At 42.2% G+C, this 230,686-nt stretch carries 191 protein-coding genes, 7 pseudogenes and 2 riboswitches (2 of these 200 running past the window's edge); of the genes and pseudogenes, 144 read left to right on the forward strand and 54 right to left on the reverse strand.

The window, feature by feature from the left end:
- From rsiW to NST57_RS01170, 21 genes are all read left to right on the forward strand, one after another.
- A protein-coding gene (gene rsiW, locus NST57_RS01070; protein ID WP_008344028.1) for an anti-sigma-W factor RsiW crosses the window boundary here: on the forward strand, positions 1-373 show its 3' portion. Its footprint begins 254 nt before the window's first position; the window shows 373 of its 627 coding nt (coding positions 255-627); its start codon lies off the left edge, out of view; the stop codon is at positions 371-373.
- Between the two features lie 203 nt (positions 374-576).
- A complete protein-coding gene (gene cdaA / locus NST57_RS01075; protein ID WP_008344027.1) occupies positions 577-1,398 on the forward strand; it encodes a diadenylate cyclase CdaA in 822 nt (273 codons plus the stop codon).
- Positions 1,391-2,797, forward strand: a complete 1,407-nt coding sequence (locus NST57_RS01080; RefSeq protein ID WP_008344026.1) for a CdaR family protein — start codon at positions 1,391-1,393, stop codon at positions 2,795-2,797. Before cdaA ends, NST57_RS01080 begins: the two co-directional genes overlap by 8 nt.
- A gap of 25 nt (positions 2,798-2,822) precedes the next feature.
- Entirely contained in the window at positions 2,823-4,169 is a 1,347-nt protein-coding gene (gene glmM, locus NST57_RS01085; RefSeq protein ID WP_007498543.1) for a phosphoglucosamine mutase, read from the forward strand.
- A gap of 578 nt (positions 4,170-4,747) precedes the next feature.
- Positions 4,748-6,550: a glutamine--fructose-6-phosphate transaminase (isomerizing) gene (glmS, locus tag NST57_RS01090; RefSeq protein ID WP_007498541.1), complete on the forward strand. Its 1,803-nt coding sequence runs from the start codon at positions 4,748-4,750 to the stop codon at positions 6,548-6,550.
- A 486-nt stretch (positions 6,551-7,036) separates the two neighbouring features.
- Positions 7,037-7,393, forward strand: a complete 357-nt coding sequence (locus NST57_RS01095) for a DUF2200 domain-containing protein (RefSeq protein WP_341297843.1) — start codon at positions 7,037-7,039, stop codon at positions 7,391-7,393.
- A 157-nt stretch (positions 7,394-7,550) separates the two neighbouring features.
- Positions 7,551-7,742, forward strand: a complete 192-nt coding sequence (locus tag NST57_RS01100) for a PLD nuclease N-terminal domain-containing protein (RefSeq protein WP_003217265.1) — start codon at positions 7,551-7,553, stop codon at positions 7,740-7,742.
- 14 nt (positions 7,743-7,756) lie between these two features.
- On the forward strand, positions 7,757-8,674 hold the full coding sequence (locus NST57_RS01105) for an ABC transporter ATP-binding protein (RefSeq protein WP_341297844.1): 918 nt from the start codon (positions 7,757-7,759) through the stop codon (positions 8,672-8,674).
- Positions 8,671-9,435 (forward strand): ABC transporter permease, encoded by a 765-nt coding sequence (locus tag NST57_RS01110; protein WP_341297845.1) that lies wholly within the window; start codon positions 8,671-8,673, stop codon positions 9,433-9,435. The genes NST57_RS01105 and NST57_RS01110 overlap by 4 nt, the downstream gene beginning before the upstream one ends.
- Before the next feature lie 155 nt (positions 9,436-9,590).
- A complete protein-coding gene (locus NST57_RS01115) occupies positions 9,591-10,310 on the forward strand; it encodes an ABC transporter ATP-binding protein (protein WP_048001369.1) in 720 nt (239 codons plus the stop codon).
- On the forward strand, positions 10,279-12,744 hold the full coding sequence (locus tag NST57_RS01120) for an FtsX-like permease family protein (RefSeq protein ID WP_341297846.1): 2,466 nt from the start codon (positions 10,279-10,281) through the stop codon (positions 12,742-12,744). The genes NST57_RS01115 and NST57_RS01120 overlap by 32 nt, the downstream gene beginning before the upstream one ends.
- Positions 12,745-12,749: 5 nt before the next feature.
- Positions 12,750-13,262, forward strand: coding sequence for a PadR family transcriptional regulator (locus tag NST57_RS01125; RefSeq protein WP_007498534.1), 513 nt, complete (start codon positions 12,750-12,752; stop codon positions 13,260-13,262).
- 126 nt (positions 13,263-13,388) lie between these two features.
- Positions 13,389-13,787 (forward strand): RidA family protein, encoded by a 399-nt coding sequence (locus tag NST57_RS01130; RefSeq protein ID WP_341297847.1) that lies wholly within the window; start codon positions 13,389-13,391, stop codon positions 13,785-13,787.
- A gap of 251 nt (positions 13,788-14,038) precedes the next feature.
- The gene (skfA, locus tag NST57_RS01135) at positions 14,039-14,206 is read left to right on the forward strand and encodes a sporulation killing factor (RefSeq protein ID WP_017366484.1); all 168 of its coding nucleotides are present in this window, start codon (positions 14,039-14,041) and stop codon (positions 14,204-14,206) included.
- Between the two features lie 64 nt (positions 14,207-14,270).
- Complete coding sequence (skfB, locus tag NST57_RS01140) at positions 14,271-15,506, forward strand: sporulation killing factor system radical SAM maturase (RefSeq protein ID WP_341297848.1); 1,236 nt, start codon at positions 14,271-14,273, stop codon at positions 15,504-15,506.
- Positions 15,499-16,989 carry a CPBP family intramembrane glutamic endopeptidase gene (locus NST57_RS01145; RefSeq protein WP_057078687.1) on the forward strand — a complete coding sequence of 497 codons (1,491 nt, stop codon included), beginning with the start codon at positions 15,499-15,501 and terminating at the stop codon, positions 16,987-16,989. Before skfB ends, NST57_RS01145 begins: the two co-directional genes overlap by 8 nt.
- 17 nt (positions 16,990-17,006) lie before the next feature.
- Positions 17,007-17,729 (forward strand): ABC transporter ATP-binding protein, encoded by a 723-nt coding sequence (locus NST57_RS01150; RefSeq protein ID WP_019744076.1) that lies wholly within the window; start codon positions 17,007-17,009, stop codon positions 17,727-17,729.
- Entirely contained in the window at positions 17,722-19,143 is a 1,422-nt protein-coding gene (skfF, locus tag NST57_RS01155; RefSeq protein ID WP_341297849.1) for a sporulation killing factor system integral membrane protein, read from the forward strand. The genes NST57_RS01150 and skfF overlap by 8 nt, the downstream gene beginning before the upstream one ends.
- Before the next feature lie 18 nt (positions 19,144-19,161).
- Positions 19,162-19,677, forward strand: coding sequence for a HEAT repeat domain-containing protein (locus tag NST57_RS01160; RefSeq protein ID WP_341297850.1), 516 nt, complete (start codon positions 19,162-19,164; stop codon positions 19,675-19,677).
- The gene (locus NST57_RS01165; protein ID WP_008343914.1) at positions 19,677-20,096 is read left to right on the forward strand and encodes a TlpA family protein disulfide reductase; all 420 of its coding nucleotides are present in this window, start codon (positions 19,677-19,679) and stop codon (positions 20,094-20,096) included. Before NST57_RS01160 ends, NST57_RS01165 begins: the two co-directional genes overlap by 1 nt.
- A gap of 23 nt (positions 20,097-20,119) precedes the next feature.
- Positions 20,120-20,317, forward strand: a complete 198-nt coding sequence (locus NST57_RS01170; protein ID WP_019744074.1) for a hypothetical protein — start codon at positions 20,120-20,122, stop codon at positions 20,315-20,317.
- A 119-nt stretch (positions 20,318-20,436) separates the two neighbouring features.
- Here the strand turns inward: NST57_RS01170 and NST57_RS01175 are convergent, their stop codons facing one another.
- On the reverse strand, positions 20,437-23,439 hold the full coding sequence (locus NST57_RS01175; RefSeq protein ID WP_341297851.1) for a non-ribosomal peptide synthetase family protein: 3,003 nt from the start codon (positions 23,437-23,439) through the stop codon (positions 20,437-20,439).
- Positions 23,440-23,824: 385 nt separating this feature from the next.
- Between NST57_RS01175 and NST57_RS01180 the strand changes: the two genes are divergently transcribed.
- From NST57_RS01180 to NST57_RS01235, 12 genes and pseudogenes are all read left to right on the forward strand, one after another.
- Positions 23,825-24,952, forward strand: coding sequence for a DUF418 domain-containing protein (locus NST57_RS01180; RefSeq protein WP_341297852.1), 1,128 nt, complete (start codon positions 23,825-23,827; stop codon positions 24,950-24,952).
- 173 nt (positions 24,953-25,125) lie between these two features.
- Positions 25,126-25,497, forward strand: a complete 372-nt coding sequence (locus NST57_RS01185; RefSeq protein ID WP_017366490.1) for a GntR family transcriptional regulator — start codon at positions 25,126-25,128, stop codon at positions 25,495-25,497.
- Between the two features lie 5 nt (positions 25,498-25,502).
- A complete protein-coding gene (locus tag NST57_RS01190; protein WP_341297853.1) occupies positions 25,503-26,378 on the forward strand; it encodes an ABC transporter ATP-binding protein in 876 nt (291 codons plus the stop codon).
- A pseudogene (locus NST57_RS01195) lies at positions 26,362-26,966 on the forward strand (ABC-2 transporter permease). The gene NST57_RS01190 and the pseudogene NST57_RS01195 overlap by 17 nt, the downstream one beginning before the upstream one ends.
- A gap of 182 nt (positions 26,967-27,148) precedes the next feature.
- Entirely contained in the window at positions 27,149-27,364 is a 216-nt protein-coding gene (locus tag NST57_RS01200; RefSeq protein WP_178929565.1) for a helix-turn-helix transcriptional regulator, read from the forward strand.
- Positions 27,361-27,660: a hypothetical protein gene (locus tag NST57_RS01205; RefSeq protein WP_008343907.1), complete on the forward strand. Its 300-nt coding sequence runs from the start codon at positions 27,361-27,363 to the stop codon at positions 27,658-27,660. The genes NST57_RS01200 and NST57_RS01205 overlap by 4 nt, the downstream gene beginning before the upstream one ends.
- A 56-nt stretch (positions 27,661-27,716) precedes the next feature.
- Positions 27,717-28,664 carry an alpha/beta fold hydrolase gene (locus NST57_RS01210; protein ID WP_341297854.1) on the forward strand — a complete coding sequence of 316 codons (948 nt, stop codon included), beginning with the start codon at positions 27,717-27,719 and terminating at the stop codon, positions 28,662-28,664.
- Between the two features lie 105 nt (positions 28,665-28,769).
- Complete coding sequence (locus NST57_RS01215; protein ID WP_341297855.1) at positions 28,770-29,660, forward strand: AraC family transcriptional regulator; 891 nt, start codon at positions 28,770-28,772, stop codon at positions 29,658-29,660.
- Between the two features lie 128 nt (positions 29,661-29,788).
- The gene (locus NST57_RS01220; protein ID WP_341297856.1) at positions 29,789-30,421 is read left to right on the forward strand and encodes a TetR/AcrR family transcriptional regulator; all 633 of its coding nucleotides are present in this window, start codon (positions 29,789-29,791) and stop codon (positions 30,419-30,421) included.
- 28 nt (positions 30,422-30,449) lie between these two features.
- Positions 30,450-31,121, forward strand: a complete 672-nt coding sequence (locus NST57_RS01225) for a bacitracin ABC transporter permease (protein ID WP_341297857.1) — start codon at positions 30,450-30,452, stop codon at positions 31,119-31,121.
- 6 nt (positions 31,122-31,127) lie between these two features.
- Positions 31,128-31,907: a DUF4097 family beta strand repeat-containing protein gene (locus NST57_RS01230; RefSeq protein ID WP_341297858.1), complete on the forward strand. Its 780-nt coding sequence runs from the start codon at positions 31,128-31,130 to the stop codon at positions 31,905-31,907.
- Positions 31,908-32,126: 219 nt separating this feature from the next.
- A complete protein-coding gene (locus NST57_RS01235; RefSeq protein WP_341297859.1) occupies positions 32,127-33,515 on the forward strand; it encodes an amino acid permease in 1,389 nt (462 codons plus the stop codon).
- Between the two features lie 40 nt (positions 33,516-33,555).
- Here the strand turns inward: NST57_RS01235 and NST57_RS01240 are convergent, their stop codons facing one another.
- The 5 genes and pseudogenes from NST57_RS01240 to NST57_RS01260 form a co-directional block, all read right to left on the reverse strand.
- Entirely contained in the window at positions 33,556-34,437 is an 882-nt protein-coding gene (locus NST57_RS01240; RefSeq protein WP_341297860.1) for a glycerophosphodiester phosphodiesterase, read from the reverse strand.
- 92 nt (positions 34,438-34,529) lie between these two features.
- A complete protein-coding gene (gene glpT, locus NST57_RS01245; protein ID WP_142153688.1) occupies positions 34,530-35,864 on the reverse strand; it encodes a glycerol-3-phosphate transporter in 1,335 nt (444 codons plus the stop codon).
- A gap of 224 nt (positions 35,865-36,088) precedes the next feature.
- On the reverse strand, positions 36,089-36,859 hold the full coding sequence (locus tag NST57_RS01250) for a SurA N-terminal domain-containing protein (protein WP_282917031.1): 771 nt from the start codon (positions 36,857-36,859) through the stop codon (positions 36,089-36,091).
- 152 nt (positions 36,860-37,011) lie between these two features.
- Positions 37,012-39,075 carry a thioredoxin domain-containing protein gene (locus tag NST57_RS01255; RefSeq protein ID WP_341297861.1) on the reverse strand — a complete coding sequence of 688 codons (2,064 nt, stop codon included), beginning with the start codon at positions 39,073-39,075 and terminating at the stop codon, positions 37,012-37,014.
- 105 nt (positions 39,076-39,180) lie between these two features.
- Positions 39,181-40,107: pseudogene (locus NST57_RS01260) on the reverse strand (beta-ketoacyl-[acyl-carrier-protein] synthase family protein); the annotation flags it as partial.
- Between NST57_RS01260 and NST57_RS01265 the strand changes: the two are divergent.
- Entirely contained in the window at positions 40,038-40,892 is an 855-nt protein-coding gene (locus tag NST57_RS01265) for a helix-turn-helix transcriptional regulator (RefSeq protein WP_341297862.1), read from the forward strand. The pseudogene NST57_RS01260 and the gene NST57_RS01265 sit on opposite strands and share 70 nt — an antisense overlap.
- Before the next feature lie 359 nt (positions 40,893-41,251).
- Here NST57_RS01265 and NST57_RS01270 read toward each other — a convergent pair whose 3' ends face one another.
- On the reverse strand, positions 41,252-41,758 hold the full coding sequence (locus tag NST57_RS01270; RefSeq protein ID WP_142153700.1) for a hypothetical protein: 507 nt from the start codon (positions 41,756-41,758) through the stop codon (positions 41,252-41,254).
- Positions 41,759-41,866: 108 nt separating this feature from the next.
- On the opposite strand from NST57_RS01270, the pseudogene NST57_RS01275 reads away from it, so the two are divergent.
- The 8 genes and pseudogenes from NST57_RS01275 to NST57_RS01310 all read left to right on the forward strand — a co-directional run.
- Positions 41,867-42,040: pseudogene (locus NST57_RS01275) on the forward strand (DMT family transporter); the annotation flags it as partial.
- A gap of 122 nt (positions 42,041-42,162) precedes the next feature.
- Complete coding sequence (locus tag NST57_RS01280) at positions 42,163-42,423, forward strand: metal-sensitive transcriptional regulator (RefSeq protein ID WP_003217059.1); 261 nt, start codon at positions 42,163-42,165, stop codon at positions 42,421-42,423.
- 125 nt (positions 42,424-42,548) lie between these two features.
- Positions 42,549-43,031: a DsrE/DsrF/DrsH-like family protein gene (locus tag NST57_RS01285; RefSeq protein WP_148780777.1), complete on the forward strand. Its 483-nt coding sequence runs from the start codon at positions 42,549-42,551 to the stop codon at positions 43,029-43,031.
- Positions 43,032-43,045: 14 nt separating this feature from the next.
- Positions 43,046-43,402 (forward strand): rhodanese-like domain-containing protein, encoded by a 357-nt coding sequence (locus NST57_RS01290; protein WP_341297863.1) that lies wholly within the window; start codon positions 43,046-43,048, stop codon positions 43,400-43,402.
- 52 nt (positions 43,403-43,454) lie between these two features.
- Positions 43,455-44,015 carry a sulfurtransferase TusA family protein gene (locus NST57_RS01295; protein ID WP_341297864.1) on the forward strand — a complete coding sequence of 187 codons (561 nt, stop codon included), beginning with the start codon at positions 43,455-43,457 and terminating at the stop codon, positions 44,013-44,015.
- A gap of 15 nt (positions 44,016-44,030) precedes the next feature.
- Positions 44,031-45,158 (forward strand): MBL fold metallo-hydrolase, encoded by a 1,128-nt coding sequence (locus tag NST57_RS01300; RefSeq protein ID WP_341297865.1) that lies wholly within the window; start codon positions 44,031-44,033, stop codon positions 45,156-45,158.
- Positions 45,159-45,192: 34 nt separating this feature from the next.
- Positions 45,193-45,423, forward strand: coding sequence for a sulfurtransferase TusA family protein (locus NST57_RS01305; protein ID WP_008343881.1), 231 nt, complete (start codon positions 45,193-45,195; stop codon positions 45,421-45,423).
- 58 nt (positions 45,424-45,481) lie between these two features.
- The gene (locus NST57_RS01310) at positions 45,482-46,258 is read left to right on the forward strand and encodes a sulfite exporter TauE/SafE family protein (protein ID WP_341297866.1); all 777 of its coding nucleotides are present in this window, start codon (positions 45,482-45,484) and stop codon (positions 46,256-46,258) included.
- Between the two features lie 52 nt (positions 46,259-46,310).
- Here the strand turns inward: NST57_RS01310 and NST57_RS01315 are convergent, their stop codons facing one another.
- Together NST57_RS01315 and proS are read right to left on the reverse strand one after the other, a co-directional pair.
- On the reverse strand, positions 46,311-46,487 hold the full coding sequence (locus tag NST57_RS01315; protein ID WP_017358723.1) for a hypothetical protein: 177 nt from the start codon (positions 46,485-46,487) through the stop codon (positions 46,311-46,313).
- Between the two features lie 307 nt (positions 46,488-46,794).
- On the reverse strand, positions 46,795-48,228 hold the full coding sequence (gene proS / locus NST57_RS01320) for a proline--tRNA ligase (RefSeq protein WP_341297867.1): 1,434 nt from the start codon (positions 48,226-48,228) through the stop codon (positions 46,795-46,797).
- Positions 48,229-48,628: 400 nt separating this feature from the next.
- Positions 48,629-48,728, forward strand: a riboswitch (purine riboswitch).
- 77 nt (positions 48,729-48,805) lie between these two features.
- On the opposite strand from proS, the gene NST57_RS01325 reads away from it, so the two are divergent.
- Positions 48,806-49,978, forward strand: coding sequence for an MFS transporter (locus NST57_RS01325; protein WP_017358727.1), 1,173 nt, complete (start codon positions 48,806-48,808; stop codon positions 49,976-49,978).
- A gap of 53 nt (positions 49,979-50,031) precedes the next feature.
- Here the strand turns inward: NST57_RS01325 and NST57_RS01330 are convergent, their stop codons facing one another.
- Positions 50,032-50,409, reverse strand: coding sequence for a hotdog domain-containing protein (locus tag NST57_RS01330; RefSeq protein WP_073415831.1), 378 nt, complete (start codon positions 50,407-50,409; stop codon positions 50,032-50,034).
- A gap of 151 nt (positions 50,410-50,560) precedes the next feature.
- Between NST57_RS01330 and NST57_RS01335 the strand changes: the two genes are divergently transcribed.
- Positions 50,561-51,925 carry a PepSY-associated TM helix domain-containing protein gene (locus NST57_RS01335; RefSeq protein WP_341297868.1) on the forward strand — a complete coding sequence of 455 codons (1,365 nt, stop codon included), beginning with the start codon at positions 50,561-50,563 and terminating at the stop codon, positions 51,923-51,925.
- A gap of 18 nt (positions 51,926-51,943) precedes the next feature.
- The gene (locus NST57_RS01340) at positions 51,944-52,399 is read left to right on the forward strand and encodes a FixH family protein (RefSeq protein WP_142153720.1); all 456 of its coding nucleotides are present in this window, start codon (positions 51,944-51,946) and stop codon (positions 52,397-52,399) included.
- A gap of 39 nt (positions 52,400-52,438) precedes the next feature.
- Here the strand turns inward: NST57_RS01340 and NST57_RS01345 are convergent, their stop codons facing one another.
- A complete protein-coding gene (locus tag NST57_RS01345; RefSeq protein ID WP_341297869.1) occupies positions 52,439-53,206 on the reverse strand; it encodes a GNAT family N-acetyltransferase in 768 nt (255 codons plus the stop codon).
- Between the two features lie 207 nt (positions 53,207-53,413).
- Here NST57_RS01345 and NST57_RS01350 point away from each other — a divergent pair, with 207 nt between their 5' ends.
- The 5 genes from NST57_RS01350 to NST57_RS01370 all read left to right on the forward strand — a co-directional run bounded on the left by NST57_RS01350 (position 53,414) and on the right by NST57_RS01370 (position 56,053).
- Positions 53,414-53,872 (forward strand): MarR family transcriptional regulator, encoded by a 459-nt coding sequence (locus NST57_RS01350; RefSeq protein ID WP_142153724.1) that lies wholly within the window; start codon positions 53,414-53,416, stop codon positions 53,870-53,872.
- The gene (locus NST57_RS01355; RefSeq protein WP_341297870.1) at positions 53,854-54,225 is read left to right on the forward strand and encodes a hypothetical protein; all 372 of its coding nucleotides are present in this window, start codon (positions 53,854-53,856) and stop codon (positions 54,223-54,225) included. Before NST57_RS01350 ends, NST57_RS01355 begins: the two co-directional genes overlap by 19 nt.
- Positions 54,222-54,683 (forward strand): 2-thiouracil desulfurase family protein, encoded by a 462-nt coding sequence (locus NST57_RS01360; protein WP_142153726.1) that lies wholly within the window; start codon positions 54,222-54,224, stop codon positions 54,681-54,683. Before NST57_RS01355 ends, NST57_RS01360 begins: the two co-directional genes overlap by 4 nt.
- A 29-nt stretch (positions 54,684-54,712) precedes the next feature.
- Entirely contained in the window at positions 54,713-55,129 is a 417-nt protein-coding gene (locus tag NST57_RS01365; RefSeq protein ID WP_341297871.1) for a DUF5301 domain-containing protein, read from the forward strand.
- Positions 55,130-55,225: 96 nt separating this feature from the next.
- Positions 55,226-56,053 carry an aldo/keto reductase gene (locus NST57_RS01370; RefSeq protein WP_142153732.1) on the forward strand — a complete coding sequence of 276 codons (828 nt, stop codon included), beginning with the start codon at positions 55,226-55,228 and terminating at the stop codon, positions 56,051-56,053.
- 278 nt (positions 56,054-56,331) lie between these two features.
- Here NST57_RS01370 and NST57_RS01375 read toward each other — a convergent pair whose 3' ends face one another.
- Together NST57_RS01375 and NST57_RS01380 are read right to left on the reverse strand one after the other, a co-directional pair.
- Positions 56,332-56,469: a hypothetical protein gene (locus NST57_RS01375; protein WP_341299243.1), complete on the reverse strand. Its 138-nt coding sequence runs from the start codon at positions 56,467-56,469 to the stop codon at positions 56,332-56,334.
- Between the two features lie 251 nt (positions 56,470-56,720).
- On the reverse strand, positions 56,721-57,803 hold the full coding sequence (locus NST57_RS01380; protein ID WP_341297872.1) for an iron-containing alcohol dehydrogenase family protein: 1,083 nt from the start codon (positions 57,801-57,803) through the stop codon (positions 56,721-56,723).
- 199 nt (positions 57,804-58,002) lie between these two features.
- Here NST57_RS01380 and trhO point away from each other — a divergent pair, with 199 nt between their 5' ends.
- Both trhO and NST57_RS01390 read left to right on the forward strand, forming a co-directional pair.
- Positions 58,003-58,971, forward strand: coding sequence for an oxygen-dependent tRNA uridine(34) hydroxylase TrhO (gene trhO / locus NST57_RS01385; RefSeq protein ID WP_341297873.1), 969 nt, complete (start codon positions 58,003-58,005; stop codon positions 58,969-58,971).
- A 343-nt stretch (positions 58,972-59,314) separates the two neighbouring features.
- On the forward strand, positions 59,315-60,934 hold the full coding sequence (locus NST57_RS01390; RefSeq protein ID WP_024719047.1) for an APC family permease: 1,620 nt from the start codon (positions 59,315-59,317) through the stop codon (positions 60,932-60,934).
- A 34-nt stretch (positions 60,935-60,968) separates the two neighbouring features.
- On the opposite strand, the gene NST57_RS01395 is transcribed toward NST57_RS01390, so the two are convergent.
- Positions 60,969-61,169, reverse strand: coding sequence for a hypothetical protein (locus NST57_RS01395; RefSeq protein ID WP_008343859.1), 201 nt, complete (start codon positions 61,167-61,169; stop codon positions 60,969-60,971).
- Between the two features lie 183 nt (positions 61,170-61,352).
- Between NST57_RS01395 and licT the strand changes: the two genes are divergently transcribed.
- The 4 genes from licT (at position 61,353) to NST57_RS01415 (ending at position 66,648) form a co-directional block, all read left to right on the forward strand.
- Positions 61,353-62,189, forward strand: a complete 837-nt coding sequence (gene licT, locus NST57_RS01400) for a BglG family transcription antiterminator LicT (RefSeq protein ID WP_008343858.1) — start codon at positions 61,353-61,355, stop codon at positions 62,187-62,189.
- A gap of 236 nt (positions 62,190-62,425) precedes the next feature.
- Complete coding sequence (locus NST57_RS01405) at positions 62,426-64,288, forward strand: beta-glucoside-specific PTS transporter subunit IIABC (protein ID WP_341297874.1); 1,863 nt, start codon at positions 62,426-62,428, stop codon at positions 64,286-64,288.
- A gap of 18 nt (positions 64,289-64,306) precedes the next feature.
- Entirely contained in the window at positions 64,307-65,728 is a 1,422-nt protein-coding gene (locus tag NST57_RS01410) for a glycoside hydrolase family 1 protein (RefSeq protein ID WP_008343856.1), read from the forward strand.
- A 182-nt stretch (positions 65,729-65,910) separates the two neighbouring features.
- Positions 65,911-66,648, forward strand: coding sequence for a hypothetical protein (locus NST57_RS01415; RefSeq protein WP_035703028.1), 738 nt, complete (start codon positions 65,911-65,913; stop codon positions 66,646-66,648).
- A 7-nt stretch (positions 66,649-66,655) separates the two neighbouring features.
- Here NST57_RS01415 and NST57_RS01420 read toward each other — a convergent pair whose 3' ends face one another.
- On the reverse strand, positions 66,656-66,973 hold the full coding sequence (locus NST57_RS01420; RefSeq protein ID WP_035390595.1) for a hypothetical protein: 318 nt from the start codon (positions 66,971-66,973) through the stop codon (positions 66,656-66,658).
- Between the two features lie 399 nt (positions 66,974-67,372).
- Here NST57_RS01420 and arr point away from each other — a divergent pair, with 399 nt between their 5' ends.
- Positions 67,373-67,789 (forward strand): NAD(+)--rifampin ADP-ribosyltransferase, encoded by a 417-nt coding sequence (arr, locus tag NST57_RS01425; protein ID WP_341297875.1) that lies wholly within the window; start codon positions 67,373-67,375, stop codon positions 67,787-67,789.
- A gap of 61 nt (positions 67,790-67,850) precedes the next feature.
- On the opposite strand, the gene NST57_RS01430 is transcribed toward arr, so the two are convergent.
- Genes NST57_RS01430 through NST57_RS01455 form a run of 6 tightly spaced genes read right to left on the reverse strand, consistent with a single transcriptional unit; the run spans position 67,851 to position 75,340 of the window.
- Entirely contained in the window at positions 67,851-69,770 is a 1,920-nt protein-coding gene (locus NST57_RS01430; RefSeq protein WP_341297876.1) for a BglG family transcription antiterminator, read from the reverse strand.
- Positions 69,767-70,651: an ROK family protein gene (locus NST57_RS01435; RefSeq protein ID WP_341297877.1), complete on the reverse strand. Its 885-nt coding sequence runs from the start codon at positions 70,649-70,651 to the stop codon at positions 69,767-69,769. Before NST57_RS01435 ends, NST57_RS01430 begins: the two co-directional genes overlap by 4 nt.
- 57 nt (positions 70,652-70,708) lie before the next feature.
- Positions 70,709-73,372, reverse strand: a complete 2,664-nt coding sequence (gene mngB / locus NST57_RS01440) for a mannosylglycerate hydrolase (RefSeq protein WP_341297878.1) — start codon at positions 73,370-73,372, stop codon at positions 70,709-70,711.
- 28 nt (positions 73,373-73,400) lie between these two features.
- Positions 73,401-74,519: a PTS fructose transporter subunit IIC gene (locus NST57_RS01445; protein ID WP_017358746.1), complete on the reverse strand. Its 1,119-nt coding sequence runs from the start codon at positions 74,517-74,519 to the stop codon at positions 73,401-73,403.
- A 36-nt stretch (positions 74,520-74,555) separates the two neighbouring features.
- Entirely contained in the window at positions 74,556-74,885 is a 330-nt protein-coding gene (locus NST57_RS01450) for a PTS fructose transporter subunit IIB (protein WP_007498438.1), read from the reverse strand.
- Positions 74,882-75,340, reverse strand: a complete 459-nt coding sequence (locus tag NST57_RS01455) for a fructose PTS transporter subunit IIA (RefSeq protein ID WP_142153751.1) — start codon at positions 75,338-75,340, stop codon at positions 74,882-74,884. Before NST57_RS01455 ends, NST57_RS01450 begins: the two co-directional genes overlap by 4 nt.
- Positions 75,341-75,582: 242 nt before the next feature.
- Between NST57_RS01455 and NST57_RS01460 the strand changes: the two genes are divergently transcribed.
- Together NST57_RS01460 and NST57_RS01465 are read left to right on the forward strand one after the other, a co-directional pair.
- Complete coding sequence (locus NST57_RS01460) at positions 75,583-78,255, forward strand: S8 family peptidase (RefSeq protein WP_341297879.1); 2,673 nt, start codon at positions 75,583-75,585, stop codon at positions 78,253-78,255.
- A 107-nt stretch (positions 78,256-78,362) separates the two neighbouring features.
- The gene (locus NST57_RS01465) at positions 78,363-78,845 is read left to right on the forward strand and encodes a hypothetical protein (RefSeq protein ID WP_341297880.1); all 483 of its coding nucleotides are present in this window, start codon (positions 78,363-78,365) and stop codon (positions 78,843-78,845) included.
- 345 nt (positions 78,846-79,190) lie between these two features.
- On the opposite strand, the gene NST57_RS01470 is transcribed toward NST57_RS01465, so the two are convergent.
- The 3 genes from NST57_RS01470 to mmuM all read right to left on the reverse strand — a co-directional run bounded on the left by NST57_RS01470 (position 79,191) and on the right by mmuM (position 82,512).
- Positions 79,191-79,811 carry a hypothetical protein gene (locus tag NST57_RS01470; protein WP_142153757.1) on the reverse strand — a complete coding sequence of 207 codons (621 nt, stop codon included), beginning with the start codon at positions 79,809-79,811 and terminating at the stop codon, positions 79,191-79,193.
- Positions 79,812-80,123: 312 nt separating this feature from the next.
- Positions 80,124-81,527: an S-methylmethionine permease gene (mmuP, locus tag NST57_RS01475; RefSeq protein WP_341297881.1), complete on the reverse strand. Its 1,404-nt coding sequence runs from the start codon at positions 81,525-81,527 to the stop codon at positions 80,124-80,126.
- 46 nt (positions 81,528-81,573) lie between these two features.
- Positions 81,574-82,512 (reverse strand): homocysteine S-methyltransferase, encoded by a 939-nt coding sequence (mmuM, locus tag NST57_RS01480; RefSeq protein WP_341297882.1) that lies wholly within the window; start codon positions 82,510-82,512, stop codon positions 81,574-81,576.
- 336 nt (positions 82,513-82,848) lie between these two features.
- Here mmuM and NST57_RS01485 point away from each other — a divergent pair, with 336 nt between their 5' ends.
- Both NST57_RS01485 and NST57_RS01490 read left to right on the forward strand, forming a co-directional pair.
- Complete coding sequence (locus tag NST57_RS01485) at positions 82,849-83,679, forward strand: YitT family protein (protein ID WP_235675428.1); 831 nt, start codon at positions 82,849-82,851, stop codon at positions 83,677-83,679.
- A 478-nt stretch (positions 83,680-84,157) separates the two neighbouring features.
- A complete protein-coding gene (locus NST57_RS01490; RefSeq protein ID WP_341297883.1) occupies positions 84,158-85,447 on the forward strand; it encodes a hypothetical protein in 1,290 nt (429 codons plus the stop codon).
- A 66-nt stretch (positions 85,448-85,513) separates the two neighbouring features.
- On the opposite strand, the pseudogene NST57_RS20330 reads toward NST57_RS01490, so the two are convergent.
- Both NST57_RS20330 and NST57_RS01495 read right to left on the reverse strand, forming a co-directional pair.
- Positions 85,514-85,585: pseudogene (locus NST57_RS20330) on the reverse strand (hypothetical protein); the annotation flags it as partial.
- A gap of 695 nt (positions 85,586-86,280) precedes the next feature.
- Positions 86,281-87,431 (reverse strand): IS3 family transposase gene (locus NST57_RS01495; RefSeq protein ID WP_142152928.1). Its coding sequence is split into 2 segments (ribosomal slippage): positions 86,281-87,158 and positions 87,158-87,431, totalling 1,152 coding nucleotides; the frame shifts between segments, so codons are not numbered across the junction.
- A 287-nt stretch (positions 87,432-87,718) separates the two neighbouring features.
- On the opposite strand from NST57_RS01495, the gene NST57_RS01500 reads away from it, so the two are divergent.
- The 4 genes from NST57_RS01500 to NST57_RS01515 all read left to right on the forward strand — a co-directional run bounded on the left by NST57_RS01500 (position 87,719) and on the right by NST57_RS01515 (position 90,263).
- Complete coding sequence (locus tag NST57_RS01500; protein WP_003217253.1) at positions 87,719-88,036, forward strand: PadR family transcriptional regulator; 318 nt, start codon at positions 87,719-87,721, stop codon at positions 88,034-88,036.
- Complete coding sequence (locus NST57_RS01505) at positions 88,029-88,616, forward strand: DUF1700 domain-containing protein (protein WP_341297884.1); 588 nt, start codon at positions 88,029-88,031, stop codon at positions 88,614-88,616. The genes NST57_RS01500 and NST57_RS01505 overlap by 8 nt, the downstream gene beginning before the upstream one ends.
- Complete coding sequence (locus tag NST57_RS01510) at positions 88,613-88,783, forward strand: hypothetical protein (protein ID WP_162835678.1); 171 nt, start codon at positions 88,613-88,615, stop codon at positions 88,781-88,783. Before NST57_RS01505 ends, NST57_RS01510 begins: the two co-directional genes overlap by 4 nt.
- Before the next feature lie 127 nt (positions 88,784-88,910).
- On the forward strand, positions 88,911-90,263 hold the full coding sequence (locus NST57_RS01515) for an IS1182 family transposase (RefSeq protein WP_341297885.1): 1,353 nt from the start codon (positions 88,911-88,913) through the stop codon (positions 90,261-90,263).
- Positions 90,264-90,570: 307 nt separating this feature from the next.
- Here NST57_RS01515 and NST57_RS01520 read toward each other — a convergent pair whose 3' ends face one another.
- Positions 90,571-91,788: a multidrug effflux MFS transporter gene (locus NST57_RS01520; protein ID WP_341297886.1), complete on the reverse strand. Its 1,218-nt coding sequence runs from the start codon at positions 91,786-91,788 to the stop codon at positions 90,571-90,573.
- A 211-nt stretch (positions 91,789-91,999) separates the two neighbouring features.
- Between NST57_RS01520 and NST57_RS01525 the strand changes: the two genes are divergently transcribed.
- On the forward strand, positions 92,000-92,536 hold the full coding sequence (locus NST57_RS01525) for a GNAT family N-acetyltransferase (protein ID WP_008342165.1): 537 nt from the start codon (positions 92,000-92,002) through the stop codon (positions 92,534-92,536).
- A 59-nt stretch (positions 92,537-92,595) separates the two neighbouring features.
- Here NST57_RS01525 and NST57_RS01530 read toward each other — a convergent pair whose 3' ends face one another.
- A complete protein-coding gene (locus NST57_RS01530) occupies positions 92,596-92,802 on the reverse strand; it encodes a hypothetical protein (RefSeq protein ID WP_008342164.1) in 207 nt (68 codons plus the stop codon).
- Positions 92,803-92,912: 110 nt separating this feature from the next.
- Here NST57_RS01530 and NST57_RS01535 point away from each other — a divergent pair, with 110 nt between their 5' ends.
- Complete coding sequence (locus NST57_RS01535; RefSeq protein WP_017366538.1) at positions 92,913-93,449, forward strand: DUF402 domain-containing protein; 537 nt, start codon at positions 92,913-92,915, stop codon at positions 93,447-93,449.
- Between the two features lie 224 nt (positions 93,450-93,673).
- On the opposite strand, the gene NST57_RS01540 is transcribed toward NST57_RS01535, so the two are convergent.
- Positions 93,674-95,287 carry a S8 family peptidase gene (locus NST57_RS01540; protein WP_341297887.1) on the reverse strand — a complete coding sequence of 538 codons (1,614 nt, stop codon included), beginning with the start codon at positions 95,285-95,287 and terminating at the stop codon, positions 93,674-93,676.
- Positions 95,288-95,475: 188 nt separating this feature from the next.
- Here NST57_RS01540 and NST57_RS01545 point away from each other — a divergent pair, with 188 nt between their 5' ends.
- The 4 genes from NST57_RS01545 (at position 95,476) to NST57_RS01560 (ending at position 99,966) form a co-directional block, all read left to right on the forward strand.
- Complete coding sequence (locus NST57_RS01545; RefSeq protein ID WP_341297888.1) at positions 95,476-96,960, forward strand: amidase; 1,485 nt, start codon at positions 95,476-95,478, stop codon at positions 96,958-96,960.
- Between the two features lie 45 nt (positions 96,961-97,005).
- The gene (locus tag NST57_RS01550; RefSeq protein WP_142153780.1) at positions 97,006-97,569 is read left to right on the forward strand and encodes an LmrA/YxaF family transcription factor; all 564 of its coding nucleotides are present in this window, start codon (positions 97,006-97,008) and stop codon (positions 97,567-97,569) included.
- An 80-nt stretch (positions 97,570-97,649) separates the two neighbouring features.
- A complete protein-coding gene (locus tag NST57_RS01555; protein WP_341297889.1) occupies positions 97,650-98,672 on the forward strand; it encodes a quercetin 2,3-dioxygenase in 1,023 nt (340 codons plus the stop codon).
- A gap of 160 nt (positions 98,673-98,832) precedes the next feature.
- Positions 98,833-99,966, forward strand: coding sequence for a zinc-dependent alcohol dehydrogenase (locus NST57_RS01560; RefSeq protein WP_341297890.1), 1,134 nt, complete (start codon positions 98,833-98,835; stop codon positions 99,964-99,966).
- 21 nt (positions 99,967-99,987) lie between these two features.
- Here the strand turns inward: NST57_RS01560 and NST57_RS01565 are convergent, their stop codons facing one another.
- Entirely contained in the window at positions 99,988-100,425 is a 438-nt protein-coding gene (locus NST57_RS01565) for a MarR family winged helix-turn-helix transcriptional regulator (RefSeq protein ID WP_024719020.1), read from the reverse strand.
- Between the two features lie 262 nt (positions 100,426-100,687).
- Between NST57_RS01565 and NST57_RS01570 the strand changes: the two genes are divergently transcribed.
- From NST57_RS01570 to NST57_RS01585, 4 genes are all read left to right on the forward strand, one after another.
- Positions 100,688-102,196, forward strand: coding sequence for a class I adenylate-forming enzyme family protein (locus NST57_RS01570; protein WP_341297891.1), 1,509 nt, complete (start codon positions 100,688-100,690; stop codon positions 102,194-102,196).
- 66 nt (positions 102,197-102,262) lie between these two features.
- On the forward strand, positions 102,263-103,645 hold the full coding sequence (locus tag NST57_RS01575) for an amino acid permease (RefSeq protein ID WP_341297892.1): 1,383 nt from the start codon (positions 102,263-102,265) through the stop codon (positions 103,643-103,645).
- A gap of 100 nt (positions 103,646-103,745) precedes the next feature.
- Positions 103,746-104,111: a VOC family protein gene (locus NST57_RS01580; RefSeq protein ID WP_142153787.1), complete on the forward strand. Its 366-nt coding sequence runs from the start codon at positions 103,746-103,748 to the stop codon at positions 104,109-104,111.
- Between the two features lie 315 nt (positions 104,112-104,426).
- Positions 104,427-105,287: an alpha/beta fold hydrolase gene (locus NST57_RS01585; RefSeq protein ID WP_341297893.1), complete on the forward strand. Its 861-nt coding sequence runs from the start codon at positions 104,427-104,429 to the stop codon at positions 105,285-105,287.
- Positions 105,288-105,326: 39 nt separating this feature from the next.
- Here the strand turns inward: NST57_RS01585 and NST57_RS01590 are convergent, their stop codons facing one another.
- Both NST57_RS01590 and NST57_RS01595 read right to left on the reverse strand, forming a co-directional pair.
- A complete protein-coding gene (locus NST57_RS01590; protein WP_142153791.1) occupies positions 105,327-106,742 on the reverse strand; it encodes an amino acid carrier protein in 1,416 nt (471 codons plus the stop codon).
- Positions 106,743-106,775: 33 nt separating this feature from the next.
- Positions 106,776-107,756: a glutaminase gene (locus NST57_RS01595; RefSeq protein ID WP_047945838.1), complete on the reverse strand. Its 981-nt coding sequence runs from the start codon at positions 107,754-107,756 to the stop codon at positions 106,776-106,778.
- A gap of 517 nt (positions 107,757-108,273) precedes the next feature.
- On the opposite strand from NST57_RS01595, the gene NST57_RS01600 reads away from it, so the two are divergent.
- The 3 genes from NST57_RS01600 (at position 108,274) to NST57_RS01610 (ending at position 111,785) form a co-directional block, all read left to right on the forward strand.
- Complete coding sequence (locus NST57_RS01600) at positions 108,274-109,560, forward strand: ATP-binding protein (protein ID WP_341297894.1); 1,287 nt, start codon at positions 108,274-108,276, stop codon at positions 109,558-109,560.
- Between the two features lie 4 nt (positions 109,561-109,564).
- Positions 109,565-110,503, forward strand: coding sequence for a response regulator (locus tag NST57_RS01605; RefSeq protein ID WP_341297895.1), 939 nt, complete (start codon positions 109,565-109,567; stop codon positions 110,501-110,503).
- A 193-nt stretch (positions 110,504-110,696) separates the two neighbouring features.
- Entirely contained in the window at positions 110,697-111,785 is a 1,089-nt protein-coding gene (locus tag NST57_RS01610; RefSeq protein WP_341297896.1) for an SEC-C metal-binding domain-containing protein, read from the forward strand.
- Positions 111,786-111,833: 48 nt separating this feature from the next.
- Here the strand turns inward: NST57_RS01610 and NST57_RS01615 are convergent, their stop codons facing one another.
- Positions 111,834-112,874: a DUF4352 domain-containing protein gene (locus NST57_RS01615; protein ID WP_341297897.1), complete on the reverse strand. Its 1,041-nt coding sequence runs from the start codon at positions 112,872-112,874 to the stop codon at positions 111,834-111,836.
- A gap of 466 nt (positions 112,875-113,340) precedes the next feature.
- Here NST57_RS01615 and NST57_RS01620 point away from each other — a divergent pair, with 466 nt between their 5' ends.
- Positions 113,341-114,270 (forward strand): aldo/keto reductase, encoded by a 930-nt coding sequence (locus NST57_RS01620; protein ID WP_142153801.1) that lies wholly within the window; start codon positions 113,341-113,343, stop codon positions 114,268-114,270.
- Positions 114,271-114,508: 238 nt separating this feature from the next.
- On the opposite strand, the gene NST57_RS01625 is transcribed toward NST57_RS01620, so the two are convergent.
- On the reverse strand, positions 114,509-115,474 hold the full coding sequence (locus tag NST57_RS01625) for an ATP-binding protein (RefSeq protein ID WP_142153803.1): 966 nt from the start codon (positions 115,472-115,474) through the stop codon (positions 114,509-114,511).
- Between the two features lie 11 nt (positions 115,475-115,485).
- Entirely contained in the window at positions 115,486-116,187 is a 702-nt protein-coding gene (locus NST57_RS01630; protein ID WP_007498366.1) for a LytR/AlgR family response regulator transcription factor, read from the reverse strand.
- Between the two features lie 160 nt (positions 116,188-116,347).
- On the opposite strand from NST57_RS01630, the gene NST57_RS01635 reads away from it, so the two are divergent.
- Together NST57_RS01635 and NST57_RS01640 are read left to right on the forward strand one after the other, a co-directional pair.
- Positions 116,348-117,088, forward strand: a complete 741-nt coding sequence (locus tag NST57_RS01635; protein ID WP_142153805.1) for an ATP-binding cassette domain-containing protein — start codon at positions 116,348-116,350, stop codon at positions 117,086-117,088.
- On the forward strand, positions 117,088-118,269 hold the full coding sequence (locus NST57_RS01640) for an ABC transporter permease (RefSeq protein ID WP_142153807.1): 1,182 nt from the start codon (positions 117,088-117,090) through the stop codon (positions 118,267-118,269). The genes NST57_RS01635 and NST57_RS01640 overlap by 1 nt, the downstream gene beginning before the upstream one ends.
- 319 nt (positions 118,270-118,588) lie before the next feature.
- On the opposite strand, the gene NST57_RS01645 is transcribed toward NST57_RS01640, so the two are convergent.
- A complete protein-coding gene (locus NST57_RS01645) occupies positions 118,589-119,410 on the reverse strand; it encodes a hypothetical protein (RefSeq protein ID WP_142153809.1) in 822 nt (273 codons plus the stop codon).
- 467 nt (positions 119,411-119,877) lie between these two features.
- On the opposite strand from NST57_RS01645, the gene NST57_RS01650 reads away from it, so the two are divergent.
- Positions 119,878-121,233, forward strand: coding sequence for an IS1182 family transposase (locus NST57_RS01650; protein WP_341297898.1), 1,356 nt, complete (start codon positions 119,878-119,880; stop codon positions 121,231-121,233).
- A 105-nt stretch (positions 121,234-121,338) separates the two neighbouring features.
- Here the strand turns inward: NST57_RS01650 and NST57_RS01655 are convergent, their stop codons facing one another.
- Entirely contained in the window at positions 121,339-122,400 is a 1,062-nt protein-coding gene (locus NST57_RS01655) for a DUF4352 domain-containing protein (RefSeq protein ID WP_039166404.1), read from the reverse strand.
- 539 nt (positions 122,401-122,939) lie between these two features.
- On the opposite strand from NST57_RS01655, the gene NST57_RS01660 reads away from it, so the two are divergent.
- Together NST57_RS01660 and NST57_RS01665 are read left to right on the forward strand one after the other, a co-directional pair.
- Positions 122,940-123,368, forward strand: coding sequence for a cell wall hydrolase (locus tag NST57_RS01660; RefSeq protein WP_008342138.1), 429 nt, complete (start codon positions 122,940-122,942; stop codon positions 123,366-123,368).
- A 112-nt stretch (positions 123,369-123,480) separates the two neighbouring features.
- Positions 123,481-124,263, forward strand: coding sequence for a glucose 1-dehydrogenase (locus tag NST57_RS01665; protein WP_048001328.1), 783 nt, complete (start codon positions 123,481-123,483; stop codon positions 124,261-124,263).
- Between the two features lie 19 nt (positions 124,264-124,282).
- Here NST57_RS01665 and NST57_RS01670 read toward each other — a convergent pair whose 3' ends face one another.
- Positions 124,283-125,323: an acyltransferase family protein gene (locus NST57_RS01670; RefSeq protein ID WP_341297899.1), complete on the reverse strand. Its 1,041-nt coding sequence runs from the start codon at positions 125,321-125,323 to the stop codon at positions 124,283-124,285.
- 212 nt (positions 125,324-125,535) lie between these two features.
- On the reverse strand, positions 125,536-126,528 hold the full coding sequence (locus tag NST57_RS01675) for an MsnO8 family LLM class oxidoreductase (protein ID WP_142153815.1): 993 nt from the start codon (positions 126,526-126,528) through the stop codon (positions 125,536-125,538).
- Between the two features lie 414 nt (positions 126,529-126,942).
- Here NST57_RS01675 and NST57_RS01680 point away from each other — a divergent pair, with 414 nt between their 5' ends.
- The 15 genes and pseudogenes from NST57_RS01680 (at position 126,943) to NST57_RS01750 (ending at position 142,104) form a co-directional block, all read left to right on the forward strand.
- Complete coding sequence (locus tag NST57_RS01680; RefSeq protein ID WP_008342134.1) at positions 126,943-127,545, forward strand: TerD family protein; 603 nt, start codon at positions 126,943-126,945, stop codon at positions 127,543-127,545.
- 20 nt (positions 127,546-127,565) lie between these two features.
- Positions 127,566-128,147 carry a TerD family protein gene (locus NST57_RS01685; protein WP_008342133.1) on the forward strand — a complete coding sequence of 194 codons (582 nt, stop codon included), beginning with the start codon at positions 127,566-127,568 and terminating at the stop codon, positions 128,145-128,147.
- A gap of 41 nt (positions 128,148-128,188) precedes the next feature.
- Positions 128,189-128,767, forward strand: coding sequence for a TerD family protein (locus NST57_RS01690; RefSeq protein WP_007498343.1), 579 nt, complete (start codon positions 128,189-128,191; stop codon positions 128,765-128,767).
- 140 nt (positions 128,768-128,907) lie between these two features.
- Positions 128,908-129,687, forward strand: coding sequence for a TerC family protein (locus NST57_RS01695; protein WP_008342130.1), 780 nt, complete (start codon positions 128,908-128,910; stop codon positions 129,685-129,687).
- 82 nt (positions 129,688-129,769) lie between these two features.
- On the forward strand, positions 129,770-130,963 hold the full coding sequence (locus NST57_RS01700; RefSeq protein WP_341297900.1) for an HpcH/HpaI aldolase/citrate lyase family protein: 1,194 nt from the start codon (positions 129,770-129,772) through the stop codon (positions 130,961-130,963).
- A complete protein-coding gene (locus NST57_RS01705) occupies positions 130,947-132,278 on the forward strand; it encodes a phosphoribosyltransferase family protein (RefSeq protein ID WP_341299176.1) in 1,332 nt (443 codons plus the stop codon). The genes NST57_RS01700 and NST57_RS01705 overlap by 17 nt, the downstream gene beginning before the upstream one ends.
- Positions 132,271-133,380 (forward strand): cysteine protease StiP family protein, encoded by a 1,110-nt coding sequence (locus NST57_RS01710; protein ID WP_341297901.1) that lies wholly within the window; start codon positions 132,271-132,273, stop codon positions 133,378-133,380. The genes NST57_RS01705 and NST57_RS01710 overlap by 8 nt, the downstream gene beginning before the upstream one ends.
- Positions 133,377-134,190, forward strand: a pseudogene (locus tag NST57_RS01715) (HAD family hydrolase). The gene NST57_RS01710 and the pseudogene NST57_RS01715 overlap by 4 nt, the downstream one beginning before the upstream one ends.
- A gap of 70 nt (positions 134,191-134,260) precedes the next feature.
- Entirely contained in the window at positions 134,261-135,877 is a 1,617-nt protein-coding gene (locus NST57_RS01720; protein ID WP_341297902.1) for a YceG family protein, read from the forward strand.
- A gap of 14 nt (positions 135,878-135,891) precedes the next feature.
- On the forward strand, positions 135,892-136,986 hold the full coding sequence (locus NST57_RS01725) for a toxic anion resistance protein (RefSeq protein WP_142153824.1): 1,095 nt from the start codon (positions 135,892-135,894) through the stop codon (positions 136,984-136,986).
- A gap of 389 nt (positions 136,987-137,375) precedes the next feature.
- A complete protein-coding gene (gene opuAA / locus NST57_RS01730) occupies positions 137,376-138,644 on the forward strand; it encodes a glycine/proline betaine ABC transporter ATP-binding protein OpuAA (protein WP_045034621.1) in 1,269 nt (422 codons plus the stop codon).
- A gap of 10 nt (positions 138,645-138,654) precedes the next feature.
- Complete coding sequence (gene opuAB / locus NST57_RS01735) at positions 138,655-139,500, forward strand: glycine/proline betaine ABC transporter permease subunit OpuAB (protein ID WP_024718999.1); 846 nt, start codon at positions 138,655-138,657, stop codon at positions 139,498-139,500.
- Positions 139,500-140,381, forward strand: a complete 882-nt coding sequence (locus tag NST57_RS01740; protein ID WP_341297903.1) for a glycine betaine ABC transporter substrate-binding protein — start codon at positions 139,500-139,502, stop codon at positions 140,379-140,381. Before opuAB ends, NST57_RS01740 begins: the two co-directional genes overlap by 1 nt.
- 108 nt (positions 140,382-140,489) lie before the next feature.
- Complete coding sequence (locus NST57_RS01745; RefSeq protein ID WP_445818809.1) at positions 140,490-141,296, forward strand: alpha/beta fold hydrolase; 807 nt, start codon at positions 140,490-140,492, stop codon at positions 141,294-141,296.
- Positions 141,297-141,381: 85 nt separating this feature from the next.
- Entirely contained in the window at positions 141,382-142,104 is a 723-nt protein-coding gene (locus NST57_RS01750; protein ID WP_019743827.1) for an SDR family oxidoreductase, read from the forward strand.
- Between the two features lie 47 nt (positions 142,105-142,151).
- Here the strand turns inward: NST57_RS01750 and NST57_RS01755 are convergent, their stop codons facing one another.
- Positions 142,152-143,279, reverse strand: coding sequence for a M20 peptidase aminoacylase family protein (locus NST57_RS01755; RefSeq protein WP_008342120.1), 1,128 nt, complete (start codon positions 143,277-143,279; stop codon positions 142,152-142,154).
- 153 nt (positions 143,280-143,432) lie between these two features.
- On the opposite strand from NST57_RS01755, the gene NST57_RS01760 reads away from it, so the two are divergent.
- From NST57_RS01760 to NST57_RS01770, 3 genes are all read left to right on the forward strand, one after another.
- Positions 143,433-144,863: a YfcC family protein gene (locus NST57_RS01760; RefSeq protein WP_142153832.1), complete on the forward strand. Its 1,431-nt coding sequence runs from the start codon at positions 143,433-143,435 to the stop codon at positions 144,861-144,863.
- Between the two features lie 419 nt (positions 144,864-145,282).
- Positions 145,283-146,230 carry an L-lactate dehydrogenase gene (locus NST57_RS01765; protein ID WP_142153836.1) on the forward strand — a complete coding sequence of 316 codons (948 nt, stop codon included), beginning with the start codon at positions 145,283-145,285 and terminating at the stop codon, positions 146,228-146,230.
- Between the two features lie 43 nt (positions 146,231-146,273).
- On the forward strand, positions 146,274-147,896 hold the full coding sequence (locus tag NST57_RS01770) for an L-lactate permease (protein WP_341297904.1): 1,623 nt from the start codon (positions 146,274-146,276) through the stop codon (positions 147,894-147,896).
- A 237-nt stretch (positions 147,897-148,133) separates the two neighbouring features.
- On the opposite strand, the gene NST57_RS01775 is transcribed toward NST57_RS01770, so the two are convergent.
- Positions 148,134-149,123, reverse strand: a complete 990-nt coding sequence (locus NST57_RS01775; RefSeq protein WP_341297905.1) for a LacI family DNA-binding transcriptional regulator — start codon at positions 149,121-149,123, stop codon at positions 148,134-148,136.
- A 109-nt stretch (positions 149,124-149,232) separates the two neighbouring features.
- Here NST57_RS01775 and NST57_RS01780 point away from each other — a divergent pair, with 109 nt between their 5' ends.
- From NST57_RS01780 to NST57_RS01815, 7 genes are all read left to right on the forward strand, one after another.
- Positions 149,233-150,558 carry a DegT/DnrJ/EryC1/StrS family aminotransferase gene (locus tag NST57_RS01780; protein WP_341297906.1) on the forward strand — a complete coding sequence of 442 codons (1,326 nt, stop codon included), beginning with the start codon at positions 149,233-149,235 and terminating at the stop codon, positions 150,556-150,558.
- Positions 150,533-151,399, forward strand: coding sequence for an HAD-IIB family hydrolase (locus tag NST57_RS01785; RefSeq protein WP_341297907.1), 867 nt, complete (start codon positions 150,533-150,535; stop codon positions 151,397-151,399). Before NST57_RS01780 ends, NST57_RS01785 begins: the two co-directional genes overlap by 26 nt.
- A complete protein-coding gene (locus NST57_RS01790; protein ID WP_341297908.1) occupies positions 151,396-152,442 on the forward strand; it encodes a Gfo/Idh/MocA family protein in 1,047 nt (348 codons plus the stop codon). The genes NST57_RS01785 and NST57_RS01790 overlap by 4 nt, the downstream gene beginning before the upstream one ends.
- A gap of 57 nt (positions 152,443-152,499) precedes the next feature.
- Positions 152,500-153,687: an MFS transporter gene (locus NST57_RS01795; RefSeq protein WP_341297909.1), complete on the forward strand. Its 1,188-nt coding sequence runs from the start codon at positions 152,500-152,502 to the stop codon at positions 153,685-153,687.
- 125 nt (positions 153,688-153,812) lie between these two features.
- Entirely contained in the window at positions 153,813-154,442 is a 630-nt protein-coding gene (locus NST57_RS01800; protein ID WP_035703113.1) for a LysE family translocator, read from the forward strand.
- 119 nt (positions 154,443-154,561) lie between these two features.
- Positions 154,562-154,945 (forward strand): UPF0715 family protein, encoded by a 384-nt coding sequence (locus NST57_RS01805; protein WP_142153848.1) that lies wholly within the window; start codon positions 154,562-154,564, stop codon positions 154,943-154,945.
- A gap of 506 nt (positions 154,946-155,451) precedes the next feature.
- On the forward strand, positions 155,452-156,210 hold the full coding sequence (locus tag NST57_RS01815; protein ID WP_142153851.1) for a YqcI/YcgG family protein: 759 nt from the start codon (positions 155,452-155,454) through the stop codon (positions 156,208-156,210).
- Here the strand turns inward: NST57_RS01815 and NST57_RS01820 are convergent.
- Positions 156,205-157,554 (reverse strand): amino acid permease, encoded by a 1,350-nt coding sequence (locus NST57_RS01820; RefSeq protein ID WP_142153853.1) that lies wholly within the window; start codon positions 157,552-157,554, stop codon positions 156,205-156,207. The genes NST57_RS01815 and NST57_RS01820 overlap by 6 nt on opposite strands.
- Before the next feature lie 82 nt (positions 157,555-157,636).
- On the opposite strand from NST57_RS01820, the gene NST57_RS01825 reads away from it, so the two are divergent.
- From NST57_RS01825 to NST57_RS01835, 3 genes and pseudogenes are all read left to right on the forward strand, one after another.
- Positions 157,637-158,233 carry a DUF1989 domain-containing protein gene (locus tag NST57_RS01825; protein WP_041508297.1) on the forward strand — a complete coding sequence of 199 codons (597 nt, stop codon included), beginning with the start codon at positions 157,637-157,639 and terminating at the stop codon, positions 158,231-158,233.
- Between the two features lie 195 nt (positions 158,234-158,428).
- Positions 158,429-159,250 (forward strand): ammonia-dependent NAD(+) synthetase, encoded by an 822-nt coding sequence (gene nadE, locus NST57_RS01830; protein WP_142153855.1) that lies wholly within the window; start codon positions 158,429-158,431, stop codon positions 159,248-159,250.
- A 134-nt stretch (positions 159,251-159,384) separates the two neighbouring features.
- A pseudogene (locus NST57_RS01835) lies at positions 159,385-160,159 on the forward strand (transposase).
- Positions 160,160-160,168: 9 nt separating this feature from the next.
- Here NST57_RS01835 and NST57_RS01840 read toward each other — a convergent pair.
- A complete protein-coding gene (locus tag NST57_RS01840) occupies positions 160,169-160,747 on the reverse strand; it encodes a hypothetical protein (protein WP_126268974.1) in 579 nt (192 codons plus the stop codon).
- A gap of 1,234 nt (positions 160,748-161,981) precedes the next feature.
- Between NST57_RS01840 and NST57_RS01845 the strand changes: the two genes are divergently transcribed.
- Positions 161,982-163,094 (forward strand): Rap family tetratricopeptide repeat protein, encoded by a 1,113-nt coding sequence (locus NST57_RS01845; RefSeq protein WP_341297910.1) that lies wholly within the window; start codon positions 161,982-161,984, stop codon positions 163,092-163,094.
- Positions 163,095-163,343: 249 nt separating this feature from the next.
- Here the strand turns inward: NST57_RS01845 and NST57_RS01850 are convergent.
- Positions 163,344-163,673 (reverse strand): annotated as a pseudogene (locus tag NST57_RS01850) (NucA/NucB deoxyribonuclease domain-containing protein); the annotation flags it as partial.
- 305 nt (positions 163,674-163,978) lie between these two features.
- Between NST57_RS01850 and NST57_RS01855 the strand changes: the two are divergent.
- The 7 genes from NST57_RS01855 to NST57_RS01885 all read left to right on the forward strand — a co-directional run bounded on the left by NST57_RS01855 (position 163,979) and on the right by NST57_RS01885 (position 171,899).
- A complete protein-coding gene (locus NST57_RS01855) occupies positions 163,979-164,836 on the forward strand; it encodes a citryl-CoA lyase (RefSeq protein WP_142153859.1) in 858 nt (285 codons plus the stop codon).
- Positions 164,833-166,266, forward strand: a complete 1,434-nt coding sequence (locus NST57_RS01860) for an aldehyde dehydrogenase family protein (protein WP_142153861.1) — start codon at positions 164,833-164,835, stop codon at positions 166,264-166,266. The genes NST57_RS01855 and NST57_RS01860 overlap by 4 nt, the downstream gene beginning before the upstream one ends.
- A 9-nt stretch (positions 166,267-166,275) precedes the next feature.
- The gene (gene aroD / locus NST57_RS01865; RefSeq protein ID WP_341297911.1) at positions 166,276-167,049 is read left to right on the forward strand and encodes a type I 3-dehydroquinate dehydratase; all 774 of its coding nucleotides are present in this window, start codon (positions 166,276-166,278) and stop codon (positions 167,047-167,049) included.
- A gap of 38 nt (positions 167,050-167,087) precedes the next feature.
- A complete protein-coding gene (locus NST57_RS01870) occupies positions 167,088-168,848 on the forward strand; it encodes a thiamine pyrophosphate-binding protein (protein WP_341297912.1) in 1,761 nt (586 codons plus the stop codon).
- A gap of 23 nt (positions 168,849-168,871) precedes the next feature.
- A complete protein-coding gene (locus tag NST57_RS01875) occupies positions 168,872-169,252 on the forward strand; it encodes a cupin domain-containing protein (RefSeq protein WP_008342095.1) in 381 nt (126 codons plus the stop codon).
- Between the two features lie 87 nt (positions 169,253-169,339).
- Entirely contained in the window at positions 169,340-170,542 is a 1,203-nt protein-coding gene (locus NST57_RS01880) for a CaiB/BaiF CoA transferase family protein (RefSeq protein WP_341297913.1), read from the forward strand.
- 46 nt (positions 170,543-170,588) lie between these two features.
- On the forward strand, positions 170,589-171,899 hold the full coding sequence (locus NST57_RS01885) for an MFS transporter (protein WP_142153871.1): 1,311 nt from the start codon (positions 170,589-170,591) through the stop codon (positions 171,897-171,899).
- A 242-nt stretch (positions 171,900-172,141) separates the two neighbouring features.
- Here the strand turns inward: NST57_RS01885 and NST57_RS01890 are convergent, their stop codons facing one another.
- Positions 172,142-173,503, reverse strand: a complete 1,362-nt coding sequence (locus NST57_RS01890) for a hypothetical protein (RefSeq protein WP_341297914.1) — start codon at positions 173,501-173,503, stop codon at positions 172,142-172,144.
- 145 nt (positions 173,504-173,648) lie between these two features.
- On the opposite strand from NST57_RS01890, the gene NST57_RS01895 reads away from it, so the two are divergent.
- From NST57_RS01895 to NST57_RS01915, 5 genes are all read left to right on the forward strand, one after another.
- Entirely contained in the window at positions 173,649-174,422 is a 774-nt protein-coding gene (locus tag NST57_RS01895) for an IclR family transcriptional regulator domain-containing protein (protein WP_142153875.1), read from the forward strand.
- An 85-nt stretch (positions 174,423-174,507) separates the two neighbouring features.
- Positions 174,508-175,065: a shikimate kinase gene (locus NST57_RS01900; RefSeq protein ID WP_007498270.1), complete on the forward strand. Its 558-nt coding sequence runs from the start codon at positions 174,508-174,510 to the stop codon at positions 175,063-175,065.
- Positions 175,066-175,338: 273 nt separating this feature from the next.
- Positions 175,339-176,286, forward strand: coding sequence for a dihydrodipicolinate synthase family protein (locus tag NST57_RS01905; RefSeq protein WP_113747515.1), 948 nt, complete (start codon positions 175,339-175,341; stop codon positions 176,284-176,286).
- 77 nt (positions 176,287-176,363) lie between these two features.
- Entirely contained in the window at positions 176,364-177,371 is a 1,008-nt protein-coding gene (locus NST57_RS01910; RefSeq protein ID WP_341297915.1) for a LacI family DNA-binding transcriptional regulator, read from the forward strand.
- Positions 177,372-177,491: 120 nt separating this feature from the next.
- Complete coding sequence (locus NST57_RS01915; RefSeq protein ID WP_142153877.1) at positions 177,492-178,868, forward strand: MFS transporter; 1,377 nt, start codon at positions 177,492-177,494, stop codon at positions 178,866-178,868.
- Between the two features lie 229 nt (positions 178,869-179,097).
- On the opposite strand, the gene NST57_RS01920 is transcribed toward NST57_RS01915, so the two are convergent.
- Positions 179,098-179,871, reverse strand: a complete 774-nt coding sequence (locus NST57_RS01920) for a class I SAM-dependent methyltransferase (protein ID WP_341297916.1) — start codon at positions 179,869-179,871, stop codon at positions 179,098-179,100.
- 118 nt (positions 179,872-179,989) lie between these two features.
- On the opposite strand from NST57_RS01920, the gene NST57_RS01925 reads away from it, so the two are divergent.
- Complete coding sequence (locus NST57_RS01925; RefSeq protein ID WP_142156139.1) at positions 179,990-180,895, forward strand: LysR substrate-binding domain-containing protein; 906 nt, start codon at positions 179,990-179,992, stop codon at positions 180,893-180,895.
- A gap of 45 nt (positions 180,896-180,940) precedes the next feature.
- Here the strand turns inward: NST57_RS01925 and NST57_RS01930 are convergent, their stop codons facing one another.
- On the reverse strand, positions 180,941-181,726 hold the full coding sequence (locus NST57_RS01930) for a nitrilase-related carbon-nitrogen hydrolase (protein ID WP_142153881.1): 786 nt from the start codon (positions 181,724-181,726) through the stop codon (positions 180,941-180,943).
- 209 nt (positions 181,727-181,935) lie between these two features.
- Here NST57_RS01930 and NST57_RS01935 point away from each other — a divergent pair, with 209 nt between their 5' ends.
- Positions 181,936-182,898: an acetylxylan esterase gene (locus tag NST57_RS01935; protein WP_341297917.1), complete on the forward strand. Its 963-nt coding sequence runs from the start codon at positions 181,936-181,938 to the stop codon at positions 182,896-182,898.
- Between the two features lie 71 nt (positions 182,899-182,969).
- Here the strand turns inward: NST57_RS01935 and NST57_RS01940 are convergent, their stop codons facing one another.
- Positions 182,970-183,284, reverse strand: coding sequence for a hypothetical protein (locus NST57_RS01940; protein WP_008342068.1), 315 nt, complete (start codon positions 183,282-183,284; stop codon positions 182,970-182,972).
- A 60-nt stretch (positions 183,285-183,344) separates the two neighbouring features.
- Between NST57_RS01940 and NST57_RS01945 the strand changes: the two genes are divergently transcribed.
- From NST57_RS01945 to NST57_RS01965, 5 genes are all read left to right on the forward strand, one after another.
- Positions 183,345-184,148, forward strand: coding sequence for a nucleotidyltransferase domain-containing protein (locus NST57_RS01945; RefSeq protein WP_341297918.1), 804 nt, complete (start codon positions 183,345-183,347; stop codon positions 184,146-184,148).
- Positions 184,149-184,309: 161 nt separating this feature from the next.
- Positions 184,310-185,227, forward strand: coding sequence for a proline dehydrogenase (locus NST57_RS01950; protein ID WP_341297919.1), 918 nt, complete (start codon positions 184,310-184,312; stop codon positions 185,225-185,227).
- 23 nt (positions 185,228-185,250) lie between these two features.
- Positions 185,251-186,798: an L-glutamate gamma-semialdehyde dehydrogenase gene (gene pruA / locus NST57_RS01955; protein WP_142153887.1), complete on the forward strand. Its 1,548-nt coding sequence runs from the start codon at positions 185,251-185,253 to the stop codon at positions 186,796-186,798.
- Positions 186,799-186,923: 125 nt separating this feature from the next.
- On the forward strand, positions 186,924-188,156 hold the full coding sequence (locus tag NST57_RS01960; RefSeq protein ID WP_341297920.1) for a PucR family transcriptional regulator: 1,233 nt from the start codon (positions 186,924-186,926) through the stop codon (positions 188,154-188,156).
- 102 nt (positions 188,157-188,258) lie between these two features.
- Positions 188,259-189,584 carry an arsenic transporter gene (locus NST57_RS01965; protein WP_200831202.1) on the forward strand — a complete coding sequence of 442 codons (1,326 nt, stop codon included), beginning with the start codon at positions 188,259-188,261 and terminating at the stop codon, positions 189,582-189,584.
- 218 nt (positions 189,585-189,802) lie between these two features.
- On the opposite strand, the gene NST57_RS01970 is transcribed toward NST57_RS01965, so the two are convergent.
- The gene (locus NST57_RS01970; RefSeq protein WP_008347854.1) at positions 189,803-190,480 is read right to left on the reverse strand and encodes an amino acid ABC transporter permease; all 678 of its coding nucleotides are present in this window, start codon (positions 190,478-190,480) and stop codon (positions 189,803-189,805) included.
- 12 nt (positions 190,481-190,492) lie between these two features.
- Positions 190,493-191,308, reverse strand: coding sequence for a transporter substrate-binding domain-containing protein (locus tag NST57_RS01975; RefSeq protein ID WP_445818810.1), 816 nt, complete (start codon positions 191,306-191,308; stop codon positions 190,493-190,495).
- Positions 191,309-191,546: 238 nt separating this feature from the next.
- Between NST57_RS01975 and NST57_RS01980 the strand changes: the two genes are divergently transcribed.
- Positions 191,547-191,876, forward strand: a complete 330-nt coding sequence (locus NST57_RS01980) for a YckD family protein (protein WP_017366586.1) — start codon at positions 191,547-191,549, stop codon at positions 191,874-191,876.
- Positions 191,877-191,922: 46 nt separating this feature from the next.
- Here the strand turns inward: NST57_RS01980 and NST57_RS01985 are convergent, their stop codons facing one another.
- Positions 191,923-192,687, reverse strand: coding sequence for an MBL fold metallo-hydrolase (locus NST57_RS01985; RefSeq protein WP_142153895.1), 765 nt, complete (start codon positions 192,685-192,687; stop codon positions 191,923-191,925).
- A gap of 115 nt (positions 192,688-192,802) precedes the next feature.
- On the opposite strand from NST57_RS01985, the gene NST57_RS01990 reads away from it, so the two are divergent.
- Both NST57_RS01990 and NST57_RS01995 read left to right on the forward strand, forming a co-directional pair.
- On the forward strand, positions 192,803-193,222 hold the full coding sequence (locus tag NST57_RS01990; protein WP_200831203.1) for a winged helix-turn-helix transcriptional regulator: 420 nt from the start codon (positions 192,803-192,805) through the stop codon (positions 193,220-193,222).
- Positions 193,223-193,246: 24 nt separating this feature from the next.
- Complete coding sequence (locus tag NST57_RS01995) at positions 193,247-194,053, forward strand: AAC(3) family N-acetyltransferase (RefSeq protein WP_142153899.1); 807 nt, start codon at positions 193,247-193,249, stop codon at positions 194,051-194,053.
- A gap of 1 nt (position 194,054) precedes the next feature.
- On the opposite strand, the gene comJ is transcribed toward NST57_RS01995, so the two are convergent.
- From comJ to NST57_RS02010, 3 genes are all read right to left on the reverse strand, one after another.
- Positions 194,055-194,441 (reverse strand): competence protein ComJ, encoded by a 387-nt coding sequence (gene comJ / locus NST57_RS02000; RefSeq protein WP_341297921.1) that lies wholly within the window; start codon positions 194,439-194,441, stop codon positions 194,055-194,057.
- Positions 194,442-194,577: 136 nt separating this feature from the next.
- On the reverse strand, positions 194,578-196,275 hold the full coding sequence (locus NST57_RS02005; RefSeq protein WP_341297922.1) for a methyl-accepting chemotaxis protein: 1,698 nt from the start codon (positions 196,273-196,275) through the stop codon (positions 194,578-194,580).
- 126 nt (positions 196,276-196,401) lie between these two features.
- The gene (locus NST57_RS02010) at positions 196,402-196,830 is read right to left on the reverse strand and encodes a NucA/NucB deoxyribonuclease domain-containing protein (protein ID WP_341297923.1); all 429 of its coding nucleotides are present in this window, start codon (positions 196,828-196,830) and stop codon (positions 196,402-196,404) included.
- 366 nt (positions 196,831-197,196) lie between these two features.
- Between NST57_RS02010 and NST57_RS02015 the strand changes: the two genes are divergently transcribed.
- From NST57_RS02015 to NST57_RS02055, 9 genes are all read left to right on the forward strand, one after another.
- A complete protein-coding gene (locus NST57_RS02015) occupies positions 197,197-199,266 on the forward strand; it encodes a hydantoinase/oxoprolinase family protein (protein ID WP_341297924.1) in 2,070 nt (689 codons plus the stop codon).
- Complete coding sequence (locus NST57_RS02020) at positions 199,256-201,232, forward strand: hydantoinase B/oxoprolinase family protein (RefSeq protein WP_142153909.1); 1,977 nt, start codon at positions 199,256-199,258, stop codon at positions 201,230-201,232. The genes NST57_RS02015 and NST57_RS02020 overlap by 11 nt, the downstream gene beginning before the upstream one ends.
- Positions 201,229-202,314 carry an extracellular solute-binding protein gene (locus tag NST57_RS02025; protein WP_142153911.1) on the forward strand — a complete coding sequence of 362 codons (1,086 nt, stop codon included), beginning with the start codon at positions 201,229-201,231 and terminating at the stop codon, positions 202,312-202,314. Before NST57_RS02020 ends, NST57_RS02025 begins: the two co-directional genes overlap by 4 nt.
- An 8-nt stretch (positions 202,315-202,322) precedes the next feature.
- Positions 202,323-203,414, forward strand: a complete 1,092-nt coding sequence (locus NST57_RS02030) for a polyamine ABC transporter ATP-binding protein (RefSeq protein ID WP_142153913.1) — start codon at positions 202,323-202,325, stop codon at positions 203,412-203,414.
- Positions 203,414-204,283, forward strand: a complete 870-nt coding sequence (locus NST57_RS02035; RefSeq protein WP_142153915.1) for an ABC transporter permease subunit — start codon at positions 203,414-203,416, stop codon at positions 204,281-204,283. The genes NST57_RS02030 and NST57_RS02035 overlap by 1 nt, the downstream gene beginning before the upstream one ends.
- The gene (locus NST57_RS02040) at positions 204,276-205,079 is read left to right on the forward strand and encodes an ABC transporter permease (RefSeq protein WP_007498221.1); all 804 of its coding nucleotides are present in this window, start codon (positions 204,276-204,278) and stop codon (positions 205,077-205,079) included. Before NST57_RS02035 ends, NST57_RS02040 begins: the two co-directional genes overlap by 8 nt.
- 367 nt (positions 205,080-205,446) lie before the next feature.
- Positions 205,447-205,540, forward strand: a riboswitch (cyclic di-GMP riboswitch).
- Positions 205,541-205,686: 146 nt separating this feature from the next.
- A complete protein-coding gene (locus NST57_RS02045) occupies positions 205,687-216,402 on the forward strand; it encodes a non-ribosomal peptide synthetase (RefSeq protein ID WP_341297925.1) in 10,716 nt (3,571 codons plus the stop codon).
- A gap of 19 nt (positions 216,403-216,421) precedes the next feature.
- Entirely contained in the window at positions 216,422-227,116 is a 10,695-nt protein-coding gene (locus NST57_RS02050) for a non-ribosomal peptide synthetase (RefSeq protein ID WP_341297926.1), read from the forward strand.
- A 44-nt stretch (positions 227,117-227,160) separates the two neighbouring features.
- Positions 227,161-230,686, forward strand: partial view of a non-ribosomal peptide synthetase gene (locus NST57_RS02055; protein ID WP_341297927.1) — the 5' portion only. The gene runs 308 nt beyond the window's last position; only the first 3,526 of its 3,834 coding nucleotides appear in the window; the start codon lies at positions 227,161-227,163; its stop codon lies beyond the right edge, outside the window.

The following is a 230,686-nucleotide window of genomic DNA, read 5'->3' on the forward strand; positions in this document are numbered from 1 at the left end:
AGCTCATCCGCTAATGGTCGCCGCTGCCCTCTTTGTCATATTGATGGGAGGCAGTCTGTTTACTAGCTGGAATACGGATCATAATTTCAGTGTGTCAAAGCAGCCGAATCTCGTGGTTGAAAATGATACAGTGACGGTACCTAAAGGGGAAACCGTCAAAGGTGACGTCACTGTGAAAAATGGCAAGCTGATTGTAGAAGGCAAGGTTGATGGAAACGTAACAGTCGTCAATGGAGAACAGCTGACTGCTTCTGCCGGACAAGTCACTGGTCAAATCAATGAAATTAATGAAGTGTTTGATTGGGTTTGGTACAAAATGAAGTCTACAGCACAAGACGTGATGCGGGTCATTGGGCCAGAGGAGCAAAAGTAAATCAAACAGTTTGAGAGCAGTCTCTAAGGGACTGCTCTTTTTCTATTGATGGACAGACTTGAATGCCAGCCAGATATGGCAACTATTTTCCTTGCTGAAACAAAATGTGGTATAATAGCCACGCTATGTACTTACACATAGGCTCTTTTTTTATAAAAAATGAATCGAACGAAGAATAACTGAAAATTCTGGAGGACGAGGAAATGGCTTTAGGGGATATTCCTTTTTTGCAGTACCTCGGTAATGCTGTTGATATTCTCGTTGTTTGGTATGTGATATATAAATTAATGATGGTCATCCGCGGAACAAAAGCGGTTCAGCTTTTAAAGGGAATTGTCGTCATTGTTCTCGTCAGGATGGGAAGTGCGTATCTCGGTCTTAACACACTTCAATGGCTGATGGATCAAGCGATTACGTGGGGGTTCCTTGCGATCATTATTATTTTTCAGCCAGAGCTAAGGAGAGCGCTTGAACAGCTTGGGCGCGGCCGTTTCTTCTCTAGAAGCGGAACACCTGTAGAGGAACAGCAGCAGAAAACGATCGAGGCAATTACAAAAGCAATTAATTATATGGCAAAACGAAGAATAGGCGCGCTGTTAACGATTGAGCGCGATACTGGAATGAATGATTACATAGAGACCGGAATTCCTTTAAATGCAAAGGTCAGTTCTGAGCTGCTGATTAATATCTTCATTCCGAATACACCGCTTCATGACGGCGCTGTGATTATGAAGCGTGATGAGATTGCAGCTGCAGCGTGTTATTTACCGCTGTCTGAAAGTCCTTTTATCTCTAAGGAGCTCGGTACACGTCACCGCGCGGCAGTTGGTATTAGTGAAGTAACGGACAGTTTAACCGTCATTGTCTCCGAGGAGACAGGCGGCATTAGTGTCGCAAGAAATGGTGATCTCCATCGAGAATTGACAGAAGAAGCGCTTGAAGAAATGCTGATTGCTGAGTTTAGTAAGAACAGCAAAGATGCTTCCTCGACCAAATGGTATTGGAGGGGCAAGAAAAATGGATAAGATTTTGAATAATCGCTGGGCCGTTAAGTTTCTTGCATTGGTCTTCGCTTTATTGCTGTATGGTGCAGTCAATTCAGCGCAAGCGCCCACGCCGAAAAAAATCGGTGAATCCTTTTTCCCAACATCGACAACAGACGAAGCAACCTTAACGGACATTCCTGTTAAAGCATATTATGACGACGAAAAATATGTAGTCACCGGTGTGCCGCAGACAGTCAATGTCACGATTAAAGGATCAACTAGTGCTGTGAAAACAGCAAGACAAACGAAAAATTTTGAAATTTACGCAGATATGCAAAACCTGACGACAGGTACACATAAAGTCGAATTGAAGGCAAGAGATGTATCGAAAGGAATCACGTTAACGATTAATCCGTCTGTGACGACTGTGACGATACAAGAAAAAACGACAGCTGAATTCCCTGTTGAAACGGAATTTTATAATCAAAATAAAATCAAAGACGGCTATTCACCGGAACAGCCTATTGTGAATCCGAAAAAGGTCACGGTTACTGGCTCGAAAGACGTGATCGACAAAATTTCTGTCATTAAAGCATTTGTGAACTTAGAGGATGTCGATCAGCAAATTGAGAAAGAAGCGAAGCTCACTGTGTATGATAGCAGCGGGAATGAGCTACCAGTCGAAGTGAGTCCGTCTGTGGTAGATATTACGGTCCCGATTACGAGTCCAAGCAAGAAAGTTCCGTTTAAGATTGAGCGGACGGGCAGCTTGCCAGATGGGATCAGTATCTCAAGCATCGAGACAAGCCCAAGTGAGGTTACAGTCTACGGTTCTCAAAAGGTGCTGGATGCACTTGATTTTATTGACGGCGTTAAGCTCGACCTAAGCAAGATTAAAGATGATACAGAGATTGATGCCGACATTCCACTGCCAGATGGTGTGAAAAAGGTATCACCTGAAACTGTTAAGATCAAAGTGAAGGTTGCAACAGCTGAAGAAAAAAAGATCGATAATGTCCCAATTTCTGTTGTGGGTCTGAGCAAGGATCTTAGCTCTGCATTTGTGAGTCCGTCTTCTGGGCGTCTCACACTAACAGCAAAAGGATCAAAGAGTGCAATTGATAAACTAAAGGCTTCAGATATTGAAGCCTATATCAATGTCGGGGACTTAAACGAAGGAACACATGAGGTCAAAGTACAAGTGAATGGCCCTCAAAATGTGACATGGACATTATCTAGATCGAAGGTCAAAGTGAAACTGACTTCTACTGATACAGAAGATCAGCCGGCTTCTACGAATGATCGGAAAGATCAATCATCCGATGATGATCAGGAAGAGAAGAGTCAAAAGGAATCTACACAAGATAAAGCAAAAAAAGAATCAAGTCAAAGACAGCGGGTCAAAGAAGATAACAAAGAGGACGCAGCGTCCTCTTGAATGGTAAAAAAGGAGCGATTGAAACATGGGCAAGTACTTTGGAACTGATGGTGTAAGGGGTGTGGCTAATAGCGAATTAACGCCAGAGCTCGCATTTAAAATTGGGAGATTTGGCGGCTATGTGCTCACGAAGGATAAAGAACGTCCAAAGGTACTCGTTGGACGAGACACGCGTGTATCTGGTCATATGTTAGAAGGAGCACTCGTAGCAGGCTTACTTTCAATTGGGGCTGAAGTCATGCGTTTAGGTGTGATCTCAACACCTGGTGTGTCTTATTTAACGAAGGCAATGGATGCAGAAGCAGGTGTCATGATTTCAGCTTCGCATAACCCAGTTCAAGACAACGGAATTAAATTTTTCGGCGGTGACGGTTTTAAACTGTCAGATGAACAGGAAAATGAAATTGAGCAGCTAATGGATCAGCCAGTTGATGAATTGCCACGTCCAGTGGGAGCCGATCTTGGAACCGTGAATGACTACTTTGAAGGCGGTCAGAAGTACTTGCAATTCTTGAAGCAGACAGCGGACGAGGATTTCACAGGCATTCACGTAGCGCTTGATTGTGCACATGGTGCAACATCTTCTCTTGCAACACATTTATTTGCAGATTTAGATGCAGATGTGTCAACAATGGGAACATCACCAAACGGATTGAATATCAACGATGGCGTAGGTTCTACTCATCCAGAGGCACTTTCTGCTTTTGTGAAAGAAAAAGGAGCGGATATTGGTCTTGCGTTTGATGGCGACGGCGACCGCTTAATTGCAGTCGATGAAAAAGGTGATATTGTAGACGGCGATCAAATTATGTACATATGTGCACGTTATCTAAAGGGTGAAGGCCGATTGAAGGATGACACGGTCGTGTCAACGGTCATGAGTAACCTTGGTTTCTATAAAGCGCTTGAGAAGCAAGGCATTAAGAGCATTCAAACCGCTGTTGGTGACCGCTATGTGGTCGAAGCGATGAAAAAGGATGGCTATAATGTCGGAGGCGAGCAGTCAGGCCACTTGATCTTCCTTGATTATAATACGACAGGTGATGGCATGCTTTCAGCAATCATGCTGGTGAATACACTAAAAGCAACAGGAAAAACATTATCAGAGCTTGCAGCTGAAATGGAGAAATTCCCGCAACTTCTAGTGAATGTGAAGGTATCTGATAAGTATAAAGTGGAAGAAAATGAAAAAGTAAAAGCTGTGATCCAAGAGGTTGAAAAAGAGATGAACGGTGACGGACGCATCCTTGTTCGTCCATCAGGAACAGAACCGCTTGTACGTGTCATGGCAGAGGCGAAAACAAAAGAGCTGTGTGATGAATACGTGGCTCGTATTACGGCTGTTGTCAAAGAAGAAATGGGTATTGAGTAATTGATTAAAGCAAATCGCTAAGCAGCGGTTTGCTTTTTTTTTCGAATAAACGTCATAAGAGGCTGGTCTAGTACGAATGATATAAGCGAGGGCAATTTGCTGCTTGCTTTCATACATAAGAGAGCACATCAAAGGTAGAACGTGACAAGCCTCATCGCATATAGTGTAGGGAGGTCTCACTTTCTCACATGAAAGGGATCACCCGCTAAATTGTGATTGACGGAGGTCAGACCTTATAGTACAATCATCCTTGTGTTACTGGATTTTTATTCTAGCAGGAAAGGCAGGGTAGATGTTCAGCCACTCTTATAATTATAGCGCCCGAACTAAGCGATCGAACGACAGATGCTTAGTTGACGAGGATGGAGGTTATCGAATTTTTCGGCGGATGCCTCCCGGCTGATCAAATATAGAGATCACAGCCGTAAGTGTTTCTTTAAAGCAAAGAGGTGACTCTTTGTACAAAGGGAATACACATGATCTCCCAAATTAAACATGTAGAGAGGGACGAAGAAATGTCCCTTCTATTTTAGTAGGCTTTCTTTGTCCCTTTCACATGATCGGGAGGAAGAATATTTATGTGTGGAATCGTAGGTTATATTGGTCAGAATGATGCGAAGGAAATCTTATTAAAAGGTTTAGAGAAGCTTGAGTACCGTGGGTATGACTCAGCAGGTATCGCTGTGGCAAACGAAGATGGCGTGCATGTGTTCAAAGAAAAAGGACGTATCGCTGAGCTTCGTGAAGTCGTTGATGCAAACGTGGCATCTTCAGCAGGAATTGGACATACACGCTGGGCAACACACGGTGTACCAAGCCATCTAAATGCGCATCCGCATCAAAGTGCTTCTGGCCGTTTTACGCTTGTTCATAACGGTGTCATCGAGAACTATGTACAATTGACACGCGAATATTTACAAGACGTCACACTAAAAAGCGACACAGATACAGAGGTTGTTGTTCAAGTCATCGAACAATTTGTGAACAGAGGTCTTGATACAGAGGAAGCTTTCCGTCAAACGCTTCTTCAACTAAAAGGCTCTTACGCAATTGCCCTTTTCGATAACGAAAACAAAGAAACAATCTATGTGGCGAAAAACAAAAGCCCATTATTGGTTGGTTTCGGCGAAGATTTCAACGTTGTGGCTTCTGACGCAATGGCGATGCTTCAAGTAACAAACGAATATGCGGAATTAATGGATAAAGAAATGGTCATTGTTACTAAAGACGAGGTTATTATTAAAAACCTTGACGGTGATATTATGACACGTCCTTCTTATATCGCTGAGCTGGATGCAAGCGACATTGAGAAAGGCACATATCCTCACTACATGTTAAAAGAAACGGATGAACAGCCGCTTGTTATGCGCAAAATCATCCAAGAATATCAAGACGAAAACGGCAAGTTGTCAGTCGCTGGCGATATCGCAAGCGCAGTAGCAGAAGCAGACCGCATCTATATTGTGGCTTGCGGAACGAGCTACCATGCTGGACTTGTTGGTAAACAATACATTGAAGACTGGGCGAAAGTACCTGTAGAAGTCCATGTAGCAAGTGAATTCTCTTACAACATGCCGCTTCTATCGAAAAAACCGTTGTTCATCTTCCTTTCTCAATCTGGGGAGACTGCGGACAGCCGTGCTGTACTTGTTCAAGTCAAAGAACTTGGTCATAAAGCATTAACGATCACAAACGTACCAGGATCTACGCTTTCTCGTGAAGCAGACTTCACATTGCTTCTTCATGCAGGACCAGAAATCGCAGTGGCTTCAACAAAAGCCTACACAGCACAAATCGCTGTTCTTGCGATCCTTGCATCTGTTGCAGCTGAATTAAATGGTCAATCTCTTGACTTTGATCTTGTGAAAGAGCTTGGGATTGTAGCAAACGCAATGGAAGCCCTTGTCGATCAAAAGGATGAAATGGAACAAATCGCTCGTGATTTCTTCACAGTGACACGTAACGCATTCTTTATCGGAAGAGGACTTGACTACTATGTGTGCCTTGAAGGTTCACTCAAACTAAAAGAGATCTCTTACATCCAAGCAGAAGGATTTGCTGGTGGAGAACTCAAACACGGTACGATTGCTTTAATTGAAGAAGGCACACCGGTCATTGCCCTTGCCACGCAAGAGCATGTGAACCTCAGCATTCGCGGTAACGTCAAAGAAGTCGTTGCACGCGGCGCAAACCCATGTGTCATCTCACTAAAAGGCCTAGAAGACGAAGGCGATCGTTTCGTCCTTCCAGCTGTACACCCAGCACTTGCACCACTTGCATCTGTTGTTCCATTACAGCTAATCGCTTACTACGCAGCCCTTCACCGCGGGTGTGATGTGGATAAACCACGTAACCTTGCGAAGAGTGTGACGGTGGAATAGGGATTAAATAAAATCGGATTTTTGATACCCCTTTAGATATAATTGTCTAAAGGGGTATTTTTGTGTCAATAGAACTAGCAGTTGAAAGATTTAAGCTGAACTTTGATTGATAGATACTATTTTGCCATTCTTAAGGAGGAAATATTATTTTTATTCGATACGTAAAAAAAGAAAAATGGGGAATTGTTTTTTTCTTAATTGGTTATATTGCATTGTTTATCATTTCTTATTGTTTAATTGGTGGCCCTGTCTCAAGTGGAGGACCAATAGGTGTATTCCTTGGATTTTGTATTGTTCAATTTTTAAAATATAGGATTTTCAAAAAAGATGAAGAGAATAAAAAGGGAAATAGTAAAGGGTTATATCATCGTTTATAAATTGTATTTATAGCTAACTTAATGTGTTAAGTACATGGAATTAGAATGCCAAACGCACCTTGTGCAGATAAGACAGATTAACTATTTAACGAAGAAAGAGAGCAGACACATGACCAAACCTAAAATCTACACAATGAGCTTTGCAAAAGTCTATCCTCTCTACATCGCAAAGGCAGAGAGAAAGGGACGAACGAAGGCTGAGGTTGATACGATCATTTGTTGGTTAACGGGGTACAGCCCCGCAGAGTTACAGGAGCAGTTGGACAAGCAGATAGACATTGAAACCTTTTTTGCTGAGGCTCCTGAGCTTCATCCTTCCCGCAGCTTAATTAAAGGAGTCATCTGTGGTGTTAGAGTAGAGGACATTGAGGAAGAGACCATGCAGAACATTCGTTATCTAGATAAGCTGATTGATGAGTTAGCGAAGGGAAAGAAAATGGAAAAGATTTTTCGAGATTCGTCATGAACATCACAAGCGATCCCAGTGAACCCTCACTGGGCTTTTTTATATTTATAGACCATTCGACCAATAAAAATAAAATCCATTTGAACGAATTCACTCTTCATGTCGTCAAAAGAAGTAATACCAAAACAAATTGGCGTTTGAAAAGGGAGTGGCGTGGATGGATATGAAGATGATTTTACCTCTTATTTTGCTGCAAGCGATTTTAATGGTGATTGGTTTGTTTGATTTGTTGAAAAGAGATCCATCGAGGATCAGAGGAGAGGTGAAGTGGGTTTGGGCTTTGGTGATTGTGTTTGTGGCGAGTGCCGGTCCTATTGCGTATTTCATTTTTGGTCGTAAACAATCTTAGTAGGGGGGATTCGCTTGAATATGTTGGAGTGTCACGGGCTGACGAAATCGTATGGACGGCATGAAGTGTTAAAAGAGGTTTCTTTTTCTGTTGGGGAGGTTGGATGTGTTGGTTTTTTAGGAGCCAATGGAGCGGGGAAGACAACGACGATCCGGATTTTGACGGGGCTTGCTCGTCCTACGTCTGGCGTTGTGAAGGTGGCAGGTATGGATGTGACAAAGGACATGGATGACATTAGTCATGTGATCGGCTATTGTCCGCAGCATCCTGCATTTTATCAGGATATGACGGGGCAGGAATGGATGCATTGGGTTGGCGGGTTATTTCATTTAGAGAAAAACATCATTCGTTCCAAAACAGAGGAGTTGTTGAAGCTTTGCCGTGTGTATGAGGCGAAGGATCGTGCTATTGGCAGCTATAGTGGAGGCATGAAGCAAAGACTTGCCATTGCGCAGGCACTGATCAACAGCCCGAAGGTTCTGATCTTGGATGAACCTGTGTCGGCACTTGATCCTATGGGGAGAAAAGACGTCCTGACTTTGATTGAGCGTCTAAAGCATGAGATGCTGATCTTTATGTCGACCCATATTTTAGATGACATTGAAAGGGTGGCGGATCATATTATTATGATCAACAGCGGTAAAATTGAGATGTCCTCTTCGATGAAACAGATCAAAGAAGACTATATCCAGCCCGTGATTGAATTTCAATTAGAACAACAGAATACGAAACTAGTGGCTTTGTTAAAGGAGCGGGATTGGGTGGAGGAATGTATTGAGACAGGAGACGCTTATCAGGTGCAAGTCAACGATCAACAAACGGCATTGAAGGAGCTGCCGGGTCTCATCACAGAAACAGGCGGTGTTCTTCTCCAATACCGATTATCTAAGCTGACGCTTGAAGATATTTTCATGAAGGTTGTGACGGCATGATGATGTTGAAAAAGGAATTTAGGGAGTTATTCACTAGTTATAAAATGTTGTTTGTGCCGATCATTTTTACGATTTTAATGATTACGCAGCCTATTACGCTCAAAATGCTGCCGGATCTTTTATCGAAATCGGCTCATTTACCAGAAGGGTCTACATTTTATATACCAGAGCCTAGTGCCGGAGAGGCTTTAGCCAGTGCATTGAGTAAATTTGATTCGCTCGGCGTGTTTATCCTCATTATGATCGTGATGGGGACGATTGCTGGAGAGCGTGCCTCTGGGGTGACGGCGATGATTATGGTGAAACCGATCAGTCGAATGAGTTATTATGTCTCAAAAATATGTGCCTATGCCTGTTTAACGTTGTTTAGTTTGATAGTGGCGGTGCTTGCTTCCGTTTATTATGTGGACATCCAATTTGGGCATGTGGATTGGGGCAATGTGTTAAAAGGAACGCTTTTGTATTATCCAAACCTACTGCTCATTGTGGTGTCGACCATTTGTGCATCGGCTTTCTTTAAGCGCTCAGTGACTGCGGGCGGCGTTTCCCTTTTGATCAACCTCATCCTCTTTACCGTTCCTTCGTTTTATGAGGATACATTAGGGAAGTTTGCACCTAAAGGCGTCACAAGTGCGGCTGAGGAGATGATTCATAGAGGGACTTATTCGGATCAGGCGCTTACAAGCTTTCTAGGTGTATCGGTATTGATTGGTTTCTTTTTTCTCATCGGATGGTTTCTTTTTAGAAAACAAGAATTATAGCATGGTGTACCCTTTGGATATGAAAATCTAAAGGGTTTTTTATGTATTTAGTAAGTAAAAAATAAGACATAAATACATATTATCATGATTTAAATGTTGAAATAATATATACTTAGTATATAATTACTCCGTAAAGGAATGGGAGGAGTTTGCAGATGATTCAGATCAAGAATGTGAAGAAGGAATTCTTTCAAGGCCAGGAGCGGACTGAGGTGTTGAGGGGCGTTGATTTGACGGTAGAAGAAGGGGAGTTTGTAGCGGTGATGGGACCGAGTGGTTCTGGAAAAAGTACATTACTTCAGCTGTTAGGCGGGCTTGATCTGCCTACTGATGGAGAGATTTTGATAGATGAGCATCAGTTGAGTGAGATGAATGAGAAAGAGAGAACGATTTTTCGCCGAAAACAGATTGGGTTTGTGTTTCAAAATTATCAGTTGCTGCCTACATTAACTGTCGAAGAAAATGTGGCGTTTCCGCTGCATGCAGATGGACGTTTAACAAAGGAGAATCAACAGACGGTTGTAGAGCTGTTAGAGGCTGTTGGCTTGAATGGACTTGGGCGGAAACGGGCTAGTTTGCTGAGCGGTGGGCAGCAGCAGCGTGTAGCGATTGCAAGAGCTCTAGTCAATCAGCCGTCAGTGCTGTTAGCAGATGAGCCGACGGGGAACTTGGACCGGCATAGAGCGGAGGATATTTTGGCGTTAATGTGCAAGTTCAATCGAGAAAGCAAGCAGACGATTATCATGGTGACGCATGATATTTTCGCAGCGGGGTTTGCGGACCGAATCATCCTTTTTAAAGACGGTGTTATTGATCAAGTGATTTCTAGAAAGGATGATGATTATGCTCAGTATGTGGCGAATTTCATGGCGTAACATGAGTCAGCATAAAAAGCGGTTCGCCATTTCTGTTCTTGGCATCATTGTGGGAATTGCTTTTGTCACGTCGATGCTCATTGCCGATCGAACGACAAATGATGTGTTTCATTACTATGAGCAAATGTATGTCGCTGATGCAGATTATTGGGTGTTGAGTGATGATCATACGTATGATGAGGAACAGATATCCTCCATTTTAAAGCATCCTGATGTGACAGGATCATTATTAGCGCTGGATAAACAGACGTTTTTTGATGTAGAAGGTGATCACTCTCTTAACCAACGGGCGGTGCGAATTACCGGAGTACAAGATCAAACGAGCTCTTTACTGAAGCTGCCTGTGATTGAAGGGCGTTTGGATAATCAGGGGTTGGTCATACCAGATGTTGTGGCGAAGCTGCTGAATAAAAAAGTGGGAGATACCATTCGTTTTTCTGATTTGGGCGAAGCGAAGGTATCTGCCATTGTGGAATATACACAGCTGCTTTCAAGTCCGAGTGACTGGAAGAGTGCAGAATCATCGAGTTTTCGTGTGATGGCGCCGCTTGATTTATTGAGAGAATGGACGGGACTCGATCATCAGCTTTCTTATATGAGATTTCAGACGAATGATGGCGGAGAGCAGCTCTTTCAATCTTTACAGAAAGAGTTCAAGGATGCCGATGTTTTTGTCCAGCCTGTGGTGGCGGATGACCGGCAAAGTAATGACATTGGCGGGTTGTACACGTTCTTTTACCTCATTGCAGGGCTGTCGATGTTTATGAGCGGTTTTATCGTGTTTAATATGATTTATACGAGTGTGATGGAACGGAAAAAGGAATTTGCGATTATGAAGAGCTTTGGTTATACGCAGGGCTCTGTTTCTAAGCTGATGTTGATTGAGGTTTTGATCTTGGCATGTATTGGAACAGCCATTGGGGTGCCGATTGGCGTTTGGCTTGGAGATGTGTTCATGCAAACACTGCTTGGTGTGTTTGCTTTTGATATGGTGTATTCGTTAGATTGGCAAGTGCCTGTTATAATTTCCGTGATCATTGGTATTGTGTTCCCTGTGCTGTTTTCGTTATTTCCGATCTATCATGCAGGGAAAACGTCTGTGCTGCTGACTTTAAAATCCACTACCCAAACTTCTACACCGAAAAAACAATCGGTCATTAGAGCGGTGATAGGGATAGGCTTGCTTTCATTTGTATGGGTGGATCATCCGGCTGCTTATCTTGCCATTTTAGCCAGTATGGTTCTGTTATTCCCATTTTTTCTGCTCTTTTTGAACCGGTTGTTGGCGCCTCTTTTGAAGTTTGTCTTTGGTTACCCGGGCCATCTATCCTCGCAGCATGTCACGCAGCAACTGAATCGAAATGCCAATACGGCGGCGATTCTAGCTGTTGGGATTGCTGTGATCTTTCTTTTAAGTGCGGTCATTGAATCAGCTCCAGACGGCTACGAAAAAGAGATTCGTCAAACGTACGGCGGTGATCTCAGGGTTACCTCTGAAGCGCCATGGACGAAAGCGGATCAAGAAAAGCTGTCATCCTATGAGTCTGTTGAGCGGGTGGAACCGATGATGGAAGCGGCTCCTTTGACATGGGAAACGGCCCATGGAGAGAAAAGACAATTTTCTATCATCGGTGTGGATGAGAAAGGACCTTCTTTTATAGAAGGTGACAATAAAGGCGATTTGTATCAACGATTATCAGAAACGCCTTCTATCGTGTTAGGAGAGCGTGCGTTTGATGAATGGGGTGGGCGTATTGGAGAGAGTGTGTATCTCAATGCACCTTCTGGCCGGCAGCAGTTACAAGTCATTGATGTGGTCAAGACTTCTCATCATTCGGGTTATGTGGCATTTGTCGATCAGACATTTTTACAAGAGGATTTAGGGTGGACGCAGCCCCTTGATATCCTGCTTACGTTAAAAGACAAAGGTGCCGGTGAGTCTTTACGAGATCAGCTATGGGAAGACTTTGGGCAGCGGCTTTCAAAGGTGAAAACAGTAGAGGATGAGATTGAATCAACGACATCGGCTTTAACTGGTATGAACGAGTTAATTTCTATGATGCTCATTTTCATTATTGGGCTCGCGAGCATTGGAACAGCCAATACACTACTGATGAACACGCTTGAACGCACATCTGAGATTGGCACCATGCGGGCGCTTGGGCTGACAAAGCAGCAGGTGAGAAAAATGATCGTCGGAGAAGGTGTGCTCATTGGGTTATCAGGTGTGATTGGCGGCATTTTATTTGGTGTGATTCTTCTATATGTCTCAAGCCAATCTGATTGGCTCAGTGGATTTGTTTCATTTCAGCTGCCATTTGTGCATGTGTTGCTGGCAGTGATCGCAGGAATTGCACTCAGTTTAGCGGCTTCATGGATTTCTAGTGCGACAGCGAGTAAAATAGAGATGATATCATCTCTCAAAGAAGGTTAAATCATATGTCAGTGAAATACGGAATTTTAACATCGCTCTGTCAGCAGCAACATCATGGATATGAATTAAAGCTAGAGCTGGAGTCATTGCTCGGAATAAAAGGAAAAATCAACCCGGGTCAAATCTACACGACGCTTGATCGGTTAATTCGTGATCAATTGGTGACAGCAGTGGGAATAGATGACCAAGATCGAAAGCTGTACGACGTGACGGAAGAAGGCAGACAAGAGCTGGAATCATGGCTGTTGGCACCTGTTCCATATCATGCTGCAAAGGATGATTTTCACTTTAAATGGGGCTGTGCACGGAAAATCAGATTTCATCAAGAAAAAGAAATGCTTCAGCAGCAGAAAGCCGTCATCATGAAAGATGTGATGGAACTCACGAAGCTGAAAACGGAATGTCTTGTGCAAGGTGATGAGAGTCGGTACTTATTGATTTCTGGCACGCTGCTTCATTTAGAGGCGGATTTGAATTGGATTCATCAAATTGAACATCGGAGCGGGTCATCATTTTAGAGAGGTCTTTCTTTTGAAGAAAGGTCTTTTTTTTGGCTTCGTTTGGAGCATATGCAGGTAGGATGGGAAGAAAGTTTGGTATGATAGGTGGAAATTGATTGTATTTTCAGAAAAGGGGTTTGATCAATGAAAACATCACGTAATCCTGAGACCATTCACGCGCCAGTTGCACCGTACATCCATCAAATAGAGACAACAGGGCCGCAGCGGTGGTTAACCTTATCAGGGCAAGTGGGGATGGAAGTCGATGGGATCATCCCAGCGAGCCCGATGGAACAGCTCGAGCTAGCGTTAGAGAATGTAAAACGCAATGTAGAAGCGGCAGATATGAAAGTAGAAGATATAACGAAGCTTGTGTTTTATTTGGTAGGTGAGTTTGATGCTGAGAGTAGAAAACGAATCATGGGTCAGTTTTTAGGAGACCACCTGCCTTGTATGACGATGATTTATGTGGTGGCTTTGGCTTCACCTGCTTTAAAGGTCGAGGTGGATGCTTGGGCTTGTCGGGATATGGACTTGGTTTAATGATTATCTTGATGAGGTAGATAATGAAAAATTTTTGTATAAGGGAAGTATGGGCTAAAAGATTGGATTTTCATATCCAATCTTTTTTATATTTAGTTCTCTCTAATTTATTGAAATAAAAACCTTTTAAGTATATTTTTATAATATTTTACACAATTCCCCTTACTTCGACATTTTTCATATGGTAATATCAGGGTGCATAGCGATTGGGTCTATTGACACTATGCAAATTTTGAGAGGAGGTTTTACTTATGACAAGAAACCAAAAAGAATGGGAATCTGTGAGTAAAAAAAGCCTTAAGCGTCCAGGTGGTACTTCAATTGTTAAGGCGGCTGGATGTATGGGGTGCTGGGCCTCAAAAAGTATTGCAATGACACGAGTTTGTGCACTGCCACATCCTGCAATGAGAGCTATTTAATGAATAACATAGGGAGTTAAGCATATATTGCTAGCTCCTTATTCTATAAAAGGGGTGTCTATTTATGTCAAGTAATCAACTAGCAGAATATGATTTACCTGAACTAGCGATTCATTTGCAGCCTCATGGCGCAGTCATGATAGATAGAAAATCAATGTATTATTTTAGATTGAGTGGAAGAGGGGCTCAGCTTGCATTTTTATTATCTAAGAATAAAGACGTGAGCAAAACTGCTCGTATCTGGGAAATCGTTAAAAAGGAAGAGCTAACAGCTGATCAGTTGCGTGAAGAATTGAGTGCCCATCCTTTTACAGAAGCTTGGACACAAGGGTTATTGAATCAACCTATTCAATTTACAGGATCTTTACAGTCCTATTTGCCAATTAGCTGTACTCTCCAATTAACAAACGCTTGTAACTTAGGTTGTTCCTTTTGTTATGCTAGTTCTGGTAAGCCCTATCCTGAAGAATTAACATGTTCCCAGTGGATTAATGTGATGCAAAAACTAGCTGCGCAAGGTGTGGCTGATGTCACTTTAACAGGGGGCGAAGCCAAACTCATAAAAGGTTTCAAAGAAATTGTGATGGTTGCGAGTTCATTATTTACGAACGTAAACGTTTTTAGCAATGGTTTAAACTGGAGACAAGAAGAAGTGGAATTACTCAGTCATCTAGGAAATGTATCTGTACAAATTAGTATTGACGGTACGAGCGACACTCACAATTCCTTAAGGGGAAGAAAAGGTGCTTTTCAGGAAAGTATGGAAACCATCCAGCGGTTAACAGAAGTGAATGTTCCTGTAATTGTTGCAATGACCATCAATGAAATGAACGCTGATCAAGTAGCAGAGGTTGTTGATCATTGTGCAAAAGCAAATGCCTCTATTTTCCGTGCTGGTAAGACATTATCCGTAGGACGTGCTACAAAGAATTTTAAAGCGCTAGAAACTTCATTTGAACATCGTGTTCAAAGCCAGTTACAGCAGGCACGTTCTAAGTGGGGACACCATTTGAATATAATTGATTGGGAGCATGAAGATAGTTCTTTTACAACTGATTTTTGTACACCGGGTTATTTGGCTTGGTATATAAGGGCAGACGGTTATGTGACACCTTGTCAATTAGAGGATATTCCTTTAGGTCATATTCTAACTGATTCTTTTTCTGATATTGGTTCACCAACACGTCTATTGAAATTGAAATGTGAAGCGAAAAACTGTAAATGTATAGGGAAAGTTGAACTATCCGAGCCAGATCTCCCCTTTGAAAATGAAAAGAGAGCAGGCATCACTCATGAATAGTATGACTTTTATTTTGTGGTCAGGTCTTGGAGTGATAGGGCTCTTCCTGTTTGCGAAGTATAGAGTGTCAACAATAGAATCAAACCTTTTAGATAAAATTGAGGCAAGAAAAGTTGGTATCGATTTTATTAGAGAGTTTGTGGGCATAGACGTGGAAGCTTGGGAGGTATATTCAGTCTATTGGTATGATCATGAAACAGTGAATAAGTTACATCATTTAGGTTTACTTAAAAAAAATCGACATATACTTCATGAAATGGGATTGGTTGAGTCTTGGCGTGTTCGTTTTGTTCATCAAAACCAATCATTCGTGATAGGAGTAAACGCTAAACGGGAAGTGACCTTTTTTTATGCAGATGTAAGGCAAACTTCATTATCTAAAAAAGACGGTCAGATTTCACTAGAAGGTTTAAAAGATCAATTGACTTGCTCTTCAAAGGGATTATGGGCTAAGACAAAACCAACTGGTTCTGGTTCAAAAGAAGAGGATTTTCGTGAAATTAAAACATATTGGTATCTCGCTGAAAAGGAAGATATCCGACTTAAGGTAACAGTTGAAATGCAATCTGGTGTGATCACTTATATAGGCACAGATACAGAGATTTTAACGGATCAGATGAATAAAGTAATAAGAGATGAACAAGTTGAGTCTACTTTTGGTCTCTCAGGTATGTTAGGATCAGCTGCTGCGATGATCATGGCTATATTAGTTTTAGTTTTAATGAATGTTCAAATTCACCTCACATTAAGTCTTATGCTGGGTTTCATGATTGTACTAGTGCAATCTCTGACAATTAAGGAGGATATACAGTTAACGATAGTAAATGCTTACGATGCTAGGATGAGTGTTCAAACTGTTAAATTACTTGGTATACTCTCTACTTTGTTTGCAGGATTATTGACAGGATTTGTAGTATTTATATGTTCATTGGCAGGAGGCGCTCTTGCGAATGAATTAGAAATGAAATTTTTAGATGAAATCGTTGGACAAACTTTTATTGGTCTTAGCGCTGGGTTAATTAGTCTAGGCATCACATCACTGGTCTTTTACCTGTTAGAGAGAATGAATAAATTACGTATTTCTCCGGAACTATCAAATAGAAGTATGTTTTTATCTGGATTTACTTTAAGACAAGGGCTTAATATGAGTCTGCAAAGTTCTATAGGGGAAGAAGTAATATACCGGCTCTTAATGATTTCTCTTATATTTTGGTTTAGTGGGAATGCGATATTGTCCATTTTAATATCATCTTTTTTATGGGCAATTATGCATCAGGTCACTGGGTATGATCCAAGATGGATTCGCTGGGCGCATCTTTTTGTTTTTGGATGTTTTCTTGGTTTTCTTTTTATGCATTATGGATTTATTTGTGTACTGGCGGCACATTTTATTCACAATTTTGTGCTCGTTTGTATGCCCTTATGGCAATTTAAACTTCAAAGATATCTACATACCAAAAAGCCTCAGCATACATCACTCTAATAAAAGGGAGAGATTTGATGCCATTCATGGAGGTTCAGAATGTAAGCAAACGATATAGCAATGGTGATGGGATAGAGGGCCTTTCATTTTCTATTGAAGCAGGGGAGGTTGTGGCACTGCTTGGGCCTAATGGTGCGGGGAAGACGACAACCATTCGATGTTTAACAGGTCTCTATCAACCTGATCAAGGGGAAATACTCATAGAGGGATTTCCTCCTGGTCATTCCCATGTCCAAAAACAAGTAGCTCTTATTCCAGATCAGCCATATTTGTACCCAGATTTAACGGTTGCTGAACATGTTCAATTTCGTGCGAGAGGCTATCATAAAGGTTTAAAACAGATCAAAGAAAAGGTATTTGAGGCGTTGAAAGAAGTACATATCGAAATGAAGATGAACGAATTGTGCGGAAGGCTTTCAAGAGGTCAAAAACAGCGTGTCGTCTTAGCAGGGGCCATTGTGCAAGATGCCTCCCTTTTTATTTTAGATGAGCCGACTGTTGGGTTAGACATCCCTTCGAAACAATGGTTGTCAGATTGGCTGATACAGAAGAGTCTTCAAGGTGGTTCGGTTCTTGTGTCCACTCATAGTCTAGAGTTTGTTCTTGATACGGCTAGTAGGGTGATATTGATTCGAGACGGTGCCATCATGAAAAGTATCGCTGTTCCTAAGCGGCAGGAAGAACAAATGAAGTGGCGGGCAGAAGTCATTCAACTTCTAGGGGAGTGGTCTAGTGAATAACACGCTTTCCCTTTTATGGATGAAATCCCAAAGGCGCTTGATCAGTAAAAATCAAGAAAAGAAAATGCCCTTTTTGATCTTGCTGCTTATGATTGCTGCCATTGGTTTTCAGCTGAGCGCAGTCTCAAGTATGGGCGATTGGAATGCGAGTACAGCTGGATGGTTCATTGTCGTTTTATTTGTTCTTTATACTGGCTTTGGTTTGTTTTCGAATCGATTGCCTAGTCAGATGAACGATATCATGTGGTTGTATGGAAGTGGTGCTTCCTTATGGACGGTTGTGATGAGTGTATGGGTATATCACATTTTTTGGCGATGTGCTCTTCTCATTGTTTCTGCTGTGATGGCTGATATCCTCCTTCTTTGTTTAACGAAGCAGTACTTTTTTCTACTTGGTAAATCACTCCTGTTAACAGCGCTGTTATGTATGATCGAAACATGGATGATTGCGGTATCTTGTGCAAGAACCATTCAAGTATATAAGCGAGTGCTCTTCATTGGTTTTATACTGATGTTTGGTTGTCTTTCATTGCTTATTATGAATCAATTGATATTGAAACAGTCGTCAATGATGGAGATATCTGCTTCTTTTATGTATCAAGTCGGACGCATGATAGTGGAGTTTTCATTCATTTCTGTATTGATATTACTTGGAATGATGATTTTATCTTTCATGATGATGTACAGGTCGAGTCATCGTATAGAGATGATGGAGTCGTTAGTCAAAGAGGCGGCATTTTGGGAGGAATTTGAGGGGAAACAGGTTCATGCAAATCCAATAAGTCCAAAGAAAAGCAAGACGTGGTGGGGGCTTTCATCATTAACGGGCATCTGGGCTTTCCTTTGGCTAGAAATATTGATGATCAAAAAGTATGCTACCTTCCATCTGTTATCTACCATGCTGTTGATCGGTACTTATTATGTCGTCAGTTCTTATTTTTCAAATTGGTTGACTCTATTCTTTCTGGTCATTGGTGCATCTGTCCTGCTCAGTTCATATTACGCGGGGATTGTAAGACACGGGCAAACGGGATTGCTGTATCTTTTTCCGGGTGCTTTATATCAAAAAATTCTTCTATTGGAAGTGTTTCAAACCTTTTGGTTGTATGGTGTCTACTTGGTTTCTCTTATCTTGTTAGAGATTCATGATGTATTGTATTGGGCCATTTATGGGGGAGGGGTTTATATTTGGTTTTTGACCATTCGGCTCTTTGCCTTTACGCAGCCTTTGAGACGAGAAGCGAGTCTTTCTTTGGGCATCTATTATCAATCATTGCTCATCGGATCTGTCATAAGTGCTGCAGTCATCATTGGGATTCATCTGTTCACTAATGGCTGGTTTACAACGATGACATGTGTATTTGCTGGATGTGTATGTTATGTGATGTGTTATCGATGCCGTGGGACTCATTAAAAAGAGGAGTTGATTGTCATGAAACCAGAAGATAAGCTATCCCAATCGGTTCAACGTTTAGTCAATACGAATGAAGTAACAATCGTTCAAGCCATGGGGGAATTAAGGAAATCAGGAAAAGAGGCAGTGCCAGTGCTTGTTGAAGCCTTAAAAGAAGAGGGTTCTTTGCGGAATATTGCAGCAGCGGTTCTTGGTGAATTTGGAGCAGATGCAGGGGATGCAGCAGAAGCTCTTGCTAAACTGTTAGAAAGTGAAGAAGAGGAGACAAGAATGGGGGCTGCAATCTCACTCATGAGAATTGGTCAGCCTAGTTTGCCATTTCTTCTGCCTTTGGCAAAACGCTATAAGGGTCCTACTTGTTTTTGGGCGTCGTGGTGTATCTCTTGGATTGACCCATCAAAAATCGAAAAAAATATGTACGAGTGCCTAAAACAGGAACAAGAGAATCCATCAGGAAATGTGGCTCCTTTTGCCGCAGAAGAGGCACTAGGAAAAATCATCGCTTTTCAATTAAAAGAAAAGGGGGATGAGTAGTGGAAACGCAAATACTTAAATGGCCTGAGCACCTTCCTTGGATTCATTCTTCACATCAGCGGTGTTTACCTGAAGAGCATACTCAGCTTCTTTATTTTTGGTCAGTTAACTGTCCGCATTGTGAAGAATTAACCGACCACATTCTACATAGTGTGGATCAGTTGAGTATCCATTTAACCTGTGTCCATGTTCCATATACGGAAGAAGAAAAATCGATAGAGGTTGTTTCGAAATATGCGGAGGAAAAGAATCTCATTGCTCCCATTGTGTTGGATCAAGATTATGAGATTGTCACAAAATATAAAATTCAAGGATTGCCAAGTTTTTGCCTCATAGATAAAGAGGGACAATTAATTGATCGGAAAATGGGAGATACCGGCTGGGAAAAAATATTAAAAAAACTAGAAAAACGATCATAATTAGAGTTATGGAGGAGAGCGTTTTGTTTCAATCAAACCAAGAATTAAAAAAAACGGTGGTCTTTTATGCAGGTGTGGGAGCTGTTTTGCTGATTCTCATGATGTTGACATGGCTGCCGGTTTCTGCAGACTGGGAGTTGCCGTTGATTTTGTTTGGATTGGGGATTTTGTTTTATGTGAAGCGTGTGCTTTTTAAAGAAGAAAAAGATCATAAGGCATAAGTTTTCTACCGAGGTGTTCTAGAAATGTACAGTTGATGAAAGGTAAGTAATAAAAGGTTGGATGTTGAATCCAACCTTTTATTACTTCCTGTATTGAGTTTAAAAACAAGGGAATGCTTTTATATTCTCAGAGCAGTGTTTGAATCAAATTTTAAAAATCCAATGTCCTCCATGTATTTGAAATAGCGTTTGATTAAATGATCATCCATAGGGGGATAGGTCATTCCATGTGCTTGGAGAACCGTTTGAGTATTTGTTGAGTCAAAGTGCGCCATGTTTTCGTATAGTTCCCAGACTGTTTTGTCTTGTTCTACCTTTTCAGTGAGCATTGGAAGAAATGGCGTAAGGGCGTTGTCTGCGTTTTGATCGCTTGCTTGAATGAGAGCTTCTACCCAAGCGTTATATGCTTTCTTTTCTAATGGATAGCCTATTTCTTCTGTGATTTTTTGAAAAAATTCACTTAATTCCATGCTTTCTTCTTGAGGTGGAACGAGGTGATAGGCTTTGCCGAAGTTGGCTGGATCCTTGCATATGGTTGTAATGGCTTTTGAAACAAAGTCGACGGGTACGAATTCTTTTCGTTGATTCGGTAGCTCACCGTAAGCCTTTAACTGGATACATCCTTTGATTAGTCTCGCCATGTAATCCTCTGTATTATGAACGCCTGTTTGACTGTCCCCCATGATGAAGCCTGGGCGAAGGACTGTGATCGGCACGCCACGTTTTTTTGCTTCCCACATGATTTTTTCTGCCACCCATTTACTTTGAGAGTACCCAATGTCCTTTTCTACAATAGGAAGATAAGCATCGATGGATGTATCTTCAAAAAGAACGGTCGTGCCATCTAGATACCCGGCAGGTCCGAATATGGCAATGGTCGATAAGAAATGAACAGGCTTTACCTGTTCTGTGCAGGCGAGTTTGATGATATTTTCTGTGCCGGTGACATTTGTATCCTTGTGCATGTGATAGGGCTGAACGTAATTGACTTTTGCTCCATTATGATAGATGGCATCAATGGTTTGGGCGAGTTGTTGAAATTCCTCTGTTGAGAGCCCTAGTTGAGGCTTGTCCAAGTAACCTACAATCGGTTTTAGTTGTTTCAGATAATGTTCGTCCCATAGGTGATATTTCTCCATATTTACTTGTATTCTCTGTCTTGCGTGCTGTTTGTCTCTTGCTCTGATGACACAATAGATTTGGATGGAGGGATTCATTCGAACAAGCTCTTTAATGAGATAAGCGCCTAGAAAGCCGGTTGCTCCTGTTAATAACACGGCATTCTGCTTAAAGGATTTAGAATCGAATAGGTGCTTTGGCTGAATCTTTTCATCTAAAAATCCCTCTGATGTGAGCTGTTGTTTCGGCTCAGGTGTTTGATTTTGTAGCATAAGATGAACTTGTTGAATCGTAGGATGTTCATAAAGGGTGCTGGCAGGTAGTTCAACGTGTAATGTTTCCTGCATACGCATTAAGGTTTTGGCGGCAAGGATGGAGTTTCCTCCTAAGTCGAAGAAGTGATCGTTTGTGCCAATGGGCTCTACCTTTAATAGGTCTGTCCATATTTCACAGAGTGCTTCTTCGGTTTGATTGGTTGGTGCGACATATTCAGTTTGCAGGTTGGGTCTGTCGAAATGATGTCTTGGTAGTGCTTTTCGATCGACTTTTCCATTTGTGGTCGTAGGGAAGTTTGTCAATAGAACATAATGTGCAGGGCGCATGAAATCAGGGAATGTTTTCTTTGCATAAGTTTGAATGGTATATAGATCCCATGTCTTTTTGTTGGACGGAATGATGTATGCAATGATGCGTTTATCCCCAGGTATAATTTCTGTGGCTGTCACCAAACAGGATTTAACACTTGGGTGCTGGATCAACACATGCTCAATCTCGCTAAGCTCAATACGAAAGCCTCTAATTTTGACTTGGTCATCCTTTCTACCAATATATTCGATCAGGCCATCAGGTTGTTGTCGAACAAGATCCCCTGTTTTGTAATAGGTTCTTCCATCCCGTTCGATGAAACGTTCCTTTGTTAGGTTTTCTCTTCGCCAGTAGCCTAATGCTAGTCCATCTCCTGAAGTGATGAGTTCTCCTATTTGTCCTTGAGAGACAGATTCACCTTGTTCATTTGTGATGTCAATGACGGTTCCTGCTACAGGTCTGCCAATCGGTATACTGACTAGCTCATCCCATGTGTTTGGCAGTTGAAAAGTTGTTGTGAAAATCGTATTTTCTGTCGGACCATAGCCATTAATGATGGTCGTATGTGGGAGCTCCTTTAATGCTTGATGAACGACTTGAGGAGACATGACATCTCCGCCAGAGACGATGTATTTAACTGATTTGATATCGTTCAGGTGTGACTCGATCATCAAGTTGAACAATCCAGTAGTTAAAAAAAGAATCGATACATCATAGTCTTTAATGGTTTGACTGACGAGTTCAGGAGTCAGTTTTCCAGAAGGAGGAATAGCGAGTGTCGCTCCATTTAATAAAGCGGACCATATTTCAAATGTAGAGGAATCAAAAGAGATGGTAGATAATAATGCTAAGGTATCAGAAGAATTAACGGGCAGAAAGGAAGGGTTATGCGTTAGGTGCATGATACATCTATGTGTAATGACAACACCTTTTGGTTTTCCTGTTGTGCCAGAGGTATACATGATATAAGCGGCATCAGAAGGATTGATATCAATTAATGGACTGGTTGCTTGTTGTACAAGGATATGACGGTTGTCTTTATCTAAGTTGATCATGGGAATATGCAAAGAATTCAAGCGTGAGATGGTGTTTGATGTGGTGAGTAAAAACGATAGTTCGGCATCTTCAATCATAAATTGAATACGTTCACTAGGGTAATTTATATCTATAGGCACATAAACGGCTCCTATTTTGGTGATAGCGAGAATAGAGACAATCAATTGTGGTGATCTTTCTAAGGCTAGGCCAATATGAGAAGCTTTCGTTACGCCCATTTTGATAAGGTAATTGGCGAACTGGTTACTTTGTTTCTCAAGTTCAGCATATGTGATGTTACGATGGTGGCACGCTAAAGCTGGATGATGTGGTGTGCGAGTGGCGTGGTGTCTCACGATATCAGATAAATTTTGATCATTCATGATGATATTCCCCCTCTAGAATTTGATAGATTAGGAATGTTATTCCTAAATCCACCCAAAGTGTATATGAAGAAATATTCATTGTCAATGAAGGGTATATCCACAATAAAATGTAAAATTTATATAATAATTGAAATAATATGCAGATATATTGTGCTATTTAGAGATAAAATGTAAGGGATCCTCGGCTTTTTCCTTGAATGAGCGTTTTGATGATCAAGAGGAGATGAAAATAGGGGGAAATTGAATCATAAGATAGGGTGGATTCACTGATAGGATGAAAGATCACTTTTTTATTAGAAATATATACTATTTTGAAAAAATATTTGGTAAAATATACAGGTATATCTTAAATTTGTTATATGTTGTTTAAGGAGCTGTCGTGTTGAAGGGATCTAGGGTTGAGTTTATTGATAGTTTACGTGGTTTTAGTTTATTAGGTATTTTAATAGTGAATATGCTTAATTTCCAATATGATTATGATTTTGAGAAGATGTTTGATCCGAGCATATGGGGACAGGAGTTTGGGGTATATGTGACGGAGATCTTGTTTCAGGGGTCATTTTATCCGATTTTCTCCTTTTTGTTTGGGTATTCTTTTATCAAGTTGATTGAATCCACGAAGGCAAAGGGGCTGAATACGAATGCCATCGTCGTTCGCCGCGGCTTTGGTCTTATTGTGCTTGGGATGTTGCATTTAATCTTTATTTGGAGTGGCGACATTCTTCTCTATTATGGAGCTTGTACGTTTTTCCTAATGATGTTTATACACAGCCGAATCAAAACAGTGTTTATATGGTCGGGTATTTTAGGTGCCGTATCTTTAGTGATTTATCCATCTCTAATGAATTTTATTTACGGAAATTCTGAATTATTAACAAATGTATATGGGACTGGTACATATGGCGATATTGTGTTGAGCCGAATTACAATTGAAGATGATATGGTAATCGTCTCCATCATGATGGCAATTGTAACACTTACTCTGACACCAATTTTAAGTCTTCTCTATGCTCCTATCATGATCGGTCCATTTGCACTGCTTGGCATGGCGATTGGGAAAAAAGGTCATTTGACAGAAGAAGATCGAGGCATGGCTTATCGTAAAGGCTGGGTTTGGATGATTATCATCGGGCTCGCTTTAAAATGTGCGACGTTCATTGATGCTCCTTGGAGTGAAATGGTGCTGACGTTAGGAGCCTATGTCCTGACGATCGGTTATATTCAAGCTTTTATTGTCTTTTACTATTCAAAGGCTGCACAAGGGTTGAAACGTCTGCTTGCAGGACTTGGCCGATTGTCTTTATCAAACTATTTAGCACAATCTATTATTTGTACAACGATTTTCTATTCTTACGGACTTGGGTTATTCGGACAAATGGGCTCAATGTTTGGACTGCTACTTGCTGTTGGACTATACACAGCTCAGCTGTTCATCAGCTATCTCTATTTGAAAAAGTGGAGAAGAGGGCCTGTAGAATGGCTTATGGGAAAATGGGTATATTGGAGATAAATTGATTTGTTGGGAAACCGCATAGCTGAAGAGCTGTGCGGTTTTTATTTGGATCGTATGATATAAAATTTGATAAAAGGAGTTGAATATTCTTTCAATGTGTATATAATGTATATATAGTGTATATACAATATTTCATCGCAAATACCAGTACAGAAAAAAGAGGTTTTTATATGCAAATTACGATTTCTAACCATTCTAAGGAGCCAATCTATGAGCAAATTACGACGCAAATCAAATCGTTGATCTTAACGGGGGAGCTTGCAGAAGGTGCGGCCCTGCCGTCTATTCGAAAGCTGGCGAAGGATTTACAAATCAGCGTTATTACAACAAAACGTGCATATGAAGAGTTAGAGAAGGCAGGATTTATTTATTCGATTGTAGGGAAGGGATCATTTGTTGCCGAGCAAAACCTAGAGGTCATGAGAGAGAAAAAATTGAAGGTGATTGAGGAACAGCTTGGAGCGGTTGTTACAAACGGCAAGGAATTAGGCTTATCTTTTGATGAATTGCAGCAGTTATTAAAGTTCTTGTATGAGGAGTGAGATGAGTGGAGCACGTGATTGAATTCAAAGGAGTATCAAAACGGTTCAAAGACTTTTCTGTGCAGAATCTTGATTTACAGGTCAAAAAGGGCTTTGTTACTGGGTTTATTGGAGAAAATGGAGCCGGTAAGTCGACCACGATTAAAATGATCATGAATTTGTTAAAACCAGATTCTGGTGAGGTTAAAATTTTTGGATTAGATTATCGCACCCATGAAAAAGAGATTAAGGAACGAATTGGCTTTGTTTACGATGCTAACGTTTTTTTCCCAGGATTGAATTTAAAAGACATCAAACGAATTGTGGCACCTGCCTATAAACGCTGGGATGACCAGCTTTTTTATCAATATATTGAACAGTTTGGTCTGCCGCTGAATAAAGCGATTAAAACATTTTCAAAAGGGATGCAGATGAAGGCATCGCTGGCGATTGCGCTGTCGCATCATGCCGAGCTGATTATTATGGATGAACCAACTGCTGGGCTAGATCCGGTCTTTAGAAGAGAGCTGCTCAGTACGTTACAAGAATTGATGATTGATGGGAATCGGACGATCTTTTTCTCGACTCATATGACAACAGATTTAGACCGGATTGCGGATTATATTGCGTTTATTCAAAATGGGCAGCTCATCTTTCAGCAGTCGATTCATGATGTAGCGGAGAATTATGCGCTGGTGAAAGGAAGTCTGGATTTGCTTGATCGAGACACTGAAAAAGCCTTTGTCCATATTCAGCGAACAGCAGTAGGATTTGAGGCATTAACAGATCGTATAGAAGGTGTGAAAGCTATTTTCGGGGATGCTGTTGTCATTGAACGGCCATCATTGGAGGATATCATGTTTTACATGAAAGGCGGGGTGGAGCATGTTTCATTTAATTAAACGTGATGTGATTTTGCAAAAGAAGCAACTGATGATTTTTCTTCCGTTTATCTTATTTTTTATTTTCATGGATGTACATCCGGTATTGACGTTTCTAGTTGCTAGTGTCTTCATTCCATTTAACACATATGCGTACGATGAGAAGGCAGAAACGAATATTCTATTAAATTCCTTGCCCTATACACGTAAAGAAATTATCGCATCACGTTATCTTGGCGCCATTTTCTATATGAGTATTGCGATTGTGCTGACAAGTGCTGCATTATTTGTGTTTGGGAAGCTGTTTTCGCTGTCAGATATTGCGATTGGCAGCGGGTTGTTTTTATTGTTCGCAGCATGTACGTTTCCATTGTTTTATATCTTAAAGCCTGGTTATATCACAACGGCAGTGATCATTGGCTTTATCGTATTATCTGCTATGGGACCGCCTGTTGTTCTCTATTTAGCAGAGCAATTCAGTGGGATCACTGATTTTATCATAAATTTATCGATCCCTATTGTATATACGGGTCAACTGTACTGATTATGCTCATCTATTTGCTGTCTTGGGGACTTTCTACTGCGATTTACCAGAGGAAAGTGTTTTAAATCAGATGATCATCATTTATAGAGAATCATTCATTTTGAGGTAGGCCTTTCAAAATGGATGATTCTTTTTTGCATCCGGTGAAATTGACATACAGAAGAAAAGAGGTTATTGTTAATTAACATAATGTTAATTATTTTTAACATATTGTTAAATAAATCATCCTTTAAGAAAGGAATCTGAAATGGAAATTAAAAATAGAATGAAAGTATTACGGGCAGAAAAAGACTGGACACAAAAGGATTTGGCAGAGAAGTTAGGTGTGACTCGTCAAACTGTGGCAGCGATTGAAAATGGTAAATATTCTTTGTCTTTAAAATTAGCATTTCAAATTGCTAGGACATTTGAAGTTGATTTGTATGACGTATTTCAAGAGGTCGACAAGGAGGAACAACAATGATAACGACGATCATACTTTATTCTCTCATTACCCTTTCTATTTTAAGCACGGCCTTTCAATTTAAGAAAAACCGTGAATATAAACATGATGAACGAGGTCAATTTATTTTAGCGAAAGCCGGAAGTTTTTCCATTATAGGTGTGGCTTTAGCCTATATATTGGTTGCTGTCGTTCAATCTTTGGTCCATCAATTCTCATCTCCAACAGAGTGGTTTTATATAGCAATTACGTTTATGTATGTATCAAGTGTTTGCGCAAATACAATCGGCATCATCTATTGTGAAAGAAAATATTAATTTTCATCGATGGATGTAAAGCTAGAGTTCTTCATCATGAAGGGAAGAGAAAATCAATGAAAAAAATATTGAGAATCATGTTGATCTTCATAGGCACCATGATCACGGTCATGGTTGTTTTTCTAGCTACTGTTTATTTTGTAAACCTCATTAGTAATGAACGGGAGAAAGGGAAAATAGAAGCTTATGGGCAAAAGGTCTTGGTGGATGGGAAGCAGATGAATGTGCTCATTCAAGGCGATGGGAAAGAAACGATTGTCCTTCTACCAGGCTATGGAACTGCTTCACCCGTGCTGGATTTTGAACCGTTAGTCAAGGAGTTATCGTCAGATTATAGAGTCGTTGTGATTGAACCGTTTGGTTATGGTTTAAGTGACGACACAGATAAAGTAAGGACAAGTCAAAACATTGTGGATGAGATTCATGAATGTTTGCAGAAACTCAACATTAAAAAATATACGCTAATGGGTCATTCGATTGCTGGCATTTATGGATTAGAATATGTGAATCAATACGAAAAAGAAGTCCAAGCCTTTGTTGGAATTGATAGTAGTTTTCCTAAGCAGGAGGATGCAGATGAATTGCCAGTCTCCAGCTTACAGCTGCTTCATCAATCCGGCTTTTACAGATTGATAGTGAAAATGAATCCAGATCAACTGGTGATGCCTAAAGTAGATGATCAAACGAAAGCTCAGATTAAAATGCTGACTTTCCGAAATTTCTTGGATGAAAGCCAAGCGAGTGAGGCAGAAAACTTTAGAAACAATTTTAAAAACGCTCAACGCCTACATTTCCCTAAGAAGCTCCCTGTGGCTTTCTATCTAGCGGATCAAACGGAGAAAGAAACACCAAACTGGAAACCAATGCATGAAGAGCTGCTGAAAAATGTAGACCACGGAAAAGTCGTTACTTTCAAAGGCGGTCATTATTTGCATCATACGAAATCAAAAGAAATCGCAGATGATGTGAGGGAGTTTCTATCGAACAACGAGCGCTCACGTTAGCGTTCTTCCCCCTCAGCTTCTGTTTGAGTTGAACAGATGAAACATCGCAATTTAGATCAAAACGAGTGAACTGATTTGTTTTATGATCAAGAAGAGGTGAGGGAGATGATGTATAGTCGGGTGACGCAAGAGGTGATTTCTTATTTGGAGTCGCATTTGATGGATGAGCTGTCGCTGAAACAGGTGCATGAGAAAGTAGGGTATTCACATTTTCATTTGCTGCGTGTATTTAAACGAGAAACCGGGCTGTCGATGGGGGAATATGTGCGGAAACGAAGATTAGCTACGGCTGCACAGCTTCTTTTGTATACGGATCAGGGGATTTTAGACATCGCGTTTTCGTTACAATTCCAATCGCAGGAAGCCTTTACGCGTGCTTTTAAGCATCTTTATTCTTTACCTCCCGGAATGTACAGGTCCATGATGAGAGACATGCAAATGAAAAAGGAGGAAGATTCGATGACATTACATGAAGCAGTACCTGGCTGGGGTTTGAGTGGTTCACATCCGCATATGTATGAGATGGGTGTTGATACAGCAGAGTTTCATACGGGAAAGCAATCAGGTGTTTTATCATCTAAAGAAGGCGTACAAGAAGGACAGTTTGCGACAATGATGCAGGGGTTTCAAGCAAAAGAGTATGCAGGCAAGCGGTTGAAGCTCTCTGCTTTCTTGAAAACAGAGAATGTATCTTCAGCAGGAATTTGGATGCGGGTAGATGACGGAAAGGGTGATACGGTGCAGTTTGATAATATGCAGAATCGACCTGTGACAGATTCTACGGAATGGAATCAATATGCGATCGTATTAGATGTTCCTACGCGCAGTGAATCCATTCATTTTGGAGTGCTACTCAGCGGTCATGGAACAGTCTGGGCTGACGGTTTTCGATTTGAGGAAGTGGATGAGAAAACACCTACAACGAATATGGTAGAGGCTTCGGTTCTGCCAGATGTGCCGATGAATTTGCATTTCGAGCTTGAGGAGACCGTGTGAGCGGTCTTTTTTGTTGTATACAAATCTGCATGAACCGTTTATAATGAAAAATATAATTAAACATACCGACGGTCGGTATGTAAAAGGAGGCGTTTGAACTGGCGCGAAATAAGTATCCAGAAAAGACGATGCAGCAAATTTTGGACGTGTCGACAAAGTTGTTTCAGGAAAAGGGATTTGAAAAGACAAGTTTGCAAGATATTATCCTTGAATTGAATATGTCTAAAGGGGCTATTTATCATCATTTTAAATCGAAGGAAGAAATATTACGTGGCGTGATGGATCGGCAGTTTCGTTATGCAACCGAGAAGCTTGAGGAGTTGATTGAGCATACGGAGGCAGCTCATGCGAAAGAGAAGCTCCAACTGATCCTAGAGCAGCTTGTGGCAGACCCTCAGTCTCATTCGATTGATGGGATCTTGGTTGATCAGATGAAAAATCCGCAATTTGTGATTGAAGGCATGAAGACAGGTGTCAATCAGGACGCTGTGAGAATCAAACAGTTAATCATTGAAGGGATTGAGGATGGTTCGCTGGAAACTGCGTTTCCTGGTGAAGTGGCAGAAGTATTTTTGCTTCTTGTGAATATATGGTTGAATCCAACATTGTTTGTACGCAATCATGAAGAAACGGTCCAGCGTTTGTGTTTTTTAAAGCAGATGATGAAGGGTCTTGGCGTGGATATTGTGAGTGATCTATTTATTCAAAAGGTGACAGCGCACTATGCTGAAATTGGCGGGTATGATCTGCCCGAAAGATAAAGAATGCCAACTGATAGGAGGATGACGTATGATTCATTTTATGAAGATTGAGCTAAGAAAAGGCCACATGAAGCAGTATATTCAAGCTAGTTTTATCGCAAGTATTGTGCTGCTAGTATTCATCTATTTTATTGCGTTTGCTGCAAAAATTGAACACGAACAGGGTTTTCAGCAATATACGAATATTTATTTGTTAACGAGTACAGTATGGATGATCTTTTTTTCTATCATCACAGCTATGCTGTATTGGCGTGTAGGAAAGACTGTTGATCAGGAACACTCATCCAATTCAGTGAGATTCCTTTCTCACATGATATGGATGGTGTGCCTCTCAACGTTTGCGATGGTGTGCAGCATCATTCCTTCATTTGTTGTGTTCAGTGTGACTGAAATGTTCTTCCCTATTGTTCATGATACGCTGACGGCAGGTGCTCTGTTTCAATTGATGAAAACATTCTTTGTGTTAATTGTTTGTGTTCAAGCGATTGGTTTGATGTCGATGAGAATAGGATTGAGGAAGAAATCTGTTTTGATGACCGTCCTGACTGCAATTGTTTTATGTGCTGTTTTAGGAAATGTATCGCTGGCCATCTATGGAAATGATCAATTGAACCTCGTCCTGTCAGGAGTGATGATCTCGGCAATTCTCATTGTGATCTTGGAATTATGGAGCCGCATCGGCCGGCTGCAAACGAGGTAATTCATGATGGGAAAAGGATGGAGGCATGTGAAGCATACGGTTCAAATTGAAGAAGCAATAACGGAAATTTCGTTAAACTGGCTGGTGGGAGATGTTCGCCTTTATCACCATGAACATCCTTATTTATTGATGATGCAGACCACCAATCACGTTTTTCCCCATCGATATTTACTGCATCATCAAGTGCAGGAAGGCAGGCTAGTCATTCAAGATAAAAGAAAACGAGCGATCAGCTTGGGGCTTCATCTTCATCAAACGAATTTGGAGATTTATCTCCCTCAGGCACAGTTACAGTCCTTGTCTATTCATTGTAAAGGAGCAAACCTATTCTTGGATGGACTGAAGGTGGAGGAGGCTGACTGCCAATTGATTTCTGGAAAGTCCTTGTTCACGGGAGAAATCAAGCATCTGCGCTTGCAGACAGTTGGTGGACTGATCTCTAGCCAACAGCTCAACACGCAAACATTGAGGTTGCGTACCACATCGTCAAAAGTGGAGATGGCAGGTGCTTTTTCGGATATTGATCTGAATTTAATAGGCAGAAGGGTACAGATTCATTCAAAGGCCATGCTGCATTCACTCAAATCGACGTCAACTGGAGCATCTGTCAAAGTGGCGATTCCGGAAAATGATGGATTTATTTGTTATGTGAAGAAAAGATCAGGTACTTTTCATAATGACTTTCCATGTGTTGATGATCAGCAGAAAATGGTTTATAAAAATGGAGGGAAAAGCTTTGAGGTGGATATAAGGGGGGGTTCTTTTCTATTAAGTGATGGTCATTGAATCGATGTTGATCCTCTGATTCGATATATCAATATAAAATAATTTGAATATCTTTTTATGTCAGAATATTTTGCTAATATTGTTTTCCTCAAAAAAACAATTGTTTTTTAAGGGTAGATTTATTATGATAATATACATCGAAAGATTGAAGATTTTGAATCAGAATGAAAATTCTGATTTTTTATTTTTTATGTTGTTTGTTGATGAGGGGGAATAGAAGTGGCTCAAAAGGAATTAAAGAGAGGGTTAAGTGCTCGTCATATTCAAATGATCGCGCTTGGCGGCACAATTGGTGTTGGCTTATTTATGGGGTCAGCTAAAGCCATTCAATGGACAGGTCCATCGGTTCTTCTAGCGTACGCAGTGTGTGGTATTTTTATCTTTTTTATTATGCGTGCGATGGGAGAAATGTTGTATCTTGAACCGAGTACGGGATCGTTTGCTACATTTGGGCATCAATATATTCATCCGCTTGCGGGGTATATGACAGCTTGGAGTAACTGGTTCCAGTGGGTCATTGTTGGAATGTCTGAGATTATCGCCGTAGGCGCTTATATGAAATATTGGTTCCCGGAGTTACCGGCGTGGATTCCCGGATTAATCGCCATGATCATTTTAGGTGCGGCCAACTTGATTTCGGTTAAGTCATTCGGTGAGTTTGAATTCTGGTTTGCGATGATCAAGATTGTGACGATTATTTTAATGATCATTGCAGGTTTAGGCATTATTTTCTTTGGGTTTGGCAATGGTGGAACAGCGATTGGTTTGTCTAACCTTTGGGCGCATGGCGGATTCTTTACAGGTGGATTTAGCGGTTTCTTGTTTGCATTGTCCCTAGTGATTGCTGCCTATCAAGGGGTAGAGCTTATTGGGATTACTGCAGGTGAGGCGCAAAATCCGCAAAAGACGCTGACAAATGCCATCAAAAGCATCATCTGGCGTATTTTGATTTTCTATATCGGTGCGATCTTTGTCATCGTAACGGTGTATCCGTGGGATCAGCTGAATACGCTCGGAAGTCCATTTGTGGCGACGTTTGCGAAAATTGGAATTACGGCAGCAGCAGGTATTATTAACTTTGTTGTCATTACAGCAGCGATGTCCGGCTGTAATAGTGGAATCTTCAGTGCGGGACGTATGCTTTATACATTAGGTGTGAATGGACAGGCACCTGCTTTCTTCACAAAAATTTCGAAGAATGGTGTACCGTATTTTGGGACATTTGCTGTGCTGATTGGTTTAGCGGTTGGGGTGGTCTTAAACTATGTTTCTCCGCCAAACATTTTCGTTTATGTGTATAGTGCGAGTGTCCTTCCAGGTATGGTGCCTTGGTTTGTCATTTTAATTAGTCACATTGGCTTCAGAAAGGCGAAGGGGGCAGCGCTTGATCAGCATCCATTCAAGATGCCGCTAGCACCAGTTTCTAATTATCTTACGATCGGCTTCTTATCGATGGTTCTTGTGTTTATGCTCATTAATCAGGATACGCGTATTTCTCTTATTGTGGGGATTGTTTTCTTGATTGTTGTAGCGCTTAGCTTCTTCATCTTTGGAATTGGTAAACGAAAACCGATTGAAACAGCTTCTTCTGATCAAACGGTGGAATAATCAAAAGCCTTGCGGAGTGGACCCGCAAGGCTTTTGTCGTTTACAGAGAAGTTTTGACACGCTGAAAGACATCTGGAAAGTTGGTGAAAAGACCGGTGACGCCGTATTGCAGAAGACGTGTCATGTCTGCTTCGCTGTTTACCGTATATGGGTGAAGGAGGAGTCCGTGGCTTCTGACCTGCTGTACATTTTCAAGTGTCAATGCTCTAAAATTTGGTCCGACCCCCACTGCATACGATTTGATGAAGTCGAGCTGATCATCTGTAATAGACGTCATTTGCGCCCTGTCTAAAAGCTGTACTTTTGGAAGCCGAGGTGCGAGTTTCTGCAATTTTAATAGACTTTCTTGGCTGAAAGATTGGATGATGACCTGCCCTTTTCTCGTATGTTTTCCAAGAAGATGATGTTTCTTTAAGACGGCCAATAGCTTTTCTTCCATTTGCGGATAGATGTCTGGTTTTTTGGTTTCAATATAATAATTTTCTCGTTTACCGAAGTAGCGTAATACCTCATCTAATGTGAGGACTTGCTGTCCAATAAAGTGGGCATTTTGTTTGTCGGGGTTGGCTTCGTTAAACCATGCACCGGCATCGAGCTGTTTGATTTCGGCAAGTGTGAGGTCTTTGACCCAGCCGGTTCCGTTTGTCGTCCGGTCAACCGTTTCATCGTGCATGACGATGAGGTGTCCATCCTTTGTCATTTGAAGGTCGAGTTCGAGGTAATCTGCATTCATCTTTGTGGCGAGCTTGTAGGAAGCTAGGGTATGCTCTGGGGCATACCCTGATGCTCCGCGGTGTGCAACGGTTAAAATCCGATCTGGAGATAAAAGATGTTCATGTGCCGATATGGTGGTCGGCACCCAACCAAAAGACAGTAAAGCAAAAGAGAGTAACACGAAAGCAAGTAATCTACTTTTCTTCATATTTTATCCTCCTTTTACGGTAACTGCCTCCATCTTAAGAAATAGATGTAAAGGGCATGTTGGGCGGAGATGAATCTTTTATGTGATTTTCATTAAGCTTGCTCTACGCGCTTTCCTGTATTCCATGTCATGGCGAGGAACACAATTGCAAGGATACAAGAACCAACTAGTAAAATGAAACCTCCTGTCCAGTCATAGTGATCGACGACGACACCCATCATGGCATTAGCGAAAGCAGAGCCACCAATATATCCAAAGAATCCTGTCAACCCGGCAGCAGTGCCAGCGGCTTTTTTCGGAGCGAGATCAATGGCTTGCAGTCCAATGAGCATGACAGGTCCGTAAATTAAAAACCCGATGCTGATGAGGGCAATGTTATCAACCATTGGATTGCCAGCAGGGTTTAACCAGTACACAAGAACCGCAATTAATACGCCAATCATAAAGAGTACGCCAGCAGGTGCGCGGCGGCTTCTAAAGAAGCGGTCACTAATCCACCCGCACAATAATGTACCAGGGATGCCTGCATATTCATAAAGGAAATAAGACCAGCGTGAATGCTCTGGTGAGAATCCTTTTGCTTCTGTTAAATAGGTAGGTGCCCAGTCTACGACCCCGTAACGGACAAAGTACACAAAGACGTTGGCAATGGCGATATACCAAAGGAATTTATTGTTGAGTACATATTTAAATAAAATCTCTTTTACTGTTAATTCTTTTTCTTGATCTTCATATTGTTGTGCCGGATAGTCATTTCGGTATTCTTCAATTGGCGGAAGACCAGCGGATTGCGGGGTGTCCCGTACGAGAAGAATGATGACGAAGGAGACGATAATGGCAATGATGGCAGGGAAGAAAAAGATACTTTTCCACGTCGCAAACAAAACAATTCCTAATGTAATAAGCGGTGCAAGAATCCCCCCGCCAATATTGTGAGCGACGTTCCAAATGGACATTTTCGTTCCACGTTCACTCACCGAAAACCAATGCGCCATCGTTCGTCCGCATGGTGGCCACCCCATTCCTTGAAACCAGCCGTTTAAGAACATGAATAAAAACATGATCCATACACTGGATGTCACCCATGGAAATGAGACAAATAGAATATTGATAAGAGCTGATAGAAAGAGTCCAACGGCTAAAAAGTATCTTGGGTTACACCGATCTGAGATCATCCCCATAATGAATTTACTAAATCCATAAGCGATTGAAACGGCCGCTAGTACAAAGCCTAATTCACTTTTTGTGAACCCCTCTTCCTGTAAATAAGGGATGGCAAATGCGAAATTTTTGCGCAGCAAATAGTAGCCCGCATATCCGATAAAGATTCCCAAAAAGACTTGCAGCCGCAGCCGTTTATAGGTTTCGTCTGTTTTGGCATCATCGAGCCTGTCGATATGCGGAGCTGGTTTAAACCATTTGAACATAAAGATCCTCCTCTTGTCGTTGTCCGATTGACTGAAGCAAAAGTACGAGATCGGTGTTTGATCTTGTACTTTTTAAGAGACAAAAGATTTGATAACGCTTTCTTTTGTACTCCCATCATATCGGATGGAGTAGATGTTTATGATGAGGCTTTTGTCATTATTTTGGAAAAACAGTTTATGAAGTGATGAAAAAAATCCGCACAATGGCGGATTTTTAATAGTGGTTAAATCGATACATCAATTTTTGCAGATTTCTTTAGTTGATCAATTTCTTTTTGTACTTCTTTTTGCTTTTCTTGAGATTCTAACTGCTTCTTGATTTGTGATTTGACGTCTTTGAAATCAGGTGCTTTTTGTTTTTGTTTTTTCATTTGTTCAGCGTATTGGTCATAGTACGCTTTGACGTCTTTTTCAGACACAGAGGCTGATTTAATCTCTTTGTCGACATATTGGCTGTATTTGATGCTGTCGGCAATATCACTTTTCAGCTGATCCATTGTCAGTCCGCTCTTTTTGAGTGCTTCTTCAAATTGAGCATTGTCTTTAAATTGTTTCTTTTCTTCTTTTAGCTGCTTATCGACTTGCTTGTCAGAGGCTTTATAGCCCTTCTTCTCAGCATCTTGCAGGATGAGCTCTTGACCTACGAGCGCATCAATGGTTTGCTTCTTGACTGCTTTTGCGCCTTCTTTAGATGTTGGGTCTTGTCCTGACTGCTGAAGCTGGCCTTGAATGGTCGATAGGGCGCTATTGTATTCACTGCCTGTGATTTTATCTTTGTTGACGGTCGCAACGACCTTTTGATCATCAATTTTTTGTGCGTCTAATTTCTTTTGCATCTTTTCCATTTGCTTTTGCTGCTCTTTTTGGTCAGCCTGTGTTGTTTCCTTGCTGTTGGCTGAATCGTTTTGCTTATCCTGTTTCGCATCGTTTGATGAGCAGGCTGCAAGCCCCACTGATAACAGACAAGCAATGAGTGTATATGATACTTTTTTCAATTATTTTCTCTCCCTTCGGTATGAGAACATCTAGTGCGCATTCTATCCGTTTTAGAGAGAAAATAAAACCGTACAGACAAATTGTTAGCGGATTGACATTTTTTTTATCTGTTTGTCCTCATTTTGTCTTCTCATAGTCATCATATGACAGCTCAAGTTTGGAATAATTGTTCCATCGCTTCGTCGAGATTGGTGATCGGCTGTCGGCAGCTGTAGTTTTCACAAATATAGACCGTCGTGCTGTCGTTGATCGTTTTGTAATCTTTTGTAAAAGGTGCGAGCCTTGCTAATTCTTGCCCTGTTTCGGCAGTTAAAATGAGATCAAATGGCATGAATCGTTTTTGCAATGCCTGTAGAAGCTGTTCTTTTTGCGGATCACCCTTTTTCCCGAGAATAATGATTTCTCGTTTTACGGCATATTGGCTTAATAGTCCTTGTAAAAAGGCGGTATGTCCGCTTGGATAGGAAGAGACATCGACGTAAAAGGCGCTGAACATCTTCTCTAGTGTTTCGATCCAGTCTTGACGTCCGATCATTCTGCTTAGTTTCAGAAGCTGTTGGAGTGCAGTACTGTTACCAGACGGCATGGCCCCGTCGTATACTTCTTTTTCACGAACGATAAGCGCTTCTGCATCTGAGCCTGAGAAGAAAAAGCCCCCGATTTGTTCATCCCAAAACAGTTCAAACATATTTTCAGCAACGGCTCTGGCTTTTGTCAGCCAATCTAGGTCAAAGGTCGCTTCGTATAAAGACATATAAGCTGTTAGCATGTGAGCATAGTCCTCGATAAAGCCTAGATGCTTCACGTCCCCTTCCCTGTAGCGGACCATGAGCCGTTCCTGCTGGACGAGGTGTGTTTCTAGAAAAGACATTGCCTGTTTTGCTATGCGGATGGCCTCTTTTTCATGAAAGACACTCCCTGCTTTGGCAAGTGCGGAGATCATCAGCGCATTCCACGAGGTGAGTACCTTGTCATCGATCAGCGGTGCAGGTCGCTCCTGTCTTACAGTGAGTAAGATGTGTCGAGCGGATTGCAGTTTGGAATGAAGGGTTTTGTCGTCGATTGAATACGCTGCCTTGATGTCATCAAATGAGGTGGAAATGGTATGAGGGATGTTCTGTCCTTCAAAATTCCCTTCCTCTGTGATGTGGTAGACCGCACAAAATAAAGCGCCGAGGTCATCACCTAAATGGGTCATGATCTCCTCTTTTGTCCAAACGTAATATTGCCCTTCCTTTCCTTCTGAATCGGCATCGATTGCGGAATAAAAAGAGCCGTCACGATTCATCATGTCTCGTTTGATAAATTGAATGAGGTCCTGGACAAGCTTTTCGTACTCATGATGTTGAGTGATTTGATAGGCTTCGGTGTAGGCATCTATCAGCAAGGCGTTATCATACAGCATCTTTTCAAAATGCGGCACAAGCCATTTTTCATCGGTTGAATATCGAGTAAATCCAGAACCAATATGATCATAAATACCGCCGTTTGCCATGCCGTTTAACGTTTTTGTGACAGCATATAACGCATTTTCTTGCCCTGTCCATTCAAAATAGCGCATGAGAAACGTGAGCATATGAGGCGCAGGAAATTTAGGCGCAGAACCGAAGCCGCCATACAGTGTATCAAAGCTGCTCATGAGCTGATAATAGGCTTTGTGAATCGACTCCTGAGTGAGCGTATTTTCTGTCTGCCCTGCTGCCTTGATCCGCAAATTATTTGTTGCCTTTTCTGCCAATGATTCAATATGATCTCGGTCGTTGTGATACGCATCCCGCAATTGCGTCAGTGCTTCAATGAAGCCGGGACGGCCGTAAGCACTTCTTTTTGGAAAGTATGTCCCCGCATAAAAAGGCTTTTGATCAGGCATGACAAACACGTTGAGCGGCCAGCCGCCTTGCCCCGTCATCATCTGACAAACGGACATATACATCGAGTCAATGTCTGGACGCTCCTCACGATCGACCTTGATTGAAATGAAATGCTCGTTAAGGATGTCAGCGACTTGTTGATCTTCGAAACTTTCGTGTGCCATGACGTGGCACCAGTGGCAAGTGGCGTAGCCGATGCTGACAAGCACCGGTTTATTTTCACGTTTCGCTTTGTCGAATGCTTCTTGCCCCCACGGGTACCAGTGAACTGGGTTGTGGGCGTGTTGAAGGAGGTAGGGTGATTTTTCAGTGATGAGTGGGTTGGGTGTTTGGTTGTTTGGCATGGGTCACCTGCTCTTTCAATTTTTTAAGTATTTTCTTTTCTCCATTTAATATATCAGATTGTTGAGGCTCGTCATATTTTGTCATTATTTCACCTTTTCACTACTTCAATCGTAATGTTTTAACAAGATGGCTGAATTATGTCCTCCAAAACCAAAAGAATTGGATAGCCCATATTTCAATGGAAGCTGTCTCGCTTCTAATACAACATCTAAATTGCAATCTGGATCTTGTTTCTCTACATTAATAGTTGGCGGAATCAATCCTCGTCTCAAACTTTCCACTAAAGCAATCGCTTCTACTCCGCCAGCAGCACCAAACATGTGCCCAGTCATTGACTTGTTCGCCATTGTTGGAATTTCACCTGAACGATCACCAAATAATTTCTTAATCGCTAGAACTTCTGAACGATCACCTACTTGTGTACTTGTTGCATGAGCACTAATAACATCGATTTCACTAGTTGATATATCTGCACTTCTCAATGCTTTCTTCATGGCTAAGTAAGCACCCCTACCTTCTGGGTGTGAAGCGACCATATGATGAGCATCTGAACTAGCCCCGTATCCCACTACTTCACATAGTATCGGCGCATCTCTAATAATTGCGTTTTCTAATGATTCTAATACTAAGATACCTGCGCCTTCACTCATAACAAAGCCATCTCTATCTGTATCGAATGGACGGCTAGCTCGATTTGGGTCTTGGTTTCTAGTAGATAGTGCATGTGCGTTTCCAAAACTAGCCAAAGATATCTGGTTGACGGCAGCTTCTGCTCCACCGGCAAATATAATATCTGCTTCATCGTTTCGGATCGCATTGAAAGCTTCACCAATTGAGGTGTTCCCGATAGAACAAGCTGTGACCGGTGACAATGATGGCCCTTGTGCGCCTAATTTTATGCTGATTTGGGCCGCAGCTGCATTTGAAATCATCATGGGGACAAGGCTAGGGCTTACTCTCGATGGACATCGTTTATCTAATACATTCACATTATCAACAAGCGATTGTATGCCCCCGATTCCTGAACCAACATTCGAAAATCACGCCTCAAATGGTTGGTTTACCTGTAGGAACCCGCCGAAGAACACCAGGACTCAGAAGAGAAGAAGTGGCTCAACTAGCCGGTGTGAGTCTTACTTGGTATACATGGTTAGAGCAAGGCAGAGATATAAAAGTATCTACTTCGGTATTAGATGCTATTTCTAGTGCATTACAATTAAATAACGATGAAAGGAGATATTTGTACGCTTTAGCGTTAGAGGAAGGTGTGAAACAATCCTATATCATTGAGAATGAGAAGGAAATCAGTCCGGCTTTAGTGAAAATTCTGCAGGAACTTCGTTATTGCCCAACGATTATATCTGATAGAAGAAGTCAGATTGTTGGGTGGAATCAAGCAGCAGCTAATGTATTTTTGGACTTTGAACAAATCATCCCGGCAGAAAGAAATATCATACGCTTACTATTCGCAAGAAAGGAATTTAAAAGTTTAGCCGTGAATTGGGAGCATTTTGTTAGAGGATATATCGCTATATTTAGAACGTATTATGGACAGTATGTGGCGGATGACTGGTATGAGCAATTTATAGAAGAAATGGAGCAGGCATATCCTGAGTTTCGTAAAATATGGAATGAAAATGAGATAAGCTATGCACCTGAAGTATTAATTGAATTTCGTCATGCTAAGGCAGGGAAAATGTTGTTTAATCTCACTTCATTACAAGTGTATGGGGATACTGATTTAAGATGCAGTGTCTATACTCCAGTTGAGGATACTGAAACGGAGCTTAAGTTAAAACGTTTAATTGAAGGGTAGATATTGTTTGGAGAGAAGAATAGATTTGAGGAATCCTTCCTTCGTTATAATTTAGATAAATTAAGTATTTATGGTAGAAATTATTTTGTGCTTTTTAAACTTAATCATGACATTTAGCTTCTTCGGGTATCGCTGATTGAGACATGCCGTCTATTCGCTTATCTAGTTCAAATAATATGAAAAAGTTTATGATGATCTGAAGAGAGGTAATTGAGGAAATTTTGGTTCCTTCAACTACCTCCGTGTTACATTTATATGCGCTTTTCTATGAATAACTTCAAAGGATCTTTGCGTAACCAAGGTTACGCTTCTACAATCTCTAATAACACAGCATTTTGATGTAACTTGTCAATTCTCCTCTACCTCTTCACCAGTACATATTGTAAGTTTTCTAATTCAAACATATCAATCAGTTCATCGATCCCTTTAAAATCGATATGTTTTCCAAACCGTTTTTTGCTTAGGTCAATTTCTACATCCAATTGATCGTCCTTTTCTTTCATTTCGAGTTCATTTAGACAAGAATAGATTTCGATGGTTTCTCCTTTTGACAGCTCTTTTTCAATGAATTTAAAAAGTGCACGAAGAGAATGAATGATGTCTAATTCATAAACAAAAGGATGCGTGAATTTATTTCTTACCGCTTCATTGACGGGATCTAGATAATCAATGTAAATGCCTTCGAAATCCTCTTCTGTTTCAAATACTTCTATCAAAAGATCTTCTTTTTGATAGATTTTGTGCTTTTTTTGTTTTTTATCAAACATGCTGATATTTAGTTCAGAGAATGGTTTATAGGTAGGATTTTGACCAATGGTACCAAGCGGCAGTTCTTTGTTTGATCCAATATAATGCTGTAAAGTCATGGGTTACCCTCATTTCTTGAAATATTCCTTATAGCGTTGATTATTTCCTTTTTACCAATTTAGAGATAAATATGCAATGGCTTGACATATCGGTATTTCTAGATTGCCGCGGGGATTGCTGGGCAGCTTGTCATTGGAATGGTCATTGATCATTTTGGCTGGTTCCATAGCTTGGTGATTTCACTTGATCTCAAACGCATATTGGCATTGTTCTTTATGCTGATCGCTCTTTATTTTATTTACAAAGGAAATAAGCGCTCTCGAGAGGAAGCGAGTGCTTAAAGAGAACGTGCTGCTGCGACATTTGCTCTCAGCAGCTCTTTTATACTGATTCATCATGTTTGACTAAATACCTATCAGGGTATACTATCTGATCATAGGGAAAAGAGAAAGGAGTGTTAAACGTGGAGTATAATCAGCAGATGAAGAATCGTCTTCGCCGGATTGAAGGGCAGATTAAAGGAGTTCTTGCGATGATGGAGCAGGGAAAAGATTGCCGCGAGGTGGTGACGCAGCTGTCTGCATCACGCAATGCCATTGATCGGGCAATGGGTGTGATTGTGAGTACAAACCTTGAACAATGTGTCCGTGAAAGTCTTGAGCAGGGCAAGGATACAGAGGGGCTTGTCAAAGAAGCGGTTGAGCTCTTGGTGAAAAGCCGGTAAGAAATTCCTCAGCCTTTGGAGGTTGACGAATTTTTTTACTTGTTATAATATACCCTTACCGGTATGTGTATATATTTTTTGCTTTTTGTATACCCCCATGGGTAATTAAGATAAGGAGGATCATGATGGAAGAACAAAAGAAACGAACGACGATTGTTTTATTTAGTGGAGATTATGATAAAGCGATGGCCGCTTATATTATTGCAAATGGCGCAGCAGCTTATGATCACGAGGTGACTATTTTTCATACTTTTTGGGGGCTGAATGCCTTGCGTAAGGAAGAGATGGTGCCACTGAAGAAGGGATTTTTAGAAAAAATGTTTGGCAAAATGATGCCGCGCGGTGCTGATCGAATGGGGCTGTCAAAGATGAATTTTGCAGGAATGGGACCGAAGATGATTAAGCATGTGATCAACAAACACAATGCCATGACCCTGCCGCAGCTCATTGATATGGCGAAGGAACAAGACATCAACCTCGTGGCATGTACGATGACGATGGATCTTTTAGGGCTACAGGAGAACGAGTTACTAGCAGACATTCAATATGCAGGTGTGGCAGCGTATTTAGCAGAGGCAGAAATCGGGAATGTGAATTTATTTATCTAGGGGGGTGTCCATACATGATTCAAACGTTTTTGCTCATCATTGTGATCGCTTTGCTTGTGAGCCGTTTTCTTCCCGTACGGGGTGTGAAACAAATGGACACAGCTCATCTGAAACCTAAATTGCATAGTCGGCATCAACAGCTGATAGACGTGCGATCACCTTTAGAGTTTCAAACAAATCATATAAAAGGATTTCAAAATATCCCCTTATTCCAGTTAAAGGAACGAGCGCATGAGCTTGAGAAAGACAAAGAAGTGTATGTGATCTGCCAAAGCGGGATGAGAAGTATGCAGGCGGCTAAATTGTTAAAAAAACAGGGATTTACCCACATTACGAATATCAAGGGTGGCATGAATGCTTGGCGATTATAGGTATCAATAGGCTTTAAAATATACCCCCACCCCTATAAAAGGAGGAAAAACAATGCAGCAACCAACAGCAATTCTAGATGCAAAAGGATTGGCATGCCCAATGCCCATTGTCAAAACGAAAAAACAAATGAATGAGCTCTTGCCAGGAGATGTGCTTGAAGTGCAAGCAACCGATAAAGGGTCTACAGCGGATTTAGCAGCTTGGTCAAAAAGCGCCGGTCATGAATTTTTAGGAACAAAAGTAGAAGGACAGGTGCTTCATCATTTGATTCGTAAAGGTGGAGCGAAACAGGAGGAGGAGCAGTCAATGATTTCGGAAATGTCGTTGAACATGTTTCAACAGAAGGTAAAAGAAGATCAGTCATTGTTTATTTTAGATGTACGAGAGCCGGATGAATACGAAGCGGGTCATATTCCAGGAGCTGTTCACATCCCTCTCGGTGAGGTGGAACAACGTGCTGAAGAATTGAACCGAGAGACGCTCATTTACCTCATCTGTCATTCAGGCAGAAGAAGTGAATTAGCCGCACAAAAGTTAAAAGAAAAAGGATTCAATCAATTGATCAATGTAGTGCCAGGCATGAACAGCTGGACAGGAGAGATTGAAAAATAGGAGCTGAATGAACCAATGACTGTAAAAGCAATGACAGCAGAACAGTTAACAAAAAAAATCATCAACAAAGAGCCCCTCTTTTTGTTAGATGTACGAAACGAATCAGATGTGCAGGACTGGAAAATTGAAGGGAAAGCCGTTGAATATTTAAATGTGCCTTACTTTGAGCTTCTTGATGGCGTAGAGGATATGGTGGAGAACATACCGGATGACCTAGATGTACTGGTCGTTTGTGCGAAAGAAGGCTCCTCTATTATGGTGGCAGAGATGCTGTCAGAGGCAGGCAGAACGGTCCATTATTTGCAAGGCGGCATGAAGGCATGGAGTGAGCATTTAGAGCCAGTGAAGATCGGTGATTTAACTGGCGGTGGAGAGTTGTACCAATTTGTGCGAATGGGCAAGGGATGCTTGTCGTATATGATCATGTCGAATGGGGAAGCTGCGATTATTGATGCGGCTAGAATGACGGAGATCTATACGCAATTTGCTAAAAAACATCAAGTCACGGTGACGCATGTGTTTGATACGCACCTTCATGCGGACCATATATCTGGCGGGAAAAAGCTGTCTGAACAGACTGGCGCTATCTACTGGCTGCCGCCAAAAGACGCCGAAGAGGTGACATTTGATTACAAACACCTTGAAGAAGGACAGCGTGTGACGATTGGAGCGACGGAGATTGATATTCATGCCCTTTATTCACCGGGCCATACGATTGGTTCAACCTCTTTTATCGTAGACGGCCGTTACCTCCTTTCAGGTGATATTTTGTTCATTGATTCGATCGGACGACCTGATCTAGCCGGTATGGCGGAGGACTGGGTAGGTGATTTGAGGGAAACCCTTTATACACGATATACGGCGCTTTCGGCAGAATTGATTGTGCTACCTGCACATTTTATGATCGTGGATGAACTTAATGAAGACGGGAGCGTTTGGAAGGAGCTAGGCGCTTTGTTTGAAGAAAATCACGGGCTGAACATTGAAGATGAAGACGTATTTAGACAAATGGTCACGCAGCATCTACCTGCACAGCCAAACGCTTATCAAGACATTCGGTCTACCAATATGGGGAAGCTGCATCCAGACGAGGAAGCACAGCGAGACATGGAAATTGGTCCAAACCGTTGTGCGATTCGATAATGTTCAATAAAATAAAGAAGCGAGGGATGATCAGATGACATCAGATCACATTTTAGACGTAACCGGGCTTGCATGCCCGATGCCAATTATTCGGACGAAGAAAAAAATGAATGACTTGGCTGAAGGCCAAGTATTAGAAATACATGCAACAGATAAAGGAGCTAAAGCTGATTTGGCTGCATGGGCTAAGTCAAGCGGACATGAATTGATCACGCAGACAGATGAAGGGCATGTGCTGAAGTTCTGGGTGAGAAAAGGGTCCTAAAAGGGCGAGGGGTATCTGTGAGGGAGCCCCTTTTCTTTTTGCAAAGGAGGAGACCAGCGTGGATTTTGCGTTTTTCATTACTTTATTTATCATCGGATTTGTTGGTTCCTTCTTATCAGGAATGGTCGGAATAGGAGGATCTGTGATCAACTATCCCATGCTGCTTTATATCCCACCTCTTGTCGGAGTGATGGCGTTATCGGCACATGAGGTTTCAGGGATTGGTGCCATTCAAGTATTATTTTCGACACTTGGCGGTGTGCTGGCGTATCGAAAAAGCGGATTTTTACATCGTCCATTGATTTTATATATGGGGAGCAGTATATTGGCAGGAAGTTTAATAGGGAGCTATTTTTCGCATTTCCTTCCAGAGAAAGGTATCAATGTGGTCTATGGTCTGCTTGCCATTGTCGCTGTCATTTTAATGCTTATTCCGAAAAAAGGACAGCGAGCAGAAGCGGATGGAGAGGTGACCTTTCATAAAGGACTGGCGGCTGGAATTGCTTTTGTGATCGGAAGTGTATCGGGCGTATTAGGTGCAGGCGGTGCCTTTATTTTAGTACCGGTGATGCTATCGATTCTCAAAATCCCTGTGCGGATGACGATTGCCTCGTCTCTGGCGATTACGTTTCTCTCTGCGATCGGCGCATCTGCTGGGAAAGTGCTGACGGGTCAAGTCATGTTCATGCCTGCTCTTATCTTAATGGTAGCCAGTTTGATGGCCGCGCCGATTGGGGCGAAAATTGGTCAGAAAATCAATGCCGTTTATTTGCAGTGGGCGCTTGCCGTGATGATTACAGCCACAGCGATCAAAATCTGGGTGGATTTATTATAAGAAAAAGACCAACAACTGAGAGCAAGGGCTCTTTTCCATGTGTTGGTCTTTTTTATTTCATGTCATCGTGCTCGATATACGTTTCAAGTGCAGGGTGGTACTCTTTTTGATAATGAAGATTGGGGCATGTTTTCACGACTTTGCCTTGCAAGGCATTGGACTTCGAGACATCTAATGCTGTTTTACATTTTGGACAACGTTCGTTAAATATTGAGAGCCAGCGCTTCATAGATCACCACTCCAGTTAAAGTCTTAAAAGCCGATTATATTAATATGAATTATAGGGGATTGTGTGAATGAGGTCAATGGATATTTGGCTCTTTTTAACAAAAAAGAAGCATCGTATAAGATGCTTCAGCGTATAGACAAACCCTCGCATTCTTTGTCAGTCCTGCGTGTTGGTGCTTACGAATGTCAAATTCGCTCTGCCAGTACTCGTCCTTCCTAGGTTGCAAAGATTTTCTATCACGCTGAAAAGAAGACAAAGGGCTAAAATAAAGTTCATTTTAGCCCTTTGTCAACAATTTGAAATATGATTAGTAGGCTTTTGCCCAGAACACCATATAAGAAGCAGGTTTCCCGCAGCAGACACATGTGTCAGAAACGGATTGTTGTTCAAACGGGATACAGCGTGATGTCGCCCCTGTTCTCTCTTTGATGTCGTTTTCGCAGTCTTCATCACCGCACCACATGGCTTTGATCAACCTGTTTTCTTCGGCAAGAACCTGCTCGATGTCTTCGATCGTGTGGGCGTTTGATGTTTTTTCATGTAATCGTTCTTTTGCTTTTTCGTACATCGTCTGTTGAATGTCTTCAAGCGTGGCCGTGATGGTTTGTTCGAGTGCATCTAACGTGACGGCTTGCTTTTCACCTGTGTCTCGTCTTGCGAGCATGACCTGGCCTTTTTCCATATCCTTTGGTCCTACTTCTACGCGTAATGGGATGCCCTGCATTTCGCATTCGTTGAATTTCCAGCCAGGCTGTTTATCACTTGCATCGATGTCAGCGCGTGCGATGCGGGCGAGTCGATCCTTTAATTCATAGGCATGATCGAGGACACCTTCTTTATGGGAAGCAATTGGCACAACACGTACTTGGGTTGGCGCAATATTTGGCGGCAGGACAAGTCCTCTGTCATCGCCATGCACCATGATCATAGCGCCAATGATTCTTGTGGTGAAGCCCCATGATGTTTGCTGGACATGCTCTAATTTTCCTTCTCGATTTAAAAATTCAATGCCAAACGCCTTGGCAAATCCGTTGCCCAAGAAGTGAGAAGTGGCGGTTTGCAGGGCTTTTCCATCATGCATCAAGCTTTCAACCGTATAGGTGAAGCGGGCGCCAGCGAATTTTTCTTTCTCTGTTTTCCTGCCTTTAATGACAGGGATCGCTAGAAGCTCTTCACAAATAGACGCATAGATATGGAGCATTCTTTCTGTTTCTTCAATCGCTTCTTGCTCAGTCTCGTGACAAGTGTGCCCTTCCTGCCAGAGGAATTCAAGGGTTCTAAGGAATGGACGTGTTGTCTTTTCCCAGCGGACGACATTGGCCCATTGGTTATATAGTTTCGGTAAATCACGATAGGAGTGAATGATGTTTTTATAATGCTCAGCGAACAGCACCTCAGACGTTGGTCTGACGCAGAGTCTTTCTTGTAATTCCGAATCACCGCCATGTGTCACCCACGCCACTTCAGGAGCAAAGCCTTCGATATGATCCTTTTCTTGCTGGAGCAGACTTTCTGGGATAAAGAGCGGCATATAGACATTCTCGTGACCCGTTTCTTTGATTTGACGATCAAGTTCGTCGCGAATATTCTCCCAAATTTTGAAGCCATATGGCTGAATGATCATACTGCCTCTAACGCTTGAATAATCGACGAGACGCGCCTTTGTGACAACATCTGTATACCACTGGGCAAAGTCGTCTTCCATACTTGTAATTTTCTCAACAAATTGTTTCTTTGACATCGTCTTTTTCCTCCTTTTAAAAAAACAAAAAAGCTGTGCTTTAAGTTAGGGACCATTCCTGGTGGTACCACCCTAATTTAAAGCACAGCTTTACACTCGATCATGATAACGGTATGAACCGCTGTATGAAACAGAACTAAATCGGCAGGTTCACTTGAAGATGTCAGTAGGAACTTCTCAGCACCGTTCCCTCTCTGGTAAAGATCAATTCAAGCTACTATTCCAGATCTACGTTGATCCTTGTTCGTTGATTTTTCATCAGTTTACCTGTAAATGGGGGAGAAAGCAAGTTGGTCCGCAAGTTCATTTCATGCCATTCTGAGGTCGTTTATGTCGCTGAGCCATTGGCAGACATTTTCTGTTTTTGCAGCTTGCACGTTATGTAAGGCTATGCTAATATATTTGAAGAAAAAAATAGACTTGTATAACCTCAATAATATGGTTTGAGGGTTTCTACCAGGATCCGATAAATCCTGATTACAAAAGCGCGCTTTCCTTTTTTGTAATCAGGGTTTTTTTGTTTGTCTGCACCCTGTATCAAAAGTGAAAGCCATGATATAGAGAAGGGATGTTAGACATGAACTGGAGAGTTTATTTATTAGCTGTTTCTACTTTTGCGGTTGGATTAGTTGAGCTTGTGGTCGGGGGCATTTTGCCAAGTTTAGCAGAGGATCTCAATGTGTCTCTTGCGACAGCTGGACAGCTTATTACGGTATTTGCGATTGTGTATGCTATTTCAGCACCGGTGCTGCTGACCGTCACAGCCAAAATCGAACGAAAGCGTCTGTATTTAATCGCATTATTGGTATTTACATTAGGCAATGTATTCACATATTTTAGTTCCACCTTTGCCCTTGTCATGATCTCTAGGGTCTTGATTGCCATGAGTACGGCGCTTGTTGTGGTGTTATCATTGACGATTACCGCCAAGCTGGTGGAACCGGCGCATCGAGCGAAAGCATTAGGTCTGATTTTTATAGGGATTAGCTCATCACTTGTTCTCGGTGTACCGATCGGTATTTTTATTACAGAGAGCTTTGGCTGGAGAGTGATGTTTTTAGGAATCAGTATTCTGTCAGCCATATCCATGGTGCTGATTTATTTCCTATTAGAGAAAATGCCTGTTGAAAAAGTGACACCACTTAAAGAACAAATTCGTTCTTTAGGGCATCCGAAAATTTTCAGTGCACATTTGATTAGTTTGTTCATGCTTGCTGGTCATTATATGCTGTATTCTTATTTCACGCCATTTCTCATGGAAGTTCTGCATATGACTCCGTTTTGGATTAGTATTTGTTATTTGGTCTTCGGGCTTGCGTCGATTGGCGGGAATGGATTTGGCGGCTGGCTTAGTGACAAATTAGGATCAGGAAAAGCCATTTTGCTTGTGACCATGGCGTTTGCCATTGTGATGTTTATCCTTCCTTATACAGCGGGAGTGTTTATGCTCTTTATGGTGATGGTTGTCTTATGGGGTGCTCTTAGCTGGGCACTGACACCTGCTTTGCAGAGCTATTTGATTCAAACAGACCCTGTGACGTCTGATATTCAGCAGAGTTTGAATACATCCGCTTTGCAAATTGGAATTTCCATTGGATCAGCAGTGGGCGGCGTCATGTTTACAATGACTGGTTCATCTGTTGATTTGGCTAAATTCGGCGCTGTTTTTGTGCTGATTGCCTTTAGCTGTGCAGTGATTTCATTAAAGAGACCGCCGCTTTATATGGATCGTCAGCATCACGCTGAATAGAAGAGAATAAGATCGTTTCCGTGTTAGTTAGCTGCCTCATCATAGGCAGCTTTTTATTTTTTTAAAACCACACCTTCGCTTTTACCAGTAATGACTTCTTCTCCATGCTGATTGATATAACGGGAAAAAAGGTGGACACGATGGTATTTTTCAAGGGGTTCTACCTTGGTGACGGCCATCTGACAGGTAATGGTGTCACCTGTATAAACAGGGCGTATGAAGGTACATGTCATCTCTTGACCGATAAAATGAAACTGACCGCCAAGCTTCGTGGCTAGACTTGCTGTGAGAAAGCCGTGTACCATGAGCCTGCCTTGGTCATCTAGCTCGGTATGATGTTTGCCAAGATCACCTGTCATCTCGCCAAATTGGATCACATCTTCATGCGTATAGGTTTTGCTTGTTTGAAATTGATCGCCTGGTCGAACCATCTGTTCTTCAGCTCCTTTTTTTAAATGTACCAAAGGAATGAATGAATGTACATTCATTTTTGTTCGTTCTTACTTCACATCTACTCTTTGCAACTAGCTTGTTTGTCGTACGACTGATCAGTAATCTGAAAAGAGAAAGGTGCAAGGAGGAATGGGGTTGAAGAAGACGGGAAAGAATCGTTCAAGAGGTACAGCTTCCTTTTATCAAATAGCGTGGAGATGGCATTTTTATGCGGGGTTGATTTTTATGCCTATCTTCGTGTTGCTTGCTGTAACTGGAGCTATTTATTTGTTTAAGCCGCAGATTGAGGAATCGATGTACGATAAGCTTTACCATGTGAAAGCTGAAGGAGAAAAATTGGCTCCTACAAACCAGATTGAGGCGGTTAAGGAAGCTTATCCGAATGCAGAGCTAACGAGATATCAGCCGGGAGAAGGAAAAACGCGTTCAGCTGAAGTCGGTTTTAGACAAGGTGAGGAGACCTATACAGCCTATGTGAATCCCTATACAGGACAAGTGTTAGGGCGAATGAATGATGAAATGAAGTTTATGAACCGTGTGGAGGAAATACACGGGGAACTGATGGCAGGAACAATTGGTGACCGAATCGTTGAGCTGACAGCCTGCTGGGGCATTGTCCTCATCGTGACAGGCATTTATTTGTGGTGGCCACGAATGCCAAAACGTTTCAGTGGTGTGATCATGCCGCGTTTGACAAAAGGAAAAAGGCTGCTAATACGTGACTTACATGTGGTTCCAGCCTTTTGGGTATCGGCAGGCATGTTATTTCTCATCTTAACGGGTCTGCCATGGTCCGGTTTATGGGGAAATGAATTTCAAAAATTTGCAACAAATACAGGTGAAGGATATCCGCCATCTGTTTGGGTGGGCGATAAACCAACATCACAAGTAAAAACAGAGGAAGTAGCTGACGTCCCTTGGGCGGCTGAGAAGATGGATGTCCCTGCTTCTGACCAGTCCTCTTTTTTAAAGCTATCCATGGATGATGTTGTTCGCATTGCAAATGAACAGAAGGTGCATCCTGCTTATCAAGTGTATATTCCGCAAACGGCAGATGGCGTTTATACATTGTCGGTCTTTCCGCCAAAGGCAAAAGATGAAGCGACCGTCCATCTCGACCAATATACAGGAGCGGTTCTAGCAGACTATCGTTATGCTCAGTATGGCTGGATGGGGAAAACCATTGCCCTTGGTATTACATTACATAAAGGAACAGAGTTTGGTCTAGTGAATCAGCTGGCTGGTTTACTCATATGTGTAGGGATTGTGGGGGTTGTTATTAGTGGATTTTTGCTTTGGGTGAATCGAAAACCAAAAGGTTCGCTAGGCGCACCGAAAGCACCAGCTAAAGGCAGATTAAAGTGGTTCGTCTTGCTTCTTGTTGGGTTAGGGATTATTTTTCCGCTTGTCGGTCTGTCGCTCATTATTGTGCTGCTGATGGACTTATTCATCATACAGCGACTACCGAGACTGAAGCAATTTTTAGGTGCATAGAATAAGGGGGAATAGCATATGAAAAAAAGTTGGATACTGGGTTTCCTCTTGATGTTCCTAACGGCTTGCCAGCTTAATCCGAATACGGAGGAGCTTTACGAAAAACCATCGGTAATTCATGTAAACACCAATATACCAAGTCACATATCGAGTCCAAAAGAGCAAGCATTTCGTTTTGTAATCAAAGAAAATAGTCAGCCAATTCGTGCATCCTCTGATATCAAAATAAGTGTATGGAAATATGGAGATGACCGTCAAACGCCCGTAAAAGCAAAATGGGAAGGGGAAGGTGTGTATACAGCAAACTACATGTTTCCTGAGGATGGTTTGTATGACATACGGTTAGACGTAACAGTGGCAGATCAGCACATCATGCCAATAAAACGAATCACTGTGGGCCAACTGACAGAAGATGAGAAAAAAGTATTAAAAGACAAGCAGAAAAAAGAGAAACAAACCCATTCTCATCATTAAAAGATATCAAGGAGAGGAACATGACACCTCTCCTTTTAATCATTCAAAAACAACCATTTCTCCAATTGGTTGAAATCCTGCACGCTGATAGATATGTTTGCCGTCATTTGAGGCTTGTAACATCACACACTTTTGTTTGTTATCTGTCTGGGTCAGAAGGTAATGAAACATGTCACTGCCAAGTCCTCTTCCGCGGTGTTCTGCCTTTGTGATGACATCATAAATACCGTAGCTGTCTGCTGTTTCAATCAATAAGCCCGTTGTGACTGGTTTGTTGTGTTCATATCCAACGAACATGCGGGTATTCGGGTGTAATCGTTCAATCGAGAAGCGCTGGAAATAGGTGTTTAAAGCGATTGCTTCAGATGATCCTTCGAAAAGTTCGATAAATAAATGTTGATAATCGAGAAAGGTTTGATCGTCAGTCACTTCCTTAATCGTAAGTGAGTGAGATGTCCTTTGATCCATGTCGTATGTATGTTCAAGCATCATGATGGTATTGCGTTCCACTTCTTGAAGCCCATATTTCTGCATGATATTCGACCAGTCAGGATGGAGCAGGCTTTGAGTAATCCATGTGCTGAATGTTAGCTGCTGTCGCTGCATTTGTTCGATGGCAGCTTCCACTTTTTGTTGATTTTGTATGTGCGCTGAAATCGGTAATAACAAATTGAACGTGTCAGTTGATATATGCGTGTTTGATAGAACGAAATCTTCCGATGATAGGAACGATCCGTTTACAACAGAAGAAAACAAATTTATTTTTTCTTCTAACTGCCGAATGGCCATTTGCTGCTTTGTGTTCATTCTCTCACCTTCTTTTTTTGAATGACGGTTACCTATTTTAAATGATAGCAAAGAAAAGGAAATTGTGCCGTTTATTGTAATCTAGTAAAAAAGTTCTTTTATTTATAAGGTCTGATGACCCATTCTTTTCCTCATTCCCACATTTCTTTTGACTCCTTTATTGATTATTAGTACCATTTTATTAACCAGTTAAGAGTGGAGGTTCAGATGGAAACAAAAGAGCAGATTGTCTTAAAAGCGATTCAAGATTTGATTATGTATAGGGAAAAGAAACGGAACGATCCAACAGATCCACTGATTACCACGACTGATACACTCAAGCAAGATTGGACACTTACACAGCTTCATATTTTATCTATGATTCAAGCAAACCCTAATGAATCTAATAATACATTTCTTTCACAACAACTAAAACTATCAAAACCAGCAATTACAAAGGCTGTGAAAAAGCTCATCGACAAGGGCATGGTCGACTATTGCCACCGGCAAGGTGACAAGAAATCCGTCTATTATTCACTCACAGAGGAAGGCACACAGCTGGCGGCACTGCATGATGAGCTTCATGAACAGGCAGTCTCCTCCTACTTAGAATTCCTCCATGAATTTAATGAAGACGAGCTACAGGTTATTGAGCGCTTCTTAAAGACTTGGAAGGAAAAGATATAAAAAACGAACCGGAAGCTTTCAATAAACTAGATGCTTTCGGTTTTTTTATGGTAAAATTAACATATATTGACGTTGTTCGTGATGATGTGAAAAGGGAGGGAGCTTCTTTGGGGAAAGAAATGATGGAAAATTTTAAAAAATCAGCAACCATCATGCCGTTCGTCGGATTGTTTGTCAGCTTGCTATTATTTGTTTATTTTTTTGGTATCACAGGAGTTGAAGGATCGATTTGGGCTGCTGCATTGTATTGTGCTCTGCCCTTTTTAGGGTACACGATCTTCTATCTGCCTGTATGTATTTATTTTAAAGTTAGTAAAAAACACTCAATCCATAAAAATGAGGAACAAACGTGATTGTGGTCAGCGCTTGTCTTGCTGGGATGAAGGTCCGGTATAACGGTAGCCATCGATTAGATCAGCGAATTGAAGAGCTTGTGCAGGAGGGAAAGGCGGTAACAGTTTGCCCTGAGCTGCTTGGCGGTTTCTCTACACCAAGACCTCCCGCAGAAATTATTGGTGGAGATGGTCATGATGTCTTACGGGGGCAGGCTTCTGTTGTTGATGTTCATGGAACAGATGTGACAGAGATGTATGTAAAAGGTGCACAAGACACGCTTAAGCAGGTTCAGACTCTTGGCGCAACATCCGTCGTGTTAAAAGAGTACAGCCCTTCTTGCGGAAGCCGGATGATCTATCGGGGAGAGTTTAACGGGAAGACAAAGGCTGGGGACGGTGTGACGTCTGCCTTGCTGAAACAGCATGGGATTCAAGTATTCTCTGAGGAGGATGATTGGACCTCGCTGTTTGTATAGGGATGGCGTGAATTGAAGGAGGAGTTAGGTTGAAGAAGTGGATCATTGGTTTAGTAGTCGTTATTTTCATCGGAATAGGTCTTTATTTTATGATCAATGCCAAAACATATGCTTTTGATGATGTGGTCTCGATTGATAAAGATAAAGTGACTTCCATTCAAATTGAGCATGATGATGAGCGCGTTGTGGTGGATAAGAAAGAGGATATTCAAAAGCTGCTGAAGAAATTTTCGGGTATTCAATTAAAGAAAGTGAACGAAGCTAAAAAAGCCTCTAAAGAATCGTATTGGATCAGAGTGTACGAGAATGAAAAGGAAACTTATGGTCTGACTTTTTATGACCAAAGCTTTTTAGAGACGTATGATGGTTCTAAAACAAAAAATCGAACAAGTGAATACCAAATCGTTGATGCAAATCAAGTCGATTTTGGACAATATATCAAATAAGATCATTCAGTCTATGAATGGTCTATTTTCATGCATGATCTTTCGCACATTCGGGTATAGTGCATGGTAAGTAAAAATGAAGCGGAGGTTTGTTTGATGAGTGGATTAACAGATACAGTCACATTAGCAAACGGAGTGAAAATGCCGAAGCTTGGCTTTGGTGTATGGCAAGTAAAAGATGGGGATGAGGCTGTAAATGCAGTCAAAGACGCACTAGAAGCGGGCTATCGCAGTATAGATACAGCAGCGGCCTATCAAAATGAAGAAGGTGTTGGCAAAGCCATTCAGCAATCAGGCATCTCTCGCGATGATCTGTTCATTACGACAAAAGTGTGGAATAGTGATCAAGGGTATGAGTCAACGCTTGAAGCCTTTGAAACGAGTATGAACAAACTTGGTCTGGATGTATTGGATCTTTATTTAATCCATTGGCCGGTTGAAGGCAAATATAAAGAAACGTGGAAGGCGCTAGAAAAGCTGTATAAGGATGGCCGTGTGAAAGCCATTGGCGTGTGTAACTTCCATCAGCACCATCTAGAAGATTTATTAGAAGAGGCAGAAGTGGTGCCAATGGTCAATCAAATTGAGCTGCATCCGAAGCTGACGCAGGAGCCTTTACGTGACTACTGCAAGGCAAAAGGCATTCATGTAGAAGCATGGTCGCCATTAGGTAGCGGAAAACTTCTTAACCATCCGGTGCTTCAAGATATTGCGAAAAAACATGAGAAGTCAGTGGCGCAAGTCATTCTTCGCTGGGACTTGCAGCATGACATTATCACCATTCCGAAATCTGTGACGAAGAGCCGAATCATCGAAAACACAAACGTATTTGATTTCGAGCTGTCCGCCCATGAAATGAGTGTCATTGATCAGCTCAATGAAGATGAGCGCACAGGTCCAGACCCAGACAACTTCGATTTTTAATAGAAAGAAAGCATAGGGTAAGGTAATATGATCCCCCATAGCAGACAGAGAGAAAAGAAAGTGCAAGAATCTGTCTGTTATGAGGGGTATTTTTTATGGCGAAAATACGTAAAAATTTATGATAATCAACTCAATATACATCCCTAATATACTTAATAAACTTCGGATGAAAGTCAGGAATTCGAGAAAAGGAAATTTTTGGATAATGCATGTATGAAAAATTTTTCTATATCAAAACTGAATCTATGTATTTATGTTCATTTTTCCAACCGTATCATTTATTTTTTATTGTTCAATTGTTCTTTTAACAGTTCTATGATGGTGTCGTTTTGTTGCTCCATGTTTTTTATTCTCTTCTCGATTATGGACCCAGAAATACACACCACAATTAAAATGGCCATCCCCACAAATAACAAACAAATTCCCTCCTATCACAATATTTTGAATTGTCTTTTGTCTTAATAAACTGAATTCATTCGAATCTTTTCAATATCGTACCATTCTTTGAAATTACTTACTGCAGATAAAGCGCGTCAACGGTTCCAAAATACGTTAAACAACCTAAGCCCATATCAATATAGGACTTAGGCTGCTAAGGATATTTTTAACTCTGTCTAGTTGAAATGGTTTACTTCAAGATGCCTGTGCTTTTTATTTGCCCGTATGTTCAGACCGTCTTTTGAGGCTGATAGGTCTCAATGATTTGAATGGCGTCGACAATTTGCTCTTTCGTATAGTCTCCAATCAAACAAAAGGTTTCATCTTTACGTGCAGCATGGTTTGCCACTGTATGTGCTGCTTCCTCTAGATGAGCTGTGATGCCAAGCTCACGCATCGTTCTAGGTAATCCGAGTGTTTGATAAAGCTCAAGTAATTCTTCTACTTCCGTCATACGGTTTTCTGCGGCAAGCTGAACGAGAATGCCATAGGCCACTTTTTGTCCATGTAACACATGATGTGTTTCATCAATAAATGTTAATCCATTATGAACGGCATGGGCTCCTGCCATTCTGCCATAACGTCCTCCATAGCCGCCGACTGTTCCCGCTAACGTAATGATCGTATCTGTTACATCTGCAAAGGCTTGAGAAAGCTGACCTGTTTTTAAACTGCTAACGGCTTCTTCACTATGAGTCAGAAGAATGTCACGAACGTACACTGCCTGCTTTAATGCAGCATGTACCATGAGCGGCAAAGTGCCTTTTGTGTTACGAATAATGGCTTCCGCTTCATACCATTTTGCCAGCGTATCCCCAATTCCGCTTTGAAGATAGGAAAGAGGAGATGAAAGCAAAAAAGTATGATCAATTAACGTGAGATAGCTGGACCGCTTATGATAGTCGACCCTCATGAAATTTCCCTTGTCATCATAAATGACACTGAGCGGTGTAGAAGCCGCACATGTCCCAGGAATCGTCGGCACCATGATCACTTCAATTTGGAGAGCGTCGGCAACAGACTTCGCTGTATCTAAAATCGTTCCGCCACCGATCCCGATGATCACGTCTGAACTCTTGAGTTCTTCCGCAATTCGTGTAATCGCATTTGGTGAACTGTAACCTTTATGCTGAACAATAGGCCACTCGGATGGAAGCTTTGTGTACTGTGAAAAGGCTTGATATGAGTCATATCCTGTCACTATAGCAGGTGAGTGAAAAGGAGATGCAAGTGACTCGAGTTCATGATAAATCCCCTTTTGAGAAATAAACTGGTTAGGACCGCTTCTGACAATATCTTCTGGCTGGATCATTGACTTATTCTCCTTTACGAAATCATATAGTTCTTAAATCATCTCATTTTACAGAAAGTTCTGTCAAATAATCGAACAATATGAGACTATAGACCCTTCCGTTTTATGGAATTGAACTGCTGACATTGCCTTAAGGTATGTATTTCCTGTATGATATAAAATGGTATGTTTTGATTAAATTTAAGAGGTGTTTATATATATGGAAAAACAATATCGTGTATTACTTTACTATCAATATGTCCCCATTGAGGATCCAGAAACGTTTACAGCAGAGCATCTAGCATTCTGTAAGGAGCTTGGTTTGTTAGGTCGAATTCTTGTTTCATCTGAAGGCATAAACGGAACCGTTTCTGGTACCATTGAGCAGACGGACAAGTACATGCAAGCATTGAAAGAAGATCCACGCTTTGCGTCCATGCCAATTAAAATTGACGAAGCAGATGGTCATGCGTTTAAAAAAATGCACGTCCGTCATCGAAATGAATTGGTGAATTTAAGTCTTGAAGATGATGTGAATCCGCTAGAATTAACGGGTAATCATCTCAGCCCAGTTGAATTTTACGAGCAAATGCAATCACCTGATACGGTCGTGATTGATGCACGTAATGATTATGAGTTTGATGTCGGTCACTTCAGAGGTGCTGTGCGCCCTGACATTGAGACGTTCCGTGAATTACCTGAGTGGATTCGTGACAACAAAGAGATTTTAGAAGGGAAAAAAATTCTGACGTATTGCACAGGCGGCGTACGCTGTGAGAAATTCTCAGGATGGTTAAAGCGTGAAGGCTTTGAAGATGTATCCCAGCTTGACGGTGGAATTGTCACATACGGAAAAGACCCAGAAGTTCAAGGAAAGCTATGGGACGGTCAATGTTATGTGTTTGATAACCGCCTAACGGTTCCAGTCAATCAAACAGAGCACGTCGTGGTAGGAAAAGATTTCTTCACTGGTGAACCTTGCGAGCGTTATGTGAACTGTGCGAATCCTGCATGTAACCGCAAAATGATTGCTACAGAAGAAAGCGAACATAAATATATGCGCAGCTGCAGCCATGAATGCCGTACAAGCGAACGTAATCTTTATGTGAAACAACACAATTTGTCTGAAGAAGAAGTTCAAGAAAGACTAGCTGTCATTGAAAAAGAACAAGCAATCTCACAAGGATAAGAGGGTTTCCCTTTTATCCTTTTTTCTTTGGATGATACGTGTTCAGAGGGAAGAGGAAGTCATTTCCTCTTTCTTTTTTGTTTTGTTATTTTCAAAATAAGGGTAAAGGTAGTTAATCAGTCTAATAGATTGAACCGTTGAAAAAGCGCTCTCTTTTGAAATAAGCATGTTCGACTATTTCAGAAAATGGAGAATTGAGAGATAATATAACAGGCAAAAAAATGAACAAAGATAAAAGTTCAGGTTAGAAAGTATTTTTCAATGGAATGAAAGGTGAGCTGTTATAAAAGAACAGCGCTTGCTCGACACATGCTCTGTATTTTAATCGAAAGGTGTTATGAACATGAATCATTTGCATCGTAGGATGGGAACTTTCGCGTTAATGATGGTAGGTCTTGGCTCAATCATTGGTTCGGGATGGCTCTTTGGTGCGTGGCGGGCTGCTCAAATCGCCGGCCCTGCTGCTATTTTGTCATGGTTGATCGGGATGGTTGTTATTTTATTTATCGCATTGTCTTATAGTGAACTCGGATCGATGTTTCCAGAGGCAGGCGGAATGGTCAAATATACGCAATATTCACATGGCTCTTTTATTGGATTTATCGCCGCTTGGGCAAACTGGATCGCCATTGTCTCAGTGATTCCTGTTGAGGCAGTGGCCTCCGTTCAATACATGAGCTCATGGCCTTGGGAGTGGGCAAAGTGGACAAGCCATTTGGTCACAAAAGGGGTTTTGACGACTGAGGGGCTCATGGTGGCAAGTGTGCTGCTGGTGATTTATTTTCTGCTCAATTATTGGACAGTTGGGTTGTTTTCAAAGGCGAATACATTCATTACGGTTTTTAAAATCGTCATTCCAGGATTAACAATTGGTGCGCTCTTATTCGTAGGTTTTCATAGTGAGAATTTTACTTCTGGAACAAGTATTGCGCCGAACGGCTGGGCGAGTGTGCTCACAGCTGTGGCAACATCGGGGATTGTGTTTGCTTTTAATGGCTTCCAGAGCCCGATTAATATGGCAGGAGAAGCGAAAAATCCAGGGCGTTCGATTCCAATCGCCATTGTTGGATCGATTTTGATTGCAACGGTCATTTATGTGCTGCTGCAAATCGCTTTTATTGGCGCTGTCGATCCCTCAATGATAGTGAATGGCTGGGGGCATTTAAATTTCAACTCGCCATTTGCTGATCTTGCTATTGCGCTTGGGATCAACTGGCTTGTCCTTATTTTATATGCAGATGCGTTCGTTTCTCCTTCTGGGACGGGAATTACGTATACAGCGACGACGTCTCGTATGATTTATGGGATGGAAAAAAACAAGTACATGCCAAGTGTACTGGGCCGTCTGCACCCTATTTACGGAGTGCCTCGTCCAGCGATGTTTTTTAATTTAGGCGTATCGTTTATCTTCTTGTTTTTGTTTAGAGGCTGGGGAGTTCTCGCTGAAATTATTTCTGTGGCAACCCTGATTTCCTATTTGACAGGACCTGTGACAGTCATGACGCTGAGAAAGACGGGAACAGATTTATATCGTCCATTGCGGATTAAAGGACTCAGCATTATTGCTCCGCTTGGCTTTGTCTTTGCATCCTTGACACTGTACTGGGCGAGATGGCCGCTGACGGGTCAGGTGCTGTTCATTATTCTCATCGGTCTGCCAATCTATTTTTACTATCAAGCAAAAGCGAAGTGGAAGGGCTTTGGCCGTCACTTTAAAGCAGGTGCTTGGATGGTTGTGTATTTGCTTGTGATGATGACGATTTCCTGTCTCGGCAGTGATAAATTTGGCGGTTATAACGTCATTCATTATGGCTGGGATATGGCGCTCATTGCAGTTGTGGCGTTGTTATTTTATATGTGGGCACTCAAAAGTGGATTTGAAACAGAGTTTTTAGAAGATGCGAAAAAAATCAACGATGAACTGCGTGCTTCTCAGAAAGAAGCCGCCTCATCTAAGGAATAACGGAAGGGCTGCCTGAATACTGAGGGCAGCCTTTTTATTTGGATGGATGATCCATGACATGCTGTTTTAGCCAAGTGGTAACGCCGTGTAGAACGGTGGCTGTCACAAGACAGATAAGCGCATATCTCCATAGCTGATCTAAGCCTTGTCCACTAAGCCAAAAAACAATACCTAGAATAAAGAGAGTCAGAATGAACATGAATAAAAAAGATGCTGACCAGAAAAAAGCCTTCATCGAGGTCACCTCCTCGGGGTATTGTATGCAGGCCGAGGGAGGATCAGACCAGCAAGAAAGAAGTAAAAATATCGTGAAACTATTTCAAAAGTCAGATAAAAACGCCAAGTGATTTGACAGTTGTGTTAAGATGAGAGCATATTTTGAGTGTAGATGGCTGGTTATAGACGGAGGTGTTTGGAGATGCAGATTCAAAAGGTTCTAAACAATAATGTCATTAGTGTGATAGATGAACAAGGAAAAGAAATCGTCGTCATGGGCAGAGGCATCGCTTTTCAAAGACGTCCCGGCGACCCGGTGGACGAGGCGTTAATTGATAAAGTGTTCCGCCTAGAGGATCATTCCGTACATGAACGGATGAAAATGCTGCTTCAAGAGGTTCCGTATGATGTCGTCAAGGTGACCGAGGAAATGATCCAATACGCACATACAAAGCTGAACCGAAGATTAAACGAAAGTTTGCATGTATCGCTGGCAGACCATATTCATTACGCCATCGAAAGATTAAAGAAAAACCACTTGATTGAGAATTCGCTGATTTGGGAGATTAAACGTTTATACAAAGATGAATTTCTCGTGGCGAAGGAATGCCTTGAGATGATTGAAGATCGTCTTCATATTGAACTGCCTGAAGATGAAGCGGGCTTTATTGCCATGCATATTATTAATGCAGAGCTCAATGAAGACATGAATACAACGGTCAATATCACAAAAGAAGTGAATGCCATACTGACCATTGTGAAATATCATCTGAACATGGAATTTGATGAAGACTCGCTCAACTTTTATCGTTTTCTCACACATTTACGCTTTTTCGTACAGCGTCTCATCAACGAAACGTTACTCGTCAGTGAAGACCAAGATTTATATCAGCTGATTAAAGTGAAATATCCAAAGGCGTATGAATGCGCAAAGAAAATCGCGGAATATGTGTATCAAACGTATCATCGCGACCTGACATCAGAGGAAATGCTCTATCTATCGATTCATTTGAATCGACTCATCAAACGAGAAAAATAAAGATAGAATTTTAAAAGAAAGCGTTGACATCATTAAATGTGAGTGGTACTATTTGCTCATAAACATAAAAGAATACGGTTTCACAATGATCGTCTTAGAGGATTGTGACTGTTCGGCAGGCAAAACCTAAACGTTCACTGAAAAAGCGCAATAGCAAGTTGCGACTATTTTTGGTGCCCGTTTAGGTTTTTATTTTGCCTAAAAACGTATTTTTTTGAAAAAAAGGGGGTTTTTGTATGAGTCATCGTCAATTAGCAGAAGACATTATCAAACATATCGGTACAGAGAAAAACGTTCATTCATTGGTCCATTGTGCGACAAGACTTCGATTTACATTAAATGATAGGTCGAAAGTAGATAAAGCAGCCATTGAAAAATTAAATGGTGTGGTGACTGTCATGGAAAGCGGCGGCCAGTTTCAGGTGGTCATTGGCAACACCGTACCAGAGGTATATCGAGAAATTGGGGAGTTTACGAATCTATTAGAGGATTCCACTTCTTCATCTGCTGCTAGATCAAGTGAAGAAAGTACAAGTCTTTTCGGAAAATTCGTCGACATTGTTTCTGGTATTTTCACACCTCTTCTAGGTGTCATGGCGGGTGCCGGTATTTTAAAAGGACTTCTAGGCATCTGTATCAATGCAAAATGGTTATCTCCTGAAGATACGTCGTATCAAATTTTATTTGCCGCATCAGACAGCTTGTTCTACTTCCTGCCGCTGCTGCTCGCATTCACTTCTGCTAGGAAGTTTAAAGCGAATCCATTTGTCGCTGTGACGATTGCAGGTGCACTGATCTACCCGACTATTCAAGAGCTCACAAAAGGCGGCGGAGATGTGTCGTTCTTCGGCATTCCGGTTGTCTTAATGTCTTATACATCAACGGTTATCCCGATTATTTTGGCAGTGTTTGTGATGGGATATATCGAACGTTTCTTTAACAAAGTCATTCATGAAAGTGTGAAAAACTTTATTACACCACTGATTTTACTGGTCACGGTCGTTCCACTGACACTGATCGTATTTGGACCATTTGGTGTGTATGCAGGGAACGGAATTGCAGCCGTCCTGCTGAAAGTATTCTCCTTTAGCCCTACACTTGCCGGTGCTTTAATTGCGATGGCATGGCAGGTTCTTGTCATCTTCGGTATCCATTGGGGGCTTGTGCCAGTCATTTTAAATAATATTGCGGTTCATGGAAAAGATCATATTAAGCCGGCTACTGCGCCAGCTGTATTTTCACAAGCCGGTGCTTCAATCGGTGTTATGCTGAAAACAAAGAACAAAAAGCTGAAATCATTAGCTGGATCGACAGCGGTTTCTGCTGTATTTGGAATTACAGAACCTGCTGTATACGGCGTCACACTTCGTTTGAAAAAACCATTTATTGCAGCAGTTATCTCTGCCGGTGTCGGTGGTGCCATTATCGGTTATTCACAAAGTATTGCGATTGCGTCAGGTCTTCCGAGTTTACTGACACTTCCGATTTTCTATGGTCAAGGATTTACAGGGTTCTTAATCGGAATTTCCGTTTCATTTGTTCTTTCAATCGTCTTAACCTATTTGATTGGGTTCAAAGATCCTATAGATGAAGAAGATGCTCCTGCAGCTAGTTCTGCACCAGCATCTAAAAATGAACATGGTGTCAAAGCAGCTCATGTGAAAAGTCCTTTATCTGGCGAAGTCATCAAGCTAGAAGAGGTGCAAGATAAAGCCTTCTCATCTGGCGCATTAGGTAAGGGCGCAGCCATTATTCCATCAGAAGGCAAGCTGTTTGCACCAGTAACTGGAGTCGTGACAACGGTATTCCCAACAGGACATGCATACGGTCTCACCTCTGAAAGCGGAGCAGAAGTACTCATTCATATTGGACTGGATACTGTACAGCTTGGGGGTCGTCATTTTACGCCGAAGGTTGAGCAGGGCCAAACGATTACAGAAGGTGAACTGCTTGCGGAGTTTGATATTGAGGCCATTCAAGCAGCAGGACTGTCTGTCACAACACCAGTGATTATTACCAATTCCGGTGAATTTAGCGATATCATTGAGACAGAAGAAAAACAAGTGACACCAGGACAATCATTTTTACACTTAGTTTAAGAAAGGGAGGACATAATCATGAGATATTCAACACTAGCACCATTTCCAAAAGACTTTTTCTGGGGCGGATCGACTTCCGCCTATCAAGTAGAAGGTGCGTGGAACGAGGATGGCAAGGGACCTTCAGTCATTGATATGAGAGAAAGCTATCCTGAAGGAACAACTGATTTTAAGGTAGCCAGCGATCACTATCATCGATATAAAGAGGACGTGAAGATGTTTGCAGAAATGGGCTTGAAGGCTTATCGTTTCTCCATTGCATGGACACGCATCATTCCAGATGGAGATGGGGAGATCAATCAAAAGGGAATTGACTTCTACCATTCTCTCATTGATGAATTGCGACGCTATGACATTGAACCAATTGTGACGATGTATCACTTTGATTTACCTCATGCGCTTCAAGTGAAAGGCGGCTGGTCAAATCGTTCAACAGTCGATGCGTTTGAACGTTATGCGGAGGTTTTGTTCCAGGAGTATGGTGAGAAGGTAAAATATTGGCTGACCATTAATGAACAAAACATGATGATCTTACATGGATCAGCTCTAGGTACACTGGATCCAAATTTAGAAAATCCGAAAAAAGAACTATATCAGCAGAACCACCATATGCTTGTGGCACAGGCGAAAGCCATGACGCTTTGTCATCGTTTGCTGCCTGAGGCGAAAATCGGACCAGCGCCAAACATCGCCCTTATTTACCCGGCATCTCCAAAACCTGAGGATGTCATTGCTGCGGCTAATTACAATGCGATCCGCAACTGGCTGTATCTTGATATGGCGGTATTCGGTCGTTATAACAACCTTGCATGGGCATACATGAAGGAAAAAGACATTCTTCCTGTGATTGAAGAGGGAGATATGGATATTTTGAAAAGTGCAAAACCAGACTTCATTGCCTTTAACTACTACACATCTCAAACGGTTGAAGCGAGTAAAGGAGATGGCAACGATGAATTTGCCCGCGGCGGAGATCAGCATTTAAAATCCGGCGAAGATGGCGTCTACAAAGGCGGCAACAACCCGTTCTTAAGTAAAAATGCATTTGGCTGGGAAATTGACCCTACCGGTTTCCGATCAACGATGCGTGAGATTTACGACCGCTATCAGCTACCTCTTATTATTACGGAAAACGGGCTAGGCGCTTTTGACAAGTTAGAAGCGGATGGATCGATTCAGGATGATTATCGAATTGATTATTTAGAAAAACATATTGAACAAATCAAATGGGCGATCACTGACGGTGTAGAGGTATTCGGGTACTGCCCATGGTCAGCCATCGACTTAATCAGTACACACCAAGGCTGCTCAAAACGTTACGGTTTTATCTACGTCAACCGTGATGAATTTGACCTAAAAGACCTCAAAAGAATTCGGAAAAAGAGCTCTTATTGGTATGAAACATTGATCGAGCAAAATGGAGAGAACATCGGAAAGTAACAGAAAAAAGCCAGTCACCTTATTAGCGGGTGACTGGCTTCTTTGTTCGTTCACTTTATCGGCTTGTGTCATTTGTCTACCATAGAAGTTTCCTTAAATCTATCTTAAATCCATTGATACACTCATTTTGATTTGATAACCTTGATTTTGGAATTTAATACAAAAGGAGGAATATAATCAAAATGTTCAAAAAAACACTTTTAACCCTAATTACCCTAGCTCTTGTCATATCAATATGGACTCCATTTTCATCAGAAGCATCAGCAGAAACACACTCTATCAATTCACAAGAGTTAAAAGCATTAGTAACACCGACGGTTCTACAAAATGAACAAGCTAACAAAGAATTAGACGAACTTGAAAAGAAAATGGGGGAATACATAGAAAACCTTCCATTTACAGAAAAAGAATTTGAAAACATGACAGAGTCAGAACAAAATAAAGTGATCGATCAATATTTCAACAATGAAGAATTTTTAGCTTTAGAAAACCGAATGAAACAACTTGACTCCAAAAGTAATCAGAGTGAAATAACAACACAAGCACTACCAGTATTCTTCATACCTATCGCAATGACCGTAGGAAGAGTTGCTTTAATGGCTATCAGATCAAAAGGCGCAAGAACTGCACTTAAATATCTAAAAAATCGGATAAAAGGATTTGGTAAAAATTACAAAATTAAATGGGATGTAAGAAATGATAAAGGACAACTTAGAAGTTTAGTTGTCGTCCTACACAAAGGAAAGAAAAGAACAACAAGAGTATTTGCTGTAGACAATGGAAAAATCCCTTTAATACCAAAAACCTCAACTTGGTATTGGCATTTTCATGTAGCTCCAAAAGATAAAATACACCATGCTCTCAGAGCATCAGTACCAAAGAAATACAAAGCAAGTCCAGGAGAAACAATATTACACTAAAAAACCCCTAATTTTTAGGGGTTTTTTTCTCTTCATGACTTGTAACTATATCAACTGGATGTATCAAGTTTTCATCATCATTATCCTCATCAGTGTAAGGCATAATAAGTGAATCCAATTCTTCTTTATCATCAACTAAAGCAACGTAAGTTGTATAATCCTCTAAATCTGATGGAAACAATTCAGCTTGACCAACATTACTTTTTAATGCTTGGTCAATAGCACTCTTTAATTCTATTAAACCCTCACGATTACCAATAATATAAGAATCCATATGCCAACTTTTTTGAGCATATATATGACAAATCTTATCTCTATCTTTCATTATCTCATTACACCCTTCCTGAAGAATTTAATTGATTATGTGCCAACACGCCAACCAGATAAAACATCAAAACGTCTCTTTGGCTACTTTATCCTCATCTTCTTCAATCCTGATCAGATATCCTTCAATACGCTATTTCCAAAACTGCCACCAAAATTTCTTCCTTCCTTTTCCTCCTGCTCCGTTGCTGCAATTAATTTTTTAGTTTCTTTATCTCTTTCAAGAAGACTGCTTTGTATGTATTCTTGCTGTTATTTTAACTTGCTGGATTTTACAAATCAAACCTTACTCTCTACTATCATTATACCCCGAATTTAATCTCATTTATAGACTGTTTTCCGCCCGCATCAGGCCGTATACTGTTATACGCAAGTCAAAAACGATAAGGGATGTGGCTGTATGAATGACAAGAAAGATGTTTTAGATCCTGGGCCGTTTTTTCATGGGACGAAAGCAGAATTGAAGATTGGGGACCTGCTTGAACCGTTGCATTTATCCAATTATCAGGATAAACAATCGAACCACATCTATTTCACCGGAACATTAAACGCAGCCAAATGGGGAGCTGAATTAGCTCGGTCTAATTCCAAAGAGAGAATTTATGTTGTAGAACCGACAGGCGAGTTTGAAGATGATCCGAATTTGACGGATCAAAGGTTTCCGGGGAACCCGACCCGTTCTTACCGGTCGACATCTCCTTTGAAAATAGTCGCAGAATTAGGTGCGTGGGAAAGACATTCCGATGAAGAAATCAATCATATGCTGACGTCGTTGAAAAAGTTAAGGGAAGAAGGAAAAAATGTCATATACGATTGAATCGTATGTGAGGAATAGATGGATAAAAGGCCGCCCGATTTCACTTGGGCGGCCTTATGTGCTATTGAAACAGGACATGCATCAGCTCATCAAATGTCCTTGCATGTTTTAAGGAGTGAAGGCGGTCAGGACTGTCTAATAAATCGACAGCTTGTTCAAAAAATTGATTCATGCAAGCAGCGTCATCTTTCTGAATGGCTAACAAGAAAATAAGAGATACTTGATCGCCCTGCCAATCAATCGGCTGTTTCAATCGTGCAATTGCCACGCAGGAGGTACCTTCATTTGTGAAGAGCGGGTGAGGCATCGCAATCCCCTTGCCAAGATAGGTCGATGACATTTGCTCCCGCTCCAGCACGGAGGAACGAAAAGAAGATGAAACAAGCTGATGCGCCTCCAGCCGGCTGCAAAGCGTATCTAATACCTCTTCTTTGCTTGAAAGGTTCACATCCAACAAGGTCACTCGTTCTTGGAAAAAAGCCATCAGCTCCTGAGAAGGGGCACCGTGTCCGTTTAATTGATGAATCACCTCACTTACACGCTGGACATCATGATGTTCAAAAAAAGCGTTCACTTGAATAATCGGTTTTCCCTTTGGTGCGAGAGGAACGGTTGTAATAATCACATCACACGGCAAAGTGGTGCTAAAAGCGTAATCTTGATAAGAATAAAGCTCAACAATCTCAAGCTCATGTTGAAAGGCCGCCTTCAATTTAATTTCAAGCAGCCGTGCCGTTCCTAGTCCAGACCCGCATACAATAATGGCCCTCTTTTTTTGTGAGGTGTCAAGATGACTTCTTTCAAACGAAGCAGCAATATGTAAGGCAACATATGCCGCCTCATCTTCATTTGGCGTCCGCACAAGCTGTAAGGCATTAAGTCCGCTGACGGCCAAATCAAACGGATAAGGATAAGATGTTTTGATCTCATGCAAAAGCGGATTTTGTAAAGACACGCCGTATTGAATTCGATTTAATAATGGCTTCATATGCAGCATCAAATCTTGACGCAGGATATCGTCATCTACAAAACGATGACCGCTTGTTTTTTCAATGTGCTGGAGAAATTGTGTCACCGCCTGACGTACTTCTTCTGTCGTTTGGTGCTCATCGATTTCTTTCCACGTTTGATTCGCTAAGAGATGCATCACCAAGTAATCTGTTTCATCCTCTGATAAGGTGACGTGAAACGTGTCGCTTATTTGGTGAGTGATCTTTTGAGCGATTCTTGTTAACACTGGCGGTCTTTGTGTGTGTGTGGTACTGGCGGGTACCCGCTGTTTTTTTTGTGTTTGCTGAATGGCAATCGCTAAGTGAATCACTAAATTCTTTAGGGCAATATCTTTTATGAGCAGTGATTCTTGATATAGATTTGTCAGCACAATGGATCGAATGGTCTCAAGTGAAATGTCAGGGAAATGAAGCTGTTCCCGCTCAGTTATATGAGAGAGGGCGGGTTCTTCTTCAAGCAGTAAGTCTGCATAGCACGTCCTTTTTTGCAATTCGTCTCCGTCTACTTTTAAGCCAAATCCAGGCTTTGAGACAAGGGTCATACCGTAACGGGCTAACAGCTCCCGTCCCTTTTTTAAATCACTGCTGACCGTCATACGGCTGATGAACAATTCTTCTGCTAATTGATCAATTTTTAAGTAGCCTGATTGAAGCAATAGTTTTCTCATCATAAATCGTATGCGCTCTTCTGGCATGACGGGTATGAGAGAGCGGGCAGGAAGCTTTTGCTGATGAAGCCAAAGCAGGAAAGCGTCTTGGTCACTTGTTAAGAGCGTATACCCTTTCCCGCGGATGGTCTTGATCATGGCTCCAGCTTGGGTTAACAGCTCGTTTGCTTCTTTGATTAAATTGCGGATGGAGCGGTCAGATAAGCGAAAAGAGGCAGTGAGCTCCTCCAGCTTCACGAACCCTTTCGTTTCAAATAGCCGCTGAATGAGCTGGTAGGTTCGAGTATCTGCCGTCATCATCATTGCGCCGCTCCTTGTTCCTTTAAGGCATCAGCTCCAAGGGCGATGGCTCCCATTAAACCAGATAATCCGTCAAAGGAAGGCTTTGTGACGATTTCATTTAATGGCTTTGGTAATTGTAAGTAACCATGAAGACGCTTGTCTGTTTCTTCAAGGATGAGCGGCAGCAAGGCCGGCTGTTTCATGACACCTCCACCAAATATAATGCGTTCTGGTGAAAGGGTGAGTAATAAATTTGCGGTCATTTGCCCGAGATAATAAGCTTGAAGTGACCAGGCTGGATGCTCCTCTGGCAGCATTTGTGCCAATGTATGATAGCGGCCTTCTATGGCAGGTCCAGATGCTAGTCCCTCTAAACAATCATGGTGGATCGGGCAGCAGCCCCCATAGGTGTCATGAGGGTGGCGCTGAACGGTGATATGTCCCATTTCTGGATGAAGCAGTCCGTGAATGAGGCGGTTTTCAATATAGGCACCGCCGCCGATTCCCGTCCCAACCGTGATATAGATCAAGGAATTTGGTCTGTCTGTTTCCGTTGAAAAACGAGCTTCACCGAGCGCCGCACAGTTCACATCCGTATCAAGCTTCATAGGGAGACCGAGTGCTTGTTTTAAGGTTGAGAGTAATGGAAATTGGCGCCAAGCTGTTTTGGGTGTTTCGAGAATCGTTCCATAGCTGGGGCTGTGTTCTTTTACATCGACAGGTCCGAATGCGCCTATGCCAATCGCATCGACTGGATGCTCTGTAAAGTATTCGATCACTTGCCGGCATGTTTCTTCTGGGTTCCCTGTTGCAAAGGAAGTCATATGTTCAATCGTTCCGTCTATTGTTCCGTAGCCGCAGATAAATTTTGTACCGCCTGCTTCGATGCCTCCAATTCGCATGATCAATGCCCTCCATTAAAGAGGGGCGGAATCCAAATGGATCCCGCCCCTACATGTTCATTTTTTCTTTACAATGTAGGTTTGTACCTGACAAGGTGTGAGCGGTTCAATGTGTAATGATCCATGTTGTGCTTTCAGTATATGTCCTTCAGGTGTTTCGCCTAAATTCGCTGTTTCTCCATGTTGTAGAGATGAACTATTGATTGAAGCGGCTGTTTGACGTGTTAAATATGGATTGAAGAGACGAATGACAATGCCTGTTCCATGCTCTTCCTTTTTCAAAGCGCTTAGAACGGCCCCGTCTGTTTCAATGTCAAGCAGGCTATAAGTAGATTGTAAGTCTTCTTTTTCATCTCGGAAAGAGAAAATTAAACGACCGTTTAAAAAATCTGCCCGTTCGTAGCACTGAACCGGGGTGGTGTAACGTTTAGCAAGCTGAGCCAAGTGTCCTTCACTTACCGCTTCTTGGCTATAGTACATGCCAAATGAGAACGACAGCGCCCCTTGAAGCTGGGCGTCAGGTGTTTCCACGATTTTTTCTCCAGAAGCCCGGCCGGGACGGTAAAGAAGGTTTTCTTTCCCCATTTTTCCGAAACAGCGGAAGAGTGTGTAAGCAATGGTTGTGTAGCCCGCGCCTGTGATTTGGTATTCTCTGACGCAGTCCGTCAAAAGAGAGACACCATATGCTTCATCGCGAAGTGCAACAAATGATTGCATTGGTTCAATGGTAATCGGTTTTTCTTCCCAATGTTCATTGTTCCACCATTCTAGCTCTTGCGTCAGCTCCGTTGGGCGTTCGATGGTGCCAAACTGTTGATCGCTGAGTGATACGTTTGATGCAATACCTGTATCAAAGAGTACCCGTAGACGGTGGTCTAGCGCATGGTTGTCAACATTTACATGAAAACGGATGACCGCTTCATCTTTATTTAAAGCCACCTTCGCTGTGATCGGGAGGGAAGTCGTCACCTTTTGCTCCGAACGTTCCTCTAAATCATATGGGACAGTCAATTGAAGCTTGATGGTGAGCTCTTCCTGTAAACTGCTTTTAGATACGGTGGTGTCTGCTGATGAGATATCTTTAGATGATACATAAAGATCCTCACGCGGTGGTGAATAGTTATAAGAATCCCCATCATCTCCGTTGTCTTCAAAGATCATTTGCTCAGAGAAAGTTCGTCCGGTCTGTTTATCCGTAATTTCTAATGACCCATTGTCATTTGCTGCAATGCGGTAAAACGTATTTTCAATCGCATGTCCTTCTGTTTGTTCCCATGTAGATTCGCTTGATTCATCGAAAACCATGCTAACTTGTGTATACCCAACGGATGGCAAGTCGACTGCTTCAATGAGTAAAACAGCTTTCCAGACTTGCTTTGGCATGTACACCTCTTTGCTTGGGTTAAGTGAAATCTGCTGTGCTAAGACATAATCTGTCACATCGGTTTTGCTTTTGACTGTGTAGTGAAGAGTTCGTCCATCAGCGTCTTTTAGCGTAAATGGACGTTCTGTGATAAAGGTTTCGATTTCAATGACTTCAGAGCGCTTTGAAGGCAGTGTATTAAATAAAGTGAACGTGATTTCTTGCTCAGTTTGCAGCCGGATGGCGATGAGACGCATGTGTAAGTCCACCAGGTTCTCGGCAATTTCTTTTGCCTGCTTGTAGCGGAAGAAAACGTCTTGATTTGTCGTGTCACTGTTACAGCCGCCAATGCTGTCATGCGCTGCATTTTCAAACATGAGGTACCAAATGTCACGTACGGTGTCATGCGGATAATCGTGTCCGAGTGAATAGCTGATTGTAAGAATTGGCTCCATCACATTGACGAGATAGTTTTCAATTTGGTTGTTTAAGATTTTCAAATCTGCTCTTGTTGAAAAAATGGACTTATGAATTCGCATATGCTTGGCATGAATGAGTTCTCCTTCTAATGTCTCAAAAGAAGTCCGCTCTTTTTTCACTGCTGCAATGTAGTCTTCTAAACTGCTGATTTGATAGTGGTGCTCGTCTATTTCATTGGCTTTTTCTAATAAGTCAGGCAGGTTTTTACGAATAGGCGCCTGGTCAAAGCCATTTGGAAAATAGACATTCTTTGTCGTGGCTTTTGCTTGCAGCGCCCCGATTTTTTCAGAAAGAAAGGCTTGCAGGTCTTCATCCTTTTCAGGAATATTTCCTCCGTAGTAGTAGCCAAATGGCAGATTCACTGCAAACACTTCACTGCCATCAGCCCCGCGCCAATTAAATTCTGTGTGATTCGTCATATGATCAGAAACGCCGCGCCAAAAGGCTGTGTCGACAATACCAAAGCCTTGATAAATTTGAGGCATTTGTGCAGATTGACCGAAGGAATCAGGGACATAACCGACCTTCATGACATGTCCGAACTGCTGACAGCGCTCAATCCCATATTGCAGGTTCCGTACAATCGATTCCCCAGAAATCACGAGCTGATCCGTTTGTGTATACCACGGACCGATGATGAGGCGTTTTGCTGTGACGAGCTGTTTAATTCGATCCTCATCCTCTGGGCGCCATTTCAAGTAATCATCTAGCAAGGATGCTTGTGCATCGAGCATGAAGTAATGGAACCGTTCATCTGTTTCGAGGGTGTCCAATATGTCCATTACGCTTTTCATTAAGTAGATACGGGAGCGGGAGGTGGTAAAATACCATTCCCGGTCCCAGTGAGTATGTGGAATCACATGTACATTGACAGTCATTGTGTAACGACACCTTTCTTTGTTCAAATTATCCTTCTAGCACAAGGTCAAAATCATCTTCTTCTTTCTGCTTCTGATCATGTTCTGGCTTTTGGGGTTCTTTTTTCTCAGAGAAGTTCACAAGCAGGTTGGCGCCAATTCCAATAACAAGTGCGCCAGTTAGCGCGCCAATTAAATACGCCCACCAGTTTCCTACTGAGAAGAATCCGTATAGTCCGCCAATTGGCGGCATGATGTCATGGACACCTAATAAGGCAGCGACCCCGCTTCCAGCAGCACAAGCGACGACATTCAGCGGAATCAATTTCAAAGGATTGACGAGTGTAAAAGGAATGGCTCCTTCTGTAATCCCGATAATCCCCATCACAAGACCGCCTCGTCCGGCTTCTCTGAAGGTAGGAGAGAAGTTGCGTTTTCGAATCAATGTCGCAAGCCCGTATCCAAGCGGAGGAATGACAATCGCGATATTGACGAGAATGGCAGGAAGATAGACACCTGATAGGAAGAGCGCGTTACCAGCCATCCAAGCTGATTTATTCACTGGGCCGCCAAGATCAAAGCCAATCATTGCGCCTAGAATGAGAGCAAGTGCGAGTGTACTTGTTCCATCTGCGACCATGCCTTTGATCCATTCAATTAATGCGGTGTTCAAGGCCCCTAATGGACCGCCTAGCAGAACGGACATGAGAAGTCCGGTTAAGCCAACAGTAATGAGCGGTAAGATGAGCAGAGGGACGAGTCCAGCTGCGGAGCCTTGAATTTGAATTTTTCTTTTCACAAAGAGAGCGACATATCCGGCAAAGAAACCTGCAATGACGGCGCCGATAAAACCAGCATTTGTTGAGCTGGCAAGAGCTCCACCGATAAAGCCGGCCGCAAGCCCTGATTTATCCGCAATCGAATAGGCAATAAAGCCAGCGAGCAGTACGTTCATTAAGCCAATGCCTGTCCAGCCAACCTGTTCCATCAAATAGGCACCATGTAAAATGCCGCCTGCATCTTTATAGGCGTTTAAATCTGATACACCAAAACCTAATCCGACTAGTTTGGCTAAACCAACGATAAGTGAAGCTCCGATGATCACCGGAAGAATATAAGAAATACCGGTCATGAGGTGGCCTTCAATGACTTTTAATTTTGCTTTCATTCTGCTTTGCTCCTTTCTATATGGCATTGCTCCTGTTTATTGGGATTCAGATTTTTTCTTTTCAACCAGCGCAACGGCTTTTGTGATGATTTGCTCGGCATTTTTTAAGGCGCGTCCGATTTCGACACGTACAGTAGGAATACCTGAGAAGCGTTCAGCGTCGTTAATGTGCTGATTGGAGGCAATGATGCAAAGGTCTGCCTGCTTGGCTTCCTCTGCTGTAATGCCATTCACCTGTCCCATAATTCCTTGTTGTTCGATTTTAATCTCGTGTCCAAGCTGTTTACCCGCATTCTCTAATGCTTTTGCTGCCATTGGTGTATGAGCTAACCCTGCTGGGCATGAAGTGACACCGACAATTTTCATTGTGTAATCCCCTCTTTCAATTGTTGTTCAATGACTTCGTAATAATAGTCTGCTGTTTGACCGGGTTGAATCTTTTCGATGAAAGCAGGCTCCATTAAACTTGTGGCAATGCCAGATAGTAATTTGAGGTGTGTGACATTGGCCTCTTCTAGTGGAACGAGCAATGTAAATAAATAGCTTGTTGGCAAATCGTCGAAGCTTCCCCATTCAATGGGTTGTTCAAGTTCTAAAAAGAGAAGTGAAGCCGTTTGAACAGCAGAGCTTTTTGTATGAGGAATCGCAAAACCTTGCTGAAGTCCTGTTGAGACTTCGTCTTCGCGTTTCAACAAATCTGTTAATAACCCTGACTGATCTTCTGTAATGTGAAGGTCTTCAGCTTTCTTGGAAATGTATTGTAAAATCTCATTCTTTGATCGACCGTTGACTTGTGTAAAAACATGATCTTTTTGGAACAAGCTGATCCCTTCTCTCTTGTTTGTTAAGCGCTTACAAATTGATTGTAAAGTACTTTTCGATATGGTTAAATAGCATCATTTTCCGTTTGAAATGGCAAAAAGTTTATGAAGCGAACAGACTAGTCATCTGAATATCTCAAATCCTAGCTTAAAACGAGTTTAATTATGTCAAAAATAGATTCTACTAAAAAGGATTCTGTGATATTCTTCCAAGGTATTGTAAAAGATAAGGGGGTCTTTTCATGTTAAAAAAGCAGGTCAAATCCTGTGTGGTTGTACTCATGGCCATCATTCTATGTATGGCTGCATTACCTGGGTACGAGGCATCAGCAGTTAGTAAAGGAACAAGTGTCAATGAAGCCATTGGGTTGAAAAATGGTGAAGTCATCTCAGGTACATTACAGAATGAAAAAGAAGAGTCATGGTACCAAATTACGCCATCTGCAGATGATGTGGCAAAACATACACATATGCAAATTTCTGTCAAAAGCAAACAAGTGCTATCTGTATCGGTCTACCCAAGTAAGGATAGAGCGATAAAGGATGACACTTATTCGAGATATCGTGTGGACACAGCAAGTGGAGAGACAGAAATCAACTTCCCGCATGCATGGTCAGGTCCTTACTATGTTAAAGTGCTGTATTTAAGTTCAGAGGAAGACAGTGGTGATGAGGAAGAGGATGCAGCATATACAATCGGGTATAAAGGCGCGAATCTCCCGCCATCTGAACCGATTTTCCCTGAAGAAGAAGAAGGGCCAGGGATCATCATCATTATTGAGAAAAAGCATGGGCGTGAAATTCTTCAATCCATTCGTACGATTGAAGACAAACGATTCAATGAAACAGCCGATGGTCAGAAGCTTACACGTCTGCTACAAAAAACAAAGCCGTTTCTTAAATCTAAACTCATCAACAATCAAAAAAAGCAGCAAACGGTGTACAATTATTTGCTTACATTAAAATCATTGCTGAATGACGTAGAGAAAAATGGTGCATTCAGCGGTCATATCGTCACAGAGAAAGAGCAACAGGCGATCCGTTCCCTTTTTGATATGCTCAAAGAGGCAAGTCCAGCCTATTTAAAAAAGGAATTAGAAGCAGTGGGGCAAAAAGTAGGAATCGATCAGCTTGAAGGAAAATCGATCGGTTATGTATTAGAGAAACAAAAGCTTGTTTCAGAAGAAAAGGTCAACACAAACAAGATCATCTTTAAATTAAAGGATGGACAAACGCTTCAATCCGCAAAAAAGAAGATGAAAAGCTACGGAATTCAAGAAAACCGTGTGACATCTCAGTCAGTAAATCCTTTATTTAAAGGAATGTATGTTTACGATGTACCGGCAGGGAAAGAATCGGCTGGCAAAACGCTTAAAGCAGGCAAAGCTGTGATCAAAAGCACGGCGAGAAAGCTTTCTAGTATGCCGAATGTTGAATTTGCAGAGCCTGTACAAACGTATCGTGCGCTCAGTAATGACGCGCAGTATGGTTACCAGTGGCCGCTGAAAAACAGTGCGCAGAACAGTGGGAAAAAAGGCGCTGATGTGAAGTTTGAACAAATGAATACATTGATTGGCACAAGCAAAATGAAGCAAACGTTAATCGCTGTTGTGGATACAGGTGTCGACAGCCGTTTGTCCGATTTAAGCGGAACGGTTCGCACAGACTTAGGTGCCAATCTCATCGGCCGAAATAAAGATGCAATTGATGACAATGGCCACGGCACCCATGTGGCAGGTATCATTGCAGCAAAAGCCGATAATCATTACTCCATGGCAGGGCTGAATCAACATACAGGAATCATCCCAGTCAAAGTGCTGGATGCGTATGGAAATGGAGATACAGAGCATATTGCTCTTGGCATTAAACATGCAGTGGACAAAGGTGCAAAGGTCATCAACATGAGCCTTGGCGGCTACTACAGCAAGGTCATTGAATATGCGATGAACTATGCTGCACAAAAAAATGTATTAGTGGTAGTGGCGAGCGGAAACGATGGCATTCCAGAAATGGGTTATCCTGCGACTTCCAAGTACGCCATGGCAGTTGGTGCAAGCAATCGCATGGATATTGCCGCTGAATTCTCAAGCTATGGGAAAGGATTAAGCATGTCTGCACCAGGGTCCGATATCCCAAGCTTAATGCCTGATGGGAATGTTTCATACTTGAGCGGGACATCAATGGCTACACCGTATGTTGCAGCAGCAGCAGGATTACTGCTTTCTAAAAATCCAACCCTGAAACCAAATCAAGTGAGAAATATTTTACAAAATACAGCGGATGATATTTCATTTAAAGCTGTTGATGGAACAGATGACATTTTCTATGATGAAAATGACGAGCCTGTTGTTGATCCGAAGATTCCGGGTATCGATTGGATGACTGGACATGGCAGACTCAATGCTTTTGCCGCGTTAAGTGCTGTTGAGTTAAACGCATCAGTCAACAAAGTAGAAGATCAGCATCAAAAGGTGACAGGAAAGGCGAAAGCAGGCGCTGCCATTTCTGTATATAGAGGCAAAACCCTGCTTGGAAAAGGCACGGCAAGCAAAAAGGGAACCTTTAGTGTGAAGATCAAGCATCAAAACAAAAATAAAGTGCTTCACATTAAAATGTCAAAAGGAAAGGCTGCGACTTCGCTCAAAACGGTCGTGAAAAAGGGCAAAGCGCCAGCTAAGCCAAAGGTGAATCGAGTAACAGTGAAAAGTAAAACGGTCAAAGGAACTGCGGGTGCAGGCTTGACGATCAAGGTGAAGAACAAGTCAAAGAAAGTCATTCAAACGGTCAAGACCAATAGCAAAGGCGCATTTACGGCTAAAATCAAGCCGCAAAAAGCCAAAACCGTCTTGTATGTGACGGCTTCAGATGTGAGAAAAAGAGAAAGTAAAGCAGTGAAAGTTGTTGTGAAAAAATAGTCTTGCAGCTTCCCTTTTGAATAAAAAGGGAAGTTTTTGTTTTTTACTGGAAAAATGACAATAACTGTCGATAGTAATATAGTAGGAAAAAAAAGGAGGATTTATCGATGAAAAAAATCATGTTTGCTTTCTTTCTATCATTGCTTCTCGTTTTCCCAAGCTTTGCACATGCAGAGGAAACAGGAGCAGTACCAGCGTCCGTACAAGTAACAGGCGTCACAGCAGCAGACGGTGGTATGGTCAATTACGGTTCTGGCAGTAAATATCGTGTAGGTTCATATTATCCAGCTACTTTTAAAGGAACATTAAAGGATGCAAGTGGTCAACTCATGGCGAATCAGCCAATCCAGCTTTATTTTGAGGCAGCAATCAAATCATTGGCTCAAACAGCGACAGGCACAACAGATGAGAATGGACAATTTTCACTGACGATTCAAGTTCCTTCAGGTGCAGGCTACCGTACATACAATAATGCAGGCTGGTCTACACATTACTACGATATCGTTCCAGTGACTTTCACTTCAAACGACATCACGCTATCTTCAAATGTGACAAGTGTGTACCATTTGGCATATACATCACGTTACTAATCTGCTAGAAGAGGCGACTTGGCGCAAGCCTGTCGTTTTCATAGAAAAAAAGGATGTCAGCTAGTGACATCCTTTTCTTTTTGTTAGCAAACCTGCTGGGCGGCAACCGAAAGAGTCGATAAACAAACACTCATGAGCCGTTTCTCCCAGATTCGATCGAGCATTGAGCTTTTCATCTTGAGCTTTGATGGATAAGAACTTTGAATACTTGAGCTTTCAGCTTTGAACGTTCAGCTTTGAGCTTTTATCATGGATCATCCTAAGATGATCATCAGATGAGGAGGGAATGACCTTTCCCTCGGAGGTGTTTAGTCCTATCGATTTTCGGCTCACTAACAAAATCGACTAGTCGATCTGTATTTTTGTCAAGGTATTGCTTTCTGACAAGGAGAAATCCACTTCCATTTGGAAATCTTCAATCTCTTTCGAAAGCTGTTCAATCTTCACTCGGAGACGAAGAGGGTCAATGATCGCCGCCTCATTTTCAGCTAGGAATGACTTGACGATCTCTTGGTTGGCAGCGGCTTGTGTTTTCCCGTCTTTCCCAAATAGTGTTTCTAAATGCTGATCCAGTCTCTTTTTCACATCTTCATTGATTTGTTCTGACCGGTCAACCAGCTCTGTGTAGACCTTTTTTAATTTTCGTAAATAACGAATATCGTAATCTATGGATGTCTTGCGTTCAATGGCTTCTGCTACGTTCATGCTAACACCCGCCACCTCAATCGCTGTCGTAGCATTCGACACAACGATGGCTGATTTAATGGCATTTCGGCGTTTGATTAATGCTTGAATTGATTGGTCATCTGCTTTTGCCTTTTTTTCTACTTCTTCTTGATCTTGAAATCCGTTCTGTATATGTTTCCCGATGATCAAACCACCGAGTACGGCTTCATCAATCGTTCGGTTGATTCTTTTATCTAACATTTTCAGTTCACTTAATGCTCTTGTAATGGTCATTTCCATATTAACGACAGCTCCCTTGATTCGTCCTGAAAATCATAGATTCCTATCATATACCAAAATGTCTTTGTTTTGCTAGTGATATCCTTTTTTGGAACAAACAAAAAACCTGGTGCTATACACCAGGTTCCAGCGTGTAGACAAACCCTCGCATTCTTTGTCAGTCCTGCGCGCTGGTACTCACGAATGACAAATTCGCTCCGTGCCAGTGCTCGTCCTTCCTAGACTGCAAAGGTTTTCTATCACGCTGAAAAGAAGACAAAGGGCTAAAATAAAGTTCATTTTAGCCCTTTGTCAACAATCTGAAACCTGGTGCTATACACCAGGTTCTTCTCGTTTTTTCTGAATCCATGTTGTCATATAATAGGCAGCATAGCAGAGTGCGATAAAAGGGATACCGCATATAAGAGCAATACGCTGATTTGGATCAAAAGCAATGCCGATCACAGATGCAAGGCATAGGAGGAAGGCAGCAATCGGAACCACCGGATAGAGCGGGGTTCGGAAAGATAAATCATGAAGCTGTCCGCCATCCTGTAAGAATTTTTTGCGAAACATGAACTGTGAAGCTGCAATTCCCATCCATACAACAACAACGGCGAGTCCAGAGATTGAAACAAGAACCAGATACACCGTTTCAGGTGCGATGACACTCGATAGCAAAGAGAGAATGCCCCCAATCATACTCAAAATGAGTGCATTCAAAGGAATTCCCTTTGACGTCAATTTTGCCAGCTTTTTAGGCAATGTTCGTTCTTCAGAAAGGGACCATAGCATGCGAGATGATGCGTATAGCCCTGAGTTTGCAGCAGATAAAATCGCTGTCAGAATGACAAAATTCATGAAATCTGCCGCATAAGGAATACCGATGCGGTCAAATACCACAACGAAAGGACTTTTGATCACCCCGGCTTCTTCTACTGGAATTAAGCCGGCTAAGACCACGATCGTTCCGACGAAAAACAGGACAAGGCGCAGCACAGTCGTGCGAATCGCCCGAGGAATGGTCTCATCTGGATTGACGCTTTCACCCGCAGCAATCCCAATCAGCTCAGTACCCGAAAAAGCAAAATTAACAGCCAGCATGGTCATTAATATCGGTAAAAAGCCGTTTGGGAAGAGACCCCCATCTCCAGTGAAGTTAGAGAAGAACGGAGCGGCCTCACCGCCTTTTAGTGGAATCAATCCAAACATCGCGGCTCCGCCAAGGATAATAAAGAGAATAATAGCCATGACTTTAATGCTAGAAAACCAAAATTCCGATTCTGCAAAAAACTTAACTGTAAAAGCATTGAGTAAAAAGATGAGAATGGCAAAGACACCGCTCCACATCCAAACCGATGTGTCCGGGAACCAGCGCTGCATTAAAAGACCTGCCGCTGTAAATTCTGAACCAAGTGCCACGGTCCATGTCAGCCAATAAAGCCAAGCCACTGTATAGCCAGTGCCGGGTCCAATGTATTTTGTTGCATACGTGTGAAAAGCGCCTGTAACCGGCATTGCGACAGACAGTTCGCCTAAACAGAGCATCACGAGGTACACAATTAATGCCCCAACCAGATAAGCCAAAATCGTTCCAGCAGGTCCGGCCTGATTGATTGTATATCCTGAGCTTAAAAAGAGTCCTGTGCCAATCACGCCGCCTAAAGAAAGCATGAACAGGTGACGGCTTGTCATTTTTCGTTGATATTGTTGTGACTGATCTTTTGCTTGTTCCATGTCTTCCCGCCCTTTTGCTTAAAAGTATGTGTGTTGAGTCATGATGCTACGATGTTGCCTGTTTTAAGATATCAGTAATATCTTCTGGTGTCGTCCGGCAGCAGCCGCCGATGATTTGTGCGCCGTCTTTATACCATTGCTGCGCACATTCACCAAAGGTATGGTGAGACGTATCGCCGCTCCAAACCTTTTCTTCAGGATCATATAATTCCCCTGAGTTCGGATACACGACAATCGGTTTGCTCGTCCCTTTTTTCATCTCCTGAATAAGAGAAGACATATATTGCGGCGGTGTACAGTTTACGCCAACAGCAGCGATCTGCTCATATGGCTCGAGCGCTTGTACACAGTCTCTCAGCAGATCCCCTTCACTAATGTGCTTGCCATCCTTTGCGCTAAACGTGATCCACGCATACACACCGCTGAATTCGTCCTCCAGCAGTTTAGCGATGGCGATTGCTTCAATGAGACAAGGGATGGTTTCACAAGCAAGAATATCTGCACCAGCCTCTACTAAAGCTTGAATTCTTGGTCTGTGAAAATCAATGAGTGCCTGTTCTGTGAGTCCGTAATTTCCCTTATATTCTGAACCATCAGACAAATAAGCGCCGAAGGGCCCCACAGATCCAGCGACAAATGGTTTTGCCCGCTCTTTACGTTGTGTCTCATCCTGCCAAAACTGCTCGCACGCTTCTTTTGCTAAAGTGACAGATCGTTTCATTAATTCGATGGCTTCTTCTTTTGTATAGCCTTTTTCAGCAAAGCCATCAATTGTCGTTTGGTAGCTGGCTGTTGTTGCACAGTCAGCACCTGCTTGGAAGTAGTCCAAGTGTACTTGCTGAATCAATTCTGGCTGTTCAATGAGGATTTTGGCTGACCATAAACTGTCGTTTAAATCACAGCCCTTTCGTTCAAGCTCCGTTGCAAGTGCACCATCTAAAATCAATGGTGTGTGAGCCTGTAAACGGCTTTGAATAGGATTCATATAAATCAAACAGCCTCCTTTGTCGATCGGAAATAATGGATATGATATGAGGCAGTAGTTTAAATGACTAAAGTGTTTTTGTCAAGGAGAGGAATAAGCATCACATGACGGAAAAACCCTGAAAACATGCGGGTTTGAGTGCATAAACATACAGTTGAAATAATAGAAAACCAAGTCATTGACAGCCTCTAAAAAGAGATATATATTATGGAAAGGTTCATTTCAGAAAGCTTCATCAAAAGGCGTCGTCTTTTGATTTTTATTTTGTCCAACGACTGTCTTCTTTCGTGCAGAAAGAGGGTTTTTTATATGCTTAGAAAAGGAGGAAAGAAGAAATTGAAAAAATGTGTAAAAGATATTGCAATGATTCTAGTTGGTTCTTTTTTATTTGCTGCAGCTGTGAACATGTTTGTCATTCCACTTGAGTTTGGTGAAGGCGGCGTAACGGGGCTGTCCATCATTTTCTACTATATGTTTGAGATTGCGCCGTGGCTGACAAACCTTGTGTTGAATGCGATTTTATTACTTGTGGGGTATAAATACTTGGACAAGAAGACCACAATCTACACAGTGATAGCTGTCGCAAGTAATTCTCTATTTTTACATTTGACCACTACATGGGTGGTAAATGTTCATGAATTGATCATTGGTTCTATTTTCGCAGGGATCATCATTGGTATTGGCATTGGTCTTGTTTTAAGAGCGGGCGGTACAACAGCGGGATCTGCCATACTTGGCCGAATTGCGAATAAGTATCTAGACTGGAACGTGAGCTACGCCATCTTGTTCTTTGATCTGATCGTTGTTTTTGCTTCTTACTTTATTATTGGTGCGGAAAAATTAATGTTCACCATTGTGATGCTGTATGTGGCGACTAAGGTAATGGACTTCGTCATAGAAGGGCTTAACACGAAAAAAGCAGTGACGATTATTTCTTCATGCAAAGATGATATTGCCGAAGAAATCAATCACACCTTGGATCGAGGCGTGACCATTTTAAACGGCCGCGGTCATTATTCAAAGGAATCGAAGGAAATTCTCTATGCAGTCATTCAAAAACAGGAGCTGATGCGTTTAAAGAAAATCATTAAGAAAATTGATCGAGACGCATTCGTTGTTGTCCATGACGTGCGGGATGTGTTTGGAGAAGGATTTGTGAATATATAAAAACGAAAAGACCCTAAAAGGGTCTCAGGCTGTCGAGAAAATCTCGACAGTTTTTTTGTGGTTTTAATTACACCGTATATTGAATAAATCCTAAATGAAAAACACCATATATCGTTTCTCGGACAGTTCAAAAGGCAAAAATGAGGGTTTTGTGGACATCTTGTCTTAAAAACCCTCACTTTCTCTTCACGCTGAGATGATTTGAAATCATCTCCTTTTTTAATTTATACAAATAGGAGTTTTATTTTGTAAACACATGGTGATTTACTCATTTAAATATCTCCGCAGCGAACTATATTTTCTATTAATAAGAATTGCATCTGCTTACCTTCCTGTGTCACTAGCACCATTGATAAATCGATTAAGTTCTTTCTAATATTTGTTGTTCAAAGTTGTTTTAATCCAGAATAATTAAGAGTATTTTTGTAAATCCTATTTTCATTCTCAGTTTTTTTAAAAAAATAAAGGATGATCAAAATTGACTCATGAAAATGCGCATCAAATTAATCAAGATCCTTACTACAAACTGCCTGATGTCCCTGAGTTTTTTGAAAAAGTAAATAAGATCGGCCAACCGGTTGTACTAAGGCATAGATATTTTGATTTGCATAATCATATTCAAGGTATAGCCAGTAAAGGTGATAAGCTTTATATTTCAGAAAACGTTACACCTAGTATAGGTGTTTTTAGTATCAATGAAGAAAAATTTATTAAAAGTATCCACCTAGATACTAAACTAACTCATTATGGTGGCATACAATTGTATGCGGATACTTTGGCTATTGGTGTGGAAACGGCTGGGGATCCAAATCCTCGCTCTGAAATTAGATTTATTGATACTGGCTCTCAAACTGAAGTCAAAGAAATGGCCATATATAGAGAAGGGCGTAAAGCTGGTGCTGTCGGTATGACATCTTACAATAAAAACGGTGTAGAGCACTTTATACTTGCAGCTTACGATAACGGCACTATAGATTTTTATGACGGTCCAACATCTCAAAACCCTCTGAGGAAATTTCAAGAAATCCCCAACACTAAACACACATTAAATAATAAAGGGTATGCTAGCATAGCTCTAGCTGTTGATAAACAACAAAATATATTTTTGGCAGGTTTCTGGACTGATCATTTTGAAATTACAAGTGAAAGGGAGGATTTTATTGATTTATATCAAATCAATCCTGCTAAAAATTTTGAGCCTATTATGTTTAAAGAGAAGATTCATTTTGTAGCAACAATTAGTTATGGAGGGCTCGCTAATTTTTTAGGTACACATTTTCGGTATGCTGGCGGAATGGAAATAAATGAAAGATATTTTCGAATCTTAGCATGCAGTCGAGGTACTGATATATCATTTATCGTTGTAAATCTTTTTGAATACAGGGTAAATGATTTTTCTTCTAAATCTTGCGGTAAGATAGTAGGTGAAGCTACTTCATTGGAAAAACTGCAACCTGGAGGACAGGTATCTATAAACAATTCAGTAGATTTGAGTCGATGTATTGTAGGACATAACAAAGCAAGGGTCTTTTCAATAGCCTTGGAACGAATAGATAGTCCTTATTTAGGTTTCAAATTTCAAATAAAAGTTATAGCAGAAGGTCCATCTGGTATTATTTCCAAACCTATATATTTATTTTTTACTGATGACACTAATGACACCTATTCCTTATCCATTTCAGATAGTTCTATAAAGGAACATACAGTAAAGTACAATAGTATTAAACCTGAAATTAATACTATAGAATGGAGGTATTATTTTAATTAATTCAAGTCAATCATCTTGTCATTTGAACTGAGCTTTAATGGACAGCTTTATTAAATACGCTGTAGCTTATTCTGCAATGAGATGACTTCGGTATTGTGACGGAGTCATCTTTTTTAGGTTCCACTGCTTACGTGAGTCGTTGCAATTACATTATTTATCAATTTGGTTGAACTTACTTGATAAAAATTTGCTACAAAAGTAATACTCGCATTGTTTATACCAGACAATTACAACACAGTTTCGATCCTTCTATGTAATAACTCCTCTAAGCGATAATATAAATCCTCAACTAGCATCATATTCCAAGAAAATTCATATTGAAAAACATGATTTGGTTGATGTTCTAGTGGATTAAAAACCATGTTTTCATTAGTCACGTAGTCATTCAACGGTGCTGAAATATTTAATATCATAACCTCAATTAATTTCAATTCTCTTTCTAAAAATCATGATTTGTTAATGTAATTGTTACATCTGTTGCTGCGGCTTTAATAGTAACCTCCATCTTTCTTTTCTTTGATAGTTGTAATGCCTCGCTAAATAATATACATACTAACAAATTAAATATTTGTAAAATTTTTAGGTGTTTTTTGAAATGAAGTCGATGTTTATAAAAAAGAGATGTTTTGAGTAAAGGAGTTTTTTGTTGTAAAAGGACTTACTTAGTTAAATAGTTAATTGTAAACTGAATTTTTAGAATGATAAAAATAATATATTAGAGTTTGTGAAAAAATGTACTTAAACTAATGGGAGCTTTAACACAATAATCAAAATGAAAAAAGTCGGTCCTAAAGGGACTGACCCCCGTTTTTGAGACAGGGATCAAAACACCTTTATACAGCCAATTGCCGATAGTTTATCGGTGATTGGTTGTTTAGTTTCGTTTGAATACGAATGTTGTTATAATAATAAATGTATTCTTTGACAGTGCGTTCTACGATGTTGGTCGTAGTGCGGTCAATCCTGTTAAGATAGAACGTTTCAGACTTTAGTGAGGAATGAAACGATTCGATGGAGGCATTATCAGCGGGCGTCCCTTTACGGGACATGCTCATGGTAATGCCTTTTATATGAACAGCTTTCTGATACTCGTAAGATGTATACACAGAACCTTGATCGCTATGTAACACGCAATTCTCAGGCAGTGCTGGGAGCTGATTAAGTGTGTTTAAGATAAAGTCTGTGTCCTGCTTATCACCAATCGTAAAAGCAATCACTTCTCCATTATATAAATCCAATATACTGGAAAGGTACAATTGTTTCTGTCCATAAGGCAAATACGTGATGTCCGTTACTAGTTTTTCAAGAGGGCGATCAGACTGAAAGTTCCGATCCAGTATATTACCGGCTACGGCATAAGGCTGCCCATTCTTCTTACGCTTTTTCATTTTAACCCGGCATTGCCACTGGTTTTTCTGCATGATACGTTGAACAGTTTTATGGTTAATACGCATTCTCCTTTTTAGTATGGCTGTGATTTTTCGATAACCATATCGATATTTGTGCTTTCGGCACAACGTGCCGATTTGTTTCTCTAGTTGTCTTTTAGAATGATTCTGAGTCAGATCCTTTTTCCATCTATAGTACGAAGTGCGTGAGATGCCTAAATGGACACAGATGTCCTGTACTGTCATCGTTTTGCACAATTCTTCTACCAGTTTGATTGACGTTTCCTTATCAACTTCCTTTCCAATTCGTTGTACTTTTTTAAAACTTCATTCTGTTGACTCAAATAGCGATTTTCTGCCTGCAGTCTCTCTAATTCGGAAGAGTACTCGGGACCCTTTCCATAGGTATATTGTTTTCCAACAGGCTGTTCGAACCGGTGTGTATCCCCAGCCTTATGCCACCTCACCCATGTCTGAACCTGCGTCTTATTCTTGATATTCAATTTCTGCATGATCTCTTTCATAGGTACGCCTGCCAATCTCATTTCCACAGCCTTCTGTTTGACTTCAACCGGATAACTCACTCTTGTCCCCATAGAAAAAACACCTCCATGTTTTATTTCGGTTCACAACGATCCGTTTTCAAACTTGAAGGTGTTTTTTATTTGTCTCATATTATGGGGTCAGTTCCTAAAGGATTGACTTTTTTATATTCCTGATAGCGATTAAAGCGAGTTCAAAATAACGCTTAATAACAGTGCAAATTATCTAGCAAAGTTGCACTACATTCCTAAAGACCCCAAAAGGGTCTTTTTTTCTATTTCATACCTCTTGTCACATCATACTATGTATTGTATAGTATAAATGGTTAGGAGTTGTAATCATGAATGCACAATTAAAAAAAGGTTTACTTGAATTCTGTGTACTGGCAGTTTTAAAGAAAGGCGATTCCTATGGTTATCAAATGATTAAAGATATGTCCCATTGTATTGAGATTTCAGAATCGACATTATATCCGATATTAAAGCGGTTAGAACAAAACAATTATGTGGAGACCTATTCACAGGAACATAACAGTCGATTAAGAAAATACTACCGGATGACAAAGAGCGGCCGTGAGCATATGGCGCAGTTTTTAGCGGAATGGGATCAAGTGATGGCGATTTACGACTTTATTTCTGGAGGACAGGGCAATGAATAAAAAAGAATTTTTAGCTAGCTTAGAGAAGCACCTGCATCGTCTAGGCAAAAAAGAAAGTGATCGGTTTATCGAATTTTACGATGAAATGATCGAGGATTATCAGGAAGATGGCTACAGTGAACAGGAGGCAGTTCATCAAGTGGGTCATCCTGCCATCATTGCTGAAGGGATTTTAAAGGAACAAGGAATCAAAACCATTCAGGTGCCGACGTTTGGAGAAAAAGCCACAAGGCTCTCCATCCTCATTTTAGGCTTTCCGTTATGGGGCAGCATTCTAGCAACAGTCTTCCTGCTGATTCTTTCTGTGTATATGGTGATTTGGTGCGTTCCACTCGTGACAGGTACAATGACGCTAGTTGGTTTGCTCGGTGGTTTTTGGAGCATCATTGGTTCTCCATTTATTTTTCAGGACGGTTTGCATGTGGTGGTGACGCAGATCGGAGTTGGTATTCTTTTATTAGGTGTCGGATTATTAAGCGGCATAGCCACGGCGTATTTAACAAAGCTATTTGTGCAAGTGACTGTTCAAACCACTAAGGCATTCATGGGAATGTTTAAAAAGAAGGTCGTGAGAGTATGAACGTGAATGATTTAAAAAAGCAATGCATCAAATGGGGGATCATCTTCACCGTTGCCGGAGGAATTGTCATGGCAATTGGTTTTGGACTTTCAGGCTTTGACCTAGATGCATATCAAAACAATGACCAGAACAATGTGTTCCGCACGATCAATTGGAGCAAGCCATAAATGAAAGACCCGCTTATGCGGGTCTCCAGGCTGTCGAGAAAACCTCGACAGCTTTATTTTTCCCTTAAATTTTCCACCATCCCATTTTATAATAGAGAAAAGCATACTAAAGGAAGGTGTTTTTCTCATGTTCCACACTAGAAATTCTTCTCAGCACGAAGCCGAATTTGTATTGCTAGATCAACTGGTCGAAGAGGATCACCTGCTTCGTAAAATTGATCAATACATTGATTTTTCATTTATCATAGACAAAGTAAAACCATATTATAGTGAGAATAAAGGTCGTCCCTCACTTGATCCACTTATTCTGTTTAAAATGATGTTTATTGGATACCTGTATGGTATCCGTTCTGAAAGGCAACTTGAAAAAGAAATCTACTATAACATGGCGTATAGATGGTTCTTAGGATTAAACATCAATGACCCCGTTCCCCATCACTCGACCATTAGCTGGAATCGTCGTACTCGATTTAAAGATACAACCATTTTTCAAGATATTTTCGATGAAATTGTTCTTCAAGCCATCAATCACGATATGGTTGGAGGGCGCGTTCTTTTTACTGACTCCACTCATCTTAAAGCCAATGCCAATAAACATAAATATACGAGAAAAACGATTGAACAAGATACCCAGAACTATATAAATGAATTAGAAGAAGCGATCCAAGAAGATCGGGTGGCACACGGAAAAAAGCCCTTAAAGGTAAAAGAGGAGGTGAAAACGGAAAAAGACATTCGTCAAAGTACGACTGATCCTGAAAGTGGATATCTTTATCGTGAAAACAAACCGGAAGGCTTTTTCTACCTAGACCACCGTACAACGGATATGAAGTACAATATCATCACAGATGCCCATGTCACGCCTGGTAATGTCCATGATTCCGTTCCGTATCTTGAACGATTGGATCACCAAATCGCACGATTTGGTTTCCAAGTAGACGCAGTTGCCCTTGATTCTGGTTATTTGACCACCCCAATCTGTAAAGGTTTATCTGATCGCCATATTTTTGGTGTCATCGCACATAGACGTTTTCATCCAACAAGAGGATTATTCGAGAAGTGGAAATTCCAGTATGATTCTGAACACGATCAATACATATGCCCGAATGGTGAAAAGCTTTTATATACCACCACTGATCGAAAAGGTTATAGGTTCTACAAATCAGATCCTAAAAAATGTACATCGTGTCCTTTCCTTGAAAACTGCACAAGATCTAAAAATCATCAAAAGCTCATCTCAAGACATGTGTGGGAGGAACATAAAGAAAAGATCAGGCAAAATCGTCTGTCTGCCGCTGGAAAAGAGCTATATAAAAAAAGAAAAGAAAAAATAGAGCGAAGCTTTGCAGATTCAAAACAACTGCATGGGCTTCGCTACTGCCGGTTAAGGGGAAAACAAAATGTAAGTGAGCAAGTGCTTCTAACAGCTGCCTGTCAGAACATGAAGAAGATTGCCACACACCTAGCAAAGCTAGGCTAGGTGTGTGGGAGGCCTTTTTCATGTTTTTCCTTCAATCTCATCTATCATAATGATGGTGAAAATAAAAAAGATTGTAGAAAAACATGAGTTTCTCTACAATCTGAAGACCCGCTTATGCGGGTCTCAGCGTGTAGACAAACCCTCGCATTCGGTGTCAGTCCTGCGTGCCGGTGCTCACGAATGTCAAATTCGCTCCGCGCCGGTACTCGTCCTTCCTAGAATTCAAAGGTTTTCTATCACGCTGAAAAGAAGACAAAGGGCTAAAATCAAGTTCATTTTAGCCTTTTGTCAACAATCTGCGACCCGTTTATGCGGGTCTTTTTTTCGCTCGAACCACAAAGAAGAAATAACAGCACAGTGCGCCAAGGTCACAGAGCATAATAATCAGCCCCATTGGAAAGGCAGTCTGGCTACCAGCTAAGCCGACAAGGGGTGTCATGCAAGCGCCTAGCAGCATTTGCGCCACACCAATGAGGGCAGCTGCACTACCTGCATGCGCTCCGTGATGCTGCATCGCAAGAGACGGCGCAGAGGTGCCGACAATCCCAATACTTGAGACCACAAAAAAGAGCGGAATGAGAATGCCATATAATCCTGCATCAATAGAGATCATCAAACATAAGGTGACACCTCCTAAAGCGGCTGTCATCAGCCCAATGCGGAGGACTTTCTCCTCACCAATTTTCGCAGCAACGCGGGCAAATACTTGTCCGGCTGTGATGATGCCAAGGCTATTCACCGCAAAGGCAGCGCTGAAGCCCTGCGGAGAAAGGTTGAAAATCTCCTGCAGCACAAACGGTGATCCAGAGATATACGCAAACATGGCGGCGAAGACAAGCCCTTGTGAGAGAGCATATCCGACAAAGAGTCGATCGCTCGCTAGAATTTTCATCGCACCTAGGATCTGCTTGAAGCCTCCAGTCTGTCTACATTCCACAGGTAAGCTTTCTTTCAATGAAAACATCGATCTTAGGAGCATGAGCGCCCCGAGGATTCCTAGCAGAACAAACACACCCTGCCACGTCGTGAACCGTAACATTTGTCCGCCCACGATCGGAGCCGCTGCCGGAGCCACTCCGTTGACTAACATGAGCAAAGCAAAGAATTTCGTCATTTCTGAGCCTTCATAATGATCTCGCACGATGGCTCGTGCAATGACAATGCCTGCTGAACCAGCAAGTCCTTGAATCAGCCTTAAAAGAATGAATGTCCAAATTGATGTGACCACTGTACATAAAAGAGAGGCCGCAATAAAAATGATCAATCCAATCATGAGCGGCTTTCTTCTGCCGACTGTATCACTGATTGGACCTGCAATCAGCTGTCCAAGCGCAAGTCCAATCAAACAAGCCATGAGACTTAACTGAGACAGCGCCGTGCTTGCTTCAAAGTCACGGGCGATATTAGGTAAAGCAGGTAAATACATATCCATTGCCAGCGGTGCAAGGGCTGTTAAAGAGCCAAGAAGCGCGGCAAGGAGGAATCGATTTTTTTTCGATTCTTGGGGATAAGATAAAGAATTCATATGATGCCACTCCTCGTATACGTCCTCAAATCAGCATAATGAATCAAGCTTTCCATTTCAATCAAAATTTTCAAAGAAGTTTTCGTGCAAAATCATTGATCTTTCGAAGGAGACTCTTTACATTGAATGAGTAGAGAAAAGAATCAGATCATCGGCATGCAGTGATTGCATGATACGTATATCCATTCATAGACAAACAGGAGGTGCTGGCATGGAGCAGCAAGAGTTGATCATTCGTCAAGCGGTGAGCGAAGATCATGAGGCGATCACACATGTGCTGATCAAATCATACGCACAGTATGAGCCTCAATTTACAGAGGAAGGCTGGCAAAATTATTCTGCAGCGCTGCGAGCGGCTGTAGATAACCCAAACATGGAGTTGATGCTCGTGGCCGAGCTTGAGGGCAAGGTCGTGGGAACCCTTCAAATGTTCCGATCATCAGAACAGGCATATGACAAGCCGGAGATGGGCATTACTTCAGCGATTGTCCGGTTTTTAGGGGTAGATCCTGATGTGAGAGGAAAAGGCATTGCAGAGTCATTGTTGCGTAAAAGTATAGAACTAACGCAATCGTGGGGCGAGAACGTCCTGTACCTTCATACGTCGGATAAAATGCAGGCCGCCATTCGTTTATATGAAAGAATGGGCTTTGAACGGGCACTTGATAAAGAATTTGTGAATCAAAATGGGACGCATGTGAAGAGCTATCAGTATGTGATCAAAAAAGAACAGCCGGCTGGCTCATAATATACACCGAATAAGAAGAGGAAGAGTATGTCCTGCATGGACGGGACTCTTCCTTTTTCTCATGACACCCATACGTTCAGTGCCATATATGAAAAGCACCAAGAGATTAACCCGAACATGACAAAGAATTTCAACACATGTTCATAAGGGGTTAGCTTTCGATCTCTTTTCGTTTTCACAAGCCGCCAGTAAAGGGCATAGCCACAAAAAACCAAGATGATTTGTCCGAGTTCTGCTACGGTTTCGATGATTGTGATTCCGTTCATTTGTTTTCAACCATATGTCTTCCATAGGCAGCAGCAGTGAACCTTTATTTCTTCAAAAGAAAGCAGTGTATACTAGAATAAGAAGTAGATGCAGAAGGGGTTGTGACCGATTGTTTCCGCTATATGCAAATTCTTGGGATGACGTAATCGAGAGAAAAATCAAATACGATGATCAGGTTGTGGAACATACGTGTCAGCTGTTAGACGCACAGGAGCAGCAAGTCGTGTTGTTTCATAAAATTCAAGAACCATTTACAATGGTTGCTGGTGATGGCACTGTCACGATTCCAAAAGGGAGTTATACGACCGCCTATTATTGGACGGACCGGCCTTACAATGTCTATTTTTGGCGAGATGATCAAGGCAATGAACTTGGCTCTTATTTAAATATCGTCAGACATACGCGATTTGAAGAACGGGCGGTTGTTTTTAAAGATTTATTGATTGATCTTCTCGTTCTTCCGAATGGTGATTTCTTTGTTTTGGATGAAGATGAACTGCCGGAGAGTTTAGCTTCCTTTGAACACGGCTCTGTTCAACGAGCACTACATGATGTCATCCATTCGTTAGCGCACATTCTCGATCAAGTGAGGCTGGATGCGAAAGGGAAATATCCTCACACCTTGTTTCAGAAGATGTTGAAATAGAAAAAACGATTCCTTTCAGCGTGTAGACAAACCCTCGCATTCTTTGTCAGTCCAGCGTGCTGGTGCTCACGAATGTCAAATTCGCTCCGCGCCAGTACTCGTCCTTCCTAGACTTCAAAGGTTTTCTATCACGCTGAAAAGAAGACAAAGGGCTAAAATCAAGTTCATTTTAGCCCTTTGTCAACAATCTGAAACGATTCCTTTCAGCGAGGAATCGTTTTTTATCAAACCTTGATCCGGTTTAGTCGTTTTTGTAAAGCAGTTTTTGTTTTAGATGCTTTTAGTTGTTTGACCGCACTTTGAGCGGTTGCTTTTGTTTTCTTTGTTCGTTTGGCTTCGGCTTTTTTGACTTTTTGTTTGGCATCTGTCACTTTCTTTTGATAGGCGACTTGTTTTTTGACTTTGTCGAGCCGGTTTTGCAGGCTTGTTTTTTCTTTGCCTTTGGATAGCTTTTTAATAGCCGTTTGGGCACTTTTAATCGAGCCTTGGGTTTTACTTTTTTCAGCTGATTTGACCTTCGCTCGTGCGTCACGAATATCAATGGCTGTTTGGACTTTTTTGACTCGGTCAGTGAGTGCGGTTTTTTGCTTGCTGGCAGTGAGTCTGCCAATTTTCGTTTTGGCTTGATCAACATCTGTCTGTTTTTTAGATGTTTCGGCTGTCTTGACTGCGCTTGTCGCAGCCTTTAAAAAGGTTGACTGCGGCACATATTGCACGCGGCCATAGCCGAATTGTGGATCTTTTCCTTTTGCGCCAAGATCCACTGTATAGCTGCGCAATAAAGTGCGGAGCTGAACATTTGTTTTCTTAGGATGCAGCTGTTTTAACAGCGCAAGCATCCCTGTGACATGCGGTGCCGCTTGTGATGTACCCGTTGCATACCAATATTCATTTTTCAAATAGGTACTGATGACGTTCTCGCCGGGAGCGGAAAATTCAATTCCTTTCCCCGTATTAGAGATGGAGGCGAGTTTGTCTTTGTCAGTCGTTGCGGAAACAGCAATGACGCTATTGTATGCGGCAGGATAACTAATACCATTCTTCTTTCCATCATTTCCACTTGCAGCAACGACCAGCAGTCCTTTTTTGTATGCCTCATCAACTGCTGAACGTAAGATCGGAATGTTATCTTCAAAACCTAGACTTAGGTTAATGATGTCCATCTTATTGCTAATCGCCCAATCAATGCCTCGGAGCAGACTGTATAGGTCGCCTTCTCCCTTTTTATCTAATACTTTTACAGCATACAGCTTCACGCCAGAAGCGACGCCGACCGTACCGTAATCATTATTGAGCGCCCCAATCGTACCGGCGACGTGTGTTCCATGTCCTTCATCGTCTTTGTAAGAAGACGTGTAATCGACGAATGATTTACCACCGGCTACCTTTAAATCTTCATGTGGGAAAATACCAGTATCGAGAACGGCTACTTTCACATTTTTCCCTGTCACGCCTTCTTTGATTGCTTGCTTTACATTGAGCTTCTGCAAGTTATAAGATTTTTGTACCAAAGCATCCTGACCAGTAGTAGCAGCCGTTTTTTTTACGGTAGCAGCAGCGAGTTTGACCCTAACGTTTTTTGAAACATAAGCGATGTTTGGGTCTTTTTTAAGTGAGGTGACAGCTTGCTCATCTGCTGTCACTGCTACAGCTGGAAGATGTATGTATTGAGCGTTCACTTTTTCACTTTCTTGAATAGCCGTTTGTTTTCCTTTTTGATTTTTATAGACGATGATGACATCTGTTTCTTTTGGTGGTGCAGCTGCCTGCGAATGGAAGGGCAAAGCAGTTGTCAAAGCAAGAAGAAACGCGATGACCACGACGATTTTCTTTTTCAAGGCAATGGCTCCTTGCATATGAGGTGACCTCCGTCTTTTTTTCTTTATTATATCGGAGAAATAAGATAGATGGTTAGAAGAATCATAGTCTAGAAAGAAAGTTTTTTTCACACGTATCCCGAAATTGAATTTCATAGAATTCTAGTAGACAATAGAGAGATCATAATATGAGAAAGAAGGACATGCCGATGAATGTAAAAGAGTATATGACGTATGATGCGACGGGACTGGCGTCACTTGTGCAGAAAAAGCAGGTCACGCCCGAAGAGCTTGTACAAGCTGCATTTACTAGATTGGAAGAAGTGAATCCAGTACTAAATGCGGTGATTCATACTAGACGAGATCAAGTGTTCAAAGACATGAAGTCACTGGATGCGGATCAGCCGTTTGCTGGTGTTCCGTTTGTGTTGAAAAATATATCGCAGGGGCTGGAGCATGAACCTTTGACGGCGGGTGCTTTGCTGTTAAAGGATGTAAAGGCGCAAACAGATTCCCACTTTGTCCGTCGATTGAAGCAGGCTGGGCTCCTCATGATCGGTCATACGAACACACCTGAATTCGGATTGAGAAATGTGACAGAACCCTCTTTATATGGTCCGACGAGAAACCCTTGGAATGCTGACTATTCTCCGGGCGGTTCAAGCGGCGGGACGGCAGCAGCTGTGGCAAGCGGCATCGTACCAGCGGGTGGAGCGAGTGATGGCGGAGGGTCTATTCGGATTCCGGCATCCTTTACTGGTTTATTTGGACTCAAGCCAACAAGGGGGAGAACACCGGTAGGCCCGGGTGCAGGAAGGCAGTGGCAAGGAGCTTCCATTGACTTTACGCTCACAAAAACAGTTCGAGACAGTGCAGCCCTGCTTGATTTGCTTCAAGTCATTCAGCCAGAGGCTGCGTTCCAAACGCCATTATATGACGGCAGCTATCAGGAGGATTTGGTGAAACGAACCTCTTCGATGCGAATTGCTTACAGTGTAGACTCTCCAGTAGGCACGAAGGTGAGTGAGGAAGCAAAGCAGGCAGTCTTGAACACTGTGAAATGGCTGAGTGAACAAGGGCATCAAATAGAGGAAGCGAAGCCGGACATTGATGGTGTCCATCTGATGCAGCAATATTACGTCATGAATAGCGGTGAAATGTCTGCCTTATTTACCTCTCTGGCTCGTTCATTCGGGCGTCCGGTGAAGCCGGAGGAGACAGATATTGTGGCATGGGTACTGGCGGAAGCAGGAAAAAACGTGACGGCAGCTGCTTATACAGAAAGTCTTGATGCATGGGATATGGCCGCTGCAAAAATGGCCGCATTTCATCAAACCTACGATCTATATGTGACCCCAGCTACTGCCTATTCGGCTCCAAAGGTTGGCGAGCTGATGCATAACGATCAAGAAATGTCTGCATTGTTACGTGTGTCATCCCTTTCAATGCAAGCACAGCAGGATCTAATTTATGAAATGTTCCTCAAGAGTTTGACCTACACACCATTTACACAGCTGGCTAACCTAACCGGCCAGCCCTCTATGAGTGTGCCAGTTCATCTCACAGAAGCAGGCATGCCTTTAGGCGTACAGGTGACAGCACCGAAAGGAAAAGAGGACTGGCTGCTCAGACTGGCGTCAGAAATAGAATCATCCTCATTATGGAAAGGAACGCATCCATTACTGAATCAATAATACAATGGCATCGACGTTGGTCTATGGAGGAAAGGAGTGTCACACGTGAGTACGAAGGACAAAATCATTCAAACGGCCGCACTTCTTTTACGTAAACAGGGGTATCATGCGACAGGGTTGAATCAAATCATTAGAGAGAGCGGCACGCCGAAAGGATCTCTTTATTATTACTTTCCAAATGGAAAAGAAGAGCTAGCCATAGCAGCCGTTGAATATATTAGTCAAGAGGTCATCGATCAAATTGAAGCAAGCTTTGCCTATTCTGATGACCCATATGCCGCCGTCGATCATTTTATGACAAATATGATTCGGGGGTTTATGGAACAAGAAAGTGAAAGAGGGATACCGATTGTCTTACTGGCGGCTGAATCAAAACCTGAACATACAAAACTTCATGCTGCATGCCAACAAGAAATGATCCGCTGGCAAGAGCTTGTCAAAGAAAAGCTGATGAACAGCGGGTATGATGAAGAAAAAGCGGATGAGCGGGCATCTCTCCTTCATTCAATGGTCATTGGCGGATTATCGATGACCACTGCATTAAAGCAAACGACTCCTTTAGAGCACGTAAAATGTTACCTTAGACACTTATTTATGCGAGAAGAGTAAAATCTCTCGCATATTGCCTATCTATTATATCAATTGGTCTATATAATAAAGATAGTCAATTAGTCATGAGGAGTGATGGGATGTCGGAGCAACCACAATCGATCAAGCAATCCGAAGGTACCTCTTTTTACACCGTGTCCGGTTCTGGGGAGCTGTATGGTCTGGAGAATCAGCTTGTACATGTGCTGGCAGAAGCAAATCAAACAAATCAACTGTTTGAGCTTGTCTTAATCACAGGAGGGAAAGGTGCTTACTTTCCGTTGCATTGTCATGCGACGCTATTTGAAACCATCTTTGTGCTGGAAGGGAAGCTGGAAGTGATACTGGACGGTAAAAAGTATATGGTGACGGCCTGCGATTATATTCATGTTCCGCCCAAAACCATTCATGGCTATAGAATGCATAGTCATAAAACACGGTTTATTTCTTATACACTTGGCGGGCAAATGACAGGTGTCTATCAGCAAATCGGAAAGAGGCTGTTGCAGAATGAATGGTCGATGACTGATCACCCATTTGATGCAGACAGCTTTCATCAGGCTGAAAAAGAAAGCGATCTCATGCTGATGCACGGCATTAGAGAGCTATCCAATACAACCAAGCCAGCTGTTTTGTTTCATAGTCAGCTCCCGTGCGCAGTGCAGCCATATGTGCTGGAGGCTGGTGAAGGAAAGCAATACATGGTCGAAGGTCAGCTTCATGAACTGATTGCGACAACGGAAACAACAGGAGACGGATTCAGTTATTTTGTGATTGAAGGGACAAAGGGAAAAGGCTTTCGTCCGCATTATCATGAAGTGCATACAGAAGCACTTTATTGTGTTGAAGGCAGAATGAATCTTCAGTTAAACGGAGAAAATATTTGCTTGATGCCGGGGGATTTTGCCTATATTCCTCCGAATACCGTTCACTCGTATGAATTAGTGTCTCATTCAAATAAATTTTTGGTTTTGCAGCTGCCTGGCTATATTGAGCAAGTGTTTGAACAATTTGAAGAAGCACAAAGTCCAGGTATGTGCCCTTATTTTATACAGGAAGGGAACATGATGGAGGGTGGGGAGACCTCCGCTCAGTATGATTTGGTGTTTGTCGAAGATAAATAGCTGTGTAACGCGTTACACATATTGGAATAAACAGCCTGTCGAATCAATCGGCGGGTTATTTTATTTCCCTTATGGAACAGCATCCCTATTCATATGTATGAACCATCCATTCAAGGTGAAGCTATAGACATGATGACCTTAGCTAAAGGAGGAAATGCAGATGAGAGCTGTCACCTATCAAGGGAAAAGCCGCATTGCGGTGAAGGAAGTAGCTGCACCATCTATACAAGATCGTGAAGATGTCATCGTTCGGATTACATCTACAGCTATTTGTGGGTCAGATTTACATTTATATCAAGGGAATTTCCCGCTTCCTATCGGCTATGTGATTGGGCATGAGCCGATGGGGGTGGTAGAGGAAATTGGTCCGGATGTCACTGCGGTTAAAAAGGGAGATCGTGTCGTCATTCCATTTACCGTGGCGTGTGGTCAATGTCAGTATTGCCATCACCATTTAGAAAGTCAATGCGATCACTCAAACCCCCATTATGATTCAGGCGGACTTTTTGGATACAGTGAGAAATATGGGAATTACCCCGGAGGACAGGCTGAATATTTACGTGTGCCCTTTGGAAACTATACACCATTTAAGGTGCCGGATGATTGTGAGTTAGAGGATGAACAATTGCTGTTTTTATCAGATGTTCTGCCAACTGCTTATTGGAGTGTAGAACACGCAGGTGTAAAAAAGGGTGATACGGTCATTGTGCTAGGGTGTGGACCTGTTGGGTTAATGGCACAGCAATTTGCTTGGCAAAAGGGTGCAGAGCGGGTCATTGCTGTTGATTACATAGACTATCGCCTTCACCATGCAAAACGAATGAGCGGCGTAGAAGTATTTGATTTTACAGAAGACCCTGACATGGGAGAAACCCTAAAAGAGCTCACAAAAGGCGGGGCGGATGTTGTCATTGATTGTGTGGGGATGGATGGGAAAAAGTCACCGCTTGAAAAGATTGAACAGAAGCTCAAGCTGCAAGGCGGAACGATAGGGCCCATTCAAATTGCCACAAAAGCCGTGAGGAAATGCGGGACTGTTCAGCTGACGGGTGTGTATGGAGGTCTTTACAATATGTTCCCATTGGGTGCTTTTTTCGCAAGAAACGTCACGCTGAAAATGGGACAGGCGCCAGCGAGAGGGTACATGTCAAAGCTTTATCAAAAAGTGACAACCGGGGAAATTGATCCTAGAGCGATCATCACACATCAATTGCCGCTAGATGACGCGGCTCATGCGTATCACATATTCAATGAAAAACAAGATGATTGTATAAAAGTCATCTTAAAGCCATAAAAAGAAGGCTTAGGATATTTCCTAAGCCTTTAATGTGTACTCGTCCATCATTTTTTCGATTAATTCAAAAAATGTTTTTTTATCTTCTTCTGATAGGTGATTGAACAGTTGATTGACAAGCAGCTGACGATTGTCGATCATTTGTCTGGCGATTTGTTCACCTGATTCAGAGAGTGTAATCCATACCGTACGGCGGTCATTGTTATTTCTAGAGCGGATAATCAGCCCTTCATCTTCTAAGTGATTGAGAGCGGTTGTTGTTGCGGAGGGAGATAATGAAACTTCCTGCAGAATATTTTTCACAGTACATGATTGATGGCGGTAGATGATGCGTAAAATAAACCCTTTTACATTCGTGACGTTTTTCGGGATATTCTCTTCATCTATTCGTTTCGTCGCCTTTAAATACTTTGTCAGTGCATGGTCTAACAAACTTGCCTCTAGCTCGAAATGTTGCATTCTCCATACCTCTTTTCCTATTGCATTCGCATTTTCCGATCAATTACTAGGTCTATCTTATCATAATAAGCATCATCATTTAAACCAAAATGGAAGACGGCTATAAAATTACCTATATTATCAATTAATAAAAGTAACAATTCCAAAATGAAATGATTTTACTTTCACCTTTTTTTATTTTAGAATGTGAATGAGATAAAATCTACCAATCCAATTCTCTGGAAATTGGCTATTGGACATCAAACGTTTGGAGATGAAGATATTGAATACTTTACAGGCATTACTAAACGACAGAATGGAACGCTCTTCACAAATTGAAGCGGTAACTGGCGGAGGTGTGTCTTATACATTTGAAGAATATGCAAAACGCATTGATCAGCTGGCGCATTACTTACATCGTAAAGGAATTCGAAAAGGTGACCGGGTGTGCTTTATTTGTCAAAACCATCATCACTTTTCTACGATTATGCTGGCAGCCATTAAAGCAGGTGCAGTCGGAGTACCGCTTAGCTGGCAGCTTACCTCTTTTGAGCTAGAAGGTATCTTGAAAAAAGCAGAGCCAAAGGCTTTATTTTTTGACCGTGAATTCCGTGACATCATTGCGGCAGTGAATGTGTCTTTAGAAGATTGTCTCATGGTGGAATCTGGTGTCAATGCGAAAACAACACAGCTGTTTGAAGACATATTGGCGTCTAATGATGGAAGTGATCTTGCTGAACAGGTATCAGAAGAAGATCTGGCCATGATTTTATTCACTTCAGGTACAACAGGCAATCCAAAAGGCTGTATGGTCGGACATGGACGAATCTATCAATTTTTAACAAGACGTGGGAATCGAGGATTTGATCTGAAAGGAAAACGGTACTTGGCAAGTCATCCGCTGTATCATATGAGTTCAATTAATCACCTGATTGCAGCTGCAATTGAAGGGTATACGTTAGTCTTCTTACATGATGCAACACCGAAACGCATTTTAGAAACGATTGAGAAAGAAAGAATTACGTTTATGATGGCTTTCCCATCCGCTTACACGTACATGCTAGAAGAAATGAAGCGCGGTTCGTACGATCTCTCATCTTTTGAAATTGCGATTTCTGGTGGTACGAAGGTACCGGTACGCCTAATTAAAGATTACAAAGAAGTAGGCATTCAGATGATGCATGGCTATGGAAGTACAGAAGCATGGGTTGTGAGTGCGTGGCATCCAGCGATGGGCGAGGATAAGATGGGCTCTGCTGGTAAAGTGGATCCGGATGTAGAAGTCAAAATCGTGCATCCTGAGACAGAGGAGGCGCTGCCAGCTGGAGAAATTGGCGAGGTCGTCATGAGAAGCCCATTTTATTTCTTAGGCTACTATCATCAACCTGAAGCGACAGAGAAAGTGCTCAAAGATGGCTGGTTCCATATGGGGGATGCAGGCTATCTGGATGAAGACGGTTTTCTTTACATCACAGGGAGATACAAAGATGTGATTCTATACGGTGGGGATAATATTTATCCTGACCAAGTGGAAGAGGTCATTGATCAAATTCGAGGTGTGATTGAATCTGCTGTCATTGGGGTACCAGATGACTTATATGGTGAAGTACCGAGTGCATATATCGTGAAAGACGAATCTGTCGATTTCTGCGAAGAAGATGTATTGAACTACTGCAAGGAACGTTTAGCAGATTACAAAGTGCCCTCCATTCATTTCACGCAGGGTCTGCCAAAAAACAAACTTGGTAAAATCATGAAGAAAGATTTACGTGAATTGGTTGTGAATGCGTAGGACCTATTCTGCTATAATGAAATTTGAATGATTTTTTGTTTTTCTAACGTTTTGGAGGGAAAGGGTTTGCGACATATACTTCGTAAGAAACACATTCACGATTTGTTAGAACAGAGCAGACAGCAAAAGGTAAAGAAAACACTAGGCGGGCTCGATCTCACGCTCCTTGGCATAGGGGCTGTGATTGGGACGGGGGTCATGGTGTTAACCGGAATTACAGCAGCTAAGGATGCAGGACCGGCTGTTATTTTCTCCTTTGCGATCGCAGCGATTGTGTGCAGTTTAGCAGCACTTTGTTATGCAGAAATGGCTTCCGCGCTGCCTGTGTTCGGCAGTGCGTACATTTATTCATATACCACAATGGGTGAGCTCGTAGGTCATCTCATGGGATGGACGTTATTATCTGTTTATATGCTGACTACTTCAGCTGTAGCGAGTGGCTGGTCGAGTTATTTTAACAGCCTGCTGGAGGGGTTTGGAATCTCAATTCCACATCAATTTTTAGCTGGTCCAGAACAAGGCGGATATATGAATTTGCCAGCAATTATCATTGCTTTACTCATTGCGTGGATCCTATCTAGAGGAACGAAAGAAAGTAAAAAATTCAATAATATCATGGTGTTTGTGAAACTTGGCATTATTGTTCTTTTCATTGTAGTAGGTGGTTTTTATGTAGAGCCAGCCAATTGGCAGCCGTTCATGCCGTTTGGTACGGAAGGGATTATTGCTGGAGCCGCTGCTGTGTTTTTTGCCTTTTTAGGATTCGATGCCATTTCGGCTTCTGCAGAAGAGGTGAAAAATCCACAGCGGAACCTGCCAATTGGTATTATTGGTTCATTGCTCATTTGTACGATCATTTATATTGTCGTTTGTTTGGTCATGACAGGCATGGTGCACTATACGAAGTTGAATGTGACAGAGGCAATGTCTTATGTATTACAAAGTGTCCATCAACATAGCGTGGCTGGTATTATTTCTGTCGGTGCTGTGATTGGATTGATGGCTGTGATTTTCGCCAATAACTATGCGGCAACTCGAATTGCTTTTGCGATGGGGCGGGACGGGCTCTTGCCTAAAGTGTTTTCAAAAACAAACAAAAGTGATACACCTGTTGCAAGTATATGGGTGATTGGCGGAATGACAGCTGTTATTTCAGGGTTTATTGATTTGAAGGATCTGTCCAACCTAGCCAATATCGGTGCATTATTAACGTTTGCGATGGTGAGCCTATCCGTACTCATTTTGAGAAAGACACATAAACAGCTGGAAAGGGGATTCCGGGTTCCATTTGTACCGGTTTTACCAATCATCTCAATGGGCTGTTGTGTGTTTCTGATGCTCAATTTACCAGGCCGGACATGGCTGTACTTCGGGGTTTGGCTGATGATCGGTGTCGTCATGTACGCAGCATATTCTAACAAACACAGTGAATTAGCGAAATCTGCTTGAGAAAAAGGTGCAAATCCGTTGACGATTTGTGCCTTTTTTCATACGATTTGGGATAAGCTATATAAGTGATAAGGAACGGAACAAGAGGAGGATGAGGGAAATGATCAGCGTTAGTCCTTATATTGTCGTAGAAGATGTAAAAGAATCTCTTCAATATTATCAAGGAATCTTTGGCGGAGATATTCGTATCTTAAATGAACATCAAGACCGTGTATTGCATGCTGAGCTGCATCTTGGAGAATCACTGCTCCACTTTTCAGATACGTTTGGCCGCACACCAAAACCGGAGAATCTTAGATTGATCATGCAATTTGACAATGAGGAAGAGTTAAAGGCTGTATACGAGGCGCTTGAAGCCGACGGAGATATTCTTGTGGAATTACAGGATACGTTCTTTGGCGCACTTCATGGACAAGTACAGGATCGGAAAAATGGTCTGATATGGGTGCTTAATTATATGAAATAAATAAAGGCCTTCACCAATGTGAAGATTTCAGTGTGTAGACAAACCCTCGCATTCTTTATCAGTCCTGCGTGCTGGTGCTCACGAATGTCAAATTCGCTCCGCGCCAGTACTCGTCCTTCCTAGGGCTGCAAAGGTTTTCTATCACGCTGAAAAGAAGATAAAGGGCTAAAATAAAGAATCATTTTAGCCCTTTGTCAATAATCTGAGAGCCTTCACCCTTGCGAAGGTTTTTTTGTGAGTGTTTTTATTTTCTGAAAAATGGAAAATATGCTATGTTGGAAGAATGATAAGACATGGGGAAAGGGTGGAAAAGGAATGGATCAAGTTGAGTTTCAATATATTCAAACAAACGGTATAAAGCTCCATACAGCAATGGTTGGTCCTAAAGATGGCCCACTGCTGGTCCTGCTGCATGGATTTCCTGAGTTTTGGTATGGTTGGAAAAATCAAATCCTCCCCCTAGCTGAGGCGGGGTATCGTGTCGTTGTTCCTGATCAAAGGGGATACCATCTGAGTGACAAACCAGAACGAGTTGAATCATACGTTTTAGACAAATTAAGAGATGATATCGTGGGATTAATTAAGGCGCTGAGTCCAAATCAAAAGGCCATTGTCGGCGGACATGATTGGGGCGGAGCTGTTGCTTGGCACCTTGCTTCAACCCGTTCTCAATATGTCGAAAAATTAATCATCGTCAACATGCCGCATCCTCGTGTGATGATGAAGGTCCTTCCGTTTTATCCGCCGCAGTGGAAGAAGAGCTCTTATATCGCGTTCTTTCAGCTTCCAAATGTACCAGAGGCAGCCCTTCAAGAAAATCACTTTCAAAGACTTGATGAAGCCATTGGACTGTCCTCTAGACCTCATCTGTTCACAAAGGAAGATGTCGCAAGCTATAAGCTGGCATGGACGCAGCCGGGAGCCATTACGTCCATGTTGAATTGGTATCGAGGTATTAAAAAAGGCGGCTTTGAAAAACCGATTTCCAAACGAATTCTCGTCCCTGTCCGCATGATCTGGGGAATGGAGGACAAGTTTCTAAGCAGAAAGCTCGCAAAAGAAACGATCAAGATTTGCCCAAATGGACAGCTGATTTTTGTCGATGATGCGACTCATTGGATCAATCATGAAAAACCAGATGTCGTGAATAAGCTCATACTCGAATTTTTGACATAAAGAACAAAGCTCTGATCAGATGACCAGAGCTTTGTTGATTTACCCGATTTGATTCTTTTTCAAGGAAACAGGTTCGTCGTCCCAGCATTCAATGCTTTCATTGTTTGGAACAGCATTTTTATAAAAGACAGGATCTTTTCCTTCTTTTTTCTGTCTCGTATAATCTTTCAATGCTGCAAAGGCAACCTTAGACAGCATAGTAATGGCAATGAGGTTGACGATGACCATGAGACCCATGAATAAGTCGGCGAGGTTCCAAACAAAAGGAACACTTGCCACAGCACCGAATAAGACCATTGCAATAACGGCAATACGGTATCCAATGAGCCACGCCTTGCTTGATTTCAGGAACTCAATGTTTGTTTCACCATAGTAATAATTTCCGATTAACGTACTAAACGCAAATAAGAAGACCATAATTGCAAGTACACCAGAAGCCCAAGGGCCAATGTGTTCACTTAAAGAAGCCTGAGTAAGTTCGATACCAGTTAATTTGGTTGTTTTATATGCATTAGAGAAAAGTACAATAAAAGCAGTACTTGTACAAATAATCAGCGTATCAGTTAAAACACCAAATGCTTGAATGAGTCCTTGTTTTACAGGGTGACTAGTCACGGCAGCCGCAGCTGCATTCGGTGCACTACCCATCCCCGCTTCGTTTGAAAAGAGACCCCGTTTGATCCCTTCCATGATGACAGCACCCATCGTACCTCCTGCAAATTGTTCAATACCAAATGCATGAGTGATGATGGTATGAACAACACCAGGCAGTTCGGTAATGTTTGTGATCATGACAAACAGAGCAATCCCAATATATGCAACAGCTAAGAAGACAACAATATATTCTGCCATCTTTGCGATCGTTTTGACACCGCCGAAAATGATCAAGCTAAACCCAACAGCCATTATCACTCCAACCAATAAGCGGTTTGTGCCAAATGAATTTTCAAAAGCAATGGTAATGGTATTCGACTGTACAGCATTAAAGACAATACCGAAAGAAATAGTAATCAATACGGCAAATAAAATTCCCATCCAGCGTTTCTTTAAGCCTTTTTCAATGTAGTACGCTGGACCTCCGCGAAAGCCTGACCCATCCTTTGTTTTATAGACTTGGGCAAGTGTACTTTCAACAAAACTAGAGGCGGAACCAATAATCGCCAGAATCCACATCCAAAAAATAGCACCAGGACCACCCATGGCAATAGCGATCGCGATACCGGTAATATTTCCGGTTCCAACTCGAGCTGCCATACTAATAGCGAACGCTTGGAAAGGTGACACACCAGATTTTTGTTTATTTGTTCCTTCTTTCAGAACGATGACCATTTCCTTGAGCATACGAATCTGAAGGAAACGAGTTCTAAATGTAAAATAAAGGCCGACAAGAATTAATAGTGCAACAATAATATATGACCATAGAAAACCATTTGTTGTTGTTAATAAACCATTCATAACATCACCTCTTCGAATTCATCACTGTTTTCTTTAAAAAATACTGAGATCCCACTCTTTGGCGAGTTTCTTCAGCATCATGACACCGGTAATACTATTACCACAATCGTCAATGGCAGGACCATAAATGCCGATACCGCAGCCTGTCTGAAATGGGAATTCTCTTCTTGCGCTTGGCGGAACGCAAGCCATGATTCCTCCAGACACACCACTTTTGGCTGGAACGCCTACGAAAGCAGCAAAATTACCAGACGCATTGTACATGCCGCATGTCAGCATCAATGCCTTTGTTAGTCTTGCAATATCTTTTGGGATGACTTGGACTTGTTTAAAGGGATGGTAGCCATCACTTGATATAACCAGTCCAATCAAGGCGATGTCCTCTGTCGTGACCTCAATGGAACATTGCTTTAAATACACTTCTAACGTGTCCTCGACATCTGATTCTAAGTAATTGGTTTCTTTTAAATAATAAGCAAGTGCCCGGTTGCGGTGTGCAGTTGCCCATTCTGATTGATAAACCTCTTCATTAACAGAAGGACGCTTACCTATTAAGTTTTCGATTAAATCGAAAATATATGCTAGCTTTTCTGTAGAAGTCTTTCCAGGAAGGATGGAGGATACGGTAATAGCTCCAGCATTAATCATTGGATTAAAGGGTTTCCCTGGCTTATGCATCTCAAGGCGGTAGATGGAATTAAATGCATCACCAGTGGGCTCTACATCTACCCGATCCAAGACGTACGGAACGCCTCTTCCTAAACAGGCAGCTATAAAGCTGATGACTTTTGAGATACTTTGCAGGGTAAAGGGAACGTCCCAATCACCATAACGTACAGATGATCCATCTGGGCCTATCACGCTGATACCAAGTTGAGAGGAATTTACTTTTCCGAGTGCTGGAATGTAGCCAGCGTTCTGCCCGTTTTTGTAATACGGACGTATTTCTTCTGCCCATTGATCAACAGAAGACTGGCATGCGTGTTGTGTATTATTAGAAATTGCTGTTTTCATACGATTCCTCCAATCAAAAATCAAAAAGTACCCTATTGAATTGGCGGATGACAAAAAATGCGATCAAATAGGCACGAAAACATGTTACACATCTTCAAAGAACTTGTCATGCGCTGCTTGTACCACTCCTTTACACCTAAATATATGTTCAAATGAAGGCTTTGGCGGCGAGAAAACAAAAAGGGTTTTTAGTGAAAAATAAGAAAACGCTTACATATAGTTTCACTAAAATTATTTATTCAATTTATCTTGGAAACTACACAATCTGACGAAAATCTACAGAAAAACTTACAAATAAAAATCGATTTGTCGATGATTGTCTAAACAATTCCCATTAATGGATTCAATTACCAAAATACTGAATAGCTGAAAGGTCACCATGCCATCTCGGTGAATAGTCATAAAAAAGGATTTTGGGGAAATAAGGAGCTGTGAAAATTATTTTTTTGTACATTGTGAAGAAAAGAGTCTCCTTGTATACTGTGGCTATGCAAAAAGGGGAAGGGATGTCAGTCATTTGAGTTTAAACCAGCTTGTTAAAAAAGACGCATTTATATTAATTTTTATGATTGTCATTGTGCCGCTTGCGGGAGAGCTGAAGTTTTATCCTGTGAATGAAACCTTTCGTATTAGTTTTGGGGCACCTGCGTTTTTCTTTTGTTTATTACTCTTAAGAAAGTCAAGGCCGCTGCTGCCTGGATTTTTAACAGGTGCAGCCATTGTCCTATTTCGGGTAGGTTTAGATCTTATTCAGCAAAAAGCTGATCTGGCTCTGTCATTTTATCAGCAGTTTCCGAGCTTCTTTTTTTACTTTACTTATGCTTTGCTTTTCTTTGTTGTCCGTACAGGACGTTTCAAGCAGCGTTCCATTTTTATTGGGCTGATCGGACTGATGATTGAGCTGCTTGCTGATTTTGTTGAGCTGTTTGTACAATTTCTAGTATTTGATACAACCATGACTTTCTCAAAGCTGAGTGATATGATCCTTATTGCATTCGCGCACAGCTTCGTGGTCATCAGCTTTTTTAATATGATGAGGCTGTATGAGGCACAATCAAGAGAGAAACAAATCATGAAGCAAAATGAGCATATGATGATGGTCATTTCAAATTTATATGAGGAAACAGTTCATTTAAAGAAAACGTTAAATCATACAGAGCACATAACGCAAGAATCCTATCGGCTCTACCGTCTGCTGAATGAACATAAGGCAGGAAAAAAAGTGAGTCAGGAGCTGCTGAAGCTTGCAGGGGAAATACATGAAGTCAAAAAGGACAATCAGCGTATTTACGCTGGGCTTTCAAAGCTGATTTCTAAGGAGAATATGCAAGATTATATGAGGGCAGGGGATCTTGTTCAAATCGTGATTCGCATTCAAGAGAAATATGCGCTATCTCTTGGGAAGAACATTTCCTTTACATCTGATATAAGAGGCATTCACTTGCATGAGTATCATGTCTTCATTTTCTTATCGCTGATTAATAATTTAATGGCAAATGCAGTTGAAGCAATCAAGGATGATGGAGCCATCTCACTCGTATTAAAAGGGAGTCATGATAAAATAGAGATTCGGGTCGAGGATGATGGACCTGGTATCCCTGAGAAATTGAGAGAGATTGTATTTGATCCTGGATATACCTCAAAATTTGATGCACATGGAACACCGTCAACTGGGATTGGCTTATCCTATGTGAGAGAGCTTGTTCAAGAGCTAGATGGTCAAATCCAGATTGAGCAAAAAGAAACGAAAGGAACAGCTTTTCAGCTTGTCCTTCCGATAAAAAATTTAATACAGAGAGGGTGAGTGTATGCGATTTTTCATTGCAGATGATGATCGTGCAATACGCTCGATTTTAGGTCAGATCATTGAGGATGAGGATCTAGGAGAGGTCGTGGATGAAGCTGATGACGGCGTTGGATTAGAAGCGCATTCATTGAACCTGAAAAAAGTAGACATCCTTCTGATTGATCTTTTAATGCCAGCTAGAGACGGCATTCAAACCATACGTCATATTCACCCTGAATTCAAAGGAAAGGTCATCATGATATCTCAAGTAGAAGCAAAAGAGATGATGGCAGAAGCCTATGAACTTGGAATTGAATATTATATTCATAAACCCGTCAATCGAATTGAAATTGTCAGTGTCATTCGAAAGGTCATGGAGCGGATCAAGCTGGAAAAATCAATTTACGATATTCAAGCTTCTCTTCGACATGTGCTGCCATTAGACCCAGTGATTTCTCATGATACAGCTACTGGATCAAAGCGAAGAACAATGAAAGAGGCAGGAGAATTCCTCCTATCTGAATTAGGAATTGTCGGAGAGAGCGGCTCTAAGGATTTACTAGAGATATTGATCTACTTACATGAAACGCAGACAGCCAATTCTCATGAGGTGAATTTTCCGCCATTAAAGCAGCTATTTATCAAAACGGCGGAACGAAAGCTTGGTCGTGGTGCGGCGGATGTGGAAGTGATGCGGGAAGTGAAAGCAGCAGAGCAGCGAATTAGACGAGCCATACATCATTCCTTAAATCATTTCGCATCACTAGGGCTCACAGATTTTTCAAACCCTAAATTTGAGCACTATGCGTCGAAGTTTTTTGATTTCACTGATGTCAGCCAAAGAATGAAAGAAATGCAGAAGACTTCTTCATCCGCAGGGTCAACAGGCAGAGTCAATACGAAAAAGTTCGTGCAAATCTTTTATTTTGAAGCAAAGCAGCTATTCGAAGGGATGAGCTGAGGGAAATCTATTGGAATGATTGGAGAAAATAAACAGAGACAGAGTGCTTTTGACTATGAGCCGCCTTGCTCTTTTAGACGTCTTTGTTATTTATCTGATCATTCTGATTTTTCTTTTTTCTTGAAAATAAAACTCTCCTGTGCAATCGTTTGTTAAAATAGTGAGGTTAGACTAGAATGTCGGAGGTTTTATTTTGGGAAAAATTAAACGAAATGCGCTCTGCCCATGCGGAAGCGGAAAAAAATATAAACATTGCTGTGGTCAAAAGTCAGGCGGAGAACAAACGTCTGAGCTTGTGTTTAAGGAAGCTGTACAAGTTCAAAAGGATTTAATGAATTATGCGTTCTCTAAGCATCAGAGAGCGATCAATCAATTCATTAATGAGTTTTCTTTCCTAGCAGATATGGATAAAGAAACGCAACAAATCTCAGTCTTTCATTTGAGTGTATGGGGCATCTTCTTCCGCCCATTAACAGATAAGGAAGAGACAATCTTCCAAGAATTCCTGACAAAAAAAGCAGAAGATATTACCCGTCCTAAAACAAGACAAGTGGTTGAATCTTGGACAGACATGGAGCCATCTTTGCTTTTATTAAATGAAAAAACGGACGAGTCTCTTTACTTTGAGAATATGGTGACAGCTGAGAAGGTTGAAGTTGATGTGAAGCCGGATCAAACAGTGCTCCCTGAGAAAGGTAGCCTTGTTCTAGGTTTCCCTGTTCAGTTTGAAGAAAAAGCAGAGTTTTTCATTCAGTATACGATGTTTGCGAAAGAGTTTACTGATACGCTTCTTCTTCAGGTTCGCCAGCTCGTTGAAGCACACGAAGCAAACGGAGGAGCACGTAGCACATTTATGAGAGAAGCCTTCCCTGAAGTGCTGAAGTGTATGTTTGCGAAGCAAGAAGTTGAAGAAACAGAAGAGACTGCTCAAACAGAAGGCAGTACAGGACTATCAGCAGATCGGATGGACTGGGCTAGTGACGTTCAGCTGGAAACAGCCAAGCTGATTGAAGACGGGATGAAAGAGCACGGTGACCAAAGCCTAACAGATGGTGCTTTAACGGTTTGGAAAGCGTACTGTGATCAGAAAGCACCTGTGATCCGTAAAGCGGCGTCATTTGCTGCAGGAATCGAATATTATATTCATTCACTTGCAAGCGATGCCCCGCTTTCTCAAGCACAAGTTGCTAAAAAGTATGGCATTAGTGCGTCCACTGTATCGAGCCGATTTAAAGACATTGAAAAAGCGGTCAAAGAAGAGCAAGAGACGACTGTATCATAGCATGAAAAAAGACGCGGCACCTTTCAAGGAGCCAGCGTCTTTTTTTCATCATCTTGTTTTAATAAAACCACTCATGTATTGCTCTGTATTATAATCATTGAGGTCAATTTTCCACTGACCATCTCCGTTACGTTTCATTTTCACTTCATACTCAGCAGGGCTTGAGACTGGAGGAAGCTTTTCAAACTCAGATGCGTACATATTCAAGCTTTTCTTATACAATTCTTCTTTCGAACGGATTTTGCCGTTGTAAAACTCATCTCTTTGTTTGTCTAGTTTGTCTTTTAAGTTAGAAGCATCAATACCGGTTACTTGAGCGACAACCTTCGCTTCGTCATCTGAGAGGGTTTTCACACTTGTTTCCACTTTCGCTTTATCCTTCATTGTATGTTGCATGCGTTTGTACATGGATAAAATATCGCGGTCACTGACTTCGTTTCCGTATATGCCTGCACTTCTCTTGAAGTCTTTCACAAACATTTCGTGATATTTATTAACGACATCTGATTGATTGTCACCTGTTAATTCTGAGAATTGATCATTCTTTTTGTCAAAAACAATGAGATCTGTATAAGCAGATAGCGCTTTTGCTGGGTTATCTAGCTTTTTCGCTGTATCCAGTATCTTTTCGCCATCTAGTTCAATTTCGATCGAATCGCTGTTTTTCTTGATGCTATCTTGGTACACGAACTGATATTTTTTGCCTTTATCTACTAGGAAATAAAGAGCGCCTGATAGTGATTTCCCTTTGTTCAATGAACCAAGATCAAGGCGGTCTTTACTGCCGTAGAATTTTAAATCAGAGACTTTGGCATCGTCCTGATAAAGGGTGAAATCAGAGTTATATAGTGAAAGGGCTTTGTCACCTTTGTTCGTGATCGTCAGGTTGACTTTTAACACCAATTCATTGTCTCGCAAGGTAGTTGTTGAGTCTTCTGGTAACGTATATTCGTAGCTATTCACTTTTACCTCTGCTGTTTTTGTTGATTTTTGGTCAGCCTTTGTTGATTTTGCTGAACTCTGGCAGGCTACAGAGATGATCATCACGAATGAAATCATGAGGAGTGCACTTATTTTTTTAAGATTCACAGTTGATGCTCCTTTGCTTTTCTTTCGTCATTTTCTTCCCGCTATCTGACTGAGAAAAAAGAAACAGATAGAATGGTATATTCGGGTGTTAAAGGGGAAAATCTCCTAATGACGATTTGCACTATTCATTCTATCGAATTTCATTCGTGATGAGGAATAGGTTTTAGTCCCTATCTTTGATAGATTTTTACACAAATACCTATAAAAAACGGAATTTAATAAGTAGAATATACTAGTTAATAAGAATTAATTTATCTATTTATCATGGGTTTTAAATGTTTTGTGTGTAAAAATCTTGAAACGGAGGTAGTTTTCATTTCAAAAGATGTGTTAGGATTCACATCGCAAAACTTTTTTCTTTCAAAGCGTCCACCTGCAGAATGATTGTTAGAGAGCAGAATACTTGAATGTTGAAAAGGATTCATGGGAAAATAAGGATGATTAAGCAGATAAGGGAGATGAGCTTTTGAAAAAAGTAACGCTTGGACGAACTGATTTACAGGTGAATCCGATAGGGCTTGGAACAAATGCAGTAGGCGGGCATAATTTATTCCCGAATCTGAGTGAAGATGCAGGGCGGGAGCTAGTAGAAACAGCTCTTGATCATGGTGTTAATTTCTTAGATTCTGCTTTTATTTATGGACTGGGCCGTTCAGAAGAATTGATAGGCGAGATCATTGCCAAAAGAGGCGGCAGAAAAGAACTGGTTCTTGCGACAAAAGGGGCTCATAAAGAAATAAACGGACAAATCGAACTGGATAATAGCCGTGATTTCTTAAGACAGCAGGTCGAAGACAGCCTAAAGAGACTGCAAACCGATTATATTGATTTGTACTATATGCATTTCCCAGACGGCCGCACGCCGCTGGATGAAGTAGCCGGTACTTTAAAGGAATTGAAGGATGAGGGGAAGATCCGGGCAATTGGGGCATCAAACCTTGATTTTGAACAGCTTCAAACCTTTAATCGAGATGGATACCTAGACGTGCTTCAATCAGAGTATTCTCTGCTGAAACGTCAGGCCGAGCAAGACCTTCTCCCATACTGCGTGGAGCATGGGATTTCCTTTATCCCTTATTTTCCATTGGCGTCAGGCCTGTTGACCGGGAAGTTTACAAAGGATGCGACGTTTGATGATATTCGAGCAAAGGACCCGCTTTTCCAAGGCGAAGCTTTCCTTCAAAACCTCGAAAAAGTAGACAAGCTGAAGGCTATTGCGCAATCAAAACATGCCGAAACAGCACATGTAGCGCTGGCGTGGCTATTGGCGCAGGAAGGCATTGATGCCATTATTCCTGGTGCAAAACGAGCCGAGCAAGTCTTACAAAACTTGAAAACAAACGATGTTCAATTAACAAAAGAAGAAATCAACGAAATCGATCAGATCTTTTCATAATATAAAAAATAAGGTGCCAAGCAGCACCTTATTTCAGATTGTTGACAAGGGCTAAAATGAACTTGATTTTAGCCCTTTGTCTTCTTTTCAGCGTGATAGAAAACCTTTGAATTTCTAGGAAGGACGAGTACCGGCGCGGAGCGAATTTGACATTCGTGAGCACCGGCACGCAGGACTGACACCGAATGCGAGGGTTTGTCTACATGCTGAAATAAGGTGTCAAGCGGCACCTTATTTTTTATGCCATTGTGAGAGGAATCTTGATCACGAGCCTCAGGTTTGGAGAACGATAAGTAAAATCAAGCGTGCCGTCTGCCTTTTCAACAAGCTGATGAATGATATAAGTACCCATACCTTGATGGTCACCGCCTTTTGTCGAGCGACCAAACGTCTTGAACAGATGATCTAATACGTGTTTTTCCATTCCCTTAGTACTGTTTTCACAATGAATCAAAAAGAGCCCGCTCCGTATGGAAGTCGTGACCGAGATGCTTCCTTCGTTCCCAGCTTGCTTCGCTTCAATGGCGGCATCTAATGCGTTATCAAGCAGGTTGCCAGTAAAACTCACCTGATCCGCCTTAGAAAAGGGAAGAGAAGAAAAGGGTGCTTGAAGATCTAGTGAAAGGGCAATGTCCTCCTTTTCAGCCCGCTGGAAAAAGGAATGAAGGGTGGAAGCCAAATAAGCATTTTCCCCTTTGATCCAAGGGAAATGTTTCACGTATTGCTGAATCAAATCTTTGATCTCATGCTCGTCATTCGACGCGGAAAAGGCATTTAAATGTCTAGCTGTTTCATGGTGTTTACTGCGCAGCTCAAGCAGCAAGTCATTGGTGCTCGACTCAGCATGGATCAGCTCTTGAAGCCGTCCATTTAATCGTTGCTCCGTTTGCATCATCTTGAAGGAAAGGAGATCGGCTGTCAAAATGATGATGACAGTTAAAAGATGGCTTAGTCCATTTCCGTGCGTGAGAAAAAGTGAAATGCCTGAACAGGTGATGAGCACAAAAGCGCCTAATATCACGTAACCATTCATACTTAGCCAAAACCTTTTGTAAATGAAAAAGGTGTAAAGGCACATGATGCAAAAGGTCAGAAGCCACACCATGCTTGATGACAAAGGCAGAACAGCGTTAGCAGCAGCTTGAACTGCAAGACCCAGCCAGATGAGCGTATATATGCGAAATCCAAGATAGAAAGCGTTCACGTTCGTTCTCCTTAAAAGTAGTATTTCTTAAAGTATTCTAATTGCTGCTTCGTCATCATGGCTTTTTTATCAGTCCCTTCAAAAGACACGATAAATGAATTTTTGGCATACGCCGAAAAGTTCTTAATGTAATGAATATTGATGATAAACGAGCGGTGGGAGCGGATAAAGTCTTTCTCAGCTAAATCACCTTTTAACTCGTTGAGAGTTTGGTATGTTTGAATATCTCCTGTTGTTGTGACAATGGTCGTCGACCTGCCAGTACGTTCAACAAAGATGACATCCTTTTTTTGCAGTACATGGATATCTGATTGCTGCTTGATGAGAAGCCGTCCGTGAATGCTTTTCTCCTGCTTGGTGGACATGTAGCGCTCTAAAGATTTGGCAATTCGATCAGCTTGATAGGGCTTCATAATATAATCATGGACATTCAAATCAAAGGCATGAACAGCATACCCACTGTTTCCCGTCACAAATACAACATCTACATTCAGTGCATGAGAGTGAATAAGATCTGCTAATTCATAGCCTGACATGCCAGGCATCTCAATGTCTGCAAACAATAGATCAATGTCGCCCTGTTTGACCTTCTCATATGCATCCTCCGCTGACTGCGTCACAAAAACGATGTCAACGGCATCCATTCTGCCGACAATGGCATGCAGCTTTTCTAAATCCACTCGGTAATCATCGACAAGACCTACTTTTATCATAAAAATCACCTATGACTCTTCTTATTATTTGTCTATTTTACCATTTGTTTTTTAAAATGGATCATTTCAAGACAGAAAAAGGACGTTTCGCGACATTTTTATGTCAGACAGGCGGTATTTTTTCTATCATAGACATAGATAGTCGAAAGGGGCGAACCAAATGATTACTCTCAGCGATTGCAGTTGCTGGTTTAAAGATAAGAAAAAAGTTGTAAAAGCGATGAAACATATGACGTTTTCCGTGAAGGAAGGAGAAGTCGTCGGCATCTTAGGAGAAAATGGTGCGGGGAAAACCACATTATTACGAGCCGTTGCGACATTATTAGAGCCTACTCATGGAACAGTCAATGTTGCAGGCTTTGATACAGTCAAAGAAGCAACTGAAGTGAAGAAGCGAATAGGGGTCTTATTTGGCGGGGAGACGGGACTTTATGACCGTTTGACGGCTCGTGAAAACCTTGAATACTTTGGGAAATTATATGGCTTAGATCAGCATGAAATCAAAGCAAGAATTGAGGATTTAGCAAAGCGATTCGGGATGAGGCAGTACATGGATCGCAAGGTAAAAGGATTTTCAAGAGGGATGAAACAAAAGGTGGCGATTGCCAGAACATTGATTCATGACCCTGATATTATTTTGTTTGACGAACCGACAACAGGTTTAGATATCACATCGAGTAATATTTTCAGAGAGTTTATTCATCAGCTGAAACAGCAAAATAAAACGATTCTCTTTTCAAGCCACATTATGGAAGAAGTCAGCCTGCTTTGTGACAGTGTCATGATGATTCATCAAGGGGAGCTCGTGTACAACGGAACGCTTTCAGAATTATATGCACAGGAACAAAGTGAAGACTTGAATTACATCTTTATGTCGAAGCTCGCAAGGGGGAATGCATAATGTGGAAAACCGTCTTTTTAAAAGAAATGACAGATTCGCTCAGAGACAGGAAAACGTTACTCTTAACAGTGTTGATCCCTCTTTTGACGATGCTCGGACTCGTGTTTTTCTACGAAAGCATGATCGCTGATCCAGGCGATAAAACGTATACAGTCGCAATCAATGAAAAGCTTCCGTCCGATATGAATGACATGATCAAAGAAGTGAAAAACCTGAAACTTGAAACATTTGATGACCCGCAGCAAGCCGTTAAAGACGGTGAGGCAAATGCTTATCTAGAAATGCCAAAAGATGCAGGCGATATGCTTCAGCATCACACATCGTTTGCCATTAAAGTCCATGGGTATCCAACAGATGATGATTCAGTGATTGCGGTTCAAATGCTGCAATCATTGCTTGAACAGTATCAAAACCAAGTCGTAGAAAAGCGTTTGGCACAGGATCAGATCAAATCGTCAGTGATTCATCCGTTTGAGGTGCAATCGGTTGATGTGCAAGAAGGAGAGGACGGGGATGGAGAAAACGGGGTGACCACCATGCTGCTGTCGATTCTCCTTCCAATGATTTTAGTGACGTCCGTGATCTCAGGTGCTTTGCCAGCTGCGCTTGATATCGTAGCAGGTGAAAAGGATAGAAAATCAATTGAAGCTTTATTCCTGACACCGGCCAGCAGACTTCAGCTTTTAATTGGAAAATGGCTAGCTGTTTCTATGTTTGGTATATTAAGTGGCATTGTGGCGATTGGCATGCTGCTGCTCTCTACATTGCTCTTTACAGAAAAGCTGAAACAAGCGCTGAACTTCGGAGATCAAGTGTGGAGCATCATCGGTGTTATGTTTGCGGCATTAATTATTTTCTCATTCATGGTATCAATGATTGAACTGCTGCTCAGTGTCGTTTCAAGCTCAGTGAAAGAAGCACAATCATACATGTCCATGATCATTACACTAGGTGTAATTCCGATGTTTTTCACCATGAGAGCAGGCGCTACGCAGCTAGATACGTATTACTTTGCGATCCCATTCCTTAATATTCACGCACTATGCAAGCAATTGATGTTTGGCATCGTTGACCCAACGTCGATTGCCCTGACGCTCGGCTCCTCGGCGCTGACAGTGATGATTTTGTTTGTCATCGTGAGAAGTTTGTTTATGAAAGAGAAATGGATGCTTGCGAAATAAATAAACGCCCTCTTTTAGAAGAGGGCGTTTATTAAATTGTTTATGGAGAAAAGATATTAAATTTGTAAACCAACAACTGAAAGTAAATAAATATCATACAATCTTTTCTACTAAAAATGGTTTAAAACTCAGTTATCGGACCTTTGTTTTTTATCAAATATTTTGGAAATAAACCAATAAATAATAAAGGTAATAGGCAAAGCAAGAAAATAAAAAATATTTTTGGGTACATACATATTATAGAAATAATAAAATATTGTAATTACACATGCAAAGACAATGTATTTCACTATATTTTTCATATAATAATAGACTCCTCTTAATATATATCAACCCAACCATTATTAGGCCGTTTATCTCGTTTATCTAACTGTTTAGCAATTTGAGTACCAATGTCTAAATAATTTAAAGCGAAAGCTACAGAAACGCCAACTGCTGTTGCTAGGTGTTTTGCACCCCATGCTTTTAGTTTACTTGTAACTGTTCGGGTAAATATTTTCTGAGCTTCTTTCTTTCCTTTACTGATAATAAATGATTGAATAGCTCCTACTCCCCCTCCCACTGCTATTCCAATAGCAGTGTTTATTATAGCACCTGTTACCCTTACAGATAAACCAATCTTCCAAGCTGCCTGAGTCTCTTTAATTCCAATCATATCACTAAAAGTATTTTTTATTGTAGCAAATTGATTATCACTAAAGTCATTTTGATTATTATCTAAAGACTCCATTTCTTTTTCTAATTCAGATTGTACACCAGTCAAATCTTGATATGTTTCAGAATTTTCATCAAAGAAATCTACTATTGCTTCTTTAAATAATTCTTTTTCGTCAACACCGGATAATTCTGTTTGTTCGTCTACTATTTGATAAAATAATTTTTTTTCTTTATTTGTCATTTCATTTATAGAAGGTAGATTCATAACTTCTTCTTCGAGATCAAAACTTTTGGATAGAACGCTATCATCTAATTTTACAGTAGTGTCTATCCCTTCTACAGTCTCAGAAGCTAAGACCCCTTCTAAAACAGGATCTTTAACTTGATTAGGTTCTGCGAAACTAGTCAAAGGTGATAAAGCGCTAAGAGTAAAAACTAATACAGTTAAAATTGTGGCTCTCTTCAACATAAATTTAATTTTCATATTTTTAATATCACTCCTTTAATTGGTAATTAATTTTAACATATTGATAAAATAAAAAAGTTTAAATTTACCTTAAATATGATTCATAAGGTCATATAATAGCTGTTTTTATATTGAAAACATGTTAAATTTAATAATTTACCATTAAAGAATAATTTAAATGTAATTAATTTTAATAATATTTTTTGGTGATGTGAAATACATATATAGTGTTTTTATAAAATTAGTGAAGTCCAAAATAAGAATGTATACTATCAAATGAAACGCTTCCTACGTAAAGATATATAAAGCTAAGGAAACCTTGTCTACCATACGAGAATATTTTACATATAGAGAGTTCAGCATACTGTCGTGACAGATAAATATTCATAAAAAACCCCCGGGAAACGGGGGTTTCAGCTTGTAGACAAAGTCTACAGGCTTTTTTGTATAATAAGGGTAATAACACTAATCTGTGGGGGATAAATATGTTATCGAAACGTGAAGAAGAAAGACGAAATCAATTAGAAGTAGTGGCTTTAGATGAATTAGTGCCTCAAGATCATCTTGTACGGAAAATAGATCAAGCAATCGATTTTGACTTCATTTATGATCTTGTCAAAGATCATTATAGTTCCGACAATGGTAGACCAAGTGTTGATCCTGTTGTTCTCATTAAGATGGTCTTAATCCAATATCTATTTGGTATTCGCTCTATGCGTCAAACCATTAAAGAAATTGAAACTAACGTGGCTTATCGTTGGTTTATTGGATATGGGTTTTCGGAGAAAATCCCGCACTTTTCTACCTTCGGTAAAAACTACGTGAGACGCTTCCATGATACAGATTTATTTGAACAAATTTTTTATCGAATCTTAAGAGAAGCGATGAAAAAAGGGTTCGTTGACCCTTCAATTGCCTTCATTGATTCCACTCATGTCAAGGCGAATGCCAATAAGAAGAGACTTGAAAAGAAAGTCGTTCGAGTAGAGACGAGAAGTTATCAAAATCAGCTCCATGAGGAGATCAATATTGATCGTGAAGAACATGGAAAAAAGCCCTTACCCCTACAGAATAAAGAAGAAACAAAAGAAGTTAAAGTTAGCACGACTGACCCAGAAAGTGGCTACTATGTAAAGGATGAACGTGAAAAGTCATTTGCTTATTCATTTCATACAGCTTGTGATTCAAAAGGATTTATTTTAGGCTCGTTGGTCACAGGCGGAAATGTTCATGATAGTCGTATGTTGGATTCACTCGTATCAGAGGTATCAGAGAAAGTCGGAAAACCAAATGTAGTCGCAGTAGATGCGGGATATAAAACACCTTATCTCGCTAAGTTTTTAATGGATCAAGAGATAAGACCTGTCATGCCTTACACTCGTCCAAGAACAAAAGCTGGTTATTTGAAAAAGAGTGAATACGTATATGATGCATATTTTGATTGTTACATTTGCCCCAACGGGCAAATTCTCTCCTATCGTACAACGACTAGAGAAGGCTATAAGCAATATGCGTCTGATTCAGAGATATGTAAGTCCTGCTCGTATTTAGATAACTGTACACAAAGTCAAAAACACACCAAACAAATTCATCGGCATATTTGGCAGGACTATCTAGATGAAGCAGACCATCTGAGACTGACACAAATGAATAAAGACATTTATGCAAAACGGAAAGAAACAATAGAACGCGTTTTTGCGGATGCAAAAGAAAAGCATGGTATGCGTTGGACGAAACTTCGTGGACTCAAAAAAGTTTCAATGCAGGCGATGCTTACTTTCGCTGCCATGAATCTCAAAAAGCTAGCAAACTGGACATGGAAAGGACCATGTCCAGCCTAAGACAACAGATAAATTTTATCAAAATCAGTGAAAACCCCACTTTTACTTTAAGTAAAAGTGGGGTTTGTCTACGGTCTGAAACCCCCGGGAAACGGGGGTTTTTCTTTAGTTCTTGATGAACTTTTCAACCAATGAGCTTGTTTTGTAGTCGTTCAAATCAAGTTTCCATTGATCGATATCGTTTTTCTTCATGTTCACTTCTACTGTTTCTTCAGAAGATGATGGTCCTAATTTTTTAAATTCATCTGGATAGATAGAAAGTAGATATTTCTGAGCATCATCATAAGATGCTGTACGGTTTTTGCTGTAGAATTCAGTTGCTTTTTCTTTTAAACGATCGACAAGCGGGCTTGCATCAATTGGTGTAAGTGTCACAGTCACGACAGCTTTATCACCGCTGATTGATTTTGTTTTCGTTGATACTTTTGATTTTTCAGCTAATGTTTCTTTTACAGCTTTTAGAAGCTTATCAAGGTTTTCGTCTTTTGCTGAGCTAGATGAAATACCAGAAGAAGAAATGTAGCCTTGTTTGAATGATTTATCAAATTCGTTTACGACAGTTGATTTGTTATCACCTGTTAGTTTTTCGAAATCGTCATTTTTCTTACCAAAAATCATGACATCAATATAAGAAGAAAGGGCTTTTGCAGACGCTTGAAGTGTATCTGCCTTTTTCATCAAGTCTTTTCCTTTAATATCGAATTCTAGTGTTTTGTCATCTTTTTTCGATCCAGTACCAGGCTCTGTGTAGACAAGTTGATAGTCTTTTTCTTTATCAACTACATAGAAAAGGCCACCTTTTGATACTTTACCTGCATTTAGAGAGCTTGAAGATAATACTTCGTTGTAGTCATCAGGAGAGATGGTAGACACCTGAGCGTCATCTTGGTAAAGCGTAAAGTTGCTTTTATCCACATTCAATGGTTCTTTGCTGATGTTTTTTACAGATACATTCACTTTTAGGACATACTGATCATCCTGAACAGATGTATCGTATTGAGGTGGTAAAGTGTACTCAGCACTTTCTACTTTTACTTCAGCTGCATCAAGAGATTTTTTTGTATCGCTTTCTTTCGCAGCAGTTTTGTCTTTTCCACCACTACAAGCAGCAGCGACAACAGTTACACACAAAATCAGAAGAAACAGGGATAATTTCTTTTTAAACATGAGATGTTTTCCTCCTCGGGTTTTATGGTGAATTTCATTGGAAAGCTTTAGTTCATATCGTTCTTTTTGCACAAAAAGAAAAATACTGTATGTTTTTTACTGTAGAATGAAGCGAAAGTACTGTCAATACCTCAGTGCGTTCGAAAGGTTCATCCACTTCAAGTAGTAAAAATGACACTATGTTGAGAGGAGAAATGTGTATTTTATTGTTTGAAATCTCCTGTAAAAACTCAACATTTTATATTTTAAGGTTTTGAGTCGGATTATTGAATAGGTTCAAATGACTGTTTTTGAAGAAGATGTAGCAAATAGAAGGATTTTTATGACTTGTAAATGAGTCGTTAGTAATGAATATTTTTTCCTGTGATGTGTATGATCACTAGGTTTGTGTGTTGTTGACAGAGAGACGCTTGTCCAGTGAAATGTTGAGGTATTTAGACAGGCTCTCGACACGGAATGTGTCTTTTCCCTTCAAAATGGCAGTCATCTACACAGAAACCCTACATAAAATAAAAGAGAAATGAATGGGAGGTGGATGTATGGCAGTGGTAAGAGCGACAAGCTCTGATATTGATTTAATGGCCAGACTGCTGAGAGCCGAAGCGGAAGGTGAAGGGAAACAAGGGATGCTGCTTGTAGGAAATGTAGGCATCAATCGTTTGCGTGCCAACTGTTCTGACTTTAAAGGGCTGCGTACGATTCCACAAATGATTTATCAGGAGCATGCGTTTGAGGCAGTCACGCATGGCTATTTTTATCAGCGAGCACGAGAAAGTGAAAAGACGCTTGCACGGAGGAACATTAATGGTGAACGATTTTGGCCTGCGAAATTCAGCCTTTGGTATTTCAAACCGCCTGGAAATTGTCCATCCACTTGGTACAATCAGCCATTTGTGGCAAGGTATAAGTCACATTGCTTTTACCAGCCCACAGCTGAAACTTGCGAGAATGTTTATAACACCTTTTAGCTTGATGAACAGCACAATCCTTTGTATTCAAGAGGATTGTGTTTTTCTTTTTTTCAAAATGGGTAACCATTGTGTATCAACAAGATGAAGCACGTGATTGGAGGAAATGAGAATGTATCAAGACTTAAAAGGGAAAACAGCCATTGTGACAGGTTCTTCTAAAGGCATAGGACAAGCCATCGCCTTGAGATTTGGACAAGAACAAATGAACGTGGTTGTGAATTATAAAGGCGATGAAGAGGGTGCTGAAGAAACAGTACAAGCCATTCAGCAGCATGGAGGTAGGGCGGTGAAAGTACACGCAGATGTCTCCAAAGAGGAAGGAATTCAGGCGTTAATGGATGCCGCGCTGGAGAATTTTAACGCACTAGATGTGTTCGTCAATAATTCAGGATTTAATGGTGAAGAAGCAATGCCGCATGAAATGACGTTGGAACAATGGCAAAAGGTCATTGATGTGAATATCACAGGCTCATTTTTAGGAGCAAAGGCAGCGATTGCCTATATGATGGAACATGATGTGAAAGGATCAATCTTGAATATATCCAGTGTCCATCAAGAGATCCCGCGGCCGTTCAATGTTCATTACTCTACTTCTAAAGGAGGAATGAATATGATGACGAAGACGCTGGCTCTTGATTATGCCGAAGCGGGTATTCGGGTCAATGCGATTGCACCAGGTACGATGGCAACGGAATCGAATGACGACCTTCAAGATGAACAAAAAAAACAAAAGCAGCTTGAGAAAATTCCAATGAGAACGTTTGGCGAGCCAAAGGAGATTGGGTCCGCCGCTGCATTTCTCGTATCAAAAGAAGCTGCCTATATTACAGGTGCTACATTATTTGTTGATGGAGGAATGACGCTTTATCCTTCTCAATTGAATGATGAATAATAGAAAAACATCCGCCCCATTAGCCGGCGGATGTTTTTTCTTTGTAGCGGTGTGCTGACTTTGCTGGTTTGCCGAGCAGCATAGGATACTTGCTCAAGAAAGAGATACATGGCACCATGAGCAGCAATGTACCGATCGTATAAAAGAGCGTCCAAGAAAGCTGCGCTGTATCAGAGATATTGATGCCTAGCCCATAATAAACAAATGCCTTCATGATATCGATGCCGGCAAATTGCAGGACGAGAATCACAATGGAATGACGTCCGAGATACGTCAATATCGTGGACGTTTTCAATTTGAAGCTTAAATAAATGACAGCAGCTGAACCGAGCAGTGCACAAGCATAAAAAATGAATAGATCCCCATAGTCATTGACTCGCATATCAATTCGTGAATTAAAGCTTTGCATATATGCAGTCAGTACAAGCAGACCTGTACATAACAGAAGGGTAGGATCTGTTTTTATTTCCACAAACCATTGTTTTGCTAAAAATCCGATTGAATAAAACACAACAGCCGTTAACGCAACGTTGGCGTTCCAAGGAAGGCTCTGGTTTAACAATAGCGTGGAAGCATATCCTGCTCCGCCGCAAAGGACAGTCAGTAAAATCAATACAGCTGGTTTTCCTTTTGTCAGACGATGCATCAAGAAAAACAACATTTCTACTAAAAAGAGCGTCGTTAAAAACCAGATGGCTGGGTTATGTGTCAGTCTTGCTTCATCGGCATTTGAAATGAAAATCCCCGTAAAAGGAACGAAGGGATCAATATCTGTTTGCCCCTTAAAGGCGAAAAATCGGGTCACCGTGAACCAGAAAACGTACGTAATAATGGAGAAATAGAGATAAGGTAAGAGCAAGCTTTTCGCTTTTTTCTGTATAAATGACAGAGCAGGTTGTGAGGATGATCGAAACATCATACCTGATAGTAAAAAGAAGAGTGGCATATGAAAAGAATATATAAATTGCTTGAATGAATCAGGAATGGGTACATGTGCCATAACGACGAGCAGAATGCCGATTCCTTTAGCCGCATCCACCCAGTCGAGTCGCTTATTCATGGCCAGTCATCTCCTTCCTTCTCAGCATTGTAAACCGTTATTTCATATGTACCTCTACTATATAAAAGGTACACCTACAATGCGTTTACAGTTCGCTAACGATTAGAAGACACATTTGCGATCAGATGACAGAAGGAAGCTTTTTGACATCTCGATGTTACATTTCCCATTTTTTATGACAATGTAAAAAAGAAGCCAACGAAAGATTGGCTTCAAAATAGTTCTGCGATTCGTTCAAAGGAACGCTGTTTTTCCATTGGATCAAATGAATTGTTTAATATCATGATCTCGCCTGTTTGATAGCGATCCATTAAGATTTGCAGCTGTTCTTTCACGGTTTGCTTTGAGCCAACAATCATTCGCTGGCGGTTGTGTAACACTTTTTTCTTTTCTTGCTCAGTGTAATGATAGGTCTCTGCTTCTTCTATAGAAGGAACGCGGCTGTCCAGCCCTTTTTCAACCCGAAGCAGCCATAAATCTGTACTGGTGGCAATGCGGCTTGCTTCCTCGTCTGTGACTGCGCAAATCACAAAGACAGCAAACATAGACTGAGGCTGACGTGAGAAAACGGATGGAGAAAAGTGTGACCGATATGCTTCAAAAGCTTGCCTGCCTCGTGCAGGATGAATAAAATGTCCGAAAATATAGTTGATTCCAAGTGATGCCGCTTGGATGGCACTGTTTTCCCCGAGTCCAAGCAGCCAAACCGGCGGATAAGAATCAACGAGTGGAGCAGCTTTCACGCCCGCATGCCGATGACCGGAAGGCAGGCTGTCAGATAAGTAAAAAAGTAGGTCCTCTAGCTGGCGGTCAAATTGAGACAGTTCTTTCTTCACGCCGTCTGTCAAAGCGAGTCTCGTCCGTTCAATTCCGCCTGGGGATTTACCAACCCCGATCTCAATCCGCCCAGGGTAAAGGGCTTCAAGCTGGCGGGTGACTTCTGCTACTTTAAAAGGGCTGTACTGCGGGAGTAAAATCCCCCCAGAGCCTGTGCGCAATGTCGATGTGTGTGAAGCAATATGTGCCATTAATATTTCAGGCGCTGTACTCGCGAGTCCTCTCGTGCTGTGGTGTTCAGCAAACCAATACCGCTCATACCCCAGTGTTTCCGCAAGCTTGGCCAGCTCTGTCGTATGAACCAATGTTTCTTGTGCGGACTGGCCTTTAGGGATGGCGACTTGATCTAATATATGAAGTGATGGCATCATCAACACCCTTTCTTCAATACGTTGAATTCTATTCATAAGTATAAAGAAAGACATGAACGGAAGGAAATGAAAGGGTTTATCGCAGCTATGTACGTGATTTTTCTATATCAACATATGAAGTGGATGCGAGCTTTTTTAAGCGAGAAGCTGTGTAACGGGGATATTCGACAATGTTTCACATGAAACACTCCTTTTACGACATGAATCATTTTTGGCATGGATCTTTCTTTAAAAAAATATCATCATATTGAAACCTCTTTTATACATAGATCGTATATACTAGTAAATAGAAAAAAGAGTAAGAGGCTCCAATGTCATTTCATGAATTTTGTCGAATTTTCATGTATGATGATTTTAATAGGGTCCATCGCTTAATAAATAGATTTTTATTATGCTGGAGGAGTGATTGATTTGGCGATTACATTAGAAAAAGGTCAACGTATTGATTTAACAAAAGGAAAAGCAGGACTAACCAATATTCTAGTTGGACTTGGCTGGGACCCTGTATCACAAGGCGGCGGTTTTTTAGGTAAGCTGTTTGGCGGCGGAGGCGGCGCTGATATTGATTGTGACGCTTCAGTGCTGATGCTGAAAAATGATAAGTTTGTTGAAAATAAAGATTTGATTTACTTTGGCAACTTGAAAAGCAAATGCGGCAGTGTTGAGCATACAGGTGACAACCTGACAGGTGAAGGAGACGGAGATGATGAACAAGTCCTCGTCAACTTAAGCAAGGTGCCAGGCAATGTGAATAAATTGGTGTTCGTTGTGAACATTTATGATGCACTTAGAAGAAACCAACACTTTGGTATGATTCAAAATGCTTACATCCGAATTGTTGACCGTTCAAACAATCAAGAATTAGTGAAATATAATTTAAAAGATGAATATGCAGGTAAAACATCATTAATCGTTGGAGAGCTTTATCGCCACGAGAATGAGTGGAAGTTTGTAGCTGTAGGAAATGGTACAAACGATGCGAAGCTTGCCGATATTACGAGAAACTACATTTAATTAGAAGGGAGAGGTTCCTAGTGGGAATTTCTTTAGCGAAAGGTCAAAAAATTGATTTAACAAAAACGAATCCAGGTTTAACAAAAGTAGTCGTAGGTCTTGGCTGGGATGTAAACAAGTATGACGGCGGACATGACTTTGATCTAGACGCAAGCGTATTCCTTTTAGATGCAGCAGGGAAAGCAAACTCTCCATCTGACTTTGTCTTCTACAATCAAACAACTGGCGGTGGCGGAAGTATCGTACATACAGGCGATAACCGTACAGGTGAAGGAGACGGAGATGACGAGCAGGTCAATGTTGATCTTTCAACTGTACCAGCGAGTATTGAGAAAATCTCCTTCGTCATTACAATTCATGACGCAGAAGCACGCAGCCAAAACTTTGGACAGGTGTCTAACGCTTACGTCCGTATTTTAAATGCGGCATCAAATGAAGAGCTCATTCGCTATGATTTGGCAGAAGACTTTTCAATTGAAACGGCGATTATTGTAGGTGAATTATATCGTCATGGCGGAGAGTGGAAATTCTCAGCTGTTGGATCAGGCTATCAAGGCGGACTTGCCCGCATTGCAACAGACTTCGGCTTAGATATCGGGTAACGCCCGTTTTCATATTTTCAGAAGATAGGAGAGATACGAATATGGCGATTCAGCTTTCAAAAGGACAACGTGTCGATTTAACGAAAACCAATCCAGGGCTGACAAAAGTGATGATCGGACTTGGCTGGGATACGAATAAATATTCAGGCGGAGCCGAATTTGATTTGGACGCTTCGGCTTTCTTAGTAGATGCAAACAATCGTTGTCAACAAGACACAGACTTTGTGTTCTATAATAATCTGCAGCATCCAAGCGGCAGTGTCACTCATACCGGTGATAACCGTACGGGTGAAGGAGATGGAGATGACGAGCAAATTCTCGTTGATTTCTCGAAAATTCCTGCTAACATTGATCGTATCGGAATTACAGTTACGATTCATGATGCAGAGGCACGCAGCCAGAATTTTGGACAAGTCTCTAATGCATTTGTTCGTGTTGTAAATGAAGAGGGCGGGGAAGAATTGATTCGTTTTGATTTAGGGGAGGACTTCTCAATTGAAACAGCTGTCGTCGTATGCGAACTATACAGGCACGGCAGCGATTGGAAGTTTAACGCAATCGGAAGCGGATTCTCTGGCGGACTTGCTGCTCTTTGTCAAAATTATGGGTTAGAAGTGTAAAGAGAAGAAACAACTTCATTCAAGAGGCGCTGCCAATGACTCATATGAGGGTATTTTCCAAAGTGAGAAAGAAACAGCGATCAAGAATAACAGCAGGCGAAAGCCTGCTGATGCTTCTACACTTATAGGAGGAAAACCAGTTGGACATTTTGAAACATATGTTGGACACGTATGCCTCGTTTTTTGATTGGCATATGTGGGCAGAGGTATTAACAGACCCTGTCTCTTGGGGGCTTATTGGGACCCTTGTCGTGCTTGAAGGTTTGTTGTCAGCGGATAACGCACTTGTATTAGCTGTTATGGTGAAACATTTACCTGAAAAGCAGCGTAAAAAGGCATTAACCTACGGATTAATTGGCGCTTATTTCTTCCGTTTTCTATTCATTGGCGTAGGGATGCTGCTTATTAAGTTTTGGTGGATTAAGGTTCTAGGCGCTGCATACTTAGCTTGGCTGGTCATTAAGCACTTCTGGTTAGGTGACGGAGATGACGAAGCGAAGGAATTGAAAAAAGAAGGCTGGATGATTCGTGTATTTGGCGTCTTCTGGGCAACTGTTATTTCTGTAGAAATTATGGACCTTGCCTTCTCGGTAGATAGTATTCTTGCTGCATTCGCTGTATCTGAGGAAGTATGGATTCTTCTTTTAGGTGGAATGCTTGGAATTCTCATGATGCGTACAGTGGCACAATTATTCCTTGTACTCATCGACCGTATACCAGAGCTTGAGAATACGGCATTTATTCTCATTGGAATTATTGCCATCAAAATGGGCTTAAGTGCTGCTCATATTGAAATCCCGCATCTCGCATTCTTTGCGATTATTATCCTAGCGTTTATCGGAACGTTTATTGTTCATAAAATCAATAAGAAGAAGCATCAAGGTGTAACAAACGAAGCTGCGGCTTCAAAAGAAGAATAGGACGATCAAAAAGGAATGGAGTTGACTAGCGGCTCCATCCTTTTTTGAATCATCAAGTCATTACAACAGGAGGTGGCACTGCATGCGATATTTTCGTTTTTTATCAGAGGCGAGGCAGCACGATATTTTTTTTAAGCGGCCGGCGGCAGTTCATTCATTGACGCCAAGGCATGTACTTGCGCATGCATTAGGTGCTACTTTGTATATGCCTGCGACAAGACAGGATGTAGCAGACATGCTGCTTTCGCAGAAATATGAAGCGCTTTGCTCTGTTGTGTTTTGCTTGGAGGACGCCATTGGTGATCAAGAAGTGGAAATGGCTGAACAGAATATAGTGGCACAATTGACCTGCCTTTCTGAGACAATTCATCAATCTCCAGAAATGGCTGAGCATTTGCCGCTTTTATTTATTCGGGTTCGTTCGCCCAAACAGCTGCTCAAAATGGCAGATTTGCTCGGTTCCTCTCTTCATTTACTGACTGGTTTTGTGTTTCCAAAGTGCTCCGTTCACAATGCAAAGGAATATGTAGACAGTTTGAAACGAGCTTCAGCACAAACTCAGAAAACACTATACGGAATGCCCATTTTAGAAACACCAGATTTATTAGAAAAAGAAACGAGATATCAGGTGTTGTCTGAATTAAAGCAGATCATGCTGAATGATGAGGAATATATTTTGAATATTCGCATTGGGGCAACGGATCTGTGTGGATTGTACGGCATTCGCCGTGATCGCGAGACCACCATTTATGAGATCAGAGTCATTGCTGAGTTGATCACAGATATCATCAATTATTTTGGTCGTTCATTTGTGATATCAGGAGCTGTATGGGAGCATTTTGGACCGGCACGAAAAGAACAAAATCCATTCATCCGTGCAATTTCTAAGAGCGGTGAGTCTTTATCATCTGAGCTCGATCATATGCAAGGTCTGCTCAAAGAGACAAGGCTGGATGTGGTAAACGGTATTCATGGCAAGACAGTCATCCATCCAACGCATCTCAAGCCAGTTCAAAGCATGTACGTTGTCACAAAGGAAGAGTACATGGATGCATTAAGTATTTTAGAGCATGCAGATGGTACAGTCGGCGTGATGAAGAGTACCTTTTCTAATAAAATGAACGAAACGAAGCCGCACTATCGCTGGGCGGAAAACATTTTAATGAAGTCAGACATTTACGGGGTGTTTCATGAAAATAGAAGCTATATCGACATACTCACAGAAGCAGAAGCCGCATACGCTGAACATCTTGGAACATATGGAGGTGGAGCTTAACCTCAAAGAAGGTATGCTTCAGCTTGAAAAAGAACATCTTTTTGACATGGCGGCACGGGTGAACAAAAAGAGAGCCTTTTTATTTGTTAGTAAGGTGCTCGGGAAACATATGCCTGTTCACCCGTTGAAACCACTCCTCGTCTCAGGTCTTTTGGCAATGGCTTATGCAAAAGAACAAACAGGCAAGACGCCCCCGCACCAAGACTGTGTAGTAGATGCTCTAAAAACGGATGATCATGCTAAGTTAATCGAAGCCTATGAAGCGCTCAAACAAGAGAAGCTGCCGGCAAGTAACGAGCCGATCGTGATCGGTTTTGCTGAAACGGCAACAGCGCTTGGTCATGGTGTGTATGACGTCATAGAAGGAGCCTCTTATATTCATACAACACGTGAACAATTGTTGGATCTTGATCCTTCACTCGTATTTGAAGAAGAACATTCTCATGCCACGGATCAGCTTTGCTATGCAGACGACGCCTTACTTCGTACGGATCGTCCAATTGTGCTAGTAGATGATGAGGTCACGACAGGCCGAACAAATATGAATATTATTCGGGATCTGCACGCAAAGCACCCTAGATCCTCTTATACGATTCTATCCATTTTAGATTGGAGAACAGAGGAGCACGAGGAAGCGATGCTTCAGCTTGAAGAGGAGCTGGGGGTAAATATCACATCATTATCTTTATTAAAAGGGCAGATGATGTTTCGGGGGACAACGCTGGATGAGCCTGCTTATTCGTATGAGATTGCTGTGCAAGAGAAGAGACCCGAACTCTCTTTTCATTCTCTTCAATCCTTCTTTAAGCAAGTGCCATATTCACTTTCCCATGCAGTCAATGCGGCGGGTCATTCGCCATATATCCATGAAACAGGTCGTTTCGGTTTAAGTGCAGCGGACACGGACGCCATTGATCAAGCTGCTGCTAAAGCTGGATGGAAGCTCCAGCGAGAACGAAAAGGAAAACAGACACTTTGCTTAGGAACAGGAGAATTGATGTATGTGCCGATGAGACTTGCAGCTCATATGGGCGAAGGTGTCCTTTTTCATTCGACGACAAGAAGTCCGATTCATCCGGTTGAAAAGGAAGGGTACGCTGTCCAAAACGGGTTCTCATTTTTGAGTCCAGAGGATGCCCGCATTCAGCACTACGTGTACAATATCCCTAAAGATCAGTACGATGATGTCTTTTTGTTTTTTGAGAAAAATGTGTCTCAAGAAGCTTTGATGCCGCTGATCCACTTATTTGCTGAGCGGCATGTGAAGCATGTGCATATTGTGACTTTATCAGATGAGGTGAAGGTGAATGGCTAACGTGTATACAAAGATGGGAAGCTATCCAGAGCAGGACGTAACCTTCTTACTCAAGGATTTATCATCGATTGAGATGGAGAAAAGTACAGAAGAGCGGGAGCGCTCTATTCAGAGCGGTGCACATTACTCAGAAATGCTGCCAATTGAATACAAGCCGACGGCATCTTATATGGACTTATTCTATCAATCTCTTGAAGAAAGTAAGCAAAAGGTAGCGGAAGCCGTAGCGGTTGTCGCAGAACAAATTGTGAAAAAGCGAGGCTTTCAAACCGTTCTTTGCAGCTTGGCACGGGCTGGGACACCAATCGGGGTGCTCATTAAACGGTATATTAGAAAGACATATGGTCTCGATTTGCCGCATTATAGCATCTCTATTATTCGTGACCGTGGAATAGATGAGAATGCGTTGCATTATATACTCAAAGAACATCCAGGTTTTGAGATTGCCTTTATTGACGGCTGGACTGGAAAAGGTGCAATATCCAAAGAGCTTCAACAAGCGGTGCTTGATTTTGAACAGAAATATGGAATTCGTCTTTCGAGTGAGCTGGCTGTGCTGGCTGATCCTGGTTATTGTACGAGTGTTTACGGAACGAGAGAGGACTTCCTTATTCCAAGCGCCTGCTTGAATTCAACAGTCTCTGGCCTAGTTAGTCGAACGGTGCTAAACAACCGCTGGATCCATGCCGATGATTTCCATGGGGCTAAGTATTATGAAGAGCTCACTGATGAGGATGTCTCTAATTTGTATGTCAATACAATTGAAGAAGCATTTTCTGAACTTGATGCAAATGTAAAAGAGAAAGCAGAGACCCTTCTCGCACAAGGAACACCTCCTGACTGGCGAGGGATGACCTCCATTGAAGCGATTGGTCAGGAGTTCCAAATTGAAAATACGCATTTGATTAAGCCCGGCGTCGGTGAGACGACCCGTGTACTGCTCAGAAGAGTCCCTTGGAAAATACTCATTCAGCCAGGATCTCGGGAAAAGCTCAAGCACATTTTACTACTCGCAGAGGACAGAGGCGTGCCCGTCATTGAATATGCCAACATGTCCTACACATGCTGCGGGCTCATCCGCCCATTGGAGCAATCGTCATGAAGAACATGGCGTTTGCCAGTGACTTAGACCGGACACTAATATACTCACATCGAATGCTGGAGCAGTATGCATACAAGGGAGCATACGAATTAATTGAGGTGCTGGACGACAGGCCGCTTTCCTATATGTCTATTGAAACGAAAGCATCCTTACAGGCAATTCATCAAGCAGGTTGGTTTATCCCAGTGACGACAAGAACGACAGCACAATTTGAACGAATCACTCTCTTTCAGCAAGAGATCAAACCAGAGTATGCCGTCACGACAAACGGCGGCTGTATCCTTCATCATGGCAAGCCGCTGGAGGAGTGGCAGGCGATTGTAGATGAGAAACTGCAAAAGTGTATGCCGGTGAGAGATATGCTGCGGGCGATCTCTGAACTTCCGGTTGCTGCTTGGGTCAAACGTACTCGAACAGCTGAGGGAAGATTTCTTTATTTGATTATGAAAGACGAGTTTCTTACTCAAATTCCGCTTGCTGAATTAAGGCTGTGGGGTGAGGAGAGAGGCTGGCAGGTTTCCCTTCAAGGCCGGAAACTGTATTTTATTCCAAAGCCGCTCAATAAGTGGTCTGCTGTTGCTTTTCTAAAAGAAAGGCTACACCTTGAATATGTATATGGTGCGGGCGACTCCTTGTTAGATGCTGATCTCATACGTCAAGCGGATAAAGGCTTCGTTCCGAGTCATGGGGAAGTCTTAGATGTTGATCTATCGCTTGAACCGACGGCAGCCTCTGGCATGGCGGCCGCAGATGAAATCGCCGCTTCTGTCGCAAAGAAGATGCACAGCAAAAAAGCCTTCGATTCGATAGCAGAAGTAGAAGGCTGAATGATATGATAGTAGTAGCTTTCGAGAAAATATAGGAGAAAGGAAGGAGCGGCGTGAGCTATAAAGAAATCAATGTAACCCAGACACGGGCGAAACAGGAAGCCTGGAAAAACGTGCTGAAAAAGCCGCTCCCTGAACGAGACGGCTACGTCAAGGACGAGCACACCTTATCCTTGCCGCGTCTCGCTGCCCGCGTCCTTGGAACTCCGCATGATGCAACCGATTATTTTATTTATTTACATGAATTATACGAAACTGCCGGCATGCATATTTTAAGTGAAACCCTCAACCGGCATATTGAGCCGGAGCACTTTCAAGCGCTCCAGCGGATTCATATGATCAATCAGGAAGAGAAGGGATTGTCCGTGAATCGATTTGTGGCTTTCTTAGATGGTGAACAGCTCATTGTCCGTCATCCAAATCCAGTGATGAACCGGCATATCCGCCTTTCGTTAATCCAGGTGTTTGAACATTTCAAGCAGCTGCATGAAGGGGGATTCCAGCATCCCGATTTCCGTCGTGTATTACTAGATGTAGTGAAGTTTTCAAATAATCATCTAGGACCATGGCTGAAGGAAGGAAATATGGAAGAAAAATTGCCAGCTGTCATTTGGTATGGAGAGGCGAATAAAAGTCAGCTTTATTTTCTTTACTATGTCATGCTGATTGGCTGTGATGTGGTGCTGTTTCATCCAGAAGGCAAGGATCAATTTCGTGAATTAGATCCAGAAGAAAAGCTGACTTTTATTGATCAGTATCCAGGAACGTCAAAGCTTGAGCCGTTCCCTACTGAAAAGCCTGAAAGGAAATCAACGGTGGCGTATCGGTCGACAAGAGAGCTTGAAGAAGTTCTTCACACAGAAGATTCCATGCTGTATAAGCCATGGCAATTCAGAGATCATACTCCTCATTCCATTACGCTAAAGACAACGTATGATGAGCTGTTTTTAATTGCAAAGGAACGGTCGTTTATCCGCCCGAATTTCAAAGCAGACCGTGACACCATACAGATTCCGAATCTTTTTGCGAAGATGATGGGGGTGACGAGAGACAAGCGAGAATATTGGGACCGTATTCATACGCTAATGGAGTGGAAAGAAACGAAAACGATTCGTCATTTCCCTTTCACACAAGAAGTGTCTTCGAATTATCAATTTCATTATCAGCATGCACTTTCTAAAGCGGGAGAGGTTGACCCAGATTTGTTAATGAAAAGCAATGTGTGGCAGTTCTCGCATTTATATGAGGGCACGCAGCTTGCGATGGCAGAGGCCATTTCTCGCATTTGTCAGCATCCGAAGCTGTTAAAAGAAGGCCATGAGACTGAATTAGATGTGCGTATTTATTTATTCAAGCAGCTTCTGCATATGAATCAAGATGTAATTGAACTCATTCAAACCTTTGATTATTCCCAGACTGTACCGAAAGTGATTTTATACCATACGGAATATAATGGTGAGCTGACTCGTTCTGATGCGGCTGCCCTGATTTTCCTAAATGAAATGGGTGTGGATCTCTTCGTGTATCATCCCGCTGGCTATCAGTGTATAGAGCGGTATATAGACGATCAATTATTTGATACACATTGGCTGGATGAAATGGTCATGAACCAAGAGTTTAAAGAGCCGTCTATTGTGAGAAAGTTATTTCAATCCATTAAAAACCGATAAGGAGATCAAAGCTTATGACAAATACAAACGGAAATGACATCATTTCAATTGATAAAGAGGAAATCACGATTGAAAAGGCAGACGATATTCGCGTTCAGCTCCGCAATGAACCAGAAGTCCAAAACATTGCGAGACAGATTGATGCCAAAAATCAGCTTGAACTGCTTGAATACGGGAAACAGCCGGCTGTCGAAATCTCTAAGTTTTCTGACCGTATCCTCTCTATGATGCGTTCAACAAGTGTCACAGACTCAGGAACGATGCTTACACAGCTTGGAAAGATTATGGATCGTTTTGATAAAAATGATTTTGACGAGCCGAAGGGCGGTTTGTTATCAAAAATCTTTAAACGTGGCGGCAGCATGATCGAAAAGATTTTCAGTAAATATCAAACGCTCGGTGCAGAAATTGAAAAAATCAATGTGGAAATCAGTAAATACAAAGATGAAATGACCAAATCGACGGTTACGCTTGAAGAAATGTATGAGCATAACATTCAATACTATATGGAGCTTGAAAAGTATGTCGTCGCAGGTCAAATGAAGATCGAAGAATTAAAACAATTGGTTCCTTCTTATGAAGAAAAAGCAGCGGGGGGAAATCAGCTAGCACAAATGGAGCTGGATACGCTTCGTAATGGGATTCAAGCGCTTGAAGAGCGTGTATATGATCTTGATATGGCACGGATGGTGGCACTTCAAACGGCACCACAAATCCGTTTGCTGCAGCGTGGTAATACGAAATTAATCGGTAAAATTAACTCTGCCTTCATCATTACGATTCCAATTTTCAAAAATGGAATTATTCAAGCGGTGACAGTGAAGAGACAAAAGCTTGTGGCTGATTCTATGAGTGAACTGGACAGAAGAACGAATGAAATGCTGAAACGAAATGCCGAAAATATCTCAAGTCAAAGTGTTGAGATTGCTAAATTATCAGGTCGTCCAAGCATCGACATTGAAACGATCGAATCATCCTTTAATACGATTGTACAAGGGATGAAAGAGACGAAGCAGATTGAAGAAGAAAACAAACGATTACGTGAGGACGGAACAAAACGTATGCTTGAACTTCAAGATAATATTAAGAGAGCTGCCCTAGAGTCCTAAAAAAACAGGCTGTCTGTAACGAAAGTTGCAGGCAGTTTTTTTATAAATTTGAGGAAAAAGGTTTTTATGTGACTTTTTTCGGGTAAATCCTGTTCAGGGGAATGGTTCACCCATGAAAGAAAAAGTCCGCTATGATACGGATTCGACTTCATTTTTAGCACAATAAGGAATTTTCAGTGAAATATTGTCTAATGAGAGAAAATACCCCGTGAAATATGTAGTTTATGAAGCATTCTATAGGATTTACGAGTAATACGGCGTATAAACTGTAATCACTAGACCTCTATATGGAATTCATACATATTGTGCGGAAATAAGCGAATTCTAAAGATTGTTCGCATCATAACGCTTATGTTACGGTTATAAAGATGCTAATTTGGAGGGAAAAAATGAATTCTGAAGAGAGAAAGATTAAAATCAAGATAAATAATGTATCTAAAATTTTTGGTAAAAATGCGAAAAAAGCATCTCAAATGCTTGAAAAAGGGAAGACAAAAAGAGAAATCCTAAAAGAGACCGGCGCAACAGTTGGTGTCAATCGAGCAAATTTTGATGTGTATGACGGCGAGATATTTGTCATCATGGGGCTATCAGGGAGCGGAAAGTCCACACTTGTGCGGCTGCTAAATAGGTTAATCGAACCAACCTCCGGCGAAATTTATATTGATGGGGATATGATAACAAATATGTCAAAGGATCAATTGCGTGAAGTCAGACGGAAAAAGATCAGCATGGTCTTCCAAAACTTCGCATTGTTCCCGCATCGTACAATTCTGGAGAATACAGAATACGGACTTGAATTGCAAGGTGTTGAGAAAGAGCAGCGCCGCTCTAAAGCGCTTGAATCTTTAAAGCTTGTTGGACTTGAGGGCTTTGAAGAGCAGTACCCAAATCAATTAAGTGGCGGAATGCAGCAGCGTGTTGGATTAGCACGTGCACTAGCTAATGACCCTGATATTTTGTTAATGGATGAAGCATTCAGCGCACTAGATCCATTAATTCGTAAAGATATGCAGGATGAATTGCTTGAGCTTCATACGTCTGTAGGAAAAACAATTATTTTCATCACGCATGATTTAGATGAAGCGCTTCGTATTGGCGACCGTATTGTCCTTATGAAAGACGGAAATATCGTTCAAATCGGAACACCAGAAGAAATTCTGATGAACCCATCGAATGAGTATGTTGAACGTTTCGTTGAAGATGTAGACCTTTCTAAAGTATTAACCGCTGGTCATATTATGAAACGTGCAGAAACAGTTCAGATTGATAAAGGGGCACGTGTTGCGCTCACGCTCATGAAGAACCTTGGTATTTCGTCTATCTATGCAGTAGATAAGAAAAAGCATTTATTAGGTGTTATTTCTGCGCAAGCAGCGAAAAAAGCGGCAGAAACGGGTGCGTCGCTTGAAACTGTTCTTGATAAAGAATTTACGACAGTATTGGAATCAACATATTTAACAGAGATCTTTGATGCGGTGTCTGATGCAGCAAATATTCCAATTGCCGTTGTAGATGAGAAAAACAGAATGAAGGGCATTGTGGTCAGAGGTGCATTGATTGGTGCATTATCAGGGAATGATGAATATATCAACATGTCTTCTAACAAGCTAGAGGAAATTAAAGCACAAGAGCCTTCTGCACAGGAGGTAGAATAAGATGTTTAGTATGAGTGATTTACCTAGAATTCCGTTCGCGGATTATATCGATCAATTTGTTGACTGGTTAACATTAACCTTTGGTGGTTTCTTTGATGGCATCACAAATGGATTAGCTGGAACAGTAAATGGTATTGTAGCTGCACTTGGCGTGATTCCATCTATTATTTTAACGCTTATCTTTGCCGGAATTGCTTGGTGGATCAGTACAAGAGGAGTTGCTCTTTTCACACTTATTGGATTCTTACTGATCGACTATTTAGGCTACTGGCAGCCAATGCTTCAAACGCTTGCACTCGTTTTGACAGCTGTGGTCATTTCTATCGTGATCGGGGTTCCGATCGGGATTTGGGCATCACAGAAGGAAACGGTGCGTAAAATTGTGACACCTATTTTAGATTTAATGCAGACAATGCCTGCATTCGTTTATCTTTTACCAGCAATCTTCTTCTTTAATATTGGCGTTGTTCCTGGGGTTGTGGCATCGGTTATTTTCTCTATGCCGCCAACGATTCGTATGACCATTCTAGGGATTAAACAAGTACCATCTGATTTAATTGAAGCAACAGAAGCTTTTGGTTCAACGACATTCCAGCGTTTGTTCAAAGTTCAGCTTCCACTTGCTACAAAAACCATCTTAGCTGGGATTAACCAAAGTATCATGCTTGCTCTATCGATGGTCGTCATTGCGGCAATGGTAGGTGCTCCAGGACTTGGTTCGGAAGTATATAGTGCGGTAACGCAGCTGAAAACAGGGATTGGTTTTGAAGCTGGTATTGCCATTGTTATCGTTGCGATTACACTGGATCGTATTACACAAAACATTAAAACGAAAAAAACCAGGGGGAATGCTTAATGTGGAAAAAGTCTCTCTACATTGGGATGACCGCCCTGCTTGTCTTTTTACTAGCCGCATGTGGTGCACAAACAGATTCAAATGCAAGTGTAGCGCAGCAGGTCAATAAAACGATTATCGGAATTGATCCAGGTTCAGGTATTATGGCCTTAACCGATCAAGCGAAAAAAGATTACGGCTTAGAGGATTGGACGGTTGTGTCTGCCTCAAGTGCAGCGATGACAGCGACATTGAAGAAATCGTATGACCGTAAAAAACCGATTATCATCACTGGCTGGAATCCTCACTGGATGTTTTCCCGCTACGATTTAAAATATTTAGATGATCCGAAAAAATCCTATGGTGACGAAGAAGAAATTCACACCATTTCTCGTAAAGGATTTGCGAAGGATCAGCCGGAAGCAGCCAAAATGCTCAGTCAGTTTAAATGGTCTCAAGATGACATGGGTGAAGTGATGCTTGATATTCAGGATGGCGTCAAACCAAGTGATGCTGCTGTTAAATATGTGAAAAAGCATAAAGATCAAGTAGCGAAATGGACAAAAGGCGTGAAAAAGTCAAACGGTGACAAAATCAATCTTGCCTACGTTGCGTGGGATAGTGAGATTGCAAGTACCAATGTGGCCGCAGAGGTATTGCGTGAGCTTGGTTTTAAAGTGACATTGACTCAGGTTGAAGCGGGACCAATGTGGACAGCAATTGCAACCGGAAGCTCTGATGCATCATTATCTGCATGGCTTCCAAATACGCATAAAACGTATGCAGCGAAGTTCAAAGGAAAATATGATGACCTCGGTACAAGTATGAAGGGTCTTCGCATGGGTCTCGTTGTTCCGACTTATATGAAAAACGTCAACTCGATCGAAGATTTGAAAAAATAGCCAATTGTATAACAGTTCCCTTATAATAGAAGGGAGCATATGGAAAAAGCAGTCTGCTCAAAAAGCGACTGCTTTTTCTTATATATAAGGATGGTGGATGAGTTGTCGATGGTGGAAAAACCAATGATGATGTTCCTGCACGGTGGAGGCGTAAGCAGCTGGATGTGGCAGGAGCATATGGAAATATTCAAGGAAACGTATGAATGCTATACCCCTGATTTTATCGGTCACGGGACAAGAGCAAATGAAACGTCGTTTTCCATGCGAGAAAGTGCTCTTGAAATCATTTCATGGATAAAGGAGCATGCACATGGTCGTACAGTCATTCTAATTGGCTTCTCTCTAGGTGCACAGGTAGCCGTTGATGTGTTATCGAGAGAGCCAGACATCGCAGACATCGCCATCATCAATAGCGCCCTTGTGCTGCCATTACCATGGCTCTATTTGATGGTAAGGCCCATTTTACCTCTTACATATCCGTTATTAAAGAAAGATTGGTTTATCCAGCTGCAAGCTGAAAAGATGGGACTTCCAAACGATGTACTGGATCATTATGCAGCGGATTCCAAACAATTGCAGAAGAAGACGCTGCTTACGATGTTTCAAGAAAACCTTCATTACAAGCTCCCTGACACATTTCAACAAGCAAAGGCACGGATTCTTGTGACAGTGGGAGAAAAGGAAAAGGGCATTATGACTCGGTCAGCAGAAAAAATCACGAATGCACACCCGAAAGCAGCAGGGGTCATCGTTCCTGACATTGGACATACGTTTACTTTTGAAAAGAAAGAACTTTTTGTAAACATGATCAAAAGCTTTATAGGAGAGCGTGCGTTACCAGCGGAATTAAAGGAAATAAGGAAGCTAGGCCATTTAGAAAGTGAAGATGAGCATAAAAGGGGTAAGCATGTATAAGACATTGTATGATATAGGTATAAAACGCTTACAGATGAGTTGGTGTATGGATGGAAGCTCGTAAGTGAGCCATGAAGGAGGAAGCATGAGTAAAAACTATATCATATTTGGTGCGAGTCAAGGATTAGGGGATGCCTTTGTAAAAGGTCTTCCTTCAAGCGGAGATACAGTTTGGATTGTGTCAAGAAGTGAACCAAGCAGTTTGAACATAGATGACGGAGTGCGTAGAATCTGGCTGAAGATCGATTTATCAAGCCAAACCCATATCCCTTTTATGCTCGAAGCATTGAAGGATCAGACAATTGATGTACTCATTTATAACGTAGGTTTATGGGAGAAACGCGGCTTTGAAGATGATTATTCTTTCGATCATGATCAACCGGAGGATATCGCTCATTTAATCAATGTGAACGTTACCTCAACGATTACCTACATCCAAGCTCTGCTTCCGCACGTAAGGACATCTGAGAATGGAAAGATCATCGTCATTGGTTCTACTGCGGGACTTGACCATACGAATTTGTCTCAGGTTTCTTTTGTTGCTTCTAAATTTGGGCTTCGTGGTATTGTGAACGCACTAAGAGAGCACGTGAGGAAAGATAAAATATCCGTTACCTGTATCAATCCAGGAGAACTGGCGGCAGAAGTTCCATACGAAGATGGCGCTGAAAAAGCCATTGCTCTGTATGATGAAACGAGAATACCTGTACAAGATATTGTCGAGCTGGCGAGATGTGTCATTCATCTATCAAGGGTGTCCTGTGTGAAAGAAATCAATGTACCGGCAATGACAGATGTGAATGCGTAAAATAAAGGAGACCACCCGCTTCAGGAAAGACGGGTGGTTTTTTTATTTTACGATGAATGCTGCTGAAGTGTTTCGTATACAGCTTCCGTCAAAATCTCAATGCCGGTAAAAATCGCAGAGCGATCGAATGTCATATAAGGGTGGTGAAGCCCTGGTTTTAAATCACAGCCTAAACCGAGCATCGTCGATTTAATATGCGGAACCTTTGCTGCATAAAAATGAAAGTCCTCTCCGCCTGTCGTCACGATCGGTGGATCGAGCTGTTCTTTGCCTAGCACTTGCTCTATGGCATGTGACATGATCTCCACAGCTTCTTCATTTAATGTCGCAGCTGGAAGACGATGATCAGTTGAAAGTGTGATAGAGGCGCCAAAAGCATCCGCTACAGAATGGCATGCTCTCTCAATTTCCTTTTCTAATTCATCCATCACTTCGTTTGTCTGTGCCCGAACGTCGAGTGTAAAAGAGGCCTTGCCAGGTATGATGTTGGAGCTGCCACCGCCTGCATTTAAATTGGTCATTTTCACAGAATGGGCGACTCGTGGATCGACATGGATATGTGCCAGTCTCTGCACAAGCGTAGATGCAACTTCGATGACGTTGACCCCAAGGTGCGGGCGTGCACCGTGTGCTTCCTCCCCTAGAATGGTTCCGACGTAATGATTACTTGATCCGTGCAAAATGGCAGGAGCGCAGCGTCCGTTTAAGGTTTCTTGAATTGGGCGCACATGCACCCCGTATAAATAATCAACGTCAGCTAACACACCTTTTTCGATCATCTTTAAAGCGCCGCCGCCTCTTTCTTCGGCAGGCTGAAAAATGAATCGGATCGTGCCACTTGGGAGTTCTTTTTCTTTCAATGCCATGAATGTACCAAGTGCCATCGTCATATGTGCATCGTGTCCGCATGAATGGTTGGCTTGGAATACGCCATCTACTTCCTGCCACAATGCGTCAATATCGGCTCGCACAGCGACTACTGGTGCGCCTTCCCCGATTTCACCGATCACCCCTGTACAGTCTTCAAATGTTCTCGTTTTACAGCCTGCTTTCTTTAATAGATCTTCAATATAAGCCGTCGTATTTGTCTCTTCCCAGCTGATTTCTGGATGGGCGTGCAGATGTTCAAAGATGTCTGTCACGGTTTGTTTCATCTCGTTTGTCAAAGTTGTCATGAGAAGCCTCCTTGCTGACAGATAATCTGCCAAAACATTCTTTTAGTGAAATAATATTGATCTTAAATATCATCAGTGTTTATAATATAACACATCATTTGATTATTCAGAAAATTAAGTGAAATTCCGATCGGGACAAAGGGGTTTTGACAGATGAAAACAGCGACAGTATCAGCACCTGAGAAACAAAAAAGAAAACTTCAGATGCCGGATGCGTATGTACTCTTATTTATGATTGCTTTAATTTGTACGATCGCAACGTATTTTGTACCAGCCGGTGAATTTGATCGGAAAACGTCAGGAGAGATCACAACAGCTGTTCCTGGCAGTTATCACCGTATTGATCAATCACCAGTTAGTCCGGTTGGTTTTTTTACAGCGATTCAAGAAGGGATGGTTGGTTCATCCTCTATTATTTTTCTGATTCTATTTACTGGCGGAACCATTGCGATTTTGGAAAAGACAGGTGCCATTAACGGGATGATTCACAATGTCATCAGCCGGTTCCAAACGAAACAGCTATTGTTTATTTGTATTGTTGGCGGATTGTTTTCTGTACTTGGGACGACCGGAATTGTGGTGAACTCGGTTATTGGCTTTATTCCTATTGGAATCATTGTGGCACGTTCTTTAAAGTGGGATGCAGTGGCGGGAGCGGCGGTTATTTACATCGGCTGTTATGCAGGTTTTAACGCAACCATTTTGTCTCCATCTCCATTAGGTTTATCACAAACGATTGCAGAACTGCCGATTTTTTCTGGTATTGGGCTGCGTGTCATCATTTATCTTTGTTTTCTCCTATCTAGTATTGTGTACATCTATTTATATACAAAACGCCTGAAAAATAAAGAAAAGGGGAGCCTGCTTGGTGACGAGTGGTTTCCTGCTAAAGGGCTTGGAGGAGCTGATGCGGAATCTGTGGACAAGCCTGAATTCACCGGCAGACATAAGCTGATTTTAGCGGTGTGTGGTTTGTCGCTTGGGGGTTTTTTATATGGTGCGCTTCAGCTTGGCTGGACCGATAAAGAAATGGCAGGTGTGTTCATTTTCATGGCCATTGCTGCTGGCCTGCTTGGGGGATTAGCTGCCAATGATATTGCAAAAACGTTTATTGTCGGCTGTCAAAGCCTTGTATACGGCGCACTCATTGTCGGTATGGCACGCTGCATTTCAGTCATTTTGGAAAACGGCAAGCTGCTTGATACTGTGGTGAATGGGCTTGCGAGTATGCTGACAGGGTTTAGTCCAATGGCTGGTGCGATCGGCATGTATATCGCCAGTGCGCTCCTTCACTTTTTGATTTCATCAGGATCAGGGGAAGCGGTTGTTTTTATACCGATTCTTGCGCCGCTTGCTGATTTAATGGGTATCACGAGACAAGTAGCGGTAGAAGCAGTGATGCTCGGTGAAGGGGTGGTCAACTGCGTGAATCCGACTTCAGGTGTGTTGATGGCTGTCTTGGCTGCAAGTGGGATTCCTTACGTGAAATGGCTGCGTTTTATGGTGCCGCTTGCGCTCATTTGGTTCGTCATCGGCCTTGTCTTTATTTGTATCGGTGTCATGATCAATTGGGGACCTTATTAAATAAGAGAGAAGCTGCCGAAGAGTGTTTGGCGGCTTCAGCGTGTAGACAAACCCTCGCATTCTTTGTCAGTCCTGCGTGCTGGTGCTCACGAATGTCAAATTCGCTCTGCTCCGGTGCTCGTCCTTCCTAGACTGCAAAGGCTTTCTATCACGCTGAAAAGAAGACAAAGGGCTAAAATAAAGTACATTTTAGCCCTTTGTCAACAATCTGAAGCCACCAAAGAGTGTTTGGTGGCTTTTTTCTTATGAGAAAATGTATGGGGACAGCGGTTTAAAACCACAATAAGAGTGTTCACAAAATGGCTACATTATTTTTTTAAGCAATCCCCTTGCAAAAGTTTGTGAAGTATTGCACAATAAGAATGTGAAATACTTCACATAAGAAAAACAACCTAGTTTTACTCAGGAGGATGAGATAAATGACAAACGAAAAAGTAAACAAAGTAGCACTTATTGGAGCAGGTTTTGTCGGCAGCAGTTATGCCTTTACATTAATAAATCAAGCGATCACAGATGAATTGGTAGTCATCGATTTGAATCAAGACAAAGCAATAGGTGACGTCATGGATTTAAACCACGGGAAAGCATTCGCCCCGCATCCTGTAAATACTTGGTATGGAGATTATGAGGATTGTCAGGATGCAGACATTGTATGTATCTGCGCTGGTGCAAACCAAAAGCCAGGTGAAACGAGACTTGATCTTGTTGAGAAAAATTTAAATATATTTAAAGGCATTGTAGACAATGTGATGAAAAGCGGATTCGATGGTATTTTCTTAGTTGCTACGAACCCAGTTGATATTTTGACATATGCGACTTGGAAATTCAGCGGACTGCCAAAAGAACGAGTGATTGGCAGTGGAACAACGCTTGATACGGCAAGATTCAGATACATGCTTAGTGAGTACTTTGAAGCAGCGGCGCACAATGTGCATGCGTACATCATTGGAGAGCATGGGGATACAGAGCTTGCTGTTTGGAGCCATGCGAATATCGGAAGTGTACCGATCACAGAATTAATGAAGAGAAATGACCAATACAAACAAGAAGATTTAGACGACATCATGGAAAATGTCCGTCATGCTGCTTACCAAATCATTGAGAAAAAAGGCGCAACTTATTACGGCGTAGCGATGAGTTTAGCCCGCATTACTAGAGCCATTTTGCACAATGAAAATAGCATTTTGACTGTCAGCACTTATTTAGATGGAGAATACGGAGCAGAAGATGTCTACATTGGTGTACCTGCCCTCGTGAACCGAAATGGGGCAACAGAAGTGATGGAGCTCGCACTGAGCGACACAGAAAAAGAAAAATTCGCGCACAGTGTGAATGTGTTAAAAGAGATTTTAGCTCCTCATTTTTAATCAATCAAAGGCAACCTATCTGAGCAGAAAAGGATGAATCACTATGTGGCAGCAAATATATGATCCGTTTGGTAATGAGTTCGTCAGTGCATTGGTGGCCATGCTTCCAATCTTGTTTTTTCTACTAGCATTAACTGTATTTAAGTTAAAAGGGGTATTAGCCGCTTGTTTTACCTTGATCGTCAGTTTTGTAACAGCTGTTTTCTTCTTTCATATGCCAATTGAAAAAGCATTATCTGCTGTGGTGCTCGGTGTATCTAATGGGCTGTGGCCAATTGGATATATCGTCATCATGGCCGTATGGCTCTATAAAATTGCTGTGAAGTCTGGAAAGTTCGATGTCATTCGTTCTAGTATTGCAGGAATTTCTCAAGATCAACGGTTACAGCTCTTATTAATTGGTTTTAGTTTTAACGCATTTTTAGAGGGAGCCGCTGGATTCGGTGTACCGATTGCGATTAGTGCCGCTCTTTTAACAGAGCTTGGGTTTAAACCACTAAAAGCCGCCATGCTCTGCTTGATTGCAAATGCTGCGTCTGGCGCTTTTGGTGCAGTAGGTATTCCAGTTATTACCGGGGCGCAAATGGGAAATATGACGCCGCTTGAGCTGTCTCAAACCCTTGTGTACACCATTCCGTTTATTTCTTTCTGTATTCCGTTTCTGCTGATTCTCATTGTAGACGGCTTTAAGGGCATCAAAGAAACGCTTCCAGCCTTGCTTGTTGTGAGTGGAAGCTATGCGATTCTGCAGGCTGTTACAATGGTCACGATGGGCCCTGAGCTTGCCAATATTATTTCAGCTTTAGCGAGTATGGGAATTTTGGCTTTATTTCTTCGAAAATGGCAGCCGAAACATATTTATCGTGAAGAAGGGGCACCAGCCATTGAACAAAAACAAACGTTTAGCGGAGTTGAGGTGCTGAAGGCTTGGTCTCCGTTTTATATCTTAACGGCTGTCATTACAGTATGGAGTCTGCCAGCGTTTAAAGCACTGTTTGCTGAGGGAGGCCCGCTTAATTGGACAACCATTTTAGTGAAAATGCCGTTTCTGCATCAGCAAATTGTGAAATTACCGCCAATTGCCCAAACAGAAACACCGATTGATGCGATCTTTAAAATTGATGTTATTAGTGCAACAGGTACCGCCATTTTAATTGCGGTGATGCTGACAGGATTGTTCAGCAGACATATTACATTAAAAGAAGGGGCTGCCTGCTTAAATGCAGCGGTCAAAGAGCTTTGGGTTCCTGTTCTTACGATTTGTTTTGTCATGGGCTTTGCCAATTTGGCGAACTTTGCAGGTCTAAGTTCTGCTATCGGACTAGCGCTTGCTAAAACAGGCGATTTATTCCCACTTGTCAGCCCAGTGCTTGGCTGGATCGGCGTGTTTATTACGGGATCTGTTGTGAGTAACAATGCCTTATTCGGTAACCTTCAAGCAGTCACCGCTTCTCAAATCGGCTCTCAGGCAGGTTTGTTAATTGGGGCAAATACGACCGGTGGTGTGATGGCGAAATTAATTTCTCCACAATCCATTGCCATTGCAACAGCAGCTGTAGGAGAAACAGGTAAAGAATCTGAGCTCTTCAAAAAAACAGTGAAGTACAGCTTCATTTTGCTCGCCATCGTATGTATATGGACATTCATTCTTGCTCAATTTGTATAGGTTGATCGATTGATTGAAAAATGGAAGACTGAGAGATTTCTCAGTCTTCAGATTGTTAACAAAGGGCTAAAATGTACTTTATTTTAGCCCTTTGTCTTCTTTTCAGCGTGAAAGAAAAAGGAAGGACGAGCACTGGAGCGGAGCGAATTCGGCATTCGTGAGCACCAGAGCGCAGGACTGACAAAGAATGCGAGGGTTTGTCTACACGCTGAGACTGAGAGATTCCTCAGTCTTTTTTTATGTGGATTCTCGTGTGACAAGCCGAGTAGGCAGCTGAATATGTTCACGTTGTAATGGTTTTTGATCTTGCAGCAGCTGAATCAATTGTTTCACAGACTGCTGGCCAAGCTCGACGATGGGGATGTCGATGGTCGTGATCGTTGGAGCTGTCACTTCGCAAATGTCTTGATTGTCATAACCGATCACCGCTAAATCCTTAGGAATGTGATATCCATATGAAATGGCTTGTTTAATGAGGCCTGCTGCCACTTGATCATTGCCGGTGAAAATCGCATCCGGCGCATCCGGCATCCGGTGGATTAAGTCCATCAAACGAAAGCCGTCCTCAATGGTAAAAGCCTCGCCGAACAGCCAATCTTCTTTAAGCGGCAAACCGTGATCAGAAAGCGCATCAAGATAGCCTTGCTTTCTTTGTTTTTGCGCTTCACTGCTTTCTGTATCAAAGCAAAATCCAATGGATGTACGCCCTGATTGAATCAAGTAGTCAACCGCTTTATAGGCAGCTTCCCGCTCATCATATCCGATAATCGGAATGTCTGCTGTTTGATGATACTCATTTGCCATGACGATCGGGCCGTTTGCTAAAAATGGATCGATTGTTTCCCACTTATTTTCTAACGCCCCCAATATGACACCATCTACTTCTTTTCTTTTTAATAATTGAAGCCCTTCAAGTTCTACTGATTCTTGATAAAACGTCTGGAGCACGATGGCTTTATACCCTTGATCCAGTGCTTCCTTTGAAATGCCTTTAATCAATTGTGCAAAAAAAGGATGGTCCACAGCTGGAACAGACACAGCGATGGTTTTTGTCTGATGTGACCGAAGGGTGCGGGCTGCTGAGCTTGGTGTATACTCCATTTCCTTCATCACCTGTAAAATGTGCTGGCGCTTTTCTTCGGATACATATGGATGGTTGTTCAGCACCCGAGAAACAGTGGTCGTTGAAACCCCGCAGCGTTTGGCAATTTCATAAATTGTACACATATTAACAAATCCTTTACACAAAGTTATTGTTCTGAAATCGATAACATCATTTACAATGTGAAACAAGTTAAATATTAACAAATGGAATTGATTAATTGGAGGGAATGGAATGCAAATATTGACGAAGATATCAGGTAAAAGCAAGGATTATCTACCGTTGCTGGATATGATCAATCAAGGTGTTCAAGTAAAGGCTGATTCAGTTGAAAAGAATCTAGCGAATGATAAGCTTGCTGCGTTCCTTGAGCAAGATATTGCACGTACGGGTTTGGAAAAAATTCTCTTCCATTATAAACAGAATAAGGAAAAAAAGATACCGTTCCTGCCGGTTGATAAACTGATTTCAGAGGATGAGATCGATGATATTATGCAGGTGCTGAAAGAAGTATTAAGTTCAGGCCGTTTTACATCAGGCCCTTATATTCCAAAGTTTGAAAAGACGCTCGCAGCGTACTTAGGGAAAAAATATGTCATTGCCACATCAAGTGGAACAGATGCCTTGATGATCAGTTTAATATCAGCAGGCGTCCATCCTGGAGATGAGGTCATCCTACCTGCCAACAGCTTTGCTGCAACAGAAAATGCAGTGCTTGCGATTGGTGCGGTTCCAGTCTATGCCGATATTGATCCAGACACCTACTGCCTAGCGCCGAATGAAATAGAAAAGCATATCACAGATAAGACAGTATGTATTATCCCGGTTCATTTGTATGGAAAGCAAGCGGATATGAAGGCCATTTCGACGATTGCGAAACGGCATGGTCTATCGATCATTGAGGATGGCTGTCAGGCGATTGGCAGCAGCGGGCTTGGGGCATTTGGGGATGGACTTGTTCTCAGCTTTAACCCGTACAAAAACCTTGGAGTTTGCGGGAAGGCTGGAGCTATCGCAACAAATGATGAAGCCTTAGCCGAAAAATGCATGGAAATCAGCTATCACGGCTTTGAAGCAGGGAAGAAAAATGTCAAGCGCAGTGACTATGGCTTTAATTCCAAGATTGATAACTTACAGGCCGCAATCGGGCTAGAACGAATGAAATATTTAGGTTTACAAAACTTTAAACGCTTTTACTTGGCAAAGAGATACATAGATCAGCTGCAAACGCTGGAAGACGAAGGCTACATAAAGCTTCCGAAGCTGACAGAGGATCATGTATGGCATCTATTCCCGATGAGAGTGCTGAAGGGAAGCCGAGATGAGCTGGCAGAGCAATTACTGGAAATGGGCATAGAAACAGATGTCTATTACCCGATTTTATCGCATCAGCATCAAACGAATCTTGTTTCTCAAAAGTATAAACAAACGGCACTTCCACATACGGAAAAAGCCGTACAGCAATTACTCCACTTACCGCTTTACCCAGGTATGCCGCTGCAAGATCAGGAGAAAGTCATCGAGGGGGTCCATCATGTTATCAAATCTTCCATTCAATAAAAAGCTTGTGCATCAACCGCAACATCCGCAGTGGATCGTCTTCTGTGATTTCGATGAAACCTATTATTCTCACGGAATGACCGAGGAGCAGAGAGAGGATGTAAAGCGCCTGGAAGCTTTTGTGGCAGAAAAGAGCGAAGCCGGACAGCTCATGCTGGGCTGGGTGACGGGAAGCAGCCTCGATTCTGTTACGAGCAAAATGGAGAAAGGCGGTTTCTATCAATTCCCGCATTTTATTGCGTCGAATTTAGGAACTGAAATTGTGTATACATCAGATGGGAAATTTGGACAGCCGGATGCAGAATGGATGAAACGGCTTGATGCACAGGGCTTTTCAGACGAAAAAATTGAAGATATTCTGCAAGCCGTACGTGAAAAGGGGATCACCCTTAGGCCGCAAACGCAGCTGGGCAGCTCTGGGTATAAAAAGAATTTCTATTATCAGGAGCAGGATGAACGGACAGACCTCCATCATCTATCGTTCATACAAACACTTGCGAAGGAGCGGGGGATGGCGGTGAACATCAACAAATGCAACCCGCTTGCGGGAGACCCTGCGGATTGCTATGACGTTGATTTTTTACCAGTGGGAACAGGGAAGGATGAAATCGTTCGGTTTATGCTGAATCAATATAACCTGTCAAAAGATAAGGGCTTTGCTTTTGGTGATAGTGGGAATGATCTGCGGATGCTTCAATCCGTCACGCACGGCTTTCTTGTCCAAAATGCAACAGCCGAAGCCAAACGGCATCATCATCAAATTTGTCATCATGGGTATGCAAAAGGAATCTATGAAACATTGAAAACAGTGATGTATAAACATGAGGAGGCACATTCATGAAGAAAATTGGAATTGTTGGAGCAGGGAATATTGCAAAAGCACATGCTAGAGCGTTATCAACGATCAAAGGTGCAGAATTATCTGGAGTATATGACCTGCACGAATCTGTCGCACAAGGGTTTATTAAACAGTATGGCGGACGGGTGTATGCCAGTATCGAAACACTATCGGATGCATCAGATGGATTGATCATTGCTTCCCCTAACTTCTGTCACAAGGACCATGCCCTTCAGGCGCTTAGAGCAGGACAGCCGATTTTATGTGAAAAACCGATGGCTGTATCGTTAAAAGAAGCGAAGGAAATGGTGGAGACAGCCAAACAGTTCCAGGTTCAAGCCAGTATGGGCTTTAACTATCGCTATTTATCCTTTGTGAATATTTTGAAGAACTTGATTGCCAATGGTGAATTAGGACGCGTTTTGACAGTACGGACACATTTTAAGAAAAATAGTGCCCTTAGAAGAAAGATATTTTCGTGGAGAGACAGCGGCGAAAGTCTGCGTACAAGCGGTGCATTAGGAGATTTAGGGATTCATTTGATTGATATGCTGTGGTACTTATTTGGCAGTGAAATGAAAAAAGAATCCCTTAATACGAAGATGCTGACACATGTAAAGGAAAAGGAAGAGAAAAAGGTACAGGTCGATGACCATACCGAAATTTTTGGGCAAATGGAGAATCAAGTGTTCTTTCATTTGGTGACGTCCAAAAGTACGCAGCCGGAGGAATGTGGATTTAGTGTAGAAGTGGTGGGGCATGACAAGGTTTTTAAATACCATACAAACATGAAAAACGAATATGAGATCAGTGATGGCTTGTGTGTAGAGCGACATCAAATGCCGCAAACATTGCTGACAGATCCACCAAATGAATTTTATGGATGGTCTGATACATTCCGTGATCAGCTGATGCATTGGGTAAATACAAACTCATATCCATCTCATATGAAGGTAGCTGATTTTGCAGATGGTTATCGCGCGCAGGCTGCGCTGAATACGTGCTTCGAGAGGGAAGAGGCTGTCGTCTCTGCCCACGCATATTAATGAAGAGGTGGAGCGGAGGATATCATGACTCCGCTCCTTTTTAGAGGAAGTGAAAAGATGAAAAAGGTGTTTTATTTTGGCTGTATCTTTTATTTTTTTATTGGGACCATTCATGTGTTTTTTGGCAGTTTAACGCCTTATTTGCTGTCTAGTTATGAGAAGGGGCCTGGGGAATTATCTTCTTTAATCTTCTTTCAGTTTATTGGCTTTTTGACAGGCGTTCTTTTGTCGCCCATTCTTGTGAGGAAAAAAGGCTACGGCGCTGTTCTGACGATGGGATTGCTGCTGATGATCGGAGCGCTTCTTCTTGGCCTTTTGGTGCCGGGCTGGACGATTCTTGTGGTGGCAGGTTTTTTCCTTGGGAGCGGTGCAGGCAGTCTTGAGACGACGGCCGGGGCGTATGTGATTTCAATGGCAAACAGTGCAAAGCGAATCAGCATCATGGAGGTCTTTTTTGGATTAGGTGCGCTATTATTTCCTCTATTGATTCTGCTGACTGTGACAGAGGAAACGTGGCATTATGTGTTTTTATTTCAAGCCGGTGCACTGACTTTTTTCCTCATGCTCTGGCTTACCTTTATGAATAAACTCCCTCGTGGGCAGATGGCGGATCCTATTCAAGACATGAAGAAACCGTCCTTGCTGTTTGATCGAGGGAATCGAATGATTGTGGTGCTTATGATCTGTTTTGCGTTTTTCTACGCAGGAATTGAAACGAACTTTGCGAACTTTTTACCGTCGATCATGCTAGAAAAAGGGGGAGACAACTGGGGTCTTTTTGCGGTCTCTACTTTTTGGACAGCGATCGTCATTGGCAGAACTGTCATTGCGAGAAAAGCCGATCAGCTGCATCCGTTGCGTTTTTTAAAGTTAAGCGCAGCGCTGATGATTGTGCTGCTCGCCATATTTGCTCTAGCCACCCACATCGCCGCGCAGCTAATTCTTATCTTTTTCATCGGTCTGTGCGCAGCTGGCATGTTCCCCATTGCCTTGACGGCTTCTGCATTAATGATTGAAAATGCCATCGACGAGGCCACGAGTTATTTTATTGCTGCCGCTAGTTTAGGTGGAGCTTGTTTGTCCTTTTTGATTGGGTTTAGCCTTGAGTGGGCAGGTGCGGCAAGCGCCGTCTTTGTTTTCGCCTTTTTAGCTGTTCTCCTTTTTGCGGCTGCCATTCAAATGAATCGATCTCGGAAAAAAGGAACCATACCCACACAGCCGCCGGCGATGAAAGCCGATCGATAAGCAGCTGATCTGGTGGCTCCTCCTTTTGTATAGCTTATCTTCAGAAAAGGTGACGAAGGACTTGTACTAAAACAACGAAAGTGTGAATAACATGTACAAGTCAGCATCAAAAGGAGGACGTCTATGTGGCGGTGTTTTTTGGTTATATCTTTTTAGGGTTGTCACTTTCAGCGCCTGTTGGGCCAGTCAATGCAGCCCAAATCGACAGAGGAATTAAAAGTGGATTTTGGCACGCTTGGATTTTTGGTGTGGGGGCTATGGCTGCGGATATTGTCTATATGCTCCTCATCTATTTTGGTGTCGCCCAGCTTTTGACTGCACCTCTTGTGAAAACCTTTTTGTGGCTGTTCGGCTTTTTCGTTCTGACCTATACTGGTATTGAAAGCCTTCGTAAAATCAATTTGCAGGAAAGCCCAAAGAAGGACGGAGGAAACACGTCGATCGGGCATTCGTTCATGACGGGATTTTTTATTTCTCTTTCCAATCCGCTTAGTATTTTATTTTGGCTTGGGATCTATGGCAGTATTTTGGCCAATACGATTGAAAAGTACGGAGCATCTCAAATGCTGATGTACAGCATGGCTATTTTTATCGGCATGCTCATATGGGATTTCTGTATGGCGCTGCTTGCGAGTACGTTTAGACGGTATTTAAATGAACGAATGTTGCACGGCTTATCCGTTCTGGCAGGTCTCTCTTTACTTGGCTTCGGTGCCTATTTTGGATATCAAGGAATCATGGCGCTCATTGGATAGAATGGTTGATAAGAAAAAGGGCTAAAATCTAAATCATTTTAGCCCTTTTTCATATTTGACAGAAATAGGACACTCTTCAATAATGATGGAAGATACATAAAATTGAAGGAGTTTTTGCCATGCGTATGTTCCTGCCAGCATTCAACTATGTGTGTATGCTGATGTTGTCTGTGATCACAGCGACATTTGTTTATATCATGTTGTTTGACCCACCTGAATCCAGATTCAGTTATGTGGAGGTCACCAGTCTTTTCATTTTGATCGCTTATGTCCTATTTGCTGCACCTATCCAAATGGTTTTACACCGTCATCCTGAGAAGTTTCGACGCCGTGATTTATTGGTTTATTTTATCGGGGCGTGGGTGATTTGTACGGCGCTCGCATTATGGATTGATTATGGTGTTGTTGTCTTTATTAGCTACAAAGTTTATCTATTTAGCTTTTGCGCGGCCTTTATTTATTGGCTGCTTGATTCCGTCTTTTTAAAGAAGAAACAATCATAAAGGCTTTTCCCGTTTTTTCTCTTGAACATGAACGTGTATGACCTTCGAGAGTCCGCTTGATACAAAAGCAAGAGCCGTCATCAGAAGGACCCAATATAGATTGCTAAGGTCAAATCCAGTATAAGCGAAGATGAAAATCATCGAAATCACGGACGTTAATATGAGGACAGGCCATATCCGTTTAAATAGCAGATAACCAACAAATCCCCAAAGGAAAGCCATCACTGGTAGTGTAAATAAGATCAGATACATCGGATGGAGAAAAAGAAGACGCATGTCATTCACCCATTTCTTTTATAATGACCAACTCTATTAGATAGAGGCGGCTAAATGATGATATGCAGAAGCATACTCATACATGATTAGATAAATGGAAGTGAATTCCTGCTTCATTCGGCAAATCAACCACCTTGTGAATGTCCAGTGAAAGTCGTTGAAGGACAGTCACCACAGCTTTTTCCTCCTCATAGGCTATGGGAGAAGACGCTAAAACGAGGTGGAAGAAAATGGCCCAGCTGTATGCAAAAAGTTGCCTTGATCAAAATCTACGATCACTCGAAGAATGGAAGCAGGATGCCTTCACACAGTTTGGAGAGATGGTCGGTGATGAGGCAGATACATTTCCCTGTGTACCAGGCAGACAAGGATTTTTTCTCGATCATTTACGCTATGGATTTGTTGGTGATCTGCGGGGAGACGGGGCAGTGAATGAGTTAGCAGAGCTTTTAAGGGAATACCAAAGCTGCTCTAGGGAAACCGGTCAATATGCTTCGTTCATTTGCTTTTTTGAAACACCGCAGGATATGAAGGAGTATTCGCTCGAAGAGTATGAGGAGCAGTTTTGGTCGATGGTTCAGCAATTACATCAAAAGGATGAAATGAAATGGCCAGAGGAAATTCCATCAGATCCTGAAAATCATGAATGGGAATTTTGTTTTCATGGGGAGCCTTATTTTATTTTATGCGCGACACCAGCGCATAAGCTAAGAAAAAGCCGTCATTTTCCTTATGTGATGTGGGCCTTTCAACCAAGGTGGGTGTTTGAAAAGATGAACGGTTCCACCACATTTGGTCAAAAAATGAGTAAACTCGTTCGGAAGAGGCTGAAGGCGTATGATCAAGTTGATGTACATCCAGCATTAAAATGGTATGGGGATCAGAAAAATTTAGAATGGAAACAATATTTTCTCTCAGATGATGAGGCGGAGAAACCAGCCTCCGCCAAATGTCCATTTACTGCTTTAAAAAACATGATGAAATTATGATGCGGCCTGATCCTGTTTCCACTTTTTTCTCATAAAGAGTACCATGATGCCAATTACAGCAATGATCCCAAGGCTAATAAAAAAGCCAGGTCGTCCGCTTGCCTCTGTCAGAGTACCTGAAACAGCTGCACCAATTAAGATCAGGGCAAGAACCATTTCGCACGTTTGGCGAGTGGATGGTTTTGACAGTTTTTTACTTGATAGCAGAATAAACACCCATGTGTATAAAAGAGTTAAACCGGCTGCCGTTGTCAGATGCTCGTAAATGTGTTTGGACAAAAAGAGTGCCAGCAAAATCGAGACAATCAATCCAGCAGCAGTTAACAAAATCGAAGACCATCTAACATGAGATGGTTCTTTTTGTTTAAAACAAGCAGGTGCATCGTGATGCTCCGACATCGTGCCAAGCAGTGTTGTGACTGCATAGAGGGAGGCAACCAATGTGGAAAACCCAGCAATAATGAAAATGCCGTTAAAGATATGAAGAAAAATCGATAAATGAAATGGTTCCAGTGATGTAATAAATGGACTGCTGTTCTCGTTAAAGGCTGTTACTGGAACAAGCAAAAGCGCAAGTCCGATGGAGACAATATAAATGACAGCAAGAATGATCAGCATCACACGTCCAGATTTTGCGGCGTCTTTCGGGTCTTTTAAATGAACCGCCATCAGCCCCATGACTTCAATCCCCCCAAAAGCATAAAACGCATAAATTAGCCCATTCCATAGACCGAGCGGACCGAGCGGCATCCATTCGTGGTCTTTATTTGGCAGGTGGAGGGTGGGCCGATGATCTGTGAGAATGCCGCATAAAACAAGAACGGCAAGGACGACAAACAATAGGATCGCCCCGGTTTTCAGCACGGCAAGGACATTTTCCGTCTTTTGAAAAGAAGAAAGCCCAATGATAATCACAAGCAGGGCAAGAGCGGAATAAATCGCTGAAAACACCCATAGTGGAATGGATGGAAACCAGTGACGAGTAAAAAGAGAAATCGCCGTCAGCTGACTCCCTGTGATGAGCATTTCTGAAAACCAATACACCCAGCCATTACTAAAACCCGCCCAGCGCCCATAGGCTTTTCGGGCATAGGAACAAAATGATCCCTTATCTGGGTTCTCGGCTGTCATCGCAGCCAGGTGTTTAAAGACGAGATATGTGCCGACTGCCGCAAGCAAAAATGAAATGCAGACGGAATAACCGGATTTTGTAATGGCGATGCTGGAACCAAGGAAGAAACCAGTGCCGATTGTACAGCCGACTCCGATAAGAGAAAGCTGCCACCAAGATAAAGATTGTTCTTCTTTCAATTTGTGTGCAACACCTTTCCGATTCAATAGCATTAGCTTGTGACGGCCTCTTTTTTTTATACATGATCAAGAGGACGTTTTGGGCATACTGTCAACATGGAAAGGAGTGCATGTGATGAACGGAGAATACGTGATTTTACCAAAGGATGGGCTTGGCTTTCGATTAGGAAAAGGACAATGTATGCGAGTGGTTGATGTCGAAGGACAGCAAGTAGCAGATGTGATGGCCTATCATGAAAAGGATTTTTATGAAAAATTTGATCAAGGCGCTACCATGGACAGCCTGTTCTCTTCCAAGGTGAAAAAGGGAGATCAGCTTTATTCTAATTTATATAAACCAATGTTTACGGTCATTGAAGATACAGTCGAATGTCATGATTTATATATGCCTGCGTGCCGGCAAGAAATGTATCAGCTCTTATATGGCAGGACGCACCTAGAGGTCATGCATACATGCTACGATAATCTCCGAACGGCTTTTGAGCCATTCGGGATTCCAAAGGAGGATATGTATTATCCTTTTAATGCATTTATGAATACAGTCATTGATGAGAAAGGAAAACTGTCTGTCGAGCTACCAAAATCGCTCCCTGGTGATTACATTCGTCTGCGTGCAGAAATGGACCTCATCGTCGCGGTGTCTGCATGTCCTGCCGACATTGGAAAATGCAACGGCTCAAGCTGTACATCCATTCGGGTGGAGATCGATTGAAAAGGAAAGACCAGTCAAAGCGGCTTGGTCTATTTCATTTGTGAATGTTTGATCATTTGCGAAAAAGGGGAACGTCTAAAAAATATCTTTTTTCAAAACATGATATAATAAAGTGGCTAAAATCGTAGGTAAATCAATTGAAATGGAAGTAAAACCTGTTCTCTTCATGTAGAGGATGCTTAGGAGGAAAAGTGTATGAGTTTGCAGAAAAAAATCAGCCAAGAGTTGCATGTGCAGCCCTCAATTGACCCAAAGCAGGAGATCGAAAAACGGGTTGGATTTCTAAAGGCTTACTTGAAAAAGACCGGTGCAAAAGGGTTCGTTCTCGGTATTAGCGGAGGACAGGATTCAACGCTTGCCGGCCGTCTCGCACAGCTTGCTGTAAGTGAGCTTCGTCAAGAAGGAAAAGAGGATGCTGTCTTTATTGCAGTCCGTCTTCCGCATGGCACGCAGCAGGATGAAGACGATGCGCAGCTGGCTCTATCATTTATTCAGCCTGATAAGTCTTGGAAATATGACATCGCACCTGCTGTGACAGCATTCAGTGATCAATATCAAAAGGAAACAGGCGGCGCGCTGTCTGATTTTAATAAAGGGAATGTCAAAGCACGCATGAGAATGATCGCACAGTATGCCGTCGGTGGACAGGAAGGCTTACTTGTCATTGGAACAGATCATGCAGCTGAAGCTGTGACGGGCTTTTTCACGAAGTATGGTGATGGCGGCGCTGATGTCCTTCCGCTCACAGGTTTAACGAAACGCCAAGGACGGTTGCTGCTTGAGACTCTTCAGGCACCGGAGCGTTTATACTTAAAGAAACCAACAGCTGATCTGCTGGATGACAAGCCACAGCAAACAGATGAAACAGAACTTGGTATTACGTACAATGAAATTGATGATTACTTAGAAGGAAAACCCGTTTCAGATCAAGCAGCAGAAGCGATTGAAAAACGCTATGTTCAATCAGAACATAAACGTCAAGTACCAGCTTCTATGTTTGATGACTGGTGGAAATAAAATAAGTGACCTCTCCAGAAGATGGAGAGGTTTCAGGCTGTCGAGAAAATCTCGACAGCTTTATTTTTTCCTTAAAGTTTCCATCTCCGAATTTTATAATAGAGATAAGTCCACTAAAGGAGGTGTTTTTTCTTATGTTCCACACTAGAAATTCTTCTCAGCACGAAGCCGAATTTGTATTACTAGATCAACTGGTCGAAGAGGATCACCTGCTTCGTAAAATTGATCAGTACATTGATTTTTCATTTATTATAGACAAAGTCAAACCTTATTATATTGAGAATAAAGGTCGTCCTTCTCTTGATCAACTTATTTTGTTTAAAATGATATTTATCGCATACCTGTACGGTATCCGTTCCGTATCTTGATCGATTGGATCACCAAATCACCCGATTTGATTTTCAAGTAGAAGCGGTTGCCATTGATTCTGGTTATTTGACAACATCAATCTGTAAAGGATTTATCCGATCGCCACATTTTTGGTGTCATCGCACATAGACGCTTTCATCGAACAAGAGGAAATTCCAGTATCATTTTGAACATGATCATTACATATGCCCAAATGGTGAAAAGCTATCATATACGACAACTGACCGAAAAGGTTATAGGTACTATAAATCAGACTCTAAAAAATGCGTTTCTTGTCCTTTCCTTGAAAGCTGTACAAGATCGAAAAATCATCAAAAAGTGATCTCAAGACATGTATGGGAGGAACAAAAAGAAAAGATTAGACAAAATCGTCTGTCTATCTCTGGAAAAAAGTTATATAAAAAGAGAAAAGAAAAAATAGAGCGAAGCTTTGCAGATTCAAAACAACTGCATGGGCTTCGCTACTGTTGGTTGAGGGGAAAACAGAATGTGAGTGTGCAAGTTCTTCTCACAGCTGCTTTTTTATTTATTGTTGCTTAACAGTAATTTTTAAGGTATTTTTACAGTATATGCTAAATTAACAAACATAATATTTACGCCTACATCAACTTTCTTATATTTGTTTTTAACTGCCCATGCAACAGCACCAGAAGTTCCAGCAGTAATAGCCGCAGCGGCTCCAGCACCCCATGGTCCAGCAGCAGCAATTCGACTTGTGTACCAACCGATATATCCGGCTGCAAATCCACCTGCTACTATGGCATTCATGCTTCTAACTTTCGGTCCTAATTTGAGGTGTAAACCTACAAAACCTAATGTCTGCATGTCACCTTTTTTCTCATTCTCTTCAAAGCTAAATTCTTCTGATTTCATTGAAGTCATTAGTAGACTGTCGTGTTCTGAAATTCCCATTTCCATAAGGGTTTCTTTATCAGCTGTAAAATGAATATTTCCATCCTTATCTAATTCGAAGTAATTAGATAGTTTCTCTGCTAATTCCAATTGTTTTTTATCTACACTGACTGGGGGGGTCTCATTATTACCTTGACTGGCATGACTAATCATTGGAGAAGAGAAACCAAATGTAATAGTAAGCACACATAACACTACTAGAAATTTTTTAAACATACGTACCACTCCTATTTGTTTTTTGGGGTAACGCATACATGATATTTCCTTCTATTGGGGTGGAATACTTAGAGGTTAAGGAGAGTAATAAAATGTATTTATTCTTATTCACTTTGATTTATTGTGTAATCACACAGATGTTGAGTTTTTCCTTTGAGATGTCTTTTGGTGTGTACTTGATAGGTTTAGCTTTAATCAAAGGACTTTCCAGTGGGGAAATTAAAGACATCTTTAATTTCAAAAAGACAAGGGACGTGTTCAAAGAAAACAGATTTATAGATTCTTTGATGGAATTGTTTTCTTTGGTAATAGTGTTTATTAATGCATACATAATTGATTATGAACCATTCTCTCCCTTTGAGTTTGTTTATACTTTTTTCTTGCTTGTAGTTCTGTACAGGTTCCTATTTTGGGGGATCATAAGAGAGTCTAAAAAATGGTTGCATAAAGAGTCATAAGAGACAAGGGCTTATAAAAATCACTCACTTTCTTTGATATATTCCAATGCTACCATTTATTTCTTTATAATTGGTAATATGGTGGGAATTTTATTTTTTAGTTGCGGTGTCCGCAATTAAGGTTCTTTTAATTGGGAGGAGAAATTTCGAATAGAGAAGAATTAGATTGTCAATTATCGCTAATGAACAGGCTGGAGAGCCTGTTTTTTTAAAAAAAAATATTATGTTTTTGTTGAAAAATTCCATTTTGCTTGCGGTGTCCGCAAGCATTTTTTTTATTTTTCAGTGCTTCATTTTGACGGATTTTTTTTGTGATAAAATCCAGTCACTGCGGAGGTGAATCATGTGAAGGTAGAAGTAGGAATAAACCTGTTTGAGATAGGATTTCTCATTCTAGGTGTTTCAGTTTTGTTTTTAATCAAAGCTAATGAGGAACGAAAACGAAAAAGAAAGAGCTAGGCTGCTTCTTGAAAGGCGCTTGACGGAAATCAAGAGATTTTAACACTCACATAGAGGTTTACTTAAAAATTTCAGTTGAGATCGCTCAGATTTGATTCTGATCGCTTTTTTTGTTTAGGTATTAAAAGTAGGGGTGGTGTGTCAAAAACGCTTATAAGGGCTTTAAATGTGTTTTTTCGTTTTGACTACTGAAATCAGTTTGAAAATCTGTTTGCAAGATACCGAAAATTTTCAAAATTGGAACTAAAATGGGTTTTGGACGTATTTCATGTGCTAGGATTTAACATAAAACGGCAAAAATTGAGGGGGATGAATGAATGGCAGCTGTATCTTCAGCGAAAATCGGTCAGAAGATTAATGAATGGTATCAGAATATCAAGAGGCTGAATGTAACAGATGCGGAAATGCTTCGGAGTGAGATCAGAAGGGATTTAGACATCATGGAGGAAGATGAGCAAGCTGTTCTTTATTTTCAGCTTATGGAATTCCGCCACGAACAAATGCTTGAATACATGAATCTAGGAGCTCGGAAATTAAATAAAGCGGAGTACCTGCGATCAGTTGAAGGGCAAGGGCGGAAGCTTACTGGAATCCTGGAATACTATTTTAATTTTTTCAAAGGGATGTATGAGTTTTCGCAAGGTAATTACATTACTGCGATTACTTTTTATCGACAGGCAGAAAAACGGTTGGATCGAGTGGCGGATGAAGTTGAAAGAGCAGAGTTTTACTTCAAGATGGCAGAGATTTTCTATCACATGAAGCAAACTCAAATGTCTATGTATTACATCATGCTAGCCCTTGATACATATAAGGCGCACCCGACTTATCTTGTCCGAGAAATTCAGTCTCGTTTTGTTGTTTCAGGAAATTATATTGATCTTAACAGTTCTGAAAAGTCTCTCCCGCATTTAGACAAAGCATTAGAAAAATCACATGCGATTAAGGATGAATTAATGATTGGTATAAGTTTGATGAACTTGGGTCACTGTTATTCTAGTTTGGAAAAATATCAGTTGGCATTAGATCATTTGGAGGAAGCTGAAATTTATTTGAAACGTCATTCTCACATACGAGCAATCCTTTATCAGCAGGCTCTGATCCATTTTAAATTGGGTAACGATGAATTGGCCAAGGAATATTTGCAGCGTGGCATAGATTATCTAAAATCAAACCCTGATCAATTATTCGAATCTTTGTACGATTTTCTTGTAAACCTATATATAAAGCCACTTAATCTTGATGATCTCAAGGATATTTTGAAACGATTTGATAACATTAGGGGTTATCCATATTTAGAAGAACTGGCATTAGAGTCCGCAGAATTTTATACTAAATGTGAGCGTATGGAGGAATCTGTATATTTGTATCAGCAAATGGTGTACGCTCAAAAACAAATTCGAAGGGGCGACTGTTTGTATGAACATTAGAAAAAGCTTTGTTTTAGCTGGTCTTGCGATCATGATGTTGGTTGGTGGTTCATATCTGAATCATACCGAGACTGCTATGGAGTTGGCTATTCGATTAGGTACATGAAAAATGGCAGACCTTTTGGGTCTGTCTATTTGGAAATTCTTCTGGAACAACACCAATGCACTAACAGACACTCAGAAAAAATCCCTTCCAATTGGATAGGGATTTTTTGAATAAGCTGCGATCTAATTCAAAGTTGCATAACCCTAATCAACAACAAACAGTACGGCCGTTCCATCTTCGTATTCATTTAGTTGATGGGACACCCAAGATCCCGCACCTCGATTGTCTGAAGGAGATATTTATTCTATATCGGCTCCTGCACCGCCTTCTTCACACATAGCCATAGGGAATTCATCTCGATCATATCCCCTTTTTGTTGGTATGTCTTTCAATGATTCTTCTCTATTTTTATCGGCACCTTCTTTATCAATCGTGCAGACGGCAGAAGCGCCCTTTTTTATAGCATTTTTTATGTCTCGTGCTGTTTCTGGATACTTATCAAACGGAAACTTCAATTTCACATCATACTGAGACCTCTCCAGAAGAAGGAGAGGTTTTTTTATGTCGAAGTGGGTTTGACAAAACAACCAAAAATTCATTAAATTAGTAGAACGATATACTTAATTCCATTTAACTAAATATCAATTTTTTGATTAAAAAAAGCAAACATAATTAGTTCGATTCACTTAATTTCTCATCAAAAGACAGTATTTTCAGAAAAAATGATTGACGATAAAAACGAATGCGCTTACAATGAAAACACATTCCAAAAAGTGAAATTGAATTCCACTAGACGGAATCTAAGGAGTCGTTCATCTCCAAATAAGAGGCTAAAGGAATGATTCACACGATGAAAAATCGAAGTGCACTGGAAATATACAAAGAAGGAGGCGCTTGGTGGGAGACTGAGATTAGTCATATTCAAAAAAATTCAATTGAACTTCGGGGCTATCCAATTGAAGAGCTTATTGGTCAATTATCGTATCCACAAATGCTTTATTTACTGCTTGTTGGTGAATTACTAGATGATTCGAAGGCAGCTCTTTTTGAAAGTGTTCTTGTCGCAGGTGCGGACCACGGGCCAAGAGCACCGTCTATTGCAGCGGCAAGAATGGCGGTTACGTGCGGCATTTCGTTTAATTCTTCTGTTGCAACAGGGGTGAATTTATTAGGTGATATTCATGGTGGAGCTGGTGAAAAGGCGATGCGTATGTTATACGAAGCCAAATCGGTTTATGATGCTCACAAGGATATGAAGTCTGCTGCGAAGCAAGTATGTCAGACATGGCTAGCCCGCAAGGAAAAAATTCCGGGAATCGGCCATCAGCTGCATGATGATGATCCGAGAGTGAGACGTCTGTATGAGTTGAGTCAAACATATGTGCAGCAAGGTGATATCAGCGGAACGTACTTACGGTTAGCTGAGGCGATTAGACATGAACTTGAACAATTAAAAGGGAAAAAAATCACGATGAACATAGATGGCGTATCTGCTGCGATCCAATGTGAATTAAGCATTCCAGCTGAAGCGGCAAAAGGCATCTTTTCCTTATCCAGAGGAATGGGCATCGTGGCGCATGCATATGAAGAGCTGACAAAAGGTGCCCTAGTGAAAGGCCCTTGTCCGAATGAAGAAAGACTGGTTCGTTATGCGGGGGGCGGGACGCGTCACTTGAAGGAGGGTGAGAAAATTTGAGTGAATTGAAAGCGTTGTCATATATAAACGGCGAATGGCTGGATGCAAACCATGACAAAGAAGACATTATCAATCCATACACTGGGGAAATGATCGGTACATCCTATCTTGCCTCCTCAGAAGATATAGAACAGGCGCTTTCTATTGCGCAGCAAGCTAAAAAACAAATAGCGGCAATATCAGCATTAGAACGTTCAACGCTTCTAACAAAGGCAGCCGCCTTATTGGAAGAACAAAAAGAGCATTTTGCAAAACTCATTTCTTTAGAATTAGGCAAACCGCTTAAAAATACAAGAGATGAAGTCTCACGATCAATTGAAACGCTGGCGCAGTCAGCCGAAGAAGCCAATCGATTAATCGGTGAGACCATTCCAGGCAATGTATCTTCCCGTGGACAGAGAGCAATGGCCATGACGTTTAAAGTGCCGGTTGGGGTTGTGCTGGCGATTACGCCTTTTAATGCGCCTCTCAACTTAATTTGTCACAAGATCGGTCCAGCCTTTGCGGCAGGGAACGCCATTATTTTAAAGCCAGCACCGCAAACATCAGCTGTTGCCACAGCGTTTGTTAAGCTTCTGCTTGAAGCAGGGTTCCCTGAAAAGAGCCTGCAGCTTGTGATTGGAGGAGTAGACGCCGGCAGACAGTTAGTCACGGATGAAAGAACCAATCTTGTTTCTTTTACGGGCGGTGCGGTGGGCGGAGAACATATTTCAAACTCTGCTGGATTAAAAAAGGTACTGCTGGAACTTGGAGGAAATGGAGCGACGATTGTTCATCATGATGCAGATATCGAGCAAGCCGCATCTCTTTGTGCCAAAACAGGCTTTAGCAACTCTGGTCAAAGCTGTATTTCTGTTCAAAGAATTTATGTCCACAAGCAAATTTTGTCGACATTTACTGAGACACTTAAACAAAAAGTAGAACAGCTCGTCGTTGGAGATCCGCTGTCTAGTGAAAGTGATATCGGCTGTATGGTTGATGTACAAGCAGCAAAACGTGTGGAGGCATGGATACAAGAGGCAGAGAAAATGGGTGCCGAGCTTCTATCTGGAGGACAACGAAAGGGCGCAAGCGTCACACCGGCTATTTTGTTAAACCCGCCAAAACAAGCCAAGGTCGTCTGTGAAGAAGTGTTCGGTCCAGTTGTCAGTGTCCTTCCATACGAGGAGCTGGATGAGGCAATCAAAGAAGCAAACGATAGTCGATATGGTCTGCAGGCAGGTGTCTTTACGAATCAGCTGGATGTAGCGTTACACGCAGCAAAAGAGCTTGAAACTGGTGGCGTAGTCATCAATGGGACATCGAATTTCAGACTAGATCACTGGCCATATGGCGGGATTAAACGAAGCGGTATTGGAAGGGAAGGCCCGCGTTTCGCCATCGAGGAGATGACCGAAACCAAAATGGTTGTGTTGCCAAATGGTCTATAAAGGGGGCAGATGGATGTGAATGTCTTTCAGCAAAAGGTAAAGAGTGCGCAGACAGGCGGTCAGCCGATGATTTGTACGCCGCTCATTGGACAAACAAAGGAAGAATTGTTTCTTGAAGTTGAGGTGTTAGCTGAGAAGAAGCCTGATGTGATAGAGTGGCGAGCGGATTTTTTCAATCACCTCAATGACAAGGAACAAGTCATCACCACCCTGAAAGGGATGATTGAAAAGGCAGATAACATCCCATTTTTATTCACCATTCGTTCTGAAAAAGAGGGCGGCGAACGCATCTCACTCTCAGAGGATGAAAAAGTGTCCCTGCTTGTCGAGCTTTGTGCCACTCAGCTTGTGGCTGCCGTTGATTTTGAATTAATGCATGATGTCTCGCATATGCAGCAAGTCAGTCAGGCGGCTAAGAGAAACGGGGTCATCTTGATTGTGTCGTACCACGATTTCCATCGTACCCCGGAGGCGGATCGGCTCGTGGAGCTATTCACCAATGCAGAATCGGTCGGTGCCGACATCGCAAAGATCGCCGTCATGCCGCATTCCTATGAGGATGCATTGACACTGCTCTCTGCGACTGGCAAGGCGAAAAAGCACCTGTCTATCCCTGTTATTTCGATGGCGATGGGGGAATATGGTGCCTTCACAAGAATGGTAGGTGGACTCTTTGGGTCTATCATGACCTTTGCTGTAGGGAAAGAAAGCTCGGCACCTGGACAAGTTGCGATACAGGATTTGAATGCCGTTCTATCGATTGTGTTTTCAAAGAATCAGTGAGTAGCAGATTCATAGCTGCACCGTGAGAGGAGAGAAACATGAAGAAGAATATATCTACACAGGTCATTCAGTATTTAGAAAATCGAGGAGTTGAGCATATCTTCGGTCTGTGCGGTCATACGAATATTGCTTTTTTATCAGCGCTAGAAAAAAGCCGTATTCAATTTGTGAATGTTAGACATGAACAGATAGCGGCGCATGCAGCAGACGGTTATGCACGAGCGAAAAAACAGACGGCTGTTGTGCTCAGTCACTTAGGTCCTGGACTCACCAATGCGGCAACAGGCGTAGCGAATGCCGCACTCGATTCCATTCCAATGGTTGTTATTGCAGGAGATGTTCCAAGTCATTACTACGGAAAGCACCCACACCAAGAAATCAATCTTCATTCCGATGCTTCTCAATACGAAATTTATCGCCCATTTGTGAAAAGAGCATGGCGAGTCGACATTCCAGAATTATTTCCAGAAATTTTATCAAAAGCGTTTCAGTTAGCTGAAAGCGGCCGCCCTGGGCCAGTCCTGATTTCAGTTCCGATGGATGTGTTCTCAAAAGACTTAGATGTGTCGTTATTTGAACAAATCGCTCATCATACACACACCGTTGAAAAACCATCTATTGATGATCAAACAGCGAATCGGATATTAGATCGATTGCTGCAGGCAGACAAACCGCTCTTATATGTAGGGGGAGGCATTTTACTAGCCGATGCAGCAAAAGAGTTAAAGGCATTTTCTGACCATTTGAGTATCCCTGTTGCCCATTCTTTGATGGGGAAAGGGGCGATGCCGGATGATCATCCAATGACCCTTGGCATGACAGGGTTTTGGGGGACGAAATTTATCAATGATCAGTGTAAAGAAGCGGATTATATATTGGCATTAGGCACCCGTTTTGCTGAAGCAGATGCGAGTTCGTGGGAATCGGAGTATACGTTCAATTTCCAATCAACTAAGCTCATTCATATTGACATTGATCCGAATGAAATTGGCCGGAACTATCCTGTTGAAATTGGAGCGGTAGCAGATCTCAAACAGGCACTGACCGTACTCAATCGTGTGGCGAAAGAAAGGCTGCCAGAAGGTCTGGATCGCCCTGAATTGAAAAAGGACATTGCGGCATATCGTGAGGAATTTCAGAAAAGCAATTTAACGAATATTCAAGACGAGTCTTTCCCAATGAAACCACAGCGTATTTTGCAGGAAGTGCGGGAAGTATTGCCGCCTGATGCTTTCATTACAACCGATGTTGGCTGGAATAAAAATGGGGTCGGACAGCAATTTCCTGTATACACGCCAGGAACTATTTTAACCCCAGGTGGTTTTGCGACGATGGGATTTGGCGCTCCTGCTGCACTTGGAGCAAAGATTGCCCAGCCTGACCGTGTCGTTGTATCACTTGTTGGGGACGGCGGATTCGGTCAAAATCCATCTGTTCTCGCAACAGCCATGGAAGAAAACATTCCTGTCGTGTGGATTGTGATGAACAATAGTGCGTTTGGGACGATCGCCGGCTTGCAAATGGCACACTATGAAACGACATACGGCACTGTTTTTAGAAAAGATGGAGAAAGCTATTCGCCTGATTTTGCAGCCATTGCAAGAGGTTATGGGATGAAGGGGATCAAAATTACGGCGGCTTCTGAATTCAAAGAAGCTTTGGCTGAAGCAATCGCTTCTCAGGAGCCATGTGTCATTGATGTAGCGATGAAAAATGATCCAGTGCCTACTGATGGACATTGGAACATTAATGATATTTATTCACCAAATACAAAACGCTCACATGTCAGTGTGAACTAAACATTACTAGGGAGGAATCAACAATGAAAATTAAAGTATTAAATCCATTTCAAGACGGTCATCCATTATGGTTAGGTTTAGATCATCCAGAAGAGAAAATGATTCGGAAAGTGTTTCAAACGATAACACCAGATACCGTAGGGTCAGAGCATATGATGGCAGGTCTCACCATTTTTGAGCCGGGCGAAGCAAGCTCAGTACACAATCACCCGGGTTCAGAAGAATTTGATTATGTGATTAAAGGGTCTGGCGAAGTCATTTGCGATGGAGAAAGACAATCATTTAAACAAAATGACTTTATGTTTATTCCAGATGGTGTCTCACATCAGCATGTGAACACAGGGGACGAACCTTTATGGCTGATTTGGCTCTATACACCGCAAGGGCAGCTTCCGAAGGACTAAAAAAACCTTGCACGAGAGAAAGAAGAAAAGGGGCTAAAATAGAAAGCATTTTAGCCCTTTATCAATTGAATGAAAGGGAGTCAAGCAATGAATAAGAATACACCGCTTGAAGGAATCAAAATATTAGATGTTTCTACGATGATTGCTGCACCATATGGCGCGGTGCTTCTAGGGGATTTCGGTGCAGAGGTCATTAAAGTCGAGATTCCTGGAAAAGGGGATACACTGCGGCATGTTGGTCCTTTTGCAGATGGTGTACCTTTGAGGTGGTCAGGGCTTTCAAGGAATAAGAAATCTCTTACACTCGATTTGCACAAAGAAGAAGCAAAAGACATTTTTAAAAAGCTTGCAGCGCAGGTTGATGTGATCATTGAAAATTTTCGTCCGGGAACACTTGAAAAATGGGACGTTGGGTACGATGTATTAAAAGAAATCAACCCTCGTTTAATTATGATTCGAGTTTCGGGTTATGGGCAAACCGGTCCGTTTAAGGACAAGGCGGGATTTGGTACACCTGCGACGGCGTTTAGCGGCTTTACATATATTCAAGGGTTTCCAGATCGGCATCCAGTCAGCCCTTCCTTTTCCCTTACGGATTATATCGCAGGAATTTATGTGGCGTTTGCCACTGTGACAGCGATGTATTACCGTGACACACATCCAGAAGGAACAGGGCAAATGGTGGATTTGGCTCTCTATGAATCTGTGTTCCGCATGTTAGAATTTTTGGTTGCTGAATATGACAAGCTAGGGAAGGTGCGTGAGCGTTCACCAGGGTTAAGCGGTCATTCAAGCCCTGCCGGCACCTATGAGACAAAGGACGGCCATTATTTGGTTCTTGTGACGAGTACAGATTCGACCTTTAATCGATTGGCAGAGGCGATGAATCGCTTAGACTTACTAGAGAACGAGAAATTCTCTGTGAATGCAGCCAGATTGAAGCATAACGATGAAATGGATGCGATCGTCTCGCAGTGGATTGCGTCCAAAACAAGGGATGACGTCCTAGACATTCTAGATACACACGGTGTGCCTGTGAGTCCGATTTTAAGCATTCGGGATATCTTTGAGCATCCGCAATTTAAAGCACGAGAAAATATTGTCGAGGTGCATCACCCGCGTCTTGGGAAAGTGAAGGTGCCTGGGATCATTCCGAAGTTTGAAAAGACTCCCGGTAGTATCCGCCATATTGCGCCTGATTTAGGTGAACATAATTATGAAATTTTAACGAAAATGCTTGGCTTCACAGAAGAAGAGTGTAAACTTTTAGAAGAAAAAGGGGTCATTTAAGACGCTCAAGCCAATCCGCACGCTGCGGAAACAAAGGAGGATGGTTATGAAAGTGCATTCAGAACTGAAGGGGAACGAATTGCAGCCTGCTCATATGAAACCAACAAAAGCTCGTTTCGGCATCTTGATTCTGTTGTTTTTTATTACCGCTATTAACTATATTGATCGAGCCAGTGTATCCATTGTTGCACCTGCGATTCAGTCTTCATTGCAATTAAACCCTGCCTTATTAGGCCTCATCTTTTCAGCATTTAGCTGGACCTATACAGCCATGCAGATTCCAGGCGGCTTTATTCTTGATAAGTTTGGATCAAAGGTAACGTATGGAATATCACTTGTGACTTGGTCTATTTTCACCGGTTTACAGGCGTTTGCGAACAGCTTTGCCTTTTTATTTGGCTGCCGTTTGTTTATCGGAATTACAGAATCTCCTGCATTTCCTGCGAATAATCGCATTGTGACTACATGGTTTCCAAGGCGGGAACGTGCATTTGCAACAGGGGTTTATACCGCTGGAGAGTATGTGGGGCTTGCATTTGCGACACCTCTTCTTTTTTGGATCATGACAACTTTCGATTGGAGAACCGTCTTTATCACTGCAGGTGCGCTCGGTATTATATTTGCTTTCTTTTGGTACAAGTATTATCACGAACCGAAAGAGCATCCGAAGATCAATGAAGATGAGCTAGAATTGATCCGTCAAGGCGAAGGACTGACAGTGGCATCACAGGAGAAACTGAAATGGGCAGACTTTGCTGCACTTTTAAAATATCGTAAACTGATTGGACTCTATATTGGTCAATTTTCTGTTGCGTCTACCCTCTTTTTCTTTTTAACATGGTTTCCGACCTATTTAGCAGAGGCGAAAAATATGGCTTTTCTCAAAGTAGGTTTTGCGGCATCCCTGCCATACATTGCTGCATTCTTTGGGGTGTTGTTTGGAGGATATGTGTCTGACTGGCTGCTTAAAAAGGGTGTATCGGTCAATATAGCGAGAAAGCTGCCGGTTGTGGTCGGCTTGCTTCTGACAAGTACCATTGTTTTAGCGAATTTTACAACGAATATTCCGCTTGTGCTGACCATTTTATCCATCGCTTCCTTTGCACAGGGACTGTCTAATATTTCTTGGACCATGCTGTCTGAGGTGGCACCAAGAGAAATGGTCGGTCTGGCTGGCGGTGTATTTAACTTTTTTGCTAACTTATCCGGCATCATCACCCCGCTGATTATCGGCTTCATTGTATCGGCGACAGGCTCTTACAACGGCGGTATTTTATTCGTCAGCCTAGTGGCATTAGGAGGGGCGTTGTCGTATATCTTTATTGTAGGTAAGATTGAACGGATTCAATTAAAATAATAGAGGGCTAGAAAAAGAGAACTCATCGGGTTCTCTTTCAGCGTGTAGACAAACCCTCGCATTCGGTGTCAGTCCTGCGTGCCGGTGCTCACGAATGTGAAATTCGCTCCGCGCCGGTACTCGTCCTTCCTAGGGCTGCAAAGGTTTTCTATCGCACTGAAAAGAAGACAAAGGGCTAAAATAAAATTCATTTTAGCCCTTTGTCAACAATTTTGAAAGAGAACTCATCGGGTTCTCTTTTTCTATGAATAAAAGATGACGGTGATGATCGTTGCACATGCGATACCCATGCTGATATAAAAACCAGCAAACCAGATATTCCATCGAGTGATTCGGTAAGGGTTGACCTTCATCAAATCGGCTAATAGGGAGACAGATACATTATATGGGCTAAACATGACCGTTGAGGTTCCAGCGATAATGAGCATGATGGCGATGGGAAGGGCCGGCAGTTCATGAATGACAGGTGCCATCAAGCTCACTAAGAGAGCAAGCGAAACGAGCGGATGAAAACCGCAAAGAGCGGTGATGAGAAAATACAGCCCAATGACACAATAAACCCAAATGGCATGATTTGATATACTGACGATAAATGCTTGAATCGGCTGGAGGCTGTTTGTGGCAAGCAGCATATCGACAAAGAAGCCAGCGCTTAAAAACAGACACATATAATTGGAGAGCTGACGGGTTCGTTCTTTCCAATGAGGAATAGAGACGGCCACATATTGTTTTCGTTTTTTGATGATAGACGAGAATAATAGAGCGAAAGGAATAATCGTCAGCACAACAGCGAACAGATAACCTTTCCCAACCCAGGCGTCAACAAGCGAAACGACTGTCATAAAACTGAGCAGCATGAAAGCAAGCTGAAGGGTTTTTCTCTTGATGCGATGAGGGTTGGAGTGAGCTTCCGCCGGCTGGATGATATGCGGCAATCGTTTGCTTTGACGAGAAAACAGCAACCAATCCGTCAACAGCACAAGCACCATTAAACAAAAGGTAACGGGTGCAATCTGATAATATTTCAATTTGGTTGCATCAATCGTGACACTCACCAGTACTTCGACAGGACTCCAGCTAAGACATAGCGCATATGACCTTAAAAGGTTGCGTGTATAAAGGTGCTGCTTGACTTGTTCCTGAAGGGCGCTCAGCGACGGTTTCAAGGATGTATATAATAAGGGAATCGTTGCGATATTTAAAAACATGCCAAGAACATGAGTGACAAATGAACTCTTCCGATAAAGCTGATTTGTACTCGTTGTATGTAAGGTAAGCAGTTTATTTAATTGAGTATCGAAATGTCCAACATGTATGAGAGAATGAATAAAAGGCAGCATGAAAAATAAAGAAAGCAAGCCTAGCATGGAATGGAAATGAAGAAAAAACGTATGCAAAGGCTGTTCAGACCAGAAAAATAACACTAATCCAATCAAGAGAAACATAGCACCCGTTTTCAAATAAAGTCCATTGGCCTTCTTAAAGGAAATGGTGAGCGAAGCAGCCGCCAGCAGACCAACCAAATAGGAGAGAATGGGAGCAGGGAATAGTTGATGAACGATGTATAAGCTAATAAGAAGTGTGAAAATGAGCAGGTAGATCATGGTATCTCCTCCATCAAAAAACATCTATATATTTTATTCCGTCTAGTGGAATTTGTTTTCCTTTAATGGAACATTTAAAATGGATTATAGCAAAATTGGTCAATCATGTCGATAAGAAATCAAAGGGGAAAAGGAGAAAGTGAACATGGCTGATAAGAAGTCAAAAGAAGAATCAGGATTGCGTACCGTTCAGCGAGCTTTGGATATTCTTTCTTGCTTTAGCGAAGAACGTCAAGAGCTGACGCTAACGGACATTTCAAAAGAGATGAACTTAGCAATGTCTACCACAACGAGACTGCTCAAGGCACTTGAAATGAATCATTTTGTGGAAAAGAACCAAGAGACAATGAAGTACCGGCTCGGTCAAAGACTTTATCTTCTCGGTTATATTGCTGGGAAGTCCATCAAATTGAGGGAACTGGCAAAACCGCTCATGTACACACTTCGTGATGAAACAAAGGAAACCGTCAACCTGTATGTGCTGGATCAAAAAAGCAGGGTATGTATTGAACAAGCCGAAGGGCTGCAATCGATTCGGCATCTTGTGAAAATCGGTGAGAAGCTGCCGTTATACGCTGGTGCTGGTGGAAAGGTGCTGCTTGCTTTCCAAAGCGAAGAGTTTCAACAGCAAGTTATCGCAAATGAGGCTGATCACATGACGATGGAGGAATGGCAAAAAGAATGTCGTCGTATTCTTGAAACGTATACGGCTTGCAGTATTGATGAACGGGAAGTCGGATCGGCGGCAGTAGCGGCACCAATCTTTAACATTCATGGGGAGGTGCAGGCGTGTTTATCCATATCTGGACCGACCCAGCGATTTACTGAGGATGTCATCCCTCAGCTGCAGCAAAAAGTGAAAAAACATGCCAAGAAGCTCTCCGAACAGCTCGGTTACGTCGTCAAACACAATTTTTAAGAATGCCTATCTTTTCTCAGTCCATTTATCATATAATAGAAACATTATGTAGCATTCCTTGTCGTAAGGAGGACGTGTCACGAACATGAAAAACAATAGAGAGATTCCTGTGAGACAACGAAATATTGTCCTCATTGGCTTTATGGGTGTTGGGAAAACAACCATTGGGCAGCTAGTTGCCAAAAAGTTATATAGAGATTTTATTGATGTTGATCAGGAGATTGAGAAAAAGTACAACATGACGATTCCAGAAATGTTTCAGCAAAAAGGAGAAGCTTTCTTCAGACAGGCTGAAAAGGATTATATCGTCGATTTATGTGAACATACGCAGCTAAAGATCGTGTCTCTTGGAGGCGGTGCGTTTAAACAGGAAGAAATCAAACGATCTTGCTTAAAGCATTGTACGGTTCTTTTCCTTGACCTATCTTGGGAGAATTGGAAGCAGCGTCTGGATATTTTAATTGAAAACCGTCCTGTTCTTCATAACCGAACGCTTGACGAGATGAAAGAGCTGTTTGAAGAGCGCCGGGAAATTTATTCCCTTCATAACTCAAGAGTGGAAACAGATCATCTAGAAGCTGAAGAAGTCGCCAATTATATTGTCGACACACTCAAGCTTGGCTGGGATTTATATTCGAAATAAAAAGTCTATCCTAAGGGGGTAGACTTTTTCTATTAGATCAGGAGTAGTCAAAGAAATGACAGTCTAAGTTGGATGATGGATGAAAAAAAGAAGTAAAAGATGTTTTTTCCTTCGTCATTATATCAAAATGTATGCATCCTTTATAATAATAGTTTTTTGAATTATTATAATTTTTAAAAATATTGTTGACACTTTCGGTTAGATCATTCTATGATTATTAACGTAAACGCTTACCGTAAACGTTTACTATAACGGATGGGGAGGAATTTGTTGATGAAAAATAAAGAAAAATGGAGCGGTGTATTCCCGGCAGTCTTAATTCCTTTTAAAGATGACTATTCAATTGATGAACCTGCTTTTCGTAAGCTTGTTCGCTGGGTGGCGGAGCACGAAGGGATTAATGGGATCGTTGTCAATGGACATACTGGCGAGATTATGACTTTGCTGCCACATGAACGAGCTGAAGCTGTGCGTATTGCAGCCGACGAATTAAAGGGAGAAATTCCTGTCATTTCTGGGGTTTCTGCTGAAGGGACAATTGAAGCGATTCAGCATGCAAAAGCAGTGGAGGAAGCTGGCGGAGAAGGTATTCTTCTTATGCCGCCACATTCATGGCTGAGATTCGGTATGCAGCCTGAGTCACCTGTCCAATTCTTTAAAGATGTTGCAGAAGCAATTGACATTTCAATCATCGTCCATCAATATCCAACATGGACAAAAACCTCTTATACAACCAGTCAATTATTAGAAATGTCGGAGATTCCAAACGTTGTCTCATTTAAAATCGGTCAAAGAGACATGGCGCAATATGAAGTCGATGTGCGCGCACTGAAAAAGCATGCACCAGATGTATCGTTGCTCACATGTCACGATGAATATTTATTGCCAACATTAGTTCAAGGAATTGATGGGGCGCTTGTAGGTTTCGGCTGTTTTGTACCAGATTTGATTGCTGAGCTTGTGAAATGTGTGGAAGAACAAGACCTTGTAGCGGCTAATAAAGTGTACGATAGAATCTTTGAATTAAAGCATGCTGTGTATAAAATGGATGAACCTTCCTCTACCTCTCATCTGCGAATGAAGGAAGCGATGTTCCAGCGAGGTTTGATCAGCAGTTCGCTTGCGAGGAAACCAGTATTACCTTTAACTCATAAGGAAAAAGAAGAGATTCGTCAGGGCCTTCAAAGTGTTGGTTTACTTAAGGAAAACGTTAGTAAATAACAGACCATTGATTTCATGATGAAGGTGAGTCAGGTTATAATAGAGTATAAAACAACAGACTCCCGGAGGTATGAAATGTGTCAGTAAGTATTAAAGATGTCGCATTGAAAGCTGGAGTATCTATCGCCTCTGTTTCCCGAGTATTAAGTGGCAAACCAGGAGTAGGTGCTCAAACGGCTGAAAGAATCAAACAAGTGATTGATGAATTAGGCTATCGTCCTAATTTAGGAGCTAGAGGGCTCGTTAAAAGAAAGACTGGCAATATTGCTGTCGTGGTTCCTCGTGGTTCATATATTTTGAATAATCCATTTTTTTCGACGATTTTAGATGGGATAGCGAAGGAATTAGATGAGACTGAATTCAATATGTTGATGTCATTTACATCTGTACAGCAGCAGCGATTACTTGAAACGCAAGCTGTAGATGGTGCTATTTTATTTTCTCCAAGAAATGAAGAATTGAGCATGGATTGGTTAAAAAGTTTGGCTATTCCCATTATCGTTGTCGGAAGTTACTTAGAGGATTCTCCATTTCCATGTGTCAGGCCTGATGATGAAGAAGGTGTGTGCCAATCTGTAACGGCCTTATTTGATAAAGGTCATCGAACCATTGGACTGGTCAATGGTCCAATGAGTTCGATGCATAGTGTGAGGTATTATAAGGGGTATGAGCGTACTCTGAAAAGTTTAGGATTAACAATGAACAAAGAGCTTGTGTTTGAGTTAGATGAATTTGATGGGGGAAAAGTAGTAGAAGTGGTTTCTCAATTTCTCCAAGGAAACCAGCACATGACTGGAGTTGTTTGCTCTTCAGATTTTTTGGCGATAGGGGTCATGAAAGCGGCAGATATCGCAAATGTGTCAATACCTCATGATTTGTCTGTCGTTGGTGCTGATGATGTGCCCATTGGAAGTTTTCTAACCCCTTCTTTATCTTCTGTTCATGTTGATTTAGTTGGAATGGGAAGAAAAGCGGTTTCTTTACTAATGCAGTTAGTAGAAGGAGAACAGTTAGAGAAGATGGAACATATCTTTCCGATGTACTATGTAGATCGTGGCACCACGGGAACGCCAAAAAAGAAATGATAGATGCTGAAAACTCGTATGATCGCTTTAGAATTTCTCTTCATTTAAAATGTAAGCGATTTCTTTTGTGCTCATCAGCATGTACTTTTGCATCATTTCCTCTATTAAGGAGGAGATACCATGACGTTAGAACTCAGCGGAAATTCAAATTCTCATGATGAGCAAGTTGTTGATAGAGCTTCACAACTATTGACTAGGATGGAAAGTGTACCTTTTTCGAGATGGCATTTAAAACCTCGTATCATTATGGGATCTGCTACCTTTTTTGATGCTTTTGATGCGCTATCTTTAGCGTTTGTTCTCCCAGTTCTCATCGGCATGTGGAATTTATCACCTGCTCAAATTGGTCTTCTTATTGGGTCTGGTTATATCGGACAAGCGATTGGTGCTATTTTCTTTGGATGGTTAGCAGAAAGACGTGGCCGTGTATTTAGTGCAAAGTGGACTGTATTTCTCATGTCTATTATGAGTATCGCATGTGTATTTTCAGGTAACTTTATGGCCCTTTTTATTTTTCGTTTTATACAGGGGATTGGAGTAGGAGGAGAAGTGCCAGTAGCGGCCTCATATATCAATGAGTTGTCTCGGGCCCAAGGGAGAGGGAGATTTTTTATGCTTTATGAGATGATTTTTCCATTAGGATTAATGATCTCAGCTCAAATTGGTGCATTTGTTGTACCTAGCTTTGGGTGGAAATGGATGTTCTTGATTGGTGGAATTGGCGGTTTGATCGTCTTTGTCTTCTTTTTCATGTTGCGTGAATCTCCAAGATGGCTTATTTCAAAAGGCAGGTTAGATGAAGCCGAAAGAATCATTGAAGAGATTGAAGCTAGTACGGACAAACGAATGCCTGTTGCAAATCAAGTATCCAACAGCACTGAAAAAGGCGACTGGAAAGAGCTCTTTTCTACTTTTTATCGTAAAAGAACATTGATCGTATGGGGACTATGGTTTTCTGCCTACTTTGTATCGAATGGATTAAATAATTGGTTACCGAGTCTTTATAATACGGTTTACAATTTGCCAGTTGGAGATTCATTAAGGGCAGCCTCTCTCACAAATATTTTACAGACCATAGGGGTATTCGCTTGTGCATTTTTAATCGATAAAGTAGGACGGAAGCGCTGGGCAACCATTGCATTTATCGTAACAGGTGCTTTATTAACGGCTTTATGGATCAGCGGAGCAAATTCTCCAGAAAGCGTTATTTATTTAGGGTCCGCTGCCTACGGAATGATGGGGACAATTACAGTTCTTCTCTATTTATATACACCTGAAATCTATCCAACCCGTATGAGGGTAATTGGTACGGCATTTGCTACAGCGTGGCTTAGGCTGGCCTCAGCGATCGCTCCTATTATGATAGGTTTTATTTTAGAGGTGAGCGGTGTTTCAACTATTTTTATTCTTTTTGCAAGTGTGACTGTAGTGGGAGCAATTCTTGCTTTTAAAATGATCGAAACGAGAGAGAAAGTATTAGAGGATATTGCACCGTAAGTGATGCATGCAGTGAAGAACTTATTCTAAAGAGGGTAGGTTCTTTTTTTATTCAGAGGATTTACGTACACTTTTGAAAAAGCCTAACCTACCTCAGTTCAATTATCTTATAATAGAAACATTATCAGCACTCCTTGTCATGAACATGAAAAGTAATATCTATCAGATAGTGTAAATGTAGAATCAAAATATAAAAGTCTACCGGCTAGGGTAGACTTTTTCGATCAGTTTAATGTTTGATCCCTTGAAGCAGTGCGGCTTTTAGGCAAAAGGATGTTGGCTGACGATGTTCGTCGAATTGCAGTTGAAACAGCTGTTTCGTTTCATCGTCTGCAGCATGAAGGTGGGCAACGATCTCCTTTTGAACATTCTCTGGCGTACGTCCACGTATAATCCAGTCCTGATATTCAATATGCAGATCCCAGTAACGAATATCTTCTTTCATCAGATGGTTGTCAGCGAAAAGCTCTTTCCATTCTGATAACGAGCTTTCTCGCACATGGGAAGGATCTCTCAGTCTATTTAAATGATTAATAAAGTCATCCTGTGCTTGGTTTTCAGGTGCATAATGATCGACTAGCAGAAATTTGCCGCCTTTCTTTAAGACTCGGCTGATTTCAGACATGGCTGCCGGGAGATGTGGGAAGTGATGAGCAGCAAATCGGCATGTGACCAGATCAAATGATGCATCAGAGAAGGGCAATGCGTCTGCGGATGCCTGCTCAAACGTAATGTGGTTCAGCTGGCGCTCTTTTGCAAGTGCTGTAGCAACCTCGATCATTTTGTGTGTGACATCAATCCCGATTCCTTTAGAGATGACGTCTGAAAAGGAAAAAACGGTATGACCTGCCGCGCAGCCGATATCAAGTAGATGCTCATCGCCCTTTGCCTTCGCCGCCGTTTTCATCCATTCAAGTTCTTTTCCAGCTGCAAAGATGGGTGAATCTCGGTAGTTCTCTGCATTTTGTGAGAATTGTTTCTCGGCTTTTGAATATGGATTCATTCCTTTACCCCCTTTTTGTTGTTTCTTTATCGTAGGGTTCTTCCCGTGATTTGTCTAAGACATAAAAGATATGATATGAATAGTTAAAACCTATGAGGTGAGAGAAGTGGATATACGAATGATGGAATATGTCATGGAAGTGTACCGGCAGCAAAGCTTTACAAAAGCAGCGGAAAAACTTCACATTGCACAGCCCTCGTTAAGTCAGCAAATTAAAAAACTTGAGGAGGAATTAGATACCCCTCTGTTTATTCGGAAGTATGGACAAGTCACTCCTACACCTCAGGGAAACCGATTGATTAAAAGAGCAGAAACCATTTTGAAGGAACGAGATGATTTGTTGCGTGAGATGGGGGAAGCTGCTTATGAGGTGGGGAAAGAACTGATGATCGGTGCGCCAGCTGTCACAGGGGGATATGTCCTGCCAAGTTTATTAAAAACCTATTGTCAAACGTATCCGCACGTTCACGTTCATTTGATAGAAGAATCGCCTCGTGAGCTAGAAAGACGTTTACTCGCTGGGAAACTGGATCTGGCGATTCTTTCTCTACCTGTCGAGCATGAATCATTGAAAACAAAACAAATGCTGACAGAGCCGCTTCTCCTCGCCATTCCGCAAACGGCTCAACCGTGGTTGACGGATGAACTGAATGAAATCATCAATCAAGCGGATCAAGAAGGGTCTGTCCCGTTTCATCTTCTGGAAGATGCCCCATTTATTATGCTGAAAGAGGGATATGGCTTTCGGCAAGTGGTCACGGAATTGTGCCGTCATCATGGCTTTCGGCCGAGTATTGCATTTGAAACAAGTCATATTCAAACAGCTCAGGCATTGGTTGAAAATGAGCTAGGTGTGACGGTGGTGCCGAAAATGGTGGCACAAGAGGAAAGGAAAGCAGTCACTTATTTACACATTGATTCACGCCCAACCCGTACTCTTGTGTTTGCATATGTGGAAGAAAGATATTTAACGAAAGCCGCTCAAGTCTTCATGGACCTTCAACAGAATAAAGGAAAAGCTTAAACAAACGTTTAATCAAACGCAAAAAGCAGGGGAGCCCCCTGCTTTCTAATATAAATCTAGACGCTGATCTGTCATGACGGGGATTTGTTGTCTCACTTCATCTACGAGCTGAAGATCAATGTCTGCATAATAAATGTCTTCTTCATCATTTGTCTCAAGCAGAATGCGTCCGAGCGGGTCAATCACCATGGAGTGACCAGGGAATTCAGTGTCTCTGCTTGTGCCCGTCCGGTTCACCGCAATCACAAATGACTGGTTCTCAATGGCTCTTGCGATGAGCAGACTTCGCCAATGGTCTACTCTTGCTGACGGCCATTGAGCGGTATTGACAAGTACCTTCGCTCCTTTGTTCACGAGCGTTCTTGATAGCTGCGGGAAGCGGAGGTCATAGCAGATCATGGTGCCAATCTTGACATCTTCATCATAATTAAATAAACCAAGCTGATGGCCAGCGGTTAAATAGTTGTGCTCATCCATTAAGCGAAATAAATGAATTTTATCATAATCTAACAAAAGCTCACCTTGACGGTTAAACACATACATCGTGTTGGTGATATCTTCATTTGTTGTCCGCTTATTCAAGACACTCCCTGCGATGAGATACACTTTGTGTTTACGAGCAAAGGAAGAGAAGAGTTGTTTTGTCCGCTCACCATCTGCATCGGCAAGCTCATCCGCTTGTTCCAACGCATAGCCGGTATTCCACATTTCAGGTAGAATAATCAAATCAGGCTGTTGGCGGATGGCTTCTTCTAAAAATGCTTCTGCTTTCTGAAAGTTTACATCAGGTTCTCCTATTTGTACGTCCATTTGAATCAGGGCGATGTTCATGTCGGTCGTCCTCCTTTATTCGTTTCATGCAATGAATGGTTCGGTGATATTGCCTGAAGCATCTAGTCTTCAAGCCAGTTTCTTTATCATAAAGCTTTCAGTCATCTTTGCCAATAGAAATGTCAGAAGGTTTTGTTAAATGACTTTCTTAGTCGAGAAATCAATGATATGATACATATAATTAACAAAACAAAGGGGAATAGTAGGATATGCAATTGTTCGATTTACCACTAGAAGATCTAAAAGAATATAAACCCAAAAAAACAGCACGTCCTGATTTTTCTCACTTTTGGAAAACATCTCTGGAAGAACTGAATCAAGTGAAGGCCAAACCAACATTAGAACCTTTTGATTATCCAGTGAAAGGGGTCAACGTATACCGCCTGACGTATCAGAGCTTTGGGCAATCGCGTATTGAAGGCTGGTATGCCGTACCTGATCAAACAGGTTCGCATCCTGCTCTTGTTCGATTTCATGGCTATAACGGAAGCTATGACGGCGGTATTCATGATATTGTGAATTGGGCGCTGCATGGCTATGCGACGTTTGGAATGCTTGTCCGTGGTCAAGGTGGCAGTGAAGACACATCAGTGACGCCAGGCGGGCATGCATTAGGGTGGATGACAAAAGGCATTTTATCGAAGGATACGTACTATTATCGAGGTGTTTATCTAGATGCTGTTCGTGCACTCGAAGTCATTCAGTCTTTCCCCGAAGTAGATGAACACCGTATCGGCGTGATCGGTGGAAGTCAGGGGGGTGCATTAGCGATTGCGGCGGCAGCCCTTTCAGACATTCCAAAAGTCGTTGTGGCAGACTATCCTTACTTATCAAATTTTGAGCGTGCAGTTGATGTTGCCTTGGAGCAGCCTTATTTAGAAATCAATTCATACTTTCGCAGAAACAGTGATCCTGAAGCTGAAGAAAAGGTATTTGAGACATTAAGTTACTTTGATTTAATCAATTTAGCCGGCTGGGTGAAACAGCCAACATTGATGGCGATCGGTCTGATTGATCAAGTGACACCGCCATCCACCGTGTTTGCGGCATACAATCATTTAGAAACAGATAAAGAGCTGAAAGTGTACCGATATTTTGGGCACGAGTTTATTCCTGCTTTTCAAACAGAGAAGCTGTCCTTTTTACAAAAGCATTTGCTTCTATCAACATAAGAGCATGACAAAGAGCTAAAATGACATTCATTTTAGCTCTTTGTCTTTTTTCAGCTATTGGATTGGTCAGCTTAATAACTGGTGTTCTGTCTTGTTTTTTCATCAGGCACTAATGCTGTAACGATCAGGGCAAGGGCTGTGATGATGTGAAGGATGAATCCGAGAATCGGAATCCAGGCAAGGCAGGATGTCACAATGCCGATAATACTTCCAATCATTGGTCCTTGGTCTCGCTTCGATAAGACGAGTGTGATAATATGCAGAATAAGCATGACCATGAGCGGTGAATAGCCATTGCTGATGACAAATAGACCCCCAATGACGGGGATGGCAAGGCAGGCTTCAAAAATTCCAGTAATCCATTTCATGATGCGAGATATAGACATGAGGTCCAACTCCTTTTTCATATATGTCTTATTCGTATTTTCCCAAAAGGTGAAGAAGTCATGCAGAATTCTATAGAAAGAGTTGATGGACACTTGAGAGAGAGAATGAAGGAAGAGCTAAAAATCATCGAAGAAACGTATGACGTCAAGATTTGTCTTGCCGTCGAATCAGGCAGCAGGGCATGGGGTTTTCCCTCGACGGATAGCGATTATGATGTTCGATTTTTATACGTTCCCCGGAAGGAATGGTACTGGGCGATGGAAGAACATCGAGATGTTATAGAACGACCGATTGATGACATGCTTGATATCAGCGGCTGGGAGCTTAGAAAGGCACTTCGCTTATTCAATAAATCGAATCCATCCATTATGGAATGGCTGTCTTCTGACATTATTTATGCTGAATCATTCTCTCTAGCCAAGCAGCTGAGAGAATTAAAGGATCGAGCATTTTATCCTGCGGCATTGATGTATCATTACCTCAATATGGCGAAGCGGAATGAAAGCCGGCATTTACGAGGAGAGCAGGTGCGAATCAAGAAGTATTTCTATGTGCTCCGTCCACTGCTTGCCTGCCAGTGGATTGAACGCTACCGGACGGTTCCACCCATGGACTTTCATGAACTGCTGAAGGAGCTAGTGGAGGAAGGCCCGCTGTTAGCAGAAATTCACGAACTGCTCAAACGTAAAATGGACGGAGAAGAAATGGATGTAGAGAACCGTCTCGCTCATGTCCATCCATTTATTGATCAAGAGCTGGCGCGTTTTGATGAATTGGTGAAAAGCTACAATCAGCCGAAAGACAATCTGATGCAAGAATTAAATGAGCTTTTGCAGTCTACCCTTGATGAGGTGTGGGCGTAGGAGGGGAGAGTCAGCCGGATAGCGGCAGACTCTTTTTTTATCTCTTATTGTGATAAAACCACAAAAAAAGTCAGAATTTTTGTCATCTTCAAATATTGTAGCGGACAGCTCATGAGCCTTACAATAAAGACATAGCTTACAAAGAGTGGGAGGTGCCCTTTATGGAGTCGGTCACAAGAAATTTCTTCTTGTTTTTGTCAAAGAGCAGTCTCTTGAACCATATTGCTCGTAATTGGGGAAGTGCTGTTGCATCAAAGAAAATCATCGGTGGGAAGGATTTTGAGAGCGCTATCCCTGTCATCAAACGATTAAACGATCAAGGTATGGCCGTAACGGTTGATCACCTCGGTGAGTTTGTCACAAAGGCAGAGATTGCAAATGAGCGGACGAATGAGTGTATTCAAACCATTCAGCGAATTGCAGAGGCGGGACTCAATTCCCACGTGTCACTTAAAATGACATCGCTTGGCTTAGATATTGACGATGACCTTGTGTATCGCAATATGAAAAGCATTTTAGATACGGCAGAGAAACACCGTATTATGGTGACAATTGATATGGAGGATGAACAGCGCTGTCAAAAAACGCTGGACATTTTTAAAGAAATGAAATCTCAATATGAGTATGTCAGTACGGTTTTGCAGGCGTATTTGTACAGAACAGAACAAGATCTTGATGACCTAAATGAGTTGCAGCCATTTTTAAGACTTGTAAAGGGTGCCTATAAGGAATCCGCCGAAGTGGCGTATCCAAACAAAAAAGACGTCGATCAGAATTACAAGAAGCTGATCGAAAAGCAGTTACTCTCAGGGAATTATACAGCCATTGCGACACATGACGATCAAATGATCGAATTTACGAAACATATTGTGAAAAAACACAATATACCGACAAGTCAGTTTGAATTTCAAATGCTGTATGGCATGAGAGCAGAAACGCAGCAGGCACTTGTGAAGGAAGGCTATCAAATGAGGGTCTACACCCCGTATGGACGAGAGTGGTATGGCTACTACATGAGACGTCTTGCAGAACGGCCGGCAAACATTGCCTTTGCTTTAAAAGGGATGACGAGAAAATAATTTGAAACGGGAGCGTGACAAAGATGACAACACCTTACAAGCATGAACCATTCACGGATTTTAGCCAGGAAGAAAATCGCCAAGCGTTTGAACAAGCATTAGCCAAAGTAACAGAATCGCTTGGGCAAACCTATCCGCTTGTGATTAATGGAGAAAGAATCGAAACAACAGACAAGATTGTCTCGATCAATCCGGCGAACAAGGAAGAAGTGGTTGGAACCGTATCAAAGGCTGGAAAAGAAGAGGCAGAACAAGCCATTCAAGCGGCGGCAAAAGCGTTTGAAACATGGCGCTATACGTCTCCAGAAGAAAGAGCGGGCGTTATCTTCCGCGCTGCGGCAAGCATTCGCCGTAAAAAGCATGAGTATTCAGCTCTTCTCGTAAAAGAAGCAGGGAAGCCTTGGAATGAAGCGGATGCAGATACAGCAGAAGCCATTGACTTCCTAGAGTATTATGCACGTCAAATGCTAGAGCTTGCGAAGGGTAAACCAGTGAACAGCCGTGAAGGAGAACGCAATCAATATGTGTACACACCAACTGGCGTGACGCTTGTCATTCCGCCGTGGAACTTCTTGTTTGCGATCATGGCAGGAACGACCGTAGCGCCAATCGTCACAGGCAATACAGTCGTATTAAAGCCAGCAAGTGCGACGCCTGTCATTGCTGCCCGCTTTGTAGAAGAACTGGAGCAAGCAGGTCTTCCAAAAGGTGTTGTCAACTTCGCGCCAGGTAGCGGAGCAGAAGTAGGAGATTACTTAGTAGATCATCCGAAAACAAGCCTTATTACATTCACTGGATCAAGAGAAGTGGGAACACGTATTTTTGAACGTGCGGCAAAAGTACAGCCAGGACAACAGCATTTAAAGCGTGTCATTGCTGAAATGGGCGGTAAAGATACTGTGGTTGTAGATGAGGATGCAGATGTCGAATTAGCCGCTAATGCCATTTTCACATCAGCCTTCGGATTCTCAGGTCAAAAATGTTCAGCTGGCTCTCGTGCTGTCGTCCACGAGAAGCTGTATGACCAAGTCGTTGAGCGAGTGAAGGAAATCACAGAAACGAAAACAACAGCGAATCCGTTATCAGCCGATGTTTACATGGGACCTGTCATTGATCAAGCTTCCTTTGACAAGATCACGGAATATATCGAGATTGGCAAGCAAGAAGGCCGCCTAGTCACTGGCGGAACAAGTGATGATTCAGAAGGGTACTTCATTCATCCAACCGTGTTTGCAGATCTAGAGCCAACATCTCGTTTAATGCAAGAAGAAATCTTTGGACCTGTCCTTGCTTTCTCAAAAGTCTCAAGCTTTGATGAGGCGCTTGAAGTAGCCAACAACACGGAATACGGGTTAACCGGTGCGGTCATTACAAATAATCGTGATCACATCAACCGTGCGAAGCAGGAGTTCCATGTCGGTAACCTTTATTTTAACCGTAACTGTACGGGAGCTATTGTGGGATACCACCCATTTGGCGGCTTTAAAATGTCAGGAACTGATTCAAAAGCAGGCGGTCCAGATTACCTTGCTCTGCACATGCAGGCCAAAACGATCAGCGAAATGTTTTAATATGGAAAAGCATGAACTCGTGAAGGCGGGTTCATGCTTTTTTTACCTGTCTACGACTTGTTTCTATACAAATCTGACTGGAAAGAAGTATGATAAATGTATCACTTAATCAGGGAGCAATCGGGATGGAAGAGATATTAGAAAAGCTTCATACATGTTTTGATGTCGATAAATTAATTGCATTTATTAGTGGTTATTTAAAAAAACCAGTCATTTTAGAAAGTACGGAATGTCAGCTGCTTGCTTATAATTCTTACAGCATCCAGCAGTTTGACCCAGTCAATCAGCAAACGATTTTCTCAAAGGAATGTCCAGGGGCTGTGGTGGATTGGTTAAAAAAAACAGGTGTCATTGAGCAGCTGCGCACAAATTCAAATCCTTTTTATGTGAATGGTCATGAGGAGCTCGGATTTAATCGCCGGGTGGCTGTAAGCGCCAAGCACAAACAAGAGGTTGTCGGCTTTATTTGGGTGCAGGACATTGAAGATTCTCTCTCTCAAGAGGAGCTGCAATTTTTACACGAGGCATCGTTTCAGGTTGGAAAAGTCATTTATAAAAATAAGAAACAGTTGGAGAAAAAGGAAGGCAAGATTGAAGAGTTCTTCAAAAAGGTCATGGATGATCATTTTTATACAGAAGAAGAGCTGAAATGGGAAGCTGAGAATTTAAGCATTCCACTGCCAGCTGTCTTTACTGTGATGGTTGTTCATGCCGCCGATAATAAAAGTGAGACGGCAGAAGATGTGAAGGATGTGATTAGAACCTATTTACAGCTAGAAGACAAGGTCAATCACGTCTACTCTGTGCAAGCAGACATCGTCGTGATATTAGGCAGTTTGTCAGATCGACACTCACCAAAAGCGACCGCTGCGGATGTCGTCGCCCATCTTCAATCGAAAACGCATACACACCCATCTCCTTTATATATTGGGATGGGAAGAGAATATCGAGATGTCATGAAAATGAGCACAAGTCGATTTGAAGCGATAGAAGTCGTGAAAGCAGTGAAGATTGTCGGGGGGCAGGAATTGATTCCATACGATTACGAGCATTTGGGGGTCTTCCGGTTTTTAGATTCTATTTACAGTCACCAAAAAAAGAAAAACGATTTTAATCCAGATTTGTTGCGCCTAAAGGAAAAAGACCGTGACAGCCAAACATCATTTTTAAAAACCTTAGAGGTCTACTTATTGAATAATTGCAAGTTGAAACCAGCTGCAGAGCAGTTGTTTATTCATCAAAATACACTAAACTATCGAATGAAACAAATTTTTGAAATGACGTCTATTGATTTAAGTCATTTTAGCCAGCGATGTGAGTTATTTATTGAATTGATGCTGATGAAAAAAGATCAATAGGCGTGGACTCCGCAGGTGCAAAGGATGACCTGCGGATTTTTATGCGAGATCATAAAATGGCATACAATTGCCTTATTTCGTTGTATGATAGATAAAGATTTTATGAGGAAAGTGAAAGGAGGGCCACCTTTGGGATTAGTCACCTTGGCCATTTTGATTTTCATCATGACCCTCGTCCTTGTCATTTGGCAGCCAGGACGTTTAACCATTGGATGGTCAGCGTGCGGGGGAGCGATTCTTGCACTTGCTTTTGGGGTCGTTCATTTGGGCGATGTATGGGAAGTTACCCAAATTGTCTGGAACGCCACCTTTGCATTTATTGGAATTATCATCATTTCATTGATTTTAGATGAGATTGGTTTTTTTGAATGGGCGGCACTTCATATGGCAAAAGCCGCAAGAGGGAACGGGGTCCGCATGTTTATTTATTTAACATTGCTCGGCGCTGTGGTAGCAGCTTTTTTTGCCAACGATGGAGCGGCACTCATCTTAACCCCGATCGTTTTATCTGTGGTCAGAGCGTTGAAGCTGGATGAGCGTATGATCCTGCCATTTGTCATGGCAAGCGGCTTTATTGCAGATACGACGTCTTTGCCATTTGTCATTAGTAACTTGGTCAATATCGTATCAGCCGATTATTTTCATATTGGCTTTCTTGAATATACAGCAAACATGTTCGTCCCAAACCTTGTATCGCTTGGCGCTAGTATGCTTGTGCTGTATGTGTTTTACCGGAAACTCATCCCGAAAACGTACGATGTTTCGCAGGCGAAGGAACCAGCTTCGGCCATTCGTGATCTGCGCATGTTCCGGTTATCTTGGTATGTGTTAGGGTGCTTGCTTGTTGGATATTTTGCTGGGGAATTGGCTGGCATTCCGGTGTCAATCATTGTAGGAGGCATTGCGATTGCTTTCTTATGGCTGGCAAAACGGAGTCCACAGGTGGCGACAAAACGAGTTGTCAAAGAAGCACCGTGGTCGATTGTGTTTTTCTCTATCGGCATGTATGTCGTGGTTTATGGGCTGAAAAATGTCGGCCTGACAGAAATTTTAGCGGCGTGGATTGAACAGGGGGCGTCACACGGTTTACTTGCAGGAACGATGTTTATGGGGGTTCTGGCAGCAGTGCTATCTTCTGTCATGAACAACCTCCCAACCGTTTTAATTGATGCGATTGCCATCGGTCACACAGATACAGCAGGTGTGATGAGAGATGGGCTGATTTATGCCAACGTCATCGGTTCAAACCTTGGTCCGAAAATGACCCCAATCGGTTCATTGGCGACATTGCTGTGGCTTCATGTCTTGAAGAAAAAAGGTGTGCATATTTCTTGGGGAGCATACATGAAAGCTGGAATCATTCTAACCATACCGACGCTGATCATCACGTTATTGGGGTTGTATGTGTGGTTATGGTTGATACATTAAGAGCATATCCAATGGATCTGCCAGCGTGTAGACAAACCCTCGCATTCTTTGTCAGTCCTGCGTGCCGGTGCTCACGAATGTCAAATTCGCTCTGCGCAAGTATTCGTTCTTTCAAAGGTTTTCTATCACGCTAAAAAAGAAGACAAAGGGCTAAAATAAAATTCATTTTAGCCCTTTGTCAACAATTTGAGCAGATCCCATAGGTCTGCTCTTTGTTGTTATAAATATTTTGCATAGCGTTTTTCCAAAAAGTCTTGCAGCAAGGAAACCACACTGCATATGCCCCAGTAAATCAAGGCAACCAATATATACATGGTCATATAATCGAATTCTCGTCCGCCCACAATTTTTGCTTGCTGGAAGAGTTCTGGCACAGTAATCATTGCCGCTAGTGAGGAAGCTTTGATTAAATCAAGCATGACGTTGGTTAGGGGCGGCAGTGCAATGCGCACGGATTGAGGTAAAATGACTCCGCGCATCGTTTGCCAATAGCTGAGACCAAGTGATTTGGCGGCTTCCACTTGACCACTTGGAACAGAGGAGAGAGCCGCCCGGTTAATTTCGGCAATGTATGCAGCACTATTGAAGCTGAATCCAATAATAGCAGCAGTGACAGCTGTAAATTCAATGCCGATGTAAGGGAATCCGAAATAAAGGATAAACAAAATGACCAGAATGGGAACCCCACGCATGAATGAAATATACAGCCGTGCAGGCAACCGAAGGAACCACGTATTTGCCATTCTAGCAAGGGCAATAAAAAAGCCTAGAATCGTACCAAAAAACATGCTCACAAAGGAAATGAGCAGCGTCAGCCAGATGCCTTTCATGACAAACGGAAATGACGCTTTTGCCAGTGCAGGATTAAAGATATATTCTAAATGAATATCTCCCACGGCTGCGGCTCCTTATTTAGAAATGTCGACATCTTCGACATCAACATCAATTTTCTTTGAGACGTCAGCATGATTAAAGAATTTCTCCGAAATCTTTTTCATGGTTCCGTCTTTTTTCATCTCTTTTAATACACGATTCAATTCTTTTTGAAGTTCTGTATTGTCTTTTTTCATCACAAACCCTTGTTCATTCGGCATGTATTTTAAGTCTGGATGGATCGTAATATTTAGCTTAGGGAATGCAGCAAGTGCCAGTGTTTGCAAGTAATAGTCATTTAGAATGACATCTGTACGGCCGTTTGCGACATCCTTTAAATATTGCTCGTTTGTGGCATTATCATAAATGACTTCTTTTGCACCATACTTACGGGCAACATCCATATAAATGGTCGTTGCAGCACCTGCTGCTTTCTTTCCTTTTAAATCCTTTAGCGTTTTAATACCTGACAGATCATCTTTTCTGACGATAGCTGTTCCATATGAGTATTTATAAGGTGTTGAAAAGGCGAACTTATCTTTCCTGTCATCTGTGATGTCGATATCGTTTGCAGCGGCATCCACCTGACCTGAATTAATGGCACTGAGCATACCGTCATAACCCATTTCTTTAAATTCTACTTTTACGTCAAGGCGCTTAAATGCTTCTTTGACGACTTCCACTTCATAGCCAGTCAATTGATCCTTGCCGTTCGATGTATCATGGTAAGACGTAGGATACAAGGTACCTGAAGTAGCGACCACGATTTTCCCTTTCTTTTGAATCTGATCCCACTTTGATTCTCCAGACTGAGATGAGCCTGATTGACTGCAAGCAGACATGACAAGCATGAGAGCAGACACAACAAGCAGCACCCATATAGGTTTTCTATGATAAAAACGACTCATTTAAGAATCCTCCTCTATTTTTTATACAAAACAAAACATAGCACGCTTTTTCAGTTAGGACAACGTTTTCAGACGAAAAACGAAAAAGTAAGAATATTATGTGCAATTTGCTGATGTGAATAATGTATAAAAAAGGAAAGAGTGTGCAAATTAAAATCGAATAAAGGAGGGAACGACAGAGATGAAAAAAACAAGTGGTTTGATCATACTAACGATGGTGCTATTATTTGGTTTTCAGGTGAATACGGCTCATGGAGAAACACCTCAAATGGAAAAGCGCCCCGTCACGCATCAAGTAAAATTAACGACAGAGCAACAAAAACAAATTGAAGTACTTGAACAGCAAATTTTGTCTAAACGAAAAGAAGTGATTGAAAAATACGTTCAGTATGGAGTGTTAACGAAGGAACAAGGAACGCACATCACAAAACGAATGGATGAACATTACAATCACTTAAAAAATAATGGGTTTGTTCCATTACTAAAAAAACCACAGCATCATCGACCATAAGTTTAAGAAAACCGGCAGCATGGTGCCGGTTTTTATTGTTTATGTGCTAAAAGGTCAGCGTCTCACCATCTTGAGGAACAAAAATGGCCTGATCTGCATCGTTCTCTTGAATATAAGATTTTAATGCAGCTCTTGTTAATAAACAATGATTCACGGCTTCAAGGTGACAGGCAATAATTTGAGCTTGTGGTTGAGAATGGTGAATGTCTACAATCTCTTCCTTTGTCATCGTAATTGGGTCGCCCTCTAAAAATTGGGCAGCCCCACTATTGACCACAATAATATCTGGCTGGCATGTATTCACAACCTCTTTCGGCTCATCACACCAAATGGTATCTCCTGCAATATAAAGAGTAGGCTCATCAGGATGAGAGAAAACAAAACCGCTCACTTGTCCCATCCGTTTAGCGGTTTCTCCTGTTCCGTGCTGCCCACCAGTTCGTTTGATATGAATACCACAAACATCCATTTCATCTTCAATACATGTGACATGCTGAAATCCAGCTTCTTTCACTTCCGTGCGATCTTTCTCTGATTGAGTATAGATCGGCAAAGTTTGAGCTAATCTCTTTTTTGCCTCGTCGTCAAAGTGATCTACATGTAAATGAGTGAGCAGGACAGCATCAGGCTGTAATATCTTGTCCAAATCAATGTTTGAAGGCAGCTCCACAATTGGATTGTTTACATGTTGATTGGCAGTATGCGGGAACGGTGGATAGGTTCCTTTTGCTGCTAAAAAGGGATCAATTAAGAAAGTTGACGGACCATATTGAAGGTATAAAGTAGCATTACGAATGAGTGTTATTTTCATTAGAAGGCCTCCTTTTTTTCTCATTAAGTTTAAAGTATATTAAAAGAGCCTCGTGTGACAGAGGATCATGAAAGTCTTTCAGCGGAACGACTTGATTTTTGAAAGAGGTGAGCCAATGCTAGACAAAACAGATATGGATATATTAAAAGAACTCTCAAAGAATAGTCGATTGACGATGAAAGCACTTGGTGAAAAAGTCCATTTAACCGGTCAAGCTGCTAAAAATAGAGTCTTAAAGCTTGAAGAAGAGGGGATTATTGAAGCCTATACCATTTCAATTAACTGGCGGACACGGCAGAACATGCAAACATTTTTGCAGCTCTTTACCCGAAGCCATGATCATGAACCGCTTTTATCGTTTCTCCATCAAAAGGAAGAAATCAAAAACCTGTTTAAAATAAGTGGAGAGGGCTGTTATATGGCTGAAGGACATTTCTCCAGTCATGATGAGCTTGATCAGTTTTTAACGGAGCTAACAAAGCATGCAAATTATAAATTGTCTATCGCTGTGAAACGTCTCACTCATCAAGAATAGATGAGGCGCAGGAGGAAATAACCGATGAAAAGATTAATTGAACATCAAGCTGAACCGATCACAAAGGAAAGAATCAAAGCAGATTTGGTTCAACTTGGTGTAAGTCAGGGCATGATCTTATGTGTCCACTCATCCTTGTCATCTATTGGATGGGTGAATGGAGGGACCATTGCTGTTATCCAAGCTATAATGGATATTTTAACAGAAGAAGGAACACTGATTATGCCGGCACAAACGTTAGAGCTATCTGATCCTGCTGATTGGATCAATCCGCCTGTTCCTTATTCTTGGTGGAAACCGATCAAAGACACGATGCCTGCATTTGATCCGGCTTACACAGCTCCAACAGCAATGGGAAAGGTAGCGGAGACCTTTTGGAAATACCCAGGCGTAGAAAGAAGCAATCATCCTCACTTCTCATTCACCGCCTGGGGGAAAAGGAAACATGAAGTGTTGAAACACCATGCGCTTCCTTATGGTTTAGGAGAAAATTCACCTCTTGGACGTATGTACGATCTTGATGCAAAAGTGCTGCTAATTGGTACGTCATTCGAGAGTGTGACAGCTTTTCACTTAGCTGAATATCGAATCTCGCACCAAGACCTCATGACACGAGGGGCCCCCATTTTAGAGAATGGCTGGAGGGTGTGGAAAGAGTATCAAGATATCATCACAAGAGAAGAACTATTTGAACAGATTGGTCGTGATTTTTTACAATCAGAATGTAGTTATAACCACAGTCAAATCGGGCTAGCCAATTCGTATTTATTGCCGATGAGAGAATCAGTCGATTTTGCAGAAAAATGGCTTGAGCAGTACGATCAGACGTGATCTAAGCAGTCTGAAAATCAAAATAATAGAGATCTTGATCAGGGTGCTCAGATATATAGCAGGTGAGCTGATAGTCTCCTTTTGGAATGGAGAAAGACAGTACCTGTGCCATGACGCTTGTCAGATAAACCTGATCACTTGAATGAGTAAATGGCACTGTGATGACTCTATCAACGGATGATGGAGGCTCATGTCTGTTTAATGTCACGATAATAGAAGCCTTTCCGTTATTGATGCCTTCAAAAGAAACACCTCGATCCCCAGTTGCGAATCCTTGAAGAATATCGTCATTTGTCCAATCAATCACAGGTGGCGTCGTGCTTCCAGTGTATACGGTGATTTGGTGATAGGAGATGGATAGGGGATAAGTTTTGTTTAAATCATTCATGTAAATAACTCCTTTATTCATAAAATTTTTTCAACCGGCAATCATGCTAAAAAGTGAAAGTTTGAAAGGTTGATAATTGAAGAGAATGTTAGGCAGCAAGACGATTGTCGCCGTCTTGCGCTACTGTTTGAGGGATCTAGATGTGAAATTGAGAAACCATTTCTTTTAGGTCTCCTGCTAAATGGGCAAGAGCCTCTGATGAAGCTGTTACTTCTTCCATTGCTGCAAATTGTTCTTCTGTTAAACCGGCTACTTGTTGTGAATGTTCACTCGTCAGTTTAACGGCTTCCGTGATAGAGGCAAAGGTCTGCTTCGCATCATTTGTATAAGCTGCGATTTTTTGGGATGCATCTGATAAATGTGTAATGCCATCTGCCATTTCCTTCATTGACTGCTGAATGTCAATAAATGATTCCTCTGTATGAGATATAAGAACAGCCCCTTGAGCCGCTTCCTCTCGTACTCGTTTAATGGCACTCGTCGAATGATTCATCTCTTTTTGTATTTCGGAAATGAGATGTGAAATCATGTTGGATGATGTTTGCGATTCTTCTGCGAGCTTCCTCACTTCGTCTGCCACAACCGCAAAACCTTTTCCATGTTCACCTGCGCGTGCTGCCTCAATGGCTGCATTAAGAGCAAGTAGATTTGTTTGGTTAGCGATATCTGTAATCACTTTGGAAATGTGATCAATCTCGGCTGAACGTGTTTCTAGCGCTTGAATTGCTGTACCATTCTCTTCAATTGATTTTGCAATAGATGTCATTTGTGAATTGACTTCACCGATATTTTGTACACCTTTTTGGGCCATTTCTTGTGCGGATTGGCTTCTTGTTGCCATTTGTCCAGCATTTTCAGTGATGTTTACCAGCTCGTTAGATACTTGTCTCATCGTGTGCTCACTAGCTGTCATTTGGGCTGATTGCTGTTCAGACGATTGAGCGACTTCTTGAATGGTATGGGTAATTTTTTCTGATGCTGCACTCGTTTCTTCTGCGCTAGCTGACAGCTCCTCAGAAGAGGTGGCTACTAATTCAGATGTTTTGATGACATTTAAAATGGTTTGATTTAATTTCTCACGCATCTTATTAAAGTGACCTGCCAGCTCAGAAAGTTCATCGCCTGTGTGATCTGTCACGTTGATGGTTAAATTTCCTTCGCCTGCACTCTTAATAGCAGATGCCATATGTTTGAGACGTGTCTGAATCCGCTTTGTGAAAATAGAAATAATGATAACAGAAATAATTAAACTTAACAGTAGAACCGTGACAAATTGAATAAAGAAAGACTGAAGCATTTGAGAAATCATGCTTTGATTTGCACCGGTATAGAAAATACCAATCGTTTCCCCTGTATCATTTTTGATGGGCATATAAGCCGTTTGGTAGTCTTTCCCGGCAACATTGGCTGTTCCGTAATAATTCTCGCCTTTATCCAAAACAGCGGCCTTTACTTCAGGCGAGACTTCGGTTCCTACAGCTCGTTTCCCGTTTAACATGACATTTGTGGCAACACGGGTATTTCCTTGGAAAATCGTGATTGTATCACCAGTATATTCGGCTAATTGATCAACCAATGTGTCATGGTTATTGATTTGAGTATTTCCTTTGTAAAGCTTGCCATCTTTTATCTGCCACGAGCCAGCAACCTTTTCAGTTAGGTAAGCGTATCCTAGCTTTAGATCGCCTTTTGCTTTTTCGGTGGCCATTTGCTTAATGTTCTCTGTCATTTCGCGGTTCACTACATAACCAACAACTGCTGAAAATACGATGAGGACACTTAAAAAGATCAGCATTATTTTGGCGCCAAGCCTCAGTTTTCCTTTTTTCTTCATGCTTTATACTCCTTTAGTTATAAGGTAGGTTATCCCTTCTTAAGGATTATCGGCATGAAAAAAATGTTTGATATACGTGTATGCACTTACACAGAAATTTTTGTTGTGAAAAAAGGAAAAATAGCGCTACTCGATAATAAATTGGATTCTTGTGCCATCAGGATCATCTGACAATTGATGACTTACCCAAGAGCCTGCACCTCTATTATCTGAAGGACGTACATATTTGACAGAAGCCCCTGTTCCACCTTCTTTACACATCGCCATTGGCCATTCATCACGATCATAACCACGCTTTGTTGGAATGCCATGAAGTGACCGGTCTCTTTGCTCATCACTATTTTTGCGATCAATGGTGCAAATGGAAGAATGACCTTCATCAATTGCTTCTTCTATGTGCTTCGCGGTTTCTGGATATCGATCTGATGGAAAGTGAATGGTTTTGTCATAAGAAGAGTTTGTCGTCTCTTGTTTATGTTGCTCTAGTTGGACATAGCCTGTTGCTACACCAATGACAATCAATAAAAGCAAGAGAATGGTTTTAAGAAGTTTCATAGATGCTAGCTCTCTTTCTATTTAGCGTATTTTGTAAACAGAAGTATAGCAGAATTACTTACCAATTTCTCCTCGTTTTGAAAAAACGTCTTTTAAAGTTCGAAAAACGTTTTTTACCTTTCTATGCTCTTTTCACATTTGTACAAAAATCATAAAAATTTTATTTTACTGCTCATAAAACATTTATACTTATGCAAAATGGCTTTATTATTGGTTTTTGGACTAATTTCAAGATTTTAACACACAGAAAATTCAAAAAATAAAATTGACTAAACCGATATGCTTTAATATTATGGAGTCAAATATCAAAAAATGTCGTAATTTATCAAAATATGATTCCATTTACATGGCAGGAGGGAAGTACAAATGGCGGATGTCTCTTATCGGCTCGGAATAGACATAGGTGGAACATTTACTGATTTATCGCTGATGAATGAAGCAACAGGAGAGCTCACTGAACTCAAGACACCTACAGTGACAGATGACCCAGCTCAAGGAATTATCAATGGGCTGAAACTTCTAAAAGAAAGAGGTGTCGATTTATCCAACATCCAATATCTCGTACACGGAATGACAATCGGCCTTAATACTTTATTGCAGAGAAAGGGAGCAGATTTAGCCCTTTTTGTAACGGAAGGTTTTCAAGACATTTTGTCATTGCAGCGTTTACGTCTACCCATCCCTTATGACTTCAATTCTCGATTGCCAGAACCATTGATACCACGAAAACATGTATACCCAATCTCTGAAAGGCTCATACACGATGGTTCGATCAAAAAACCTCTCCAACTGCAGCAATTAGATGATGCTGTCCAGCAGGTCATGTCTAAAAAACTAGCAGGCATTGTCATTTCTTTTTTACATAGTTATCAGAATCCAGTTCATGAATTACAAGCTAAAGCCTATATTCATCACCATTACCCACAATTAGAAGTCCTGACGTCTTCTGAATTATGGCCACAAATGAGGGAATATGAGCGGACAGTGATGTCTGTTGTCAATTTGTACATTCAACCAAAGGTGAAACAATATTTACAAACATTGAAAAGCCGCTTGAAAGAAGAAGGTGTACCAATTTCTCCATACATTACCCAATCAAATGGTGGTTTAATGGATGCAGAAAGTGCAGCCACTTCACCCGTTAAAACACTTTTTTCTGGCCCGGCAGCTGGTGTCATTGGTGCGGCGAGAATTGCAGCATCTGCAAATGAACCCAATTTAATTACGTTTGATGTTGGAGGGACAAGTGCAGATATCTCGATCATTCAAAATGGGCAGCCTACAATGGCTCAATCGAATCAGCTTTCAGGATTTCCGATCATTCTTCCATCTGTTGCGATGTATTCGATAGGGGCTGGCGGAGGTTCTGTCGCGTGGCTTGATCAAGGCGGACTCCTCAAAGCAGGACCGGAATCAGTTGGCTCGCAGCCCGGACCTGCATCGTATGGAAAGGGGAAAAAAGCAGCATTAACCGATGCGTTTCTCATATGCGGTTACCTCAATCAAGATCGGTTTGCCGGAGGACATTTACAATTGCAGCGGTCTGCAGCGGAAATAGCCTTTCAGCCAATTGCTGATCAGCTTCATAAAACGGTCGAACAAGCGGCTGACCAGCTAATTCAAGTGGCTGTTGCCAATATGTACACGGAACTAAGCAATGTCATGGAGCAGCAAGGGTTTGATCCTAGAGATTTTAGTTTGCTGGCATTTGGCGGGGCAGGGCCTGTTGTTGCGAATTTCCTTGCGAGAGAAATTCATGCAAAAAATGTGGTCGTCCCTCCAAGTCCAGGGACATTATGTGCGCTAGGTGCACTCACAGCTGATTTTATTCATGATGCTGTGTTGTCTAAGAAAATCTGCTTACAAGACTATACGATTGACGAATTAAAACAAGATTATGAAATGCTTTCCCGCAAAGCAACGGATTGGTTCAGCCAGCAAAACATTCAACATATCAAACAGACGTCCATTTTGTTATTAGCAGATGCCCGCTATCAAGGACAGGCATTTGAGATTGAATTGCCATTATCGGTGGACTGGCTAAAGCAGGAACAAGACGTCCATCATCTGATTGAAGCTTTTCACAACCTGCATGAGCGTCAATATGGCCATAGAGATGATCAGGCGAACATTGAATTTACTCATTTGCGAGTTCGAGTCATAGGTGAAACGCCTTCGCTTCCTTTCTCTCCTGTTGATGAAAGCAGCGGACAGTCTTTAATACCACAATCATACAGACGAATCTTTATAGAAGAAAAAGAGTACGAAGCATCTGTTTACAATCGGAGTACTTTGTCATTAGGTGCTGTTGTGAAAGGACCTGCCATCATTGAGCAAGATGATACGACAACATTGATTTTGCCAAACTGGGCAGGCAGCATAGACCATTCAGGAAACTTGGTGATTTCAAGGGAGGCGGCTTTACATGGGAACTGATCCAGCAAAGCTTGAGATGATGAGGAGTTATTTTAATGCGATTGCATCAGGCATGGGACATGTCATTGAGCGGACATCCTTTACAACATTCGTAAAAGAATCGGCGGATTTTGCCACAGCATTAGCCACGCCTTCTGGAGATTTCTTTGTTTACCCAAAAACAGTCGGTGTCACGATCTTTTTAGGGCTGAGTCTCAAAAAAGCGATTGAAGAAAGCGGACCGATGCAGCCGGGTGACATTATCATCACAAATGACCCTTATACGACAGACGGTTTAGCGACTCACTTGCCAGATGTCCACATCATCAAGCCCATTTTTATAGAAGATGAAATTGTAAGTTATGCTTGGTCTTTTGTTCATGTAAGTGATGTGGGCGGTCTTGTCCCTTCAAGCATTTCTCCAACTGCAACAGATGTTCATCAGGAAGGATTAAGAATTCCACCAGTGAAAATCTATGAAGGTGGAAAAGAGAATCAGGTGGTTCGTACCTTTTTAAGAGCTAATAGCCGAGCGAGTCATTTAAATGATGGAGATATTAATGCGATGATTGCCGCTGTCAATACAGCAGAAATTCGGTTAAAAGAAATGATCGAGAAATTTGGAAAAAACGAAGTGAAACAAGGAATGATTGATCTGCTGAAGCAAGCAGAGGATCGCGCAGGAAAAGTCATTGAAGCCATCCCTGATGGAACGAGTGAATTCGCTGATTACTTGGATGATGATATGATTTCGGACGTGCCGATCCGATTAAAAATCAAGCTGACGGTCAAAGGGAAACAGCTGACACTGGACTTCTCTGAGTGTGATCCGCAAGTTAAGACAGCTTTTAATCTTGTCACCAATGGTCAAAAGCACTCCTTCTTATATCAAGGATTGATCAATTACATCATTAGTAAAGATCCTTTTATTCCGATTAATGGTGGGATTACGTATCCGATAGACGTGATTTCACCTAAAGGAACGCTTGTCCATCCAGAATATCCGGCTTCTGTCGGTATTCGGCATTCCATTACAATGAGACTGTATAATGTCGTACTAGGTGCTATTGGTAAGCTGTTGCCTGAAGCAGTACCGGCGGCAGGTGCAGGTCAATCCGCTATCGTCGTTCTCTCTGTTCCTGATGATCAAACAGGGGGCAGAAAAATGTCTGTAGTCGAACCGTTAGGCGGAGGCGGCGGTGCTCAAAAAGGGACTGATGGAGTAGATGGAATTGATCATTCGTCAGGATTTTTAAAAAATACACCTATTGAGAGCTTGGAACAGCATATTGATATTCATGTACACCGATATGAACTGCTGCCGAACACAGGTGGAGCAGGGGAAAATAGAGGCGGACATGCAATTGGTTTAGAATTTGAAATGATCAAGCCAGAATCAATGGTGACGGCACGAGGAATGGAAAGAATGAAGTTTCAACCTTGGGGGTTAATGGGCGGCCGTGCAGGAGCAATTGGTGAGGTGAAATTGACCAAACCAAATGGGGAGACACAAAACCAGCCGAAAATTGATGTCATGCGTCTTGAAAAAGGCGATATTGTTCAATTGATTTCACCAAGTGGAGGAGGATGGGGGAATCCATTTGCTAGAAAGAAAGAAAAAGTCCTTCATGAAGTGGAAGCAGGGCTATTAAGTGAAGAAAGAGCACTTCAGCAATATGGTGTCAAAGTCTATCGAGATCATAATGAATGGAAAATTGATGACGAACAGACGAGCAGGCTTCGTGAAAAGATGAATGATGCTGTCGCTTGGGATTTTGGAAAACAAAGAGCAGCTTATGAGAAAGTGTGGACAGACGAAGCCAGCAGTGAACTTGCTGTGCAGCTGCGTTCATACCCAGCAAATGAGCGTACGCACTATAAACATGCGGTTCATTCTCATTTTAGTCATAGACAGGAACCGTTAACAAAGATGGATATTATTCAAGCACTTCAGTTGAATCAACAAAAAGGGGGAAACGAATTATGAAAAGAAGATTAATGACCATATTTGCAGGTGTCCTATCCATCATGTTACTGCTGACTGCATGTGGTGGAAATGGGCAAGACCAAAGTAAACAGCAGCAGACGGTGATTGTTGGTGTCTACGGAGGAGATTGGGAAAAGAATATTAAGCCAATCCTCGAAAAATTTGAAAAGGATACGGGTATCAAAGTTCAAACGGTCTCTGGGGCAGATTCTGAATGGTTTACAAAATTAAAAGCATCAAATGGTAAAAATCCACCGTACGATTTGCTCATTTTACAGCCTGATACGATTCAAAGAGGTATTGCGGCAAACGTTATTGCGCCTATTGATGAAGATCAAGCACCGAATGTGAAAAAACTTTATCGTTCTGTTCAAAAGAAACTTACTGTTGATGGAAAACAATATGCTGCAGGCTTTAGTATGGGACAGCTTGGAATTGCTTATAGAAAAGACCTTGTCAAACAAGAGCCGAACAGCTGGACAGATTTATGGAGCGATCAGCTGAAAGGGAAAGTGGCAATTTCTTCTCCAACCTATTCAGCGGGCTTACAATTTTTCTCTGCACTTGTCCATGCTCAAGGAGGGACAGAATCAAATCCTAAGGATATTGATAAAGCATTTAAAAGCCTCGCACAATTAAAAGGCCATGTAGCTGCTTTTCCAGATAACCCAGGGTCTATTCAAACACTGTTAGAACGTGGTGATGTGACGGCAGTTCCATATTGGGATGGCCGAGCATTTGCACTTGAAGAAGAAGGGATGGATATTGGATTCTCATATCCGAAAGAAGGCGCTGTGGCAGCAGTTGCGAGCTGGGCGTTAACAAAGGGAAGTCAGCATGAGGAAGCGGCTTATAAGCTATTAAACTACCTTAGCGGGAAAGAAGCTCAAGAAGCCTTCTCAGAAAAATCTTACTATGGCATGTCGAATTCTGATGTGAAATACGGAGACAAAATTAAGGGGAAAGTGAAGGTTGGCGAAAATTATTATAGCAAGCTGACTTGGGTAGATTACGAAACAGCGACTTCGGAGCTCGGTCAATGGACAAATCGATGGAATGAAGTATTAGGCGGAGGAAAATAGGTGATCGCATGAGTGGAATCAATTTAGAACATATCAGCCAGCATTTCGGCGAGCAGATTGCTCTCGATGATGTCAGTCTTACGGTCAAAGAGGGAGAGTTTTTCTCCCTTCTTGGCCCTAGTGGCTGTGGAAAATCAACTTTACTCAATATCATTGGCGGTTTTTTAGAACCGACAAAAGGGGTCGTCTATATTGGTGATCAGGATGTGACGACTTTACCTCCTTATCAAAGAAAAACGGGGATGGTCTTTCAAAGCTATGCACTTTTCCCACATCTCACCGTATTTGATAATGTTGCATATGGGTTGAAGGTTCAAAAGAAAAAGAAGGCGGAAATCAAGCAAAAGGTGATGGAGAGTTTGTCTCTTGTTCAATTAGAGTCATTTGCCAAACGTATGCCGCACCAATTAAGTGGAGGTCAGCAGCAGCGGGTCGCAATTGCACGGGCACTTGCCATCCAGCCGTCTGTTCTCCTTCTGGATGAACCACTCAGTAACCTAGATGCAAAGCTAAGAAAAAATATGCAGACGGAGCTGCGAAATATTCAACGGAATGTCGGAATTACGACTATTCTTGTGACTCACGATCAGGAGGAAGCCTTAAGTCTTTCCGACCGAATTGGGATATTAGGTGAGGGGAAAATTCAGCAGATTGGGACACCTTTAGAGGTATATCGTCAGCCAAATAATCGTTTTGTTGCTGAATTTATCGGACAGGTCAATCTATTTGAAGCAGAGTATGATGAAGTTAGTTCCACATACACTGTTCCACATTTCACTCAATCAAACGGGAAGCAAGTTCAGCTAAAAGCTGCCGCATTTAAAGAGAAGAGCGAGAAGCATTTACTCATGCTGCGTCCTGAGAGAATCAAGTTATCTTCTGTCGGGGAGGAAGTTCAGCCAAACCATGTCACAGGCGTGTTGGCAGATGTCAGTTATATTGGGCACTCTTTACGTTTGGTCGTTGGTCTTGATCAAGGTGAAATCATTGTCCATGCATCAGACGCAGCGTTTCCCGAGCTGCCTCAAGTTGGAGAAACTGTGCATATTCATTGGGAGCCTGAAGATATTGTGTTCTTAGATTCGAAGGTGCATGCGTGATGCGAATCAAAAAAAAGAATCAGCGCTTTCATTGGTTTATGCTGCTGCCAGCTTGTTTGTTTCTAGTTGTATTCCTTCTTGCTCCGCTTGTGATGATGTTTGTCCTCAGTTTTCGTGATGTGGATTCGATGATGAATACGTTGCAATCCTATAGTTTGTCTCATTATTTACATGTATTTACGACAGATGCATATGTGAAGGCAATTGGAAGTACTGTGTGGGTGGCCTTACAGACAACGGTGATTTGTTTATTGATGGCATATCCAGCAGCTTATGTGCTAGTGAAAGCACCTCACCCAAGGTTGCGGGCTTTTTTCTATATCTTACTTGTATCGCCGCTTTTGACGAGTGTCGTCATTCGGACATTTGCATGGATCGTTCTTCTTTCGCAAAATGGCTTGATCAATGGCATGCTGATCGATTTACATCTGATTGAGAAACCGCTATCGATGCTGTGGAATATGAATGCGGTCATTATTGCTTATGTTCAAGTGATGCTGCCTTTTGCAGTGCTGCCTATTGCAACGAGCTTAACTGATATGGACCGTCACTTAAGACCGGCTTCTATGAGTCTTGGTGCTGGTCGTATTCGGACATTTTTTCATGTGACCTTGCCACTGACGATTCCAGGCATGATCACCGGAGCAATTATTGTCTTCTCACTTGCAGCAGGAAGCTATATTACTCCTCTGCTAGTCGGCGGACGGATGCAACCGCTCTTGCCGCTGTCCATTTATCAGCAGGTCATGCAGGTGTATAATTTGCCTCTTGCCGCTGCGATGTCCTTTACTTTATTGGTTTGTGTGCTAGCGGTCGTCAGTCTATTAAGCTATCTATTGAAGCGTTGGGAGGCGAGGATGCATGCGTAAAAAATCAATAGGTGACCGTTTGCTTTCGGTTCTGATATGGACCGCAGGCTCACTCGTTTATCTCTTTTTAACCGTACCTGTTCTTGTCATTGTTCTTTCTGCTTTTAGTCCGAATGCTTTTCCTGAATTCCCGCCGACTTCGTTTTCCGTTCGCTGGTTTCATGAGGTCGTGTCGAATCCAGAATGGATGGAATCTTTGCGTATCAGCGTGATCCTGTTATTGATTGTGACACCGCTTACTGTTCTTTTAGGAACGATGGCTTCTTATGCTTTAGCAAGGCTTTCCTTTAAGGGAAAGGAAGCTGTTCAGGCCTTTATTTTGTCACCTCTTATGATTCCTCAGGTGGTGTTAGGGATTGCGATGCTGTATTTGTTTACGGCTATGGGCTTTACAGGATCTTTGTGGGCATTAGTCATTGGGCATGTCATCATTGGTTTTCCTTATGTGGTACGAACCGTTGGTGTCAGTGTTTCAAATCTTGATCCACGTCTTGAGCTAGCTTCCATGAATCTTGGTGCAGGGCCGATACGTACTTTCTTTCGTGTGACACTGCCCTTAATCAAGCCTGGTATTATCGCAGGTGGGGTGTTTTCTGCTGTGACATCATTTGGTGAAATTTCGATTAGTTTGTTCGTTTCTTCACCTCAAACCATTACGATTCCCGTGAGGACGTTTAATTACATTGAGCAAACTTTTGATCCGAGTGTCAATGCGATATCCGTCATATTTATTATCATTTCTATCATTGCGTTGCTCATTATTGAGAAAACGATTGGTCTGTCTAAGGTGATGTAAATATAATGAAGAAACAAGGAGCTGTCATTTGAAATGGCAGCTCTTTTTGTATTGTTTTTATGGTAAAAATATTCAAAGTTTTAGGGAATATAGTTCTTAAGATTTAAGAAAATGCGAGGCGTGATAGGAGACCTCTCTCCTACATTTTCGGTCATATTTGCAAAATTTAAGGAAAAACATGAAATTTTTGCGGTAATTGGTCATTTATTTTCGGTGGAACGCAACTATTATTAGTTATTTTCGGTAAATATCGTAAATTATGATGTGATCCCTTCGGCATAACGCATGAATCTTTACACCCATTTTTCGGTGAAAAAAACAATAATTTCATATAAAGTGGACGTAAATAGAAAATATCTAAAAGAAAAGAAGAAAAAGGCAAATCTATGGAAACATAGAGACGCAAAGCCATGTCCTAAGGTAAAAGTTTCTTTTTTTACTATGGTCGGCAGGTTACCGAATCAAAATGGGAGTCCCTCCGTTTTATTCGGGGTGGGCTCCTTTTCTGTTATTCGTCTATTTTAATGAAATAGACTTGGTTCTTTTGATATAGAGGGTGCAGGGTATCACAGTTGGTGGAGAAAACATAGAAGAGCGGAGGATGAGAATGAGTACAGTTTATTACCCCTTAACACATGCGCAAAAGCGAGTATTCTACACGGAAAGATTTTACCCAGGCACTAGTATTTCTAATTTGGGTGGGTTTGCCAAGTTAAGATCGGTATCAGGTCTAAATCCTTCTCTGATCGTTGATGTGCTTCAAGCGTACATTCGTGAAACTGATTCTCTTCGTTTAAGGCTGGTGTATCGACATGAGCAGGAGGAGCCCGTTCAATATATTAAGCCATATGAAAAACAGCCGATTCGTTTGGTGAAAGGCTGGAGTGAAAAGGAAGTCAGGGCGTGGGCGAACGAGGAGATTCGTGAGCCGATGGAACTGATTGATCGTTCCTTAATTGAATTTACGGTCTTTCAAATCAGTGATCAAGAGTGCTGGCTGTTCTGTAAAGCACATCATATTGTGGCTGATGGTATTTCAATTATCTTGATGGGAAACCGAATCATTGATCTATACCATGACATGCTACAGGGGACAGACATCTCCCCAATTGAAGACATTTCCTTCGTTGATCACATCATGAGTGAGCAAACGTATGAATCTTCTAAACGTTTTCAGAAAGACCAAGCTTTTTGGAACGAGCAATTTGCCAATATTCCAGATTTCGCTTCTTTAACACCGCATAAAGGTTACGAGATGAGCTTACATGCGGAGAGATTTTCAGGGGATATTCCTGATTCTTTAAAGGAGAAGCTTCGAGTCTTTTGTGAAGAAGAGAAAGTCAGTATGCTTTCTATGTTTATGTCCGCTGTCTATATTTACTTGCACCGATTCAGCGGCATGGAGGATGTGGTCCTTGGCACTTTTATGGGCAACCGGACAAATGCAAAGGAAAAAAAGATGATTGGGATGTTTGTGTCGACCATTCCGATGCGCGCATCTGTGCAAGGATCCCTCACGTTTCTTGATTTCGTGAAGCAGGTCATGGCGGATCAGATGAAGATCTTGCGTCATCAAAAATATCCTTACAATGTGCTCATGAATGATTTAAGGGAAAGAGATGGATTTACAGGACGCCTGTTTGATATTTCTTTAGAGTATCAGGTCATGCAGTGGCAGAAAAAAGAGAATCTTTCGTTCATTACGGAGCCGATTTTTAGTGGAAGCGGAATGAATGATATATCGATTCATGTGAAAGACCGCTGGGATACAGATACATTGACCATTGATTTGGATTACCGTACAGACCTATTTAGTGAAGATGATATGAGTAAGCTGTTTGATCGATTGATCATTTTGCTGGAGGCGGCAGCCTCTCAGCCAGATCAGCTAATTGGGGCTCTCTCTTTACTGCCAGCAGATGAACAAAAGCAGCTGCTTCAATTATCTAAGGGAGAAGCATTTGATTTACCAGGAGCGAAACCAGTTCACCACTTATTTGATGAGGCAGCTAAAAAGTATTCAGAACGGGCAGCTGTGGTTGCGGAAAATGGAACGTTCACTTATGGAGAGCTGTATCAAAAAGCGGACAAACTGGCACGATTTTTACAGATGAAAGGTGTCTCGCGTGATGTACCAGTTGCCGTTTTAATGGAACGGACGGCAGATGCGATGGCTGCCATTTTTGGGATATTAAAAGCTGGCGGTGCATATGTACCGATCGATCCGGCATTACCTGAGGAACGCATTCAATTTATTGTAGAAGATTCCGGTGCTTCTATCGTTTTAACAGAAGAATCGTTTGTTCAGCGATATTCATCCATTGCGGAAAAAATGATTGTCCAGCAGCATATGGAATTAGAAGATCGTCCGCTGCCTGAGCTGATCGATCAGACGACATCACAGGATTTGGCTTATCTCATTTATACATCGGGTACGACTGGAAAGCCGAAGGGAGTGATGATCGAGCATCTTCAGCTGCATCATTTGGTTCATGCCCTGCATCACGAAGTGTATGAGGGGGCAAATCAGCTTCAAGTGGCGCTTCTTGCACCGTTCCATTTCGATGCATCTGTTAAACAAATCTTTGCTGCTCTTTTATTTGGACATACGCTTCATATTGTGCCAAGAGAAACGACACGAAACGGTGTACAGCTAGCGGCTTATTACAAAGAACATCAAATTAAGGCAACAGATGGAACGCCAGCACATGTGCAGCTTTTACTTGCAGCTGATTTGGATGGGCTTGCACTGACTCATATGCTGATTGGGGGAGAAGCACTCCCTGCGAAAGCAGCGCAGGCGCTGATTGAAGCTGTGCGTGTCAGCCAGCCGGATTTTGCCTTGTGGAATGTGTATGGTCCGACAGAAACGTGTGTGGATGCGGCGGTTCACCGTCTAGATCTCAGTGAGCTGCAGAAGTCACCAGAACAGCGCTATGTGTCAATTGGAAAGCCACTGGGCCATCACCGGATTTATATTTTAAATGAACATGAACAACTACAGGTGCAGGGAGCTGTGGGAGAACTATGCATTGCGGGAATAGGAGTTGGACGGGGCTATGTGAATCAGCCTGAATTGACGGAGAAGGCATTCAGACCAGATCCATTTTTTCCTGAAGAACGGATGTATCGCACAGGTGATGTAGTGAGATGGCTTCCAGACGGCACAATTGATTACCTTGGAAGAATAGATGACCAAGTAAAAATAAGAGGTTACCGCATCGAAACAGGTGAAATTGAGGCGGTCATGGAGCAGGTAGACGGAGTCGATCAGGCTGTTGTCCTTGTCGTGGATGAACCGGACGGTGGAAAGGCTTTAAGTGCTTACTATCAAGCACGACAAGAATTTCTTTCCGTGGACACCCTGCAAGCCGCTATCAAACATCAGCTGCCAGCTTATATGATGCCGCTTTATTTCAAGCAGCTTGAGGCATTTCCACTGACAGTGAGTGGGAAAGTCGACCGGCGTGCGCTTGCTGCATTAAAGGGAGACATGGCTATCAGTGCTGTTTATGTAGCGCCTAGAAACGATGTAGAAACGAAGCTTGTTCGTTTGTGGGAAGACGTTCTTCATCAAGAGAACATAGGTGTGTACGACTCATTCTTTGACATAGGCGGGCATTCACTCAAAGCGATGAAAGTTCTTACACTCGTTCAGCGGGCTTTTCAAGTGGAGGTCCCTTTATCTGTTTTATTTGAACAGCAAACGATTGCAGCACTTGCTGTTTATATTGAACAAGCGGAAAAGTCTTCACAAGTGGTCATACCGAAAGCACCGACTGCCGCCGATTATCCACTGTCACCAGCGCAGCAGCGTGTTTATATGGTGACTCAGCTGGAGCAGAGCATCGCCTATCATATGCCTGCCGTTGTGAAATTAAGAGGAACGCTGCAACGAGAGAAGTTGGAGGGAGCTTTTGAAAAACTGATCGCACGTCATGATATGCTGCGAACTTCTTTTCATACAGTCAAAGGAGTCCCTCGTCAGCGGGTAGCTTCATCCGTTCCATTTCAAATAGAACAGGTGACAGGCAGCACGATGGAAGAGAACATGCGTCAATTTGTCAGACCCTTTCATCTTGAGCACGCTCCGCTTTTGCGTGTTGGGTTGCAGTCTTTACATGATCAGGAGCATCTTCTCTATTTCGATATGCATCATCTGATTTCAGATGGTCTTTCGATCGATTTGATGCTTCGTGAGTTGTCTGACGTATATGAGGGATCAGTGAAAGCGCCATTGAAGCTTCAATATCAAGATTATGCGGTTTGGCAAGAACAACAGGCAGATCAAGGCGGTCAAAAAGATGAAGCTTTCTGGCTGAAAGAATTTTCAGGAGATATCCCTGCTTTGCAGCTGCTAACTGATTATCAGCGTCCGGCAGTTCAGTCTTTCGCTGGAGACCGCGTTCTCAGGCATATAGATGAGACGTTAACAGGCCGTTTGCAGGAGCTTGCAGCGAATCATCATACGACGCTGTATACCGTGTTGCTTTCTGCTTACTATACATTGCTTGCGAAATACACAGGTCAAAAGGAGTTTGTTGTGGGGACACCGACAGCAGGCCGGGTGCATGCAGATTTGAATGACATGATCGGCATGTTTGTCCAAACACTTGCTTTACGTTCAGAGGTAGATCCGAACGGTTCAATGACGCAGTTGATTGAGCAAGTAAAGGAAAAGACGATGAGGGCGTTTGAGCATCAGCAATATCCATTCGAGCGGCTGCTTGAAAAACTAAATGTGCAAAGAGATTTTAGCCGCCATCCATTATTTGATACGGTCTTTACTCTAACGCCAGATCATTCAACAGCCCAGCATATTGGAGAGATGAAAGTCGAAGTTGAGGAAACCAATTTCCATATTGCAAAGTTTGATCTCACACTTCAAGCGATGGAGTCAAGTCATGGTCTTTCCTTTGTCCTCGATTATAGTACGGCGTTATTTAAACGAAGTACAGCCGAGCAGCTGCTCAAGCATTATGTTTATCTTCTGGAGCAGATGGTCGAAGTGCCGGAGCAAGCGATTCAATCATACCGCTTACTGTCTGAACAAGAGGCAGAGGCTCAATTGAAGATATGGAACCCGTTACCTACGCCTTATCCTGTGGAAGAAACCATTGTGACGCAATTTGAATCGCAAGTACAGCAGCATGGTCACCAGCCTGCTTTGCAATATAAAGACGTTGTTCTTTCTTATCAAGAGCTGAATCACAGAGCAAACCAGCTTGCTCATTATTTACATGAACATGGTTTTGAAAAAGGGATGAAAGCGGCTTTATTCTTTGAACGTTCCAATGAGATGGTGTTGTCGGTTTTAGCTGTGCTAAAGGCTGGCGGTGTATATGTGCCAATCGATCCTGACTTCCCTGATGAGCGCATCAAGCACTTTTTGACAGATAGTGGTGCACAGTTTGTCCTGACCCATCAGGTGCTGCGTCATCGCTCTGTGCTTACTGCGTTTGAAGGGAAAATCATAGAAACAGAAGATCAAGCCGTTGATCAGCAGTCAGAGAGTAATCCAGTTGTATGTGTTTCGCCTTTGGACTTGGCGAATTTGACCTATACATCTGGTACGACAGGCAAACCTAAAGGAAACATGGTGACGCACCGGAACATTTTGAGAACAGTGAAGCAGTCGAATTATCTCACCATTCATCATGAAGACACGGTGATGAGCATTTCAAACTATGTATTTGATGCATTTATGTTTGATGTGTTTGGCGCTTTATTGAACGGAGCGAAACTCATTGTTTTGCCAAAAGATAACATTTTAAATATGAATGAGCTTTCTGGCGCGATTGAGAAGGAAAAAGTCAGTATTTTAATGATCACGACCGCTCTATTTCACTTACTGATTGATCTGAAAAAAGACAGCCTGAAAAACGTCAGAAAAGTGCTGTTTGGCGGGGAGCGTGCTTCTGTGCCGCATGTTGTGGCAGCGCTGGAAACGGTTGGAGAAGACAAACTCATTCATATGTATGGACCTTCTGAAAGCACGATTTTTACAACGTATTATCCGGTGAATCACATTGAAGAACAAGCACTGTCGATTCCGATCGGAAAGCCGGTGAGTCAAACGGCTGTTTATATTGTCGATGAGTTTGGACATGTGCAGCCGCCGGGAATTGCTGGAGAGCTTTGTGTCGCAGGTGACGGACTGGTCAAGGGGTATTATCGCCAGCCGGAGTTAACGAGTGAAAAATTTGTTGAAAATCCTTTCCGATCTGGTGAAGTCATGTATAAAACGGGTGATCTCGCACGTTGGCTTTCAAATGGAGATATTGAATTCATTGGGCGAATAGATCATCAAGTCAAGATTCGAGGTCAGCGTATTGAGCTTGGCGAAATTGAACACCAGCTATTGCAACATCCGCAAGTGAAGGAAGCCGTTGTCCTTGCGATATCAAATGATACATTGTGTGCATATTTCACAGCAGAAGGTGCTGTTCCGCTGTCGGATTTACGTGAGCAAGCAGGACGAGAACTCCCCGTTTATATGATGCCAGCTTTCTTCATGCAATTAGACGAGCTGCCACTAACGGGGAATGGCAAGGTAGACAGACGGGCATTACCTGTACCTGATGTAAGTGAGCAGGCGGCAAATGAATACGTCCCTCCTCAATCAGATACAGAGCGTATATTGGCACACATTTGGGAGGAAGTTCTTGAAGTGCCGAAAATCGGCAGACATGATCATTTCTTTGAATGCGGTGGTCATTCACTGCGCGGCATGAAAATGCTGAACAGGCTCTATGAAGAGATGCATGTGGAATGTACTTTGAAAACATTATTTGAATCACCCACTTTAGAGACGTTTGCCCTTGCGGTGGATCAAACAGATCGAACTGAAATCAGGCGAGTGGAGAAAGCGGAAGAAGCCGCTTTTTATCCAGTGACATCTGCTCAGAAAAGATTGTTCGTTCTGCAAAAAATGACAGATGCCGAGCAGAGCTATCATATGCCAGCTGCCTTAAAACTTGAAGGTGTTTTTGATGAAAAACGATTTAAAAAAGCCATTGAACAGCTTGTTCATCGTCACGAAGCATTCCGTACGAGTTTTGATTTCGTTCAAGGGGAACCTGTTCAGCGGATTGAAACGAATGTCTCTGTGAACATTGAAAACATCGAAGGGAATGGCCGAGACATTCAGCAATTAATGAATGATTTTATCCGTCCATTTGATGTAGAAAAAGCGCCGCTATTCAGAGTGGGGCTTGTGTCTGAATCGGAGAGTGTTCATTATCTGTTGATTGATATGCACCACATCATTTCAGATGGTGCGTCTGTCGGTATTTTAATTGATGAGCTTTCGGTTTTGTATCGAGGAGACGAACTTGAGGAATTGCCTATTCAATATAAGGACTATGCGGTCTGGTCAAACAGTGAAGAATCTCTTGCACAAAAAGAGGCTGAAGCGGCGTTTTGGCTGGAACAATTACAAGGGGAACTGCCTGTTTTGGCGCTGCCTGAAGATCTTCCGAGACCAAAGGTTCAGACGTTTGAAGGGGGCCGCGTCGAATTCTCTATAGAGGGTGCGCTTAAAGCGCAATTGGATGAGTTGGTTAGATCACTCAACAGTACGACGTATACAGTGCTGCTTGCTTGCTACAGTACGCTTTTAAGCAAGCTTTCGAGACAAGAAGACATCATGATCGGTTCTCCAGTGGTGGGCAGAACCCATCCTGATATTCAATCAGTCATTGGCATGTTTGTGAATACGCTGGCACTCAGAACAAAGCCAGAAGGACACCAGACATTTTCTCAATTTGCGTCAAAAGTTCATGAGCTTGTATTAGAGGCAAATGAACACCAGCTTTACCCATTTGAAGAATTGGTGGACCAAGTGCAAACGGTTCGCGACACAAGCCGTCATCCAATCTTTGATGTGGTGTTCTCGATGGAAAATGCAGATATCCGTGACTTGTCGATGGATGGACTTCACATTGTTCCACAATCATTCAATGAGAACATAGCCAAATTTGACTTGACCTTAACTGGAAACGAATCTGACGATCAAATCGAGCTTGTGTTTGATTTTAATTCTTCTATCTTTGAGCAGTCTTCGATTGAGAAGTGGAAGGAGTATTTCCTTTACCTGATCGAACAAATGGTGTCAGCACCAGATCAATTATTAGATCAGATGCAATTATTATCACCAGCGCAGCAGCAAAAACTGCTTGATGAATGGTCGGGCCCTTATCTAAATGTCCCGACAGATCAAACGGTTCATGCATTGATTGAGGCGAAGTCACAAGAAGTACCTCATCATAAAGCCGCAACTTTCTGCGGCACAAGCTGGACGTATGAAGAACTGAACAACCGGGCGAATACAGTCGCCGCAACACTTATTTCCAGCGGCACAAAACCGGGAGACCGCATCGGCATTCTCACACGCCCATCGCTCGAGATGACTGCCGCTGTTCTAGGAGTTCTCAAGGCAGGCGCGGCATTCGTGCCGATTGATGCCGATTATCCAGCGCAGCGCATTGCCTACATGCTGGAAGATGGCGGGGCAGAGGTCCTTCTGATTCAGAAAGGGCTCATTGCACCACCTTCTTTCACAGGTCTTACCCTCTCAATAGAAGAGGCGGTAGAAGGAGAAGCGCACGAGATTCAGGTTCCTGTCAAACCGATGGATCTCGCCTATATGATTTACACATCTGGAACGACTGGACAGCCGAAGGGTGTCATGGTCGAGCACCAGTCCCTTGTCAATCTTGCTTTTTGGCACAATGATGCTTTCCAGGTGACGAAACAAGACCGAACCGCCAAATATGCCGGCTTTGGCTTTGATGCCTCCATTTGGGAGATGTTCCCTACGTGGATGGCCGGCGCAGAGCTCCATATCATCGACGAAGCGATTCGCCTCGATATGATCAAGCTCAATTCGTATTTTAATAAAGAAGGCATCACCATTGCGTTCCTGCCAACGCAGCTATGTGAGCAGTTTATGTCGATGGACAATCATTCTCTCCGTTACTTACTGACAGGCGGGGACAAGCTGAAACAGGTGAAGCCCGTTCCATACAAACTCGTGAATAACTACGGCCCAACAGAAAATACGGTCGTGGCGACAAGCGGGATCATTGATCCAGATCAAGGCACGCTTCCTATCGGAACGGCGATTGCCAATACTCGTTTTTACATTATGGGTTCGTTATATGACCTCTCGCCGCAAGGCGTACCGGGTGAGCTCGTGATTGCCGGGAAAGGATTGGCAAGAGGCTATTGGAATCTACCAGAGGAAACGGACAAACGGTTTGTCCCAGATCCGTTTTATCCAGGAGAGCGCATGTACCGTACAGGTGACTTGGTGAAATGGACCGAGGATGGCGAGCTGATTTATCTCGGTAGAAAAGACCATCAAGTGAACATCCGCGGATTCCGTATTGAGCTGTCAGAAATTGAAGCACAGCTCCTTACGCTAAATGAAGTGAAAGAAGCCATCGTGACAACGGTCAAAGATGCAAGTGATCAAGACGCTCTTGTCGCTTACGTTATCACAGATAAAGAAACGGGCACTTTGAAAGAAAGCTTAAAGCGCACCTTACCTGAATATATGGTGCCATCATGGATCATCGAGCTAGACCAACTGCCGATGACGGCAAATGGCAAAGTCGATCTCAAAGCACTGCCAGCACCTGATGTGGAAGCGAATCAAACAGCATACGAAGCGCCAAGAGATGAAGTGGAAACACTACTTTGCGGCATTTGGGAAGATGTGCTTGGCGTCAGCCAAGTTGGTATTCACGACCATTTCTTCTTCCTTGGCGGAGATTCGATTAAAGGCATTCAAATGGCAAGCAGACTTACGCAAGCGGGCTGGAAGCTCGATATGAAGCTGCTTTTCCAATACCCAACGATTGCGGAGTTTCGCCCATATATCGAAGAAGCCGATCTTCTCACAGCCGATCAATCAGCTGTCGAAGGAGAGGTTATTTTAACACCGATTCAGCGCTGGTTCTTTGAACGGAACTTCAGCAGGCAGCATCATTGGAATCAGTCCGTTATGCTCCATGCGGCAAATGGTTTGGATGAAGTGCTTGTCAAACAAGTGCTCGAGCAGTTGATGACCCATCATGATGCTTTGCGATTGGTTTATCCGATAGAAGAAGGACGCATCATCCAGCGTCATCGTGGAGTAGACGAAAACGATGTAGCGGTGGACGTGGTAGAAGTACAAGGAGAACGATCACAGCAAATCCAGCACGTAGAAAAGCTGGCAAATGAAGTGCAGGCGAGTATTTCTTTAACAGAGGGACCATTAGTCAAACCTGCCATTTTCCGTACTGATCATGGAGATCAATTATTGCTCGCTGTACATCACCTTGTCATTGATGGTGTGTCATGGCGTATTTTCCTTGAAGACTTCATAGCTCTTTATGAGCAGGCGAAGCGCGGGGAGGAGCTGACACTTCCTGAAAAAACACATTCATTCCAAGAATATGCCCAGAAGTTGACGGAATACGCGGTGTCAGATGAGCTGCTGGCAGAAAGGAACTATTGGAAAAAGGTACTTGGGCATTCAACCGCACCTCTGCAAAAGGATCAAGTCGCAGAGGATCAAAGAATGCTGCATACAAAAACCATTCGCTTTACGCTGTCTGAGGAAGAAACACGCAGTCTACTGACAGAAGTACATGAGGCGTACCACACGGAAATCAATGACATTTTGCTAACCGCTTTAGGATTGACCCTGAAAGAGTGGACTGGAGAAAACAGACACTTTATTCACCTTGAAGGACATGGAAGGGAAGACATCCTTCCGGCGGTCAATGTGTCGCGGACCATCGGCTGGTTTACGAGCATGTATCCTGTGCTGCTTGATTTGTCGCATGCGGAGGATCTTTCGTATCAAATCAAGCTTTTGAAAGAAGAGCTCAGACACATTCCGAACAAGGGAATCGGCTATGGCATTTTAAAATACTTAACGCCTGACAAAATGAAGGACGGTATCGCATTTGATGTCACGCCAGATATCAGCTTTAACTATCTTGGTCAGTTTGATGAACAGATTGGCGAGGGTGAACTAAGTCGATCCGCTTGGCAGGCAGGTCAATCATTAAGTCCAGAATCAGAGAAACCTCATGCATTAGATATTGTTGGTTTCGTAGAACAGGGCATGTTCCATATGACGATTTCATATCACCAGCTTGAATTTGAAGAGCAGACGATGGAACAGTTCAAGGACCTTTTAGAAAAGAACGTGAAGGCACTCATCTCACATTGTGTATCACAAGATGAAGCGCAAATTACGCCTAGTGATGTAGGTGACGATGACCTGACCATGGATGAACTTGAAAAGCTAATGGATATATTTTAAGCAAACGAAGAGGTGGACTATGAGCAAACAGAAGATTCAAAAGGTATATCCTTTAACACCAATGCAAGAAGGCATGTTATATCATGCCATGCTAGACCCTAATTCTTCCTCTTATTTCACACAGCTGGAGCTTGGAATAAGAGGGGAGTTTGATCTCGATCTTTTTGAAAAAAGTCTCAATGAGCTCATCGGCACATATGACATTCTCCGTACAGCCTTTGTCTATCAGCAATTACAGAAGCCTCGTCAGGTTGTACTGGCAGAGCGCAATCTAGATGTGTATAGAGAGAATCTATCTCACCTGAATCATCAGGAACAGCAAAAGGTACTGGATCAATATAAAAAGCAAGTGAGAAAGCAAGGCTTCCATTTAACGAATGATTTGTTATTGAAGGTCGCTGTTTTTCAACTGAATGAAACAAACTGGCATCTCATTTGGAGCAACCATCACATCATCATGGATGGTTGGTCCATGGGAGTTTTGATGAAAAAATTGTTTCATTACTACGAATCTTATCGGAACGGCAAAACGCCAGATCGCTCACAAGGAAAACCTTATGCAGATTATATCCAGTGGCTTGGCAAGCAAAATCAACAAGCAGCGGAAGGCTATTGGAAGGGGCGCTTAGATGGTGCGATTCAGCATCAAGGGCTTTTGCAGCAAAAAGAAGCGAACGGACAATATGACCATCAAGAATGGACGTTCACATGGGATGCTGAAATGGTCAGCAGCATTCAAGAGATCGCAAGGAATTGCCAAGTAACAGCACCAAATCTATTCCAGGCTGTTTGGTCGGTTCTTTTAGGCACTTACCACGCGGCAGATGATGTCACTTTCGGAACAGTCGTATCTGGCAGGCCGCCAAGTGTGGCTGGTATAGAACAGATGGCAGGGCTTTTTATCAATACAATACCGGTCAGGGTAGAAATGAATCAGGAAGACACCTTCAAACAGCTGTTTCAAAAAGTTCAGCAGCATGCGCTGGAAGCGGAAAATTATGATTTTATGCCGCTTTATGACATTCAGCAACAGACAGCTACTGGCGGACAGCTCTTTGATCACTTGGTCGGGTTTGAGAACTATCCTTTAGATCAAGAGCTATCTGGTGACACCATGTCGGAACGTCTAGGGTTTTCCATTGATGTAAAAGACGGATTTGAACAAACGAATTTCGATCTAAATGTCCTCGTATATCCAGGTGAAACATGGACATTGAAAATCAAATACAATGCGGCGGCTTTTGAAGAAGAGGTTATTGAAAAAATATCGAAACACCTCACCCATCTCATGAAGCAGATCATCGAAAACCCGGAGGTTCGCCTTCATGACGTGACGTGTATCACGGAAGAAGAAAAACAGCAGATTGAAGCATGGAACAAGACGAAACGAGATTATCCAAAGCATCTGTCTATTCCTGAGCTTCTTAAAGAACGCATTCAAACGCAGCCAGATCATCTGGCGTTAGTCGAAGGGGAGCGGGCATTCACTTATGAAGAGTTCGGCCAAGAAATCCATCGTGTGGCGGGTCATTTGGTTGACAGCGGAGTGAAACAAGAAGATGCCGTCGCAGTGTATATGAATCGATCTGCTGAAGCAGTGATCGCGATTTTAGCGGTTCTACAAGCAGGGGCTGCTTACGTGCCAATTGATCCAGCTCAGCCAGAGGAGAGAATCCGCTTTATGCTTGAAGACAGCGGCGCATCCGTGTTGCTCTATGCGGACAGCCAGCCACCAGTTCATGAAAGCATCCAAGCCGTTCATGTGTCGGACATATCGAATCAATCAAACGTACCATTTGAAGTCGAGACCTCTCCTTCGCAATTGGCGTATATCATGTACACGTCGGGGTCAACCGGCCGGCCAAAAGGTGTTCAAATTGAGCATCAGCATATTGTCAGATTAGCATGTTCACAGGAGACACTGGGCTTGAACAAATCGGATCGTATGGCACATACAGGAGCAGTCAGCTTTGATGCCATTACCTTTGAAATTTTCACAACACTGCTGAACGGTGCAACGCTTTATCCTGTTGACCGTGACACGTTATTAGACATCAACCGATTTGAACGATTTATCCAAACGCATCAAATCTCGGCGCTCTTTTTAACGACAGGTTTGTTTAATCAACTCGCTCAGCAGCGGCCGAATATGTTTAAAGGGTTGTCCAAATTGATCACAGGCGGTGATGTGATCAATGTGAAAAGTGCAGAGCTTGTGAAGAAAAACCATCCATCACTTGTTTTACTGAATGCGTATGGCCCCACAGAAAACACCACCATCTCGACCATTTATGAGGTGAGAGGGGATGAAACGGGCACGATTCCAATTGGTCAGCCGATCAATCATTCGTCCGCTTACATTTTAGATGACAATCAAAGACTTCAGCCAATTGGCGCGCCAGGAGAGCTGTATGTCGGCGGGGACGGTGTCTCAAGAGGATATCTCCACCGTCCAGAATTAACAAAGCAAGCATTTATCGCTGATCCTTTCAAGGCAGAAGGGCGTTTGTATCGAACAGGAGATTTGGCTAGGTACGGTTCAAATGGTCAAATCGAATTCCTTGGACGGACAGATGATCAAGTGAAAATCCGCGGCTTCCGTATTGAGCTCGGTGAAATTGAAACAGTTCTTCAACAAGAGCAGGGGATTGATGATGCGGTTGTGCTCATCCATGCGTCTCCTTCAGAAGAAAAAGAAATGACCGCTTACTATACGGGAACGATCACGGAAGAAGAAGTGCGGGCTCTATTTCATCAAGCACTGCCAGCATATATGGTACCGCATCACGTCATGAAGCTAGATGCTTTTCCGCTTACTGCAAACGGAAAGGTCGATCGAAAAGCTTTACCAACGCCTGATGAAACTCATCGTGAAGAAATAAGGATCATTCCGCCCGAAACTGAGACAGAAAAGGCGCTTGCTCAAATTTGGGAGGAACTGCTTGGGAAAGCGGTGGGAATAGATGAGCATTTCTTCATGACTGGCGGACATTCACTCAAAGCGATGATGATGTCAGCCAAAATCCAAGAAGTGTTCCAAAAGGAAGTTCCAATTCAAGTGATATTTGAAAAGCCAACGGTTCGATCGCTTGCGGCATACATTGATCAGGACGGTCAAGAAGAACAAGGACATCCGATCTTACCCGCAGCGAAGGCGGAGGACTACCCAGTGTCACCAGCTCAGCGGCGCTTATACATTTTACAAACACTTGAGCCTAAGAGTACGAACTATCATATTCCGATCGTCTTAACGCTTGAAGGTACGCTCGATCATCAGCGGCTCACCTCAGCATTTGATGAGATGATTCAAACGCATGAAATCTTAAGAACGAGTTTTCATATGAAAGGCGAGAACATTGTCCAAAGGGTACATGAACGAGCGGCATTTGATCTCCCCATCCATGATGTAAAGGAAGAAGAGGCCGAGGCATTTCTTGCTGAACGTCAGGCGCCGTTTGATTTGACAGCCGCTCCCCTCCTGCGGGCACAGCTGCTCAAAGTGAGTCATGATCGTCATCTTTTAGTCCTGGAAGCACATCACCTGATTACAGATGGCAGCTCCATGAAGACGTTCATTCAGGATTTGGCGAAAGCCTATGATGGAGAAACGCTTGCAGAAAGAACCATTCATTATAAAGACTACGCTGTCTGGCAGTTAAGTGAAGAAGAAACAGAGAAACAGCGTGTGCATGAGACGTATTGGCTGAAACAATTCCAAGGAGATGTACCGGTTTTAGATTTGCCGACAGACTACCCGCGTCCAGTGGAACGTGATTTTTCTGGAGAACGAGTGATGTTTGGCTGTGATCAAGCGACGACTCAGCGTATTCATGAGCTGCTCAAGAAAACAGATACGACGCTGTACATGTTCTTATTATCAGCATTTCAAGTGCTGCTCGCTTCCTACAGCGGACAGGAAGATATTATTGTCGGATCACCTGTTGCGGGGCGAACACATCCTGATATTCAGGACATGCCGGGGATGTTCATCAATACCATTGCGATGCGCGGAAAACCGGAACAAACAAAGTCATTTTTACAGCTGCTTGAAGAAATAAAAGAAACGAGTCTAAATGCTTTTGCGCATCAAAGCTACCCGCTCGAAGAGTTAATCGCGCGTCTGCCACTCGATCGTGATACAACCCGAAGCCCGCTCTTTAGTGTTTCGTTTAATATGCAGAACATGGATGTTCCTGCACTAAAGCTCGGCAATCTGAACATTTCGCCTTATGCAATGCAGCACCGATCCGTCAAATTTGATCTGTCTCTAGAAGCATTTGAACGTGAGGGAGAAATAAAACTAAGCCTAGACTATGCAACGGCATTATTTAAAGAGGAAACCATCCGCCGGTTCGGAACACATCTTCTTGCGATTATTCGTGAGGCGGTCCAGCATCCGAATGAACGAATTGGCTTGTTCAATCTCTTGGATCAGCATGAGCAAATGGAGCGGCTGGAGAAAAGGGATGGAGAACAAACAGGTCAACATGAGCCGTATCATGTGCAATTTTCACGTCAAGCCATGGAAACGCCTGATGCCATTGCGGTGATGGATGGTGAAAGGAAGCTCACCTACCGCGAACTGGACCACATGTCCAATGCCCTTTGCAGTGAGCTGAAGGTGCAAGGTGTTGAGAAAGAAAGCATAGTGGCGCTTATTCTGGATCGTTCTGTCTATGTCATTGTCTCGATGCTAGGTGTAATGAAAGCTGGCGGTGCCTTTGTACCAATTGATCCAGCTTTTCCTGCGGAACGTATTCGCTACACATTAGAAGATTCAGGGGCAAAGGTGATCGTGGCAAATGAGTCTCTTGACGATTCCTATCAGCCTCTCAAGTCGATTCAGGTCGTACATGTGGAGAAAGCCGTACAACGAAACGATTCTCTAGACCTGCCGGACGTATCGGTTGATCAACTGGCTTATGTGATTTACACATCTGGAACAACAGGGAAGCCAAAGGGTGTACAGCTCACGCATCGTAATCTATCACACTACGTCAACTGGTTGACACATGAGGTGACGTTACAAGAATGCGATCGAACGGCACTCCTGTCCTCTTATGCATACGACCTTGGTTACACAAGCATTTTCCCGGTTCTAAAAGCAGGCGGGACACTCTATATTCCTTGTGAAGACGTGTATACAGACCCTGTACGTCTCATGCGTTTTATTGAAGAACAAGAGCTGACTTATATCAAAATGACACCATCCTTATTTCATATGATGGCAGATTCAAAGGGTTATACATTTGACGCTTTACGGCTTGTGGTATTGGGAGGAGAACCGATTGCCTCAGAAGATGTTGAGACATTTATGAAGCAGCATCCATGCGTGGCAGTGATGAATCATTACGGTCCAACAGAAACAACGATTGGTACAGTGAGCAAGATAATGACACCGCATGAGCTGGATGTTTTAAAGGAGCGTTCTGTCATCGGAAAGCCTATTGCTCATACAAGAGCGCTTGTATGCAATCGCGAGCAGCGCCTTGTCCCTTATGGCGCACCGGGTGAGCTCTATATTTCAGGTGATGGTGTTTCCAGCGGTTATTTGAATCAGCCTGAATTAACAGCGGATCGTTTTCTTGAAAATCCTTATTTCCCTCAAGAGCGGATGTATCGGACCGGAGATTTGGTCAGGCAGCATGCAAATGGGGAGATTGAATTCCTTGGAAGAGTAGACGATCAAGTGAAAATTCGTGGCTATCGAATTGAGAAACAAGAAATTGAGCATGCCGCACGTACCCTTTCAACCATTCAAAAAGTGTATGTCAAAGTGATCAACACATCTCGTTTACCGGAGCTGGCGTTATATTATACTGCACCTGATCACATTGGGACGCTGGCATTTAGAGAAAAGCTTTCAGAGACACTGCCGGATTACATGATTCCTACTTATTTTGTCAAAGTGGATCATATTCCGCTGACACAAAACGGAAAAGTAGATGCGAAATCTCTACCGCTTCCTCATGAGGCACATATGAACCGCACGGCACACGCAGCACCAGAAACGGCGCTTGAGAAGACGCTTTGTGATATTTGGTCAGATGTTCTTGGGGTTGAGAAAGTCGGCGTTGATGACCATTTCTTTGAATTAGGCGGGCATTCTCTGAAAGGCATGGTACTCATTTCTAAAATGCAAGCCAAGCTGAATCAGCATGTTCCACTCAAAGTTCTTTTTGAAAAGCCAACGATACGGGCGATAGCTGCCTATTTAGAAGAAGCTGATGCTTCGCTCGTCACATCCATTCAGCCAGCGGAAAAGCAAGATTTCTATCCAGTCTCTTCCGCACAAAAGCGAATGTACGTATTACAGCAGCTACACCCAGAATCCGTCACCTACCATATGCCAGCCGTTTTCATGATGGAAGGAAACCTTGATCTGAAGCAGCTAGAAGGGGCGATTCAAGCTTTAATTGATAGACATGAGTCATTGCGGACAGCCTTTGTTGAAATTGACGGTATCCCCGTTCAAAAAGTATATCGCCGTGTGCCGTTTACGTTACAGGTGGTTGAAGTAGAAAGCGATCAGGTACAATCTGTCGTAGACAATTTCATGACACCATTCTCATTACATCAAGCACCTCTAATGAGGGCGAAAGTGGCAAAGCTGTCTGATGACAAATATGTGTTCATGATGGACATGCACCATATCATCGCAGACGGGGTGACACGCAGTTTGCTCATTCAAGAATTAGCGGAGTTGTATGAGCATAAGACGTTACCGCCAGTTCAGCTACATTACAAGGATTATGCGGTATGGCAGCAAGAGGAAGAGCAGCAAGCAGCACTTGAAAAACAGCGGCAGTATTGGCTGGAGCAATATGCACAGCCGCCAGAAGACTTGGCACTTCCGCTTGATTTCCCTCGGCCTAGTGTGCAGTCATTTGCAGGAGACAGGGTGGATAGATGGCTGTCTGCTGAACAGGCGCAGCATGTCAAAGCACTCATGGCTGAAAAAAATGTGAGCTTGAACATGGTGATGCAAACGGCCTTTGCCATTCTCCTTCATAAATTGACTGGGCAGCATGACATCGTCATAGGTGCTGTAACGGCTGGACGTACACATGCGTCAATCGAACGGATTCCGGGCATGTTTGTGAATACACTGGCCCTTCGACATGATGTTCAGTTAGAAGAAACTACAGAGCATTTGCTAGAAAAAATAAAAGATCACAATCTATCAGCCTATGAACATCAAGGGTTCCCGTTTGAGGATTTGGTCGCGCAGTTAGACCTTCCAAAAGACACGAGCCGCAACCCGTTGTTTAGTGTCATGATGACAACGGATGACCGTGATCTGACGTTACCGAATTTGAATGGACTTACGCTTTCGCACAAACAGCAAGAAGCCGTTCAGGCAAAATTTGATTTAACGCTCGGTATCTTTGAGGAACAAGATCAAGTGGGTTTGCGCTTTGAATATGCAGCGGCACTATTTAAAAAGAGTACCATTCAGAGATGGAGTCAATATTTTGAGCGAATCATAGACGAAATGCTTGCGAAATTGTATCAGCCGATCTCAACCATATCCATCTTAACAAAAGAAGAAGAGCGAAATCTGCTTGATGAATGGTCAGGACCTATCTTAGATGTCCCGAAAGATCAAACGGTTCATGCATTGATTGAGGCGAAGTCACAGGAAGTGCCTCATCAAAAAGCCGCATCCTTCTGCGGGTCAAGCTGGACGTATGAAGAACTGAACAACCGGGCGAATACAGTCGCCGCAACACTTATTTCCAGCGGCACAAAACCGGGAGACCGCATCGGCATTCTCACACGCCCATCGCTCGAGATGACTGCCGCTGTTCTAGGAGTTCTCAAGGCAGGCGCGGCATTCGTGCCGATTGATGCCGATTATCCAGCGCAGCGCATTGCCTACATGCTGGAAGATGGCGGGGCAGAGGTCCTTCTGATTCAGAAAGGGCTCATTGCACCACCTTCTTTCACAGGTCTTACCCTCTCAATAGAAGAGGCGGTAGAAGGAGAAGCGCACGAGATTCAGGTTCCTGTCAAACCGATGGATCTCGCCTATATGATTTACACATCTGGAACGACTGGACAGCCGAAGGGTGTCATGGTCGAGCACCAGTCCCTTGTCAATCTTGCTTTTTGGCACAATGATGCTTTCCAGGTGACGAAACAAGACCGAACCGCCAAATATGCCGGCTTTGGCTTTGATGCCTCCATTTGGGAGATGTTCCCTACGTGGATGGCCGGCGCAGAGCTCCATATCATCGACGAAGCGATTCGCCTCGATATGATCAAGCTCAATTCGTATTTTAATCACGAAGGCATCACCATTGCGTTCCTGCCAACGCAGCTATGTGAGCAGTTTATGTCGATGGACAATCATTCTCTCCGTTACTTACTGACAGGCGGGGACAAGCTGAAACAGGTGAAGCCCGTTCCATACAAACTCGTGAATAACTACGGCCCAACAGAAAATACGGTCGTGGCGACAAGCGGGATCATTGATCCAGATCAAGGCACGCTTCCTATCGGAACGGCGATTGCCAATACTCGTTTTTACATTATGGGTTCGTTATATGACCTCTCGCCGCAAGGCGTACCGGGTGAGCTCGTGATTGCCGGGAAAGGATTGGCAAGAGGCTATTGGAATCTACCAGAGGAAACGGACAAACGGTTTGTCCCAGATCCGTTTTATCCAGGAGAGCGCATGTACCGTACAGGTGACTTGGTGAAATGGACCGAGGATGGCGAGCTGATTTATCTCGGTAGAAAAGACCATCAAGTGAACATCCGCGGATTCCGTATTGAGCTGTCAGAAATTGAAGCACAGCTCCTTACGCTAAATGAAGTGAAAGAAGCCATCGTGACAACGGTCAAAGATGCAAGTGATCAAGACGCTCTTGTCGCTTACGTTATCACAGATAAAGAAACGGGCACTTTGAAAGAAAGCTTAAAGCGCACCTTACCTGAATATATGGTGCCATCATGGATCATCGAGCTAGACCAACTGCCGATGACGGCAAATGGCAAAGTCGATCTCAAAGCACTGCCAGCACCTGATGTGGAAGCGAATCAAACAGCATACGAAGCGCCAAGAGATGAAGTGGAAACACTACTTTGCGGCATTTGGGAAGATGTGCTTGGCGTCAGCCAAGTTGGTATTCACGACCATTTCTTCTTCCTTGGCGGAGATTCGATTAAAGGCATTCAAATGGCAAGCAGACTTACGCAAGCGGGCTGGAAGCTCGATATGAAGCTGCTTTTCCAATACCCAACGATTGCGGAGCTTCGCCCATATATCGAAGAAGCCGATCTTCTCACAGCCGATCAATCAGCTGTCGAAGGAGAGGTTATTTTAACACCGATTCAGCGCTGGTTCTTTGAACGGAACTTTGATCACCAGCACCACTGGAATCTCTCAATGATGCTCCATGCACCAAAGGGGTTTGACTTGGCGGTCACAGAACAAGTCCTGCAAAGGCTGTTTTCACATCATGATTCACTGCGCATGGTGTTCAGACAGGAGCATGATGACATGCTGCAATACAATCAGCGGGAGCTGACAGAACCATTTTCAATTATTTCTTGTGATGTTTCAAAAGCGCAAGATGTGAAACAGGCGATTTCCACATACGCCAATGAGTATCAGCGTCAACTGAATCTTGAAAAAGGTCCATTGATGAAAGTGATTTGTTTCCATACAGAAAACGGTGATCACTTACTCATGATCACACATCATCTTGTGATTGACGGCGTTTCATGCCGGATTTTACTAGAAGACTTTATGTCTCTTTATCATCAGGCAGAAAAAGGAGAAGCAATGGTTCTGCCGCCAAAAACGCACTCTTTCAAAGAATGGGCAGAAGCGGTTGAACGATACGCACAGTCACAGCTGCTAAAAAACCAGAAGGAGTATTGGGCAGCGATTGAAAATAGACCGTTTACGACTTTACCTGTTGACCATGAAGTAAAAGAAAGAAAAGTCGCGGATACGAAAGCAGTCAAAATGCAGCTGACAGAAGCAGAAACCGAGCATCTGTTAACGAATATCCATCTTCCGTACACAACAGAAATGAATGATATTCTTCTATGTGCGCTCGGGCTGGCCGTTCAGGAATGGACAGGTCAATCTCATGTACATGTACAGCTTGAAGGTCATGGAAGAGAGGATATTTTATCAGGATTAGATGTATCCCGCACGGTTGGCTGGTTTACGAGCATGTATCCAGTCGTTCTTGAAGCGAAACCGAATCAGACCATTGCAGATACTATCAAAGGAACGAAAGAGATGCTGCGTCGTGTACCGAATAAAGGGATTGGCTACGGTGTTTTCAGATACATGACACCATCCGAACCGTCAGTCAAACACGTGCATCCTGAAATCAGCTTGAACTATCTGGGGCAGATTGATCAGGAAGTGACGACAGAACTCTTTGGGCCCTCAACCTATGATATGGGCCGTCAAGCAAGCCCTGAATCAGAAGCTGTTTATAAGCTGAACCTTAGCGGTCTTGTTCAGCACAATCAATTCATTCTGTCGTGCTCATATTGTGCAAGTGAATATGAAGAACAAACGATACAGCAGTTCATCGCATTGTTGAAGGAGAAAATCAGGTCCATCATCACTCATTGCTTAGCGCATCAAGAGCGAGAATTTACGCCAAGTGACTTCTCGGCTGCAGATCTTGAAATGGATGAAATGGACGATATCTTTGACATGCTCGAGGAGAAATTGACCTAACACCACTAGATCAGTCATGAAAAAGGAAAGGAGGAATGAAATAGATGAGTCAATTTAAAAGGGATCAAGTTCAAGATATGTACTATCTGTCACCGATGCAAGAAGGAATGCTGTTTCATACCCTCCATCATCAAGAAAAAGGCTTTTATGTAGAACAAATGGATATGAACGTGAAGGGGTCACTTCGGTATGATCTGCTTGAGAAAAGCATGAATATCATCGTGGAACGGTACGATATTTTTCGTACCGTGTTCCTCCACGAAAAAGTGAAGCGTCCTGTCCAAGTTGTATTGAAGAATCGACCTTTCCAGCTTGATGTTGTGGACATACAGGGCCTTTCTGAAAGTGAACAGCTTGAACGTATTGATCGTTTTAAAAAGAAGGATCAGCTGAGAGGATTTGATCTTTCGAAGGATCTGCTCATGCGGGCATCTGTTTTTCAAACGGGTCCTTCAAGCTATCGCTGGATATGGAGCTATCACCATATCCTTCTAGATGGCTGGTGTTTTGGTCTAGTTGTGCAGGAATTGTTTGCGATTTATCATGCACTTTTGCATGACATCCATTACAGGCTGGAGCCAGTTAAGCCATATAAAGAATATATTCAATGGCTGGAAAAACAAGATAAACGAGCCTCACTTGAATATTGGACGCAATCTTTGGCTGGCTTTGAGGGGCAATCGACTTTTAAAGAACAGCGAAAAAAAACAAATGAGCATGAATTAGGCGAAATCGAATGGGCCATGAGTAAAGAAGAAACAGCTGCTTTATCAGAGTTAGCCTTGCAGCAGAATGCCACGTTAAGCAGTGCGCTTCAATCGGCTTGGTCCATTTTACTAAGCAGGTATCAGCGCTCAAACGATGTGTTGTTTGGAACGGTTGTATCAGGACGTCCGGCAGATTTAGCTGGTGTGGACCGGATGGTGGGGTTGTTCATCAATGTCATTCCAAGACGAATTCAGCTGACAGACCAAATGACGTTCCGTTCTCTATTATCAGAGACGCAGCAGCAGTCTTTAGCGGCTGAACCGCACCAATATATCCCGATTTATGATATTCAGGCTAAGGCAGGTCAGCAGCAGCTTATTGATCATATTGTGGTGTTTGAGAATGTCCCTGCTGCAAAGAAAGACGAGCAGGAGTCGCTGCTCGGTTTTACAGTAGAAGACATGAATGTATATGAAAAATCGAACTATGATCTCAATTTACTGGCGTCGCCCGGGGAACGATTGCAACTGAAGCTTGCCTTTAATCAGCGTGCATTTGATCCTGGATTTGTCCGTAAATTAAAGGATCAGCTGACCCTTTTGATCAAAGGGATCATCAAACATCCAGATCAGTCAGTTCATACACTGACACTTGTGACAAAGCAGGAAAAGCAGCGAATGTTAGAGGAATGGAATGCACCTGAGCTGGAGCATGATCAGCTTTATTTGACAAAGTGGTTTGAGCATAATGTCCGAAAACAGCCGAATGCAGTGGCATTATCAGCAGGTGATCACACGATGACATATGCGGAGCTGAACGAACAAGCCAATCGACTGGCAAGGCATTTGCAAAAAAATGGGGTGGGTCATCAAACGGTGACCGCCATTTTGGCAGAGCGGACGCCTGAACTCATTGTCAGCTTACTCGCTGTCTTAAAAGCAGGTGCTACCTATGTGCCGATTGATCCCGATTATCCAGAAAGTCGTATCCAATATATGCTGAAAGACAGCGGAGCGACGCATCTTCTGACTCATTCATCTTGTATCAGTCAGATGAGGTCACTCGCATTTGATGGCACGTATCTTTTTGCAGATGATCAAGAAATTTTACTGATGAGCTCAGAGAATCTGCCACTTGAAGCGGGTTTAGATGATACGGCATACATCATGTATACATCTGGAACAACCGGACAGCCAAAAGGCATCATGACGACCCATTCCAATATTGCCCGGGTGGTCAAAAATACGAATTATTTAACCATTTTAGAAACAGATACATTGCTGTCGTTATCAAATAGCGTATTTGATGGCTTTACATTTGATGTATATGGTGCGCTTTTAAACGGAGCAAAGCTTGTCCTGCCACCCAAAGAAACCATTTTAGACATGAGCAGACTCACTGAGCTGATGAAAGAGGAGCATGTTTCTGTCATGTTTGTTCCAACGGCTTTATTCCATCTTCTCGTTGATGAAGGAACAGACTGGATGCGCAGTGTGCGTAAGGTACTGTTTGGAGGAGAGAGGGCATCGGTTCAGCATGTGAGAAAAGCCTTTGATGTGATGGGAAAAGGCAGATTGTTGAATGTATACGGACCAACCGAATCAACGGTTTTTGCCACGTATTATCCGATAGATGAAGCGATCCCTTTAGAGGCGCATTCTATTCCAATTGGGAAGCCGCTTAACCAGACAGGCGCTTATATATTGAGTGAGCACAGGCAGCTTCAGCCGATTGGTATGGTTGGAGAGCTTTGTCTGAGCGGAAAAGGACTGGCAAAAGGGTATTTGAATCGTCCTGATCTGACAAAACAAGTCTTTATCGCCCATCCATTCGCTGCGGGCGAGCGGCTGTATCGCACGGGGGATTTAGCCTATTTTCGAGAAGACGGTCTGATTGAGTATGCAGGCAGAGTCGATGATCAGGTGAAAATTCGGGGGCACCGAATTGAATTGACAGAAATTGAAGCCAACCTTCTCATGCATCAAGGTGTAAAACAGGCTGTACTCCTAGCGGATCATGATGAAACAAATCATACAAGACTGCTTGCCTATATCACGTGTGATGATGCATGGAAAGGGAAACTCGATGACATCAAATCAGGGCTGAAAGAGCGTCTTCCAGCTTATATGCTGCCTCATGAGCTGATTGAACTAGAGAACCTCCCGCTTACGCCAAACGGGAAGGTTGATAAACGCCAGCTGCCAAAACCAGAGGCGCCGCAAGAAAACCGCCGTGTGAAACTGCCCGCAAATGAAGTGGAACAAAAGCTGCTGGTGATGTGGCGGGAAGTACTTGAACGAGAGGATATTAGCACAGATGACCATTTCTTTGAGCTTGGCGGACATTCTTTAAAAGCGATGTCTCTTTTGTCCAAAGTATCAAAAGAGTTTGAGGTTCAGGTGCCGATTCATTTATTGTTTGAGACCCCGACGATTGAAGCGCTTAGTCGTTATATTCAGCATCAGGACGGGGAAACTGCTGGCTATCTTGTATTCAATGAATCTCAATCATCAACAGTCTTTGCTCTTCCGCCATTACCAGGCTACGGCTTTATCTATCAGGAAGCAGCAAAAACGCTTAATGATATTCGGTTGATTGCCTTTGATTTTATTGAAACGAATAACCGAATGGCGCAGTACGTTCAGCATATTCAGCACCTTCAGCCAAAAGGTCCGCTGACGTTGATGGGGTACTCTGGCGGATGTTACCTCGCCTTTGAGCTTGTTCAAGCGCTTGAACAAGCAGGGCGGACAGTCGAGAAGGTCATCATGATCGATTCCTATAAGAAAGTTGGAGAAAGTGATTTAGAAGGACGATCCATTGATGATGATATTGAAGCGATTGTTCATCAATCGAAACAAA

Origin of the sequence: Bacillus sp. FSL M8-0077 (assembly GCF_038050255.1) — a bacterium.
GTDB lineage: Bacteria > Bacillota > Bacilli > Bacillales > Bacillaceae > Bacillus > Bacillus altitudinis.

Bases quoted from the DNA above. Each gene is read 5' to 3' on its own strand.
- cdaA (WP_008344027.1), top strand. From the start codon at position 577: ATGGCTTTAGGGGATATTCCTTTTTTGCAGTACCTCGGTAATGCTGTT.
- NST57_RS01080 (WP_008344026.1), top strand. From the start codon at position 1,391: ATGGATAAGATTTTGAATAATCGCTGGGCCGTTAAGTTTCTTGCATTG.
- glmM (WP_007498543.1), top strand. From the start codon at position 2,823: ATGGGCAAGTACTTTGGAACTGATGGTGTAAGGGGTGTGGCTAATAGC.
- glmS (WP_007498541.1), top strand. From the start codon at position 4,748: ATGTGTGGAATCGTAGGTTATATTGGTCAGAATGATGCGAAGGAAATC.
- NST57_RS01095 (WP_341297843.1), top strand. From the start codon at position 7,037: ATGACCAAACCTAAAATCTACACAATGAGCTTTGCAAAAGTCTATCCT.
- NST57_RS01100 (WP_003217265.1), top strand. From the start codon at position 7,551: ATGGATATGAAGATGATTTTACCTCTTATTTTGCTGCAAGCGATTTTA.
- NST57_RS01110 (WP_341297845.1), top strand. From the start codon at position 8,671: ATGATGATGTTGAAAAAGGAATTTAGGGAGTTATTCACTAGTTATAAA.
- NST57_RS01115 (WP_048001369.1), top strand. From the start codon at position 9,591: ATGATTCAGATCAAGAATGTGAAGAAGGAATTCTTTCAAGGCCAGGAG.
- NST57_RS01120 (WP_341297846.1), top strand. From the start codon at position 10,279: ATGCTCAGTATGTGGCGAATTTCATGGCGTAACATGAGTCAGCATAAA.
- NST57_RS01125 (WP_007498534.1), top strand. From the start codon at position 12,750: ATGTCAGTGAAATACGGAATTTTAACATCGCTCTGTCAGCAGCAACAT.
- NST57_RS01130 (WP_341297847.1), top strand. From the start codon at position 13,389: ATGAAAACATCACGTAATCCTGAGACCATTCACGCGCCAGTTGCACCG.
- skfA (WP_017366484.1), top strand. From the start codon at position 14,039: ATGACAAGAAACCAAAAAGAATGGGAATCTGTGAGTAAAAAAAGCCTT.
- skfB (WP_341297848.1), top strand. From the start codon at position 14,271: ATGTCAAGTAATCAACTAGCAGAATATGATTTACCTGAACTAGCGATT.
- NST57_RS01145 (WP_057078687.1), top strand. From the start codon at position 15,499: ATGAATAGTATGACTTTTATTTTGTGGTCAGGTCTTGGAGTGATAGGG.
- NST57_RS01150 (WP_019744076.1), top strand. From the start codon at position 17,007: ATGCCATTCATGGAGGTTCAGAATGTAAGCAAACGATATAGCAATGGT.
- NST57_RS01160 (WP_341297850.1), top strand. From the start codon at position 19,162: ATGAAACCAGAAGATAAGCTATCCCAATCGGTTCAACGTTTAGTCAAT.
- NST57_RS01175 (WP_341297851.1), bottom strand. From the start codon at position 23,439: ATGAATGATCAAAATTTATCTGATATCGTGAGACACCACGCCACTCGC.
- NST57_RS01185 (WP_017366490.1), top strand. From the start codon at position 25,126: ATGCAAATTACGATTTCTAACCATTCTAAGGAGCCAATCTATGAGCAA.
- NST57_RS01200 (WP_178929565.1), top strand. From the start codon at position 27,149: ATGGAAATTAAAAATAGAATGAAAGTATTACGGGCAGAAAAAGACTGG.
- NST57_RS01205 (WP_008343907.1), top strand. From the start codon at position 27,361: ATGATAACGACGATCATACTTTATTCTCTCATTACCCTTTCTATTTTA.
- NST57_RS01210 (WP_341297854.1), top strand. From the start codon at position 27,717: ATGAAAAAAATATTGAGAATCATGTTGATCTTCATAGGCACCATGATC.
- NST57_RS01215 (WP_341297855.1), top strand. From the start codon at position 28,770: ATGATGTATAGTCGGGTGACGCAAGAGGTGATTTCTTATTTGGAGTCG.
- NST57_RS01220 (WP_341297856.1), top strand. From the start codon at position 29,789: ATGCAGCAAATTTTGGACGTGTCGACAAAGTTGTTTCAGGAAAAGGGA.
- NST57_RS01225 (WP_341297857.1), top strand. From the start codon at position 30,450: ATGATTCATTTTATGAAGATTGAGCTAAGAAAAGGCCACATGAAGCAG.
- NST57_RS01230 (WP_341297858.1), top strand. From the start codon at position 31,128: ATGGGAAAAGGATGGAGGCATGTGAAGCATACGGTTCAAATTGAAGAA.
- NST57_RS01240 (WP_341297860.1), bottom strand. From the start codon at position 34,437: ATGAAGAAAAGTAGATTACTTGCTTTCGTGTTACTCTCTTTTGCTTTA.
- glpT (WP_142153688.1), bottom strand. From the start codon at position 35,864: ATGTTCAAATGGTTTAAACCAGCTCCGCATATCGACAGGCTCGATGAT.
- NST57_RS01255 (WP_341297861.1), bottom strand. From the start codon at position 39,075: ATGCCAAACAACCAAACACCCAACCCACTCATCACTGAAAAATCACCC.
- NST57_RS01265 (WP_341297862.1), top strand. From the start codon at position 40,038: ATGGACATCGTTTATCTAATACATTCACATTATCAACAAGCGATTGTA.
- NST57_RS01270 (WP_142153700.1), bottom strand. From the start codon at position 41,758: ATGACTTTACAGCATTATATTGGATCAAACAAAGAACTGCCGCTTGGT.
- NST57_RS01285 (WP_148780777.1), top strand. From the start codon at position 42,549: ATGGAAGAACAAAAGAAACGAACGACGATTGTTTTATTTAGTGGAGAT.
- NST57_RS01290 (WP_341297863.1), top strand. From the start codon at position 43,046: ATGATTCAAACGTTTTTGCTCATCATTGTGATCGCTTTGCTTGTGAGC.
- NST57_RS01295 (WP_341297864.1), top strand. From the start codon at position 43,455: ATGCAGCAACCAACAGCAATTCTAGATGCAAAAGGATTGGCATGCCCA.
- NST57_RS01300 (WP_341297865.1), top strand. From the start codon at position 44,031: ATGACTGTAAAAGCAATGACAGCAGAACAGTTAACAAAAAAAATCATC.
- NST57_RS01305 (WP_008343881.1), top strand. From the start codon at position 45,193: ATGACATCAGATCACATTTTAGACGTAACCGGGCTTGCATGCCCGATG.
- NST57_RS01315 (WP_017358723.1), bottom strand. From the start codon at position 46,487: ATGAAGCGCTGGCTCTCAATATTTAACGAACGTTGTCCAAAATGTAAA.
- proS (WP_341297867.1), bottom strand. From the start codon at position 48,228: ATGTCAAAGAAACAATTTGTTGAGAAAATTACAAGTATGGAAGACGAC.
- NST57_RS01325 (WP_017358727.1), top strand. From the start codon at position 48,806: ATGAACTGGAGAGTTTATTTATTAGCTGTTTCTACTTTTGCGGTTGGA.
- NST57_RS01330 (WP_073415831.1), bottom strand. From the start codon at position 50,409: ATGGTTCGACCAGGCGATCAATTTCAAACAAGCAAAACCTATACGCAT.
- NST57_RS01335 (WP_341297868.1), top strand. From the start codon at position 50,561: ATGGGGTTGAAGAAGACGGGAAAGAATCGTTCAAGAGGTACAGCTTCC.
- NST57_RS01340 (WP_142153720.1), top strand. From the start codon at position 51,944: ATGAAAAAAAGTTGGATACTGGGTTTCCTCTTGATGTTCCTAACGGCT.
- NST57_RS01345 (WP_341297869.1), bottom strand. From the start codon at position 53,206: ATGAACACAAAGCAGCAAATGGCCATTCGGCAGTTAGAAGAAAAAATA.
- NST57_RS01350 (WP_142153724.1), top strand. From the start codon at position 53,414: ATGGAAACAAAAGAGCAGATTGTCTTAAAAGCGATTCAAGATTTGATT.
- NST57_RS01370 (WP_142153732.1), top strand. From the start codon at position 55,226: ATGAGTGGATTAACAGATACAGTCACATTAGCAAACGGAGTGAAAATG.
- NST57_RS01380 (WP_341297872.1), bottom strand. From the start codon at position 57,803: ATGATCCAGCCAGAAGATATTGTCAGAAGCGGTCCTAACCAGTTTATT.
- trhO (WP_341297873.1), top strand. From the start codon at position 58,003: ATGGAAAAACAATATCGTGTATTACTTTACTATCAATATGTCCCCATT.
- NST57_RS01390 (WP_024719047.1), top strand. From the start codon at position 59,315: ATGAATCATTTGCATCGTAGGATGGGAACTTTCGCGTTAATGATGGTA.
- NST57_RS01395 (WP_008343859.1), bottom strand. From the start codon at position 61,169: ATGAAGGCTTTTTTCTGGTCAGCATCTTTTTTATTCATGTTCATTCTG.
- licT (WP_008343858.1), top strand. From the start codon at position 61,353: ATGCAGATTCAAAAGGTTCTAAACAATAATGTCATTAGTGTGATAGAT.
- NST57_RS01405 (WP_341297874.1), top strand. From the start codon at position 62,426: ATGAGTCATCGTCAATTAGCAGAAGACATTATCAAACATATCGGTACA.
- NST57_RS01410 (WP_008343856.1), top strand. From the start codon at position 64,307: ATGAGATATTCAACACTAGCACCATTTCCAAAAGACTTTTTCTGGGGC.
- NST57_RS01415 (WP_035703028.1), top strand. From the start codon at position 65,911: ATGTTCAAAAAAACACTTTTAACCCTAATTACCCTAGCTCTTGTCATA.
- NST57_RS01420 (WP_035390595.1), bottom strand. From the start codon at position 66,973: ATGAAAGATAGAGATAAGATTTGTCATATATATGCTCAAAAAAGTTGG.
- arr (WP_341297875.1), top strand. From the start codon at position 67,373: ATGAATGACAAGAAAGATGTTTTAGATCCTGGGCCGTTTTTTCATGGG.
- NST57_RS01430 (WP_341297876.1), bottom strand. From the start codon at position 69,770: ATGATGATGACGGCAGATACTCGAACCTACCAGCTCATTCAGCGGCTA.
- NST57_RS01435 (WP_341297877.1), bottom strand. From the start codon at position 70,651: ATGCGAATTGGAGGCATCGAAGCAGGCGGTACAAAATTTATCTGCGGC.
- mngB (WP_341297878.1), bottom strand. From the start codon at position 73,372: ATGACTGTCAATGTACATGTGATTCCACATACTCACTGGGACCGGGAA.
- NST57_RS01445 (WP_017358746.1), bottom strand. From the start codon at position 74,519: ATGAAAGCAAAATTAAAAGTCATTGAAGGCCACCTCATGACCGGTATT.
- NST57_RS01450 (WP_007498438.1), bottom strand. From the start codon at position 74,885: ATGAAAATTGTCGGTGTCACTTCATGCCCAGCAGGGTTAGCTCATACA.
- NST57_RS01460 (WP_341297879.1), top strand. From the start codon at position 75,583: ATGTTAAAAAAGCAGGTCAAATCCTGTGTGGTTGTACTCATGGCCATC.
- NST57_RS01465 (WP_341297880.1), top strand. From the start codon at position 78,363: ATGAAAAAAATCATGTTTGCTTTCTTTCTATCATTGCTTCTCGTTTTC.
- NST57_RS01470 (WP_142153757.1), bottom strand. From the start codon at position 79,811: ATGGAAATGACCATTACAAGAGCATTAAGTGAACTGAAAATGTTAGAT.
- mmuP (WP_341297881.1), bottom strand. From the start codon at position 81,527: ATGGAACAAGCAAAAGATCAGTCACAACAATATCAACGAAAAATGACA.
- mmuM (WP_341297882.1), bottom strand. From the start codon at position 82,512: ATGAATCCTATTCAAAGCCGTTTACAGGCTCACACACCATTGATTTTA.
- NST57_RS01500 (WP_003217253.1), top strand. From the start codon at position 87,719: ATGAATGCACAATTAAAAAAAGGTTTACTTGAATTCTGTGTACTGGCA.
- NST57_RS01505 (WP_341297884.1), top strand. From the start codon at position 88,029: ATGAATAAAAAAGAATTTTTAGCTAGCTTAGAGAAGCACCTGCATCGT.
- NST57_RS01510 (WP_162835678.1), top strand. From the start codon at position 88,613: ATGAACGTGAATGATTTAAAAAAGCAATGCATCAAATGGGGGATCATC.
- NST57_RS01515 (WP_341297885.1), top strand. From the start codon at position 88,911: ATGTTCCACACTAGAAATTCTTCTCAGCACGAAGCCGAATTTGTATTG.
- NST57_RS01520 (WP_341297886.1), bottom strand. From the start codon at position 91,788: ATGAATTCTTTATCTTATCCCCAAGAATCGAAAAAAAATCGATTCCTC.
- NST57_RS01525 (WP_008342165.1), top strand. From the start codon at position 92,000: ATGGAGCAGCAAGAGTTGATCATTCGTCAAGCGGTGAGCGAAGATCAT.
- NST57_RS01530 (WP_008342164.1), bottom strand. From the start codon at position 92,802: ATGAACGGAATCACAATCATCGAAACCGTAGCAGAACTCGGACAAATC.
- NST57_RS01545 (WP_341297888.1), top strand. From the start codon at position 95,476: ATGAATGTAAAAGAGTATATGACGTATGATGCGACGGGACTGGCGTCA.
- NST57_RS01555 (WP_341297889.1), top strand. From the start codon at position 97,650: ATGTCGGAGCAACCACAATCGATCAAGCAATCCGAAGGTACCTCTTTT.
- NST57_RS01560 (WP_341297890.1), top strand. From the start codon at position 98,833: ATGAGAGCTGTCACCTATCAAGGGAAAAGCCGCATTGCGGTGAAGGAA.
- NST57_RS01565 (WP_024719020.1), bottom strand. From the start codon at position 100,425: ATGCAACATTTCGAGCTAGAGGCAAGTTTGTTAGACCATGCACTGACA.
- NST57_RS01580 (WP_142153787.1), top strand. From the start codon at position 103,746: ATGATCAGCGTTAGTCCTTATATTGTCGTAGAAGATGTAAAAGAATCT.
- NST57_RS01585 (WP_341297893.1), top strand. From the start codon at position 104,427: ATGGATCAAGTTGAGTTTCAATATATTCAAACAAACGGTATAAAGCTC.
- NST57_RS01590 (WP_142153791.1), bottom strand. From the start codon at position 106,742: ATGAATGGTTTATTAACAACAACAAATGGTTTTCTATGGTCATATATT.
- NST57_RS01595 (WP_047945838.1), bottom strand. From the start codon at position 107,756: ATGAAAACAGCAATTTCTAATAATACACAACACGCATGCCAGTCTTCT.
- NST57_RS01605 (WP_341297895.1), top strand. From the start codon at position 109,565: ATGCGATTTTTCATTGCAGATGATGATCGTGCAATACGCTCGATTTTA.
- NST57_RS01630 (WP_007498366.1), bottom strand. From the start codon at position 116,187: ATGATAAAAGTAGGTCTTGTCGATGATTACCGAGTGGATTTAGAAAAG.
- NST57_RS01635 (WP_142153805.1), top strand. From the start codon at position 116,348: ATGATTACTCTCAGCGATTGCAGTTGCTGGTTTAAAGATAAGAAAAAA.
- NST57_RS01640 (WP_142153807.1), top strand. From the start codon at position 117,088: ATGTGGAAAACCGTCTTTTTAAAAGAAATGACAGATTCGCTCAGAGAC.
- NST57_RS01645 (WP_142153809.1), bottom strand. From the start codon at position 119,410: ATGAAAATTAAATTTATGTTGAAGAGAGCCACAATTTTAACTGTATTA.
- NST57_RS01650 (WP_341297898.1), top strand. From the start codon at position 119,878: ATGTTATCGAAACGTGAAGAAGAAAGACGAAATCAATTAGAAGTAGTG.
- NST57_RS01655 (WP_039166404.1), bottom strand. From the start codon at position 122,400: ATGTTTAAAAAGAAATTATCCCTGTTTCTTCTGATTTTGTGTGTAACT.
- NST57_RS01660 (WP_008342138.1), top strand. From the start codon at position 122,940: ATGGCAGTGGTAAGAGCGACAAGCTCTGATATTGATTTAATGGCCAGA.
- NST57_RS01665 (WP_048001328.1), top strand. From the start codon at position 123,481: ATGTATCAAGACTTAAAAGGGAAAACAGCCATTGTGACAGGTTCTTCT.
- NST57_RS01670 (WP_341297899.1), bottom strand. From the start codon at position 125,323: ATGAATAAGCGACTCGACTGGGTGGATGCGGCTAAAGGAATCGGCATT.
- NST57_RS01675 (WP_142153815.1), bottom strand. From the start codon at position 126,528: ATGCCATCACTTCATATATTAGATCAAGTCGCCATCCCTAAAGGCCAG.
- NST57_RS01690 (WP_007498343.1), top strand. From the start codon at position 128,189: ATGGCGATTCAGCTTTCAAAAGGACAACGTGTCGATTTAACGAAAACC.
- NST57_RS01700 (WP_341297900.1), top strand. From the start codon at position 129,770: ATGCGATATTTTCGTTTTTTATCAGAGGCGAGGCAGCACGATATTTTT.
- NST57_RS01705 (WP_341299176.1), top strand. From the start codon at position 130,947: ATGGAGGTGGAGCTTAACCTCAAAGAAGGTATGCTTCAGCTTGAAAAA.
- NST57_RS01710 (WP_341297901.1), top strand. From the start codon at position 132,271: ATGGCTAACGTGTATACAAAGATGGGAAGCTATCCAGAGCAGGACGTA.
- NST57_RS01725 (WP_142153824.1), top strand. From the start codon at position 135,892: ATGACAAATACAAACGGAAATGACATCATTTCAATTGATAAAGAGGAA.
- opuAA (WP_045034621.1), top strand. From the start codon at position 137,376: ATGAATTCTGAAGAGAGAAAGATTAAAATCAAGATAAATAATGTATCT.
- opuAB (WP_024718999.1), top strand. From the start codon at position 138,655: ATGAGTGATTTACCTAGAATTCCGTTCGCGGATTATATCGATCAATTT.
- NST57_RS01740 (WP_341297903.1), top strand. From the start codon at position 139,500: ATGTGGAAAAAGTCTCTCTACATTGGGATGACCGCCCTGCTTGTCTTT.
- NST57_RS01745 (WP_445818809.1), top strand. From the start codon at position 140,490: ATGGTGGAAAAACCAATGATGATGTTCCTGCACGGTGGAGGCGTAAGC.
- NST57_RS01750 (WP_019743827.1), top strand. From the start codon at position 141,382: ATGAGTAAAAACTATATCATATTTGGTGCGAGTCAAGGATTAGGGGAT.
- NST57_RS01755 (WP_008342120.1), bottom strand. From the start codon at position 143,279: ATGACAACTTTGACAAACGAGATGAAACAAACCGTGACAGACATCTTT.
- NST57_RS01760 (WP_142153832.1), top strand. From the start codon at position 143,433: ATGAAAACAGCGACAGTATCAGCACCTGAGAAACAAAAAAGAAAACTT.
- NST57_RS01765 (WP_142153836.1), top strand. From the start codon at position 145,283: ATGACAAACGAAAAAGTAAACAAAGTAGCACTTATTGGAGCAGGTTTT.
- NST57_RS01770 (WP_341297904.1), top strand. From the start codon at position 146,274: ATGTGGCAGCAAATATATGATCCGTTTGGTAATGAGTTCGTCAGTGCA.
- NST57_RS01775 (WP_341297905.1), bottom strand. From the start codon at position 149,123: ATGTGTACAATTTATGAAATTGCCAAACGCTGCGGGGTTTCAACGACC.
- NST57_RS01780 (WP_341297906.1), top strand. From the start codon at position 149,233: ATGCAAATATTGACGAAGATATCAGGTAAAAGCAAGGATTATCTACCG.
- NST57_RS01785 (WP_341297907.1), top strand. From the start codon at position 150,533: ATGTTATCAAATCTTCCATTCAATAAAAAGCTTGTGCATCAACCGCAA.
- NST57_RS01790 (WP_341297908.1), top strand. From the start codon at position 151,396: ATGAAGAAAATTGGAATTGTTGGAGCAGGGAATATTGCAAAAGCACAT.
- NST57_RS01795 (WP_341297909.1), top strand. From the start codon at position 152,500: ATGAAAAAGGTGTTTTATTTTGGCTGTATCTTTTATTTTTTTATTGGG.
- NST57_RS01805 (WP_142153848.1), top strand. From the start codon at position 154,562: ATGCGTATGTTCCTGCCAGCATTCAACTATGTGTGTATGCTGATGTTG.
- NST57_RS01815 (WP_142153851.1), top strand. From the start codon at position 155,452: ATGGCCCAGCTGTATGCAAAAAGTTGCCTTGATCAAAATCTACGATCA.
- NST57_RS01820 (WP_142153853.1), bottom strand. From the start codon at position 157,554: ATGCTATTGAATCGGAAAGGTGTTGCACACAAATTGAAAGAAGAACAA.
- NST57_RS01825 (WP_041508297.1), top strand. From the start codon at position 157,637: ATGAACGGAGAATACGTGATTTTACCAAAGGATGGGCTTGGCTTTCGA.
- nadE (WP_142153855.1), top strand. From the start codon at position 158,429: ATGAGTTTGCAGAAAAAAATCAGCCAAGAGTTGCATGTGCAGCCCTCA.
- NST57_RS01840 (WP_126268974.1), bottom strand. From the start codon at position 160,747: ATGTTTAAAAAATTTCTAGTAGTGTTATGTGTGCTTACTATTACATTT.
- NST57_RS01845 (WP_341297910.1), top strand. From the start codon at position 161,982: ATGGCAGCTGTATCTTCAGCGAAAATCGGTCAGAAGATTAATGAATGG.
- NST57_RS01855 (WP_142153859.1), top strand. From the start codon at position 163,979: ATGATTCACACGATGAAAAATCGAAGTGCACTGGAAATATACAAAGAA.
- aroD (WP_341297911.1), top strand. From the start codon at position 166,276: ATGGATGTGAATGTCTTTCAGCAAAAGGTAAAGAGTGCGCAGACAGGC.
- NST57_RS01870 (WP_341297912.1), top strand. From the start codon at position 167,088: ATGAAGAAGAATATATCTACACAGGTCATTCAGTATTTAGAAAATCGA.
- NST57_RS01875 (WP_008342095.1), top strand. From the start codon at position 168,872: ATGAAAATTAAAGTATTAAATCCATTTCAAGACGGTCATCCATTATGG.
- NST57_RS01880 (WP_341297913.1), top strand. From the start codon at position 169,340: ATGAATAAGAATACACCGCTTGAAGGAATCAAAATATTAGATGTTTCT.
- NST57_RS01885 (WP_142153871.1), top strand. From the start codon at position 170,589: ATGAAAGTGCATTCAGAACTGAAGGGGAACGAATTGCAGCCTGCTCAT.
- NST57_RS01890 (WP_341297914.1), bottom strand. From the start codon at position 173,503: ATGATCTACCTGCTCATTTTCACACTTCTTATTAGCTTATACATCGTT.
- NST57_RS01895 (WP_142153875.1), top strand. From the start codon at position 173,649: ATGGCTGATAAGAAGTCAAAAGAAGAATCAGGATTGCGTACCGTTCAG.
- NST57_RS01900 (WP_007498270.1), top strand. From the start codon at position 174,508: ATGAAAAACAATAGAGAGATTCCTGTGAGACAACGAAATATTGTCCTC.
- NST57_RS01905 (WP_113747515.1), top strand. From the start codon at position 175,339: ATGAAAAATAAAGAAAAATGGAGCGGTGTATTCCCGGCAGTCTTAATT.
- NST57_RS01915 (WP_142153877.1), top strand. From the start codon at position 177,492: ATGACGTTAGAACTCAGCGGAAATTCAAATTCTCATGATGAGCAAGTT.
- NST57_RS01920 (WP_341297916.1), bottom strand. From the start codon at position 179,871: ATGAATCCATATTCAAAAGCCGAGAAACAATTCTCACAAAATGCAGAG.
- NST57_RS01925 (WP_142156139.1), top strand. From the start codon at position 179,990: ATGATGGAATATGTCATGGAAGTGTACCGGCAGCAAAGCTTTACAAAA.
- NST57_RS01930 (WP_142153881.1), bottom strand. From the start codon at position 181,726: ATGAACATCGCCCTGATTCAAATGGACGTACAAATAGGAGAACCTGAT.
- NST57_RS01935 (WP_341297917.1), top strand. From the start codon at position 181,936: ATGCAATTGTTCGATTTACCACTAGAAGATCTAAAAGAATATAAACCC.
- NST57_RS01940 (WP_008342068.1), bottom strand. From the start codon at position 183,284: ATGTCTATATCTCGCATCATGAAATGGATTACTGGAATTTTTGAAGCC.
- NST57_RS01945 (WP_341297918.1), top strand. From the start codon at position 183,345: ATGCAGAATTCTATAGAAAGAGTTGATGGACACTTGAGAGAGAGAATG.
- NST57_RS01950 (WP_341297919.1), top strand. From the start codon at position 184,310: ATGGAGTCGGTCACAAGAAATTTCTTCTTGTTTTTGTCAAAGAGCAGT.
- pruA (WP_142153887.1), top strand. From the start codon at position 185,251: ATGACAACACCTTACAAGCATGAACCATTCACGGATTTTAGCCAGGAA.
- NST57_RS01960 (WP_341297920.1), top strand. From the start codon at position 186,924: ATGGAAGAGATATTAGAAAAGCTTCATACATGTTTTGATGTCGATAAA.
- NST57_RS01965 (WP_200831202.1), top strand. From the start codon at position 188,259: ATGAGGAAAGTGAAAGGAGGGCCACCTTTGGGATTAGTCACCTTGGCC.
- NST57_RS01975 (WP_445818810.1), bottom strand. From the start codon at position 191,308: ATGCTTGTCATGTCTGCTTGCAGTCAATCAGGCTCATCTCAGTCTGGA.
- NST57_RS01980 (WP_017366586.1), top strand. From the start codon at position 191,547: ATGAAAAAAACAAGTGGTTTGATCATACTAACGATGGTGCTATTATTT.
- NST57_RS01985 (WP_142153895.1), bottom strand. From the start codon at position 192,687: ATGAAAATAACACTCATTCGTAATGCTACTTTATACCTTCAATATGGT.
- NST57_RS01990 (WP_200831203.1), top strand. From the start codon at position 192,803: ATGCTAGACAAAACAGATATGGATATATTAAAAGAACTCTCAAAGAAT.
- NST57_RS01995 (WP_142153899.1), top strand. From the start codon at position 193,247: ATGAAAAGATTAATTGAACATCAAGCTGAACCGATCACAAAGGAAAGA.
- comJ (WP_341297921.1), bottom strand. From the start codon at position 194,441: ATGAATGATTTAAACAAAACTTATCCCCTATCCATCTCCTATCACCAA.
- NST57_RS02005 (WP_341297922.1), bottom strand. From the start codon at position 196,275: ATGAAGAAAAAAGGAAAACTGAGGCTTGGCGCCAAAATAATGCTGATC.
- NST57_RS02010 (WP_341297923.1), bottom strand. From the start codon at position 196,830: ATGAAACTTCTTAAAACCATTCTCTTGCTTTTATTGATTGTCATTGGT.
- NST57_RS02015 (WP_341297924.1), top strand. From the start codon at position 197,197: ATGGCGGATGTCTCTTATCGGCTCGGAATAGACATAGGTGGAACATTT.
- NST57_RS02020 (WP_142153909.1), top strand. From the start codon at position 199,256: ATGGGAACTGATCCAGCAAAGCTTGAGATGATGAGGAGTTATTTTAAT.
- NST57_RS02025 (WP_142153911.1), top strand. From the start codon at position 201,229: ATGAAAAGAAGATTAATGACCATATTTGCAGGTGTCCTATCCATCATG.
- NST57_RS02030 (WP_142153913.1), top strand. From the start codon at position 202,323: ATGAGTGGAATCAATTTAGAACATATCAGCCAGCATTTCGGCGAGCAG.
- NST57_RS02035 (WP_142153915.1), top strand. From the start codon at position 203,414: ATGCGAATCAAAAAAAAGAATCAGCGCTTTCATTGGTTTATGCTGCTG.
- NST57_RS02040 (WP_007498221.1), top strand. From the start codon at position 204,276: ATGCGTAAAAAATCAATAGGTGACCGTTTGCTTTCGGTTCTGATATGG.
- NST57_RS02045 (WP_341297925.1), top strand. From the start codon at position 205,687: ATGAGTACAGTTTATTACCCCTTAACACATGCGCAAAAGCGAGTATTC.
- NST57_RS02050 (WP_341297926.1), top strand. From the start codon at position 216,422: ATGAGCAAACAGAAGATTCAAAAGGTATATCCTTTAACACCAATGCAA.